Consider the following 230686-nt stretch of genomic DNA (forward strand, 5'->3'; position numbering starts at 1 on the left):
AAGATGCAAACGATGATGGCTACATCAGTGCTGATGAGCTTGATGGTCCGGTTGACGTCACTATTGAGATGCCAGTTAACACACCCAAATTGGTGACACCATCACGGTAACCAATCCTGATGGCAGCACAGAAGACTATATCGTCACACAAGACGTATTAAATACCGGTCTACAAATCAGCTATCCACAAAGCGACTTCCCAGAAGGGCAAGAAGTCACGGTTTCGGCTGTGGTTAAAGATGAGGCTGGTAATGTCACACCAGAAGGTAGCAGCAGCGCTACCGTAGACACTACAGCGCCAACCGCACCAGAAGTTGCGATTGGCAACGGTGACGAGTTCATTACTGAAGACGAAATCGACGCAGACGGTAACGTACCGGTTACGGTTACCCTACCAGAAGATGCCGAAGCGGGCGACACGGTCACGGTTAACGGACAAGACACCGTACTCACTGAAGAAGACATCACAAACGGTGAAGTCGTGGTTGACGTACCCGCCCCAGCCGAAGGCGAGACCTTAGAGGTTGAAGCCACGGTTACCGATGAAGCGGGTAACGAAAGTGCCCCAGGTACAGACAGTGCTACCTTAGACACTATAGCGCCAACAGCACCAACCGCACCAGAAGTTGCGATTGGTAACGGTGACGAGTTCATTACCGAAGACGAAATCGATGCAGACGGTAACGTACCGGTTACGGTTACCCTACCGGAAGATGCTGAAGCGGGCGACACGGTTACGGTTAACGGACAAGACACCGTACTCACTGAAGAAGACATCAAACGGTGAAATCGTGGTAGACGTCCCAGCACCAGCCGAAGGTGAAACGCTAGAGGTTGAAACCACCATCACCGATGACGCAGGTAACGAGAGCGCGCCTGTTAATGACAGTGCGACGGTAGATACCAGTGCCACTGATGCCCCAGTACTACAGATTGGTAACGGCGACGACTTCATCACTAGCGACGAAATCGATGATAACGGTAACGTACCGGTCACAGTCACCCTACCAGAAGGCGTAGAAGTTGGTGACACGCTAAGTGTCAACGGTGAAGACAAAGTCCTTACCCAAACAGACGTAGACACCGGTGAGGTTGTGGTTGACGTACCAGCACCATCAGAAGGCGAAACCTTAGAGGTTAACGCCACCATTACTGATCAAGCGGGTAACGCAAGTGATCCGGCAACTGACAGCGCCACCGTAGACACTCAAGCACCAACCGCACCGACAGTTGTGATCGGTAACGGCGATGATGTTATCACTGCTGACGAAATCGTAAACGGTGAAGTGACAGTAACTGTCGGCTTACCAATAGACGCTCAAGTAGGTGATGTGGTCACGGTGAATGGCGAAGCACAAGCGCCATTGACTCAAGCACAGCTTGATGTAGGTGTAATTACTACCACGGTAATAGCGCCAGCTGAAGGAGAGATCTTGGACGTTGACGCTACCATCACTGATGTTGCCGGTAATGAAAGCGCGCCAGGTACAGACAGTGCGACGGTAGACGCTGTTATTCCAACTGCTGCACCAGTTGTTACCATTAACGATGTAGATAGCGATGGAAATATTGATAGTGAAGATTTAAATGCTGATGGCACTGTAACAACGACTATCACCTTCCCAAAAGATTCAGGCTTTAGTGAGGGCGATACTGTAACTATTACTAAGCCAGATGGTACTACAGAGCAAGTTGTGTTGACTGCCAATGACCTGACCAATGGTATTGAAACAACGTTTATACCTTTAGATGAGAACAACACCAACGTTATCAGTGCTGTAGTAACTGATCCTCAAGGTAATATATCTCCTGAAGGTTCTGATCAAGCCATTACTGACTTGGTGTTCCCTGATGCTGCGCCAACTATTAGAATAACTGAAGATTCGAATGATGACGGTAGTATTAATGCTAGTGAATTACAAGATACGATTGATGTTAGAGTGACATTACCTGTTGGTACAGCAGAGGGTGACACGCTTAGTGTTACAGGCCCTAATGGTACTGTAGACTACACTGTGACCCAACTAATGATTAACAATGGTTTGATACTAAACTATGACCAGTCGTTAGTGGCTGAGGGCGGCACAGTAAACGTTTCGGCTATCATCAAAGATAGTGCAGGCAACCAAAGTACAGAAAGCACTGATAGTGCAGTGCTCGATACTTTGGTAAACACTCCAACCGTAACGCCAAGTACTGATGACGGTAGTGTTACGATTGATCCTCCTGCGGATACTGATGTTGCTTCTATGACCATCAATTATCAAGACGAGTCAGGTGTATTAGTTGAGTTAATTGCGGTAAAAGACAACTCTGGTAATTGGACGTTACCATCAACTGCCCCGACAGGCGTTACTATTGATAACGGCACAGGCACAGTTACCATTGCTGAGAATTCAGTTTTAGATGGATCTACTGTCACTGCTACTGCGACAGATGCAGTAAATAATGTTAGTGATCCTGCTACCGGTATTGCAGGCAATGACACGCTTATACCTGGTGATAGTGATGGTGATGGTATACCAGATGCGGCAGGTGCGCCAGTGGTCGTGATTGAAGATGGCGGCGATGACTTTGTTAACGCTAGTGAATTAGATAGTAATGACGAAGTGGGCGTCACTGTGACTTTACCAGCAGATAGTGGTTATGAGGCTGGAGACGTTATAACCATAACAAAGCCAGATGGCACAACTGAACAAATCACCTTAACTGATGATCTAATTGCTAATGGTATTGTTACCACATTTACACCTATTGATGGTCAACTAAATACGGTAACTGCAATAGTTGCAGATCGAGATGACCCAACTATTACTTCTACTCAAGGTGAAGACACTACACAAGTCGATATTACGGCCCCTCCAGCGCCTGTTATAACGTTTGTAGAGGATAGCTCACCAGACGACGGACAATTAACGCTTCAAGAATACTTAGCAGGCAATGTCGATGGTCTTGATGAAATCTCTGTTCAGATTGATATACCAGCTGGTGTTGCGGTAGGCGATACGTTGACGGTAACTAACCCTGATGGAACTCCACGGGAATACTCAATCACTCAAGACATGATCGATAATGGCTTGCAGATTGATTATCCAGTCTCGCAGTTTCCCTACGGTATAAGTAAAGCAGTAACGGCGAAAATTACCGATGCAGCTGGCAATACATCGCTCTTAGCATCTGATACGCTAACTAATGCCATTGAAGCGCCGACGATCACTGTTGACCTACAGGACTATATTGATGCTACAGACCCTGCAACTGGTTCGATTAGTGGTAACGTCGTTACGGGTACAGGTATACCAGACAGTACTGTTACAGTGCAAGATCAGAGCGGTCAGGTTGAAACCGCCACTGTCGATGCAGATGGTAACTTTAGTGTCACTTTTGCTAATGCTCCTACAGGTAGTATTGAAATCAGTACAGTCGATTTATCTGTATTAGCTACCGTGACGGGTACGGTAATAGACGTTGCAGAGGGTGAGGTGGTGACACTAACCATCCAAGAGTTTGATGAAAATGGGATGCCAATAGGCGATGCCATCGTAACCAGTGCTACAGTTGATGCCGATGGTAATTACTCTACAGAGGTTGATGTATCTAGTTTGAATAATACAGACCAAACTGGCGATGCAGCTCAAGACGAGCATACCCTCGGTGTGGTAGCGCAAGCTACTAACTTAGGTGGTACCAGTTCAGCCACTGATTTACTTTCAGAAAAAGCGGCAGATGCTGGATTCGTTATCGATAATCCAGCTATACAATCTGCATTTGATGGAACAGGATTAAACAATGATATGTCATTGGTTTATGGACCATCGGAAACGCAAATTTTACGTGATCAATTCCCAAGTTATCTTACGGGCTATACCATTTCTGAAGAAACCAGCTTTACTGACCCGTTATTATTTACTAATTATAATGACACTTTGATAGTTGATAATTCATTAAATATCTTGGGTAACGATGCTGGTGCTCCTAATGACGGCGGAGATCCGAATAACTATGGATCTACAGATGCGGATAGGAATCTAGTATCAGTTGATACAGGAGATGGGGATGACACATTAGGCTTTACCAGCATCAATACTGGCGTAGATGCTCGAATTTATATGGGTGAAGGTAATGATGAATTAATTATCTCTGAGGATGATATCCCTACTGTTGCACGTGTATTTACAGAATCAGGTGATGATATTGTCAGAGTTGCTGACAATGTAAGTGGCGAAATTTATACCGGTAGTGGTAGCGACGAAATATACATCGATGGAAACTTATATTCTGACGGCGTGGCAATCACCGGTTTAGTCGATTTAGGTAGCGGAAGGCCGATGCCGAGCTCTTATCTCTCTGAATATCAAGATGGGTCAGGGTTAAGTCTAGGTAATGACGATAATACTGATAGTGCATCGGATACAAACTTGTTAAGAGTTGGCGGTTCTATAACTGGTGAAGTATTTGGTGGGCTTGGTCAAGATACTATTGAAGTCACAGGTAATATTGGTGCTGGAAATATTGGTAATGATAATGTTGCAAGTATTAATACTGGTGGTGGTGATGATAGCTTAACAGCTGCAAACTTGGTAAATGGTCAAGTAAGTACTGGAGACGGTAATGACGTGGTCAATGTAGGCGATATCAGAAATCAATCCTTTGTTAATAGTGGGGCAGGTGATGATGAAATCAATCTGACTGGTAACCTAAATACCCTATCCTATATATGGTCTGGTACCGGCAATGATACCATTAATATTGATGGTTACATCAGTGACTCGTCGGATTTATTATCTGGCGCTGGTGATGACAACTTAACGGTTGGTGGTGATATTGACGGCGATGTAAATATGGGAACAGGTAATGATTCTATAACTGCTTCACGTTTCACTGGAGATAGTATTACTGGAGCTAAAGTAGAGATGGGTGATGGTATTGATTCAATAACCTTAACCGATGTCGTGACAGGCGCTGGTTATAATGCTAGATTAGATAACATTACCAATGTTGAATTAATAGATTTAAGCTCCGCCGGTCAACAGGTCTTAGATTTTGTTAATGCAGAAGCGGTTCGTCAGAATGGTTCCGGCAACGATGATAATACCTTATACATTAACGGTACCAGCGAAGATGAAGTCAATATCGGTAGACAAAGCTCAGCTGGCAACGGTTATAATGACGTAGCGTCGGATTCAGGTCAATGGCAATTCGACACTGCTAACGACAAGGTTGTAGATAGTGTTAATTATAATCTATGGACTTACGATGGAGATAACGGTCAAGCTCAAGTCTATATTGCTGATACAATTAATGTTATTTAATCTACAATAAAACTTTGAATTTAAAATTGGTTAAAAAAACGTCCTCACAATGAGGGCGTTTTTTATTTATCATAATGTACAAGAAATTAAAAAAGCAATTTGATATAATCCACTCTTATATAATTTAACAAATTAGTATTGTATTATGCCGTACAAAATCTCAAATCCTCAAACCTTTAATCCCTTGAATAATCATATTGGAACCAATCAATATGATGGTGATCATCAACAACCTAATAGTGATGAAGCTCATAATCATACGAGTAATGATATAGAGTTTACAACTTTTAATTCTAACCAAATAGATATTATAGATGCAAATAAAGGCGATCATTTAGTCAAATCTCAAATCAAGCATTCAAGCGAACACCTAATTGAGCATAAAGGTACCAAATCAGCTCGCTTTAAAAAGCTCCAAAAAAAGCTGCGTAAGCAAGTATCGCATGCAATTCGTGATTTTAATATGATCGAAGAGGGCGATGTGATCATGGTATGCGTATCTGGCGGTAAAGACAGTTATACGCTACTAGACATTCTATTATTTCTAAAACGAATTGCGCCTATTAACTTTGAAGTCGTTGCAGTAAACTTAGATCAAAAACAGCCAGATTATCCTGAAGATATATTGCCAAATTATTTAAAAGAACAGGGTATACCGCACTACATTTTAGAAAAAGATACCTATAGTGTGGTCAAAAGTGTGGTACCAGAGGGTAAGACCTACTGTTCAGCGTGTTCGCGCCTGCGCCGTGGTTCACTATATGGATTTGCGAAACAAATTGGTGCTACCAAAGTTGCATTAGGTCATCATCGCGATGATATATTAGCAACATTCTTCTTAAACTTGTTTCATGGTGGTAGTTTAAAAGCCATGCCGCCAAAGCTGTTAAGCGATGATAAACAAAACATTTTAATTCGCCCATTAGCTTATGTCGAAGAAAAAGACATTATTAAATATGCGCGCTACAAAGAATTTCCTATCATTCCATGTAACCTATGTGGAACTCAGGAAAACCTACAACGCGCTATGATTAATGATATGCTGCGCGAATGGGACGATGCTCACCCACAACGTTTGGCTTCCATATTTAAAGCGATGCAAAATATTGCACCATCACAACTAGCTGATAGAGATCTATTTGATTTTGAAAGTTTAGAATTAGATAGAGATGATAACGAACGTCCATTTGAAGGCATGAATATTCAAGTGGGGGTTGAGTCTGAACTTTCTGTCATAGGTCTGCCAACGCAGCCAGATGTTAAGCCTTTTGGTACCAGTAGTGATTTTAAAGCCCATAGTGATAGTCATCAAGACAAACGTCGAAGCAAGATACCCACTATTAATCCTATACTATAAAATATAACTTAAAATATTAAACAAAAAAAAGAAGAACCATAATGGTTCTTCTTTTTTATAGTTTTTTAGTTTTAACCAAAATCAATAACCATAGTCAAATAAATCTAAAATGGTTATAAGGCACCGAGTGCAAGTACTACATATGTAGGCTAAGCGAGGTTAATGCCGTAACTGTTTAGTAGTTCGCTGACTATAGTTTGCTGATTAAATAAAGGGCTATAGTCTCTCTTAACGTTATTTATCAAACGACTTTAAAGGTTTAAATTCAATTCTATCCTGAGGTAACTGACCCACACTGGTAAGGCGCCAGTTTAAATCGTCTTCGCTACTGACCTGAACATAGTACTTAGATGCCAATTCGTAAAGTTCAACATTAGCAGAATAAATGTTTTTATTTTGATGAGTCAGTACCGTGTCTCTATCTTTATTAATATCAGTCGCGTGTGAAATGGATAATTTCAATTCATCAGGGTAATAAATTGGCGTCCCGTCTTTTAGATTACCAGATTGCAAGCTTATTTCTGGATAATTAAGGATAAAAACAATGTCACCATTTTGCGAGAAAGTCATGTCACCATTTAAACCTAAATCATGCGCCAGCTTATCGCGTGACACATCTTGATATAGGGTTTTTCCGTCCATATACCAATCATCTCGAACAACAGTATCTTTAATTTGTACCGAATAAAAAACAAACCAAATGCAAGCCACAACCACAAACAAAGGCAGACCGATGACGAAAATTAATACCATGTAATTTTTATACCAAGGCTGAGTATCACGATGGCCATAGCTGTTTGTTTGATTCATTTTATTCATGTAAAACCTATAAAATAACTATTTTTGAGATGTAAATACATTTGTTCTTTCAGCATGATATGCCCCATCTTTACTATCGACATTGAATGTTATGGGTATTTCAGTCTTTTCGATAGTATTTGGATCTGCGGTTACGCTAACTGGCATGTCATAACTTTCACCAGCATTCAAAAATACACTTTCAAAACGCGTAATTAAACTAAATCCTTCTGGTGCAGATATTGATAGTACATAGTCATGCGGCTTTTGAGTTTTGTTGGTAATTTTAATAATATAACTATTAGAAACTTTACCCTCTGATGTGACTGAAGATAAAGAATTACGGTCACCACGGACATCAATTTGCAACGGTACTCTATCTACTAAGGCATAGGTCATAACGCCTATAAATACTGACAATAATAATAGATAAGCAAACAGTCTTGGTCTTAGGTAACGACTTTGCTCATTCTCTACCAATTGCCTTTCCGTGGTGTAACGTATCAAGCCACGTGGATATCCAACCTTGTCCATTATATCATTACAAGCGTCGATACAGGCAGCACACTGTATACATTCAACTTGAAGTCCATCACGAATATCAATACCTGTAGGACATACTTGAACACACATGGTACAAGAAATACAATCTCCTAGATCTTCGGGATGGGTGCCTTTTTTACGAGGTCCTCTAGGCTCACCTCGATTATAATCGTAGGAGACAATAAGCGTGTCTTTATCAAACATCACACTCTGGAAGCGCCCATATGGACAAATGTGTATGCACATAAATTCGCGCATGTATGCCGCATTGGCATACGTTGCGAACGTGAAGATAAACATAGAGACCCAAACCCATGTGGGCCAATCTGGAAATGGTATACCCCCTATAAATTGCCAGCTACCATATAAAAAATCTGTACCCGCTACATAACTGACAAAGGTTGATGCAGTAATAAGCGCCATAACAAACCAAATAAAATAGATCAATAATTTTTTCGCTATTTTACTGGCAGAATTTGGCTGTTTATCAAATTTAATGCGTTTGTTACGATCGCCAATCACCCATTTTTCAACATGCTGAAACAAATGAACCCAAATTGTTTGAGGGCACGCGTACCCACACCACACACGTCCAGCATATACAGTAACCATAAATAGTGTAAAAGCGGCAATAATAAAAAATGCTGCAACAAAAAAGAAATCTTGAGGGAATAAGGTGAGACCAAATATATAGTAATGTTGACTAGGTACGTCAAACCAAATTGCTTGGCGACCCTCATATTTAATCCAAGGTAAGATTAAAAATAGTGCCAGTAAAAAGTACATACTAAATAAACGTATGCGCTGATAAAAGCCATCTGTGAACTTCGGATGAATACGTTTTTTTGTGGCATCAACATCATGTACTGGAATCATTTGGGGGGAGGGGGCTGACATAAAGTTACCTCTAAGGATTAAATCTATTATGCTGGCTATTAGATATCTATAGTCTTAACCGTATAAATATCTGATTGTCATATTTTAACACTTAACCGTCTAAAAATGGGGGTGTGCGTAAAGAGGAATGCTGCTATACCTATATAAAATCTACATGTAATTCAATAATATATAATTTCAAAAACATCTATACTCTAAAAAATATCTATAATCTAATACAAAAAGAAGTTTCAAAATACACAATTATATATTACATAATGGAGACGAATGAGCAAAAATAAAAGAGGGACTGTTTAACAGTCCCTCTTCTACAATTTAATTAAATATTACTTAATTTTAAAGCTTTATATCATCATCTAAAAAATTATTCAGCAGCGACTTTTTGTGATGACTCAGAAGTAATCACGGCGTTATTAGATAATGAATAAACATAAGCAGCAAGAAGCATAATACGCTCATTACCTAACTTAGTTTCCCATTCTGGCATAACACCAGCACGGCCATAACGAAGTGTATCACGAATGGTCTCACGATCCCCACCGAATACCCAGGCACCATCGGTTAAATTAGGTGCACCGATATTAATATCACCAGTAGCATCTTCACCATGGCATATGAAACATTTAGTGTCATAAATCTCTTTACCTTCAGCTATCAATGAAGGATCTAGTTCCGTAGGCTCTTGATTATCTGAGATAGATAAGACATATTCTGCGGCTGCACGAACCCCTTGTTCTCCGATATCATCTCGTTGAGCAGGCATAGGTAAAGGAGCATCTGGATCTAAATTTACATGCCAACCATTATGAAGCGTAAATAAGATATTTTCAGGCTCACCACCGTGTAACCAGGCATCATCCGTGAGATTAGGATAACCAGGCGCACCTTGTGCAGTTGATCCATGACATACTGAACAGTTTTGTAAGAATAAACGTTCGCCAGCCATTAAAGCACGCTGATTTTCAGTGAGTTCTAATACAAAGGGTGCCAACGTATCTAATTCTGCGTTGATCTCATCTTCTAACTCTTTACTACGCTCAGACTTGATCGGTTCTTTAGCTTGAAGAGAGGCGAGCTTTGCTAATTGTTCTTCAGCATTTGGATTTTGAAGAAACGAATTATAAAACGACGTTTTAAAAATCTTATCATTCTTCTCAAGATTACTATATAACTCGTTTTCTTGAGTCCAAGGGACCGTTTCGCCATTTACTTCAACCGTAGAAATACCTTTGAAATGACTAGGAAAAATAGCTGGGAATAATAAAAAGTAAAGTAGTGCCCAAACTATTGAGCCAAAGAAGATAACTAACCACCATTTAGGTAATGGTTTATCATACTCTTGAATAACGTCATCATAAGTATGACCAGTTGTACCATCTTCTGCTAAATCTGGTTTGTTACGCAATACAAAAAGTAACACGCCAAGAATACCTAGCCAACAGGCTAGAGTTAAGATGGTGATCCACGAACTCCAAAATATACTCATCTTTTATCCTTATTGCGTGAGGTAGCAGAGGACGCATTTAAGTCATCGTCTAATGCTAGTTGTGCATCTTGTTCAAAGCGCTTCTTATTTTTAGGGGAATACGCCCACCATGCGATGCCTATAAAAGCTATAAAAGCCCCGACAGTCGCAAATATTTGTAAGTCGCTCATGCTCATTATCTTTGACCCTCCATCGCAATACCTAATTGCTGAAGATAAGCGACTAAAGCATCAAGCTCTGTAGCACCTAAAACCTCGTCGGGTGCTTCTGCAATATCTGATTCAGTATAAGGAACACCGAAACGATCGCGGAACAAACGCATTTTTTCTTGAACTTTAGTACCGTCTACTTCACGTTCGGCTAACCATGGGAAACCTGGCATAACTGATTCAGGTACTAAAGATTGAGGATTAATTAAATGCTTCTTCTGCCAATCATCAGAATAACGACCACCTACGCGTGCTAAATCAGGACCTGTACGTTTTGAGCCCCATAAGAATGGATGGTCCCATACAGATTCTGCAGCGCGCGAGTAGGGTCCATAACGCTCAACTTCAGCACGTAGTGGACGAACCATCTGAGTGTGACAAACGTGGCACCCTTCGCGAATATAAATATCTCGACCTTCAAATTCCAATGGTGTCCAAGGTTGCATTGTAGGCAGTGGTTTGTTCACACCACCTTCTTCGGGCGACTTATAGTCAAAAATTAATGGAACAATCTCTACTAATGTTGCAAAGCTAATTGCAATAACAATAAAGATGACCAGCAAGCCCGTATTTTTTTCAATTATTTCATGAGGTGTACCCGCCATGATATCTCCTTAAGCGATTGCTGGTTTATACATTAACAGACTGAGTGTCTTTATCATCATCGATGATAGGTGAGTGATTGGTTGGATCAGCTTCGTCAACAGGACGAGCGCTTGGCATCTTAATCGTTTTATATGCATTATATGCCATAACTACCATACCACTTACATATAGAAAACCACCAAATGCACGACCAATATATGGATAATGCGAGAACGTTACGGTCTCAATAAAGTTGTAAGCAAGCGTTCCATCTGGATTCGTTTGACGCCACATCATACCTTGGCCAATACCTGAAATCCACATAGATACGATATAAAAAATTGTACCAGCAGTCGCCAACCAGAAATGCGTATTAATCAAGCTGATTGAATACATTTTCGGTTTGTTGTAAATACGTGGGATCAATACATATAACGAACCCATAGTAATCAAACCAACCCAGCCCAATGCACCAGAGTGTACGTGACCTACCGTCCAGTCAGTATTATGCGATAAAGCATTGACTGTTTTAATAGACATCATAGGACCTTCAAACGTTGACATTGCATAAAATGACAATGAAACGATCAAGAAGCGAATAATAGGATCGGTACGAAGTTTGTCCCAACTACCTGATAGGGTTAATACCCCGTTAATCATACCACCCCAAGAAGGCGCGAATAAGATGATTGAGAAAACCATGGCCAAAGACTGAGTCCAGTCAGGAAGTGCAGAATAGTGAAGATGGTGTCCACCAGCCCACATATAAGATGCTATTAAAGCCCAGAAATGCACAATAGATAAACGGTACGAATAAATAGGACGACCAATTTGAACGGGTACAAAGTAATACATCATACCTAAGAAAGCTGCTGTCAGATAAAAACCAACCGCGTTATGACCGTACCACCACTGAACCATTGCATCAGTAGCGCCACCAAATAATGAGTAAGACTTAAATAATCCTACTGGAATGGCCATACTATTAACGATATGAAGTAAAGCAATCGTAATGATGAAAGCCGCGAAGAACCAGTTAGCCACATAAATATGAGATGTTTTACGCTTGATTAGCGTGCCAAAGAATACTATTGCATAAGAAACCCAAACAACAGCAATTAAAATATCAATGGGCCATTCAAGTTCTGCATATTCTTTAGCGCTAGTAATACCTAGCGGTAAAGTAATGACAGCAGAAACAATAACTGCTTGCCACCCCCAAAAGGTAAACCAAGCTAAGTAAGGAGCGAACAGTCTGGTTTTACAAGTACGTTGTACAATGTAATAAGAGGTTGCAAACAGGGCACAACCACCAAACGCAAAAATAACCGCGTTAGTATGAAGCGGTCTTAAACGACTAAATGTTAGCCAGGGAATGTCAAAATTTAAAGCAGGCCAAGCTAATTGAGAGGCGATAAATACTCCCACTGCCATGCCTATAACTCCCCAAACGATAGCCATGATGGTGAAAAACCTAACAATGGTTATTTCATAATCACGATCAACAGGAGAGACTGCTGTGTTATTTATACTCATTGGAATACTTCCTATACAGCCTTAAGTAGCAAAGGTGTTTACCAAACAAAAGTAGCCCTAAATCTGAGTATTAAGAAATTATGTTCTTAATCTAAGTGTAATTAAAAACACATTCTTTAGTCAATAAAATGGCTAACTGAACTGGTTAAACATAATTACTTATAATATAAAACCACTTTCGTTTGGCTGTTAAACCTGATGTTATCTAAATATGTAACTATTGTAACGCATAGCCTACAAAATATCATCTGACGAAACAGTCAAATAATAAAATATCCGTAAAAATTTTGTGGATAAGAATTTTTTGTATAGCTTAGCATAACGTCTTATAGGGCTAGCGATAATAACTCCTAAATAAAATAAAAATGACTTGTAGAGTCAAATATTCGCGAAACCTTAAAATTATTTGTACAATCAATGCTAAATCAATAAGTTCATGTTAATTTGTCGCTTACGGGTGCAAAGAAATAAATTCTTTATACAATGATATATAGTAAGCTTTGAATCTACCGATTTAATGTCTTTTTTAAATTCGCGATTCATTTTGCAATGATAAGCTATAGACATCACAAACTTATACAGGTAGTATTTTAACTCTATTTTCAATTTAACTCTATTTATAATTCAACAAGGAATGTCTTATGGCTGTTTTTTTATCAGATGAATGGTTTTCAGAAGTAGATCGTTTAACTCAAGAAGCGGGTGATTTAAATTTGCCCCCAGCATTTTCTGACGTTAAAGTGAACCTTGATGTCAGTGATACTGCAAATGGTGATGTCCAAGCACATTTAGCAGATGGCGTATTAAAAAAAGGTGAGACTGATGCGCCGACTACTATTAAAACTGATGAGGCCACAATCAAAGAGATTATAATGGGCGGCGATGCCAATCAGGCTATGCAAGCCTTTATGTCTGGTAAGTTACGTATCGAAGGTGACATGAGTCAGGTCATGACACTACAAAGCGCAAAACCTAGCGCAGAGCAAAAAGAGTTATTTAAGAAAATTTATGCTGCAACTGATAAAGCTTAATTTATAATTTTTTATAATGCACTCAGTAACGTGTTTTTGCTTAAGCTTATTTTAAAAAGAAGAGCGCCAAAAGTGGCGCTCTTCTTGCTTTAGCTCATTAGCCAAAAAATATCAGTTCAAGGAGATGAGTAAAATATCAATAGCGAGGAGTTAAGATATAAATCTAATGATTCAATTCTAATTCATATTCAATAGATAGAACATGAACAAACTACCAGAAAGAAAAAAGCAAAGTGGTAAAATATAATGAGTATAGACTCGAACTAGTTCAGAAGTTTCATCAATCAATAGAGTCAAAGCAGTACGAGTAGAGGGTAGCGTGCTATGAGTATTTGAAGTAAATGTTAATTTAGTATCATCTAACATCGGTTTTAATTTGTTCGCTGATTTATTATTATTTATAGGATGAGTCTTTATAGGCATGTCATTCGACTCTTTGATTGAAGAGGTGTCATATAATAGATTGTTATTTATATTTTTCATCAGCAATGATGAACTACTTGAGTCACTACCGACTCGTATTAAGTTTGATTGATGACCATCTAAGATGTTATTGAGCTTATGAAGATGTAAATGAGCAGATGTAAATAAGTATTTATTATCAGCACTCTTATTGGCATAAACCTTATTAAGCAAAATCTTATTTACCGAAACATTATTTGCAGCGTTACGGGTACCATCATAGGTATGATAAGTTAAGTGAGAAATCTGCGATTTTTTAGTCATAACACTTCAACACAATATATGAATTATGTTTAAAATTAAAAATATATTAAACAGTAGTTACCAAATACCTATAAATTGCTTTATAAAAACTTAAGAAAATATCATAAATTCTATATTTACAGGGGTTTGTAACATCTTAACCTTAATATATATAAGTTGTAAATAACTAATTTACCAAAAGTCAACCAATTTAAGAGTATTAATTAGTTTAAGTAAAAAATGACAAAAGCCAATCACTAAGATTGGCTTTTGTCATTTTATTAAGACTAAGTTCTTATAGTTACTATTTAATTCGATTGATTCTCATGATAAATAGCAGCTTGTAGCCAAATATTAGCTTGAATATAGTCATTGACTTGTATCGTTGAAGTATCATCGGTCGTTTTGGCAGCAATTCTAACTACAAAAGGCGACGCTTCAGGTTCGCGTAATATAGCGACATCAAATAAAGTCAGGTCTATATCAAAAAAGCGTTGATGATGAATGCCTAATACCTGACCTTGACACCATGCCTCATCTTCTTGGCCCAACGTCTCACCGAATAAGTATGCACACATATTGCCAAGATTAATTTCAATAGGGGCTAAAGGTTCATCCGTATCAGGTTGCCACTCATCAATAAGCGCCTCTAAATTATCTGGTACAACCCCATTATTATTAGCTACAATATCATTGTAAGCTCTGTGATAACGAATTGCTTCAGGATCTTCTACCACGATTATCTCATCTTTATCGCTAGGTTCAATAGAGTATGCCCAACCACTAAAGTTTACAAAATATTCGTCCGATTTACGGTACATATCATGATTGGCAGCATAAAACTGATCAAATGCGTAGATGATGCTCCCATCTTCGCTGACCAAACGCAAAACCGCATCTTTCGTATTATTATTAGCAATGATTCTATCGACTTTGCAAGTCAATCCATATGGGCTGTTTACACAAGGATAAGCATTAATAAAGGTCTGAGGTTTGCCATTATCCATGGCTAAAACTTGATTGATATGACACATCTCATTTGAAGATATCAGCAGTTGTTTAGCATTATCTTTAGTTAATGAGGCATCCAAGCCTGTAGCAATCGTAGCCGTATCAATAGACTGCTGAAGCCAATCTGGAACTACGTTTGATATGTCATTCGTTAATATTTGCCAATGATCACCATGGCCAGCAGTTTGTTCTTCAGTTAAAGAGAGGGTGGTCGGTTGTTGGTCGGGGTTTTGCGTGTATTTATAAGTGTGCGTAGTCATATTTAAGTTACTTATAATTAGAGAGGTTTAAGAAATAATAAAAGAGGTTAAAGTAAGCTTTGTTAGTTATATAAATAGGGGCAAGTTATACGAATGCAACCTTAAATTGTATGCAAGCTCATATTAAAATACCTCACTAAGTTAAAAAACTAATTCATTAATCATATATAGCCAAATCTTGAGCGTTGTGTCAAACTATGCACATTTCATTATTTGCTAAAGAATTCTATACAGCCTTTTATGAGCTAATGACTTAATATTAACGAATTACTATCTATTAATTAACTAACATCTATTTAATTAACTAATATCTAGCAACAAACTAAATTTTACAACTAATTTATTTACCATTACCTAACTGGTTAAGAGCCTTATTTATGTTTCGTCCGTTAGCCTTATTTTTAGGATTGCGTTATACCCGTGCCGAACGCAGTAATCGCTTCATATCATTTATTTCTCTTATATCTATCGTAGGTCTTACACTAGGCGTTGCGGTATTGATTACTGTATTGTCGGTGATGAATGGTTTTGATAGAGAAATTAAAGGTCGTATTTTAGGCATGGTACCTCAAGCGACGATCTCTTCGGGTCAAATAATTACAGATTGGGAACCTTTGTTAGAAGAAGTCAAACAAGATCCTAAAGTTACAGAGGCCGCACCTTTTATAACGCTACAGGGCATGCTTACTGCTAATGGTCAAGTTGCAGGCGTGATGATAAATGGGGTAGTACCTGAATATGAAAAGCAAGTCTCTATCATTGGCGAGCATATGGAGGAGGGGTCAATTGATAGTTTGGCTGCTGGCGAATTTAATATTGTAATGGGCATAGATTTAGCGCAATCGCTAGGCGTTATGGTAGGTGATAAGGTGACATTGGTATTACCCGAAGCCTCTCCTTCTCCTGCAGGTATCATACCTAGATTTAAGCGCTTTACGCTGGTCGGAACATATGATATCAGTCGAGAGATTAATAATATAATTGCCTATGTGCCCATGGATGACGCTGCCAAACTATTGAGGCTACCTAGCGGTGCCCAAGGGATTCGTATGCGTCTTGATGATATTTTTGCTGCACCAGAAGTGGCCCGTCGTGCAGCTGCAATTGATCCAGAATATCTATATCCAAGTGATTGGACGCAAACGCATGGTAATCTATTTAATGCCATTCAAATGGAAAAAGCCATGATTGGGCTGCTATTATTTCTAATAGTCATTGTCGCTGCATTTAACATCGTATCAAGTTTGATTATGGTCGTCACGGACAAAAAATCTGATATAGCCATTCTTAAAACATTCGGCGCCACACCGAAGCTTATTATGCAAGTGTTTATGGTACAAGGTATGTTTATAGGTATTATAGGAACGGTACTAGGAACCGTCATCGGACTGGCTTTGGCCTTCTCTATTAGCGATATAGTTGGATATATGATTCAGGTATTCAACATCAATCTACCTGACGTTTATCCAGTCAATTTCTTGCCGTCGTACGTTAAGTTTACCGATGTATTGATCATTTCATCAACGTCATTCTTACTAAGTTTCTTAATGACAATATATCCCGCTCGCCGTGCAGCAAGTATTCAACCTGCCCAAACTTTAAGATACGAATGATGACTGAGCGTCTTTATGACCGAACTATTTATAGATTTAAAGATATTGAATGCGCTGAGTCTTTAATAAAGTGTTAAGTTTTTAGAAATGACTAGTCGTTGAATTAAGTTCAGTGATATTGAAAAAAATGTCATTGTTAACATGTGATATTTAGCAAGAGTGATATAGATAAAGAGTAATGTATATGTCTGAGATTTTAGTCGCCAAAAATATTAGCAAGATTTACGACGAAGGTAGTATCCGTACGCAAGTCTTAACAGGACTTGATTTGACGGTTAGGGCTGGCGAGAGAATAGCCATTGTAGGAACGAGTGGGTCAGGTAAAAGCACGTTGTTGCATCTGCTAGGCGGGTTAGACATACCTACATCTGGTGAGGTGTGGCTCAAAGATAAATGTTTGAATAAGATGAATGAAACTCAGCGCGGTCATATGCGTAATGAGCATTTAGGATTTATATACCAGTTCCATCATTTGCTACCAGAATTTACAGCCGTTGAAAATGTAGCAATGCCTTTATTACTACGTAAAGAGGTGCCCATTAAAGATGCGCGTCATCAAGCGATAGAGTTATTGGATCGTGTGGGTCTGGGGCATCGTCTCGATCATCGTCCCGGCGAGCTATCCGGAGGTGAGCGTCAGCGTGTGGCCATAGCCCGTGCTTTGGTCACAAAGCCTGCTCTTGTATTGGCAGATGAACCGACAGGTAATTTAGATTATGATAATGCCCAGAGTGTGTTTGGATTATTGGCTGAATTACAAGATACAATGCAGACGGCTCTGCTGATGGTAACGCATGATAGAAATCTTGCTGCAATGGCTGATAGACAAATGCGACTCAAAAACGGTACTTGGGCTGACTTTGAGAAGTAAAAACTTTGACCATAAATAGTTAAGAGAAATAGTAGTCCCTTCAATTCAATCATATTATATAGCGTTATTTATGACGTCGTATATACAGCTATAAGATTATCAGTTATCAAACCTCATACTTTATCTATAGTCAGCGAAATACTAAATGGTTATGGAACTAACCCCGCTCGCACTACTATAGAAATACTTGCACTCGGTTGCCTTAAAACCATTTTAAATTTCTTTGATTATATCGATCTAATAGAGTATCTGATCAAACGATTATTCAATTTTAAAATTGCTGAGTTATCATCGTGCAGTGGTTAACTGGCGTAGTTTCCCTATGCTTGATGGTCGCAATTTTATCGATTGATCCGGCGAAGCTTCAACAAATTAATCAAGCGGTTACTTCTGAAACATGGCAGCAGTTAGCTGTTATATCGCTATTGGTAGCCGTTGTTTTAAATCTTATACGGTATTTTTTGCCTAATCCAAAACGATCAAACGATTTCCAAGTTTGTCCTGTATTTTATAACTCAGTTCATGCTTCTCGTACTACCTCACGTAAAAATTCACAAAATACTAATGAAACACTATCTGGTATAAAAGAAAATTCTACAAGCCTACGCAATGATTTAAAACATCATTTATCAACCTTAAAACGCCTTATAAATCCCCTTAGATCATTCTTTAATTTTAAGTTTGTTATCACCCTGATAGGCGCTTGTTTTCTCATCTTAGCTGTGGCCAGTCAAAGCCTGTACCAACGTATAAAGATGATTGAAAACTCGCCAAATTATTCACTGAATATAACCGCGATGGTCACGCCGATAGGTTTAAGCGACAGACGTTTAGAATTGGACTCTATATCAAAAGGTACCGATCTTAAAAATTATACTGACGTTACTAAAAATACAAAGCCTTCACGCACGGTTACAGATCAAAGCTATCGGCAACTGGTTAGGTTGACCCAGATTAGTTATTATAAAAATGTACAATCCCAAAACGAACCACGTAAGGTTAATTCTAGATCTATCTCACAAGATGATTCATATCATTATGAAGACGTTACCAATCCTTTTTATAACGCTCAAGATACACAGCCTAAACCTACCCTAGGCGGACAGCATGGTAAACCATTGCCTAAAGATATGACGGTGCTAATGAGTGTTCATGAACAAGATTTAGTATGGCTAAATGACTTGTCACCCAACAAAAGCGTATCTTTACAATTAAAGATACAACCTTTAGAGTACGTACATGCTACAAAATCAAATGAATTTAATGAATACCGCTGGCTAAGAAGTCGCCACGTAGTAGCTACTGCATCAATTATTAATCCAAAGTCTGAACAGCTTAATACAAGTGAAATAATGGAAAGTGAAGATTTAAGTTTGATACAAACAATAAATCTTTATCGATTCACTCTACGTCAGCATTTTTTAAAACTTATCCAGAATCAGTATGTCAATCATACTAAAATCAATCTAAACACTGCTGACGCATTAAATGATAACGTCTTAATAAACAATAGCGCGCATAATGGCGTTTTAAATGAAACTTCAAATCACGCGTCTTATAAAGATAGCGCCGCAGTGACACTAAGTTTGTTAACTGGTGATAGAAGCTTAATAAGCCAAGATCTAACAGCGCTATATCGGTTTGCAGGCATATCACATTTGCTTGCCATATCGGGCACACATGTTTTATTTTTGGCTATGTTAAGTGCTGCACTGGCAACGAGATTAATTACGCGTTTGGCACCTAGTGTTTATAGGCGTGTACCAAGGTGGCAATTGGCATTTAGTATTGCTGTGAGCGTGGCTTTTTTATATGCATTATTTGCAGGCTTTGATGTGCCAGCAGCGCGTACGGCCATGATGTTAATGGTTGTAGGGCTTTTACGATATCTTCTAATCAGACCATCTATCTATAAAGTCCTATTGGGGCTTGCCTTAATTATGGCTTGGATAGATATCTATGTGTTATGGCAAGCAGGTTTCTGGTTGTCTTTTATTGCGGTAGCCATATTGTATGTTTACAGTCAACGATTTGGCCAAGTTACTAATTCGCCAACAGCGTCTATAGGCAAATCTTCATTATTTGATAAGCTCACAGGCTTTATTATTGATTTAAAATCCCTAGTTTTGGAGCTTATAAAGCTACAACTTTGGGTGACACTAGCTTTACTTCCATTAAGTCTGTGGTTATTTGGAGAGGTATCTTTATGGGGATTTATCGTCAATATCTTTGCCATAGGACTATTTGGATGGGTTATTGTACCTATGAACTTACTTGCAGGAGTATTAAATACCGTAGCACCTAAGTTAGCTGATCATATTTGGTTGTTTTTAATTGACGTCTTAACCTACTTTCATCAGTTTCTATTATGGCTACATATGCAGGCCAACTACACAGGATGGTTACGTAGTCAGATCACAGTATCCGTCATGTTTGTCCTATTGTTAATCGCATTACCTTGGATACTCCCCAAAAGCACATTAAGCCGCTTGCTATCTATACCCGCCACGATGCTATTTTTTATACTAATAGTTACAAATAACGCCATGACTAATGAGGGTTTTATAGATCAATCTCAAGTCAGCTCGCTTAATAAGCAATCAGCATTACACATCAAATCTTTACATACGTCTAGTGCACATTTTTCTGCAGTCTTATTAACCAATAAAGACAGCAGCTGGTTGTTACTGTCTGAATATCCAAGTCCATATAACAAACAATCTATAAAACAAATTAACGATAAAATGCAGTCACTTACAGACAGTCTGTATAAACAGCTTGATACTCTAAATATAGATGTTTTAACTGGGATTGTCGTACAAACTGCTAGCCCTAATATGGCGCAAACTGTTGCTGGATTACGTCAGAGGATGCCTATTTATTACTACTGGCAAACCGGACTAACTCATATTGATAAGCAAGTTAAACAAAATATGGGAACGAGCAGACTAACTGCTCAAAACTGTTTAGTAGGTAAGGTATGGTCTGAGGGTGGATCATCAAATAATAACGATTTAGGGAAAGTAGACTTTAACAACACTAATTTAAATCATGATTCAGTCCTTAGCAACAATAAAGTCAGTATAAAAGCAATAACAGGATGGAAGATGAGTCAAGATGTTTCAGACTGTACCATTCAAATAAATACGAATACCCCTGTCATCCTTACTCAACAAGATGGCAGTATTCAGCATTTAAAGGATTTAGATTCTGATCAACTAAATCTAGATCACTCAAAAACAAACCGATTAGTAAATGAATCTATTGATTTAAATTCTATTGTTGTATATACCAGCGCGCAGCCTAGGATGGCATCGTTATGGCAATTATTGTGTTCGCCTAATTCTAACAGGAATGCTTCTATCTTAAGTCCTAAGAATAAACACTGGTTAACGACGTCTAAAGCGACTGTAGACCAAAAACTTATCGATAATATGACGCCTAAATCCTGGTATATACTTAAAAGTAAAGGTATGACAGCCAGCCAACAACTATCAGAGAATTTCATATATTGGCAACACTCTAACTCTTTGGATAATTAAATCTTTGTGCAAATTTACAAGTGTAAGTAACGCGATAGCGATGAAGTTTTACAGAATGACACTGACATATTAAGTAGAATCATATAGTTTGTTGAAATAATCATATTATGATTGCGTTAAATATAAACTGCTTATAAGCTAGTTTACAATTTAATATCATGAATTTGAGGCAAGTCATAGCCAGCTTATTGATAAATTTATATTAATTTATACTATGAATTGTTTATATTTAACGATACGATATCACGTTATTATCTAAGAACAGTAGGATTCACATTTTTTATGTCAAATTGGCCACCCAATCCCGATAAAGTACCTAACAATAACCAAAGTCCAAACCCATCGAATATACCACCACATACGACACCGTCTTATTCAGGAGGCCGAGAGTGGCACTTATTAGAAAAGACGTTATTGGCGAGTATAGAAGAACAACGGCGTGCTCGTCGCTGGAGTATAATTTCTAAATTATTGACGCTATGCTTTTTTTTATTATTGTTCTTTTTGATGAGTCGTGGCTGTACGCCAACAGAAAGTATCAATGCAGTCGATATTAATAAACCGCATATTGCAGTTGTAGATGTTCAGGGTGTCATCAGCCCAACAGATATCGCCAATTCGTTAGATATTAGTCAGGCTTTAACAGAAGCTTTTGAAGCAGAAGGGTCTCAAGCCGTCGTTTTAAATATTAATTCACCTGGGGGCTCACCGGTTCAGTCAGATGAAATTTGGCAGACAATGATGGACTTACGGGAAGAATATCCTGAAAAGAAATTGTATGCAGCTATTGGAGATATTGGGGCCTCTGGAGCCTATTATATTGCTTCAGCTGCCGATGAGATATATGTAAACCGTTCAAGTTTGGTAGGTTCTATCGGCGTGATTATGCCTGGATATAATATAGAGGGACTGTTAGATAAAGCAGGTATCAAAGACAATACCTTAACAGCTGGCGAGTATAAAGACATATTAAGTATGAGCCGCTCATTGACACCTTTTGAAGAACAGCATGTTAAGGATGTCTTAGATAATACGCACAAACACTTTATTAACGCGGTCAAAGAAGGTAGAGCCAAAAAGCTTAAAAACCCTGAAGAGAATAATCTATTCTCGGGCTTGTTCTGGACTGGCGAGCAATCAATTGAGCTGGGTCTTGCTGATAAAGTTGGCGGTCTAATGACTATTGAAAAAGATGTCGAAGCTGAAAAAGACATAGAAATTGACGATATTATTGATTACACGCCTATGGATCCTATACAGCAGTTCTTTGAAAGCTTTGCAGTCAAACTTGGTGCTGGCATTGGTACTACTATTGATATGAAGTTATTACCTAACGATTCAGCTTCTGGTGAGATGAGATAAATGGCCGATGTCAATGGTAATACTTATGTTAATGCACCAATAGATAAGTTCGATATATTAACTGTGGATTTGTCTGGTTTGCCTGTGTCAAAGATCACAGGCAAGCCAGTATTACATTTTGCACACGCTAACGGTATGCCTAGTGAGGTCTATACGACGCTATTTGAAATATTGTCTCAGCGTTTTACTATTGAATATATACCTGTACTCGGTATTGACCATGTAGAGACCTTTGATAAAGATCAAAAAAGTACAGATATAGATAGCACGGATTTTAGCAATAAGCAGTCTAATAAATATCCCATCGATAACCATTGGCATAGCCTAACTGAACAGGTGATTGACAGTGTTGGAAAAGCTCAGACCAAACATGGTATCCAAATCATCGGTTTAGGTCATTCATTAGGTGCATTGTGTACGTTACAGGCTATGTATAAAAAACCTGCATTGTTTGCTCAATCTGTACTGATGGATCCACCAATAATTTATGGCAAAGACAATTTTGTATGGCATATGAGTAAGCTTTTGTCTCAGCGAATCGCGGATAAATTATCACCGGCAGGCATTTCAAAATACCGTAGAGATGTTTGGGATAGCCGAGAACAGGCTAGAAAGTTGTTACGACCTAAAACTTTTTTTAAAAATTTTGATGAGCGTACTTTTACTGATTATATTAAATATGGCTTACGTGCACAAAGTGGCAGTGATGATAAAGTAGCGCTGAGAATACCTAAGAGCGTTGAGGTAGCCGTATTTAGAACCAATCCTTCGTGGTACTGGTTAAAGCCTAATAGACCTCCTAAAAAGCCTGTCACGCTTTTGATTGGTAAAGACAGTAAGTTTTATGAACGCAAATTCCCTCATAAGATTAAAAAAAGGTTATCAATACCTTTTAAACTACACACGGGTGGTCATATGTTTCCTCTTGAATATCCTGAGTCAGTGGTAGCGCTCATAGTAACCACGATAGCAGAACAGATGAAGTAATGGCATTAACTACTAAAACTGCTGATAAAGAATCAACAATGCAATCCTTGCCCAAATTATTTAGTAAACCTGGTGTATTCGTGTTGACCATTTGCACTATTGGGGTTTTTCTAATTGCGCAGTTGCTAGGTGTCTATATATTTGCACCCATCGTATTTGCTGAACAACAGTTAAGTACGGCTCAAAGATTTGTAATGGGCAGTTATGATGGTACAGTCACCAGTTACGCCATGTTATTCACATTCGTGGTTATGTTGCTGTTTATATATTGCATAGTCAGTCTACGACTAAGACAAAATGCCAAACATAGCACTTCTGATTTAGCGAACGTATGCACTGCTGACTCACCCACCTCGAGTGCTAATATTGACAATCAGGTAACTGCTTCAACTTATCTTGGACTAAAGCGGTTTCCAATCAAAATTGGATTGATTGTTTTACTATTATGGATTCTATTTATCATAGGCAGTGAAGCTTTAACCTATACCTTAGACAAAAATCCGACAGCGTTTGTTGACGAGCTATATTTTACGGCCGACCCTAAGTGGCTGCTCATAGTTGTCATGGTTTTGATAGCACCAATTTATGAGGAGTTTATGTTTAGGGGTGCTATATGGCAGGCAGTACGAGAGCAAATGAATGGTAGGGCAGGCAACATCTTAGCTGGTATGGTGACAAGTATACTGTTTGCTATTATTCATTTGCAGTATGAGCTTTATGAAATGAGTGTTGTGTTTGCCTTAGCGTTGATTCTTAGTTACGCCAGAGCGAAGTCTGGATCGCTTTGGTTGCCTATTATAATTCATATTTTAAATAATGGACTGGCAATGTTTTTTTACTTAATTGCTCAGTAGCTTTCCTGTAATCAGTAGCTTTAATCCATGAATCAGTAACTTTAAATTAGAAACTTTAATATAATAGAAAATAGCCTAAGCATATACTAAATTATTCTCATACTTAATTAGGCCCAAATCCAATTTTATATGAACTTGTTCTTAAGTTTGTTAATTAATGGCTTCTTTACTATCGTAAATAATTTGAATAGTACGGTTTGCTGCCTCTTGAATTTCAGCAACTGTTAACTGCTTTTTACCACTTAACGCTTGGCGCCATTTACGAGCGCCAGGTAGTCCTTGAAATAATCCCAAAAAGTGCCGTGCTATTGAAGGTAAAGGTTCACCTTTGGCCACTTGTTCTTCAAGATAGGGGTACAGTCGGACTAAAATATCGGCTTGGCTCGGTACTGGGGCATCCCATAATTGCATCGATTCAGCTAGGATATAAGGGTTTTGATAGGCTGCTCTGCCTAACATAACACCGTCAACATATTGAAGATGTTCTTTAATTTGCTCAATATTAGTAATCCCACCATTTATTTCGATATCAAGCTCAGGGAAGTCCTGTTTGAGACGATAAACATCTTCATATCTAAGCGGAGGGACTTCTCGGTTCTCTTTGGGACTCAGACCGTTTAACCAAGCAATACGCGCGTGTACGATAAAGCGCTGACAGCCTTGTTCAGCACTGGCACTCACAAAGTCTTTCATGAATTGATAACTGTCGTAAAGGTCGATACCAATTCGATGTTTAACCGTGATAGGAATGTCCACTGCTGCCTGCATATTATGCACAAGGGCTGCGACCGTATTTGGCTCAGCCATTAAGCAAGCACCAATTTTATTATGCTGAACTCTATCAGATGGGCAACCTACGTTAATGTTGACTTCGTCATACCCTCTGTTTTGAGCTTCGATGGCACATTGAGTCATCTCATTTATATCTGCACCGCCTAGCTGAAGCACAAGAGGATGTTCACTGTCGTCATAACGTAGCAAACGATCCGTATTGCCATGAATAATGGCGCTTGTTGAGATCATTTCAGTATACAAATAAACATAAGGGTTAAATAACCGAGCAAAAAACCGATAGTCTGTTGTGGTCCAATCGATCATGGGGGCGACAGATAAGCGTTTATTATGCATTATATTGGTATATTGGGAGGTGGTTTCGGTCATAGCAGCGTTATTCATGTGACTCACATTATTAGATTGATTCATAAGTTCGTAATAAGAAAGTACGTTAATAACAAAGTACTTTAATAAGAAAGTACGTTAATTCATAAGCTCATAGGTTTAAAATAATTTTATCCAGTAATAATAGAGTTATTTGTTATTACTTACTCATCGAAGTTTTAGGTGTTTAAGTAAAAGTTTATTTTTGATGTTGTATCGTATATATATAGTCGGCGAACTTATAAAGAGTCACGGTGTTAACCTCGTTAAGCCTACCCTAGTAGTACTTGCACTCGGTTGCCTTGTGACTACTTTAAAGTTCTTTGACTATAGTATATTTATTTGAAATATTATAAAAACTTTAGACTAAAATTATGGGGGTACTATCTATCGATTCAAATTAATTGCTTACACTAATCAATAATAGTTATGGTATCGAGTTTTGGAGAACGGTACATATATAGCCCGATAATAAACGCAACAATACCAACAAAAGTTAAATATAACGCTGGCGTGAAACTTACAATATTGGTTGCATAGCTTAAACCAAACGGAATAGTAACCCCAACAACAGCGTATACTATATTGTAAATGATTGAGACAGCAGTCACTCGATATTCAGTAGGGAATATTTGTACCAATAGCACCGCACCTAAACTTATGATACCAGCACAAAATCCTAATATAGAATACATAAATAGAATAAGAATGCCGCCTGCATTACTTAAGTGGTAGAAAAATGCCAATGCTTGAACGATTAAAACTAATGAACCAAACATCAATGCTCTTCCCACACTACTTCTGTCTGCAAGTAATCCAAAAAAGATACAGCCTAATATAAGAAAAATCAGGCTTAAGATATGTGATAGGTTTAGAATAGAATCATCAATGCTAAACTTTAATATGATTAAATCTGGTAGCAGTATAGGAATCGTTATGGTCAAGCTTGATATAATAAAGGTCGTCACTACGGCAATAAATATTGCATTAAAGCGGTTGAAGGGGGTGACATTTTCATATTTATTTTGTTCATCTTCAGGTCGATTTTTTGCTTTCAAAAAAGCAGGGGTTTCCTGTAATATATGCCATAAAATTAGGCTAACAAAACTCAAGGCAGCGCCCCAAATATACGGAATTCGCCATCCAGAATCTATCAACTCAATTTGTGTGTAAGTGGTCGTTAGTAAGCTATAAATAATATTGACAGCGATAATGCCCACAAAATAGCTTGCTGTGACCAGGGCTAAATATGTGGACAAGTTTCTTTTAGGTACATACTCAGAGACAAATACCCATCCTAGAGGCGTATGAGCGCCAATTGCCATACCTTGTATCAGTCTTAATAAAAGTAGCAACATGGGTGCGAACACACCTATTTGTGCATATGTTGGCAGGCAAGCAATAACCAGGGTGGTAATAGAGATTGCCATTAGGCTGACTAATAAAGCAGGTTTACGGCCGTAGAGATCTGCATAACGTCCAAGAATAACGCCGCCAATTGGCCGTGACAAATATCCTGCGACGAATATACCTAACAGTTGCAGTTTTGAGAGTAGAGGATCAGAGGCTGGGAAAAAAGCTGAACTGATGATGTCCGCAAAAAATAAATAAATAAGAAAATCAAAGTAAGCTACCGCATTACCAAAGCAAATAACCAGCAATTGTCTAGTTGAAAAACCGTGTTTATTGTCAGTTAGAGTGAATGGCATAATTCTTACTTTAATTGATGGAAATTACAAAGGGTAAATAGGGTTTGCTAATAAACTAATTATTTTAATACGGATAAACAAACATTAGCGCATCGAGTGCATTTTATGCATAAGCTATAAATTTATAATCTTAAAGCTTATAAATGAAAATGAACCAGTCAATTATTTTTACTTTTATTTTGTTTATAGCAACCAATCAATGGGTAGCGACGACATTATTTTCAACCAAAATGAATCTATTAGATCTACATTTGGTTCCTTGTCATATGTCACAAGCGCATCGTTTTCTATGGTTTGCCATTGAAGGCGTCCATCGTTTGTCAAAATAACTTTATAGGCACTGGTCAACAAATCATCTTCGATAGCATCATGTAGCTGTGTTGCTAATTTGTCATCTCGTATCACCACACCTATCTCTGTATTGATATTTGCAGAGCGTGGATCGACATTGTATGAGCCTATAAATACATTTTCATCATCTACCGCGAATGTTTTAGCATGCAAACTTGTTGAGGACTGCGATCGGGCGCGCCATAATTTATTCTCACGCTCTTCTTGTGATGCGATAGGTTTTAGCTCATAAATAGCAATGCCAGCCTTTAGAAGCGCAGAACGCCACTGTGCGTATCCAGAATGGACAGCAGAAACATCGGTCGCACTGAATGAATTGGTGAGTATCTTAACCCGAACGCCTTGTTTAGAAAGTTTGATTAATGTATCCACACCCTGTTTTGTAGGTACAAAATAAGAAGATACAATTGAAAGCTGCTGCGTAGGCTTACCTAGCAAACGCCTTAACTGGTATACCAGATGGTTGTCAGGGTTGGCATTTGCAATTAGCTTTTCGACCTCATCGCTCAAAAAAGTCATATCTGTCCAGATAAAAGGCACTTCTTTATTTAGTAAATCTATACCAATATTATTACTTTGTAAGGCTTTATCATAAACGGATAGCTCAGTATCGTTCTTCGCAAGTTTATCGGGATTAATTTCATTTAAATAGGAAATGAACATCTCTGTACGCTCAGATTTCGTAGGATCAATCGCATATTTATTGTCGACTAATGTTTCAATATCATAAGATATTGTAGCGTGCCAATAGCTTTCAAAGCTTTCAGTGATATCGCTGACCACATCACCTACCAATAAGACATCAAGATCAGCAAATTGACTGTTTTCACTATTACTTAAATATTCATCGCCGACATTACGCCCACCAATAATGCTTAACTGACGGTCAAATGTCATACTTTTATTGTGCATACGATGATTAATACGTTTTAAGTCCGTCACGTAATTAAGTATTTGTAATTGGCGATGTGACATTGGGTTGACAAGACGGACACTGATATTAGGGTGGCTGGCTAAACGACGCAGCTGCTTATCTAGTTCAACGTTATTATTAAAATCATCTAGTAGGAATCTAACAATAACGCCACGTTCAGCTGCCATCCAAAGCTTTTTTAGTAATAGCTGACCTGCTTGATCGTTGTGCCAAATATAATACTGCACATCAATACTATTATTAGCCATATCACTTAATATGCTTCGAGTGGCAAATGCTTCAGTGCCAGTAATGATAGGTAAGTAACCTGACTGCTTAGGGTGAAGGCTATTTTGTTCAGTAATGGCTTCTGAAAACTTGGCATCTTCAACCGTATAAGGTGTACTGTCACTGTAACGCGCCTCTAAGCTTTTCGATAACTGTAGACTACTTTCAATATGAGGGTTTTTCGGTAAGCTATTACAAGCAGAGATACCAAAACACATGATTGATATTAGACTAAGTCTGACGATATAACCAAAAGTAATGTCATTAAAAGTAGAGAAGGGCATAGGGCGCTCGAACTGAGGTTTAGGTAATAAAACGATTTAAATAAAGGCTAATGATATAAGCAAACTTAACGTAAAATTAGCTAAGATGAAAAAAACAGTTTAAATCATGAAAACTCAACTTTGAGAAAACGTTTAATAGAAATTTTAATTAAAATAAAAACAGCAAATCATACTATCCAATTAAATCAAACCAATCTAACTCTTAAGTATAATTGTAATTAAAAAATCAATTTGATGATAAATGTTAACATTGCGTAAGACGCTTATGCCTATCTAACCTACTAAACTAATGCATACCAACATACTGACATACCAACTTACTAATTTATTCATCTTCAATTATCATCGTTGACAAAGATTCATAAAACTTAGCAAATTCTGAAAAGTCTGCGGACCCTGGTTCATGCTGATTACTGGCACTACGGATTAAGCTGGCAACTTGTGCCATAACTGGTGCAGGTACTTGCTCCTGAGATTGTAAGTCAATAGCGATACCACAGTCCTTTGCCATTAAGTCAATGGTGAAGGTTTTAGGGAACTCACGATTGACAATTCGCTGCGGAAAAGTTGCGGTGGTAGCAAAGCTTTGACCACTCGCTTTATTGATACAGGCCAATGCATCCGATGGGTTAACGCCGTGTGCTTTTAATACAGATAGCCCTTCAGCTGCTGCCCAGGCATTAATAGCAAATAACGTATTGTTGACCGCTTTAACTGCAAATCCTGCGCCACTAGGACCCACATGAACAATCAACCCTGCAAAGCAGTCTATAGCTTTGGTAGCAGAAGATAATGCCTCTGAATTTCCCCCTACCATCACTGTTAATATGCCCTCATCTGCACCAGTGGTTTGACCTGAAACAGGCGCATCCAAAAACTGACAGCCTATTTGCTCTAATTTTTTTTGACTGGCTTTAGCGTGTTCAGGAACCCCGCTGGTACAATCTACCCAAATACTACCGGATTTAATATGGTCATACGCTGTTTCAATCACCTCATCTACCACATCACTCGTGGGTAAGCATGAAAATATAATGTCTGCATTTACGGCATGTAATAGGTTAACAGATCGCGTACCAAATTCTTTCGCATGAGCATCAGCCCTGTCTGAAGATCTATTCCAAACTAGAACATTATCAAAGCTTGTGACCAAATGCTTTGCCATTTGATATCCCATCGCGCCTAGCCCAATAAAACTGACTGTTTTAGGTTCTGTACTCATTTTTAGCTCCGTGTTTTAAAACTATTTATGCATGTCATGTTGATCATACAATAACTATGTGCGTTAGATAATGTATGTTAAAAATTTTAAGTTTTTAGTAATAAAGAAAACGTGTAAACGGTAATTATAGTTAATAGCAGTTTGCGACATTAAAAATGCAAACAATCTCCCAATAACTTGTTAAAATACAAGTCGATTTTCTTAAGATTAATTTTCAACTTGCTGATAATACTATGACTGATAACGTACCAAATAAAAATGAACTTAAGGCTAGCGCTGCAAGTAATGCAAATAATACCGATTCTACCACTGATGCTAACCCCACAGTTAGTAGTGAAAATACACAGCAAGGTTTGAACACTGAGAGCGGGCTCGATAGTAACTGGCGTAATGATGCGCTTGATTTGACTCAAGACTATAGCATGCAAACTATGGCAGTGCGAGCCGGACAATATCGTACTAATGAAGGCGAACATAATGAGCCTATCTTCACAACAAGCTCATATGTCTATCAATCTGCTGCTGATGCCGCTGCTCATTTTAATGGCTCCAAAACAGGAAACGTCTATTCAAGACATACCAATCCTAGCGTTCGCACCTTTGAGCGTCGCTTAGCGGCGTTAGAAGGTGGTGAGCGTGCGGTAGCTACAGCCTCAGGTATGGGCGCTATTTTGACCATGTGTATGGCTTATCTTAAACAAGGCGACCATATTTTGGCGGCCAAGCAATTATTTGGCTCATCGGTTGGGTTGTTTAATAATTTTATGGGTAAGTTTGGTGTTGAAGTAAGCTATGTCGATTGTTTTGACAATGAGGCTTGGGCAGCAAGTATTCAATCAAATACACGCTTGTTATTTTGTGAGACACCGAGTAATCCACTGGGCGAAATAGCTGATTTGCAAGCCATCGCTGATATTGCGCATCAACACGGCGCTTTATTTGTAGTCGATAATTGCTTCGCCACACCAGCCATACAACGTCCGTTTGATTTTGGTGCCGATATTATTATTCATTCTGCTACAAAGTATCTTGATGGGCAAGGACGGGTATTAGGTGGAGCGCTTGTTGGAAATGACGCGTTGATGCAGCAAGCTTTTGTTGTTGTGCGCTCGTGCGGAATTAGTATGAGTCCATTTAATGCTTGGGTTTTCACCAAAGGGCTTGAAACCTTAAATTTACGTATGCAGGCACACTGTGATAATGCCAACAAAGTGGCAAGCTTCTTAAATGATCATCCAAATGTAGCGAAAGTACATTTTTCAGGACTTAAAAGTCATCCGCGGCATGAGTTAGCCTCAAGACAGCACCATCGCAATAATTGCTTTGGCGCGATTATGGGTTTTGAGGTAAAAGCGATGGACGATCATACGGATCAATCTGCTGCTTGGCACGTTATAGATAGCACCCGAATGGTGTCTATTACTAATAATCTTGGTGATGCTAAAACGACTGTCACCCATCCTGCAACCACCACTCATTTTAGGATTTCAGAGGAAGCCCGAGCTGAGGCAGGTGTCACGGATGCTTTGGTTAGACTTTCTGTGGGATTAGAAGATGTTGATGACATCATCAAAGACTTGGCAAGAGGGCTAGATAGTTTAAACTAATTATATATGCTTATAATTTAGAACTCATACCTATCTACTGGATACAATGTTTTGAGTTAAAAGTACATAACTTAATCAATAAGAGTTTAAAAATTAATATAAGATATTTAGGTGTAAATAGGTTAGACGCTCATATAACTTCTATGACCTCTATTAAAGCACCAAATAATCTTATGCGTAAATTAAAATTCTTTAACTAAACTATAAGTTTTTAACTAAACTATAAGTCTTTAGCAATCAAACCACAAAACATACTTAGACGGTATCTGCGATAGTAAGATTAGATAAAACGAGAAGTTATCAGTATAATTGTCAATAAGTACTAAATTTAAATAACGACGTTAAATAACGACTTTAAATAATTATGTTAAATAGTGACGTTAAACAAAGCCGTTAAGTTTTTAATAACCAATCGACTTTATTAAATAGATAGTAATAAATAGCTATTACATTAAATTTTAAGTCATACATAAATTGATAAACATATAAGAGGTAGATATGAATATTCAAGCATTAATGCAGCAAGCACAGTCTATGCAAAAGCAAGTAGAAGCAAATGTCGAAAAAGCTAAGAAAGAGCTTGCTGATAAAGAAGTTCAAGCTGAAGCGGGTAACGGTTTGGTTAAAGTCACTATGACTGGACGTCACGTTGTAAAGCGTCTAACAATTGATCCAAGCCTACTTGAAGACGAGCCTGATTTAATCGAAGATTTGATTGCTGCTGCTATTAATGACGCGGTACGTCAAGCAGATGAATTATCTGATGCAACATTAACCAATGCAACAAGTGGTATGGGGTTACCACCAGGTATGCAAGGTTTATTCGGTTAAGTAGTGACTTCTATGGGCTATTGTATTACTGGCCCAAAAGTTCGCTTTATTCTTATCAAGCCACTGTTAACTTGATAAGTTTAATAGGTTTGAAAAATAATTTACGATGATTATGGTTATTGAGATGAAAGGGGGTAATATAAATGTTACCCCCTTTTTTCTTATATATACATTTAAAAATCATCAAATTGGTATCATATATTTACCATACATATTTATTATTCTCTATTTAAAATCTTATATAAAAAGCTTTATATAATGATTTAATGTTCAAATATTAAATAGACCTTAACTTAGCTATTATTTATTAAACATAGGTGATTCATTGCTAACTGAAAAGTTTGAAAATTTAGTAAAACAATTGCGAGTATTGCCCGGGGTGGGTCAAAAGACTGCTCAGCGTATGGCTCTGCATTTGTTAAATGGTAAAAGACCCCAAGGTGTTGCATTGGCGCAAGCACTTGATATCGCCATGCACGAGATAATAGAATGCCGCGTATGTCATTCGTATAGTGATGATGAAGTATGTCCTATATGCATAGATCCTAGACGAGACGATTCTGTATTGTGTGTGGTTGAAACCGCAGCAGATGTGATGGCAATAGAACAAACAGCAGGTTATCGAGGTCGATATTTTGTACTTGGCGGGCATCTGTCGCCTCTTGATGGTATTAATGCCGATGATCTTAATATTGATCAACTTGTTAATCGTTTAAAAAAAGACCCTGTGGATGAGCTTATATTAGCGACAAGTACGACTGTCGAAGGTCAGACGACTGCTCACTTTATAAGTGAATCGATACGACGACATGTGGGTAGAGTCACTCAAATTGCGCAAGGCATACCCATGGGTGGAGAGCTTGAGTACTTAGACAGTATGACGTTATCTCAAGCACTGCGTAACCGCTCATAAATAACCTAAGTAGATACCAATCAAAGTATAAGTACCATATCTTAAAAACAACCTATCTTTGTTAAAAGGCTAAACCAACTAATTGTACCGCTTGCACTTGTTTTCGTTGATATGTTAATTTTAAGAATCATTATAAAGTAGCACCAATTAATTAAAATATAAAGAAGCCTTTAATGACTCAGCCTAATACTAGTATTTCTAATTCTGAACCCAATACCTTGAACAGCAATATTGATTCTAAAATAAAAAATTCTGAACAGCTTCCTGTGGTATGGGTGAGAACTTTCGATGAACTTGAAAGTTGTCTTGATGATTTAGAAACCTGTCAGCGCGTTGCTTTAGACACTGAGTTTATTAAACGTAATACCTATTTTCCCATATTATCATTAGTGCAGATCAACACAGGTAACACCATATATTTAATAGATGCACCCAAACTTGACTTATCTCAGTTGTGGGTAGTCCTCGAGGATTTGCCTTTAATGATATGGCATGCGTGCGGTGAAGATTTGGGTATTTTTTACTTATTATCTGACAGTCCTGCGCTAACCAATGTTTTTGATACGCAGATTGCATTGTCATATCTGACGGGACAACTGCAAATGGGGTATCAGCAAGCGCTTAATACACAGCTTGATATTCACGTTGAAAAAGGCGAAAGTCAGTCTGATTGGTTGGCGCGTCCTCTTACTGATAATCAAGAGAGTTACGCTATTGATGATGTCCGCTATTTACTAGATTTGTATGATATTTTAAAGCAACAGCTCAATCAGCAACACCTTATGGATAAGGTGATAGAAGACTGTCAACTTTATGCAAAGGAGCTGTATGAAGCCGCCTCCATCGAAGATGATGCTACCTATTTGGCTATGGCCGATTTTCGCTATAGCGGTAAGCAGCTTGCGATATTACAAGCAGTATCAAGCTGGCGTGAAGCATTAGCGCGCGCAACCAATCAACCCAAAACTTTTATTCTAAAAAAACAGGCTTTAAGAGACATCGTTTTAGAACAGCCTGCAACCATGAAACAATTAACACAAAAAACGACCATAAATCGCAGTATTGCGAACCTCTATGGTGAGGAGCTACTCAATGTTATTGATAACGCTAGTAACTCAACTACAGATGAACAGCCTGCTCTTATAATTCCTCCTTATCGTTCAAAAGATAAAACAGTGACTAAAGCTGTTCAAAAAGTCATTCAATCATATGAAGAAAATACGGGTGTACCGGCTAACGTGCTCATGCGTAAAAAATGGCTCACACGTTTGTATGAAATAGTAGCCTTTGATTTACCGCTTGAGAGTTTGCCAGAGGGCTTAAAAGGGTGGCGATACCACTGGGTTGTTAAAACCTTAATACCTTTATTAACTAAGTATAAGCAAACCCTTTTAGACGGGATGAAAAGAAGGGCTGAATATTAAAGACATTTACGTCATAAATTTTATATAACTTGTTTTATATGACTTCAGGACAAATCTAATAGCAAATAAACTTGCTAATAGAGGATTTAAATGGCTATTGGTCGTGATTAAAATTACCGTTCTTTAAAAAATATAGTGTCTGCTTAGCGACTTCTTTGTTGACCAACAATCCAGTATGAGAGACTGCCATAGTGATATGATCAGCCGCTTCAGGTAATTTGGTCTCAGCAATATAAACAGTACCATCATGCGATCTTTCATAGTCAGAATGCTTGGATTTTTTACTGTGATAATTGAGTACTAGTTGCCCCAGTCCTCGTGGCACATTACCTGCTATGACGCCTAACTTAATATTCTCTTGTAGGGGTAAAGCGTGTCCATCCAGCGCTTTATCGTATGCACCGCCAATTAATGGGGCGATTAATCGCTTGCCATAATCTGCCGTTATACTACCTAAGTGAGGCGTTCCTAAAGTAACACAATTAGCGATTTGCCAGTTTGGATAGCGGTGTATAAAGTTGCGAATTACCAAACCTCCCAAACTATGACCCACAAGATGTATGGGTTTTTTAGGTGGATGATTACGTTTCAACCATTCATTTAACCTGTCACTATGTTTATCAATATCGTCTTTTAAACTACGATAATTATGTTGATGAGTTATAAAACCTTGTTGTCTAAAGTATTTTGCCAAAGGATACATCGTCCATGCATTTTGATGTAAGCCATGTATAAGAACAACGAAGGGTTTGTCTGAGTGTTTATCCATATTCTTCTATCTTTTATGACACTTATAATGAGTGAAATATTCTTTGAGTCATCAAAGCTATCGTTAACTTTTATCGCCTTTAAAGCAATGATATCGTTAGTTTAAATTGGTTGACTTAAGCTTAAATTCTTTAACGACGACGTAATTGTTTGACCCTAACCGTTATTTAAAATAATAGGCCCTTTATTTTGATTAAAAGGCCTATTGAAGTTATAAGTTTACTAAAGCGCTTATAAGTCATATCGACTATTATTTAAGCCTAGAACATATATAAACCTAGAACATATACAAGCCTAAAACAGCTTACATATAGTTTTCAATACTAGGGCAGCTACACATTAGGTTTTTATCCCCAAAGACATCATCTACACGTCCAACCGATGGCCAGAATTTATGCTCACGAATATAATCGAGAGGGAATGCGGCAGTATCCCGACTATAAAGATGTGACCAATCTTGTTTAGTAATGACAAATGCCGTATGCGGTGCGTTTACGACTGGATTGTCTTCAAGTGTCCATCCATCCGTACCATCTTTAACCTTCATCGCTTCTTGCTTGATGGATTTTAAAGCAGCGATAAAACGGTCTAGTTCATGCTTAGCTTCAGACTCAGTAGGTTCTATCATCAACGTGCCTGCTACAGGGAAGCTCATGGTAGGGGCATGGAATCCATAATCCATCAAGCGTTTGGCAATATCAGCTTCGGTAATACCAGTTTCAGCTTTAAGTGGACGTATATCAATAATACATTCGTGAGCTACTCGGCCATTTTTACCAGTATATAAAACAGGATAGTCATCTTTTAGCTGGCTTGCGATATAGTTAGCATGCAATAAAGCGGCTTTGGTCGCTTTTAGCAAACCATCGCGCCCCATCATCGTTATATACATCCAAGAGATAGGTAGAATGCTTGCTGACCCATAAGGCGCAGCTGAAACGGCTGAGGTCTCTTTAGGGGCATTAAATACAGGTACAACACTGTGACTTGATTTAAATGGCGCAAGATGAGCTTTCATACCTATTGGGCCCATACCAGGACCCCCGCCGCCATGCGGGATACAGAATGTTTTATGTAAGTTCATATGCAGTACATCAGCGCCAACTTCAGCAGGCTGCATGATGCCTACTTGAGCATTCATATTGGCGCCATCCATATAGACCTGACCGCCATGTTTATGAATAAGATCACAAATATCACGAATACCAGCTTCGAATACCCCATGAGTAGATGGGTAAGTGACCATTAACGCACCGAGGTTTTCGCTATGCTCTTCACACTTAGACTTAAGGTCGTCAATATCGACGTTACCACTTTCATCAGTATCAACGACGACAACCTTCATGCCCATCATTTGAGCAGTAGCAGGGTTTGTACCGTGAGCAGATTTTGGTATCAAGCAAACATGACGATCAGGCTGACCAATGGACTCATGATAGCGGCGTATGGCTAATAAACCAGCGTATTCACCAGATGCCCCCGAATTTGGTTGCATTGATATATCATCAAAGCCCGTAATCGCTTTTAATTGATCTTGCAGGCTATCAATCATATCAAGATAGCCAGTCACTTGATCATGCGGGGCAAAAGGATGCACATTTGCAAATTCATTCCACGTAATTGGCAGCATTTCACTGGTGGCGTTTAACTTCATCGTACAACTGCCAAGCGAGATCATGCTACGGTTCATCGCCAGATCTTTATCTTCTAACTTTTTAAGATAACGTAGCATTTCATGTTCGGTATGGTGCGAGTTAAATACTGGATGCGTTAAGATTTTGTCTTTACGCAATATGTCATCATTAAGCGAAATGTTGGCATCATTCGGGATAGACTGAGCTTTATTAACAAATAACTGGGTAAGAATCTCAAAATCAGTCGCATCACTGATCTCTGAGAATGAGACAGACAGTTTGGTCGCACCCTCACGCCATAAGTTATAACCCACATTTTCTGCATTTTCAAAGATTTGAGTGGCCAGCTTTTCTGACCCACACTCTACTAGAACCGTATCAAAAAACTGATCGTGGACTATGTTTAAGTCTTGATTTTCTGTATTTTTATTTGCCGCAATAATAACATGGCTAAAAGCAGTCGCCATTGCATGAATACGGGTAGCAATACGTTTTAGACCTTCTGGACCATGATAAACTGCGTACATGCCAGCCAAATTAGCTAAGAGAACTTGGGAGGTACAAATATTTGAATTGGCTTTTTCACGGCGGATGTGCTGCTCACGGGTTTGTAATGCCATACGTAACGCTGTATTACCTTGAGCATCCCTAGATACCCCAATGATACGTCCAGGAGCCGAACGTTTGGCTTTATCAGTAAAAGCAAAGTAAGCGGCATGCGGCCCGCCAAATCCCATAGGAATGCCAAAACGCTGAGTACTACCCAGTGCGATATCTGCACCCATATCAGCAGGTGATTTTAGTAGAACTAAACTCATGATATCGCTAACAACTAACGCGTAAGTTTTATTCTCTTTTACAGCAGCAATAACCTCAGTTAGATCGGTAACATCGCCTTCTCGTCCAACGTATTGGAACAACGCGCCAAAAAAATCACCAGACTTAGCAGTTTCAAAGTCACCAACAACCACTTCCCATCCGAAATATTCAGCTCGGGTTTTTATGACATCTAATGTCTGAGGATAGACACGCTCATCAACAAAGAATTGGTTTGATTTACTTTTGCTGACTCGCTTGGCCATTGCCATGCCTTCAGCAGCAGCAGTGGCTTCATCAAGTAAAGACGCACCTGCCAATTCAAGACCAGTCAAATCAATACAAACTTGTTGAAAGTTTAATAATGCTTCAAGACGGCCTTGAGAGATTTCAGCTTGATAAGGGGTGTAAGCGGTATACCAGCCGGGGTTTTCAAGCACATTGCGCTGTATAACGGCAGGCATACGTACAGGGGAATAGCCTTGACCTATATAGCTTTTGTTAACGGTAATGTCATCTGCCATCGTACGAAGCTTAGCAAGGGCATTATGTTCACTGGTGGCTAATGGCAAATCTAGTTCACGATTCATACGCACAGCTTCAGGGACAGTGTCTGCCATAAAGCTATCCATATCCTTATAGCCAACCGCTTCTAACATTTCAGCTTGTTGCTGAGCATCTGAACCTAAGTGTCTCGCCACAAAACGAGCTTCATCAAAAAGCCCATCAAAAGATAAGCCATTACTGGTATTGGTCGAAATTTTTGAAGTCATGGTTTTCCTTTGCATCAAATAAGTATGGGTTCAAGCTATTGTCACGCAAGTGCTGTACACACTTGGTGACTTTGAAGTAAACATTAAAGTAACTTACAAATATCGATAGAGCCAATATGAAATTCTTTTCAAAAGCTAGTTGTTATAAACTGGTTGTCAAAAGCTGGTTGTCAATAGTATTGCTGTCAAAAGCCGTTTATTGTACGTCCTTCTTTTAGACGTATTACCGTATTAAACCGACTTTACAAATAGGTCGTAATCAAATCTAAACTGACTATGATAAATACCTCTTTCTGCTCTCTCTCCAGCACCAATCATCATAACGACATGATGATGATCACTTAAGTTTAGTAATCGCTTTAAGGCAGGCTCGTCAAATCCGCCCATAGGGCAGCTATCAAAACCATGTGCACGAAGTGCTAACATTAGATTTTCAGCAGCGAGTGCGGTATTATTCATAGCCCAATTTTTAACATCATCAAAGGTATAATACGGCGTTTTAACCGGGCCTTTAAATTGTCGAACGGCTTTGGTTAAGCCCCATTTGGCTGCAGATATAACGTTTCCAGGGCCTCTTATAAAATCTAGGGGCACTACTTTTCCATAGTAGTCACGCACTTTTTTGGGTGCCTTACCATCTGGGAACTGTTCAATATTCTTTTTGGCCATTTCCGGCCACGTATCTGATCTTGCAACAATAGCAATCAATTTATTAGCAGTTCGCGCAGCATTTTGATTCATACAAATTTTATTCGCTTGACGGCGTTTGGCAGGCGTTTCAATAATATAAAATTCCCATGGCTGTAGATTGCTTGAGTTTGGAGCCAACATCGCTAGACGCAAACAGTCGCGCATTACTTCATCAGGTATGGGTGTGTCGGTGAACTTTCGCACCGAACGACGAGATTCTACAACTTCTGTAAAAGCGGCTAAGTTTTTATCAGATTTAACTGAATCTTTATCTGTTTGACCCTTATTAATATCATTATTATCTTGTGTTTCATTTTGTGCCGCACTTCGTGTATTGTCTTGAACATCAGCTTGAGCCTTAGTGACACTTCCTTGATCTTTATTTGACATAATTTATTTTTCCCTAAAATTAAAAATTTCGTGCGTAAATAAGGTTTAAAGCTTTCATTTTTTATTGATTGTAAAGTGTCATCCCGACGCTGGAACAACACTTTGGTAAAATAGTTATAAGACTTAGCTATATAATGTCTAGGTTTGAACGGTAGAGATAAACTTCAATAATTAAGAGTTATAGCTCTGCTTGATACTCATCAGCAGTCAATAACGCTTCGTAGTCATCAATACTATCTGGCTTAACGCGGTACATCCATCCATCACCGTAAGGGTCGGTATTAATGACTTCAGGATCGTCTTCAAGCGCTTCATTAATAGCAACGACTTCGCCTGTTAGTGGAGCGTAGACATCTGAAGCAGCTTTTACAGATTCGACAACAGCGACTTCATCGTCCACGACAACGGTATCACCGATATCAGGCAACTCAACATAGACGATATCACCAAGTGCTTCTTGAGCATGGTCTGTAATGCCGATGGTAATAGAACCGTCGTCCTCTAAACGTAGCCATTCATGACTGGCGACATACTTTAACTCTGATGGAACGTTACTCATAATTTTCTCCACTTAAATATTATTATTGAGGTTGTGTACTAATAAATCTACACAACAGGTTGGTTCATTTGATGATACTAATGGTAATGGTACTGAATTTGATTTTTAAAAAGTGCTTTTAAATAAGCTGCTTTTAACAAATTGGTTTAAAAACTACGTTATCTATCCGGCTCACTAAAATTTATATCATACCCGTCATTTTTAAACATGTATTTCTAATAGGAGCCAGATACCAAATAAATCTAAACGATATCGATGTATTATGCTACATAAACTGTTGAACGATATAAAGTATCGTACTGTATATAAGGATTATTTGGACATGTAAACATTAGCGTATATAAAGGTTACTAGGGTCTGTTGAACATTCAAATATTAGGACTGCTGATAGCTAAAAATGTTCCAAACTGTGTCTAATTTAAAGCTAATATATCTATATTATCTGCTAAATTATCTTTGTTTGAGGAAATCTATCTAATATATTTGCCACATAACCCAATTGAAAACACGTCCTAGTCGAATTGCTTTTTGCCATTACGGACGAAAGGCAGTTTTACCAGACGTAGCTCAACAAACTTACCCTTACCGCGCAAATCGACCTTGATATCGTCTTCAGCACTCACACTAGTAGGGACGCGTGCAATGGCTATAGACTGCTTTAGGGTAGGTGAGAAGGTGCCGCTAGTAATCACGCCTGTGGCTTCATCAGCAGTATCTTGATTGATGACAACCGTCATTCCTTCACGTAATACGCCACGAGTTTCGAGCAGTAGCCCAACTTGTTTCATCGCTTTACCGGTATCTTTGGCTTCTCTACGTTTTGAAACTAAAGCTTCACGTCCTACAAAATCACGGTCATCTTTTAATGCAAGCGTCCAGCCCATGTTGCATTCGTAAGGGCTGATAGACTCATCCATATCATGTCCATAAAGGTTCATACCCGCTTCCATACGCAGCGTATCTCGAGCGCCAAGTCCAGCTGGCTTCACACCATTTTGCACCAATAGACTAAAGAAGTCTTGTGCTTGATCACCAGGCATAATGACTTCGACGCCATCTTCACCTGTGTAGCCTGTGCGTGCTACAAACCAATCATCGCCTTCAATAGAGGATAGATCAGCACCTACAAAGGGCTTTAAGCCTTCAAGCGTCTCTGCCCACAGTGGCTTAGCTTGTGCTAATTTTGAAATAGCATTAGGTCCTTGAATAGCTAACATAGCCAATTCTGGACGCTCGGTCAAAGTAACTTTGAAATCTTGCGCGAGTTTATTAAACTGCTGCAAGTCTTTATCTCGAGTAGCCGCATTCGAAACAATACGGTATTGAGTTTCATCTCCATTCATCAAATAGACAATGAGGTCATCAATAATACCGCCATTTTCATTAAGCATGCCTGAATACAAAGCTTTACCAGCGTTTTTAAGTTTTGCTACATCATTTGCTAGTAGCTTTTGTAACCAAGCTTTTGCATCAATACCTTTAATATCAGTCACAATCATATGTGACACATCAAACATACCTGCGTCAGTACGTACAGCTTCATGTTCATCTATCTGTGAACCATAATGAATAGGTAATTCCCAACCTGAGAAATCAACTATCTTGCCGTTATTGTCTACATGAGACTGATATAGGGGAGTACGTTTTAAAGTTGTCATGACAAATCCTTGTGATATGTACGCAAGTTAAAGGGAGTAGATAGTTAAATTGAATATCAGATATATGTCTGTTAAGCCATCCAATAATTTTATATTCAGCACTTATTTATTTATCAGTTGTTTAATTATAAATAGTCTATTTATCGGTTGTTTATTTAGTGGTTTTTTATTTAATGCATGCAATAAACAGACCTTAAAGTCGTTAAAAAAAGTTTTTATAAGAAATTTTTTTAATAAAAACTGTGTATTAAAACTTTCATAAAAAAAGGGCAAGTAAATTAATAAGCATATTTAACCCAAACTATCAAAATGCTATAGGTCATTTTGATAGAATTAAAAGTGCTCTTTAATTTACTTGCCCCATCTGTCCTGTTACCTGAGATTTTCGGTGAAGTGTGTATGTAACACCAAGTTGAACCGCTAAATAGAAAAATTCCTATCGTTTAGCGCTAACAATCACCTTTTCCCCTTCGGTGGGTAGATGTCTAAACAATCGCGTAACTATAACGTTGGATCATTTAAGACTATGTACCACTCTCCAGATTTGTCATATATATTAATAGGTATTAGCAGGTTATAACGAGTATCTAAATTATTTCTATTTAAAGCGTTAAAACCATCTAATATGTGTTTAATATCAACGAAAGTGAATACGAAAGTCTAATTATTACTAATTGAGAAATAATCTTTACCAGTATTCGACACAACGTTTAATGAGTTAATCAGTCCATTTACCTGAGCGATTGGCAGGGTGCTTACGCCTTCGGTGGCAGTCTACTATAGTTGAAGTTATCAAAAACTAACGACATGTATATTACTGCGCTCTCCTGAGAAACGCTCTTATTATGAAAGGTAGTGGCAAATTTTACAAGTGATGAATATTTAAATGACGTAAGTGTTTATTTAGTCAGCTTAATCAGCGGTTTATATTCATCAGACTTTACTTATAGATTAATTAATTTAGCCAATATTATTTGCCACTATCATTATTATCAATACATAAGGTTACATTGAGTTTACAGACTAATCAGTTATCATAGGAATAATTAGCTAACCAATTTGTTAGCTAAAAATTTTGTTAAAAATAAAGTTAATTAAATAATAATTGAAGGTGATTATTAATGCATTGTGATATTTATAAATTTCCTAAGCATACAGAGATGTACGTATATATTGCTCGACCTGACTATCCAGATGATACCGATGAGATTCGTGATTGGTTGGGTGTCTTACCCAAAGAGTTACGTCAAAGTTTAGGTGAGGGGAAGTTCTTAATGCATCTTGATTTAGAAGACACTAAAAAGCTTGCCAGAGTTGATAAAGATGAAGTCATTGAAAAGTTAAAATCGCAAGGATATTTTGTACAAACTCCGCCGTCGGATGTGTTGTTGGCTCAAGCTAACGCACGTCTTAAAGAAGGTCAAGATAAACGTTATGATTAACTGATACGGCTTATCGTTTATGATTCGTCTGGTAGCTGATAAGATTAGTAGTTACATGGCTGGTAGTTGATATGGCTGGTAGTTGATAAGGCTAAAAGTAAATAGAGGAAACGGGTAGTAACACTGAAAGTTATAATATTTAATTCATTCGTCTATTTATTTGGTTCAGGCTCATATCGTTTGCTTTAAAATTCTACGACTCATGGTAGAATATCAACCCAAAGATTTAAGTCGTTTGTAAAGCTTGAACACCTTAAATTATTTCATTCAAAAATATTATCTTTAAAAAGTAGGTTGAGCACTGCATGGACTGGTTGAAAAGTTTACTTTCTAAATTGCCACTTGAAAATATCAGTGATGCTTTGGCTTCTGTCATATTTTGGTGGAGTCAGATGGTTGCAGATGTAGCGCCAGATATGCTGCCTTTGTATGCTTATGTTGGCTTCTCTATTGCAGTATTAATTTTATGGCTGTTTGTCGTTAAAGTCCTGCCTGCACCTTTAGGGGGTATGAGCTGGCTTGCAATATTTGCGATTTTGCTAACGCCTAGTACGGCTGTTGGTGATTCTGCTGAAATTGCACCGGCTAGTATTGGTGTGGTGTACGGGATAATAATGGGCAAACCTGATGTGGCCATTCAAAATCTATTGCCTATAATGGTGGTATTTGCGTCAGGCTTAGTACTTGGGTTTATTTGGCAAGTGATAAGAAGTATTATTGATAGAAGCTCTGACAAGTCAGAAGCACGCGCCGTAATTCAAGAACAAAATCAAGTACAACTTGCTGCTGCAAACTACGCCAACGTGGTTCACGCGGATGACATTGATTACGATTCTGATGCCAATCAAAAAGCTATCAAAAAAGAAGATTTAAATAAAGAGCCTGTTAATAAAGAGCCTGATAATAAAGAGCCAGTTAATAAAGAAGCTGTAAAACTTGAGGTTAATAATAAACCCTCTACCGACCCTAAGCCTGATACTCAAGTCATCGATATTGCGCCTAATACATCCTCTACTATAGTTCAAGATAGCTCGATTACGCGAAATAACCATGTAAAGCCTAGCCCAGACACAAATGCTCACCCTAATAATATCCAAGATAATAAGGGTTACGATAACAAGGTTTAGAATATAAGGGTTGGGATAGTAAGGGTTGGGTTAATAAGGTCTATAATGATAGTGATTTGAAAACAGAGTTAAGTGTTTATTTACAAGCGCTCATTAAAATTTGGTTATATAGTCAGCTAAATACTAATCGGTTACGGTGTTAACCTTTAAGCTTACTATAGTAGTAATTGCATTCGGTTGCCTTGTAACCATTTTAGATTTATTTGAATTTAAGTGCTTACATCTAACAGAATATATGCCATCGTCACTTATAGAGCCATAAGTTCAAACTAAACCAAATCCTCGAAGTTATAAACCCTAAATAACTACTACATAAATAACTACTAATAAATATTATCGATATAAGTTTTTGGTCAACACTCCTAATTTTTTTTAATACTTAAAAATTAACGCCATAAGACACACCAATCAATTTATCTATTACTTAACATCCGTTTCATCCACTTTAGTGAGAAATCAATTATGACGCCATCTAATAATGCGAATCAAAACCAATTTACGAGTACGCAAAGCTACATTGCTACTGAAGATTTACAATTGGCAGTGAATGCCGCGATGACCCTACAAAAGCCATTATTGATTAAAGGTGAGCCTGGGACTGGTAAAACCCTATTAGCAGAAGAGGTTGCCGAAAGCTTGGGTATGCCACTGATTACATGGCACATTAAATCAACCACGAAGGCTGAACAGGGTTTGTACGAGTATGATGCCGTATCACGATTACGTGATTCTCAATTGGGTGACGATAAAGTATATGATATTGGCAATTATATTAAACCCGGTAAATTGTGGGAAGCTTTTACTGCTGATAAGCGCTGTGTCCTATTGATTGATGAAATCGACAAAGCGGATATAGAGTTTCCAAATGATCTGCTACACGAGCTTGATAAGATGTCTTTTTATGTTTATGAAACAGGCGAGACCATAACCGCCGATAAGCGACCTGTGGTGATTATTACTTCTAATAATGAAAAAGAGCTGCCAGACGCCTTTTTACGCCGCTGCTTCTTCCATTACATTGACTTTCCAGATGAAAGCACGATGCGTCAAATTGTTGAGGTTCATTTTCCTAACATACAAGAAAAACTGATCAATGATGCATTAGATGTCTTTTATAAGTTACGCGGTCTGCAAGGTCTCAAAAAACCACCTTCAACGTCAGAACTAGTTGATTGGTTAACGCTTTTATTAGCTGATGACATGGCTCAAGATGAATTGGAAGAGAACCTTCGCGGCGAGAAGTCTATTCCGCCATTATATGGGGCACTGCTCAAAAATGAAGCTGATATAACGCTGTTGCAGCGTTTTGCAAATATGATGAGCCGATAAGTACGTTGGGTAAGTACGTTAGTCGCTGAGACGATACTTAATAATATTAAGTGCTAGTAGTTGATATAAATAATGGTGGATGTTAGTAGTTGTGGGTGTTAGTAGTGGCTTAGTCATATCTGACTTATCTATTACCTCACATGATGAATAGGACTTAAAATGTATGCAACCTGTCATACGTTTTAAGCAATAAAGGTCAAGTTAATATGTTTGTAAAACTTTTTTATACCTTACGTACTTATGGTGTGCCGGTGAGTACTCGTGAGTTATTAGACCTTAATGCCGCGCTTGATAAAGGTTTAATGCGTCAGCCTCATCCTGAATTGTCAAAGCTATATCCAGAAGACAAAGATCTTTGGTATTTTGCAAGCCGTGAAGACATGTACCGTTTGATTAGATTATGCATGGTCAAGGACGAGCGACATTTTGATAAGTTTGACCGAGCGATGGCTGACTACTTTGAAGGTATTGATAGCCTTGATATAGACGAATTGATGTCAAAACTAACTGACATTCCGCAAGAATGGCTTGACCTTAAACTTGATCCGAAAAACTTAACGGAAGAGCAGCGCCGCTTATTAAATAAATACGGTTCGTTAGAAGAACTTATGAAAGCGTTAGATGAGCGTCTAAAAGAACAAAAAGAGCGTCATCAAGGTGGCAGTAAGTGGGTTGGAACCGGAGGCACGTCGCCATTTGGAGCCTATGGAGACCATCCTGAAGGCGTGAGAGTAGGGGGCGAGTCTCGTAAACGTAGTGCGGTCAAAGTTTGGGAGCAGCGTAAATACAAAGATTTGGATGATGATAAGCAGCTTGGCACACGTCAGCTACAACTGGCCTTACGCAATTTGCGACAATTTGCACGAACAGGCAGTGCAGATGAGCTCAATATCAATGAGACCATCAAGCGTACGGCAAATAAAGGCATTCTCGATATCTATATGCAGCCTGAACGTCGTAATCGTGCAAAGGTTTTGATGCTGTTTGATATTGGGGGGAGTATGGATATGCACATCGAAGCCTTAGAAAGACTCTTCTCTGCCGCCAAAAACGAATTTAAGACGCTTGAATTTTTTTATTTCCATAATTGTTTGTACGATTATGTGTGGAAAAATAACCAGCGTCGTCATGCCGAACGTACCTCGACAATGGAGCTATTACAAAAGTATGGGAGAGAATATCGCGTTATTTTTGTTGGTGATGCCTCCATGTCGCCTTATGAGCTATATTCGGTAGGGGGCAGTGTCGAATATATGAATGCTGAACCGGGCGCAGTATGGCTAAAAAGACTACTTGCTCATTTCGACAAAGTCGCTTGGCTTAATCCTGAAGATCAAGCTTACTGGCCCTATACGCACACTATAGGCGAAATTAAAAAAATTATGGACGGGCATATGTATCCAATGACGCTTCATGGCGTTGAAGACATGACCTCATATTTAGCTAGATAATCGCTTATCATAAAATGACATAGCTATTTACTTATGCGACAATTATTCATATCTTCCATGTTAATAGGACTGCTAGGGCTCACAGGTGTGGGGTGTAGTGATAATTTTATTACTCGTAATGGCAATGATACCAATAGTGATAACAACAGCGCGCCAAACTCAGCATTTATAGAAGAAGAGATATATCAATTACTGCCAGGCATGTGCTTTGATGACGCAAGCAAAAATAATGTAATTGTTGAAAGCAACCAAAATATATCAGTAACCAGTATTCCAATTTTATCTTGTTTAAAACCACATGATAATGAGATATTTTATACTTTCAACTTAGCAGATACTAAAGACTATACTGAGACACAAGCGCTGCTTGAAAGTATGGCTGAAAAGTGTATTGAACATTATGAGCCCTATATTGGTGTTCCATATTACAAATCATATTATGAGTTATCGTATTTGAAACCGACCACTGAAAGCTGGAAAGAGAGTGATAGAGAGGTGGTATGCTATGTCTACGATCCATATGATAAAAAACTTACCCAGCCGCTAAGACATATCAAGAAATAATCTTTATTGATAATAACAATCAAAAATAAAGCCCATTTTATTAAATGGGCTTTATGCTTTTTTACTTATAAGTTATATGATTTATACCATAACACGAATCGCTCAAGTTTAACTTAAAATCAAGCTGTCATCTTCTACCTTTTCACCACGGGTTTTCTCGAACATATCTAACAAATCATGTACCGTCATGCCTTTGCGTTTGTCGCCTTCAACATCCAAAACGACTTGGCCTTGATGCAACATAATCGTACGGTCACCATGAGCAAGTGCTTGTTGCATAGAGTGCGTCACCATCATAGTAGTTAGATTATTATCTGTCACAATTTTGTCTGTAAGCTCTAATACGAAGGCGGCTGTTTTAGGGTCTAACGCTGCGGTATGCTCGTCCAGCAGTAAGATCTTTGATGGTTGTAAAGATGCCATCAGTAGACTTACTGCTTGGCGTTGTCCGCCTGATAACAATCCCATTCTATCACTAAGGCGGTTTTCCAAACCAAGCTTTAGTATTGATAACTTCTCTTTAAACAAATCGCGGTTTTGACTATTTAATGCAAATTTAAGTCCACGTTTGCTACCGCGTTTATAAGCCAGTGCTAGATTTTCTTCAATGGTTAATGCTTCACACGTGCCAGCCATAGGGTCCTGAAACACACGGGCTACCCAGTGCGCACGCTGATGCGCAGATTTCTTTGTCACATCAATCCCATTTAATAGAACAGAGCCGCTATCAACGCGGGTAGTACCACTGACTGCATTTAAAAATGTTGATTTACCTGCACCATTCGTACCAATAACGGTAACAAACTCTCCTTCAGAGATATTCAAACTTATACCGCGTAAGGCTGGGTTTTCAATAGGCGTACCTCGATTGAATGTTAATCGTAGGTCATTAGCTTGCATCATAAATGTTATCCTTATTATCTCAGCCCAATTCAATAAATCATTCTTTCAACAAATCTTATGGCACAAATACAAAATATGGACTAAGTACGGCGTGAAGACATAATTTTTGACTTAATAGAGGGCAGTTGTAGTGCTATAACGACTAATAGTGCGGTAATCAAGTTCAAATCTTGCGAGCCAAACCCTATACTGCGTAATGTGTCACTAGATAACGCAACTTGAATAAACAGCTTGTAAATAACCGCGCCTAATATAACGGCAAATGTTATCAGCCATATACGTTTGGCAGGGATAATGGTTTCGCCAATAATAACAGCCGCCAAACCAATGACGATTGTACCAATACCAATTGAGATATCAGCACCGCCCTGAGTTTGTACAAATAAAGCACCGCCAAGCGCGATGAGCGCATTAGAGATAGCCATACCTACAACAGTCATGACGGAGGTATTAATTCCTTGCGCTTGAGCCATTTTTAAATTAGAACCTGTAGCGCGCATTGATAGACCCGACTCGGTATTGAAAAACCAATCAAGCACTAGCTTTGCAATAACAACCACAACACCAACGATAACGCAGCGCATCCAGTAGCCATTTTCATTAGTAACTAAGGTACTAAATACAGTTTCTTCACCAAGCAGCGGTAAGTTTGGTGCGCCCATAATGCGTAGATTTACGGAGTATAAAGCCACCATTACCAGAATACTGGCTAATAATTGTAAGATACCAAGTTTGACATGAAGCCATGCCGTGACCACACCTGCAGCCGCACCCGCTAGCATTCCTAGTCCACAGGCAACCCATGGGTCTATACCCGACACAATAGAGATACCAGCCACAGCGCCACCTAATGGAAAGCTACCATCAGCGGTTAAGTCAGGAAAATCAAGAATACGAAATGAGAGAAGAACGCCTAAGGCTACTAGCGCGTATATTAGACCACTTTCAAGAGCACCAAAAAAAGCAATGAGAGACATAAGAGAGGTAAAGACCGCTTAGTGTTTAGCAAGCTGACTGAATAAAATACTATGAGTAGAAGATACTTCTTATTGCTAATTATATCTAATTTATAAACAGTTCTATTTTATAAACAGTTCTAATTAATAGCTACTTCGATAGTACGATGTCAGACAGTAAGCCAAAGTGGATTTAACAGATTAATCAATCTGCACTTATAGTAAACCTGTGAGCATTATGTATAGTTAAAGAAATCTAAAATAGTAACAAGACAACCGAATGCAAGTACTACTATAGTAGGGCGAGCGAGGTTAACACCGTAACCGTTTAGTATTTCGCTGACTATATATGCAATATAAATGTTGTCTTCATAGTACCCAAAAAAACAAGTTAAAGCCTATTTAAAATAGGGGGTATTTTAGCAAACTATTTTAAAATTAAACAATATAAAAAGAGCACACGATAGTCGTCATGTGCTCTTTTAAAGAAATTAAAACTTATGTATTAAAAGAATTAGTATCTATCTATAACGTTATCTATAACGCTTTCAATAGCACATAGAGGGTTGCTATCGAATAATCTTGTGGATTCTTTATTCGATTACTTCTTTGGCATTGTCTAGAACTTCTTGAGGTATGGTAATCCCTTGTTCTTCAGCATGCTTAGGACTAACATACAGGTCAAGTGAGCTAGCTGTGTATACAGGAATGCTACCTGCTTCTTCACCATTTAATATACGAGCGACCAATTTACCCGTTTCACGTCCTAAATCGTGGTAGTTCACCCCAAGGGCGGCAACTGCACCACGCTCTACTGAACTCGTATCAGATGCAACTAATGGCACCTTACTTTCATTCGCCACTTGATATAATGACTCATAAGCAGAAACAACGTTATTATCGGTAGAGGTATAAATCACATCGACTTTATCTGCAATACTACGAGCAGCCATGGCAATGTCATTGCTTTTTTGCGCAGGTGCAGAATGAACAGTGATGCCCATAGGCTCAAGTTGAGATTCAAGATTTTTTAGTACAATTGTTGAATTAACTTCACCTGGGCTGTAAACATATCCAACATTTTTAAGATCAGGTATCAATTGATTCATAAGCTCAATCTGTGGAGCATAAGGCAGGGCATCTGATGAGCCAGTCACATTTGTACCAGAACCTTCTGTACTATCCAATAGCTTAGCTTCAACCGGATCGGTGACGGCAGAGAATACTAATGGGATAGACGTCGTTGCAGCAGCAACTGATTGTGCAGAGGGGGTTGCAATTGCGACGATAACGTCTGGGTTATCTCCAACAAACTGTTTGGCTATCTGTCCAGCTGTTGCGGTATTACCTTGAGCGCTTTGAAAATTAATATTTAAATTCTCACCTTCTTTAAAGCCTTGTTCTGCAAGCTCTTCAATAACTCCTTTACGAACATCGTCTAATGCAGGATGTTCAACGATGGCGGTAATCGCTACTTCTTTAACATCTACGGCGTCTTCAGCAGTACTCGTATCGGTAGCCTGTTCATTACAACCTGTTAATATTGCGGTTGCAACACCTGCCCACATGAATGATTTTATAAAACGGTTTGGGTTATACATCGATTTTCTCTCCTAAATAAAAATACTCAATAATAATTTTAAATTAACTATTATTAAAAGTTTTGCTTATGTAATAAACGCTGTAGTCAAAGCTGTAGTATGCGCGTCATTCCCTAAAGTTTTTTAACTGGATTGTTTATACTGGACTTATTGTAGAATGCTATGGAATGGTAGATTTTGTTTCATCAACATTGTTGGCATCTTTCATAATAGACTCGTCTAAAGTAACACCCTGCTGTTTTGCATGTTTTGGACTGGCATATAAAGTTAATGTATTCATTATTGAAGGCTCAATATCTGTGATGGCCTCACCATTTAGTACGCGGTAGACCATTTTGCCAGTCACACGTCCAAAGTCATAGTCATTAACACCTAGAGCCGCTGTAGCACCACGTCGAACACTAAATTCATCCGAAGTGATGACTGGAATTTTCATTTCATTTGCAGCGCCCGCCAGGCTTTCAAAGGCGGATATCACGTTGTTATCAAGTGAGGTATAGATCACATCAGCTCGACCCTGTAAGCTACGAGCTGCCATAGCTACGTCAGTCGGGCGGTTAGCCGTCACATCCAAGATTTCTAAACCCCGTGCAGGAGCAGCTTCTTGTAGCTGTTTTAATACAGCAACCGAATTGGCTTCTCCCGGGCTATATACGTAACCTATAGTCTTAGCATCTGGTACGATTTTTTGGATTAAATCTAGTGGTGGATCAATAGGTAACTGGCTTGATAGCCCTGTAACATTGGACTGAATGGGGTCATTATTCTCATCTATTAATTTAGCAGCAAGGGGGTCTGATATGGCGGTGTAGATGACGGGTATATCAGAGGTTGAAGCCACAATGCTTTGAGCAGAAGGAGTTGATATTGCTACAATAACGTCAGGTCTATCGCCTACGAATTGTTTAGCAATTTGTCCTGCTGTTGCTGTGTTACCTTGAGCAGTTTGAAAGTTAATGTTTAAGTTATCATTTTCAACATAATTATTTGCAGCAAGCTCTTCAATAATACCCCGGCGTATTTCATCTAATGAGGGGTGCTCAACAATTTGGGTGATAGCGACTGTTTTGGTTTCGAGCTTCGTATCTTCTGTGGTGTCATCTACTTGGATAGTATTGTCACAACCGGTTATCCCTAATCCAAATGCCATTAATCCAGCGACTAAATAGCTAGATTTAATAGATTTAGGTTTATTGCAATTAAGTTTATGAGTATTAGGTTTACTACAATGTATTGATGAAAGAATAGGTTTCGATTGAAAGATAGATGGTAAGAAAGTAGTCATTAACATAGTTCTTATCACTCAAGTCATAAATAGGATATGTAAGCTTATATTACGATAATGTAACATAACTTTTTATACAATTGAGATTTAAATTAAAGTTTTGATAATAAAACCCCTTTAATAAACGCCATAACTAAATAGAGCTACTGTATATACAGTAGCTCTAATATCAGATTAAACAAACCATACAATTAAGATGAATTTAAATTAAGACGTACTTGGGCTGAAAACCTACTATTAACTAAGTTTGAATTATAAACTTAGAGATTCACAAAATTTAAGCCAATTTATCACCCACTTGGCACGCGTCAGGTAGCGTTATAACGACCAACTCAGTTTTAGGATCTCCAGAAGATAAAATCATACCCTCAGAAACCCCAAATTTCATTTTCCGCGGTGCTAGATTAGTAACGCAGATGACTTTTTTATCTCTAAGCTGATCAGGCTCATAGAATTTACGAATACCACTAAATACATTGATAGGCGCACCTTTACCAATATCTAAAGTAAACTGAAGCAGTTTATCAGCGCCCTCAACATAATTGCATTCAAGCACTTTAGCAACCGTCATTTCAACTTTAGTAAAATCATCGAATTCAATTTGATTTGTCCCATCCATTGATTTAGCAGAATCAGATTTAGCAGAATCAGTTTGGTTAGCACCTGACTTAACAACTGGCGCTATCGCCGCTAAGTCCTGTTTGGATTCTTCCACCATAGCATCAATTTGGGATTGCTCAATACGCTGCATCAAGGGTTTGAATTTATTGATCTTATGAGTTAAAAGCAGCTCATGACGACTTGCAAAGCTTAAATCATCGATGTTCAAAAATGTTTTGGCGTTTTGTGTTAGCTCAGGCAGTACAGGGGCTAAATACACCATTAATTGGCGGAAGATATTAATAGCAACCGAACAAACCTCTTGTACTTCTTGCTCCTTGCCGTCTTCTTTAGCCATTGCCCAAGGTTTTTTGCTATCTATATATTCATTGGCTTTGTCAGCGCACTGCATTATAAGGCGCATGGCACGACTAAACTCACGGTTTTCATAAGCTGCTGCAATGTCTTCACCTGTTCGGATAATACCGTTAACTAACTCAGGCTCAGCGCAGCTTTCTGATAACATGCCATCGTATTTTTTAACAATAAAACCGGCACTACGACTGGCAATGTTAACGACTTTGCCGACCATATCTGAATTAACCTTTTGCATAAAGTCTGTAAAATCAAGGTTAATATCTTCTACTTTGTCGCTAAGTTTGCTTGCAAAATAATATCTTAAATATTCGGGATGAAGGTGTTTTGCAAACGTTTCTGCTTGAATAAATGTACCGCGTGATTTGCTCATTTTGTCGCCATTAACCATCAAAAACCCGTGCGCAAAAACGCCAGTGGGCGTACGGAACTGAGCACCTGAAAGCATCGCCGGCCAGAATAAGGCATGGAAATATACTATATCTTTACCAATAAAGTGATAAAGCTCTGTTTTATGCTGATTTTCTTCTAACCAATAATCATCAAAGTTAAGTTTAGGTAGCTGCGGGTCATTAGCATCGTTTCGTTTGTCACATAGGTTTTTGAAACTGGCCATGTAACCTACGGGTGCGTCAAGCCAGACGTAAAAATACTTATCGGGCTCATCAGCAGGCGTATCAGGTATTTTAAAACCAAAATATGGCGCATCTCGAGAAATATCCCAGTTGGCTAGACCCGCTTCGAACCATTCTTGAAGCTTGTTAGACACCGAAGGTTGTAAACGTTCATCATCTTTAGTCCACTGGCGTAAGAAACTTTCAAATTCTGGTAAGTTGAAGAAATAGTGTTTTGAAGTTTTTAAAATAGGCGCTGAGCCTGACAGCGTTGAGTATGGGTCTTTTAGTTCAGTAGCGTTATAGGTTGTACCGCAAACTTCACAATTATCGCCGTATTGATCCTGAGCGGCGCATTCAGGGCATTCGCCTTTTACAAACCGATCTGCTAAAAATATCTTTCTTTCGGGGTCAAAAAGCTGTTCAACATCTTGAGTCGATATATGACCTTCTGCATTTAAACGACGATAAATAAGCTCAGAAAACTCACGGTTTTCTTCTGAATGCGTGGTGTGATAATTATCAAAATTAATCAGAAATTTACTAAAATCAGCTTCATGCGAAGCTTTGACATCTGCAATGAGCTCTTCTGGTGTGATGTCATTTGATTCTGCTTTTAACATAATGGCAGTGCCATGCGCATCGTCGGCACAAACATACGTAACTTGGTGACCCTGAGCCTTCATCGCGCGTACCCAGACATCAGTTTGAATATATTCAACTAAATGACCTAAATGAATAGGTCCATTTGCATAAGGTAAGGCACTGGTAACTAAAATTTGACGCACAAAATCACCTATTTAATTTATTAGTTTTTAAAAGTAATTAAAATATTCTATGTGCGCCTATGATAACTCATATGGCATAAAAATGTGAATAAACCCTGTTTAAAAAGGGCTTATTGCTTATTGAGCAGGATAGAGTGTTTGAATTGGGTTTTTTAAAAATTTTAGGTTTTGAATAAAGTTATAGAGTAAAGGGGACGAGCATGCGTACCGTTTAAAGCGCTCTTTGAATTGTTGATGATGGTTATGTCAAATACTATTAAAACTTAAGGATCAAGCAGATAAAACTTAAGGGTCAAGCAGATTTTAACCATATATTAATGCAGTTTACAGATGTACTTTTATGATGAGTCGTACTATAGTTGGTATCTCATAGGATTAAACTTTTATGTAGTCATCGGCTATAAAGTTAACTTATTCCTATTAATTGAATATTGATTCAAACAAGGAGAGAATAATGGGTCAATCAAAAGTGTATGATACTGCAGAATCAGCGCTAAAAGATGTTATTAAAGACCATCAGACTTTAGCCATTGGAGGGTTTGGATTATGTGGTATTCCAGAAGCTTTGATTTTGGCATTACGAGACAGTGGTGTAAAAGAACTAACTTGCATTAGTAATAACGCAGGTGTAGATGATTTTGGTTTAGGGCTACTGCTACAAACTCGTCAAATCAAAAAAATGATCTCATCTTATGTGGGAGAGAACAAAGAGTTTGAACGTCAGTATCTTGGTGGAGAGCTTGAGGTGGAGCTGACACCTCAAGGGACGTTGGCTGAGAAGCTGCGTTCAGGAGGAGCAGGCATCCCAGCTTTTTATACCGCTACTGGAGTGGGTACACAAATTGCTGAAGGTAAAGAAGTTAGAGAATTTGATGGGCGGACTTATGTCCTTGAACATTCACTGACTGCTGATGTGGCATTGGTTAAAGCACAAAAGGCAGATAAATCGGGTAATTTGATTTTTAATAAAACAGCCCGTAATTTCAATCCAGATTGTGCAATGGCTGGCAAGTATACTATTGCTGAGGTTGAAGAAATCGTCGATATTGGTGAGCTTGATCCAGATGAGATTCATCTACCAGGAATATTTGTGCAAAGATTAGTACTTAATGCTCATCCTGAGAAGCGTATTGAGAAAGTGACTGTTAAAGCGTAGTACTGAATAAACAGTAGCGCTAAATATACAGTAGCATTGGATAAAATACAGCACTAAATTATTAGTATATGAATCGCGTAGATATCAAAGTAGTTTTTTATAAATTAGTAGTTTTTATAAATTAGTAGCTTTTATAAATTTGAAGGGAGTTTGAACATGGTATGGAACAGAGAGCAAATGGCACAGCGTGCTGCCAAAGAATTAGAAGATGGTTTTTATGTTAACTTAGGAATAGGCTTACCTACCATGGTAGCCAATTATATTCCAGAAGGAATGGATGTTTGGTTGCAGTCAGAAAATGGTTTATTGGGTATTGGTGAGTTTCCCACTGAGGATAACGTTGATCCAGATTTAATTAACGCAGGTAAGCAAACAGTAACTGCAAAGCTTGGGTCAAGCTTTTTTGGTAGCTCTGACTCATTTGCTATGATCCGAGGTGGGCATGTTAATTTGGCTATCCTTGGGGCGATGGAAGTCTCTGAAAAAGGAGATTTGGCCAATTGGATGATTCCTGGAAAAATGGTGAAAGGTATGGGCGGCGCTATGGATTTAGTCGCAGGCGTTCAGAAGGTAATAGTGTTGATGGAACAAACCAATAAACATGGAGACCCAAAAATCCTATCCGAGTGTCAGCTGCCGTTAACTGGTGAAAAAGTAGTAGATCGTATTATTACCGAACTTGCCGTATTAGATGTTACTGATGAGGGTCTTACTTTAGTAGAATTAGCAGAAGGTGTCAGCTTTGATGAGTTGCAAGCGAATACCCCTGTTAAAGTACATCGTCGTCACTAAGTATTGGGATTGTGATTAACACTCAAGCTAAAGTAAAAATGTTTAAATAGCTAGCCGTTACGAACATAAATAAAAAACAGCTATTAGTTTGAATATCAGGTTTTAAGTACATGAGCGCTTCTAATATAAAGGCTTAAAGTTACCACTTTAAGCCTTTGTTAGTTGCGTAGTAATGTCAGAATTTAATATTAGTCGTGCTTTTAACAGAGCCTCACTTGTTATTAAATGCTCAATGGCATAGCATCATGCCATATTAAATGCTGTGTATAGATTTATTCTAAACTCAGCTAAGCATTTCACTTATTTGTTGTCTACTTATTAGTTTTTACTTTAAATAAGGCCATCTATTTCGCTAACTTATCATTAGTATATGAAAGCTTAGCGCTGGGTTGTATGGAGTAATAAATCATGAATTATAGTGCTTTGGCAAACTCTTTAAGTCAGTCCATCGCTGAGCAGAATTTTGATAAAGCGACTGAATTAGTTAATCATATGCGTCCAATCGACATCGCAGATACGTTAGCGCTTATGAAGCCTAAACACGCGTGGCAATTGCTTGAGAAGTTACCGAGTCGAGCTGCTGTATTTTCGTTTTTAAAAGCGCACAATCAAGTTCAAATATCTTATGAGTTTCCACGTGCTGAACTGGCTGAGCTAATGGGTGAGATGCCCTCAGATCGACGTACAGATTTATACAAACAGCTCGATAAAGAACAACAAGAAGCCTTGTTGCCAGCCTTAGCGCAGGCAAAACGAGAAGACATCCGTAGGTTGTCTGTTTATGAGGAGCGTACAGCGGGGGCAATAATGACCTCGGATTACGCGGTGCTTAGGAAAGATCTAACCGTAGATGAGGCTTTGGAGACATTAAGACTTGAAGCCCCTGATGCAGAAACCATCTATCAAGCTTACGTCGTCGATGATGCGCGCAAGCTAAAAGGTGTGGTATCGCTACGGACTCTAATCTTGGCCACGCCAAATGAAGTAATAGCAAATATTATGTCAGAGTCAGTAATATCTTGTGACGTTAATGAAGATCAAGAAGCGGTGTCTAAAGTCATTGCACGCTACGATCTCATTGCTTTACCTATTGTTGATGAACAGGGTGCATTAGTCGGTATAGTGACTCACGATGATGCGATGGATGTGGTAAGAGATGAAGCCACTGATGACTTTCATAAGTCAGGTGGTGTTTCAAGATTAGTCGGCAGTTTCAAAGAGACCAGTATCCGCCTCTTATACCGCAAACGGGTTTTTTGGTTGGTATTACTGGTTTTTGGTAATTTGATATCTGGCATGGGTATCTCCCATTACGAAGACGTCATCGCATCGAATTTGGTTTTGGTGTTCTTTCTGCCTCTTTTGGTGGATAGTGGTGGCAACGCAGGGTCGCAATCTGCAACACTTATGGTGAGAGCCTTAGCCACAGGAGAGGTTGTGATGCGAGACTGGTTTTATTTACTCGGACGAGAAGCCTTGGTGGCACTAATGCTTGGTGTAACCATGGCAGTTGCTGTCTCAATCATTGGTTATATACGCGGTGATGCAGTGGTGTCAGTAGTATTGGCATTAAGTATGATGTCTGTGGTCATGATTGGGTGTGTGATTGGCATGAGTTTGCCATTTATATTGAATAAATTGGGATTTGACCCTGCTAGTGCCAGCGCACCTTTAATCACATCTGTCTGTGATGCTTCTGGCGTCATTATTTATTTATTTATTGCGGCCAAATTTTTACCTTTATAGGTTTTAATTTTTTATTTATATAAATGATCTTTACGAGCAACTGAGATTCTACAAATCATCAAGCAGCATATCTATAAATGATTCTTTAAATAATTAAAAATAGAATAACCAGAATAATAGCGAGGAAATAAAAAGTTTATTTTTAGTGCAATTTAAGTGAATAGTAAAAAGATAGCTACTTATAATTAAAACCATATCAGCGTAAACGCGTATAATACTTCATTGTACTCGTAATACTAGGGGCTGTATAGAATTTATTAATTAGGACTGTTGATAGCTAAAATCGTTCTAGACTAGGCACACACCGACGCTAATGCCCGAAGCGTATTGAATCTTGGCTAGGTTTAAAACAACGTCTAGAACGATTTTAGCATCAGCCTTACAGGGCGGAACTATTTTTTGTCAATATATTGTAAAATAGTCTAACTTAGAATGACTAAGCGTCAAAATTTTACTGCATATTGACTAAAAAATAGTTTCCGCCAGTTCCATGAATGAATTCTATACGACCTCTTATAAACTCAAAATTGTAATGTTTAGATCGAGCAAGAAGGCTAAAAGGTGTGAGTTATAATGTTTAATTTTATGAAAAAAGCAACAACCAATAATGAAGCGCAATCAGAATTAGAACAGGTTGTAAATAGTGTGCTGGCACGTAATAGTGATGCCAATCAACAAAATACAATGTCCTCTATGCAAGTTCATGATGATTCTGTAACTATTGATGTGCGTTTAAGTGGGGATGTTGACCCTGAAGCCATTCAAAGGCAGCTTGGATTAGCATTGCAGCCGCATGGCATTAAAGAAGTTAATCTGAACGTAAGCTTGCCATCTAAATCATCTGCGATGCCTGCAAAAGCGCATAACCATAGTTCTAAGAGCGATACCAGTAAAAGCGCAAATGACAATAACCTTAACATTCAAAATATCAATAACAATAACAATAACAATAACAATAACAATAACAATAACTATGATAATAACGGTTATAAAGGGGCTAGCAACAAGCTACCTAAAACAACGAATGTAGCGTCTCCTACTTCTGCCTCAAGCGCCAACTCTGCACCTGCCGATGAAACTGTAATCAGTAAGCGTGCTCCAACACAATCTAGCCTGCAACCGCATCCGCGTATCAAACATATTATTGTGGTCGCCTCAGGGAAAGGGGGCGTGGGTAAATCAACCACCACCGCAAATATAGCCCTTGCTCTTCAAAAGCTGGGTAACACGGTTGGCGTTTTGGACGCCGATATATACGGTCCTTCAATGCCAAGTATGCTAGGGGTAGAAGGGGTCAAGCCACTGTTAGAGAACGAACAATTTGTGCCTGTTGAAGCACACGGGCTAGCCATGTTGTCTATTGGTAGCCTTTTAGACAACGATACGATGCCTGTCGCTTGGCGTGGCCCAAAGGCAACAGGCGCTTTGATGCAGCTTTTTAATCAAACAAACTGGCCAATGCTTGATTATTTGGTTATAGACATGCCACCCGGCACGGGAGATATTCAATTAACGCTTGCTCAGCGGATTCCAGTTACTGGTGCTATCATCGTGACCACGCCTCAACATATAGCACTTATGGACGCCCAAAAAGGTATTGAGATGTTTAATAAGACCAACATACCAGTAATCGGCGTGGTTGAAAATATGGCTTTGCATACTTGTTCTAATTGTGGGACAACAGAAGCCATATTCGGCGAGGGAGGCGGAGTCGCTATAGCTGAGAGCTATCACGTACCCTTATTGGGTCAATTGCCCATTGCAAGTAGTATTAGACAGCAGGTGGATCAAGGAGTCCCAAGTGTCATCGCAAATAATGGCAAGGGAGATGATTATGCTAAGTTTTATATCAGTATTGGTGAAAATATTGAATCAAAAATCGCTAAGTTTGCCAAAGAGCGCGATGACGGTCGAATTTTCTAGGGTTAATTGTGCTTATTATATTTTAGCTTAGTGTGATAGAGCTTATAGTCAAAGAAGTCTAAAATGGTTACAAGGCAACCGAGTGCAAGTACTACTCATGTAGGCTTAGCGAAGCTGACGCCGTAACCGTTTGGTAGTTCGCTGACTATTGGTAGTTCGCTGACTATAGAATGGTAAGTTCAGAAGTTATGCGGATCTTAAATTAATAAGATGAAAAACATCTATAAATCGAATCCGTAATTACTTATAATCACAGCATTATTTTGATCTAAATAACATTAAATCCACAAATTAAATCCATTAGTAGTTGGTCACAAGTTAATAATTTAATTTGTATTTATATTAAGCTCGAAGCTTCTAGGTTTATTATTTGATTTAGTCATTAAAATAGTACGTATGCTAATATTCTTAAATTTAAAAACACAAGTGTTAAAAAAGAGGGTAAAAAATGTCGATTAAATCTGACCGCTGGATACGTAAAATGGCAGAAGAGCATGGCATGATTGAGCCATTTGAGGCGGGACAAGTCCGTTTTAATGACGCAGGTCAGAAACTGATTAGTTATGGTACGTCAAGCTATGGATATGATGTACGCTGTGCGCCAGAATTTAAGGTTTTTACCAATGTGCATTCTGCAATTGTTGATCCCAAAAATTTCGATCAAAATAGTTTTATCGATATCGTAGGCGATGAATGTATCATTCCGCCAAATTCGTTCGCGCTTGCCAGAACTGTTGAGTATTTTAGAATTCCTCGTGATGTATTAACCATATGTTTAGGAAAGTCTACTTATGCACGATGCGGCATCATTGTAAATGTGACGCCTTTAGAACCAGAGTGGGAAGGTCATGTCACGCTAGAATTTAGTAATACCACGACGTTACCTGCTCGTATCTATGCTGGAGAAGGCGTTGCTCAAATGCTATTTTTCCAAAGTGATGCGGATGATGTTTGCGAAACCAGTTATAAAGACCGCGGTGGTAAATATCAAGGCCAACAAGGCGTGACCTTACCACGTACCTAAGCTACGTAGCTAAGTTACGTACGTTACGTTCCTAAGCCACGTACTTAAACCACGTACTCAAACTTCGTATTTAAACCACGTACCTAGGCCATATACCTAACTGATATAATTATGTCGTAATATTAATTTAAATCGTATAGCGATGTCTAAACTATATGATGATAGCTATAGGACATCAAGTCTTAGCCAGTTGGGTTTATTTATGCTACATAAGTCCATAGATTGCACAGGTCTGTTTATAAAATCCCTTATAGAATTGTGCTATAGTAGTTCTTAGGTTTTATGATTGTATTTAAACTTACAAATTGTGTCTATAAGCCTTATTATTAGTTAATAAGCTCGAACGCACGTTTGGGTTAGCTGCTAGTGATATATAACAGTGCACGACTCTCGTCAATTATTAAATACGCATTCATAGCTTAATATTTATCGATAGGTTACTGTTATTAAGGTAGCTTTTAGTGTCTTAAATAAGTATAGTACCACCTCAAATTTTGCCAGCTTAAGTATCTTGATAATTTTACTGCTCAAATTTAGTTCGTTATCGAATATACAGATCAGTGGATACTTGCCAGTGAGGAGATTTACAGATGACTTCCGCCTTTAATTGGTCAGCGCTAGCTTTTATTCTAGCCGCCATTGGCTTGGTTATATTCATGTTAGTCGTACCACGTTTACTTGGTGGTCGCTCGCAAGGTACAGAAAAAGAAGAAGTATTTGAATCGGGTGTTGTCGGCGCAGGCAACGCCCGAATTCGTTTTTCTGCAAAATTCTATTTGGTCGCCATATTCTTTGTTATCTTCGATTTAGAAGCCTTATACCTCTACGCGTATGCCGTATCTGTTCGAGAAGTGGGATGGATAGGCTTTACGACAGCTGCTGTTTTTATTGCTATTTTATTTGTCGGTTTAATTTATGAATTAAGCGTGGGGGCCATGAATTGGTCACCAGCGGATAAGCGTGGCAAAAAAGAGCGCTTTAGCGCTGCACCGCAAGGGTTTAATCTGGCGAGTATTACCAAATTTAATGGTATTGATGAGCTGCATACTGATCCTACAGGCAAAGTACCCGCCCAATCATCTGGTCGCGTTAATGTATCGAATGACATTTTAGAAAACAAGCGCCATTTAGATAACATCGATCGAATCAATGTGACAGGTAATATTACCTCTGTAGACTTTAGCGCAGAGACTAGCGGTAACTCACCTTCTTCAAAAACGTCATCTTAAGGGTTGTAACATGAAATATACGCTAACCCGAGCCAATCCTGATGCGGATAAATTCCCCGCTCAAACTCGTCAAACTGTCAATGATCCTATTGAAGATGAGGTAAATCGTAATGTATTTATGGGCAAGCTTGAGGATATGGTTCATGCCTCAGCCAACTGGGGACGTAAACATTCTCTATGGCCTTTTAACTTTGGTACGTCTTGTTGCTATGTTGAATACGCTACCACCCTCACAGCAGTACATGACTTATCACGGTTTGGTGCCGAAGTTATTCGAGCTTCACCGCGTCAGGCAGATGTGATGATTGTTGCTGGGACTTGCTTTATTAAGATGGCGCCCGTTATACAGCGATTGTATGAGCAGATGCTTGAACCCAAATGGGTGATATCAATGGGGTCCTGCGCTAACTCAGGCGGCATGTATGACATCTATTCTGTGGTTCAAGGTGTGGATAAGATTATACCTGTCGACGTGTATGTACCAGGCTGCCCCCCAAGACCAGAAGCATTGATTCAAGGATTGATGTTACTTCAAGACTCTATCACTAAAGAGCGCAGACCGCTTGGCGCTTATGTGAATGATCAGGGAGTTTACAAACCGCAGATGTTACCTGAACGTGATCGTAAACAGGCAGATCGTATTGCGGTCAAGAATTTGCGTAGCCCTGACAGTATTTAAAACCGGTTAATAAATTAAAATTGGCTTATATATCAACAATTTTCATAGCTAGCTAGGTATAATAGTACAGCGATACTATGAATAAATAGATCATACATAAAGACTATCTACACATAAAAATTATCTACTATGTATTTATAATTAAAGTAACGACTAAAGTAATGACTAAGGTAAGCGGTAATCATGGTAACCGATAATAGTAAAGCTACTGATATGAATAGTACGGGAAGTAATAGGGCGGGACATAAGTCAACTCACGGCTTGTCTTCTCAGCATCCCGTACTTCGTGAACTTAGTCACAAGTTTGCAAACAAATTTACCGAACAAACTACTTTCGATGGTATACCAACCATATGGGTGTCACGTATTGATCTGACTGAAATTTTAATGTTCCTGCGTACGTTACCAAAGCCCTATGTCATGCTGTTAGATTTATCTGCTATGGATGAGCGTTTGCGCAAGCATCGTGATGGGTTACCTGATAGTGATTTTACTGTTTTTTACCATTTAATGTCCCTAGAGCGTAATAGCGATATTCGTATCAAAGTTGCCTTGTTTGAAGATGATCTAAATATACCGACAGCAACAAAAATTTGGCCGAATGCTAACTGGTATGAACGTGAAGTCTGGGATATGTTCGGTATTGTCTTTGAGGGACATCCGCACCTAACACGTATTTTGCTACCTAAGTATTGGGAAGGTCATCCCCTTCGAAAAGAATATCATGCTCGTGCTACTGAATTTAAGCCTTATTTTCTCAATGCAGCCAAACAACAATTTGAGCAAGAAAATTTAAGGTTCGTACCTGAAGAGTGGGGTATGAAACGCAGTGGCCGCGATGAAGACTTTATGTTTTTGAATCTTGGTCCTAACCATCCTTCTGCGCATGGAGCATTTAGAGTCGTATTGCAACTGGATGGCGAAGAGGTTATAGACTGCATACCTGATATTGGTTATCACCACCGCGGTGCTGAAAAAATGGCTGAACGCCAAACTTGGCATTCTTATATACCTTATACCGACCGTATCGATTATTTGGGCGGTGTCATGAATGAGCTGCCATACGTTATGGCTGTAGAGCAACTAGCGGGTATAACGGTTCCTGATCGAGCTCAAACCATTCGTGTGATGATGAGCGAATTTTTTAGAATCACCAATAACTTATTGTTCTTTGGTACTTTTATTCAAGATGCAGGGGGTATGACGCCTGTTTTCTATATGTTTACCGATCGCCAGAAGGCTTACGATGTTATCGAAGCGGTAACAGGCTATCGAATGCACCCTGCTTGGTTCCGTATCGGAGGTACAGCAGCTGATTTACCACGAGGTTGGCAACGTTTGGTACGAGAATTTTTAGATTGGATGCCAAAACGACTAGACGAATATGTCAAAGCGGCTATGCAAAACTCGGTATTAAAAGCACGTACACAAAATGTTGCGCAATATGATGCCAAACATGCACTAGCTTGGGGTGTGACAGGTGCAGGCTTACGTGCAACGGGTGTTGAATTTGATTTACGTAAAGCACGTCCTTATATGGGTTACGAAAACTACGATTTTGAAATACCAGTAGGGTATAACGGTGATGCTTATGATCGCTGTATGGTTAAAATTGAAGAGATTCGTCAATCGATGCGTATTATCCGCCAATGTATGGAGAATATGCCATCGGGTCCTTACAAATCTGACCATCCACTGTCTGTACCCCCGCCAAAAGATCGTACGTTAAATGATATTGAAACTTTAATTAATCATTTTATATCAGTTTCATGGGGTCCTGTCATGCCCGCTGGTGAAGCTTCTATGATGGTTGAAGCTACTAAAGGTATTAACAGCTATTACATAACCTCTGACAAATCGACCATGAGTTATCGAACGCGTATTCGTACACCCACTTTTGCGCACTTACAACAAATGCCTTCTGTCATTAATGGCAGCTTAGTTTCAGACATGATTATTTATCTTGCATCGATTGATATTGTTATGGCAGATACGGATAGGTAGTCGACATATAGAGTAGTTGACATATAAAGATGTGATTGGATTATTTTTGTTCACATCGTAGTTAATAAAAATATGAATATTTAAGCGGTGATGACTAGTCAATGATAACTAGTCAATGTTAACTAGGCAGTGTCCTAAGATATATTTACCGTTTACTTGTAATTTAACATGATAGCCAGCACAAATTTGCTCGCTAAATTAATTAAGTTAAGGATTGGCACTGTGAGAATTGTGACCGATAAAGCCCCTAGCGTTGATGTTGAACGCATCTTAACTACTCAAGAAATCAGTAGTATCACTGATTTTATGCACCATTACCCTCAATCAAGAGCCGCCTCACTAGATGCGCTTAAACTGGTTCAAAAACGTAATGGTTGGGTAGATGATGCACAAGTTAATGCAATCGCCAATATGCTAGACGTTCCTGTGACTGATATTGAAGGGGTTGCAACGTTTTACAATCGTATTTATCGTTCACCTGTTGGGCGTCATGTGATTTTGATTTGTGATTCTGTAGCCTGTTACTTGACAGGCTATGAGGCACTCGCTACAGAGCTTAAAAGACAGCTGGATATTGAGTTTGGTCAAACCACATCAGATGGCCGATTTACACTTCTACCGATTTGCTGTTTGGGTAACTGTGACAAAAGCCCCGCGGTATTGATTGATGAAGATACTTATGGTCCAGTCACGCCAGATCAAGTTGCTGAGCTGTTGGAGTATTATCCATGAGTACTAATACCGTAACTTCACCTACAAATAGTTTGCCCAATCATTTGACGATAGCTGAACAGTTCAGCCGCCGAAAACAAGGTGTTGCCCCAAGTCAGCTTAATGAACAAACTATTCCTATTTATGGTGATAAACAAACTGCAACTATTAAAACCAAACCTTTAACGTGGCGTTTGGCACATCACGATGCCGTATTAGATTTACAAACCTATGAGTCTCTTCAGGGATTCACAGGGCTTAAAAATGCTTTAAATAAGAACCCAAAAGACGTTGGCAATATGATTAAAGAAGCCAATGTTCGGGGTCGCGGTGGTGCTGGCTTTAATGCTGGACTCAAATGGTCCTTTATGACGCCACCGGATGGAGGCCCTCGCTACCTAATCTGTAATGCAGATGAGATGGAGCCAGGTACATTTAAAGATCGACTGTTAATGGAGCGTTTACCCTTCCAGCTCATTGAAGGCATGCTTATCACAGCACACGCAATTGGTGCCAGTGATGGTTATATCTTTATACGCGGCGAATATATAATGGCCGCGCAGCGCTTAAATAATGCCATCAATGAATGTATCGCCAACAATCTATTAGGCGAGAACATATTAGGCTCAGACTTTAGTTTTAACTTACATGTTCATACTGGGGCTGGCCGTTATATTTGCGGTGAAGAAACTGCCCTTATTAATTCTCTGGAAGGTCGACGAGCCAATCCACGTACCAAGCCACCATTTCCGCAAATATCTGGTGCATGGGGTAGACCTACCGTCGTCAATAATGTTGAAACATTAAGTAATATGCCGGCCATAATGGTCAATGGGATAGAGTGGTATAAAAATTTACCGAATGACAAAGGCAATAGTACGACGCCCGGTACCAAAATTTTCGGTTGTTCAGGTCTGGTTAATAGTCCTGGTCTATGGGAATTACCGTTTGGCTATACCGCGCGTGAGATCATAGAAGATTTCGCAGGGGGAATGCAGCAAGGTAAAGTTCTTAAAGCGTGGTTACCAGGCGGCGCATCTACTGACTTTTTAACGACCGATCATCTTGATGTGGTTATGGATTTCGATAGTATTCAAAAAGCGGGTAGCCGTATGGGTACGGGGCTCATCATGGTGGTTGATGAATCACAAGACATGGTGCCATTACTTAAGAATCTTGAAATATTCTTCCAGCGTGAGTCATGCGGATTTTGTACACCATGTCGAGATGGCCTGCCGTGGGGCGTTAAATTGCTAACCGCAATAGATGATGGTGACGGTCAAATCGGTGATGTCGAAAAACTTGAAGGATTAACGCGTGATTTGTGGATAGGTAAAACCTTTTGCGCGCATGCACCAGGTGCGATGGAACCACTCATGAGTGCGATTAAATATTTTAGAGATGAATTTGATAGTAAAATAGTGGTAGAACCTCCGCCAGAAGTCGATGATGAAACCTCACAATGGGCAGAATCTGAGATTAAAAAAGTGATGTCGTCTATGATTAAAACTCAACCTGCTGCTGTAACTACCAGTAGCGGCGCTGATAACGATGATAGCGAAGTCGGTTCAAAATCAAGTTTAGAAGACAAATCAGTGTCTTCCAACTCGAATATCGTGAAGTAGAGGAGTAGAAACAGGCATGGCGGTCATACATATTGACGGTAAGCAGGTTGAGGTAAACGGTGCAGACAACTTATTAGAAGCGTGTCTGTCGCTGGGTATCGATGTGCCTTATTTCTGCTATCACCCCGCGCTTGGCTCAGTTGGGTCATGTCGACAGTGTGCAGTCAAACAATTTAATAATAAAGAAAATGCGGCAGCTGGCAAAGGCAGATTGGTCATGTCGTGTATGGTCGCGCCTACTGATGACATGTATATCTCAGTAGATGATAAGGAAGCGGTTGAGTTTCGTAAGTCTATCGTTGAGTTTTTGATGACAAATCATCCCCACGATTGCCCAACTTGCGAAGAAGGCGGACATTGTCATCTACAAGACATGACGTATATGTCGGGTCATAATAAACGCCGGTATCGATTTACCAAACGTACGCATCACAATCAATATTTGGGCCCATTCATAGCGCATGAGATGAACCGCTGTATCGCCTGTTATCGGTGTGTGCGATTTTATAAAGATTATGCAGGTGGTACTGACTTGGGCGTATATGCTTCAAGCAATCGAGTCTATTTTGGTCGAGATCAAAATGGTCAGTTTGAAAGCGAGTTTTCTGGCAACCTAACCGAAGTATGTCCTACAGGTGTATTCACGGATCAAACTCATTCAGATCGTTATAATAGAAAATGGGACATGCAGTACGGCCCCAGTATCTGTCAAGGGTGTTCTGCAGGGTGTAATATTTCAGCCGGTGAACGCTATGGTGAGCTGCGCCGTATCGAAAATAGATACAATGGTGAAGTGAATCGATATTTTTTATGTGATCTTGGCCGATTTAGTTACGGTTATGTTAATCGTGAAGACCGTCCTATTCAGGCCATAGAGCGTATCAATGATAAGCACGTTAAAATCAATGTTAATTATGCGCTAGATGAAACTGTCAAACGATTAAAAGATAAGAAAATTATCGGAATTGGTTCGCCACGTGCAAGTCTTGAAACTAATTTTGCATTGAAAAAACTGGTAGGATTTAATAATTTCTCTACGGGCTTTAATAGCCATCAGCAAGCACTTGTCGAAAAATCTATCGAAATTTTATCCACCCAAGGTATACATAATCCAAGTATTACTGAGATAGAATCTCATGATGCAGTTTTCATCCTAGGTGAAGATATTACCCAAACAAGCGCCCGTGTTGCACTAGCAGTACGACAAGCTGCAAAAAACAAAAAAGTTAAAATGGCAGAAGCGCTTAAAACTCAAGAATGGCTAGCTGAACCAGTTCAGCGGATTGGGCAAAAACAGTTAAGCCCCGTCTATATCGCAGATACTGTACAGACCAAACTTGATGATATAAGCAAAATAAGTTGTGTGGCGACACCTGAAGATATCGCAGATCTTGGATTTGCTGTAGCAGATGCGATAAATGCACTATCGAACGATATTAATGCCATCAAATCAGAAGATATAGAGTCTCAAGATGTAGAGTCTAAAGATATAAAGTCACAAGAAATAGAACCTCAAGAAATAGAACCTCAAGATATACAATCAGATACCGACAACTCAATGATTGAGTTGGCCAATCAAATAGCACTTGATTTAGTGACCGCGAATAAACCTTTGGTTATTTCGGGTACAGGTCAATACAAAATTTCAATTCTTGAAGCATCGGCTCAAATCGCTCAAAGCTTAACTAAAAAGCGTGAAGCTATTAAAACTTATGAGCTAGAGCAAATAGAAGTGCATAATGCTAAAGTTCGAGCTCAAGCGGTATTACAGCAGCCGGAAGAAGATAAAGAGTTGGATGCTAAAACCGCGAAAGAGACTCGCAAAGATAATACAGAGCGTAGCGCAGAAGACAAACAAGATTTAGATCTTAAAGAGCCAAATCACGAATATTCTAAACAAGCAGGATTATATCTGTGCGTCAGCGATGTCAATAGTATGGGCGTTTGTATGCTGGGCGGTAAGCCTGTAGAAGAGCTATTGGCCGAAGACTTTGATGCACTCGTGGTGGCTGAGAATCAGCTCACAGATGCTATCAATATTGATAGGTTAGCCAAACTTTTACATGATAAAACCGTTATTGCTTTAGATCATCAAAGTTTGTATTGGCATAAATTTGTTGATATTGCTTTACCTGCAGCAAGCTTTGCCGAAGCAGATGGAACCATGGTGTCATCAGAGGGCCGTGCTCAGCGGTTCTTCCAAGTGTATGAGCCAAGCTATTACGATGCAAAATGCAGTATTAAAGAAGGATGGCGATGGCTGCATGCTGTAGAGACAACTTTGAATGAATTACCTTTAGATTGGACTCAGCTTGATGACGTCATCAATGAACTTATCAACACACATCCAAATCTTCAAGCCATCAGAGCCGCTGCACCAAATGCTGATCACCGCATCTCAGGGCTTAAAATTGCTCGAGAGCCGAGACGTTATTCAGGACGAACCGCGATGCGTGCGCATATCTCAGTGCATGAACCGATGCAGCCTAAAGATCCCGATACGCCTTTGACTTACTCTATGGAAGGATATAGTGGTGAGTTGACGCCAAGTCCATTAATTCCATTTGCGCAAGCTCCGGGATGGAACTCTCCTCAAGCTTGGAATAAATATCAAAAAGAAGTGGGTGGTAGCCTCAAGCAAGGGGATCCAGGTATACGCTTATTCGATTTGATAGATGACAGTGAAAAGCTTTCAATGCGTGAATATATACGTCCTCAATCAGCACAGCCAATAAAAACCAGTATTTTCCAAGGCCAAGCCAAGCTTGTTCCTATTTACAATTTGTATGGTAGTTCTATCATGGCGCAGCGTAGTCCAGTAGTAGCTGCACAAATAGACAATCCAGCCTTTTATATCAATTCAGATGATGCCGAGCATTGGCAGGTACAAACAGATGATTGGCTTGCCGTGACCATTGATTCTCAGCGCATAGAGCTTCCAGTCAAAGTTATTCCATACGTCGCTGAAGGCTGTATCGGGTATCCAGTAGGGCAAGTTCCTATATTACATGGACATTTACCTGCATCTGTCGTAAAAATCGATCCACCCCAAGTAGATAGCATTGTTAAGCCCGCTAACCCATCCGAACTTGATGGACAGGGAGTCTAATATGCAAGTTACTCGTATAATCCCTGATGTGCCTAGTTTTTTAAATATGTCAATTGAGGCATGGACGACGGTATTTATGGTCGCACAGTCCTTGGTGATATTTTTATCAGTCGTTATCGTCGCCGCGATTATGATTATCTATGAGCGCCGTATGCTGGCACTTTGGCAAGATCGTTATGGCCCAAACCGTGTAGGGCCTTGGGGCTCTTTGCAATTGGTAGCAGATATGCTAAAAATCTTCTTTAAAGAAGATTGGACGCCAAAATTTGCTGACAAATTTATGTTTGTTCTAGCGCCAGCTATTGCGATGTTCACCGCTCTGGCCTCATTTGCAATTATCCCGATATCGCCAACATTAGGCGCCGCAGATTGGAACATTGGTATATTGTTCTTTTTTGCTATGGCGGGTATGGCCGTTTATGCCGTGATGTTCGGGGGTTGGGCGTCTGAAAACAAATACTCGTTGCTAGGGGGACTGCGATCTGCGGCACAAACCATCAGTTATGAGGTATTCTTAGGGCTATCATTGATGGGCGTCGTTGCCATTACAGGATCATTTAATTTACGTGAAATTGTTGTGGCTCAGACAGGCGGATTTTGGCATTGGAATATTTTCCCGCAGTTTTTAGGCTTTCTTACGTTCGTTGTGGCAGGCGTTGCTGTCACTCACAGACATCCTTTTGATCAACCCGAAGCTGAACAAGAACTTGCTGAAGGCTATCATGTTGAATACTCCGGTATGAAATTTGGTATGTTTTTCATTGGTGAATACGTCAATGTTGTACTTATATCAGCATTAATGACGTGTCTATTTTTTGGGGGCTGGGATGCGCCATTAAGTTTAGGATTTACTATTTTACCCCCTGCTTTTTGGTTCATTATAAAAACTTTATTCTTTATGACGATGTTTGTCTTAGCACGTGGCTCACTAATGCGTCCACGATATGATCAAGTCATGAATTTTGGATGGAAGGTTTGTTTACCTGTCACCTTAATAAACCTTTTAATTACTGCGGCACTTATACTAATTTCAGCCACTTAATAGAGTTTTAAATTTTTAGCAGCCTTATAGCACTCACTCTTAGCGTACTAAGAGAAGTTAACAAAGAGAAGTTAACATGTTTAAAGTGATAAAAAATACAGTTGTGGGTATGTTTACCATCATTCGATCAATGTGGATGGTAAATAGTCATGCCTTTAGACCCAGAGACACCATTTTATATCCTGAAGAGCCTGTCCCTGTACCGCCACGCTTTAGAGGTCGCATTGTTTTAACACGCGATCCTGATGGTGACGAGCGGTGCGTTGCATGTAACTTATGTGCTGTTGCCTGTCCAGTGGCTTGTATTTCATTACAAAAGGCGGAACGTGAAGATGGGCGCTGGTATCCAGAGTTTTTTCGTATTAACTTTTCACGTTGTATCTTCTGCGGCATGTGTGAAGAAGCTTGTCCCACCACAGCGATTCAGCTGACACCAGATTTTGAGCTGGGAGAGTATGTCCGTCAAGATTTGGTCTATGAAAAGGAACATCTTTTGATTTCAGGACCCGGCAAATATCCTGATTATAACTATTATCGTGTAAGTGGTATGGCGATAAAAGACAAGCCTAAAGGTGCTGCACAAAATGAAGCAGAGCCTATTGATCTAAGGAGTCTATTGCCATGAGTTGGCTTCACTGGTTCGATAATACCGCATTGGTAGGGTTTTATGCGTTAGGATTGGTAGCAATAATAGCAAGTTTACGTGTCATTATGCTCGCAAGTCCTGTTCACGCCATTCTCTCGATGATTGTGACATTGCTATCCTTAGCGGGTATATTCTTTATTCTTGGTGCGCCGTTCGCAGGCGCCTTACAAGTTATAGTATATGCCGGTGCAATTCTTGTGCTATTTGTATTTGTCATTATGATGCTAAATTTAGGTATCAAAAATGATGCTAGAGAAGCCAGATGGCTGTCATCAGATGTGTGGGCTGTGCCTACTGGTCTCACCGTAATTATTGCAATTGTTTTATTTGCTATGTTAACCATTGAGGGACATGGCACAATCAGCAGTCAACCCATTCAAGGGGCGATGATAGGAAATGGTACGGTGTCAGCAAAGCTAGTAGGTATCAGTTTATTTAGTGAATATTTACTATTAGTTGAAGTAGCGGCGCTGTTGTTGTTAGCTGCTTTGGTTGCCGCTTACCATTTGGGTAAACGAGCATTAAGCGATGAGAATGATCCTCAAGGTGCTGATAAGAAAGAATATATAAATAAATACTACGAATATAAGCCTATCGACGCAAAGCAATTTAAAACGGCTCAATCACAGCAATCAGCCAATATGAAGTTGCAGAAAAAGGAGGATAGCTAATGTCAAATGCAACCTCTACTACGGTAATAGCTGCTACTAATCAGGCTGCTATTAAACAAAATGATAACCAATCAGCTATTCATTCATCATCTGCACATGACGCACATTTAAATGAAACCTCTGGGGTTTCTGAAAGTTCGGGAAATCAAGCCGCAGTTCAAGTCGAGGCCATACAAGGCGAGCAACAAGTAGTAGGGGTAGACAACGCTATGCTTGGTGTTATTCCAATGGAGCATGGACTGGTATTGGCTGCAATCATATTCGCTATTGGCTTGTGCGGTGTTATGGTACGCCGCAATTTTTTATTCATGCTAATGAGCTTAGAGATTATGATGAGTGCCGCTGGTTTGGCGTTTATTGTTGCGGGTAGTCGATGGATAGGCGCAGATGGTCAAGTTATGTTCATATTTATTTTGACATTGGCTGCGGCTGAAGCCTCACTTGGGCTTGCAATATTATTACAGTTTTATCACCGCCGAGGTCATTTAGATATTGACACGGCTAATGAGATGAGGGGTTAATGATATGAGTTTCTTAGCGTTAACCTTTATATTTCCCGCCTTTAGTTTTTTAATACTCTCCGTTATGCGTGATAAATTATCGCAGGATGCAGCTAAATGGCTCGGTGTAGGTAGTATGGGTCTGTCCGCATTGTGTGCATTGGTCGCATCAATGAGCTATTTATCTATGAATGATGCAAGTACGGTCATCAATATTCCGCTATGGACGTGGTTGCAAGTTGGCGATTTTGCACCTAGGTTTGGTATTGATTTTGATGGACTGGCTCTCACTATGTTGGGCGTTATAACTGGAGTTGGTTTTTTAATCCATTTGTTCGCATCATGGTACATGCAGGGTGATCCTGGCTACGCGCGCTTCTTTAGTTATATGAATCTATTCGTAGCTAGCATGATATTGTTAGTCTTAGCAGACAATCTTCTGTTGTTATACTTAGGCTGGGAAGGGGTAGGCATTTGCTCATACCTACTCATTGGTTTTTATTATCACGACAGAGCCAATGGACGAGCTGCTATTAAAGCTTTTACTGTCACTCGTATTGGTGATGTGTTTTTGGCCTTTGGTTTGTTTTTATTATTTAGAGAGTTTGCTACCCTCAATATCCAAGAAATAATCACTCAAGCGCCGCTTAAATTTGCAACTAACGATCCAACTTTGGTATTAGCCACCATGATGCTTGTTGGTGGCGCTATGGGTAAGTCTGCACAAATTCCATTACATACTTGGCTTGCAGATGCCATGGCAGGCCCAACCCCGGTTTCTGCATTAATTCACGCAGCTACCATGGTCACAGCTGGTGTCTATCTGATTGCGCGTTTACATCCCTTATTTATATTAACCCCTAATATCTTATTGTATTGGGTAGGGGCAGTAGGCGCTATAACCCTTATCGTAGCTGGGTTATGTGCGTTAGCTCAAACCGATATTAAACGCATATTAGCGTATTCGACCATGAGTCAAATTGGCTATATGTTTTTAGCATTGGGTGTTGGCGCGTGGCAAGGGGCAATCTTTCACCTAATGACGCATGCATTTTTTAAAGCGCTATTATTCTTGTCAGCAGGGGCGGTTATAACTGCCGTTCATCACGAACAAAATATATTCAAGATGGGTGGCCTACGTAAAAAGATACCACTTGTGTTCTGGTGTTTTATTATTGGCGGCGGCGCATTAGCTGCTATACCTTGGGTAACCGTTGGGTTCTATTCTAAAGAAGCCATATTATGGGAAAGTTATGCCAGTGGTCACCATATACTATTTTATCTGGGTGTATTTGGCGCATTCTTAACCTCTTTATATACCTTTAGAATGATATGGTTTACTTTCTTCGGTGAAGAGAAAACGCATGCTCTCAAACTTACAGGTATTTCATACCAGCTTCCTCTCATCATTCTTTTAGTATTGTCTACCGCAGTGGGTGCTTTAATATCCCCGCCATTAGGCGAAGTATTACCTAATAGCATAGGGCACATGCTTGAACTGTCCGGTGACGCCCATGCCAAACATACCGCTGAATTCATAGCAATGGGTGCCATGGCTGCTGGTTTATTAATAGCGTACTTATTATATGCGTTCAATAACGGCAAATGGTTGGCACGCTTTAAGAATTCGAGTTTTGGCGGAGCGATATATTATTGGTGTTACCACGGTTTAGGTTTTGATGCCTTATTTGACCTAATATTTGTAAAACCATTTTTATTTATTGGCAAATTATTAAAAGCAGATCCCGTAGACAAGACTTGGAACCTATTGCCTGCGCTTGCTTCAGCGGGGAATAAAGTCATGTCATCTACGCAAACTGGATCGCTAAGGTGGTATGCCACAAGTTTCGGATTAGGGATGGCAGTGTTGTTGATACTTGTCATGAAGACGGTGATTTAATATGACAGAACTTCAATTAGCATGGATGTTACCGGCTTTAATAGCGACACCTTTTATTGCAGGTACTTTGTGCTGGCTTGTTGAAAAAATAAGTAAGCGCCTCCCACGTTGGATAGCCTTAATAGGGATGATTATTACCTTTATTTTATCCATAATGTTATGGCATGAAGGTAGTTTTGCGGGTATGAGTGAACAAGTGCTTGCGCCGACCTCTCAATTACCGTGGTTTGCAGAATTTAATGTACCTTGGATTGATGCGTTTGGTATTCGCTTTCATTTAGCTATCGATGGTCTTTCTCTATTGATGGTGTCGTTAACGGCATTTTTAGGAATTATGGCCGTTGGCTGCTCATGGGGTGAAATTCAAAGACGCGTTGGCTTCTTTCATCTAAACTTACTATGGAGTTTGGGCGGGGTAATTGGCGTATTTTTAGCCATTGATTTATTCCTATTCTTCTTTTTTTGGGAGATGATGCTTGTACCTATCTATTTCCTAATAGCCATTTGGGGTCATAACGCCACCAATGGTAAAACCAAAGAATACGCAGCTACTAAGTTCTTTATATATACGCAGGCTTCTGGTCTTATCATGCTCGTCGGTATTTTGCTGTTGGTGATTATAAACTTTACATCGACTGGCATACTTAGCTTTAATTATAACGATTTATTAGGTACTCAGCTTGGCGGATGGGAATATCCTATCATGTTATGCTTCTTTATAGGCTTTGCGGTAAAGCTACCCGTCATGCCTTTTCATGGTTGGTTGCCAGATGCTCATGCTCAAGCGCCTACAGCGGGTTCTGTGGATTTAGCAGGTATTCTAATTAAGACCGCCGCTTACGGATTAATTCGCTTTGTCCTTCCATTTTTTCCAGAAGCCTCGCAAGACTTTGCTCCAATAGCGATGACTCTTGGTGCAATAGGTATATTTTACGGTGCTTGGCTTGCGTTTATGCAAACCGATATAAAACGTCTATTAGCGTATACCAGTATCTCACATATGGGGTTTGTGGTATTAGCAATATATGCCGGCACGTTGTTAAGCTTACAAGGTTTGATGATCCAAATGCTTGCGCACGGTTTATCATCTGCGGCATTATTTATTATGGCAGGTCAATTATATGAGCGCTTGCATACGCGTGAATTGCCATTGATGGGCGGTATGTGGGGTCAATTTAGATATTTTGCACCGCTACTTATGTTCTTCTGTGCAGCATTGTTAGGTATTCCTGGCACAGGTAACTTTATAGGTGAGTTTTTAATCCTTATTGGTTCGTTTGAACAATATCCTGTCATCGTTATATTAGCAACCTTTAGCCTGGTTTGGGCAGGATTATATTCATTAATTATTATATATAGAGCGTTATTTGGAGACAAAACCGTGCCTGAACATATCGCTATTGCTAGTGGACACGGTACGATGGCAAGCCATACGGACGATGAAATCGATCTCAAAAAACCTATTAAGCTTTATGATTTGAATAAACGCGAGCTCTTTTTATTGGTATCTTTAGCAGTCGGATTGGTATGGTTAGGCCTATTTCCACAGGTTTTCTTAGATACCTCAAGCCATGCTATGCAGTGGATCAATAACGCTTACGTGTTTAATGAAGTCATAAGTTTTGACGCCATCGAATCATTGCAGTCTGCTGTGAATGCAGGGGAGGTGCGCTAATGAATTATATTTCAATGAATTGGCCTGCTTTGACACCATTTTTACCGATACTAATTGTGGTGGTAACTATTTTGGTAGTGATGCTAACTATTGCTACCAAGCGTTCACATTTTCTGACAGGTACATTATCGGTTGTCGGTCTTAATATTGGGTTGTTTACCTTAATAGGTCAGATGTTTGGATGGGTATCTCTTCCCGCTGTGGATGTTCAAACGCCCATGTTCACAGTCGATCCTTTTGCACAGTTTAATATGGTGGTGATCTTTTTATCATCGTTAGCATGCTGTACTTTGGCGTACCCTTATTTTAGAACCTTTAGAGATCATAAAGAAGAGTTATACTTATTAATCTTGTTGTCAACTGTTGGTGCGCTACTGATGGTAAGTGCTGACAATTTAGCTTCTTTCTTTATGAGCTTAGAATTACTCTCAGTACCTCTTTATGGAATGCTTGCCTATACGTTTATGCGTCATCGCTCACTTGAATCTGGTTTAAAGTATTTGGTTTTATCTGCCACTGCTTCTGCAACTATGCTTATGGGTATGGCGTTTATTTATGCAATGACCGGTACTCTTGATTTCAAAGAAATTGGTGCCGCTTTGGTCGGCGTTATGGACTCTCCCATACTGATTCTGGGCGCAGCTATGATGACCTTTGGAGTCGCGTTTAAGTTATCCGCCGCCCCTTTCCATCTTTGGACACCCGATGTGTATCAAGGTGCGCCTGCGCCAGTAGCGACATATTTAGCTTCTGTAAGTAAGGTTGCTATGATGGGACTTGCGCTGCGCTTTTTTATCGACAGCGCCGTTTTAGCTCTGCCTTCAATTCAGATGCTCGTGATGATTATCGCCACACTATCTATATTATTTGGCAACTTATTGGCACTGCGTCAAACTAATATTAAACGTTTATTGGGCTATTCATCTATTTCGCATATGGGTTATGTCTTGGTTGTGGTTGTGAGTTTAGGTCCTTCAGCTTATCTAACCACCAATATGTATATGGCAATTTATGCGTTAACATCTATTGGTTTATTTGGCGTTATTACCTTAATGTCTAGTACTTATAAAGATGAGGGTGAAGCGTCAGAATTATTACATTACCGCGGGCTATTCTGGCAACGTCCTGTTTTAACGGGTGTCATGACAGTCTTACTGCTTTCTATGGCAGGCATACCTCTTACGGCAGGTTTCATAACCAAGTTTTTCGCCATTTTAGCGGCAGTTCAAGTTCAAGAATGGTTATTAACGGGCATGATTATCTTAGGTAGTGCGATAGGGTTATTCTACTATCTGCGTGTGATGCTGACTCTATTTAAGCGTCCGAAAGATAATATAGAGTTTGATGCGCGCTGGCACTGGGGTATTCAAGCTGGTGGCCTTATGGTGATACTAGCCACTTTGACTGTGATTTACTTTGGTGTTCTACCTAATAACTTAATTATTTGGGCCACACAAGCCGTTATTTGGTAGTTTGATCAGCTATGTTCAGCGAACTTCTAAACGGTTAAGGCATTTACCTCGCTTAGCCTAAAAAATTATTAGTTTTAGCGAGTTTGATAAAGATGGGTTGTTTCTTACAATAGGTATAATTACAGCTTCGTGAGATTTAAAGTGCAATATGTTAAGCTTGTAGGGCGTTATCGCTCGGCAAGCTTTTTTATTTTAATGTTTAACAGACCCTAATATAAGACATAAATAAAAATATAAGAATATAAGTATACAAGAATATATAGGTAATGAATATGACTACGGATACTCAAAATATTCAAAGCGTTGTAGTAATGTCCAAAACAACTTGGACGCCAAATTTATTCAGTTTTAAAGTCAGTCGTCCTGATAGCTTTAAATTCACTGCAGGGCAGTTTGTGCGCTTGGGTGTTAATCCGAGTCAACTGAAATTTCACATTGAAAGTGGAAATGCTGACAAAGTGCCTAACGAGGATATTTTTCGTGCGTATTCAATCGTATCCTCCCCGTATGATGAGACCTTAGAGTTCTTTTCAATCGTCATACCTGATGGCGCATTTACTTCTCAATTACAGCACCTTCAAGTAGGTGATGAGCTGATGTTGAATACCAATCCTTTTGGATTTTTGACCCTAGCACGATATCAAGAGCCACTACCTAAAGATCTTTGGTTACTGGCCACGGGTACGGGCTTAGCGCCATTCTTGTCTATGTTACAAGATCTAAAAACGTGGGAAGACTACAAACATATCATTTTGGCGTACAGTGCCCGAAGTTATGATGAGCTGGCATATATTGATCTAATCAATACGCTTGAAAAGGACTTTGGGGAACTTGTCAGCTCACCGGCTAAATTCACCTTTATACCGATTGTCACTCGCGAAACTGTTGAAGGTGCTTTAAATGATCGACTACCTAAACTATTGACAAGCGGCAAGCTTGAAACTTCCGCAGGTGAGTCTTTAGCACAAGATAGTTCGCATATTATGCTTTGCGGTAATCCTGATATGGTTGAGGATACTAAAGAAACACTCAAAGAGATGGGGTTGGTGATGAACCGAAGAGGCGTCGGTAATATCGCAGTTGAGAACTACTGGTAAAGTAATCGAATGAGGTGGTTTTGGAGTGAATAAGGTTGCTTTATTAAATTTAAAAAGGATGTGGCAATATTTCGAGCTTTAAACCCAAACTTAAGCGCAAAGCTGTAACGCGATCTTTAAACTGTAACTCGAGCTAAAAACTTAAACCCGAGTGTCATTCAATTATACCTTAACATTCAATAATACCTTAACATTCAATTATTGTAGGGGTGGTTTGGCCGCGTCCTTTATAGGTTTTAGTGGGCCTTTCATAAGCTCTGGATCATCATCAGGGGTAATTATATTCTGGTCATTAGAATTGGCAATAAGATCACGTACGTTTACTTTGGTTTTTAGCACCAGCTGTTCTTCTTCAACAAGGCCATAGTTTACTTGTACCTTATGAAGCGTACTCATAATTTTCTTATTGCGCTTAAGCCAGCGATTGATATCTAAATACAAAATATTATCCTTTGGCTTAACAATATTTATTTTGTGCAAAATAACACCAAGGGGGTCTCTTTTTAGTACACTATGATAAAACCATATGAGCAGCTTTATACCATAACGCTTAAAAATTGAATCACAGCGTAACTTTAGAACATCGGTATAAGTCAATTGACCAAATACAAAGCGCTGTACATCACGATCAATTTGAACATGAACCAGTTCAAAATTACTGGCTACTTCTGTATAAATACCTTTAATATCAATTGTACAAAATAATCTAAACCACCCCTCGTGCATTTCTAATCGTAACTCGAGTATGGCTTTGACATTGTCGGTAACAAACTTTTTAAGTGCGTCATTGACCTGTTCCTGACTCACGGGAAGTGAAAATTCATCATCTACGGAATCGGCAGCTTTGCCATACAAAGATTTAAATTTATGCGTTATAGAAGACCATAAGCCTGATAGACTCTGTATGGATGACCCTGAGTCAAAAGCAGATTCAGAATCAGAATTTGTAAACTCATTGTTCTCAATTACTAAATGCTCATTGACTGTATTACTTCTAAATTGCTGAGTATTCTGCACGTAGTGTCCTTTCATATTCTAATGTTCTAATAGGGCATGCCCCTAATTGGAACTTTTATAATTTATGGCATAAAAATGGCTATATTTACGCTAAACAGTGTCTAACTTTTGGTTGATATTTCAATATCATTGGCAAAAACACCCTAGCTTGTGAAAAATATATCTTATTTTTATCCTCATACTCCAAATAGGGACACGCCCTATGCTATAAGTGATAATAGATCAAAATTTATATAATAAGCCCAGTGTCGTACGCGAGCTGACCCTATCATCTACCATCGGACTGTAATATTGCTCATTTGATAAGTATCGCAGAGTCTGACCGACAAATATGTCCCAATCTTGGTTAAGTTCATACATACCATTTAGGGTAATATAGGGACTTAAACTTGAGTCAGGTTTATAAGGTTTAATACCTGAGACTATTGATTCGTCGTTTGATACGCCATAGTAATACTCATTAAAATCTGAGTCTACCCACTCTAATCCTACACTCGGATATATGGTCCATTTACCAGGACTAATTCTAGCAATGTAGGAGAGTTTAGCAAGACTACCCTCACTATTACCAGTTATATCAGTCGCTAATTGACCTCGGAATCCGCCAATAGGCGTGGTTCGCATGTAGCTAAGTCCCGCCATAATTGAGACATCTCGATCATCAAGTTGGCCTAAAGCTCCATTAGCATCACCTGAATCAAATTGGTCTCCAGCCAATTGTAAATATCCTGCAAACTCATTAGCGCCATCATTTACTATATAAGCACCGAATTGGCTACCACGGGCATATATTTTATCGTTGTCATAAAACAAACTTGGTAAAATAGCAACATTATTGTCGCTGTCATAAGCATTCTTAATGTATTGTGCATTAATGCCGACGGTTAGACCGTTCTCATTTTTTTGTACAGGAACTGCTTTAAGAGAAGACTGTGCATGCGCTGAAATAGTTAAACCAGTCAGTAGTGTTAACACGAGAGCAGTCTTACAAGTTATTAATTTCATATTGAACTCTTTATGAGGTAATAAGGTATAGCAAATCGATAAAGTATGAATAATTATTCAAAGTTAGCAATCGTTAAATCAATTATGGCACTTCAGATTTAGATTAGAACCGTCTTATTATAAATAATGTTCCTAAAATTAATAAATAAGCTGATTATGAAGGCTTTGCCATAATATATAAAAAACAATGGCGACAATACAATATATCAACCAAGGTAGAAATTTTGAAGTAGCGTTATTGTTAGATTTTGAATACCGATAACCTACCATAATACCTACTGCCAGAATAGCACCAGTAAGGGCACCGCCAATGTGACCTGCGTTATCGATTCCGGGAACGGCAAAGCCATACATTAAGTTTATACCCATGACAATAGCCAAGCTTTTTAGCTGGGGGCTGCCGCCTTTACTTGGGAAATTTAGGAGAGTGCGTTTTAGAAGCTCCACCATAAGTAGGGCCATACCGATTCCCATGATACCGCCCGAAGCACCCGCTGATATACCCGGCGCTCCATTTTCATTAATGATTTGCCACCATGTGACATAACTGTTTAATAGGTTTCCACCAATGACAGATAACAAAAAAAGTAGTAAGAATTTAACAGACCCAAATGTGACCTCAGCAACTTGTCCAAAGTAGTACATTGCAAACCCATTAAATAATAAATGCATCAACCCTATATGCAAAAAGCCACTGGTTAGCAAACGCCAAGGCTCAAATCCCATAGAAAATGGGAGTGCGTTAGCACCCCAAGCTATTAAAGATTCGATAGTAGGCTGATTGATATCAACTCCCATTGCCAATTGCATGATAAACAGAGCAATAAAGCTGCTTAATAAAATAGCGGTAACGGGCGTTTGGCTAAATAGATTTTTAATAGTCATAGACACATTTTTTAAGTCATAAGATAATATTATTCTAGCATAGCTGACTGTTCTAGAAGGTAAGTTGGTGTTAAATAAATGCAGGGTGTTAAGTCTAAATAAAAATCCTAAACTTATAAAGCGTAACGACGATTAACTGAGTGCTTGAAGATCGACAAGAGAGAAGGGGTAATTTAACTGAGTGATTGGTGTTAATATAACGGGTATATGCGAGGCGAACTTATTCATGAAAGTAGTCTCTAAGTCCGCAATATCTACTTTTTGGATAGGGATAGGATTAACATTCGTAAATAGCCTAAGTATTTTTTCGGCCTCGTCACACAGATGGCATCCTTTAGTCCCCAGTAGCCACCATGCATCGCTATCCAAACACTCAATTGCTGATGAATCATATCTATGCATCAATTGGGACTGAATATGGTCACGAATTTGCTCAATATCATTATTATGTGTAGATTTAATCTCTGTCATGACTTTACCTTGGTTAACATAATGGCCCTATATAGTTTAACTAGCTGTTTGAGCTTATATAGATAGGCTTTTTAAGAATGAGAGCATAAAATATTAATGCATAAATACTTAAAGAATATAAATGACAAGAATATGAATCGATTCAATATGCTTAATTCAAACAGCGTATTATAATAAATAGCTAGTTGTCTGATTGAGCGTAGTTTATCATCATAAAATTAAATCGTGAATTGAGCCAAATACTATGTCGGCAATATCTAAAATTTTAAAGCGCTTATTTTGGGCGTTATTTTTATTGGTTGCGACCTTTTATCTATTGGTAGTAGGGTCATTATTGGTTTGGAAAACTCAGCCCATAAACAATAGTATGTTTATGATAGCGCATAGGCTGAGTGGGGGAGAGGTGCAACAACAATGGGTTGAATACGACAATATATCTAAATCTGTAAAACAAGCAGCAATAGCCAGTGAAGATGCTACATTTGTCACTCACAATGGATTCGATATCAAAAGCATTGAGGCTGCAATGAAAAAAAATGAAGATAGTGGCGCTGTCTCTGCGGGCGGATCGACCATTACTCAGCAGCTGGTTAAGAACTTATTTCTGACCTCTCATCGTTCTTACATTCGAAAAGGAATAGAAGCTAGTATTACCCTTTTGATTGAAAGTATGTGGGATAAAAAACGTATTTTAACTGCCTACCTTAATGTGGCAGAGTTTGGTGATGGGATATATGGTATAGAGGCTGCTGCACATCAATATTTTAACAAATCAGCCGGAGATTTAAATCGTGATGAGTCTGCTTTATTGATAAGTATGTTAACCAATCCAAAGTATTATCAAGATAATATGAATGCCAAACGTCTGCGTAATAAACAGCGTATTATTATGAAGCGTATGAGTAGTGCAAGCTTACCTTAATCAATTGTCTATATAGGCCTTATAGGCCATTATCGTTATATGCCATATAAGTAAGCAAATGAATATATGTCTATTTTTACTTTTTCGTGTGAGTTAATTCGGTGCATTTATGTGCACAAAGTTTGTTGATTTAATAATATGATAAGAGGTCGATTCAATATAAAAGCGTCATATTCACATGCTAATATAGTAGTTAGTAGTTTTGACTAATAAGATATAAATAGAAGGCATACCTTGTATAGTGTTAAATATAGATTGATAAAGAACATTTACAGGCATACAACTACTTGATTTAAATATAGGTAAAGGATGAGATAGACGATGACTACCACACCTGCAAATAAAACCAAAACTAATAACAAAAACAACACAACTTTGGATCAAAGGGTCGCAAATATAACTAATTCTACGCCCAGTTCTTTATCTTCAAGTGCTTCAGAGGTATCTAGTACAAGTCAAACCGGTACTGTAGACATGGAATTAGCAGTCATTGACTGGAAAAGATACGCAGATGGTACGTACTCTCCCAATTGTTACATTAATAGAGAGCTGTCTTGGCTTCAATTTCATTTAAGGGTATTGGCACAGTCTAAGAATCCTCTTCATCCGCTTCTCGAACGTCTGTTTTTCCTAATTATTTTTTCGTCCAATATGGATGAGTTTTTTGAAATAAGAGTGGCAGGCTTAATGCAAAAGTTAAACCACGGCTACATCTCTACCAAGCCTGACAAAATGAGCCCTGGTAAAGTATTAAATCAAATATCTGTAATAGCACACAAAGCGATTGATGAGCAGTATCGCATTCTTAATGAAGATATTTTGCCAGCGTTAGCAAAGGAAGACATCCGCTATTTAAAACGAAATGAGTTAAATCCCAAACAGTCTAAATGGATGAAAGAGTATTTTATCGAGCAGGTGATGCCCGTACTAACGCCAATCAGTATTGATCCTGCACATCCATTCCCGCGCCTAGTGAACAAAAGTCTCAACTTTATTGTAAGCCTAGAAGGTAAAGATGCGTTTGGCCGTGATATTAATCTGGCAGTGGTACCTGCGCCGCGTAGCTTACCTCGAGTCATACGCTTACCTGATGAGCTCACCGATGGTAAAGAACATCACATCATGCTTTCAGCAGTGATTCATGAATATGTCAGCAAGTTATTTCCAGGAATGACAGTAACCGGCTGTCATCAATTTCGCTTAACCCGCAACGCAGACCTTGAGCTGGATGATGATGTAGAAGACATTGCTAAAGCCTTAGAAGGGGAGCTTGATAATCGACGCTTTGGTGATAAAGTTCGCTTGGAAGTTACGACCAATTGTCCCCCTGAAATTAGCAATTATTTATTAGAAGAATTTGGCTTGCATGACAATCAACTATATCGTGTTAATGGCCCGGTTAATTTGACACGGTTATTATTTGATTTTGATGTGCCAAAATTGCGTTATGAACCCTTCACTCACGCAATTCCTAAGCCATTTAGAAGAGAGGCGTTCGAAAATGGTGAAAGTATGTTCACCGTTATTAGACGAGGCGATGTGCTGCTTCACCATCCTTTTGACTCGTTTAATCCCGTAGTGAACTTCGTACGTCAAGCGGCGCATGATCCAAAAGTATTGGCTATAAAGCAAACGTTGTACCGCTCGGCTAATAATTCAGAGCTGGTGGAAGCACTTAAAACAGCAGCTCGAAACGGTAAAGAAGTGACAGCGATTATTGAGCTGCGTGCGCGTTTTGATGAGGCATCAAATATTGAAGTTGCCAATGAGTTACAAGAAGCAGGGGCGGTGGTCGTATATGGTATTGTGGGGTATAAAACGCATGCAAAACTTATGCTTGTGGTCCGCCGTGAAAACAACAAAATACGCCGATATGTTCATTTAGGTACGGGTAACTATCATGAAGGTAACGCCAAAGCTTATACCGATTATGGTTTATTTACCTCAGACCCTGAAATGTCAGAAGATGTTCATAAGATTTTCCAAGAGCTTACAGGTATGGGTAAAGCGGCTAATGTAAGTAAGTTGTTACATGCACCATTCACTTTACATAGTACGCTGCTTTCATATATTGATGATGAGATTGAACATGCAAAAGCGGGCAAAAAAGCACATATAATAGTGAAATGTAATGCGCTAACAGAGCGTCACCTAATTGATCGGCTTTATGATGCGTCACAAGCTGGTGTTAAAATTGAACTTATATTACGCTCCATGAGCTGTATCCGCCCTCAAGTAAAAGGGCTGTCTGAAAATATTACCGTTCGTTCGGTAGTGGGTCGGTTTTTAGAACATACGCGTGTCTATTATTTCTACAATAACGGAGATGAGCGTTTGTACTGCGGTAGTGCGGATTGGATGAGCCGAAACCTGTTTCATCGAGTAGAGGTGGCTTTTCCAGTTGAAGACCCTAAAATATTTAAACGGGTATTTGAAGATGGTTTGATAAGCTATTTAAAAGATAATGTACAAGCTTGGTCTTTACATGGGGATGGTTCTTGGCATCAATTATCACCAAAAGATGGAGAAGCGCCTTTTATTGCTCAAGAGTATTTACTACATACAATCAATGGCGTCTCTTCTATTAAAGAATAACTTTAATATATAGATTAGCGATAAAAGTGTTCAATAATTATTTATATTTCATACAGGCGACTTTTCATACAGGCAACTTTGTTTCACAAAGTTGCTTTTTTATCAACATAATTAAACACAATACTACGTGTTTCTAATAGTTTAAAGCCTCAGTAAGTTTTAATATAATTTATATACTATCACTAATTCTAAAATCTAAAGTAGTTGATAAATTTTAAATAAACAAAAATTTTTACTATAAGGATAGGTCTTATGACAAATAAATCAAATAATGAAGCGAACAAATCAGATATTCAACAATCTGTAGAAGATGTCAATCCAAATAGCGTTGAAGACAATTTAAAAGATGCAGATGCTAAAGAACCTGAGAACCTCTCTGAAAAAGAACAAACTCCTTTCATAGAAGATGAACTGCGTACGGACAAATAGTTTGAAAATGTAGTATATCTAAGTTTTGAAATTTGAAGTTTTTACTAATTTGTCTCAAATAATTATATTGCATTAAACCATGTATGTGACTTAATAATTTTCATCGTAAACTTTCTGCAGATAATTTTAAAACGTATTATTTAAACTTAATCAAGGAATAAGTATGTCAATAAATAAAACTATTAAAGTAGAAACAGGCCTTGACGAACCTAAAAAACCGTACAACGGTCCTGATGATGTGAACGAATTACCTTCTATAGATCAGCATCAAACTAAAGTTGAAGACGATAAAAAAGTTGATTTAGAACCTGGTTCTTATGAGGGCACTAAGTATCAATCAAAAATTGATGGACCTCAGCAAGCCTCTCAAGAAACTGATGATGTTTATGAAGATGGCCGTGTTAAAGATGGTGGTTTACCCCCTGCTGGTAAAAACGTTGGCGATCTTAATGTGAATGACCTCGGACGCCATGATAAGGATTAAGAATCCTGCTCTAATAATAGACTCTATTGACAGACTATATTAACAGGCACTGATAACGGACTATTTAAAATACTTAGCAAGGTCTAGTAATACTAACAACTTTGATTACATAGAACCCTATATTCCAAACTTTTTAACTATTTAGGATGAATATAACTAATGAAGGATACCAATTTAATCAAAACGCCTATCGATAAATCATTAGACACTGACGCAAAAGCTATAAAATCTGATGCTCATGTAGATTCAGACGCAAATATAGATGCTACAGTGAATAAAGGTACTGATACGCTAACAAATGATGTGGTTGATAGCGAGCATGTCAAACAAGGTGATAACCCTGCGCGTCAGCCTGATAGAAGAGATCAGCAAGGTAGTACGCCTTTTGATGGTAATGTTAACCAAGACACGATCAGTAAAAATGATCCGAATAACGACATTACTGAAGAGCCGCAAAGTGATGAAATTACCGAACAAAATAGATATGCGACTGTAGATAATGCTCAAACTCGCGTATTAAATACAGATGAACGTTAATGTTTATGCACAATAACTAACATTGTACATGATTAGCTTAACCCTAAAAAGTCAGCTCAATTGAGCTGACTTTTTGTTTTTTAAGTTATGTTATCAGTTTATTTTGCTTAAAAGAGGTTATGAAGGAACACCACTGTGGAAGCGAAGTTCATCATCTCTACTTGTAATTAGATCTGCTTCAACTTGTTTAAAAAAAAGAATACGCTGGTCTACATTTAAGGTATCACTGTCTTTGTTAAAACTACTATTTATTGATTTTGCCATAGTGTCATAGTCAATATCATAACCACTATCAGGCGCTAAAGAACGCGCTAAAGTCAGGTAATCTTCATAATGACGACTCTCAGACTTTAAAAGATAACGATAATATTTTGCCAATCTTGTATCATCTATAACCTCACTTAGCGCTGCAAACCGCTCGCAAGAACGCGCTTCAATAAATGCACCAATAATAAGTACATCTATCATAGCAGCAGGTTCATAAGTGCGCTTATACTTTAGCATGCCTTTAGCGTAGCGGCTGGCAGGTAAGTGCGCCCACTTTTGACCGCGTTCTTTCATGATATTTACTACTTGCTCATAATGCAGCATCTCTTCTCTTATAAGCTGTGCTAGTTTCAACTGTAAGTTTTGATGAAATTCATATCGGAACATAAGGTTCATTGCTGTGCCTGCAGCTTTCTTTTCACAATTAGCATGATCTTGGATAATCGTGGGTAAATCATTATTAGCTGCGTCCAGCCACCGCTTTGAGGTACGGGCACCTAAAAAGTCATGGATATGTGAGATATCAGTCTTCGCTGGGGCTGAAATAGTATTGCTTTTATCATTTATTAAACTATCATTTATTATATTGTCATTCATAAAATTGCTCGTATGTAAGACGGATTATCAAAAAATATACTAGGGCGTGTGGAACATTTAAATGTGGAACTGTCAGGTGCTATTTTTTAGTCTATATGAAGTAATATTTTCGACACCTAGTCATTCTAGGTTATAAAATTTTGCAATATATTGGCAAAAAATAGCCCTGACCCCCTCTCGAGCACAGCTCTCGCCTTGTGAACGGGCAAAGCAGTGCTTTGCTCGAGAACCGTTCTCTGGGCTGGTGCTAAAAACGCCCTAAACGTTGTTGTTAATCTAGCTAAGGTCTAATACGCTCCGAGTATTATCGTCAATTAACGCCTAGTTTAGAACACAGCTTGGATTAATTGGTAGCTATCAGCAATCCCAATATCTGAATACTCCAACATGCCCTATATTTATCAAGGTTTATAGTATCAAACTTTATGTGTTTATAGGACCGCTTAAATTCTTACAAATAAGGTGAGCTTATATAGATGTTTAATTGTTAGAACTCATCAGTACAATTTTTATAAAACCTCAATAATATTAGGCTCATAGACTACTATCATAGCAATAAAGACCAAACATTTTTTATTGAAATGGCGCATTCTTGTTAATTTATCTCTTTGATAGTAGTATGAACAATGAAGACTTATTGATACATTTAATTACTGCTATAAACGCATGTAATCTATTAGTACGTTTAGATTTTTATATAAAATTATCATATTGAATACTTCATAATACTGCCAATTACATTCACCGTTATAGGATTAGATAGCATGAGTAACTGTACAAATAATAATGAAAATCGCGTTCAAAAAGGCATATTAGCAATCGATAGCGAACTATATAATTTTATCGAAAAAGATGTGTTACCAAGAGTTGGTGTAGATTCAGAAGCATATTGGGAAAACTTCGCGGATATCGTAAATAAATTTACACCACGCAATAAAGAGCTGCTTGCTAAACGAGATGAACTTCAATCAAAAATTGATGAGTGGCATCTCAATAACCCAGCTAAAGAAGGTGAGATTGATTATCCTAAATATAAGCAATTTTTAAAAGACATTGGGTACTTATTGCCGGAAGGTGATGACTTTCAAGTATCTACCGAAAACGTAGACCCCGAAATTGCTAGTATTCCTGGACCACAGTTAGTAGTGCCAGTACGTAATGCTCGTTATGCCCTTAATGCAGCAAATGCGCGTTGGGGGAGTTTCTATGATGCGTTATATGGTACTGATATGATAGATACTGCCGATGGTAAAGATAAGGGCAGCAGCTACAATCCAAAACGTGGAGCGGAAGTCGTTGCTTATGCAAAAGCGTTTTTAGATGAACACTTTGCATTGGCTGAGGGTAGTTATACGAATGTCACTGGATTTAGTATTGAAAATGGTAGTCTTGTGATTTCACAAGGTGATAGCAAAACTCATTTAGCTGATTCAGCTCAGTTTGTTGGGTATGTAGGTCAAGAGGATAGCCCTACCGGTATTTTACTTAAAAATAATAATCTACATGTTGAGATTCAGATCGACGCTAATCATCCCGTTGGTCAAGACGATCCTGCTCATATCAAGGATGTCTTATTAGAGTCTGCAATTACTGCCATTCAAGACTGTGAAGATTCAGTAGCAGCTGTGGATGCTGAAGAGAAAGTAGAAGCGTACCGCAACTGGTTCGGTCTTATGAATGGGGATCTTACCGAAACCTTTTACAAAGGAAATAAAGAGCTGACCCGTCAATTAAATCCTGATCGTGAATATACCACGCCGGATGGCGGCAAGTTGGTTTTACCAGGACGTGCTGTATTGCTCATTAGAAATGTGGGTCACTTAATGCAGAACCCTGCCATATTAGTTAATTTGGGTGAAGGTCAAGAAGAGATCTTTGAAGGTATTATGGATGCTTTAATTACACCATTATTAACTATCAACGATATTAAAAATAATAACAAGCGCTCAAACTCACGTAAAGGCTCAATGTATATTGTAAAACCAAAAATGCATGGTCCAGATGAAGTGAAGTTTGCGAACGATTTATTTGCCGCTGTAGAAGATGCTTTGGGTCTAGAGCGAAATACCATTAAGATGGGCGTGATGGATGAAGAACGTCGTACTACCGTTAACCTAAAAGAAAGTATCCGTCAAGCTAAGGAGCGTGTTATCTTCATCAATACAGGGTTCCTAGACCGTACCGGTGATGAGATGCATACCAGTATGAATGCTGGTCCATTTGTACGTAAGGGTGAGATGAAGTCACAAGCATGGCAACCTGCGTATGAGCAGTGGAACGTAGATATTGGTATCGAAACAGGCCTTATAGGTCGTGCTCAAATAGGTAAAGGGATGTGGGCAAAACCTGATGAAATGAAAGAGATGGTTGAAACCAAATCCAATCATCCAAAATCTGGTGCTACAACTGCATGGGTACCTTCTCCAACAGGGGCAACGCTGCATAGCATTCATTATCATGAAACCAACGTCCAAGACGTTCAAGAAAGCTTCAAAGGGCGTGAACGTGCAAGTCTTGATGATATATTAACGATACCATTGGCTAAAGATACCAATTGGAGCGATGAGGATAAATGCCAAGAGCTTGATAATAATGCGCAGGGTATTTTAGGATATGTTGTACGCTGGGTAGATCACGGTGTCGGATGCTCAAAAGTTCCAGATATTAATAACGTAGGTCTAATGGAGGATCGTGCCACCTTGCGTATTTCAAGCCAGCATATTGCGAACTGGTTGCATCACGGTATTGTTACCGAAGAGCAAGTCATGGAATCAATGAAACGCATGGCTAAGGTTGTAGATGAGCAAAACCAAGGGGATCCAAACTATATGCCTATGTCCGATGATTATGAGAACTCTATCGCATTTCAAGCCGCTTGTGATTTAGTATTTAAAGGCCGTGAGCAGCCAAGTGGATATACTGAGCCCTTATTACATGCAGCGCGTTTAAAGCTTAAACAGTGCTAATATATGTGATCCGCTTACTGTTAACTAAACTATATATTTAACTAAAGTTAATGTAGCAAAGCGTGCGTTTATAAACTTTAAAGCTTCTGCTAAATATTATTTTGCAGAAGCTTTTTTTATGGCATCAAACTATATATTATTGAAAAGTAAATAACCGTAAAAACGAACTAAATAAGTTAAAAGGTTAACAGACCTTTAGACTTTAAATGGAATTAAGAATGAACTTCAACACTCGATTTGAATTAATTGATATTAGACAGGTTATAAAAACTATAAATTTTGCTTAAATAAATTAAACTCTATATTACTAATATTTATTAAGAATAATTATCATTAATTGGGTTAAATAAATGTTGCAAATTATTTCAAAGTTGATATTATAATTCTTGAAGTATCAATTTAGTCAACAAAGTAACATTAGTATTAAGTTAAACCCACGAATGTGTATACTTATGTAAATTAAGTAGTATTATAATTCTAAGTTTTAACAATAATGTCATACCAAGTTGTCATAATTGCACCTAATCCTGTTCTTATCAGACTATTTTAACAATAGCTTCCTGATTTGAATTATTTAAGGAAGACTGGGCGTTAGCTTATTAGAGCAGCCCATAACTAAAATTGTAAAGTGGAGAGACTCCCCCATGAAAAAATTACTTTTAGCAACAGCAGTCGCTGCTCTATCTGTATCCGCAGCTAACGCTGCACCTACCGTTTACGGTAAAGCATTTTTGATACTTGATTCTACAGATACAGATGTGGTAACAACAACTTCTGCATCAGGAGTTCAATCTGAAAAAAATAAAGCTGATGTTACTGGTACTGAGTTAAATTCTTATACTTCACGTGTAGGCTTAAAAGGTTCTGAAGCTTTAACTGCAGATACAGACGTTGTATACAAGCTCGAGTATGGTATTAATATTGATGATGACAATGAACATAAAAAGGGTCAGTTTTACTCACGTGATACGTACCTTGGTTTAGCTAATGCTGAACTAGGTACACTAGTTGCAGGTCGTCTAACTACTATCGATGACAATGTTGATTTCGCTGACATTTTAGTTGGTAACAATGTTGCTAAAGTTGGTGCTAAATTTGATGAACCGCGAGCTGATAATGCGTTCGCATATATTTCACCAAACTATGATGGTATGCAGTTTTATGCTATGTATGGTATGGATAGTGATCAAGACTGCTGTGGTCTTGACAACGAAGATCAATATGGTGTTGCGGCTAAATACTCTATGGGTCCTATGAACGTAGGTGCAAGTTACATCGGTCATGGTGAAAACAATCATGCTCGTATCTCTGGTAACTATGCATTATCACCTATGTTAACCATGGGTGCTTTATATCAGATGTCTGATTGGGACACTGATGATAATGAAAATACTATCCAAGTCAGTGCTCAAATGAGTACCGATACGCCATGGAACTACTACGCACAAGTTAATTTAGTTGATAATATAGCTGGTGCTGATGGTGATGAAGCTATGGGTATTGGTGTTGGTGGTAAATATTCATTTACTAAAGCAGCTACGGGTCATTTATATGCAGGTTATAAAGATGTAGAATCCGATAACGGTGTAGCTATAAAAAATGATAAAGAAGAAATTATTGGCTATACTTATGAAGATAGCGGTTTTGGTTTAGGCGCAGGTCTTGAATACGTATTCTAATAATCTTTAGAATCTATTTAAATAAAAACTCATCCCCTCGGGGGTGAGTTTTTTTGTTTCTGAATCAGACATAATAAAAAAGCTATTATATTAAAGGCTATTGAAATACTAAATTATGTTATAAAAACCTAAGATACTAATATTCGATGGCTGTATCAATTTAATATTAAGTCAACCCTATAATTTTGTACCGAAATTTAGTAAAATCCCATCTTACTAATTGCTCTCGCATTAAGAATAAAATTATGACGAAATTTATATTTGTGACCGGTGGGGTTGTCTCCTCACTGGGTAAAGGTATTACTGCAGCCTCCTTAGCCGCTATTTTAGAAGCCCGTGGTCTCAAAGTTACCATGACCAAAATGGATCCTTATATCAATGTTGATCCAGGCACAATGAGTCCTTTTCAACATGGTGAGGTTTTTGTCACCGAAGATGGTGCCGAGACTGACCTAGATTTAGGTTATTATGAGCGTTTTTTACGTCATTCTAAAATGAGTAAAACGAATAACTTTACCAGTGGTCGTATTTATCAAAATGTACTAAACAAAGAGCGCCGTGGTGACTACCTAGGTGGTACGGTTCAAGTAATACCTCATATTACTGATGAAATAAAACATCGTATACATACCAGCGGTGAAGGTTATGACATTGCCATTATAGAAATCGGTGGTACGGTTGGTGATATTGAATCTCTACCATTTATGGAAGCGGTGCGTCAAATGCAAGTAGAGTTGGGGCGTAATCGAGCCATGCTGATGCATCTTACTCTAGTGCCTTATATTTCAAGTGCGGGGGAAACTAAAACTAAGCCTACGCAGCACTCGGTTAAGGAGCTGCGTTCAATTGGTTTACAACCTGATATATTAATTTGCCGCTCTGATCATAAAATTAGTGAAGACAACCGTCGTAAGATTGCTCTCTTTACCAATGTTGAAGAACGTGCGGTTATTATGTGCGAAGATGCTGAAACAATATATCAAATACCGCGTACGCTACATGAACAAGATTTAGACGATATCATTTGCGAACGTTTTGGTATAGACGCGCCAGAAGCTGATCTTTCAGATTGGGATAAGGTCGTTGATAGATTAGTGAATGCAGAAGGTCAGGTAAATATTGCGATTGTCGGAAAATACGTCGAGCTCCCTGATGCGTATAAATCTATAAACGAAGCGTTATTACACGCGGGCATTACATTTAAAACACATGTTAATATTGAATATGTAGATGCCGAAGCGTTTGAAACAAATGATAGCTTATTTGATACCCTAAAACAGGTAGATGGTATTTTAGTACCAGGAGGCTTTGGAGAGCGCGGTAAACTAGGTAAAATGCGTGCTATTACTTATGCCCGTGAAAATAAAGTACCTTATTTAGGTATTTGTTTAGGAATGCAGTTAGCGGTCATAGAATATGCAACTAATGTTCTGCAATTAGAAGCAGATTCGACTGAATTTAATCGTAAAGTAGCAGAGCCTATCATTGGTTTAATCACTGAATGGGTTGATGAACGCGGCGAATTGCAGATTCGAAATGATGAATCTAATTTAGGCGGCACCATGCGTTTAGGTAGTCAAGAAGCAGAGCTTGTAGAAGGTACTAAATTGCACCAAATCTATGGATCTAAAGTTATTAATGAACGTCATCGTCACCGTTATGAGATGAATAATCGATATGTAAAACCACTTGAAGAAGCTGGTATGACTATTTCAGGTTATTCTGCAAAACAACATTTGGTAGAATCAGTTGAAATAGACGATCATCCTTGGTTTATCGCGGTTCAATTCCATCCTGAATTTACCAGCTCTCCGCGCGAAGGTCACCCTTTGTTTGCAAGTTTTGTAGAAGCGGCAATTACTAATAAGACTTAAGTTGATTTATTTAAAAAATTGATACAGTTTTTAAATAATTGCTTTAATCAGTCAGGATAAAGCGAAAAGAGATTAGGGCATCCTAATCTCTTTTTTTATTTTTAACTCAGTTGTGGTGTTTTGTATATTAGGTTTGTATTGAGCACAGCTTGTACTACAATTATTTAAATAACTTTTAACACCTTTTAACACCTTTGCTATAAGTCCATTTATAAATAATCTTTTAAAGAGCATAATTATGACCGCATTAACTCAAGCACAATCTCAAATACAGTTAGGTGATATAAGCATAGCCAATGACAAACCTTTTGTACTATTCGGCGGAATGAATGTACTAGAATCCAAAGAACTTGCTTTTGAAATAGCTGAAGGCTATATTGAAATTTGTAATCGTCTTGGCATAGGTTATGTATTTAAGGCAAGCTTCGATAAAGCCAATCGATCAAGTTTAAATTCTTATCGAGGTCCTGGCTTAGAACAAGGTGTAGATTGGTTGGGTCAAATTAAAGAAAATTATAATGTTCCAATCATTACTGATGTGCACGAGCCTTATCAAGCACAACCCGTTGCCGAAGTGGCAGATATTATTCAATTGCCTGCATTCTTGAGTCGTCAGACTGACTTGGTTCAGGCTATGGCTAAGACTGGCGCTATTATCAATATCAAAAAAGCCCAATTTTTAGCACCTCACGAGATGCGTCACATCATTAATAAATGTTTAGAAGCGGGAAATGATAAGCTTATCCTTTGTGAGCGGGGCACTTCGTTTGGTTACAATAACCTAGTGGTAGATATGCTTGGCTTTGATACTATGAAGCAGATGGAGGTGCCCGTATTCTTTGATGTGACTCATAGTCTACAGCAGCCTGGTGCTCGCAGTGACAGTGCAGGGGGACGGCGTGAACAAATTACCACGCTGGCTCGTGCTGGTATGGCAACTGGGCTTGCAGGCTTGTTTTTGGAAGCCCATCCAGAACCTGAGGTCGCAAAATGTGACGGTCCTTGTGCGTTAAGAATGAGTCAATTAGAACCGTTTTTAGCACAATTAAAACAAATCGATGATTTGGTTAAAAGCTTTAAAGTATTAGATACCCATTAGTTTTTAGCGCCCATTAGTTTTAGCACCCATTAGTTTATACAACCTTAAGATTTAAAGGTAAGAGATATGGCTATTAAGCAAGCACAATTCCAGTTTGATAATATTGATGATGCAAGAGGCGTTGAGACGTTAATGACTGCCTTAGAAAATATTGATGGTGTGACCGACATTCAATTAAAACCGAATGATAGTATAGGTATCGTAAACTATGAGGATACTGAAACGACGATTCACGCTATTAAGGCTGCTTTAAACACTGTGGACTATGTTACTCAGCCATATCCTTATGACGCACCCCAGAATCCGGATAATTAATAAAAATAAATAATTTTAAAAGCATTAGAAGAACAGCCCACAACCAATAATTTTACTTTTAAACTAAAAGCTTAATAGACGACAAGCCTAAAAGGAGGAAATTATGACTACTGAAACTCGAATCTTAAACATTGATGGGATGACTTGTGAGGGTTGTGTAAAAAGTGTACATAACGCCGTTGAATCCTTAAGGGGCATACAAACGGTCAGTGTTGAACTTGAGAATAACTTAGCTACAGTTACTTTTGATGCTGAACAAGTATCTGCAAATAACATTGCTCAAGAAATTGAGGAAGCAGGATTTGATGCGACAGTAGCTAATAATTAGATTTTTATTAGTAATTAAATATCGTACAGTATAAAAAATTTTTAGAGTATTTACTTAATCACATTCCTAGATGCTAACAATGCCAGCTTAATGCTGGCTTTTATGTGTATAAGGCTTTTATGTTATTGAGCGGTGTAAGACTAGAAATAGAGTTATAATAACCTTATGTACAATAATAATAACGCTTATCAACGTTTCAAAAACTTTATCAAGATAGCTTATAAAAGCTTAAATTATAAATTTTAAAATCGGTTGCTTTTATGTCTGCACAGAATTCCAATAATAATCCAATTAATACTCTCGATAATACCCAGCCTACCGTAAACTATTCGACTACCCAATTTCAAGTAGACGGCATGTCGTGTCAAGCCTGCGCTACTCGGATCGAAAAAGTTTTAAGTAAAAAACCTCAAGTAAGATCTGCCAGTGTGAACTATGCGGGCGAGACCTTGAATGTAACTTATGATCCGCAATTAGCAGATGCCAATCAGATCAGCGAGTGGGTTAATAAGACGGGATTCACGGCTACCGCCCTAGAAGATGACCAATTTGTTAGTCCTCAAGATACTTCCATAGATTGGCGTTTGCTGTTGATTTGGATCTGTATGATTCCATTCTTGATCGGTATGGCAGGTATGTTAGTTGGGCAGGGCATGCAATGGATGCCGCCATTGTGGATACAGTTTGTATTAGCGACCTTTGTTCAATTAGGATTATCAGGTCCATTTTACCGTAGCGCATGGGCATCTATTAAAGGTGGTCTCGCCAATATGGATGTATTGGTAGTCATAGGTACGGTTACTATTTGGGCTTATTCAACGTTTATTTGGCTTCAAAGTCTAGGGGTGAGATTTGTAGATAGTAACAGCTTTGCCTTATCTTGGTCAGATATTACCAGTCAGAGCGCAGCGCATGTTCCAGTTTATTTTGAAGCGGGAGTTATGATTATAGCGTTTGTTAAACTGGGTAAGTTTTTAGAACAACGTACCAAAAAGCATAGTCTTAATAGCATCAATATGCTGCTTGAGTTAACACCAACGACAGTTGAAAGGCTCGTAAATACTAATCAACAAGAATTAGATTCTAAATATAAACATAAAGCGTTAGACTTTGAAACGGTAGATTTAAATGAAGTTACTCACGATGATGTGCTAAGAGCAAAGCAAGGCTCTCGCGTGGCTACCGATGGTATCGTTATTTCAGGAGAAGGGTGGTGTGATGAAAGCCATCTTACTGGTGAATCCGTACCCGTTAGTAAGAAAGTCGGTGATAAAGTGCTGGCAGGCGCTATGGTTGATAATGGCAGTATCAATTATAGAGTTACCGCCACAGGTAGTGAGACCCAGCTTAGTGATATGGTAAAAGCTTTAAGTGAAGCTCAAGGTAGTAAAGCTGATTTGGCACGTTTGGCGGATAAAGTTGCTGCAGTCTTTGTTCCCGTGGTTGTCTTTATTGCCTTAGTCACCTTTGGTCTCACATTATGGCTAACTGGGGCAACTGACAAAGCTATATTGCATGCCGTATCAGTATTGGTAATAGCTTGTCCTTGTGCGTTAGGTTTGGCAACACCTGCTGCTATTATGGCGGGTATGGGCGTAGCTGCTAGGCATGGCGTATGGTTTAAAGATGCGCATAGTTTGGAGATGGCAGGCGGGGTTGATACCGTAGTTTTTGATAAAACAGGAACATTGACTAAAGGTAAACCGAATCTGGTTGATGCCATGATGGTGAACAAAAGTATACATAGTGACGAGGTTCTTCAATTAGCTGCAAGCGTTGAAGTACATGCCAGTCACCCTTTAGCAACTGCTGTTGTGAACGCTGCCAACGAAAGACAATTGAGGTTGCTTCCTGCCAGTCAAATAGACGTTGTGCCTGGTATGGGAATACAGGCGCATGTACAAGACTTTGGGGAAGTCAAAGTCGGTACTGCAGAATTTGTAGGATTAAAGCTGCCTAAAAATCTGCCAAAAGTCTGGCAGGTGGCAAGTAGTGTCGCTGTTAGTGTCGATGACACGCCTTTGGGTATGTTCGCTTTAGCAGATGAATTAAAAGAAGAAAGTAAAGATGCAGTAAACGCTTTAAAAAAAGATGGTTTAGATCTGGTGTTATTAAGCGGTGATAAGCCTTCTGTGGTAGAGCAAGTGGCCAGTGATCTTGGAGTAAATGAGGCTTATGGTCACCTTAAGCCGCGTGATAAGGCACAGTGGATTGAAGCTCATCAAGCAGTAGGTCATAAAGTAGCCATGGTAGGAGATGGTGTGAATGATGCCCCTGCTATGGCAACCGCCTATGCCAGTTTTGCCATGCGTGAAGGTACAGAGGTTGCTAAACACAGTGCTTCAGCAAGACTAATGGGTGATTCAATTATGCAAGTTCATTCTGGCGTAGATATCGCCAAAGCTACTGTACGCAATATCAAACAAAATCTATTTTTTGCCTTTATTTATAATTGTTTAGGTATTCCCCTGGCTGCTTTTGGTTTATTAAACCCCATGATTGCTGCCGCAGCTATGGCTTTAAGTTCTATATCGGTACTAATGAATGCATTACGATTAACGCGCTATAAAGTTTAGCGTAGCTATTTCAAGTAAAACTGTTGATACGCATCCAAGATTTATAATATATATGATATTATTAGAGCTTAATTGAATTATAAAAAAAATAGTTTTAAAAACATTTGTCATAGTTTCATACCTTATTTAATTAAACATTAGTCATAGTCTAAATTAGAGTTAAAGCGACGATCATAGGCCGTCTTACTCCTCAAACCTTGAGTAGCGAGTACTAAGGCTTAATTTGGCTCTATACATTATTGGTTGTGACGAACTATGGTCTCACTTTATTATAAATTCCAAACTAAAAGGCTGGTAGACATTATGTACGCAGAAGATTCTAATAATTCGACAGAGATTAAAGACATTCGCGCTCGTGAAATTTTAGACTCACGAGGTAACCCTACTATTGAAGCAGACGTTTATCTAGCAGATGGTTCAATGGGCCGTGCAGCTGCTCCTAGCGGTGCATCAACTGGGTCACGTGAAGCGTTAGAATTACGTGACGGAGATAAGTCACGTTATCTTGGAAAAGGGGTTAGAAAAGCCGTCGCTAATGTGAACAGTCAAATAAGATCGGCTTTAATTGAAAAAGATGCTACTAATCAACAAGAGATTGATGATACTTTAATTGAGCTTGATGGTACTGAGAATAAAGATAATTTGGGTGCCAACGCTATGCTTGCAGTGTCTTTAGCAACGGCTAAAGCTGCTGCTAATTCGACTGGAATGGCATTGCATCAATATATCGCCAAACTGCGTAATCAAACATCATTGACGATGCCTGTACCGATGATGAATATCATCAATGGTGGCGAGCATGCCGACAATACTGTAGATATTCAAGAATTTATGATTGAGCCAACTGGCTTTGATAGCTTCTCAGAAGCATTACGCGCGGGCGTAGAAATATTCCACAGCTTAAAATCAGTACTCAAATCTCAAGGTTTAAATACAGCAGTAGGCGATGAGGGTGGGTTTGCGCCTAATCTACGTAGTAATGAAGAAGCCATTACAGTTATTATGGAAGCCATCGAAAAGTCAGGCTATAAATCAGGTAAAGACATTCATTTAGCTTTAGACTGTGCGGCTACAGAATTTTATAAAAATGGTCAGTATGTCTTAGCTGGTGAAGGTAATAAATCCTTTGATAGCCAAGGTTTTTCAGACTATTTGGTGAAATTAACTGAACAATATCCTATTATATCAATAGAAGATGGCTTAGATGAGTCAGATTGGGAGGGCTGGGCTTATCTAACTAGTAAGTTGGGTAATAAAGTACAGCTAGTAGGAGACGATTTATTCGTGACCAATCCAAAGATATTACAAGAAGGTATCGACAAGAACATCGCCAATGCTATCTTGATTAAGTTCAATCAAATTGGTACGTTATCAGAGACTTTAGATGCGATTTATTTAGCTAAAGATAATGGATATGCCACCGTTATTTCACATCGTTCAGGTGAGACCGAAGACAGTACCATTGCTGACTTAGCGGTAGGTACCGCTGCAGGGCAGATCAAAACAGGTTCACTATGTCGCTCAGATCGCGTCGCTAAGTACAATCAGCTATTGCGTATAGAACAACAAGTACATGCAAGCTACCGCGGCGCCGATGAGTTTATTGGATTACGTAATCCAAAAGCTTAATGGGCAGCGAACTTAATATTAGATATTAGGGTTATAAATCGTTATTTAACTTTGCAATTTAAACCCATTGTATTGTGAATGAACATATATGACGGGTTTGATAATTGACTAAATTTGGCGGTTGGAGTCATATACCGCCAAAATTTAAAATTACCCTAAAGCCCTTATGATTTATTCTTTATATTAATTAGCTTTCACTACTTTAGTAATACCCATGAATCCCAAATAAGTTGTCATATGAAATACTTTAGCCAATTCATATTATTTTTAGTCGCATTATCTATCCTATTAGGATTGCAGTATCAATATTGGCGCGGGGATAACGGACGCGCAGGTCTCGATGCCTTAAATATAGAAATCGAAAAACAGCAATTTGAAAATGATTTAATGATAGCTAATAACAGAATACTGCGCGCCGATGTTAACGACCTAAAAAATGGTCTAGAAGCCGTTGAAGAGCACGCACGCTTAGATTTAGGATTAATCAAACCTGGCGAGACCTTTGTGCAATTGTCGACGGCCCCAGTTACTCATACCAACCAGCCTATACCCCCTCTAAATTCAGAAGATGCTATTGAAAGTATTCCCTAAGCTAAATATGATATCAAAAGTGGAAAGTAGCTTATCAAGGAAAACGTGTGCAAACGCTACTAGTAGTAAGTTCAGAGAGTTTGACAAAGATAGATTGGTTTAAAAAAATCATTAACTATTTATATCAGTTCAATACCAACCTTATGTGAGTTACTCAGCCCAATTATAATAACTTATTACTTATACTAGTTTATTACTTACAGTATTGAGCAAATAGTATTTAGCCAATGCTATCTCAATATCTAAGAGTTTAAAATCCTAATTATGCACACTATGCCATCATCTACATCCAACCAATCAAACTCAACTAAAGTGTTTAGCTTAATAGTAGCTGCTGGCAAAGGCAGTCGTTTTGGTTCTGATATTCCTAAACAATATACCCCTCTCCTAGGTAAGACTATATTAGAGCAAAGTGTGACCGCGCTAGCTGCGAGTGGTTATATCAATACCCTCACATTGGTAATAGCGAGCGATGATAATGTGGCTAAAACTTTAGAGTTCTCCATTCCTATAGCTTTTACAGTTGGCGGCGCTGAACGTTGGCAATCCGTTCAAGCAGGGGTAGAAGCGGTGTTCGATGCTGGGGCAAAGCAAGATGATTTGATATTAATTCATGATGCAGCTCGACCTTGTGTAACTGCCAGTCATATTGATTCTGTTATTGAAGCTGCAATGCAGAATCCTTATGGTGCTATATTGGGTGTACCAGTGGCTGATACTTTAAAAAAAGTAAACACATCAGCAGAGATTGTCAATACCATTGATCGAAGTAGCTTATGGCAAGCTCAAACGCCTCAAGTATTTCGAGCAGGCAAGCTACGAGAGGTGTTAAGTCACGTCGAGAAGCAAGGTTTAATGATCACAGATGAGGCTAGCGCCTTTGAAGCTATGGGATATCCTATCAAAATAGTAACGGGGAATAATCAAAATCTGAAGCTGACTTATGCCGAAGACTTGAGTTTGATAGAAAGCATTCTTAAAAATCAGACATAAAAAAGCCAAACTCAAGGAGTTTGGCTTTTTCGTAAGCAGCTATTTCTAACTAATTATCAATCGGATAATGATTATATATATAACACGAATAGTGGTATCCCGTAGGGGATTCGAACCCCTGTTACCGCCGTGAAAGGGCGGGGTCCTAGGCCTCTAGACGAACGGGACACAGACCACTTCGACCGCTTTCACCGTTAATGTCGAAGTGGTGCGTATTTTAATGGCGGGCACTTTCGTTGTCAAGCGCTTTATAAAATAAATATGAAAATTTATAAATTACTTTTTAAATAGCTATAAATTCAGTATTAGAAACTATTTTCTATAGGGACTTATTAATAGTCAAAGAAATCTAAAATGGTTAAAAGGTAACCGAGTACAAGTACTACTATAATAGGGAGAGCGAGATTAAAACCGTAACTATTTTGTATTTCAATGAGTATAGGTATTCAGGATTAGTTGGCTACGCCTACCTTGCTATTTATTAAAAATCAGCCAACTATTCATTAGAATTTTTATGACGTTTCTTTTTGATTTTGGCTTTTAAATGATGGCGAATCCAAAGGTGAGTGATTGCACTAAGCCCTATAACCACCAAAATATAACCGCCTATTGTGGCCCATATGGTATGCATAGCAATCCCTCCCTTTACAAGCAATTTAACCATTGTGTATACAGACTATTCAATAGCCCTTAGGAATACCATAGCGTATGCTACTGACTATCGCAAATGATAACTGTTAAATGTAAAGGAAAACCATAGTGAGAAAACGATTTAAAACAAGATATGTATTTGACAATCTATTTAACTAATAATCTATCTAGCTATAAAAATTTAGAACTAAGTTTCTCGATTCTAAGTTGAAAGCTCAAAGCTAAAATGGTTAATAGACCTTACTTATCATTATCCTTTAATTCTGATTTAGACTCTTCAGAATTTAGCGAGGTCGCAAGCATTGGGTATTCATTTAAAATATGACAAAGTAACTCTGCGGTCTTTTGAGTGTCATAAAGTGCAGAGTGTGCTTCTGTGCCACTAAAATCTATACCCGCAGCTTTACAAGCTCTTGCTAGAACCGTTTGACCAAAAGCTAGCGCTGAAAAACTTACGGTGTCTAATACCGAAAACTTATGAAAAGGATTGTGGTTTTTGCTGTTTGTACGCTCAATAGCTGCATTTAAAAAGGCTAAGTCAAAATGCGCATTATGACCAACTAAAATACACTGGCGGCATTCATGTTGTTTTCGTAACTCTTTTAGTTCTTTAAATATACGACGTAGTGCAGGTTTCTCTTCCTCAGCAATAGCCTTGCGTAAAGGATTATTTGGATCTATACCCGTGAATTCCAAAGCCCGCTGCTCAAGGTTTGCGCCTTCAAAAGGTTCAATATGAGCATTTAGCGGCTCGCCTGGGTAAAATTTACCGCATTCATTCATAAGTATAGGAATGCATGCAATTTCTAACAGGGCATCTGTTGCTGAATTAAAGCCTGCGGTTTCTACATCAACAACAACAGGCAAAAACTTACGAAACCGTTCTGCGAGTTTAGTTTTCTGAGGTGCTGTTTTATCTAATGTGGGTTCATCTGCAATATGATTATATTGAGGCAGATGTTGACCCTCAGGTGATTCCATCAGCTGATTGTCGCTTGAATCTTGACGTTTATGGTCATGAGATATTGAACATTGAAAGTTTGCAGATTGAGTCATAAATGTATAATCACAAGTATTAAAAGTTTAAGGCTAATTAGAGCGAGTTTTCATTGCTAACTTTTTAATTAATGGACTATAAATAACTATATTTCTGCCAAACTGTGTCTAATTTCTAACTAATATATCTATATTATCTGCGAAATTATCCTAGTTTGACAAAAATCTATTTAATTTTTGCACATAATCCAATTGAAACACACCCTAGTTTTGATATTAAAAGTTTTATTTAAAAGTATCAGTTTAAAAGTATCTGTTTAAAAGTATTTGGTTTTTAAAAAACTTGGTTTTTAAAAAACTTGGTTTAGATTAAAGACGCGTGTTGATCATACTACAAATGAAATTATCATTTGTTATATTCAGTTTATTTGCATATTCAGTATAAGGTGGATTAATAGCTACTTAAGTGACCAAGGTATGGTCTCGCCAGCCATCAATGGTGTGAGTGTTTGATTATCCATATAACTATAACTATCTACAATACGTGTCGGCTCATTCACCAGTGTCACCGTGGACTCATTCAATGGTAATCCATAGAATTGAGCTCCGAACTTACTAGCAAACCCTTCAAGCTGATTAATTTTACCAACGCTATCAAATGCAGTCGCATACAAGGGTAGGGCGGTAGCTGCTGAATAACAGCCAGCACACCCGCAAGCGCTTTCTTTGGCATGGGTAGGATGAGGCGCAGAATCTGTTCCTAAAAAGAATTTGGGGTTACCACTAGTTGCGACATCTAATAATACTTTTTGATGCTTCAAACGTTTGAGTATAGGTAAACAATAAAAATGGGGTTTGATGCCACCTACTAACAAATCATTACGATTAAACAGTAAATGCTGTGGAGTGATGGTGGCAGCTATTAGTTCATTCTGCGACAGAACAAAATCAGCAGCATCACCGGTTGTAATATGTTCAACAACAATTTTTAATTCTGGAAACCGTTTTACCAAATTGCTTAATACTTGATCAATAAAAATCTTTTCTCTATCAAAAATATCAACATGAGAATCGGTAACCTCACCATGCATCAAAAGCGGTAACCCATATTTTTGCATGGTATCAAAGACATCGTATCGCCCACCTAAGTCAGTCACACCATCAGAAGAATTGGTAGTTGCACCAGCAGGATATAGCTTGATAGCTTGAACAATACCAGACTCTGCCGCTTCTTGAATCTCCTCAGGCGTCGTTGTATCTGTCAAATATAATGTCATCCGTGGATCAAAAGATGCTTTATACGAATCATCGATACCTGATACTCTTACGGCTTCTAAAATTCTATCTCTGTATGCTTTTGCATCCCCTACATTTTTCACAGGAGGCACAAGGTTTGGCATACACATGACTCGATTAAAACTTTGAGCAGCGTGAGGGACAGTAGTGTTTAGCGATGCGTCATCGCGCAAGTGAATGTGCCAATCATCAGGTTTGATAAGCGTGATTTCTTTAGGATGATCAGTCGTGTTTGGTTCATTTATAGTTACGTTAGTACTCATATATCTTTTGCCATTTGAAGGTATGTAGACAGCTTATATTTTATCGTATTTATAATAACAGGTTTTGGTTTAAAATTCGGGACTATGAAGTCTCAAATGTAAGTGTTAAAAATAAATCAAAACAATTGTTTGGTACAAGTATAACTAAGTCATCTTTTTTTGAGCACCCATATAGTGTAAACTGAAATGTTGAACAGCTCTTCACTATAGTAATATTTAAATAGCTTTAAATAACTAAAACTTAAAATAAAACAGTTTAAACAACGCGCATACGCTCTATTAAAGCTCAGTAAATGAGCTATAATAAAATTGATAGATATCAAAGAATTTTCAATATTAAAGGATGTACTATGTCGATAGAAAATAAAGAGAATATCAACAAGATTGTTCTCGCTTATTCAGGCGGTTTAGATACCTCAATCATCGCAAAATGGCTTCAAGACACGTACGATGCAGAAGTCATCACGTTTACCGCTGATATTGGTCAAGGTGAAGAAGTAGAGCCTGCCCGTGCTAAAGCAGAAGCGATGGGCATTAAAAATATTTATATTGAAGATCTACGTGCAGAATTCGCTCGTGACTATGTGTTTCCGATGTTTCGTGCCAATGCAATTTATGAAGGCGAATATTTATTAGGAACCTCTATTGCTCGTCCTTTGATTGCAAAGCGTTTGGTCGAAATCGCAAAAGAACATAACGCAGATGCGATAAGCCACGGTGCCACAGGTAAAGGTAATGATCAGGTTAGATTTGAGCTTGGTGCCATTGCATTAGCGCCCGAAGTTAAAACTATTGCGCCTTGGCGTGAATGGAACTTATCAAGCCGTGAAAGTTTAATGCAATATGCAAAAGAGCATGACATTCCAATCGATTTTGCGGGCAATAAGAAAAAGTCACCATACTCTATGGACGCCAACCTGCTACATATCTCATATGAAGGGGATATCTTAGAAGATCCTTACGCTGAAGCAGAAGATGATATGTGGCGTTGGTCTGTTAGCCCAGAAGATGCGCCAGATGCGCCTGAATACTTAGAATTAGAGTACGAGAAAGGCGATATTGTTGCCATTAATAGTGAGAAGCTTGAGCCATATGAAGTCATGATTAAGCTAAATGAGCTAGGTGGTAAGCATGGTATTGGTCGTCTAGATATCGTTGAAAATCGTTATGTTGGTATGAAGTCACGTGGCTGCTATGAGACCCCAGCGGGTACTATTATGCTCAAAGCGCACCGCGGTATTGAATCTTTAACCCTAGATCGTGAAGCGGCACATCTAAAAGATGAGTTAATGCCGCGCTATGCTAAAATTATCTACAACGGCTATTGGTTCAGTCCAGAGCGTCAAATGCTTCAAGCTTTGATTGATAAGTCTCAGGAATATGTGTCTGGAACCGTACGTGTGAAGTTATATAAAGGTAATGTTAGCGTTGTTGGTCGTAAGTCACCTAATTCTTTATTCGATGAGAAAATTGCAACCTTTGAAGATGATGCAGGTGCCTATGATCAAAAAGATGCTGAAGGATTTATTCGTTTAAATGGGTTGCGTTTATCAATTGAATCCAGTAAAGGACGTGATTTATCATAAGTGTTGAATATATTTGTGTTTCCAAATACTTTCAAACGTCTTTATAATATTAAGAAACCTATTAATTGTAAGATAAATAAAAAAAGCAGAAGTAAAGAATTACTTCTGCTTTTTTTTGTCCGATAATATTGATATTAATACATAATAATACAATAGAGTAGTTGTAGGCTTAAGACTTAGGATTTGGACCTATTTAATAAACGGTTCTCAAGATAGTGAATATTCTGAGCTTTAGAAGAAAAGCTTGGATCTTTAAGTATGATATCTCTATGCAGGGGTATGTTTGTCTTGATACCAGATATAATGAGCTCATCGAGAGCATGCAGCGTTTTAGCAATAGCCTGCTCACGGGTTTGACCATGACATATCAGCTTTCCTATCAGTGAGTCATAATAAGATGGTATGTCGTACCCTTGATATAAATGAGAATCGAAACGAACGCCTGCACCATTTGGAGAAAAATATTGGGTAATAATACCAGGTGAGGGCACAAAAGTATTTGGATCTTCGGCATTAATACGACATTCAATAGCGTGGCCATGTACATTAATATCACTTTGACGATAGGACAATCCATAACCTGCTGCAATACGTAACTGCTCTACAACAACATCGACACCAGTGACCATTTCCGTAGTGGGGTGCTCAACCTGAATTCTCGTATTCATCTCTATAAAGAAAAACTCACCATCTTCAAACAAAAACTCAAAAGTACCTGCACCGCGGTAGCCAATATTCTCACAGGCTTGAACACATGCTTGTAATATAGGTTCTCTGATATCATCAGGGATATCTGGTGCAGGCGCTTCTTCTAGAACTTTTTGATGACGACGTTGTAAAGAGCAATCTCGGTCAAATAAATGGATGGCATTTCCATTACCGTCACCTAGTATTTGAACTTCAATATGACGAGGGTTTTGTAAATATCGTTCCATATAAACTGTGTCGTCACCAAACCAAAGCTCAGCCTCTTGCTTCGCAGCTTGCACTTGTTCATTAAGCTGATCAAATCGATCAACAACACGCATACCGCGTCCACCACCACCAGCCGCAGCTTTAATAAGTAATGGAAAGCCAATATGTTTGGCTTGTTGTTCAGCATTGTTAAGGGTTACAGGACCAATCGAACCTGGGACCGTAGGTACACCAGCTTGTTTCATGGCATTAATAGCAGAAACTTTATTACCCATTAATCGAATATGATCAGGATGGGGGCCCACAAAGGTTATACCTGCTTCTTCAATAGTTTCGGCAAATTCAGCATTTTCTGCTAAAAATCCATAGCCAGGATGGATTGCATCACTTCCTGTAATTTCAGCAGCAGTTATAATGGTTGCGGTATTAAGATAGCTTTGATTGGCATTAGGTAAACCAATACATATGGCTTCATCAACAAAGCGCAGATGCATCAAGTTCTCGTCTGCGGTGGAATAAACACCGACGGTCTTAATACCCAACTGCTTGCAGGCACGCACGATACGTAAAGCAATTTCCCCACGATTAGCGATGAGCAGTTTTTTAATCATCCTGTGACCTATATCTTAATTTTTATAGCGAATAATGGGTTGGCCAAATTGAACCACATCGCCATTTTCAACTAAAATAGCATCAATGATACCACTTTGAGTTGACTCAAGAGGATTCATGATTTTCATGGCTTCAATGATACCTAAAGTATCACCAGGTTGAACTTTTTGACCCGGCTTTACAAAAGGGGGGTCATTAGGACTTGGAGCAGCATAAAATACGCCTACCATTGGCGAGTTTTCAACCCTACCCATCGCAGCAGGTTCAATATATGGGTCGGCATTAAAATTTGAGGCGCCAGATATTATTGAAGGCATAGGTGTGTTGTAATGCCGAGTCAAACTGACACTATCTTTACCTGTAGTCACTTCCAAATTGACCAAATCTTTTTCTTCCATGAGCTCAATGAGCGTACGTATTTTGTCAATATCCATACGATTGCCTTTAAGGGAATTATTATTATTCTAGATATTGTAACAAATTTTATCGTACATTATGACTATCAAATGATGCATTTAAGTTTTAATAATAAAAAGCTCAATCGAATATGTTAATAACACTAAGTAAACGTTAAAAATTGTACTTATTATTAATCTATATAATCAATAAATAAGCATTCAATCTAATAATAATTCATATGATTAAAATTATTAAGTTAAATGGACTTTATTTGCTTTTGACGATTATTAAGTCTTAAAGTCAACAAAATTGAGGATAATATTAATCCTGCGACTAATGCTATCCAAAACCCTTTAGCGCCAGTATCTGTAAACCGAACCAAATAAGTACCTAGCGGTAAGGCGACTAACCAATAACAGAATAAAGTAATCCACATTGGAACCTTTGTATCCTGCATACCTCTTAATATCCCAGCGACATTTACTTGCCAGCCATCCACTAACTGATAAGCGATCGCAAACAATAAAAGCATCATGGCTTGCTGCTTAACTGCAAGATTGTCCGTAAACGTATTTGCTAAATTTTCGCGAAATAAAGCGATACCAAGCATACTTAATAAGGCGATACAGACAGTCCAAATAAGACCAGTTCGCTGTACTTGCTGTAAGGCAAGCCAGTTTTCCTCACCAAATCTATTAGAAATCATAATGGTCAATCCCATAGACACAGACATTGGAATCATAAAAAGCTGCGAGGTCACGGCAAGCGCCACCTGATGAGAGGCAACTGCAATTTCACCCAAAGGACTAATGACGATTGAGGCTAAACTAAATAAACTTGCCTCAAAAAATATAGCTATACCAATTGGAAGCCCTAAGCGAAATAGCTTACTGATTTGTTTACGGTTAGGGCGTGAAAAGTTATAAAAAAACCGAGTTTCATCAAAAGTTTGATGTTTAGAGAAGTATAGATATAGCGCCAATAGAATAACATTAAACCAAAGCACACAAGCGGTAGCTAGCCCACAACCCGCACCGCCTAATGCGGGAAAACCGAACAGCCCATTTATAAAAATATAATTTATAGGAATGTTAATAAGTAACCCTATGATGCTTATAATCGTGACAGGCTCTGGCCTACCTAATGCTTCACAATAGCTTCTTAATACGGCATAACAGGCGATGGCTGGAAATCCCCATGCTACAAATGATAGATATTGGCCTGCTTTAGGTTGAATGTTGGTAGGCACACCCATATGGCTTAATACATTCGGTGTTAATGACACAATAATGAATCCAATAATACCAATCGCAAAGGCTGCCCATAAAGACTGCTGCGTAATATGCGGCACATCGTCATGACGTTTTTGACCCAATTTCTCACCAATAAGCGGCGTGGTAGCTATTAATATGCCAGTTGCTAATAAAAATAAAGGCAACCATATGCCTGAGCCGATGGATACAGCGGCCAAGTCTAGCGCCGACACCTTACCCGCCATTATGGCATCTACAACACCTAATGCTGCTTGCGAAAACTGAGTAATCAATATTGGGATTACTAATGTCGCAAGACGGTTACTATGGTATTTAAAATCCTTAAAAGATAAGTTTGCGAACATAATCAATATAATCTTATTTATAAGCACGTATAATAGGGGTTTAAAATCAAAAAACTAACTTTTCAAATAGTTTTAGTTCAAATAAACGCGAGACTATAACATCTATCCAGTACAAAGAGTAAGTGCTATATTTATGTCCCATTCAATTAAAGAACCCTGTATTAAAGAAGCTTGTATTATAAACCCTTGTCATAAACAACCTAGTATTGCAGACAGTATTCCACTAGCACTATATATTCACATACCGTGGTGTGTGAAAAAATGCCCTTATTGTGACTTTAACTCACATAGCTTACCCACAGTCGACTCATCGAAGCACGAAGACCCCATTAGCAATTCGATAAACAGAAGTACATCTAAACGGCATGCATATGAAGCTGTTGATAACAATAGCCTGACTAATACAACGAATGCTGACGTTGGGTTTTTCAAAAGTTATGTCAACGCTCTTATAGACGATATAAATGCTCAATTGCCACTTATCCAGAATCGCCATATTAGTTCGATATTTATAGGTGGAGGCACGCCTTCATTATTACCCATAGAAGAATACAAACGCTTATTTGAACAATTAAAGTTAGTATTGCCTTTTGCAAGTGATATAGAGATTACTATGGAGGCAAACCCAGGCACTCTTGAACATGCACCATTCGAAGAGTATTTAGAAGTTGGAATTAATAGACTTTCTATAGGTGTGCAGAGTTTCGATAATGATAAGCTAACAGCTTTAGGGCGTATACATGATTCGAAGCAGGCTTATGATGCCATTGGTGCGGCGTATAGAGCAGGCTTTAGGCGAATAAATGTAGATTTAATGCATGGTTTGCCTAACCAAAATACGGATGATGCCCTTAATGATATTCAAATGGCTCATTCAGCGGGGGCCACTCATATCTCTTGGTATCAATTGACTGTCGAGCCTAATACAGTTTTTTACCGTAATACTCCAATATTGCCTGAAGATGATAGCCTTGAAGATATTGAAGCGCGGGGAAGCGCTTTGCTGACTCAATTAGGGTATACAAATTATGAAGTATCAGCATGGGTAGGCCTAGAGGACAGCCCTTGCCGTCATAATATGAACTATTGGCAATTTGGTGATTATCTCGCCATCGGTGCGGGTGCGCATGGAAAAGTTACACTAGATATAAAATATATAGATGAGCTTCAGTCAACTAACATCCTACAATTATACTGCGGTTTAGATAGCAATCTTAATAGCGATATTAATGATGATAGCAATGAATATAACGTCCTAGATTCTGATGAAAATGATTATGTTAACCTGTTGAATACACAAAGTAGGAATATTCTAAATAGAGCTAAGCAAAATAGGGATAAGCAAAGTAGGGATAAGCAAGGAAGAAATACACGACATAGTATATATCGTTATAGTAAGTCGCGATTACCCAAAGACTATATGAACTATGATCATTTCCCAAAAATGGTAGGTTTTAACAAAATACCTACGGCTGATCTAACGGGCGAGTTTATGCTTAATGTACTTAGGCTGACCCAAGGTGTCCCACTTGAATTGTATAGTGAGAGAACGGGATTTCCAATGTCGCATATTGAATATGAGTTGGATTCTCTTAAGATAAAAGGATTAATTGAAAATATGTCCGATTGGATTCAGCCTACGCGTTTAGGTCGTCAATATCTAAATCAAGTATTAAAAACTTTTTTATAAGTCTATAAGTTAATTGAATATAAAGCGCTTTGATTAGTTATCTAGGACAACCCCTAATAATATAATGGAGATAGGCCATGACAGGATATGTTTTAGCATTGGATCAAGGAACAACGTCAAGTCGTGCAATTATATATGATAACAACGCCCGTACTATCCAAATTTCTCAAAAACCAACCACGCTAAGTACGCCTCGTCCTGGCTATGTTGAACAAGATGCTATGCAGATTTGGCATACCCAAATTAGCTGCGCGCATGATGCAATCAACAGGGCAGGATTGCTCGCAACGGAAATATCTTGTATTGCCATAACTAACCAGCGTGAATCAATCGTAATCTGGGATAAAAAAACCGGTAAGCCCCTTGCACCCGCCATAATATGGCAAGACCGCCGCTCAGATCACTGGTGCCAAAAGCTTGAGCGCGAACCTTATGAAGGTCATTTTGATAATACTCAATCTTATATTCAATCTATAACAGGCTTAAGGTTAGACCCTTATTTTAGTGCCAGTAAGATTGTTTGGATGCTAGAGAATAATCCTGATTTTCGCAGTCGAGCAAACCGCGGAGAGGTTTTGGTAGGCACCATAGATAGTTGGCTCATGTTTAATTTGACTGGCGGAGAGCATGTGATTGACATTACAAACGCTTCGAGAACCTTAATATATGACATAAATAAACTTGAATGGTCGGCAGAGCTTTTGACTAAATTTAATATACCCCCTCAGATTCTACCGCGAGTTTTGCCCTCAGATGGGGACTTTGGTAAAACAGAACGAGGATTATTTGCCAAGCAAATTCCTATACATGCCGTTTTGGGAGATCAACAAGCCGCTTTATTAGGTCAAGGGTGTATCGAACAAGGCATGGCAAAAAATACCTATGGTACTGGGTGTTTTATGCTCATGAATATAGGTGGTGAGGTACAGTTAAGTCAGCATCAATTATTAACAACCGTTGGCTGGCAGCGACGCACAGTTCCAACATCTCTTTTAAAAAACCCTATTGAAAATCCATCACTAAATAAACTAGTTAAGTCGGGCAAACGTATTTTAACTCCTACCAAGCGAGAAGTTACTTATGCTCTAGAGGGTAGTGTATTTATGGCAGGGGCAATTGTACAATGGCTTCGAGACAATATAGGTATTATAAATACCTCCGAACAGATAGAAACGTTAGCGAATACAGTCGATACTAGTGAGGGTGTCGTATTAGTGCCTGCATTTACGGGACTTGCCGCACCATATTGGCGCTCAGACATTACCGCTAATCTTACAGGTATGACTCGAGGTACTACCAAAGCTCACATTGCTAGGGCATCGCTCGAATCTATTGCTTTTCAAGTTTATGATGTTTTAGGTGCCATGCAAAAAGACAGCCCAACACCCTTAACTGAATTAAGAGTCGACGGTGGTGCTTCTAATAATAATTTGTTAATGCAGTTTCAGGCAGATTTGTTGAATGTCCCTGTATTAAGACCTAAAGATACTGAAATAACTGCTAAAGGTGCAGCACTTCTTGCGGGTATAAAAAGTGGTTTATACGATGAAGGAACGATAGAAGCTTCATGGCAACTTGAAAAAATGTTTGAACCTCAAATGCCTGTCAGTCAAAGAGACAGTCTTTTAGAAAAATGGCATCATGCTATTGAGAAAACCTTAAGATAGCTCACTTAATTTACATAAGTCGCATAACTTATTTAATGTCCATAACTTACTTAAGTTTAATATAAATCTAAAATAAATTTTTATTAAATTATGGATACTTGTCTAATATGAGTGATATAGTATTGCTTTAAAAAATATCTTTAGTTGTTATTTATAAAAATTTCGAGTGATAAGGGAAAATACATTGTGAAAAGTAAAAATTATCACAATCAAAAGGATGATAAAGAGTTTTATATTGCTACTAATAATCTACTAAATCTAGCCCTTCCTGCTCGTGAATTTTATGACAACGTTCCGCCATATAGCCATGACTTCTATCAAACAAAAATCAGTGGATTACATGAATTATTAAAACATGCAAAAGCTGACATTTTCGCTTTCCAAGAAGTTTGGGATGAAAAAGCATTACAATATCTTGGTGCGAAGCTGGGCTTTGAGCCATCACAAGTATTAGCGCCTCTTGCAAGCAATGATAATACTAGCAAATTGACGCATGGGCAGGGCGCTAAAGGAACGCCTGCCTTAGGTATTATGTCAAAATTTAAGGTGATTGATTCGCATATCCTTACAGAGTTTGATCCCTTAGCTGTCATAGATATTCCCGATGAAGGTCTTTATTCCAAATTTAACAGACCACCTCTTATTGTTACATTAGATGTTTATGGTCAGCCGATTACTATCATAACTGCACATCTCAAAAGCAAACGACCCCATTATTTACGTGATGATCAAGGCAATCGTTTAGAAGATTATGATGATCCTATGTTAAGGGTCCGTGCTAAGCTTAGAAGTTTATCTATGCGCGCAGCAGAAGCTGCTGCTATCAGACTATTTATTATTAATAAATTACATCATACGCGTCACCCCTTAATATTGTTAGGGGATATGAATGATGTTACAGACAGTGTAACTACTCAGCTACTTGCAGAAACTAGTGAGGTTATCTACGATAAGTCGATGCGTGATGTTGCATTATTTGATGCAGCGCGTGTACAGACCAGTTATGGGTGGATGAAAGATGTGGCTTACACGCATTTATATCAAGGTATGCCAGAAGTAATAGATCAGCTTTTTGTTTCTGAAGAGTTTTTAGTAGACGGGAAGTATTCTATAGGGGAAGTTGAGCGAGTTGACTATTTTAATGATCATCTAAAAAGAGATTACAACAGTCGTTATTCAGATCATGGTATTGTTAGAGCAAAAATTAAACTTAATTGAACTTCTATTAAAAAATATATTAATAGTTTCTTAAATATTGTGCAATTGTTTACATTAATAAGTTATAATACATGAAACATTTGTTAATATTTATATTAAAAACAATATTTTAAGTACTTATAAACTTACGTGTTTTATCTAACCTATAACACATTGAGTGCAAAATGACGGATCATAGTAATGATCTTATTCAGGATGTTTTAGTTGATTCTGACTTAGCTAAAAGAATCCTTCCTAATAAGTTCAAACATACCAGTAAACAGGGTCGCGCTCGACGCCAAAAATTATTAATAGCCGCTAAAGACTTATGCTCTAAGCGAGATATATCAAGTATTACTTTGGCGGATGTTTGTAAAAGAGCGGGTATTCCGCGTGCCTCAGCTTATCACTTTTTTCCCAATATTGAATCCATAATTATCGCTCTACGTTTTTTAAATTATTTAGAATACTACGAATTGATTAATGCCATTGATATCCATGACTATGAAGGGTGGCAAGACTACATCGATGACTTATTAAGAATTGCTGTAAAGCGCATGAATAGCGATGGTATAAGCGCAAAGCTTATGTATGCTGCTAATTTGCCAGATTTTGAAGGACATTATTACGACGAAAAAGTCGATAAAGACATGTGTGATATGGTCTTAACAAAAATTAGATCAAAGTTTAATTTGGATGATATTGCGGATCTTGAAACGTTATTTTTAATATCATTTGGGATAGCCCATAGTGTATTAGGACTATCATATAAACAGTCGATGACTATTACAGACTATATGTTAGACGAAAGTGTGACAGCTTGCTTAGCCTATATGAAATGCTATATCCCCGAAAATCCTGCCCTAGTCTAACTTTGACATCCTCTTTAGCTATAGTAATTGCATATTTCACCCTATTAATCATCAAGCTTTCTTATATACTCTTCTATTTATTCTAAATCAACGAATAATAAACAATATAATTGAATCTAAATTTAGTTGCGATATAGGACTGATATATTTACAAAGATTTGAGACCCTTTCTATTTAAAATTGGAGGCTCTAGAACAGCTTTGTATTTTTCTATATTAACTTAAAGAAAGCCATTCAAAAATGAATGGCTTTTCTTATTTTGACTTAACTCCTAGATTGAGATAATCCAGATTGAGATAAACATGATAATGCAACATGAAAGTTAAAAGCTATAATAAATTAACTCTTCTACACAAATCATTATTGATCTAAATCCCAGATATAATATTTTCCTGATTCTATAATTGCAATCTGTTTGGCAATTTGAGGATCATTAGGATGCTTTGATTGCAGTCTTTGTAAACGTGATAATGCTGCAGATTTTTTGTCACTAAGCAAATCTGCTTGAGCCAGACTTTGTTCGGCTTCCTTATGACTTTGAGAAGCAGCTTTAAGCAGATACTTTTTACCCTCTTTAAATCCGCCGCCTTCAGATAGCATCATGCCATAGATAAAGTTTGCTTCAGGATCGTTTGGACGTCTAACAATTGCTTTTGCGATAAAATTACTACCTCGCACTGCATAATCTGAACCTAAATCAAGGTTGCGTCCCATACCATTAAGCTTTGCCGCTCTAACCAATACCTCGTAAGACGCATTGGGCTGCTCAGCAACTGGGCGTAGCCATTCTTCCAATGTCATTAATTTGACTTGGGCATTATAACGTTCAGTTTTAGAATTAAAATTTGGAGGATAATGACGCGCATTAGGACTAATGTCATCAATAAACTTATCTAGAAGGCTGACATCAAGCTGATCAGAGTTAGGACTCGTAGTTTTTGGAATAATTACCGTGGGTATTAAGCTTACATTGGCGACTTTCACACTAGGCGTTGGAATACCGCGAAGTGGAGAAGCAGTGATATTAACTGCATTGCGTAATGGATCGTTTAATAGTTGCTGAGAGGTATATCTGAGCGTATTATCTGACCCCTGAGAATTTATAGCAATAGCTTGGTTACCAACAAACGCCAAACTGAGTACTATGGCACTTGACAAAAATTTATTCGAAATAAGTTTATGCATGATTAAATCCTTATTATAGTATTAAAATTATAAGTATATAAAATTGTAAATTTTGAGATATAAATAAAAGGATATAGGTCTTAGAAAATATAAGTATTAATAAAAAAGCTCGAAAATATGTAGGTAATACAAGAATACAGTTATAAAATATTTAATTTCAAAAACTAATACAATTTTAAATAAATCCAACAGTTTATATTGTACTTGGATAGTTGGATTTATATAATTTTAGATACAAAAACACATATAAGCCTTAATAAATAGGATAAGTTAGTGAATATAAATACGAATGATTTGATTTTGGTTGTCCAAAGTTTTTAAACCATCGCTTTTAAACGATAGTCTCTAAACCATAGCCAACAAAACTCCTTAAATATGATAAGCCAAATCCTTCATTCTATTGGCCATCCAGCGCATCGATACTTTAACTGGTGCGGACAATAATTGACCACCATAATGAATTGCAGCTTCACGATGCTCAAGCTCTTCAATATTCATTTGAGCCAAAATTTCTTTACTACGATTATCTTGAGGGGGTAGTTGACAAATATGATCTTCTAAATGCTCACTAACTTGAGCTTCTGTTTCAGCGACAAACCCAAGACTAAATTCATCAGATATGAGTCCAGCTACCGCACCCAAACCAAAAGATAACCCGTACCAAATTGGGGTGAATACACTGGGATGACTTCCAAGCTCTTTCAAACGCGTTTCGCACCATACCAAATGATCTATTTCTTCGTCAGCAGAATGTTGCATGGCTGTTTTGACTTGGTCGTTCTTAGCAGTAAAAGCTTGTCCATGATATAAGCCTTGAGCACACACTTCACCGGTATGGTTAATACGCATTAATCCAGCGACATGTCGAGATTCGTTGATTGAGAGTTCAGGAATGTCTTCAGAACTAACAGGCAAGGGGCGAGCAGTTGGGTTTGAATGCGGAATAACAGCGCGCAAACTACTATCGAATCCTACAATTGCTCGGTCTAATATACTTAATTTTTTAGCCATAATGCCCTCAATTTAATTTGAAAGTTAAATATTATTCAAAAGTTAATTATACTATCAGAGATAAAAACCTAATCGTTATATACTTAAAACTCCAGATAATTTTAGATGGTAATACCTTAAAATTAAATACTCTAAAATTTAGATGCTTGCAGACCTACATACCTAAAGTTTTAATGCTAAAGATTTAAATGATAAAGATCTGAATGCTAAACAGACCCTAATATTACCGATAAATTTAAAGTGTTAATACTCTTAACTGTTACTTGGAAGTAAATCATTGTCGCAAGGTATTAGAGAGCGTCATTGATTTATGCAAAATCTATAGTCAAATAAATCTAAAACGGTTAGGCAACCGAGTGCAAGTACTACTCATGTAGTCTTAGCGAGGTTAGCGCCGTAACCATTTAGTAGTTCGCTGATTATATTTAGATCTACGAAGACCCTCTTAAAATCGATACAATTAAACCAATAAAGCAATGAGGTTTGCAAAAAATTGATGGAGGAGATTTTAGTATCTAGATCATTTTATCCCATAAAAAAAGCTTGAATGCGCTAAAACATTCAAGCTTTACTACTAAGATTGATTTTAAGAAATTTGAATAATTTAGGCTATTATTTCAACTCTACCGTAGCACCATTTTCAATGTTAGCGTAAACATCTAAAACATCCCAGTTAGTCAGACGAACACAACCTGCTGAGGCTTGACGACTGATACCTTCAGGGATAGGCGAGCCGTGAATACCATACGATGGTTTGGATAATCCCATCCATACGACACCGACAGGATTGTTAGGGCCTGGTGGCAACATGAATACTTTTTTGTCATCAGAGTCTTTGTTGACTGTGGCTTTATACCAAGGCATTTTGACTTTATTAACGATTCTAAAGGTGCCTGTTGGTGAGGGCGTACTACTACTGCCAACAGTAGTTGGGAAGGTCGCCACTAATTTATTACCATTATAAGCATATAAGGTTTTGTCCTCTTTTTTAGCTACCACTCTATCGATACGTTGATTCAAAGGCTCGCGCTTATTAATAACTGTGATTGTCTCCCCAGCATTAAACTTTTTACCTTTGTTGAGTTTTTCAAGATAGCGTACATCCATATGGAAACGCTCACCAATCATCTCTTTAATGTTTTGGTAATAAAGGCCTTTAAGTTTAGACTTAGCTTCAGAACCCGAAGGAATCGATGCAAAGTTAGTGTTTACATCTTTATCGGTTAAGGTATATTCAACGAGTACAGGTTTTGACATATCGATATTTTTGGTCAGCTCTCGCCATGTTGCTTCATCCATACGCCCTGTGCTTGGTAATCCGCGCATGGCCTGAAAGTTTGCCAATGCCTTTTTACTATTCATTCCCCAGCCGCCATCAATGGGACCAGGAGACGCATAGTTCCAATCAAGAAGAGTCTGCATTTTGACGGTCATGGCAGTGTTTTTTCGCATATTTGGCGTCCAAACAGCACTATTTACCGCCCGTGCATAATTGGATAAGTTCGTCGTGGTGTAAAGCTTACCGTTTTTGTTTTCTATACTTTTAATTGAGTCGTCATCAATAATGCTAGAGGTGGCCGGCGCAACAGCTTGACCTGCCTCCACATCGTTATTTGCTTGCTCATTAATATCTTCATTAACAGACGCTTCAACTTCAGCTGTAGTGATTTGATCAAGATCTTCTTCAACATTCTGAGTTACGGTCTGTGTTGAGTTATTTGAGCCAATCATAGCATTCTGCGCCGCTAATTCTTTGGCTCTAAATTCTGCTTGAGTCTCTTGCACACGGCGTTCGTATTCGCTCAAACCATCACTTTGATTAAGTGATTCGGTTCTATTATTAAAGCCTGTAGTGCTATTATTGGATTCATTTAGCGGTATGATTTTACGCTGTTCTTGGATTATAGTTGTGTCATCAATAAGCTGCTCCAGCCGATCTACAGACTGAGTGTTATTTGTTTCGGCTGAGGCGGCACTACTAAGTAGAAATAGTGAGAACGCCACTGAGCTGCTTATTAAAGTAGGATTAAAAACTTTAGATACATACTTATTTGGATTGAAATTCATAATCATAAAAAATAGTCGTGTTTAAAATATTAAGGTTATTATGCGATGAAATGAGACTACTAGCAAATATTAGAGCATAATTTAATTAATTATCCTCTTGTTTTACTCAGGTCACTAGGGCGTGTGGAACATTGGTGTAAAAAGGAGGTGACAAAAAAATAGCAAACGACTACCCTTTAAGTTCTCACACAAAAAAGAAATCGTTTGCTATGCCTCGAACCATGCTCAAAGATGAACACTGGACAAGACTAAGACCTATACTACTAGAACTTAAGATGTATGACAAAGGAAATCTTAGACGTACTGTAGAAGGTGTACTTTATCGTATGCGAACAGGGTGTCCTTGGCGTGACGTACCTGAAGATTTTGGCAAGCCTAATACTATCTACAGGGCTTACCACCGTTGGTTTAAGAGTGATAAGCTAGTTAAACTTTTTAAGCTTATGATTAAAGACTCAGACCTTGAGTGGGTGTTTATAGATGGTACCCATATAAAAGCTCATCAACATAGCAACGTAGCTTATGATAAGGAGCAGGCCATTAGTAAAAGTGTCGCCGGGCGTGCCTCTAAAATCCATCTAGCAGTAGATGCTCATGGTAACCCTATCACCTTTATTATCACTGATGGTACCACTCATGATGTTAAAGTTGCGACAGACTTAGTTGACCAAGTGGATTTGAGTAATACGGCAGTTGTCTGTGCTGATAAAGGCTATGACTCAGATGATTTAAGAGAGCATATTGAACAAGCCGGTACAGGTAGCAATATTCCTAAAAAAATTAATTCTAAAACAGGGAATAGCCATATGGACTGGGACTTGTATAAGATCAGACATTTAGTTGAAAACGCCTTTGCTAACTTAAAAAGGTTCCGTGCTATAGCAACAAGATTTGATAAACTAAAGCAAAGTTATGAAAATAATGTCGCTTTGGCTTGTGCTTACATTTGGCTGAAATTATGAATGTTCCACACGCCCTATTATTTGGTAAGTTAATTAGCAAAAATTGAGCTTATAATTCGAAAGCTTTAAAAGATTTAGATAAAAGAATATTTAGTTTTATACCTTATATAAGGCGATATATTCAGTATCGAATTTATATGCATCACATTTTTAGCATAGTTATCAGCATAGGTATCAATATTGATATCAGGATTATTATGCCTTAGCAATGTATAGCCAGTAAGTTTACTTGTTATACATTTGGTTATTAAAATTATCAATGCAGTAATAAAGCATTAGCATAGATATAACTTAGGTTAGGTATTATAATGCTTTAATCAATACGTCTTAGATAAGAAAATTTCATAAATAAATCTGAACTATTTTAAAACATCCAATCCATAATAATAAGCAAGGTGTATACATACTATGTCGACTGACAATACAGGTTCAAGTGTCAACCTATCATCATTAGACGCGTCAGCTTTATTAGAGCAAATCCAGCGTTCAGCGTCAAATGATGTAGAGCCTGAGCAGCTTAATTCAGACGTTTATGAAGATAGAGATATGGACATTGATGAAGACTATGAAGCGTTAATAGTAGCCTGTCATGAAGCGTCACAATCACTATATACCATCAGAGACTTTATACGCTTTAGTGTGAGTCAAATGCGAAATTATGATGTAGTCGTCGCACAGGGCACAACCGATATATTTGCAGAAGCCGCTGCGATCGTGCTTCAAACGTTGTCATTAGAATGGTCTGCTGATGAGCAAATACTTGATTGCCGATTAATACCTAGTGAAAAGGTAGACGTATTAAACCTATTGCAGGCTCGTATCATTGAGCGTAAACCCCTTAGCTACTTGCTTAACCTATCCTATTTTTGTGGGATGCCATTTTATGTTGATGAGCGTGTGCTGATACCTCGGTCTCCTATAGCTGAATTAATCCGCCAACAATTCTATCCGTTTTTTGAAACCGATGCATTTGCACAGTCAGTATTGAATACTGCCAATGCTGAAATACCAAACTTCTATTTGCATGGACTAGACAGTAATCAATTACCACAGCCTGATCGTATTTTGGATTTATGCACCGGATCAGGATGTATCGCTATTGCGCTTGCCAAATGGTTTAGAGATGCTTTAGTTGATGCGACTGACATTGATACTCAAGCTCTTGAAGTCGCTGCTGTCAACGTTGAGCATCATGATATGGTGCATCAGGTAAACTTAGTGGAATCTGATTTGTTTTCTAAAATAATACCTGAGAATCAATATGAACTTATTGTTACAAACCCGCCTTATGTAGATGCGGCCGCTATGGCAGATTTGCCACCCGAATTTAATCATGAACCTGAGCATGCACTGGCAGCGGGGCAAGATGGGTTAGACTTAGTACATAAGATATTATACGAAGCTGCTGACTTTTTAACGCCAGAAGGCTTGCTGGTTTGCGAAGTAGGAGACAGTGATTGGGCGCTGCGTCAGGCTTATCCAGAGATAGATTTTAATTGGTTGAATTTTGCACATGGTGGTCATGGGATTTTCGCCATTGATCGTCGCAGCTTACTTAATTATCGAGGGTTATTTGCTGAGTATGTTAACGCACTTTAATTCATACACTGTAACTGACACGCTGTAACCATTTGTGTTTAAGCACATGGCATGTATTACTAGTTAATTTGATTCTAAAGTTTGAATTTATTCAAATGTTTACACTTATCTAACTCTATTTATCAAACCTTATTTATTTAACCCTAAAAAGACGGATAGAAAATTAATTTATTGAACCGAGAAAAATAATTATGGCAGGAAATAGTATTGGTCAAGTATTTACAGTGACTACATGTGGTGAATCACATGGCGCAGGTTTGATGGCTATAGTCGATGGAGTCCCGCCAGGTTTAGCAATAACTAGCGAAGATTTACAAGTTGATTTAGATCGTCGTAAGCCGGGGACATCAAAGTTTGCCACTCAGCGCCGAGAGCCTGATGAAGTAGAAATTATTTCAGGCATTTTTGAAGGTAAAACAACTGGCACCTCCATTGGTTTGTTGATTCGAAATACCAATCAAAAGTCCAAAGACTATACCGATATCAAAAATACGTTCAGACCAGGTCATGCTGATTATACTTATAGTATGAAATACGGGTTTAGAGATTACCGCGGCGGCGGTCGATCCTCTGCGCGTGAAACTGCCATGCGCGTGGCAGCAGGAGCCATTGCTAAACGCTATCTAGCTGAGCGCTTAGGTATTCAAATAAATGGTCACGTTATCCAAATCGGTAATGAACATGCATCTATTCAAGACCCTGCCAACATTGATTGGCAATATGTGAACAGCAATCCATTTTTTTGTGCCGATAAAGAGGCAGTGCCACGCTTTGAGAAATTAATAAATCGGCTGCGTAAAGAAGGCACCAGTTGCGGTGCAAAGCTTGAAGTAATTGCTTCAAATGTACCTGTTGGACTCGGAGAGCCTGTATTTGATAGGTTAGATGCTGATATTGCTCATGCTATGATGAGTATCAACGCGGTGAAGGGTGTGGAGATTGGCGATGGCATGGCAGTTGCTGAGCAATTTGGTCATACCTCGCGGGATGAGCTGACGCCGAAAGGATTTACTGCCAATCATTCTGGCGGTATTTTGGGTGGCATATCATCAGGTCAAGATATAAAAGTGAGTATCGCCCTTAAGCCAACCTCAAGTATTACCACACCAGGTAAGAGTATAGATACTCAAGGCGACTCAATTGATATGCTAACTAAAGGTCGCCATGATCCTTGTGTAGGTGTACGCGCTACGCCCATCGCTGAAGCAATGTTAGCCATTGTTTTGTTAGATCATTACTTACGTCATCGGGGTCAGAATGCTGACGTCAAACCACCGGTTGCGCCTATTGAATGATTTTTTAAATTACATTGGTAGTAAACGCATACATAGATTTGGAAATGAATCACATGAAAGATATCAATACGCTTGAAGTTAACGACATGATCCAAGATAACGAGTCAATGACGAGTCAATCGGCCATAGTTACAGACGAACAAGTTATAAATTGGATTAAATCACGTCGTAGCATTGGTAATTTAACTATCCCCGCACCTAACAAAACACAAGTAGAAGCGGCCATTGAATGCGCTATGACTGCGCCTGATCATAAAAAATTAAAACCTTGGCGGTTTATCGTGACGCAAAATAATGCCAGACATGAATTTGGACGAGCGCTGCTACAAGCTGCAGAAGCAAAAGCAGCAAGAGAAGATACTGAGCTTAACGAAAAAGCTAAAAATAAGACACTCAAAATGCCCTTACGGGCACCAATGATTATCACTGTAGTAACAAAGATGCAGTACCATGAAAAAGTACCTCCATATGAACAGTTGCTAAGTGCAGGTTCAGCGGTTCAAAATTTAATATTGGCATTAAAAGCTCAAGGCTTTAGTACCGTATGGCGTACAGGGCCATTAGCGAATGAACCAAGTGTTAAATCTTATTTTAATGTGGGCTTTGAAGATTATATTGTTGCCTTTGTTTACGTGGGTAGTACGGTATGTGAAATGCCTAGCCGCAAAAAGATAGATATTTTGGACTACATTAAATACGATTCATAATCTATACGTCACTTAAATAATAGTTTGCTCAATCCATATGACAATCTTATTGATCGTTTGAAGTCTAACTATCTTCAGCGAACTACTATATGGTTACGTTATTAACCACGCTAAGTCTATTTGAAAATATTGCGTCAACAATGTGCCGTGTCAAAAATGTATCGTTTTTTATACAGTGTCGTGTTAATAAAGTGTCGTGTTAATAAAGTGTCGTGTTAATAAAGTATCGTAAAAATTTTCAAACGCCCCTAATAATTTTTATAAATCGTGAGAGTGATATGATGTCAGAAGATAATAATTCTTTAAATAACAAAGATTCACAATCAACCGAAAAAAGCTCAGAGAATAAAAAAAGGTTTAATGCAGGGATTCTAGCCAGCTTGTTTGATAAAGCTACTAAGGCTAGCAAGGATAATTTAGCAAGTAAAGACAACGATGCGACCTCATCGGCTATTAATTCTGATACTACAGATACTGCATCTGAAACTAATTCTAAACCGTTATCATCAGATAAAGCCCCTCATGAGTTAAGATTGGCCTTTTTAGGCGGAGGTAGCTTTGGTACATCAATGTCCAATTTAGCCGCACGTAATGGTTGTGACTCAACGCTGTGGGTACGCAACAAGAGAACAGTGCGCGCTTTAAAAAGAACACATGTCAATAAAAAGTATTTACCAGATTATACGCTGGATGACCGTTTAAAGTTTGAGCATGATTTAAAAACGGCGGTTCAAGATAAAGACATTATATTTGTCGCTGTACCGAGTTCAGCCTTTAGAGAAACCCTTAAAAATATTAAACCCTACTTATCAGGCCAAGCAGTCGTATCTTTAACTAAGGGTATGGAAAAAGACACTTTTAGTTTGATGAGTGATATTATTCGCGAAGAGCTTCCTGAGATCAATTTTGGTGTGATGTCTGGACCAAACCTCGCTGTAGAAATTATGCAGAATATGCCTTCGGCGTCTGTTATTGCAAGTGAGTCTGAGTTATTACGCCATGCGGTTCAATCTGCATTACACAGTGCTTTTTTCAGAGTATTTGCCGCTGATGATGTACGCGGTGTAGAGCTTGGCGGCGCACTCAAAAATATTTACGCTATTGCAATGGGTATGGCTGCATACTATAACGTGGGTGAGAATACCAAAGCTATGCTACTAACTAGAGCGCTTGCAGAAATGAGTAGATTTGGTGTGGCATCAGGGGCTAATCCTTTAACTTTCTTAGGATTGTCCGGTGTGGGTGATTTATATGCTACCTGTACCTCTGAGCTAAGCCGTAATTATCGAATAGGTAATATGCTTGGAAAGGGCATGAGCTTAGATACAGCGATAAAAAAATTAGGACAAACTGCTGAAGGTATTAATACCATTCAACAAGTGAATGAAAAAGCGACTCAGCTTGGCATATATATGCCAATTACCCATGCTTTATATGCCGTTATATTTGAAGATCAAGCTGCTCTTGGTGTGGCGCTAAATCTAATGGAGTCTGGGTTTAGAAGTGATGTCGAATTCGTAATGCCGCATCAATTTACTAACGATGAATCTAAAGCGCAAATTGCAAGAAGTAAGGGTGAATAGGTTCTATCTATTCTAGACAGCCCCTAAATTAAGTGGAGAATACTATGAAAGTCATACTTATGCGACATGGTCAAGCGCAGTATCCTACTTATACAGATTCTAATAAAGATGCTGCAAGACAGTTGACAGCATTCGGACGTCAGCAAGCGTCTGAGACAGCTCAGTACGTTCTTCATAATTATAAACCAGATAGATTTGTTGTCAGTCCTTATGATCGAGCACAGCAAACTTTAGAGTCATTTACTGATTTAAGACCGGATGTACATGTTGAGGTACACCAGAATATTACGCCCGATGATGACGCTATGACTGGATTGAATTCTTTATATGACGTTAAGGCTGAGTGTGTGGTTATCGTGTGTCATATGCCTATCGTTGCTAAAATGGCCGGACTTCTCTCGGCTACTGAACCAGAATCTTATTCATTGGCCGAAGCACGGGTTTTTGAGGCTGAGTTCATAGCGCCGGATATGGGTGATGAAATCGAAAGATTTATTCCAAAACAGCCTGATTAGGTGATATCGTAATACCAATAACATCGTTATACTATTAATTTAAACCCCTTTATTTAAACTTATAAATGAGTCGATTTTATAGACTTTTTTAGTCTATCTATTATTTAAGACTATCCTGAGAATATAATGTGATACATATTTGGTTAACTTCCCAGCTCAATAAATACAAGTTATGGCATCCTAAAGCATCCCATTGGATATGGTTAGATAGTCTGGCAGAGCTTCAATCTCTGCCTTTTATTAAGACTAATGATAAAGAGGTTTGCTTATACGTTCCTTCTCAGAATATATTAACGCTGACAAATGACTTAACACCGTTACAAGTCAAACAATTGGGTAAAAGTGGCCAACAATTCCTATTTGAGGAGCTGTCATTAACTTCTGTCGAAAACCTAAACGTTCGCAGCCTAAGTGATGGAGTCACTCAATATTTTTACGCGCTTGGTTCCTCTGAAGTTGAGCAGTGGCATCAAAGCTTATTACTTGCTAATTACAACCTTGTTGCATTAGTACCAGATTTTTTGTTATTGCCGATTCCTAATCAGGACATAGATGGACAGATTGTCTTATATCATAGCCATTTTGAGAACGCTCAATCACAATATCTTATTAGATCAAATGAAGCATATGGCGTTGAAATCGGTCACTTAACATTATTGCCCAGAATTTTAGAGAATATTGAAGAAATTATATATTTGCACGAGCAGGGCGAGATAAGCGCTCGAACTGAACTTCAAACTCATACCATAGCGATTGCTAATAATGAGACACATCCAACAGTAGACCCATCAATAAAGAGAATTGCGGATGATTTGAATATTGTGGTTACCGCTACACCTTCTTTTATCAAACCTATCCTTAATCCTACCAAACATCCTTTAAATTTCGTTGAAACTCATCGAGATTATTTAGTATCACATTACCTAAAATACGCGTTATCTTTATTGGTATTGGCAGGACTCATACAGATTGCTGCGGACAGCATGCAGTGGTATCAATATCAAAAAGCAGCTCAAGCGACTAAACTGGCTATTGAGACGCAGTATTCTGCATGGTTTGACGGTGAACAGCCAAATCCAGTGACCAATTTGCAGGCTCAAGTAAAGCCAAAATTGCTATCTGATGACAGTAGTCAACACGACCAGTTAAACATAATGAGTCAAATCTCACCCTTAGTTAAAAAGTCTAATCTTACTGCGCAGTCTTTACGTTGGAATGATTCCAATATTATACTGGTGGTAAAAGGTGAGAACCGAGTTGGTATCGATGAATTATATAGCGGGCTAACTCAACAAGGGTTAATGGCGAGTTTAGGTAAAGTCACACCGACCGAAAATAATCAATTGATTGGTGAGATAAACATTCAATTAGATAATTCAACGCCACCATAAAATGCGCGTACAATTAAGTACGAACAATAAAGAACTAACAATTAAGCACAACTAAAACTGCTTCAGATTCATTATTTATAATAAGGTATGCTTCAAATGTCTAATAAGCTTTCTAAATTTAAAAAGTTGAAAGGCTTTTCTGACATCCAAAATCCAGTTAATGAGTCAAATGAGGCAAACGATACGAATTATTCTGAGACTTCTAAAAACTCTTTTCATTCAATAACGCTACCTGCCCTAGACAAATGGTCACAGTTATCGACAAGAGATCAGTTCGCCCTATTAATGTTAAGCGTGTTCTTAGTTCTGTTTGTGGGTTTTTATGGTGGGTATACGGTTTACAGTGCGGCAAAAGAACAAAAATTGTCCTATCAATCTGCTATTAACGATTATTTTTGGCTGCGTTCTCAGTCAGGTAACATAGCTATGAATAATCAGAGTCAATTGCCACCTATTGAGCAAAATATGACCACTATTCTATCCCAAATGGGTGCAAAAGATGCAAATGTACTGTTAATAGGGGATGCGGTTCAATTAAGCTTTAAACATGACAACCAAACTGCCGCCAGCAATGTGATAGGTGCGATGACAAATTCTGGCATGAACATCGATCAGCTATATATTAGACAAGATGCAGAAACTAAAGAGGTGAGTGTCCAAGCAACGGCGTCCTACTAAACAGTGTTCTAATAGATGTTAAAGTTATTTTGAATCACTGTCTTCAGAGATAATAACTCTTAAATCAATGCCGCTTTTTCAAATACGATCATCCTATAAATTTATAGTACTTATATTTATAGCACTTATATTTATAGCACTATTAGATTAAAGCAGTTAAATTGATTGCTGTATACCTAATAGAAATGTAGTTTCAATAGTGAAAATAGAAAGCAAACCCCAGTTTAAAATTAGAATAATGGACGCATATATAGATAGAGACTGTAGAACGTTTAAAAAACTTATAGCGAATATTCGCTATAATCATTGTTTTACTACAGCTTCTAAAATGATGTCTATTTTCAAATTAAGCGAACCTCTATGATTACTAATAATGAAGAAAAGTCTTTAGTCCGATATAACCATATAACTTATTTATTATATGCAATCAGTTTCTTTACGGCTGGTATATTATGGTTGGTTCCTATTGTTATGAACTATTTGCGTCGCCGAGATGCAGAAAATACGTGGTTGGCAACGCACTTTGATTGGCAAATAAAAACGTTCTGGTACAGCATTATTTTAGGCATTGTCGGTATAGTGTTGTTTATCATTGGGGCAGGTGGGCTCGGTATTGGCGCGTCCGTTGCCAGTAAAAATATGAGCATAGGGTCATTCATAACGATGACTATAGGAGGACTCATTGGTTTAGGTGCAATTATTTGGCACATTTACCGCATTGTCAAAGGCTGGATCGCATTGTCAGATGGACAACCTGTTCAATAGTTAAAAATTTTGAGATTTAAATAACCAGTTAAATAGCCAGTTAAATAGTTACTAGCGCGTATCTCTAATTGCTACGCTAAATAATTTAAACCTTTTTAATTCAGTAAATAAATTTAGTAAAATCAGACCATTAGAGTAATGACGAAACCGTTTAATAACAAGTGTAATAGCGATAATATACTGATATAATTAGCTGTTGATGATATTTCTATGAAATTGAACATATATTTAAAAAATTCATTTAATAACTTTGCATCCCTATTAAACCCATAACAGGTTACCCACAGTTATGTCCTACGCTTTATTACGTCCTTTTCTATTCAATTTAGATCCAGAACGTGCTCATGAACTCACCTTAGAACTTCTTGAAAAAGCGCACAAAGCGCATGCTTTAGGATTCGTATACTCTCAGCAATCCTTACCCACAACCTGTATGGGTCTAGAATTTTCAAACCCTGTTGGCTTAGCAGCAGGACTTGATAAAAATGGCGATTATATTGATGCGTTGGCAGAGTTAGGTTTTGGGTTTATAGAAGTGGGGACAGTGACGCCAAAACCACAGCGAGGGAATGAAAAACCTCGTATGTTTAGAATCAAAGAAGCTGGCGCCATTATAAACCGAATGGGTTTTAATAATTTGGGCGTTGATCATCTTGTTGAAAACGTTAAGCGTTGCAAATATGAAGGTCAAATCGGTATCAATATCGGTAAAAATGCGGTGACACCAGTCGAAAATGCAGCGGATGACTACATATATTGCCTCGATCGAGTGTATCCTTACGCGTCTTATATAACCGTCAATATCTCATCACCAAATACCAAAAATCTGCGCGATCTTCAAAGCGGGGAGGCGTTAACCCACTTGTTAGACGCTATAAAAAATAGACACAGTCAGTTAGCGTCAGGCTATGGCTTCTATGTGCCCATGGTATTAAAAGTAGCACCAGATTTAAACTTTGAGCAGGTCGATTATATATCAAAGCAGCTAATTGACTTTGATATAGATGGGCTCATTGCAACGAATACCACATTAAGTAGAACAGGTGTTGAAGATTTGCCTTATGGTGACGAAGCAGGCGGGTTATCTGGTCGACCTGTTGGTCATTTAAGCACTCAAATTATTGAACACTTTTATGAACGTTTAGAAGGAAAGCTGCCCATTATTGGTGTCGGCGGCATTGATAGTGGTGATAAAGCCGTGCGTAAGTTGCATGTTGGTGCCAGTATGGTTCAGTTATACAGCGGTATGATATATCAAGGTCCAAAACTGGTTCAACAATGTATCGAAGCCATAGCCAGTGACCGCGACATGATGCTACTTAGACTATCTAAATAGTAGACTGGCTAGATAAGTTCCAAGTTAATTGAATAATTACCCTATTAGTGGATAAGTTCCATATTAGCTGAATAAGTTAGATAGCTTTAAGTAGTTTGATCATGGCAGTTTGTTAAACGTACAACTGATCCTGCAAAACTAATTAAATGAAAGGTTAAAAGAGTGTCTATATGAGCTACGATATGCGCCTAAATATTATGCGACATACTCTTCAATGGATACCGATAGTTAAGGTGAGTATATGAGCGCTTTAGATATTATAATCGGTATTATTGTGCTAATAGGGCTATGGCGTGGCTTTAGTGCAGGCTTTATTCGTAGCGCCATCTCCCTTGTTGGATGGTTTATAGCGCTATTGGCTGCAACTCGTTTGGCTGACGATGTTGCTCCTTATTTAAGTGGCGTCATTACGTCACATGTATTACAAATGGGTGCTGGGTTTTTAATTATTATCCTAGTTGCACTATTAGTGATTCAAATCATACGATTAATGGTGACTGGTGTCGTTAGAAGTTTAAAGTTAGGGTTTCTTGATCAACTGGCAGGCGGTGTGTTGGGAGCAGCTAAAAGTATATTAGTCGTATTGGTATTGCTAAGTGTTACAGCGCCTTTACTCATTAAAACCTCTATGTGGCAAAGCTCTTTACTTGCCCCAGAGCTTATGCCTTATGCCCCTTTTGCTAAAGAATTTACAGCGGAGGTAATGGGTGTGGCTTGGGAGCAATTAGATATGAATGATCCAGTATTGAATAATAATGATGTTCAATAGTTATCATTAGTCCAAATAGTTTTGTTTAAACTTACTATTTATAAAATAGTACTGTTTATAAAATAAGTCCAAATGTGTTAAGTCATAGCTTCACTCAAACCTTTAAACCCAATAATTTTTTTATACTTACTTATTTAAATCTATTCACGTTGCCCTTATTAAATCGTGATACGTGTGGTTACTTTTTTATAGTTATTATTTTGACTTCTCAATCTATGTTATAGCCGAATATATTAATCAATCTATTTATTTATCAATCTAAAAGTTTGCTAATAACAGAGACTACTTAAAGGATAGAATATGTGTGGAGTTGTAGGTGTTGCAGCGCATCAGCCTGTTAATCAAGTATTGTATGATGCACTTACTGTGCTACAGCACCGTGGTCAAGATGCCGCTGGCATAGTGACTATGAAAGACGGACGGTTTTTCCTCCGTAAAGACAATGGCATGGTTCGTGATGTGTTTATGACTCGTCACATGGTTCGATTAGTCGGAGAATTTGGGGTGGGACATGTCAGATATCCTACCGCTGGAACATCAAGTAGTGCAGAAGCACAGCCTTTTTATGTAAATTCTCCTTATGGTATAACCTTAGCGCATAACGGCAACTTAACCAATGCAGTTGAACTGGCTAAAGAATTGTATCGTGATGATTTGCGTCATTTAAATACCAATTCAGACTCTGAGGTTCTATTAAATGTCCTGGCGCATGAAATTCAAGCACTGGGTAAAACTCAACCCACCCCTGATGACATTTTTGAAGCCATCAGTTCTATGTATACCCGTATTGAAGGCGCTTACGCTGTAGTTGCATTAATCACTGGCCAAGGCTTGGTAGCATTTAGAGATCCGCATGGGATACGCCCTTTGATATTTGGTGAGCGGTTAGCAGAAGATGGCGGCACAGAATATATGGTAGCTTCTGAATCTGTCGCATTGACAGGATCAGGTTTTAAAGTTGTTAGAGATGTGAAACCGGGTGAAGCCATTTTTATTGATTTAAACAATAAACTACATACCCATCAGTGTATTGAATCCAAAAAATATACACCATGTATTTTTGAATATGTATACTTTGCTCGGCCAGACTCAATTATGGACAATATTTCAGTATATAAATCGCGTTTAAGAATGGGTGAGAAGCTGGCTGAAAAAATTCGTGATGAATGGGGTGAAGATAACGATATCGATGTCGTAATCCCCATCCCAGATACCTCTCGCACGTCTGCTATGGAGTTAGCCCTTAACCTTAACGTGAAGTATCGTGAAGGCTTCATGAAGAATCGCTATATAGGCCGCACTTTTATTATGCCAGGCCAACAACAGCGTAAAAAATCTGTACGTCAAAAATTAAACGCCGTACCTTTAGAGTTTAAAAATAAGAACGTACTTTTAGTGGATGATTCGATAGTACGAGGAACAACATGTCAAGAGATTATTCAAATGGCACGTGATGCTGGGGCTAATAAAGTGTTTTTTGCAAGCGCTGCGCCGCCTGTTAAATATCCAAACGTCTATGGTATCGACATGCCAGTTCGTCACGAGTTAATTGCATCGGGTCATAGCGTGGATGAAGTTCGTCAAATTATTGGTGCTGATCGTTTAATATTTCAAGACTTAGAGGATCTAATCGACGCGGTGCAAGATACTAAGTACAGTAAGGTTGAAGGATTTGATAGTGCTGTATTCGATGGGAATTATATCACTGGTAATATCACTGAAGAGTATCTTGACAACTTGCAAGAACAACGCAACGATATGGCTAAAATAAAATCATCAGGTGTTCAGGTTATATCGGATACGCCTGTAGATATGACGGGTGTTCAAGAAAGTGATGTTCAATAATCATTTTAGTAGTTACTTGAACACTTTTATAAGGCTTTATAGTTTTTATACATTATCCTATAAGTTTAAAGTCTGATTCTTGATAGACTAAAGGTGATATTGATGCATAAGCGCGTTAATATCGCCTTTTTTATTCGCCAACACTTTATAAGCGAATTATGTATAGTCAAAGAACTTTACAGTAGTCACAAGGCAACCGAGTGCAAGTACTACTAGGGTAGGCTTAACGAGGTTAACACCGTGACTCTATATAAGTTCGCCGACTATACAAATATTTTTAGCTAGTTTTAGTAATATATTCAGATACGCTTAATAGATATTATGGTAGAAACATAATGAAAAAATTATTTATGATGGCTGGACTTGTATCAGGATTAGTTTCAAGCTTAGGGTTATTGAGCACAACTGCGAATGCACAACTAACTGGATACGCATCAGGTAGTCTGAGTGCCAATGAATTATCAGTATCTACAAAAGCTTATTCGGGAGAGTCAGTTCAAACCAAAAGCTCACCAATATTTTATGGGTCTGATGGGCCTTATCCATTCTCAAAAGCGGTACGTGTTGGAAATACATTGTATATGTCTGGAGAGCTTGGAATAAAAAATGGTAATTTGGTCGCTGGTGGTGTCAGAGCTCAGACTATGCAAGCGTTAGACAATATTAATCAAACGCTATTAAACTATGGTTATCAGAGTTCTGATTTGGTCAAATGCATGGTCATGTTAGATGATATGGATGATTTCAATGAGTTTAACGAAGGGTATAAAGCGAAGTTAGATAAGCCATATCCAGCACGCTCTGCTTTTGCTGCTGATGGTTTGGCGCTTGATGCGAAGGTTGAGATTGAATGTATTGCAGCAAAATAGCCACCAATAATTATTACTGAATAAGTATTTAAAAGGTTGATATCACCAATTAGACATCGACCTTTTTTATAAGTTAAACCTCACTCTCAACTTTTTATACTGCCTTGTAGGCTAATGCTTTAAGCCCAGCAAAACGCAATTTTTTATTCATATTGCTGGGCTAAAGCTACAGCATACGTCAAGAGTTGAGAGTGAGGTAAATTATACAATAAATAAGTGGGGATGCGTTATTATACTTATTCTTAAAATCTACATATTAAGTAAAACGATCGCCAACGCTATAAGTCATAGTCATAACAGACTCTAGTAATACCCTAATAGCTTCCACCAAATCAAGCCTGAACCAATCCAAATAACCAAATTCACAACACTCATGATAAAGCCAATGGTCCACCATTCTTTAAGCGTTGTATATCCTGATCCAAAAATCACAGGCGAGGTACCAGTAGCGTAATGCGTTAGACACATCATGATATTACCGGCAGCAGCTAAAATAAGCGCATATAACATGGGCGGTGCGCCTAAAGACAAACCTACAGCATAAAATGCAGCAAACATAGCTGTGATATGAGCGGTAGTACTTGCAAAAAAGTAATGCATATATAGGTATACAAGTGTCAGCATTGCCATTGCGCCAACCCAGCCAAAACCTGTCAACCCTATGGCGGTTTCAATACTTGAAGAAAACCATTCGATAAGACCCAGCTCGTTTAAGAAATTCGCCATCATGACCAACGCTCCAAACCAAACGATGGTATCCCACGCTGACTTTTCTTTTAATACATCTTGCCAGCTCAATACTCCCGTGATGATTAGGATAGAGAGCCCAATAAAGGCAGTTGTGGTGGCATCAACGCTGTATTGGTTACCAAATATCATGGCAGGTATGTTTGCCCACAATAACAATAATAAGGCAAATACGCCCAACATAATTTTTTCATGAGCGCTGATTGATCCGAGTTTGGATAAATTCTCTTGGGCAAACCCTTTTGCATCAGGAGTCTCCTTAACCTCTGGAGGGTATATCATATAGATAACTAGCGGCATAACCAGTATACATAGCATACCGGGTATGAACATTGCTATGGCCCAAGTAGTCCATGAAAGATGAATATCATTACCTGTGACTTGTGCTACCAAATCGACAACTAATGGGTTTGGTGCCGTCGCGGTAATAAACATACCTGAGGTGATAGGGTTAGCATGGTAATTCACCATCGCAAGATAGCGACCGATTTTATTCTGAGTACCCTCTTGAGGGGTAGAATGAAAACTTTCTGCTATTGAGCGCATGATAGGGTGAATAATCCCGCCACCACGTGCGGTATTAGACGGGGTGATTGGTGCGATAAGCAGCTCTGCTACGCTAAGAGAGTAGGCGATACCAATGGTTTTTTTGCCGACGATTGAGATAAAATAATAGGCTATTCTAGATCCAAGTCCTGTTTTAATTAGGCCTCTAGATATCATAATGGCGATACCTATCAACCATATTAAGGGGCTTGAAAAACTTGATAAAGCATCTTTAATAGCGCCTTTAGGTGTCTCAGCCGTTACCCCCGTTAGGGCGACTATAGTAATTGATATGATAGCCAATGCACCAATGGGTAACGCTTTACCAATAATTGCGGCAATAGTCGCTACGAATATTGCCAACAAGTGCCATGCGTTTTCACTCACACCCTCGGGGGTTGGAACAACAAACCAAATGATAAATCCAATCGCAATAGCAATTATCGATGGTACAACTTTAAAAGCAAATTTGTCTTTAGTATCTGACATAGTATTTCCTATATAGCATCTATATGGACTGAGTATGTATTGAATATCATTTACAATAAAGCTTAGAGTTATTATTGGTAATTAACAATTGTATTTTATTAATCAAAATTTTTAAGAATGAGATTTTAAAATAACGATTTATAAAGCTGGTATAGGACGCCGGTTTAAATTATTAATTTATGAATACATAACGCTTATACCGATGCCACAGTTTCTTTATTACGCCATAAGACAATAGCTGCAATAACAAACCTCGAAATTAATAAACAATATACGCCAAGCCAAATAACTGGCATAGGATAATGATTGCCATATAAATGGTAGCTAATCCATGTAAAAGGGAAAAATATAGCCGATACTAGTAAAGCAACATTGCGTATTTTTGATCCTGCGGTGAGTCCGAACATAACCCCATCTAACCAATAGGCCCCTGCGCCTACTAAAGGTAACAAGGTGGCTACATAGCGATATTCAATAGCCAATTCATATATCTGAGGTAAGTCAGTCATGATTGACAAGAAGGTTGGCAGTACCAACAACCAAATAAAACTCAGTGCAACCGCCAACCAAAAAGTCATGATTCCTGTGCGCTTTACAGCAAGCTCAAAGTAATGACGTCCTTTTCGAGCCGCCGCTTGACCCGATAAGCTCTCAGCTGCAACTGCCACACCATCCAAGGCGAACGCAGATATACTTAATACTTGCAGTAATACTGCATTGGTCGCCATGATTAAGTCGCCTTGCTGAGCTGACAGCCGAGTGATCCATGCAAAGCTCAATGTCAAAAGCAGGGTACGAATAAAGATATCTTTGTTAAGTGAGAATAAGCTTAATATTTTATTAAGCTCAAAGATTCTTAATAAATTTCGTTTAATGCCACTCGTTGAGCCATCTGTATTAGTATGGTATGAGCTTTTATCAGCAGACTGATTTTGAGATGATAAATACAAGCTACGTATATGCTGGCTAGCCAAAAATGCAGCGGTTGAAACACCTATTATGTAGCCTATAACCGTTCCTAATGCAACGCCGTCAATACCCATTCCTAGCCCATAAACAAAGCTTAACGTAAGTATCATATTGCTCAATGAGATAAGTAACTGAACCATCATCATTTGATTGGTTTTGCCTTGACCAGCAAACCATCCAATAAAGGCGTAATTCATAAGCTCAAATATAATACCGTAATAGCGTACTTGTAGATAGGTATTGGCAGCCTCACTGCTAGCAGGTTGTGCGCCTAACAATTGAAGTCCGTAGTTGATGATGTAGGGTTTAAATATCCATAATATAATGCCCAGCACACAGGCTAACCCTAAGGATCTATAAAGAATATCGGCAAGTTCAGTACTTTTATAGGTACCAGTAGCTTGTCGCCCTAAAGCCTGAGCGGCAAGACCCGATGACGCATATTGCAGAAAGTTAAAACTCACTAATACTAATAGCCAAAGCTGAGAAGCAATGCCTAGGCCTGCCAAAAAATAAGAGTCATCAAAGTGACCAACGACGCCCACATCTATAGCGCCTTGTAGCGGCATGGCTAAATTAGCAATCAGAACAGGCGCAGCAATACCGATAATACGGCGATAGCTCAAATCCAAAGTGTCAGTTTTAATAGAACTCATAGGCCCAATACTTTTATACAATTAAGTGTTTAACAGCAGTCGGCTTGCTAAGCTGTGCTTTAGTGATTGAACTCAGAGTTATTCATATAAACAATAAAAAGCACCCTAAGGTGCTTTAAGTATTAAATAACTAATGCTTATTAAATAACTAATGCTCATTAAATAGCTACAAATGGTGAAAACGAGGCTATTAATTTTTTAAAGTTAGTCTTCATACACTTTAGGGTTATTGAAGGTAACCACTTCTTCTTGAAATTCAGGCTTAACTTTTACCACAAAATCATCACGTGATAATCCCATTCTCAAAGGAATCGAGCTTGAAATATAAGTAGAAGAGTAGGTACCTGCAATAAGACCGATAAAGAAGGCGACGGAGAACCAATACAAACCTGCCCCACCTAAGAACAACATGGCCAATACCACTACCAATACAGTTGAAATCGTCATGATAGTACGGCGCAGCGTTTCGGTTAATGATAAATCTACGATGGTACGAGGTTCCGTACCGCGCACCCGTCTAAAGTTCTCTCGAATACGGTCATAGACAACGATGGTATCGTTTAGGGAATAACCGATAAGCGCCAGAATAGCAGCCAATACTGTTAGATCAAACGGAAACTGGAACAATGCAAAAATACCTAGGGTAACAATCGCATCATGAAACAAAGCAAGAAGGGCGCCAACTGCCAGCTTAAACTGGAATCGAACCCCTACATATAACATCATCATTGCTAAAGCAGTAATAATTGCGATTAACGAGCTTAAGTATACCTCGTTACCTACCTGACTACCGATAATCTCTACACTGCTAATTTCGGCTTGATTGTCGGGTAAGTTAAGAGCCTGACCCAGTGCTTCATTTAATCCATCAATATTATCAGATTGCGGCGGCAGTCTAACTAATAATTCTGTGGTACCGCCAAGATATTGGGCGACGGCATCATCAAAGCCTGCCTCTTCTAAGGTATTTATAACCTCAGTTTGCTCAACTGGTTGTTCATAAGTGACATTGGCAGAGACACCACCCGTAAAGTCCAAGCCAAGATTTAAACCATTGATAAATATAGCGGCTAAACTTACCAACACGATAATAATAGAAAATATCGCCATCGGTTTTTCAAGCTTCATAAAGGGAATGATGCGTTTGTCCCCGACCGCTTTAACGCCACCTTCAGCTAGCGCAGCTTCATCTTCATAAGTATCCGTATCTTCAATGTTTACATCAACTTCTTGAACCTCAGTACCCGTTTTGACTGAGTCTGATGTATTCGTAGGGGCGTTACTCCCTCTACCATCTCGACGTGGACCACGCTTACGGCGTCGACCTCCTTCAATATATGCTGGTGTAGAGCTTTCATGCGACTCAGGTTTTTTATTTGAATCTTTTTTTAGATTGTTGTCGGACATTATTCTCTCCTAGCCTATGCTCAATTTCTTAATGGATTTACGTCTGCCATAAATAATTTGTACTAAAGCTCGGGTAACAATAATTGCTGTGAATAATGAGCTTAAAATACCAATGGCAAGGGTGATAGCAAACCCTTTTATAGGACCAGAACCAATTGAAAAAAGAATAATTGCCACTAAAAGCGTGGTTATATTGCCATCAAAAATACTACTAAAGGCGCGATCAAAACCGGCGACTATAGCAGATTTAGGCCGAGTACCCTCTGACAGCTCTTCACGAATCCGCTCAAATATGAGCACGTTGGCATCAACTGCCATACCTATCGTCAATACGATACCAGCAATACCGGGTAGGGTAAGCGCCGCCCCTAGTATTGATAAGACTGCGACTATAATGATAAGGTTAAATGCCAATGCAATATTAGCCACAATACCAAATAGACGATAGACAATAATCATTAATACGAATACGAGCATGTAGCCTATTTGGGTTGAAAATAAACCATCATCAATGTTTTGCTGACCCAGTGATGGCCCGATAGTACGCTCTTCAACAAAATACATTGGTGCGGCAAGCGCCCCTGAGCGTAATAGTAACGCAAGCTCTGCAGCTTCGGCGGTACTGTCTAATCCTGTAATTCTAAATGATGAGCCAAGCACCGCTTGGATATTAGCCTGACTAATAATTTTAATCTCTGAATAAGGCGTGCGAGTTTCTATCATCTCGCCTGTTTGCAGGTCTTCGTCGTAGGATACTTTTTGCTTATTTTCAATAAACAAGACAGCCATTTGCTTACCCACAGCATTCTTGGTGGCATTTTGCATCAATTTACCGCCAGCCGTATCAAGCGTGATACTAACTTCGGGTACACCTTTTTCATCCAATCCAGAGGTTGCGCCCTGAACCTTCTCACCCGTCAAAATAGGCTGACGATTTAATAAAGATAAAGGACCATCAAGACTTAAATATGGGTACGCTTCTGTACCTGCTGGGGGAATTCCACCATCATAAGTCGCGTTTTCATCGGCTACTAATCTGAATTCTAGATTGGCGGTGCGACCCAATACGCGTTTCGCTTCTGCGGTATCTTGAACACCTGGTAGTTCAACCACAATTCGGTTGGTGCCTTGTGATTGAACCAACGCTTCTGCCACACCGAGCTCGGCAATACGATTACGCAGTGTGGTTAAGTTTTGCCCAACTGCATATTCATTAATCTCATCAATGGTAGCATCGTTATATTCAAGGCTAAGTGCTGCGCCTTGATCATCCATCATTGATTGAAGATTAAACTGAGACCCTTGAGACGCTTGCAATATACGCTGTGCCTTGTCTCGCTGTTCAGTATCACTAAAATGAAGTAGGATACCGTCATTAGTTACATTTATGCCTTTAACTGCGATGCGCTCTTTACGTAGTGTACTACGCGCCTCATTACTGGCTGTTTTTAATCGTTGTTCTAATGCTTTATCCATATCAACTTCTAGGACAAATCGAACACCGCCTCGTAAGTCTAAGCCCAGCTTTAGGGGTTTGGCGCCAATATTTCGCAGCCATTCAGGAGTGGTTTGAGCCAAATTCAACGCAACCACATAATCATCGCCTAAATTCTGACGCAATACTTGTTTGGCGTTGAGTTGATCTTCACCATTATTAAAACGAAGCAAGGCACTGTTATCAGTAAAGGTCGTATCGTGATAGGCAATACCAGACTCATCTAATAACTGCTTCGACTGTTCAAGCACATCATCTGTAAGTTCCGTACCAGCAGAAGCGCTAGTAACTTGGACGGCAGGTTCATCTGGATACAGGTTTGGCAGGGCGTATAGCCCTGCAATAACGAGCACAAAGATTATTAAAAAATATTTCCAGGCAGGGTAATGCATAGTAGCTACTTCACTTAAAGGAAGGATGACAAAAGAATGCTAAAGTAGGTATCTCTAAACGAGTAAATTAAACCGGTAATTTTACCGTTAATTCTTATAGATTATTGTGAGGTACTAGTAATAGTTACTTAAGACCATCCATAGTACCGTTTGGTAATACTGATATCACTGAGGCGCGTTGGACCATCACATCATTTCTATCATTTAAACTGACAACCGCATAATCGCCCTCGATAGATTTGATTTTACCCATTAGGCCACCAGCAAAGATGACTTCATTACCAACCGCCAATGCATTCACCATGTTGCGGTGTTCTTTGGCACGTTTTGATTGAGGTCTGATAACTAAAAAGTAAAATATTGCAAAGATTGCAAGTGGGAAGATCCACTGCATAATCATTGAAGGTCCAGTAGCGACTTCTGCGGCATGGGCTGATTGTATAAATAAAAACATTTTATATCCTTGAAAATTATTGTGGGATAGGGGCAATAGATATTTAAATTGTTAGTATGTTTTAAGCTAGCTTAAACATACTAAGTTAATACATACTATCTCAAAAAGTATCGCCCCTATCCCGACGTATCTGGTCATAAACATAATAACAATAAACTGTACGGAATTTATGATTAAGGTGCTAAGTAGCGTTTAAGTTGAGGCGCTAATAAATTAACTAGCTGATAATTAAGAAAGCTTAAAAATAACTTATAAGTTAAACAGCTAAGTAGCATTGTTATCACAAATAAAAGGCATAGTATCAAAAAATGAGGCTTATGATAACACTTACTTCTATGACTGGTAATATTTAATATATAATGACTACTAGCAGAGCTTGGCTATATAACGTTATAATCCCCGATATAACGATTATTTAACCATTTTAAAACTAGCATTTTAAAACTAGCATCTTAATAAATTTGCTTCTTCATTAATTTGCTTCTTAATTCCATTACTTTTCAGATCATAATACTCAGAGGTTTGTATGCGCTTTATATTGATAATTTTACTGTTCATAATATTTGGTTATTCTTTAGGTTTGGTATTAGCAAATGGTAGAGAAGTGGCGGTTAACCTTCTCTTTACCCAAGCTCCAGCAATGAATTTGGGGCTTTTATTAATATTATGTATTTTTCTGGGTGTTATTATTGGCATGCTTTTGGCATTATTATTGTTTAAAGTGCTACAAAACAAGTGGGAAATTAACCGTTTAAATAAAGAAAACAAACGTTTACAAGAAGAATTAGCGCAAGCTACTATCGCACTGGAGCATCAAGACGAGTTAGATGTTAATGACAATACTGTATTTGTTGATTCACAACCTGACAGCTCAGTTACAGTAACTAAATCAAAACCTACGCTATAATACAGTAAATTTAAACCTTTAAAATTGGAATTTTTTATCGCTGCTTTTCCCTAACTTGTCTTCAATGAATGGTCTTCAATAAATGGTCTTTAATCAGTAGTTTTAAATAAGCGGCAATTTATAATCACTATTAAGTTGGTTATATAACGTAATTGATATGATAACGACCTTTATTCAATAAAGGTCGTTTTTTTTCTTTGATTTATATTTAAATAGCAGTATAGATTTTTTAGGGATTTCAAGCATCATCCTTTATACTTACTATATACCCCCCTATATTGAATATGAGCATTAATTTTTAAATTGGAGTCATTGTGAGCCCATCTTCTTCGGATAAACCGCATCATTCAAATAATAATTCAGAGCAATTAATAGTGCCTGATTCAACGATAACGCCTTCTGATTCAACGATAACGTCTTCTGATTCAACCGCGTCATCAATAGCGTCACCTATTATAGTTGCAATCGATAAGAACTCACTGTCTGATGCTTTAACGTTAGCAGATCAATTAGATCCTAAGCACTGTCGTTTAAAAGTAGGTAAAGAGTTATTTACCAGATGTGGCCCGAAAGTCATTAGAGAACTACATAAGATGGGATTTGAAGTATTTTTAGATCTCAAGTTTCATGATATTCCTAACACCACGGCTCAAGCAGTATTGACCGCAGCAGATATGGGCGTGTGGATGGTAAATCTTCATGCCAGTGCAGGCTTGACTGCCATGCAAGAATCTAATAACAGATTGAAGCATGGTAGCTATGATACGTTGCTCATTGCGGTAACCGTATTAACCTCAATGGATCAAAATGAGCTGAACCATATTGGCATTGAGGCAAGTGTCGATGCACAGGTGGAGCGCTTAGCACTATTAACAAAAGAGGCGGGTTTAGACGGGGTGGTCTGCTCAGCACAAGAAGCTGCACGACTAAAAGCGCTATGTGGGAAAGACTTTAAATTAATAACTCCAGGTATACGTGCTTTAGAAGATACTACTGATGATCAAAAACGTATTTGTACCCCGCAGCAAGCCATGCAAAATGGTTCTGATTATTTGGTCATTGGACGCTCTATAACTCAATCAAAGTTGCCTACGCAAAAATTAATGACTATATTAGATTCTATTAACGCTTTATAAGCTTTGAAGTTGTTGATTTTAATTTAATAATAGCCATATATGGGATAATGAGAGTTTAATACATGTATGTTGATAGGATGTTATGAAACTTCAAATTGTAAGTGATCTTCATATAGACAGTTATGCGAAAAGGGATCAGCCTTTAGGCCGTATTCCACAAACGACTGCGGATATCATTTTAGTTGCAGGTGATACTGCCAATAGTGATTCAGGTATGGCATGGCTACAAGATCAAGCCCGCGAGAATAACAAACCCATCATTACTATTGCGGGTAATCATGAATATTTTTCTGAAGACATTCTGACTTTTGATAAGCAGCTGCAAAGTTGGGATAATTACGATGCTCATAACTTCTCAGGTGTTAGGGTATTACAATGTCATGAATTTGATGTCGATGATATCCGAATTTTAGGATGTACGCTATGGACAGACTATGAGTTTGAATCCACGCCGCAAACACGTGATGCGGTGATGGCCTTTATGCGTGACTATCGTGCAATACGTGTAGGAGAGCAGCTATTTTCTCCTGAGCTATCCATCCAAATCCATCATCAACATAGACGGTGGTTAAAGCAAGCCTTGATTAAAGCACAAGCTGATGACAAACGAGCTATTGTTATGAGTCATCATAGTGTTAGTCCAAGATCAGTGTCTAAAAAATATGCGGACCTACCTAGTAATGCTGCTTTTGTTACCGATTTTAGTCATTGGATGCATGAGTCTTGGGCGCCAGTACTCTGGGTGCATGGGCATACTCATGAAGCTTTTGACTACGTTGAGGGTAATACGCGAGTAGTGGTCAATCCTCGTGCTTATCCCGGTGAGATTAGCAGTACAGAGTTAGAGTTTGATTGGGCTAAAGTGGTCGAGATATGATACGCTTATTGAATAACTTGGACTAAGTTTGTTGTATTAAAGTTTGTGTATACTAAATTTTCTATAAATTATAAAGAATCTTAAATTAACATTTATAACATCTATAATATCTATAACATCTATAACGTCTGAACTCTTATAGTCTTAACTTTTATATTGTACAAGGCAACTACTATCGAAACAATGATACCTTCTAAGCGTCTTAGTTTAGCACCTGCGCCTGCTCATTTACCTGAGAGTATGATTCATTCTATTAAACATCTACCGAATAATCATGAACGTCTGATATTGTTTACTCGGCATTCGTTACGAGAGCGATCTACTGGTCAAGGTTTTGCTAGTGCAGATTTACCGTTAACACCCAAAGGTAGGGTATTGGCTAAATCATGGGGTCGCTGGTTGTCTGAATATTTGCCTTATTCGCTGGATACCCCTAGTATCGCAAGTCCAATATGGCGATGTGTTGATACTGCAAAGCTTATGCAAGATGGCGCAGGGGTTGAACAACCCATATCACATGAGTCGCTACTGGTAGAGCCTGGAAGTTTGGTAATTGATTCCAAAAAAGCGAACGAAAAGTTTAAAAAGATAGGTGCTTTAAATTTTATTAATGCTTTTTTAAGAGATGATTTAACCAGTACTAAATCAGCTCAAAAAGGCGGTTTAGATTTGCTATCGTTATTATATGACTCTCAGCCTGAACCCGGGTTTTTATCGCTTGCGGTAAGTCATGACACACTTCTGGCTGCGTTCTTAGGGGTGATGCTAGACGCGAACGACATAACTTGGGATGATTGGCCTAAAATGATGGAAGGCGTTTTTATGTGGTTTGATGACAAACCCTTCGAAGAAGCCACCGCCAACTTGGTTTGGCGCGGTCAAAGATTTGAAGTACCGTCCTCTCGATTGCTACTGCCTCGTAAGTGATTCGCTCAACAGAAATTTAAGCTATAGTTGAAGAAGTCTGGATTGGTTACAAGGTAACTTGATGCAAGTATTCATAACGCAAATACTATAGTCAAAGAACATTAAAGTAGTCACAAGGCAACCGAGTCCAAGTACTACTAGTGTAGGCTTAACGAGGTTAACACCGTGACTCTTTATAAGTTCGCTGACTATACTTATGTAGGCGTAGAGGAGTAATGCCGTAATCGTTTAGTAGTTCACTGATATTAGTTCGCTGATTATAGAACCAATAAAAAAAGCCCTCAACAGTGTTGAGGGCTTTGTCTTACTTCAATAATCCAAATTAGCTAAAACTAATTAATTTGCCAATTAAGCTTTAAGTGCTTTTATGGCTTTGTTATAGCGGCTTTTACGACGAGCTGCTTTATTCTTATGAATAACGCCTTTGTCCGCCATACGATCAATAACAGGTACAGCTTTGTTAAAAGCTTCAGTAGCTACATCGTAATCGTTTGCAGCGATAGCTGAATCAACTTTTTTCATGTAAGTACGAATCATCGAACGCTGTGAAGCAGCATGTTGACGACGAGAGTTATTTTGACGTGCGCGTTTACGAGCTTGTGCTGAGTTAGCCACGGATGTCTCCTTGGTAGAATTTAATTACTAAATTAGGACTCAGTATGAAATACTGAAAATATAAAAATCAATCGCTTAAAATTAAGACTAATTGACTCAACATAATATTAAGAAATTTACAAAAAACTTTTTAAACAGTCTGGTTATAAAACAATCTAAAAGTTGACTGGGTTAAGTTTGTCCACTTTAGCCATTATGGATCTGAGACTATCCACAGGCTAGCTATAAATAGCTATAGTCAGCGAACTACTAAACGGTTACAGTGTTTATCTCGTTAAGTCTACTCGAGTAGTACTTGCACTCGGTTGCCTTGTAACCATTTTAGACTTCTTTGACTATATGGTGACAACATAAATAATTTGAATAAGCAGCCAGTTCGTTCAAATTTAAAATATCGTCATTGACACAAATTTGGAATATTATCTTTGTGTGCAAATTAAAGCGGATTATTTTAACAAACTTAGCGCTTAAACACAATATTAATAGTGGTAAATATACAGGTTTTGATAATTATAAAGGTTTGGTAAACATAGAGACTTGATTATACCCTGCACCTATTACACTTACCCGTTTTTTAAAGCTTAGATTATTAAGTAAGTTATCTATTTTTTATTCAACTGAGAAGGTCTTGCTTTAACGACATAAGTCTTAGCAACTTTATCATGTAAACTACGACGCTGCTTATCGATAAACATCATAACAAAATCAACAACCAAAATCACTTGTCCAATAGTAGGAATGCTATAAGCAAGGTTTGTTAGTACAGTACGTATCAATATAATGTTAGTGACTGAAGGTAAGTTTTTAGATTCAACATCCAAAATACGAACACCTGTAATGAGTTTACCAATACTTTGACCACGTTTGACAAGTAAGAATATTTGGACGATAAATAAAGCAAATATTAAAAACCATGTCATTGTAGCAAGATGCGTAGGAATGGTTTCTGCTATCGTACCTAACAGCGCAGGGTCTTGAACAGCGGCTTGTAGCTTCTCAAAGTCAAAATCCATACCCGATAACAGTGGTATTAAGCATAAAAGCGCTAAAATCTGATCAAGAACTACTGCTAATACGCGACTACTGATAGTGGCCAATTCTGATGAAGCATTGGCTACCAGCGCACCAGGTTTCTTAGACATACCTACTGTTTTATTAGGAGGATTTGGCGCAGGTGAAATGTTATTTTCACTTTTAACATCAGGCTCGTTATTCCCATATAGCTCTGCGACTGATACACGTTTGTTCGTGTCAGGCGCATTATTGCTAGTCTGCGGGGTATAATGGCTAGTCTCATAGGTCATAGTGCCCACACGAACCCACTGATCCATACCTTCATGCCACATTAAATCATTAAGGTCGACCTCACCTGTCGCTAGCATGTTATTAAGCTGTTCAAGTGAATAAGGTCCAGCTTGAACGCCATTTCTCGCCAGAAATATTTTCATAAAACGATAACCCTTTTTAATGTTTAATTATTTATATGCGGCTTTAATTTGATAATCCAATCTTGAAGGTTAATCTATTTATCGCAACCAATCTATACGTACTATAATAAATGTATCTTGACCTATTGTAGGTCTTTAATACAATTATTAAAATTGAACCTAGGCGTATATAGCAAAACGACCACAATGATCATAAATTTGATTATTGTGGCCGGATACGACATTTTAAGTTCTAATGCATTTGAAATGCTGAAACTGATTAATACTTATTAAGCCTCTTAATATCAACAACTTAAAAGAATGAATTGAAATAGCCTCATTCAAACTAAACCTAATCTAAAATCAGGCATTAGCATTAGCGTTGTCATCATTGGCTAAGAACATCCAAGTATCAAGAACTGAGTCTGGGTTTAAAGAAACAGAGCTAATACCTTGTTCCATCAACCAGTAAGCTAGATCTGGATGATCTGATGGGCCTTGACCACAAATACCCACATATTTATTCTGCTTATGACAGGCTGAAATTGCCATAGATAATAATTTCTTAACCGCAGCATCACGCTCATCAAATAGGTGAGACACAATACCTGAATCGCGGTCTAAACCTAGAGTCAATTGCGTTAAATCATTAGAACCAATAGAGAAACCATCGAAGTATTCTAAGAACTCATCTGCAAGTAGGGCATTGGTAGGCAGCTCACACATCATAATAAGCTCTAGGCCATTGGTGCCACGCTTAAGACCATTTTTCTCAAGAATCTCAACCACTTCCTTAGCTTCATTGGTGGTTCGGACAAACGGAATCATAATCTTAACATTGGTTAAGCCCATATCATCGCGGACGCGTTTTAGCGCACGACACTCAAGCTCAAAACAATCACGGAAATTATCCGATACATAGCGGCTTGCACCACGGAAGCCAAGCATTGGGTTTTCTTCTGATGGCTCGTACAATTTACCACCAATTAGATTGGCGTATTCATTTGATTTAAAATCAGACATACGAACAATTACTGGCTGCTCTCTAAATGCCACTGCTAATGTCGAGATACCTTCAACCAGTTTATCAACATAAAAATCAACAGGGGAAGCATATCCAGAGATACGTTCTTTAACTGCTTGAGATACTTCTCGTGGTAGTGTATTCATGTTTAGTAGCGCTTTTGGATGCACACCAATCATACGATTGATAATAAATTCCAAACGGGCTAGGCCAACACCAGCATTCGGTATTTGAGCAAATGAGAAGGCGCGATCTGGGTTACCCACATTCATCATGATCTTGAAAGGCAGCTCTGGCATGGCTTCAATTGAATTGCTTTGAATTTCAAAATCCAAAATACCTTCATAAATGAAGCCCGTATCGCCCTCTGAGCAAGAAGCAGTTACTTCTTGACCATCTGTCAATAACTCAGTGGCATTACCACAACCAACAATTGCAGGAACCCCTAATTCACGAGCAATAATGGCAGCGTGACAAGTACGGCCGCCACGGTTGGTAATGATAGCTGAAGCGCGTTTCATGACCGGTTCCCAATCAGGATCTGTCATATCTGAAACCAGAACATCGCCAACTTCAACTTTATCCATTTCATTTAGGTTGTTAACAACACGAACTTTACCCGCGCCAACACGCTGACCAATCGAACGGCCTTCACAAATCACTTTAGCGCCTTGACTTTGAATGAGGTAACGTTCCATAACGTTTGTATCTTGACGGCTTTTGACGGTTTCTGGACGGGCTTGCACAATAAACAATTTGCCTGAATCACCATCTTTTGCCCACTCGATATCCATCGGTTGGCCATAATGCTTCTCAATAGTAACGGCTTGCTTAGCCAGTTCATTTAACTCATCAGTCGTTAAAGAAAACTGATTACGATCTTCTTTCTCGACATCAACAGTTTTAACTGAACGAGCGGTACTGCCTTCATCGCCGTACACCATTTTCTGATGCTTACTACCTAAGTTACGACGAACAACAGCAGGTTTGTTCTGTTCTAATAGGGCTTTTGATAGATAAAACTCATCAGGGTTAACCGCACCTTGAACGACCATTTCACCCAAACCATAGCTTGAAGTGATAAACACCACTTCATCAAAGCCACTTTCTGTGTCTAGGGTAAACATAACACCAGCAGCGCCAGTTTCTGAGCGTACCATACGCTGAATACCTGCTGATAAGGCAACACCAGCATGTTCAAACCCTTGATGAACACGGTATGAAATAGCACGGTCATTATATAAAGAAGAGAATACTTCTTTTATAGCGATTAATACGTTATCAATGCCGCGGATATTTAAATAAGTTTCTTGTTGACCTGCGAATGATGCATCCGGTAAATCTTCTGCAGTTGCTGAAGAACGTACAGCAACAGCGATATCTTCGCCTTCACTCATTATCTCAAAAGCATCACGAATTTCTTGCTCTAATGACGCTGGTAATTCTTGTTCAATAATCCAATTACGGATTTTTTTACCGGTTTCAGTCAGTTTGTTGACATCATCAACATCTAGATTATTCAACTCATCGTTAATTTTATCCAGTAAACCAGTTTCAGTAAGAAAATTGTTGAAGGCAGCAGCAGTGGTTGCAAATCCGCCTGGTACACTAACACCTAGGTCTGATAGATGGCTAATCATTTCGCCTAATGAGGCGTTTTTACCGCCGACTGTTTCGACGTCGTTTTTGCCTAACTTGTCAAGGGTAATAACTTGCGGTGTTGTCATGATAACTCCAGGAAATAAGGTCATTTTTTTAAATTATACCGCTATTTCGGTAATTTGTGTATGGTTAACCATTAAAATTTATATAAACTATGCATAATCTTATGACTTAATAGTCCATAAAGACGTTTAAATATTAATTGTAATATTAAAGAGTTTATAAATTCGCATAGCTTGCGAATTTTATATGAAGTCAGCGGCTTTTATATTTAGTTAAAAACTGAATATAAGATTAATGAGTGCACTGATGTTATACAAATTTAATATAGGTATGGGAACAAACTATATCATCCATAATTAATAATCGTCTACATAAGGGTATGGGTAAAATGTATCGAATATATAACTTAATAAATTTTAGTATGATTAATCTTTTTTTATCGCTAATAGAATCAACAGGATGGTGTAAATAAGTTATTATTTATAGTAGCAATTAGCTGAGTACGAGTTATAGCATCAATTAGCTGAGTACGAGTTTGGTAACCCTACAGCTATATTGGTATTTATTCGACAGACCCTAGACTAGAATAAGTTTATAAAAAATTTTCGCTTTTGATTTAGAAATTATGACTATATTAGGAATGGTATGGAAAGTTTAGACAATATGCTATCAGCAAAGCCAACAATTCAAAATAGAAGTGCCTTGGCGGTAGATAAACCTCAGATCATCAGAGTCGCTTTTTTCATCTCAGATGGTACAGCCATTACCGCTGAAACACTCGGCCGCTCAATTTTAAGTCAATTTGCGAGTGTGCCTTTTGAGACACGGGTCATACCCTATGTAGATAGTGTGGAAACGGCGCAAATTGCCGTAAAGCATATCAATAAAGCCTATCAGACTACAGGAATACTGCCGCTGGTTTTTGATACTATTGTTGATCCAGATATTCGTGAAGTAATTAATTCTGCTCAAGCTTGTAATCTTGATATGTATGAAGGGCTGATAGGGCGTATTACTGATGAAATTGGTGTTGAACCCGATGTTCATTCTGGGCATGCTCACGACAATGTGGATTCAGAAACCTATAAATCTAGAATAGACGCTGTGCATTTTGCATTGGATAATGATGATGGGGCACGTACGCGTCAATATGACATGGCAGATATCATTCTAATTGGTGTGTCTCGTTCTGGCAAAACGCCCACCTCATTGTACTTAGCTTTACAGTTTGGTATCCGAGCTGCCAATTATCCATTAACCGAAGATGACTTATTCGACAATCAACTGCCTAAAGCGTTACAGCCACACCGAGGCAAATTGTTTGGATTGATTATTGATACCGAACGTTTGCAGAAGATTCGTCAAGAGCGACGGGCTGGTAGCCGCTATGCCAGTTATAAGCAATGTGAAGAAGAGCAACGCGCCATCCAAGCTATATATATGACCCAAAGTATACCAAGCTTAAATGTGTCACAAATGTCAGTAGAAGAGATTGCAACACGTATTTTACAAATCACAGGATTAAAACGTCGTATTGGGTAGCCGTAAATTCATGCTTTTTGTAAGCTATTTACTGTTAACTGTCAAATAACCTGATAACTGTTTATTCCATACTTATATACTTATAAAACCCAAACTTATTTACTTATAAAACCCATACTTATCTACTTATATAAAAAGGTATTAGGTTCAGTTAACAGGTCTAGAACAATCTGGGCTAAATTCCAAAATTAATAATTGATATAATAAACCAATCATAATTTTTTGAGAACAGTATAACTTTCAAACTACGTATAGCTTAAAAATAGACTTAATATCTTTTGAAGCTCAGTATCTTTTTAAACCAAATGCTTATTAATACTGATTAATATAAACAAAGTTTAAAAAAAAACCAGATTAATGAATACCCAATTAAAATGAGGACGATATGACAAAAAAACGCAAAGGTGATGAGACCAATGACATTAGAGAGTCTAAAAATAATGTAGAAGTATCTAACCAAGACAGCGGTGATGCGCCTCAACATCAGCCTAATGCTGACCAAAATATGCTTAGCTCGAAGCCAAAAGAGGATACACAACAAAGCTTCCATCCCAACCTAATAAGCCCACTGGATAATGACCGTATTCGTATCAACTCTGGATACACTAGAGACTCTGAGCGAATTAAGACAGATGCGCATGAGTACGAATATGATGCGGTGGTTATCGGTGCCGGTCCTGCTGGCGAAGCGGCAGCCATGAAGCTTGCAAAGGGGGGTAAAAAAGTCGTTGTTGTGGACCCGCGCGATAAAGTAGGGGGCAACTCTGCTCACGTGGGTACAATACCGAGTAAAGCGTTACGTCAATCTGTCTTTAACCTCATTAATTACCGCCGTGACCCATTATTCTCACAAGGGTTAGATTATTATCAAGTTCCTTTAAATAAAGTGCTTACTAAGGCTCGAAAAGTGGTTCGTAGTCAAGTGGAAACGCACACGCGGTTTTATGAGCGCAATCAAATTGAAGTACGTCATGGCTGGGCAAGTTTTAAAGATAAGCATACTTTAAGAATTGAGCTTGGAGATGGTTTGGGCTATGAAACCATCACTTTTAATAAAGCCATTATTACGGTAGGTAGCCGTCCTTATCATCCTGAATTACTAGACTTCACACATCCTCGCGTATTTGATTCAGACAAAATCCTACAAATGGATTATGTGGTTAACAAAATAATCATTTACGGTGCGGGCGTGATTGGCTGCGAATACGCCTCTATATTCACAGGACTTGGCTACAAAGTTGATCTAATCAATAGCCATGATGAATTACTGACATATCTGGATAAAGAAATCAGTGATGCCTTAGCGCATGATTTTAGACAATTCGGCGTTTTAGTGCGTCATAATGAAGAGATAGAAAAGCTTGAGACGTATGAAGATTATGTGGTGCTGCATCTCAAAAGCGGTAAGCGTATCAAATCAGACGCTATATTATGGTCTAACGGACGCTCTGGCAATACTGAAAGCTTAAATTTAGAAGCCGTTGGTCTTAAAGCCAACAAACGTGGTCAGTTAAAAGTTGATGATACCTATTGTACTGAGGTTGATAATATTTATGCGGCTGGTGATGTTATTGGTTGGCCCTCGCTTGCATCCGCAGCTTATGACCAAGGGCGCTGTGCTGCGGCATTTATGATAGGGGATGAGGATGCTGAACCCGTTTCAAGTGTGCCAACGGGTATTTATACTATTCCAGAAATCTCAAGTATTGGTAAAACTGAGCAGGAACTGACCGACGAACGTGTGCCTTATGAAGTGGGTCAAGCGTTTTTCAAACACTTAGCCCGTGCTCAAATTATTGGTGAGCGTACTGGTGTCCTTAAAATATTATTCCACCGCGAAACGCTTGAAATATTAGGTATCCATTGCTACGGCAACCATGCTTCTGAAATTATTCATATTGGTCAAGCCGTCATGAAATGTAATAACACGCTCGAGTATTTTGTAAATACGACGTTCAATTATCCGACGATGGCTGAGGCTTACCGGGTAGCTGCATTAAATGGTTTAAATAGAGTTTTTTAATAGTTTAGCTTTCTAATGGTTTAGCTAAGCTATCTAACCATTTTACTATTTAAAATATGGATATCATTCAAAAGATTTAAATTAACGAGACTGCTATAGGCAGTCTTCTTTATTGATGATCAGACCTTTATATGTAAATGATAAATTGATTATCTTAGATTTTTGTCTTAAAGTTTGTTCACAATAAAATAGGTGTCATAGACTTTCAAACGCTAACTATTGTTACCGTGTCAGTTTGTGCTAGTTTGTAAATGTTGAGAATATTTTTTTCAGTTTTGTACTATAGATTGCTAACTTCATTAAGGAGATAATTATGACCGCACAAACGTATCAGGATGATAATATTTTCGCCAAAATGTTGAAGGGTGAGATTCCATGTCATAAGGTGTATGAAGATGATAAGACGTTGGCATTTATGGATATTATGCCACAAGCAAAAGGTCACGTTTTAGTGATACCCAAACAAAAAGCGGTTGACTTGTCTCAGCTTGAGCCAGAGTACGCAAGTGCGGTGTTAATGACTGCTAAGAAAGTTATGCAAGCTCAGCGTCAGGTGTTTAATCGAGAAGGAATTGTACAAATGCAGCTAAATGGTTCGGAAGCGGGTCAAACTGTGTTCCATTATCACGTGCATCTTATTCCATCTAGCATCCATGAGCTAGGTAAACACGCAGTTAGTCAAGCAGATATGGAAGAGCTTGCTGCTCAAGCCAAGCAACTAGCTGATGCGATCACTTAACACGTCATTCACTAAATTCGTCATTCATTAAATTAGTCATTAGTTACTCACCCTGTTACTAGGCCACTAGCTCTTCCTAAGGTAAGATTAAGCTAGGCTCAGATCATGCTGAACCCAATTGTAAATTTAGCGAATGGTTTAAGATGCTGTTTTCGGCAGGCTATGGTATTGCGCTACTATTTTATGGTGTTTATGAACCAGTGGTACATTTTGCAGACCCAACAATTTTAACGACAAAGCCCATATTCAACGTCAAAGGCCATCAACGCTGCAAAAGACGCCATGCAAATCGGCTACTTCCAATGGGGTTTACATACCTGGTCAAATTATACCTTTACTGGACTGGTATTGGATTATTTAGGATTTAGACATGGGTTACCCTTGTTCATGCGCTCAACTCTTTTAAAAATGATTGGTGAAAATATTTATGGGCCAGTTGGAAATTTTGTTGACGTTATTGCTCTAAAATTTGAGATAGCTTAAGGTTATCTTATAATAAATTTGATAATTACCATATCAAGGAAACGATTGAAAAATCCTACAAATGGTAGGCTTAGTAAGGTTAACACCTTAATCGTTTAGAAGTTCGGTCTATAGTATATGATTTTTTATAATGTGACCTTTATAATAAATAGTACAGAGTGAGTCATGAATCAGTCTTTTAACAGTAATACGTTGGGTAAACCTCATAAATTATTAGAACCGCTAAATGTCGGTGGGCTTGAGATACAAAATCGTCTTATGGTTGCGCCTATGGCAGGCGTGACGGACAACCCGTTTAGACGGCTATGTAAATCTTTCGGTGCAGGGCATGCGGTGAGTGAAATGATGACCGCAGATGCCACTTTATATGCGCATAAAAAATCCCTATTTAGAGCTAACTTTGATGGAGAGATAGCCCCGATATCGGCACAAATTGCGGGCGCGGATGTGGATAAGCTTGCAGAAGCTGCCCAGTATCAAGTCAATAATGGTGCGCAAATTATAGACATTAATATGGGATGCCCCGCAAAAAAGGTATGTAGAAAACTTGCAGGATCTGCTTTATTAAAAGATGAGGTGTTGGTCGCACGGTTGTTAGACGCTACAGTAGCGGCGGTAGATGCGCCAGTAACGCTAAAAACGCGATTGGGATTTGCTAATGGTGAAGAAAATATATTGAGGATTGCAAAACGAGCAGAAGAAGCAGGTATAGCTGCCATAGCGATTCATGGTCGTACCAGAGAAGATAATTATAGCGGTGATGCTCGCTATGATCTTATAAAAGAAGTAAAGCAATCAATCAGTATTCCTGTTATTGCAAATGGTGATATTGATAGCCCGCAAAAGGCAGTTGAGGTATATAATAAAACAGGCTGTGATGCCATCATGATTGGCCGCGCTGCGCAAGGTCAACCGTGGCTGTTTCGCGATATTAGGCACTATCTACTGACAGGTGAACTACTTGAGCCGCCAACCTTTGATGAATTAAAAGAAATCGTGTTGTCACATTTAGAAGCGCTATATGCGTTCTACGGTGAATATTCAGGGTGCCGTATCGCTCGCAAACACATTGCTTGGTACACTTCAGGTATAGAAGATTCAAATGCATTTAGGCAGGCCATGTATGGTGAAGAAACCACAGCAGGGCAATATAACGTAGTGCAAGACTTTTTGTCCTCTAATAAAGTAAGAGAAGCCTGTCATTAACATGCTCTAACTACCAATCCCTAACATAATGGCATTCTAATAAAATAACGCCTTAAACTACCGATATTTAAAACTATAACGCCTTAAGACTATCACACCTTAAGACTATAAAATCATTTGGTCAGGCTTAACCTGATCTAAGTTTAACTTTGAGATTATATATATGGTTAGCAATGAAAACGATACCCGTGACGCTTTAACCTCAAACACATCAGTCCTATTAGGATCAACTCTGCCATCATCAAAATTGTTATTATCGAAATCGGAATCATCAATTCTGGCATCAACTCAATTGTCGGCATCAGAATCGACATCATCACTAATGTCATCAGCAGAAATTTCATCAGCAGAAATTTCATCAACAAATTTAAATGCTAATCAATCTATGCTAGATAATTCGATACAAGATAAATCTAGCACTTTGAAAGCATTGGAGCCTATTCTTAGCGTAAATCATTTAAATATTAAGTCAGATAGCAATACGTTGGTACATGATCTATCGTTTGAAGTGTCGCGCGGTGAAACCTTAGCTATCGTCGGAGAGTCAGGCTCAGGTAAGTCCTTATTAACCTTAGCGTTGTTGGGTTTGACCTCTAAGCAGTTGGCTGTAACCGGTGAAGCGACTATTAATGAAAAGGACAGCACGTTAGATGACTCCGGACTATCCTTACCTATTATTCATCATCCATCAGATAACTTAGCGCGCCAATCCAAACGTGATAAAGCCCTAAAACACGTTCGCGGCAGTAAAATAGGTATGATATTTCAAGAGCCTATGACGGCGCTCAACCCCCTGCACACCGTTGGCAAGCAAATTCAAGAAAGCTTGCAACTAATAGGCACACCAAAGCATCAAATCAAATCTCGCATTATTCAACTGTTAAATGATGTCAATATCAAAGACCCTGAATCCAAATTGTCTAGATATCCGCATGAATTGTCGGGTGGTCAACGCCAGCGTGTGATGATAGCTATGGCATTAGCTCAAAATCCCCTGATATTAATTGCTGATGAGCCTACCACTGCCTTAGATGTCAGCCTTCAACATGACATACTTGAGTTATTAAACCGATTAAAAAATGAACATGGTATGGCGATGATTCTAATTAGCCATGATTTAAATTTAGTTAGACGTCATAGCCACAGAATTATTGTCATGAAACAAGGTGAGGTGATAGAAAAGGGGGATAGTGATAGCATTTTTTTAAACCCGAAAAGCCCTTATACTCAAACCTTGATTGAACAAGATTTTGGTAAGGTACATCCAATACAAGAACAAAACTTAGAGCTTGAGCCTGTTTTAAATGTAGATAGCTTATCTATAGAATTTCCTGATAAAAAATCTATATTAGGCAGTACTAAATCATGGATGACAGCAGTCAATAAAGTTAGTTTTCGGTTAGGTAAAGGGGCGTCATTAGGTATTGTCGGGGAGTCAGGGTCAGGAAAAACCAGCATTGCATTGGCTTTAACCCGATTGTTAGGTAATGACGCCAAGGTAACAGGGCATATAGAGGTTAATGGTCAAGATATAAATAGCCTAAGCAGTAAGCAACTACGCGCATTTCGTTCACAAATTCAAATGGTATTTCAAGATCCATTTGCCAGTATCAATCCTCGGTTTAATATCATGCAGATTATTGAAGAAGGATTACTGGTCAAAGGAGTAACGCCTGCGCAAAGAAAAAGTGCTGTATTTGAAGTACTTGAAACAGTGCAACTGCCTGAGGATTTTGCATATCGATATCCGCATGAGCTCTCTGGCGGACAAAGGCAACGTGTGGCATTGGCTAGGGCGTTAGTAATGCGGCCAAAGCTTATAATATTAGATGAGCCCACATCTGCATTAGATAGCAGCACGCAAATCGCAGTAGTAAAGCTACTAAGACAAATCCAACTTGAGAATGGCATCAGTTACTTATTTATCAGTCATGACTTAAATGTCGTAAGAGCACTCTGCCACCATATTATGGTGATTCAATCGGGTGAATGTGTAGAATACGCATCGACAGAACAACTATTTAATCAGCCTACCCATCCATACTCAAAATTATTGATTGAAACCAGTGTTAACAATGCTACTTTTGATAGCCAGTTATAAGCTCAGTCGCACTCTTAACCAATAGTTATTTTAGTTTAAAACTATACAATACTCGATGGGTTCAAATTTAAAGTTTAGAGGGGGGTAACGCCTGCAAAAACTCACTACGTGCTTGAGTGTCTGATTTATAGACACCAAGCATCGACGTCGTACGGGTGCTAGAGTTTTGTTTGCTGACACCGCGCATCATCATACACATGTGTGATGCATCCATGACTACGGCCACGCCATGACAGTCGGTAATCTCCATGATTGCTTCCGCCACTTGCTTAGTCAGGTTCTCCTGAATCTGTAAACGTCTAGAAAACATGTCGATGATACGTGCAACTTTAGACAACCCTAGTACCTTACCATTTGGAAGATAGCCAACATGGGCAACCCCATGAAATGGCAATAAATGATGTTCACATAAGGAATAAAACTCTACATTATGCACCAACACCAGCTCAGAATTATCGGTTGGAAAGACAGCTTTGTTGGTCACTTCTTCAAGTGATTGATGATATCCTTGGGTGAGATATCCAAATGCTTTAGACGCGCGTGTTGGTGTATCAATTAATCCAGGGCGACTTAAATCCTCTCCAGTTGATGCTATTAATTGAGCATACAAATCAGGATCAGGAAGTTGAGGTTGTATAATGGTTTCGGACGAATTATTTATAGAATCACACATAATTATACGTAGCTAAAAGAAAGATGGGTATAGCTTAACGACTTCAATTTAATTGTAAAGGTCTTTATTAAAATTATGTGGGGTAATTTGTATATTGCAATGGTTAACAGTCCTTCGTAATGGTTAAATGGTTCTCATTAATGTGATAAGCATTGCGATACAATAGTTCTAAAGATATAGACTTAAAAACATTCTAATATAATTATCTACGAAAAATATCAATTCAATTTCATATAACGTAACTAAGCAAAATGTGAACTTAAATCAGTTGGGACAATAAATATGCTACTTCAAGGAAAACGATTCGTTGTTACGGGAATTGCGAGCAAATTATCTATTGCTTGGGCCATCGCTGAGGCGCTCCATAGAGAAGGGGCGTCGTTAATACTGACTTATCCCAATGATAAAATGAAAAAACGGGTAGACATGGCTGCGGATAAATTCGAAGCAGACATGGTGCTACGCTGCGATGTGGCTTCAGATAAAGATATTAACAGTTGTTTTGCGGCCGTAACCGAACATTGGGGGGATGGGATAGATGGTGTTGTGCATGCCATTGGGTTTGCACCTGCAGATGAGCTTAATGGCGACTTTACTGAGGTTACGACGCGTGAGGGTAGTCAAATAGCACATGATATATCTGCCTATAGCTTTGTTGCACTTGCAAAAGCGTCTCGCAGTTTACTTGCCAAACGTAAGGGGTCTTTATTGACGCTAACCTATCAAGGTAGTACCGCCGTTCTACCCAATTATAATGTGATGGGCATGGCAAAAGCCAGTTTAGAAGCCAGTGTGCGATATTTGGCTAGCTCTCTCGGTGCAGACGATATTAGAGTCAATGCTGTATCGGCTGGACCTATTCGTACTTTAGCAGCAAGTGGTATCAAGTCGTTCAGAAAAATGCTTGATGTCAATGCCAAACTTGCCCCATTGCAACGAAATGTGAGCCAAGCTGAGGTGGCGAATGCCTCTTTATTTTTATTATCACCTTGGGCCTCAGGTATCACTGGCGAGATATTGTTTGTAGATGGTGGTTTTAATACGGTTGCAATTAGCAATGCTTTATTAGATGTAGATTTTGAAGGTTAATGTCGTTTTTGATCTACTAAATGTCGTTATTGATCTACTAAACGGTAACGGTGTTAACCTTGTTTAGCTTAAATAAGCGTCATTAAGCCTATATGAAAAATACTAGAATTCAGTTGCGAGATAATCATTTAGCACTACTTTGACTATAGTATGGCATACAAATACTATTAGAATTTTATCTTATCTCACATATTATATTATAGTCTAAAAACAACAAAAGACGCTAAAAAGCGTCTTTTATTTTATCTAAATTGCTAACTAACAAATAAGTTTATTTTAATAAATTAAATTAGTTGCTGTTGTCTTCTTCACTGTGATCTTCATGCTCATGTATGCCTTGCATCATATCTAGAGCTGAATCATCAGTGCGTTGTTGATCTTCTTTATTTAAGTGATCTTGGTTGATATCCGTTCTTGCCATTTTAGTGGTTTTACATGCGTCGTTTGACATTGTTGATCTCCCTTATCTATAAGTTATTGAAAATAGTAGACAAATAATTTGTCTAACCCAATAACAAATTTTGCGAATAAATTGATTAATACTTTTAGTTTAAATATTTATCGTAATAACCTATTATAAAAGTAATAAAATTTATGTGTGTTTACATATGTAAACTAATAATATTATATAGTTAATTATTCATTAGTTAAACTCAAATGTGTTTTAGCTGTAGACTTTTATAAATCAAGGGGTAACTCAGTCTTAGTAGCAAGTATGTATGTTAAAAAATTTTTGAATTTTCAACATTAGATAGTTAGCTAACTACTGCAACACCAAAATATTTATTAACCTAAAAATCTAACCATACCCAACTGTTTTCAAGCCAAGTCATAACAGACGAAATATCAACGTGTACCTCGTTCATATCTCTAATATTTATTGAGTGACCATCAGCCAAACGCTGCAATAGCTTAGCTTCAAAGTCGCCAATATCATCTAAAGGTTGTCCATTTGCATATACCTTAAGTTGACCATCAAGCTCTGTATAAATAAGACGACTACTGAAATCAGGTTTTAAAACGGCACCGTCTTCGAGGGCTTGTTGTAGCTCTTCTGCTTCTATGGTCTCTTCAGGGACTAGCAGTTCATATTGACGTTTACTCACCACCTCACTGACTGCTTCAACGAGTAGCTGATCCCCTTGATTAGAGTGTAGCAATTGCAACAAGTACTGTTTAATTTGATCAATACTGTCTTGAGTTAGCTTACCAGATGCATGTAGGGGCTGCTCTAAAAGTAGTGGCGTGAACAGTGAGGGCTGCGTGGTAGCTGCATCGACCAAACTGTCTAAAACTTGCATAAGGTTGGGTCGTCGAAAGCCAAAAGAGAAGGTAAGGCAGTCATCTTGTGCGACCCCAAAATGAGAAAGTTTGGGCGGTACATAAAGCACATCACCAGGCGCTAAGACTTCATCAAACACGATATCTCCCATATCATCAAAGATTCGAATGGGCTGGTTTTCAATGAATACAGTTCGCTCATCGCAATATTTGCCTAACTGCCAGCGTCTGTGCCCATATCCTTGCGCAAGAAAAACATCATAGTCATCATAATGCTTACCCACAGAACCTCCTGCCGGCGCATACGACACCATGATGTCATCTCGCTGCCACTGAGGTATAAAACCAAAGGCATTCCAAAGTTGACCGAGCTCAGGAGACCACTGTTCCAGATTCTGCACCAGGACGGTCCATTGCTCGGGTAAGTCAGCAAACATGCTTTCGTTTAAAGGGCTCTGCTGTAATCTCCATTGATCGGCATCCTTCGAGGCATGTTGAGTTAGAAGTCGTGATGTTGCGGCTTTATCAAGACTGAGTCCTAGAATGTCATCTGGCTCAAACATGTCTTTTAGTTGCGGTAGACCTTGTTTAATGAGCAGTGGTTTTTTTTGCCAATAGTCGGCCAAAAACTGCTCAGGCGTTATGTGTTCTGGCAGACAGTAGAGTATCTCATTCATGTTATGTCTTTTAACCTTTATTTATAATCTTTATATACAAAGAGGATGTAACCTTAATATAAATTTATTCGTTTAGCCTAATAGATGGGCTAAATTGAAATTTAGCCTATGTAAAAATTAAAATATTGAAAATCTTTAAATATTTATAATTGAGGCTTTAGCAAAGCGCTAATATGGTTTAAGATTGTACCTATTCGCCCATCATGAATTCGCACATCTTTGAATTCGCACATCTTTGAATTCGCTCATCAATGACAACAGGCAATTATGAATAAATTAACATTCCTAACCATTATTATCAGTAGTATCTTTTTACAAGCGTGTTTACACAAAGTCGTTACCGTACCTGTCAAAGTAGCTTATAAAACTACCAAAGGCGTTGTCAAAGGCACAGTAGCAGTCACCAAAGCAGTTATACCAGGTGGGGATGATGATAAAGACGATTAGTAGAGACTAAAGGTAAATTAAGGTGCCATGTTTATCAGTTGCCATGCTTAAATTAGCTTAACTTAAAAAGGAAAGTCATTTTTTAAACGTCATTGTGTTTAATACTGACATTATTGTTATTGTCCGCTTTTGTAGATCCTGCATGAATATAAATAACAATTGCAGTAATAAGTGCACCCACAAATGCTAGCAAAATGTCCTTTTGAGCATCCCAGATATCGCCCTGTTGACCATTATAAGCTTCAGCAGATTCTGGGGATAGGGTGATACCTAGTATCCATTCAAATAATTCATAAAGCGCGCTGGTCGCAAGATTAAATTGTAATGCTAATAACAGCATGCCGTTTAAAGTTAAGCTAGGTATCAGACGTTTAAACACATCTGCCATTAAAGGCAGCAATAATAAACCATAGCTAAAATGTACCAGTCTATCGTACATATTACGTTGCCAGCCAAACGCTTTGTTCAAGTCAAAACCAAATAGACTTTGTAGCCATTCATTATAGGGAACATAGGAATACAAAAACCTTGCACCTATGATATGGATAATAATAAACACACTCGCCAGCACAAACGAGGTAGTTGACGTGGCAAGGTAGCGATGGCACAGCCAAACCATCACCATAAAAATAACCGTGCCCATTTGGTGCAGTAAGTAGTCCTGCCAATTGAGCGAAAAATTCAACGGAAGGAGAGTTACTGCAATCATTGCCACAACGACCGCTATCAAACTGATAATAACTGGGCGCTCAAGACCTTTATAAGAAGCTTTAGTTGAGTCAAGATGTTTATTATGCATTTTTAACTTCTCATTGACTGCTATTGACTATTTAGGCTAACAGTCTCAATCTAAAAGCGACAACCTCAATACGATTAACCCTAAAAGCTTAAAGGCTTAAGCTTAAAGCTTGGCAATCCACTCTTCAATCGCTAACGCTTGCTCATCGGCATTACCAATATAAGTCGCAGGCGTAAGCTCTAGTAAACGCTGTTTATCCGCCTCTGGTACCGCATCTAGCTCATTGCCATTCACAAACTCAAGCATTTTTTCACGGGTCATGGCTTGACCACGCGTTAATGCTTTTAATTTCTCGTATGGGTTTTCAACTCTATAACGGCGCATTACAGTTTGGATAGGCTCAGCCAATACTTCTTGGGCGTTATCTAGATCACTATTAAGCTTCTCTGGATTGACTTCTAATTTGCCAATACCTTTTAGGCACGCATCATAAGCAATCATACTTTGCGCCAGTCCAACGCCAATATTGCGCAGTACAGTAGAGTCAGATAAGTCGCGCTGCATACGAGAGATAGGCAGTTTTTCACCTAAATGCGCTAACATAGCATTCGCTACGCCTAAGTTACCTTCTGAGTTTTCAAAGTCGATTGGGTTTACTTTATGCGGCATGGTAGAAGAGCCGACTTCGCCTTCTTTAAGCTTTTGCTTGAAATAGCCTAAGCTAATATATTGCCAAATGTCACGGTTATAGTCTATCAATACGGTATTGAAACGGCGTACTGCATCAAATAATTCTGCTATATAGTCGTGCGGTTCAATCTGAGTGGTATAAGGATTAAATTCCAACCCTAAACGTTCGGTAATAAAGTTCTGAGCATGTTCAGCCCAGTCTATTTGAGGATAGGCTGAAAGATGTGCGTTGTAGTTACCCACGGCACCATTGATTTTACCCAATAGTTCTACTTGATTGATTTGCTTGATTTGACGTGCCAAGCGATAGGCAACATTTGCCATCTCTTTACCCAAAGTAGTCGGGCTTGCGGTTTGACCATGCGTACGCGATAACATAGGCTGATTGGCATGTTCTTTGGCCAAGTCCACAATAGAATCGGTGACTGCTTGCAGTTTTTTTACGACTATGTCACGGCTATCTTTTAGCATTAAGGCATACGATAGATTATTAATGTCTTCAGAAGTACAGGCGAAATGGATAAACTCAAGGCTATCTTCTAAAAGAGCATTACCCTTGAATTTATTTTTGATAAAGTATTCGACCGCTTTAACATCATGGTTAGTGGTTTTTTCGATGTCTTTTATTGACTGAGCATCTGCTTCGCTGAAGTTTGATACGATACCGTTTAGGAAATCATTAGTTTGAGCATCGAATGGTTTTAGCTCGGTAATAGCCTCATTATCAGCCAACGATTGTAACCAGCGAATTTCAACAGTCACACGGGCTTTAATGAGCCCAAATTCAGACAAATGCTCACGTAGCGTATCAGCTTTGCTAGCATAGCGACCGTCAATTGGGGATAGGGCAGTTAACGCAGATAAAGAGGCAGACATAGATATCCTTTAACTCAGTGGGTTGGTGTCGACGTATTATATATCTGATATAGTCAGCGAACTTCTAAAGAGTCACGGTGTTAACCTCGTTAAGCCTACCCTAGTAGTACTTGCACTCGGTTGCCTTGCGACTACTTTAAAGTTCTTTGACTATATATATTGTGATAATTGATTTTATTATTAAAACAACTCAATTATAGCAATATATACTCTATAGTTTTCAATAATAAGTCTAATTCTATTGAATTAAATAAGTCATTAACATATAGTAGCTTTGATTTCAATGTAATTTAATTTCAATGTGATTTAATTTTAATGTGACTAAGGAAAGCTTAAAGGTGATTAAAAAATTAGTTGGGCTAAGTGTTTTAAGTGCATCTGCATTTTTGGTAGGCTGTGGTGGAGACTCTGATAGTAGTGGCAGTCCTAGTAATTATAACTACGAAAACCCAAGATTTGCTATGCTTGATACTTGTAAGGTAGAAGATGACGTTATCTATATTGGTACTTACTTTGGCAGTACTTATACTCAAGGTAAATGTAAGTTTCAAACCCCTCAGTTAAATAATGGCGAAGTGTTTTCGCTTGATTGCTTAGGCAGAGATTTGATAGATGTTGAAACGTATGATGACGCTGATATCGACTCAGTCACAAATGATATTGCAACCTTTGAAAAATATGCATATGTTTGCGTAGATAATTGATATTAAGTTTTATTGATTATCTAATACCTTAATATATGTTGCTATAATATATAAATGTATAGACTTAGCCATACCAAGTCATTTTTATTCAATATAAAAATGGCTTTTATTTTTTCCTTCATTTATTAAATAACACACCCTCATAAGGTTGCAGTGCATATAGGTATTAATTGTTAAAAGCTAACAACTTATTAATAGTTTCAATAATTCATAGGTTTAACTAACATATAGGTTTCACTAACACATAGGTTTTAATAACATCGTCATGTCATCAAAAGTCCTTCCCATTGTTTTTATAATCACCGCGTTTATATGCGGTAGTCTTATAACATTCTTGTGGATGTCAAAAAATCAAATCGATAGCGGCGCACCTAATTCAGCTGCATCTAAGTTAATTGATAACACAACGGATAAAACTCATTCAAATCAGAATGGTCTACCCAACGAGTCTTCTTTATCTATTGATGATTCAGTTAATACAGACAGCCCTAATGCCAATGACGCTATCAATACATCTCAGCTTAGTGATACTCAAATAAGTAAAAACGACTATACCTATGAGCAAGCAATAGAACTCATCGATACCATGCCCAATGTGGTTTTAGATAAGTATGTTGATAGATTTGTAGCGGGCTCAGCAGATACACTTATAACGGATAAGAGACAGTTTGCCAAACGCGCTGTCGAAGAGCTGTATCAATCTAATGACAATCAACCTATTGCAGGCGAGATTAAGCTGTCCTTGAACAACATTAAGCCTATGCAGTCTATGGACACTTCAACACTAAATAAATTTGATAAAATTTATGCACATTTGTCCGTAACCAGTGAGACATTCGCTAATCCTAACGTGTTTGTTAAATGGATGAATAATCAAACTGGTGAAATATTATTGTTTGAGAAAAAACAGATATTACCGAATAGCAATGACAATTGGGTGGGTGTGATACCTAAGGCGGGGTGGCAAGTGGGAAGTTACGATATTAAATTTTATCAATTTAATTCAGAGCTTAAGCCCATTGCTCAATATACTTATGATGTCCATAATGTGAATGAGGAAGGGGATAGAAGTCAGACCATAACTCAGTCGACTGCGGTGATGAAGGGTTCTAACTAATAGATAATAATGGACGTATATCTATAAACTAGGCTACTAAAATTTGATTAATACTCTAGAGTGCTAGCTTTTTATTATATAGAAATATATTAGCCAAACCAATAGCAACTTAATATACGTTAATAACTGGTTAAATAAATAACGAGTTTATTTGATAACTGGTTTATATAATAATTGGTTTATATAATAAAAAGTTGAGTTTAGTAGCTAAACACGTTAGTAGCATTAAGAAATAGTTAGACGGTCATCGACTCAATCACGCCGCCTCCTAAACATACCTCACCAACATAAAATACCGCCGATTGTCCTGGAGTGACGGCACGCTGCGGCTCATCAAAAATAACATTAACTTTGCTCGCGTCATCTTTATTAACAAATACGGTACAGCTTTGATCGGGCTGACGATAACGGGTTTTTGCCATACATTTTAAACCGCTTTCACTAAAAATCGCTTCGGGAGCACTACGTTCAACCCAGTCAAGTTTATAAGCCGTTAAACGTTGACTCAGTAGCATGGGATGATCATGACCTTGACCGACGATTAGCTCATTGTTTTCTAAGTCTTTTTGTAATACAAACCAAGGCTCTTCAGGTCGGTCTTTAACCCCGCCAATACCAATACCACCGCGTTGACCTAATGTATAATACATAAGCCCGTCATGCTGACCGATGGTCACCCCATCATCAGTGACAATATTACCGGGTTTGGCTGGCAGGTATTGCTGTAAAAAATCTTTAAAACGGCGCTCACCAATAAAGCAAATTCCGGTTGAGTCTTTTTTCTTAGCCGTAACTAGGTCATACTCTTCAGCAATTCTACGCACTTCAGGCTTTTCTAATTCGCCCACAGGAAATAATGTTTTAGCAATTTTATCGCCACCTACCGCGTGTAAAAAGTAGCTTTGGTCTTTATTGTTATCCAGTCCCCGAAGTAGTCTGGCAACCTCGATTGTATCGCCATCTGAGTCTGTACGACGATAGTTAATACTACGGCGAGTATAGTGACCAGTAGCAATATAATCAGCACCCAGTCCAAATTTCGGATCTGAGGCATACTCTAAAAAGGCTTTAAACTTAACTTCTTTATTACACAGTATGTCTGGATTTGGGGTACGGCCAGCTTGATATTCTGCTAAAAAGTGCTCGAACACACGGTCCCAATATTCCATCGCAAAATTAGCGGTATGCAGCTTAATACCTATCTTATCGCAGACGGCTTGAGCATCGGCTAAGTCATCCATTGCGGTGCAGTATTCAGTACCGTCATCTTCTTCCCAATTTTTCATAAACAAGCCTTCCACCAAAAAGCCTGCTTGCTGAAGTAATACAGCTGAAACCGAAGAATCTACGCCACCAGACATACCGACGATCACTTTGGTATGCTCAGGGTTAGGTACATCACTTAAGCGTAATGCAGGCAAATCGTAAGGGTTATTATCTAGAGATGTAGGCGTAGACGTGTTAAAGTCAGAGAAGTTGTCCGATGTCGTCATATTTTAAAAAACTATGCTAAAATTTGGCTAAATTATAACACTGATAGGCATATAATGATAAGAATAGGACAAGGTATTGACGTCCATGCTTTCTATGATAAGTCAGTAGAGCGTGAGAGTAACAACACTGATAGTAAGCAGTTTGTAACTTTGGCAGGGGTTCAGATTGAACACAGCCACAGTCTAAAAGCGCATTCCGATGGGGATGTGGTATTGCATGCATTGGCAGATGCATTATTAGGTGCATTGGCACTAGGCGATATCGGGCAACATTTCCCTGATACCGATTCGGCTCACGCAGGCTTGGATTCACGTATTTTATTGCGTCATGTCTATAGCTTAGTACAACAAAAAGGCTATCGTTTAGTTAACGCTGACATTACAGTAGCTTGTGAGCGTCCTAAGCTTGCCCCACATAACTTAGCCATGCGTACCAATATTGCTAAAGATTTAGAAACTGATATTGAAAAAATTAGTGTCAAAGCGACCACGACTGAAAAGTTGGGTTTTACAGGGCGCAAAGAAGGTATATTATGTAGTGCTGTTGTTTTAATTACTACAGATAACTTATAAGAGTATGTTGATATATTATCTTCAAAACTTAAGTGTATAGCTATAACGATAACGGACAATATATAAAATGGTTGTATTATCTAACAGTTATCCCCATTAATATTATAAATATTTGGGTTGAACCATATCTTATAAACCTATTATGCCTATTCAAACTAACTGATTTCTTCTCATAAACTTAATTGTTAATACATTCAAACCAATAAGGAAAAGCTATGACCGATCAAGCTCAAGATGTTGAAACCATGATCCGTAATCAAATTAAAGATAACCCTGTTCTACTTTATATGAAAGGCTCACCTCAGTTTCCACAATGTGGCTTTTCTGCGAAAGCGATAGAAGTGTTAACCCAAATTGGACGTCCTTTTGCTTTTGTTAACATTTTAGAAAACCCAGAAATCCGTGCAACCTTGCCTAAAGTTGCAAATTGGCCAACCTTCCCACAACTATGGATTAACGGTGAGCTCATGGGTGGATCGGATATTATTCTAGAAATGTATCAATCTGGCGAATTAAAGCCATTAGTTGAAGAGCATAGCCCAGCGGGTTAGTAACCTATATTAGTGCATAGTATTAGTGCATAGTATTAGTGCATAGTATTAGTGCATAGTATTAGTGCATTGTATTAGTGCATAGTATTAGTGAATACTAATAGTTATTAGTTTGCTAACTTAGTATAGGAAGTATCTACTACATTACTTATAAGACCTCAGATTATATCTGGGGTCTTTTATTTTCCTTAACTCTTCAGAGTAAAAAGTAAAATTAGCACTTATGGTTTATGACTTTATAAATAATTATTTGCCACCATATAAGGTTTAGACATTCAAAAATATTCGATGCACACTGAGTCAGTGAACCATACTTTTTAGACTGAACTTATATACCAAATTTTTATATAGACTAGTTTAGAAAATTAACACCTCAATTAATTAATTAATGCGCGTTAACTTCTAAACTAGAGCATTAAACGGTTTGTTACATACAGTTTAGCCAGTTTAGGTAATGATAGGATTAAGATATGACGACTGATAAACAGTTAGAACAAAAAAAAGAGCTATTAAAACAACAATCAGAAAAAATTAAGACCATCGCGGAAAATGAGACGCACTCGTCTTTAAAGTGCATTCATTTATTAAGTGTGGCTGGCGGGGCAACTCGAGAGACGTACAGAGCTATTGAGCAACGTGTCATGCAAGATCAGGATGTACAAGGTGCGTATCATTTGGCTCTTCTTGCACAATCTACACCAGATTTACCAGTAGACGCTCGCCAGCTTATTGAGATGGTGGTCGAAAAAGGGGAGAGTAGTCTGCTGCTTTCGCTACTACAGAAATTACCCGTACCTCCAGTAGAAATGATTGCTCAGCGCATACAACATCTTGGCGAGGATGAGATCATCGATGAAATGATGGCTTATCTGGAGACTAATCCAGATGCTATTGGCAGTCAAAGCCTATTAGGAAGTGGGCAACACGAACGTATTGTGCCATTGGGTCAGGGTCAGGGATGACATACTTAGTACTACTTTAAACCTATTAAAGTATTGAACGTCCTACAAATCTGTCAAATATTGAGGACTTTGAAGTAAAATCTATTTGAATTCATAAGAAAAGAAGCTCTAAACTATTTAATAGTTTAGAGCTTCTTTTTGATATATAGGGTTAATTTTGAACACTAAAAATTGTTAAACTCAATGTCAATACCCGCACCAACTTCTGTAGAGTCATTGTCTGAATCAGAAGCCCAGACTCGACTAGAGATTAACGTTTTCGGATTTAACTGATGCTCCCAAGCAACATCAACTACTTTTAATTTGTCAGATAAAGGAAACGCTCTATTATTATCATAAGAACGACCGCCTTCAACTCCTGATTGATTAACTTTAGCGTATTGCATCTTTGCATTCACAAAGTTTTTATTATCTACCCATAGTTTGCCACCAACGGTAATGCTTTCAGAGTCTCCACCTAAAGCATAACCTAGTGGATACCCATACTGATAGTAACCATCAGTATAATTGCTATGGTTATATGAAATACCTCTAATGTCACCACTAGTGCGAGTATCTGTCCATTCTGTATAAAGTTGATACGGCATAGAGCCCATATTGGAGGTTTCTATACTCGATGCAAAGTCTGCACCTGCTAAATACATATTCTTAGCAGGCAACCCACCCGCTTCATCTTCACCAATATACTGACCATATACACTTACTGGAAGAGAGGTAAGAGGTGCTAACTTAACCCGAGCATCAAATCCAGCTAGTTGGTTGGCAGGATCACCGCCATCACGACCACCATTATCTTGAGTGCCTTTGATGGCATCCCAAAAAGAACTTAAGTTTTCAGGGCGTCCATCGCCTCCCCATTGAAAAGAACGAGAAGCTCCTAACTCCAACCACTCTAGCGGCTGCGCTGTAAGACGCATACCAATAAGCTTGGTATCAGGTACTGCTGCGTAATCTCTAAGTTGACCTGCAAACAATTGATACTGCCAAGGTCCAATCCATTCTAGATACTTATAAGTAGGTGCGGTTTGAACATCACGCTGCATCGTAACACCTATGACAGGCTTGGTTGCATCCCCTCGTATTAGGCTACCGTCATTACCAGGGCCCCACCAAGTGGGAATTTGACCAGCAACTAACCATTGGTTGGCAAATTTACTAGCTAAATAAGAGCCTTCAAAGCTATAATCTTCATTATCGATATCATCGTCTTTGACATGCGCTTGAATGTTAAATTCCCATTCTTCTTCACTTAACCCAGCTTGCGCGCTTAATTCTACGTTTGCCAATTGATCGTCTGCGAAGGTTTGAGATAATTGTTGCCTATCGGTTTGCGCATAAGCTGATAGCGTAGTGTTCACTAAAGAGGGGGGCTTTTTGTTTAAAGTATAGCGTATAGACTGGACGACTTGTTTTTGAGCAGGTGTACGAATAGTTGCAAGAGCCAACGCACGGTCAATTTCATTACTGGTTAATGGCCAAGTGCTGGTACTGATCTGAATAACACCTTGAGAGTTAAGCCAATCAAGTTCTGACTTTAAGCTCATATCATTCATTTGTAAATTTTGGGCAGAGCCAATAGTAACCATCAAACCAAAGCTTAACAATATACTAAGTTTGCTTAAACGATTGAGTCTTTTAGGTTTGATAGATTTAGTTAGTTTGGCGGTGGGTTTCATAAGATATGACCATTTAAAGGTAAAACATCATTATTAGATGTTACCATTCTATATTAACAATGAATGATATCTAATAGTAATAAAAAAATTAATAGTGGCTTCTACTGTTCATTATTTATTTTATAAAAAACAGTTTCAATGGCGCTTGTTGTTTTTTCCATTTCACTCTCTAACAGGGTAGGGTGAACTAAAAACATTAGGCTTGTGTCCCCTAGCTGCTTAGCCACAGGCAATCTCGGCTCTGGACGTAGCCCTGTGTCATCGAATGCTTTTTCCAAATATACTTCTGAAGCAGAGCCTGAATAGCAAGGAACACCTAGCTCGTTAATTTCGCTAATAATACGATCGCGCGACCAGCCTTCAGGTAAGTTTTCAGGCTTCACATAGACATAAAGTTTGTAATAAGCATGAGTGCAGTCTTCAAAGCCTAGGGTCTGTTCCATAACAGGAACATTAAGGTAGCCTTTTTCTTCCCATAGCTGGCACGCTTGCAATATTGCTAGTGCGTTTTTAGTACGTTTGGCAGTCCAGTCTGACATACGAGTTAGTTGGATACGTCCAATAGCAGACTGCATTTCTGTCTGCCGCCAGTTGGTTCCGAAGCTTTCATGTAGCCAACGATAGCCGGGTGGATGTTCGGTTTCATAGACAGCGGCATAGCTCTTTCCATGATCTTTATAAGCCCACATTTTACGCCACAGTGCTTCATCATTGGTAGTGACCATGCCACCTTCACCCCCTGTGGTCATGATCTTGTCCTGACAAAAGCTCCAAGCACCGATATGACCAATACTACCCACACTTTGACCTTTGTATTTAGCACCATGAGCTTGTGCACAGTCCTCAATGACATACAGGTTATGCTTTTCAGCAAGTGCCATGATGCCATCCATATCACACGGCCATCCCGCTAAGTGGACACAAACGATAGCACGTGTTTTATCGGTGATGACGGCTTCGATGGTCTCTGGAGAGATATTGCCACTATCTTTGTCGATATCTGAAAATACAGGCGTCAGACCGGCATTGACCACACTAGAGATACTAGCGATAAAGGTACGTGGCGTAACGATAACTTCATCGCCAGACTGTAGTTCTAAAGCTTGTAATGCCACATCCAAGGCTAACGTCCCATTACCCATAGCCACGGCATACTGGCTATCGGCCCACTGTGCAAATTCTTTTTCAAATTCGCGACCTTCTTGTCCTGTCCAATAGTTGACTTTGTTGGATAATAGAACACGACTAACCGCATCAGCTTCTTCCTGCGTAAAACTTGGCCATGGTTGGAATGGGGTATTTAGCATTAGGATTTGCCTTGAGTAAATATTATTTATTTAAAAGCTTAGAAGATGAGAAAATAATTTAAATTCTTGGTATTAATATTAGATATTTATATATCGGTATCAAGGAACAAGCTGATTTCTGACCAAGATTTGAAACGATAGTGGGGTAAAAATATTTTATCGATAGTAAAATCTTGTTTATGGATGTTGTCACCAGAATCCTCTAAACAAACAGTAGTCCATCCTAATTTATTTGGAGTAATAAAGTCTTTTTTAGTATTATCGCCTATATAATAGATACGATTGCTATCAATTCCAGCTATAGCTTGTTTATAATTATTTGGATTGGGTTTCTGGGAACCGATCTCTTCTGAAATAATTATATTATTTAAATATGAGCCTATGCCTAATACCTTAATTTTGTTTCTTTGAGTTTTAGAGCGACCATCAGTGACTATGGAAAAATTATAAATTTTATAATATTTCTTAAAAAAATCTTCGACTCCTTGATAAGGAGTAATGTTAGGTATATGAAATCTGTAATAATCCAATAGAGTTGTTTTATTTATATTAAATGTACTCTCTAGATAGCTAAAGACATCTTCATTATCTTTATATTTTTCATACATAATTTCATAAAGATAAGAACTATTAGTTGAAAGCTTCTCTGCAATGAACTTATAGCCTGATTTTAAGAAATCAAGTTCAGAGTACAAGGTATCATCGAGGTCTAAAACTATTGTCTTAGTTATCGTATTCATGAACCAGAACCTTAGCATCATAACGTAACATTAAAAGATTACTTTCCCATTTATCAAAAAATTCTATTTCTTCATCTAATAAGTATTCTCTTATAAGCCAGTCAGTATAATCTGCCCCAGCTGCATGAGAGAGAGGATATCCTCCTCCAAATCGGGGATTTATTTCTAAAGCCTTTACACTAAGGGTAGTAGGGTTTGCAAATACTTGTACGGTTACACAGCCACGACCACCTCTAAGTCCTTTTAGACGATCTATTAAGTAATCATAGACGAAATTTTTGCGAGTAGCTCCCTTACTTACTTCACCGCTCCGAACTTCAATGCGCTCACGAGGTACTATACAGCACAATTTACCATGCTTATCATAATACGTATCAACTGTATATTCACTATATTCGCTACCAACAAGCTCCATAAACATATTTTTTTCATTGTTTAAAATTTCGTCGCTGAGCATATCGGAAGAGTAAAGTGGAAAAGCTCCTATGCCACTACTGCCATCATAAGGTTTACAAAAACAGGGAAAGGATATTTCGTCACGTTTATATATTTTAGGTTGATCTATATTTAATGATTTATACGTTGAAACAGTCTTTCTCTTATCATCACAGGCTGAAATAAGTTCAGAACTCGATATAATAAGATGAATACCTTTATCCTTAAAACGATACTGGTTATCAGCAAGAACTTGAAGCTCAGTGTCTATAGTAGGTATGACTAATCCAACTTCATTAGAAATACATAGATCTAAAAGAAAATCAATATAGCTTGGCGATGAAACTCTAGGTACCTTAAAACCGAAAGACGATATTTGGCAGGCTGAAGATAATTCTGGACTAATATCAGTAGTAAAAACCTTTGCATTATTAAAGTGTTGTTTTAGAGAGTCCTGAAAAGCTCTCACCAATTCAACCCGTCGACCAGCAGATAAAATTAAAACGTTACTGAAATTGTTCATTTATAAAGTATCCAAGAAATTTTAAAAAATTTTCGAATTATTCTTATGTTTTATTTCACGGCATTCCAACATCTTTTAACACATTGTTATCGTGAGTGCTAATTGAGTCATGTTTTACAAACTCTTGTTTTTCGGCTTTTAACAGTACTGGAAATGTTTTTATAATAATTTTAAAATCATTAATCAAGCTAAGAGTAGTGGCATATTTAATATCAAATTCAATCTTTTCTTCCCAAGAAAGACTATTTCTACCATTAACTTGAGCTAAGCCGGTTAAGCCCGGCTTAACAGAAAGTCTTTTACGTTGATAGTCACTATATCTTTCTGCTTGATAAGGCAAAGTTGGTCTTGGTCCAACTATTGACATATCTCCTTTGAAAATATTTAAGAGCTGAGGTAGTTCATCTATGCTGGTTTTTCGTAACCACTTTCCTACTCTTGTTACTCTAGAGTAATTTTCCATTTCTGTGCCATCAGGTTTGAAACTATCTTCAAACCTTTTCATAGTCCTAAATTTAAAAATTTTAAAAACGACACCATTTAATCCAACTCTATCTTGGGTGAAAAACACAGAGCCTTTAGAGTCAATTTTAATGAGAACGGCTAAAATCAGAAATAATGGGGATAAAATGACTAAACCAAAAGAGCTTACGATAATATCTACACATCTTTTAAAAAATTTTTCGTAAAAATTCATAGTATTACTCTATAAGTATGTATTAAAATTTTGAAATGAAGTTTTTTCTAATTTCGGACAAAGAATTAATATTTTGTGCATATACTAAATCAAAACTCTCATTTTGATGTTTAATTATATTGTTTAAATTATTGGAAATATAGTCCAAAGCTTGTAAATAGTCCAAACTAAAGAAGTTCTGTTCACTTATATATGTACCTTCTAGAACCTGATCAATTACCCCACGATTTTTATTATAGTAATATCTTTTATCCTTTAAAACATCTTTAAGTACGCTAAATGTAGGAGTACAAACTCCCAAAGCTAATACTACAGCATGGTATCTATTACTTAGAACTAACTTTGCATTTTTTATGATATTAACTGCATCTTGAATTGGTAGATAACCTTTATGAGAGATATCTATAAACTCGAAATTATCTAAGTATTCAGCTAAAAGCTTACCTTGGTTCATTCCACCGTTTTCAATATGAAAAGGTAGAAAAACAATATTTAAACCATATTCTCTATAGATTTTTTCTGAAAAATTTATAAAATATTTTATATTTTCTTTTATATAATCTAATGGTAAGTATGTCTCTAAAACAATATAATTATTAGCTTCAATAGAAAAGCTAGTAGGCATTTCTCGAAGTTTTTCATTGATTATTAAAAGATCATCAGGTATGAAGTCAATTTGTTCATCACTAATTCCAAGTTGACGTAACCATACTGGTGAATATAAATTATCACGACAGGTAAAAATAGTGTTTTTCAAAGAGCCAAAAAAAGAGGTAAAAAATACGTGGTCTTCACCAAATGGTCCAAACCCATTACCACTGAAAACAATCTTCTTTCCTAATCTATTAGCAATAAGAATAGGAATGATAATTTGAACTAATCTTTCAATTCTATGTGGTAAAGACCATAATCCATTGAAATAACCACCACCATTTACTAATAAAATATCAATTTGACTTAAATTTTCAGTAACTTCAGTAAGATTATCCACGTATTGAATTAATTCAAATGGAACTAAAGTTCGATGGGTTGAGACATCGTCTTTAAAGCTGTCTTTTAAAATAGTTTCAGTAATCTCAATATTGAAATCACTTAAATAATCTTTTTTTAAGATGTCTATAAAGGAATTATCGTATGAGAAAAGTAGTAAGTTTTTAACATCTAAGTCATATATATTATTAACGACCATAGCATAATCACCAAAATTGATATCTGCGAAAGGTCCTGTTATGGCAAATTTTAAGTTGTTTTTTATCATTTTAAATCCAATATTTAGATTAATTAGTAAATTAACACAATGATCAAAACTATATAAAAAATATTGCTAAGAATCTTCAAGTATTAGACTAATATAGAAATGGTTATATAAAATTCTAAGATGAAAATATTTTTTTTGTAGAATTTAATATGTTAACATCGAGTCAATCATTTCTTGATTTACTTTTCGTACATCATATTTAGATTCTGCAATTTTACGTGAGTAAATTCCCATTTCAATAATTAATTGTGGGTTAGTTATGAATTGTTCCATTGAAGATACTAAATCTTCAACTTTTTTAGGTTGAATTAGGAAGCCGTTTCGATTGTTTATTACTGTCTCTCTGCATCCAGGAGTATCAGTTGTTATGATTGCGCGACCGATTGACAACGCTTCAAGAATAGAACGTGGTGTGCCTTCGGGGTAATATGACGGAAGAACATAAACTGAGGAGTTTTGTAAGACTGGCTTTACATTATTTATTCGTCCATGATAATTAATGATTCCGTAATTAACCCAACTACTTAACTCCTTCTGATCGATACTATTTGGATTGCTATCTAAAGCACCTACTAGATCAAACTGTACTTCAGGATATTTTTTCTTTATTACTTTTGCAGCTTCTGCATAATCTCTTACACCTTTACTGACCAATAAACGAGCTATTAATAAAAATCTGATAGGTTTATCTTTTTTAATAGGTGAGTAATTGTACTCATTAATGTCAATTCCAGAACCATTAACAACCTTAGTCTTTGCATTACTGGATAATATATCTTTTAAACGAAATAACTTCTCATCATCAGGGTTTTGAAAAAAGACTAAATCGTAGTATCTTAATGTAATACTATAAAAATTTTCAACTAAATACCTTACAATTTTACTTTTAACATTGTTTTCATTTTCCATAAACAAAATTCCTAAACCATTAATTAATGCAAATCTTTTAGGAACTTTCGTTATGCATGCTGCTAAGCTTCCATATATTACAGGTTTTATTGTATAAGTTAATATCAAATCTGGTTTAACTTTATTCATCAGCAAAATTAATGACTTAATAGTTCTCAAATCGGATACAGGATTCATTCCAGTACGATTCATATAAATGTTGTGAGTACAAACACCTAACAGATTTAATTCATCATTTATTTCTTTACGTTCGAGAAGATTTGGGGAAGACACATGAAGTTCAAAACCTTCATTAATTAGCTCCTTTATTAGAGGCTTACGGAATCCTACTAAAGAGTTTGGATCATTTGAAACTATTAAAAATTTCATAGTTTTATCTTCGCTATTAAATATTAAATTTAGGTACTAATCTTCATTAAAGAGGTCACGTGTATAAACTTTACTATTTACATCCTCTAGTTCATGGGAGTATCTATTGGCTAGAATAATATCAGCCTCGTCTTTAAACTTATTTAAGTCTTTAATAACTATCGAACCATAAAAAGTTTCTTTATCTAATACAGGCTCATAAATAATAACCTTTACTCCTTTATCTTTAATTCTTTTAATAACACCTTGTATAGCGCTAGATCTAAAATTATCAGAACCAGTTTTCATAATTAAACGATAAACACCCACTACTTTAGGGTTTTTAATTATGACTGAGTCAGCGATAAAGTCTTTTCGGGTTCGATTAGCATCTACAATAGCTTTTATTAAATTGCTAGGAACATCTTTATAATTAGCTAATAATTGCTTAGTATCTTTAGGTAAACAATAACCTCCATAACCAAATGACGGGTTACTATAGTGACTTCCAATACGTGGATCAAGACCAACACCTTCAATTATTTCACGACTATTGAGGTTCATTGACTCTGCATAACTATCAAGTTCGTTAAAATAGGCAACGCGCATAGCTAAATACGTATTTGAAAATAATTTTATAGCTTCTGCTTCAGTGTTATTAATGTAGAGCACAGGTATATTTTCTTTTTTTGCTCCACTTACTAAAGCATTTGCAAAAATTTGAGCCCTTTCTGATTTTTCACCAATAATTATCCTTGATGGATATAGATTATCTAATAAAGCCTTACCTTCTCGTAAAAATTCAGGAGAGAAAATCAAATTATTAGATTTAAATTTTTGTTTCGATTTTTCCGTAAATCCAACTGGTACAGTTGATTTTATGATTATAATAGCTTTCGGATTAATGCTAATTACAGTATTTATCGTATCTTCAACACTACTCGTATCAAAATAATTGGAATCAGTATTGTAGTTTGTAGGAGTAGCAATTATCACATAATCTGCATCAGAATAAGCGTAATTCACATCATTAGTTGCAATAAAATTTAGATCCTTTCTTGATAAATATTCTTTGACTTGTTTATCTTCTATAGGAGAAATCTTCGCATTTAATAGTTCAATTTTTTGGTTATCTATATCATAAGCAACCACTTTATTTTTCTCAGATAAAAGTAATGCGTTGGATAAACCTACATAGCCTGTTCCTGCAACTGTAATCTTCATAAATTATCTCCAACTTGATAATAGTCGCGGTACCAATTAATAAAATGTTTTACACCCTCCTCAACTCTAATAGTAGGGGAGTAGTGTATTGTATTGAATAAATCTTCAGTGTTTGCCCAAGTGCGAGGTACGTCTCCAGCCTGCATAGGTAGATAATTGAATATTGCTTTAATACCAGTTGCACTTTCAATTTGTCTTATAAATTCCATTAATTTAACCGGTTTTCCGTTACCTATATTAAATATAAAATGAGGAACTGTTCCAATACTAATTCTCTTAGGTGTTTGATAAAGCCTTAAAATGCTCTCAACTATATCATCTATATAAGTAAAATCTCTGTACATATTGCCATTATTATAAACATCAATAGGCTCACCATTTATGATTGATTTAGTAAACTTAAACAATGCCATATCTGGTCGTCCCCATGGCCCATAAACTGTAAAAAACCTCAAACCAATAGCTTCGAAATTATATAAATGAGCGTAGGAATAGGCCATTAACTCATTAGCTTTTTTAGTAGCTGCATATAAACTTACAGGACCGTCAGTTCTGTCTGTCGTGGAAAAAGGAATGTTTGGATTCTCTCCATATACTGAACTAGAAGAGGCATAAAGTAGTCTGGATACTTTATTGTTTCGACAACCTTCTAATATATTCAGAAAACCTAATAAATTTGAATCTGCATAGACATGAGGATTTTGTATTGAGTATCGAACACCAGCTTGAGCTGCTAAATGAATTACGCTCTCAAACTTGTATATTTCAAAAAGTTCTGCAACTTTTTCGCGGTTCGAAATATCTAATAATTTAAATTGAATATTATTAAACTGATGTAAATCTTCTAATCTAGCCTTTTTTAAAGATACATCATAGTAATCGTTAAGATTATCAATTCCTATGATAGAAACCCCAGTTAATGCTAACTTTTTAGCTATAGCGTGACCGATGAACCCAGCAATTCCAGTAATAAGTACACAACTCATATAGTTTTCCCAAATATATTTATAGTATTAGGCGCTCAACTTGCTATGAATATCACTATTAATATTCAAAACTCACTAATAACATTGATAATAAACATTACTTATTTCAAACTGACTTTAATAAATCAACATATAACTTATAAACTCATTAGTTTATAACCAACTTGAATTTGTCTAAGTAATTTCTATAATCAAATAATTTAGAGCTTTTTGTAAGTCTTTTCATTTCCTCAATATCTGATTTTTCTCTGTTGAGTGAATTTTTTAAAGATTCATGCAAACTCATATAATTAGTATTGTTCAACCAGAATCCATTGGTACCTTCAATTAAATAGTCTGATAAATTGCTACTTTTGTTAGTCAGAACAGGTATACCTGCTGATATAGCCTCAGAAAACTTAGTGGGAAAACCAGCTCTAGTAGTTAATGTATCATCGCGTAAAAAGATTGAGAAACTAGACTTTTTGAGAATTCTAAGTGCTTCTAAATGAGGTATACGACCATGAAAAATTATATTGTCAGTTAACTTATCTTTTGGGAAGTCAGTATAAAAAGCTAGGAAGTTCTCTTTCGTAATACCTACAATATTAAATATTATATTCTTATAGTCATTTTTAGAGAAAAAAAGAACTAAATAGTCCAATCGATCCTTTGATTTAACAGAGTCAGGTCCAAAAGGTGAGCCAATGTATGAAACTTCAAACATATTAGTGGGTTGTACTATAGCTTTCCATTTTGAATCCTCACAGTCTGTTAAGGCGGGTATAATAACTGTCTTAACTTTTTTTTTAGTATAGAAATCACCTAAGAATCTACTAATAGCTATTACAGCATCCATTTTAGGGTGCAACTTATTCATTCTCAAGTACGTGTCTAGACGTTTAACATTCCTACGAATAAAGTTAGCTCCCTTAGGCGCTTCATACCATTCTGTACAGTCTGCTATTATTTTAATATTTTCTTTATTTGCATACCGCATTAATAAAAATAAAGAAACTGATGGTAAGTTGTAACAGATTATAGCTTTTGTAGATGGAAATTTATCTATAATATCAATATAATATTTGTAACATGTAATATAATTAAACCAAGCTATAACACCTTTAGGATAAGGTTGAGTATAGCTAAAATTTTCGACTGTCTCATTAGTCTCATAAGTATTATTAGATTTGGATATACCAATAAAAACTGTTCTGTACCCTAATGCCTTAAAAGCTTTAGCATTAGCACTTACTCTTTGAGCAGCCGCATTACCGTCTGGCATTTCGAAACCGCCTACATATACTATAACGTCCAACTCTTTCATAAACTATTTTCTCCAAACAACCTTATTGACGTAATCTACATATGAAATTATTATTCGTACTACCTTACTTGAAACATTTGGCATTGAATAATCTTCAACTATTCTATAATTTCTATTATTATTAACTTCCTGTTCAAGTAGTTGTGACAGACCCTGTAGTATTCTTTCTGAAGTTAGGCCAACCATCATTACCGCTGCTTCTTCCATAGCTTCTGGTCTTTCATGGGTCTCACGAATATTCAAAGCTCTAAAATTTAAGATTGACGATTCTTCTGAAATCGTACCCGAATCTGACAACACGGCAAATGCATTCATTTGTAAAGAATTATAGTCATGAAAGCCTAAAGGTTTAATAAACTGAACTTCTGGTCTCATATTTATTTTTTTGCGTTCAATCATATGTCTTGTACGTGGATGAGTAGAGACAATAATTGGATAATGATACTTTTCTGCTATATGATTTAATGAGTTCATTAAATTGTTAAAATTTTCTTCAGAAGAAATATTTTCTTCTCTATGTGAAGATACAACAAAAAACTCATTTTTATTTAATTCTAAAGATTTTAGAACTGATGAAGATTTTATTTGAGGCAAATAATGTTGTAAAACTTCAAACATTGGCGAACCTGTCTTTATTACGCGGTCTGCTGGCAAACCTTCTTTAAGTAAATACTCTCTAGCAATAGTAGAATAGGTAAGATTAATATCAGATATATGGTCGACAATTTTACGATTAGTTTCTTCTGGAACTCTTTGATCAAAACACCGATTACCGGCCTCCATATGAAAAATAGGTATTTGACGCTTTTTAGCTGGAATAGAGCATAAGCATGAGTTCGTATCTCCTAATACTAGAAATGCATCAGGATTAATTTTATCTAATAAAGGGTCTATTTTAATTAATATATTTCCTATTGTTTCAGTTGCCGACTTTCCAGCAGCTTCTAAAAAGTAATCAGGTTTACGCAATCCTAAGTCATCAAAAAATATTTGATTAAGTTCATAATCGTAATTTTGTCCAGTATGAATAATTATATTAGTAATTGACTCTGATGAGTCGAGAGCATCAAGAACTCTAGATAATCTTATTATTTCAGGGCGAGTACCTACAACGGTTACAACTTTTATTTTCTTCATAACATTATACCTTTAGAATATAAGTATCAGGATCATTGGGGTTATAAGCCTCATTAATCCAAAAAATGGTATATAAGTCTTCATCACCAACATTAGTAATATTATGGGTATACCATATCGGCATATCTACATAGGATGGGGATTCACCGTCTAAGAAAAAGCTCAAGACTTCTTCACTATCTACTTTTCTTAATTGAATTAAAGCTTTTCCTTTTACAACTGCAAATCGTTCAATCTTTCGTGTATGAAAATGATTACCTCTAGTTATATTAGGTACTGTTGTCGAGAAAGAACACTGACCACCAATATTAAATCGCACAATCTCAACAAAATTCCCTCTACTGTCAACATTTTTATTAAATTTGATAGGATAAATTTCTTTATGGTCTAAATATGTACAAAAAGTGTTGAAAAGATTTAGATCAAAGGTAGTTTTAATTTCTGGAATAATACCATTTATAAGATATTGAGTCTGATAAATCTTTAGTTTTTCAAGAACTTCAGAAACTTTTTTTATACTGGTATGATTAACGTAGTAATTATTAATTGATATAGATTTATTAATAATATTTAAAATTTCACTTACCAGTTCTCCTACATAAATCAAATTAATTTTATTATCAGTATTAATTATGGGTTGTTCATTATTGACTAGTTTGAAACAGAAAGTTGAGATAAATGAATTATAATTAGGCTTTCCAAAGGGTCCAAAAACATTAGGAATAATTAAACCCGTGAAATTTGTATTGTATTTTTCAGCCCAATCTTCAAATAATTTTCGAGCTTTGAGCTTTGAAAGGCCATAGTGATTATTCTGATTTTCTTGTAATGATGATGAGAATATAACGTGAGGTTTTGCTTTTGTTCTAATTAAAGAGGTAATCAAGCTATTAGCTAGTTCAATATTTTTATTATATAAGTAACTAGGTTCTACATGGCGATTAACTCCTGCAAGATGTACTAATACATCACACTGCTTAACAAACTTATCAAGTAAAACCTTATTTTCAAAAAAGGTTCGGTTAAACTCAACTACTTCATATTCTTCTGGCATTAGTTTAAGAGTGTTATATAAATGTGACCCAATAAAACCATTCCTGCCTGTAATACCTATTCTTTTCATAGCTACCTCTAATGTACAAAACTTAATTTAATAATAAATCTTTTTTAATTATTTCTAATTTCATTAATAATTGTTTCATTTCATCAATACTTAATATTTTAGTATTGTGAGAGTGATAGTCTTCAATTGTTGAAATATTTTTTTCACCTTTACTAAAGAATTTATCATAATTTAGATCACGAGTATCACAAGGAATTCGAAAGTAATCCCCCATGTCCTCAGATCGAGCCATTTCTTCTCTTGCTACTAATGTTTCATACAGTTTTTCACCATGACGAGTTCCAATCACTTTGACTTCATTATCTTTAGAGTATATATCTTTCAATGCTTCAGCTAATATTACAAGGGTTGCTGATGGGGCTTTCTGAACAAATAGGTCGCCGTTTTTACCATGCTCAAATGCATATAGGACTAGATCAACAGCATCATCTAATGTCATCATAAACCGTGTCATATGAGGATCAGTCATTGTTATAGGCTCACCATTTTTTAGTTGATTAATCCATAAAGGAATTACTGAACCTCTACTAGCCATAACGTTACCATATCTGGTACAACATATAGTTGTATTTGAACTATCTCCTAATTGTCTACCTTTTGCTATTGCAACCTTTTCCATTAGTGCTTTACTAATTCCCATTGCATTTATAGGATAGCAAGCTTTATCTGTAGAAAGAACAACTACGTTCTTCACTGAGTTATCAATAGCCGAATTTAATACATTTTCTGTTCCTAAAACATTGGTTTTAGCAGCTTCAATTGGAAAGAATTCGCATGAGGGGACTTGTTTTAAGGCGGCAGCATGGAATACATAGTCTACTCCAAACATTGCAGCATTTACTGACTCCTTGTCTCGTACATCACCGATATAGAACTTAACTTTTGAGCTATTTAGTTTATGACGCATATCATCTTGCTTTTTTTCATCTCTAGAAAAAATACGAACTTCTCTAAATGTATCCGTATTGATAAATCTTTCTAAAACAGCATTTCCAAAGGAACCAGTGCCCCCCGTAATTAATAAAACCTTATTCTTTATCATAAATTAAACCTTAAATTAGTTAAATTACAAATTATTTAGTAAAAAACTTTCTAATCTTATTATTCACATAAATCACATCTTCTTGTTTAAGAAGAATTAATGTTCCATAGTAAGATAAAAAAGATAGTGATAAGCAAACCAAAGTCAAATATTTGTTAACAGTAGGTATTGAGTTCTTAGTAATTATTATAGACAACATTAATACTAAGGAAGCAATAGTACAATTTAGAAAGAAACTACGAAAATTAAAATTAGAAAAAGAGATAATTTCATCTTTCTTAAAGAAATAAAATAACACTAGTAGGCTAAAAATTGTTGCAATTAAATTAGCTAAAGACAGTGCTTCGACTCCGTATAATGGTACTAAGATGAAGCTTAAAGAAATATTTATTAATACTGATATAACACTGGCTATCAAAGGTCGTTTAGTACTTTCATATAAATAGAATATTCGAAGTGCAACCTCTCTAATTGAGAGAAATAATATATTTATAGCGTAATAGAAAAAAACCTCAGAGGTTGAAATAACATCTTCATAAATGAACTTACCTCTTAAATAAATTATATTAATGATTAATTCACTGTTGACAGATAGAAATATTATAATCGGTAGTAAAATATACACTATAATTTTGAAGCTTTTATGGAATATATATGTTAATTTTTGTCTGTCATTATTTGCTATAAGTTCTGATAAATAAGGATAAATTACGGTCAGAAGAGCTACTGAGATCGTCCCTACGAATGTTGCCTGAAGCTTTTGCGCATATACTAAAGCTGATAAACTGCCACTATCTAATTTAGAAGCAAAAATACTATTAATAAGAAGATTAACTTGATCAATTGAATAACCAATCATTATAGGTAAAGCTAGGACTGTCATGTTCTTAATCTGTGGATTAAACGGTAATGTAAATACTCTATATTTAAAGTGTTTACGTGAGATTAGAATCTGTATTATTAGTTGTAAAAAATATGCTAAAACACCAGAAACTGCTAATGTTATTATTCCATATTTTGTTGCAAAAATACTTAACGAAACTATCACTACGATTGATGAAATTAATGGAATAATATGTAATGCAAAATATCTTTTATTAGCATTTGATATAGTAGCTAATATAGTAACTATTGCAGACATAGGAAAAGAAAGTACTAATATCTTACCCAAGCTGACTGCTAAGTCGTGTGTTTCATTATTAAAACCTGGTGATACTAGTGTAATAAGGAAGTCTATAAAGAAATAGCCAAGACTTGAAAGAGTTAAAGTTAGAATTACAAAGAAGTTAACTAGACTAGATGCAAAAACGTTACTTTTATTATAGCCCTCTTGAATTTGTATTTTCTTATATATGGGAATTAAAAGAACTAGATAACTTGAAATTATAGCTGTAAAAAGAATACTAGGAACATTATTAGCTGCAAAATATGCATCAGTCAAATCATTAGCACCAAAATGAAATGAAACTGCTAAATCTCTTAAAAAAGAGAGAGCTTTACCTAAAATAATAATTACAAATACAATAAGAGAGTTTTTTAGAATTTTTTCAGACATTACCGTCTTATACCCATCTAATTTAAATTGACGTAGTAAATAATATTGACATATTATGTGAATTTAGCTTGCAATATATTGTTGAAATTACTCTCATCAATAATAGAGCCTACTTCTAGAAGTACAATTAGATAGAAAAAATAGAAATTTAATACTAGGAAGACAGATGAATTAGTAGCTAAACTTAAAATAATTACAAACTGCATTAAAAGAATACTACGAACTTTAACAGTTTTGATAGTAGATATACTTTTAGCAATAATAAACAAGTAAATAACAAATAAAAAGGTACCTATATAGCCCAGTCTCAATAACAACTCTAAAAAGGAGTTATGAGTTCCTGCGTTTGCAGCTAATCCTGTTCCTATATCAAACTTTGCTTGATCAAAACCTAATCCAACAAATTCTGAGTGACTTGAAAAAAAACGATCATAAGCTAATGAATATATATAATCTCGACCGTTCGAGTCTAAACGGAACAAACGAGAACGCTCACTCAAGTTAGCTAGATTTAGTTCATAATCAATAATATAATTCGCTATATCAAGTGCGTATTGAGAAAATAGTAAACTTAACAGTGATATTGAACATATACCTAAAAATTTATACTTCATATGTTTCATTAGATAATATACTATAGAACCAGTAATCAAAGCTAATATCGCTCCCCTAGATGCAGTGAACAATAGAATAGTTAAAACATTTATACAACATATATAATTAACTTTTTTACTATTTGAGAACATCATAACAAAACTTAATAATGTCAAAGCCATATATGCGGTAGTGTTAGGATTTCCAAACAAACCAGCTGATCTATCATTCCAATCTACTATCTTAAAATAAAAAATAAACATTAAGATGGTAATCCAGATAGCAATGGTATTTAAATTTCTTAAATCAATATTAAGCCTACTTGAAAAATTATGAATTAGAAATAATGAAAATATCATTACATAGGCTTGTAAAGTAGCCAATAAACTGCCCTGTAGTATAATAAATTGTACAAATGGGTACAGTGAAAATATCACTAAGAATAAGTTTGTCCTAGTAATCTTTATTTTGTATATCGAACCTATCCCAAAAAATAATATTGTTACGGCATATAATGGTAATCTCCAATGTTCAAATCCTGGAATACCTATTATTAACATAGAGATTATTGTAAACGTAATGAAAAAATTAAGTGGTGTAAACATATTGTTAGAAGGCCCGTTCCATTTAAATTACATTACGAGTAACTTTGGTTTATTCAATGAATTGAAGAAAAAAGTTGTTATCAGTTAAACCTTCTTTAGTTCAGTATTCATTAATAAGGATGTTAGGATTAAATTTATAACTAACATGAAAATAAATAAGTGTTAATTTAAAAATTATTCAATTTCCTTAATAATAAAAATATTTTAAACAGTGGTATTGTATATTGTAGTTGTTTAATTAAATGCAAACTATAGTTCAAATTATGAAACTCTTTATACTCTTAAACTATTTACTTATATCATTATTCTTATAACCTTCTACATATTCAGAAAGCTTACTTAAGAGCCAACTGAAATCATTATTATGTGCATGGGTAATTAAATCACTTAATACTAATTCAATTTCATAGATATTAAAACTATGTTCACGTGCCTGCATGATTAATGGATGAATAGTAGGTTGTATATTATCATCACCGATGATTAGCTCTTCATACAGCTTCTCACCAGGACGTAGGCCACTAAATACGATTTCAATATCCCCATTTGGGTGCGTATCGTCTTTTATCTCATAGCCACTCAGATGAATCATCCGTCGAGCCAAATCGACTATCTTAACAGGGTCTCCCATATCCAGTACAAAGACTTCACCGCCTTGCGCCATTGCACCGGCTTGGATCACTAAGTTCGCTGCTTCAGGAATAGTCATAAAGTAGCGAGTCACTTCAGGGTGAGTGACAGTGATTGGGCCACCCTTAGCGATTTGCTTAGTAAATAAAGGCACGACGGATCCTGATGAACCGAGCACATTACCAAAGCGAACCATACTGATGGTCGTATTGTGCTTCTGCTTACTAAATCCTTGACATACCAGCTCCGCCATTCGTTTAGACGCACCCATAATATTGGTGGGGCGTACTGCTTTATCGGTAGAGATTAATACAAACGTTTCAACTTGTGACTCTACCGCAGCTTTAACGCAGTGGTATGTACCTTTAGCATTGTTTATCACACCTTCAAAAGGATTAAATTCTACAATGGGCACGTGCTTATAGGCTGCCGCGTGATAGACAGTATGTATGTCATACTGGTTAAATACTGTGGATAACTTATCTTGATTGTTTACGTTTCCCAAAAGGGCGATGATCTGAATTTTATTATTATCGGTATGCTGAGATTGCCAAGCGAGTAGATCTTGATGGATAGCATACAGCGCGTATTCAGACAGCTCATATAGTACCAAACACTTGGGGCTATTTTTGATAATTTGCCGACACAGCTCACTGCCAATAGAGCCACCGGCACCAGTCACCAGTACATTTTTATCTTGGATATTCTTTGACAGCAGTATAGGGTCAGGGTCAACGGTTTGACGGTCCAATACATCTAAAATATCGACCCGGCGCATGGTGCTAACTGTGACTTTGCCTTCTGCGATTTCATGAAGACTAGGCAGCTGTTTAATCTTAACTGACATATCGGTTAATCTATCGATAATCTCACGGCGTCGTTGGCGACTTACAGATGGCATCGCCAAAAATACTTGAGCAGCTTCAAATTTCTCAACTAAAGACTCAAATTTATTACTCGCATATATTTTTTTACCCAAAATATGACCACTCGTTAATTTAGGGTCATCATCAACAAAGGCAACGACCTTATAGCGAGGAGAGCCTTGTAAAGCATCCATTAAAGCAGTTCCGGACGCTCCGGCACCATAAATAATCACATTATCGAGCTGATTTACTTTGTCTTGATAAACGGGTTTGCCTTGTAAACGTAATAACAAATCACGTAAGAATAGTCGACTTCCCCATAGCCAAATAAATAGCAGAAATAAATAGAGTAGGGGAACTGAACGTGGAATACTGCTAATAAGATCAAACAAATATACGGTAGTAAAAGCTACCAGTATAGCGATAAATAACCACATAACTTTACGCATATCTGTGTCAAAGAAGATGCGCGTAACTCCACGATAAAAGCCAATTAAATAAAGACCAACGATAGGAACTAATGCATAAAGTGAAAGCAATAAAGGACTTGCATTAACATCTAACACACCTTGACGTAGGGATAGAGCTAAGAATAAACATAGTATAGATATAATATAATCTGCAACTAATAAAATCAGTTGCTTAGCTTTACGCGGTAATTGCAATAGCCTTTCAGCCAGCAATCCCAAATTATTGTCTTTATGAGTACTATTCATTATTTATCACAACTTAATACGTTTATACCGTCATATCTAAGCTAGTCTTTAGAATTACCATAAGCATAACTATAATGATAGTTATATTTACTAGTTATACCCTGCACCATATCATTTAATACAATACCGTCTACGGTTACCCCACTTTTAGTCATTTGATTCACTGCATAAGAAACCTGACCTTCGATTGATTGATTATAACGGGTAATCATCAGTACTTTATCAGCATACTGTGCTGTAATAATTGCATCAGATACTGCTAATACTGGTGGCGTATCGATAATGATATAATCATAGATAGTGCTTAATTGTGCCAACATATTACTAAACTTATCAGTAGATAGAAGCGACCCTGGGTTATTAGGGTGTTTACCACGTGGCATGAAGTCTATGAATTCAAAGCTAGTTGCATGAATAAAGCTAGTTAAAGTAGCGTTAGGCTCTGTTAAATAGTCACCCAAGCCATTACGTTGATCAATGGTGAAGATTTTGTGAAGTTCTCCACGGCGCATATCACCGTCAATAATAATAACTTTCTTTTTTAATTGAGAGAAAGTCTCAGTCAGATTAGATGAGATAAATGATTTGCCAATACTTGGAGATTCACCAGAGATGACAATGACTTTACCTAGCTTAATGGCTTCGTCTTTATCTATATTGTCTAGAAGTTTAGCGACTTTAGCGACCGGTGGCATCGCAAATATTAGTGAGGTGCGTAGACTTTTTATACCTTCATAGCTTTGTCCATCATGATCTACCATTGATAGAAGGCGACGATTATCTTTCTTACTAAGATTAAAGGAAGTCTTAGATCTTGGAATAGTCGCAATAACGGGTACGCCTGTCTTGGCTTCAAGCTTGTCAGGATCTTTAACGGTATTACGTAATAGGCTTTTTAATAGAACTATTAAAGCACCCAACATAGTACCTAAAAATGTTGCTAACACCCAAATTTGTAGACGTTTAGGTGCGATAGGCTCGAAAGTATTGATTGGGGTGTCAACCACTCTAACATTACCAATTTCACCCGCTTGTGCAATCTTTAATTGTTCAAAGTTCTTAAGCATGGTGAGATAAATCTCACGGTTTATCTCCATGTCTTCCGACAACTGTAAAAATTCACGTTGGACATCGGGTAAATCCGATACCGTATTTTTGATCTCTTGACGTCTTTTATTAAGCACATCAAGCTGATCATTTATTTGAATGACTAAAGGATGCTCGCTGGTGTAGTACGTTAATAGTTCCGCTTTTTTAAGTTTTAATTCGCTTAAGCTACGCTCAATCTGAGCACTCTCTTCAAGCAGAATTTCTGCTTCTTTACCGACATCAATGGTACCGTATTCTTCGCGGAAGTCATTAAACGCTTGTTCTGACTGCTCTAACTTTTGTTTAAGTTCAGGAATTTGAGATTGCATAAACTTTAGCGTAGTCGAGGTTTGTTCCGTACCACGTGCTAAGTTTTGATCGAGGTAAGATTGAACCACATCACTTAATACACGACTGACTTGTTTTTGATCGTTACCGGTTAATGCCAGTTGAATAATACCCGTCTGTTTGCCCCGTTCAGAGACTGAAAGGTTGTTGCTTAATGCATTGATGGCCTCGGGTTTAGAAAGTTGGGCTATACTAAAAGTGCTACCCATAGGTAATGCAGACACATTAATACGGATGTCGCCTTCAGGTGTCTTTAAGGTAACCGGTGACCCTATAGTACCCGCATAACTTAGCATCTCTTCATTAAACTCTATACTAAGCTCAAAACCAGACTCAGTTGCGACTAATGTAAAATATTTGTCCTTAAATGATCTAGGTACATCAAATACTGTTACAGTTGCGGTACCGTTATCAGTGTCAAGATAAACCCCTTCTTCCGTACTAACTTGCGTCGGCACTCTAGACTGCGCAATACGATCTAAAAACCCAATCTCAGCATTATTTAAGCGCATGTCCAAGTGGAGCTTGTCTACAACAGGCTCTAAAACCATACGGGATTTTATTAATATGCTTTCCGTCTCTGCCTGACTGGTACTTTCGCCAACAAGATCAGATATATTAGAACCCAGTGCGGCCAACCCTTGCGACTTTTCATCGACTTGGATTAAGGCATCTGTTTTGAAAGTCGGCTGAACATAACGGCTATACGTTATACCAAGTGCAAGACCTAATAAAGCTAACGCTAAAATCGTTTTCCATCCACTTAGGATAACCCATAGCAAAGCAAGTAGATCAATTTCATCATCTGGTTGCGTCATTGACTTATTAGAATAGGGTGTGGTTTGAGTGCTCATATATTAGGTAGCTATATAGTTAATAATAGTTAATAAATAGTTCTTATGTTTAAAATTTTTTATTCGGGCTTTAGATTAAACCAGTTTATCCTGCCACTGCGCCAACCCATTTTTTATGTCTTTATAGGCAATTTCGAAGGCAGACTTATCCAATTTATACGGATCTGCTATATCCTTGCCTGACCAATGTCCTATCTTAAAGGTTTTACCACGGCAAAACGGCCATTGTGATTCAATCCATTTGGTTTGACTGTCTGACATGGTCAAAATCAAATCTGCCTCTAACGCCAGTTTCTCATCGATTTGCTTGGCCGTATGTTTGGTGATGTCTATATTCTGCGCCGCCATAATATCAATAGATTTCTGATCGGCAGGATGACCAACCAAAGCGCCAACGCCTGCCGAATCTATCTCTTTATTCGGAAACCTCTGTTTCAACAATGCCTCGGCAATCGGGCTTCTACAAATATTACCGACGCAAATCACTAAAATATTTTCAAAGGCCATAAGTTTATTATCCAAAATTTTTTAATCAGTTCATATTGAAATTTGATGGTGGAAAATAGTGAATCCTAATTATTGAATCCAAATAACCAACTATTATGTACAGTATTTGAAGCTATTAACTATAAATCGCCAAACTTATGGTCAAGTTAAATGGGTCAAGATAAACGGGTCAAGATAATCTATAAACTAGAAATCTGTCTAATAGCTGAGGTTGACGGTAATATCGAATTGATAAATCTAGACCAGCGCGTTAAGCCCGTTGGATCGACATATACAATGTCGTTGGGCTGCATTTTAAAGCGATTGGCCAATGCCAAATTGGTTACCGTTTGCAAATTAACCTGATAAATATCAGTATACGATTGACTGCCATAATCTCTAACGATATAAACCTTAGCCGCATCCGCTGTGTTTGAGTTTAGCCCTCTGGATTGACCGATGACTTGTGTTAAGGTGATGCCTTGATCTGGAATTTCTAACGGTTTTATCTCACCAAATTCGCCCAATACATAGACTTTATTACGATCACGGCTTTGTACACGTACTGAATCACCATCTTGTAAATATATCTGACTGGGGGAAATTCCCATATCTTGTAAGTCAGTTAAACCTAATTCGTACTGAGTACCATTGCGGGTCAAGATGACACTATTGTTATCACCTTCGGACGTCGTGCCACCTGCCATAGAGATAGCACCATAAAGCGATACGGGTGCATCCGCAATATTAAATTCGCCCGGTTGTCGCACTTCACCGTCTATGAAAAATTTACTGCCACGATAATTAACGATTTTAACTTGTGGATCGGGATATCTTAAATAGCGCTGCAATTGGCTGCGTAATTTGTCAGTAAATTGGCTAATGGTTAAGCCACTCGCTTGAATTCGTCCTATTAAAGGGAATTGAATATAGCCTTGTTGATCGACCGGGTAGCCTGATGCGTAAGGATTGGTTGCCGTGGTGATGGCAGTACTGGGGATAGGCGGGGTAATTTCAGGATAGCCAATTAAATTAATATTTAAGATATCACTGCTCGAAATGCGATATTCTGAACCACGGCGGTTATTCAATAATTCATTGACGCGGGCATTTTTTTGAGGGGAGGTTTTATAACTCGCAGTTTGGTTATTGACTGAATAAGGTGACGGTGCGGGTAAATTTGCAAGCGTTAACGGTTGAACATTAAACTGCATACCATTGTCTGCGACAAACGCACCATAAGCAGGTAGCTCTCCTGATTGCAAACCAGAATTGATCGACGTACATGATATTAAACCAGAAAATCCAACGACAGCAGTAAATAGTTTAAGGGTAGTCATAGCTTGATTGGTGCTCATATACATCCATCCACAAATCACAATAACGTTGATTCAGTTTAAAATACAGTATTTAACGCTCATTAATAACGAATAAATAAGCTAATTAATATGAAAGTTAATAGGTTCTATTTATCGCAATAAGGATAACATGCTTTAAAACAAAACTTATTATTTCCCTGCAAAAATATTTGGGTAATATAACAAATGTCATCATCATTTGCTTGAAAAATTATTATGACAGTTTTTTATCAATTAATAATAAATCATAAAAAGCTTTGTTCGCCAACTTTTGCAAATCTTTGAACTATTTACTAGCGATGATATTCTTATGCTATCAATAGCTATTAGATTTTGATGACCGAATTTGCATTATTACTTTAATTTTTCTGCCTTAGTTTAGGGCAACTGCCTAAGACTATCATTTAATTTGGACGAACATAAGCTTTTATGTGACTAAAAATTAGGCTAAACCAACTCCATATTTTGTTATTAATTGTTTTATATACAAATTTTAGCTATTTTTAGTTTTTAGACATCAATTATAGGATTCCATAATAAAACCCAGTTTAAGCATTTTGCTTAACTGGGTTAAATTATAAATAAACAACACACCATCTATGACATAGATTTTATTTGCTTAATAGCTGTTTGCTTAGTAGTTGTTTGCTTAATAGCTATTTGCTTACTAGCTATTTATTTTTTATTATAGCGTTATTTACTTAATTTTTCGCGGCCGTGTTCAGACATAAAGTCAATTTCGGGACCAAGCGGTACGATCAAGGTTGGATTGATCGTTTCATGACTGGCATAGTAATGCGTTTTGATGTGATCCATATTAACTGTTTCTGCCACGCCAGGTACTTGGTACAAATCACGGGTATAGCCCCAAAGGTTGGGGTAATCCACAATTCGTTTGATATTACATTTGAAATGACCGACATATACAGGGTCAAAACGAACCAATGTAGTAAACAAACGCCAGTCTGCTTCGGTTATGGTATCGCCTGTGAGATAACGCTTGTCGGCTAAACGGGCTTCGATAGTATCAAGCGCGTCAAACAATTGGGTGACCGCTTCGTTATAAGCCTCTTGAGTGGTGGCAAAACCAGATTTATAGACACCATTGTTGATATTGGGATAGACAAAGTCGTTTATCTTATCGATTTCATCACGCAAACTCTCAGGTAAAAAGTTCACGTCTTTATTACCACCAACGTCATCAAATGCAGAGTCGAACATACGAATGATTTCTGATGATTCATTACTCACTATTGTATTGTTCTTTTTATCCCATAATACGGGTACAGTAACCCGTCCAGTATAATCTGACTTAGCAGCAGTATAAATCTGGTGCATATAATCAGCATCAAATATGGGATCAGGGATAACGCCTTCACCCTCATCAAACGTCCAGCCATGCTCATGCATGAGTGGATGAACGACTGAAATAGGAATGAGGTCTTCAAGGCCTTTGAGCTTTCGATAAATTAAAGTACGGTGCGCCCAAGGACAGGCTAAAGAGACATATAAATGGTAACGGTTTGGTTCCGCTTTAAAGCCTTCGCTACCAGAAGGACCTGCGCTGCCATCGGCGGTTACCCAACTTCTAAAACGTGCTTTATCTCGCTCGAAGCGGCCGCCCGTTGAGTCGGTATCGTACCATTTGTCTTTCCACGTACCATCTATTAGTAATCCCATTGGATACTCCTTTTAGTTTTACTTTAATATTCAAAAAATTTTTATATAAGAGTTTATGACATGACGCTATAATAAAGATTCTGGTGATGAGTTTAAACAGAGAAATGCGGAACTAATTGTTCTATTAAACAGAACAAAGCATTGTTAAACTCTTATTTAATTATCTAATATATACACAATGTGATTGTGAATTATTTACTTCTATAATTTGCTTTATTATTTTGTTTTATTATTTTGCTTTTTAATTTAAGGCATCGCTTTTAAATCAACTCTATTTCAACGCCACTTAATAGACCCTAAATAATCAGTTAGAAAGCCCTATAATTTATTTGATTTCAAATGTAGTTTTTTAAAGAATTCTAGGGTAGGATATTGCCACATTTGAGCACGGTATATTGTGAACGTCTGTTAACTAGTGTATGGGCTTTAATATATTTATTTAGATTTAAAACCCTATTATGATACATAAGTCTTTAGGCATACGTGTTTATGTCAATTGTTCTTTATTGCCTTTATTCTACATAACCTCTAACCATGAGTGAGACTGTTTCTATGCCGCCTAACGAACTTTCTTCAGCGACTTCGCCTCCTGATTCTAAACTTCAAAAAGCACCATCAAACTCAAAAAGCACCTTACTACAGATCCGCGGTGTCAGTAAGTCATATGATGGCACTTCTGTTTTAGACAATATCGATTTAGATATTTATGATGGGGAGTTTCTGACATTATTAGGCCCATCAGGGTGTGGTAAAACCACGTTACTGCGTTTAATAGGTGGCTTTGAGATGCCTGATACGGGATCCATTGAGCTTGAAGGTTCGAGCATTACGCATTTGCCTGCTGAGAAACGTCCGATTAACACGGTGTTTCAGCAATATGCGCTATTTCCACATATGACGGTATTTGAAAATATTGCGTATGGTTTAAAATTAAAAAAAATCCCAAAAGCTGAAATAAATCTGCGCGTTAAAGACGCTCTGGCCATGGTACAGCTCGAACATACCCTAAATAGACGACCTCAAGATTTATCTGGTGGACAGCAGCAGCGCATTGCAATTGCTCGAGCTGTGGTAAACAGACCTAAGATGCTGTTACTTGATGAGCCCTTATCTGCACTTGATGCTAAGCTGCGGGTACAAATGCAATCAGAGCTAAAGCGCATGCAGCGTGAGCTTGGGATTACCTTCGTGTTTGTAACGCACGATCAAGAAGAAGCGTTGTCCATGTCTGATCGTATTGCCGTCATGAAAGCGGGTAAGTTTCAACAGATTGACAGTCCTATTGGAATTTATGAATCGCCGGCCAACTTATTTACGGCAAACTTTATTGGTGAAACCAACTTATTTAAAGCGTGCGTGCTTGAAGTCAACGACAGGCGCATTAAAGTAGAAGTCACTGAGCAGTCAGAAGGCTATCACCCCATACGCGATCTGCCAAAACCAAAATTTGATGTTAAAATTGGCCAAAGTATCAATCTTTTACTACGTCCAGAAGACATTCGGGTGTATTACTTAAACGAAGGATACGATGGACTGGTGGGGCATGTGATTGATAGTGCTTATAAAGGCAGTACGCTAGATTCGGTGATAAAGCTTCAAAACGGCAATATGATTAAAGCCTCTGAGTACTTTAATGAGGACGATCCAAATTTTGATTACAAACTTGGTCAAGAAGTTCGAGTAGACTGGGTCGATGGTTGGGAGTGGATTTTACCGGATGAATAAATCAACTGTACCTGATAACGCAAACTCAACGCCAAACTCAACATCTGACTTTAACTCTACTCTTAACCCTATTTCTAAAAGTAGTAGCGCTTCGGTTCCCTTATTTCAACGTGTGTCATTACTTATTATATGGGCATGGTTAATTATATTTGCATTGCTTCCTAACTTATTGGTAGTGCTTGCAAGCTTCTTAACCCGTGACGATGATACATTTTTGTCTCTACCGTTAACCGCCGACAGCTACTTACGCTTTGCCGATCCTTTGTATGTCAAAGTGTTTTTGCACTCATTAAGCATGGCATCTATCACCACGATCATTTGTTTGTTGCTAGGTTATCCATTTGCGTGGCTGGTAAGCCGAGTATCTAAACGTTGGCAGACATTTTTAATGCTGTTATTAATCATTCCTTTTTGGACCAATTCATTAGTGCGTCTGTATGCGGTCAAGTTGATCATTGCTGCTAACGGATTATTGAGTACCGCATTAATAACGATGGGTATTATTGATGAGCCATTACAAATCCTGTATACGCAAAAAGCCGTGATAGGCGGGCTCGTTTATCTGTTGTTTCCTTTTATGGTATTGCCACTTTATGCGGTGTTTACGGACATGCGTGATGATTTATTGCTGGCTTCAAAAGATCTGGGCGCAAGTAAGCTGCAAACGTTCTGGCATGTGGTGTTGCCTTTGACAACCCCAGGTATTATTTCGGGCGTACTTTTGGTGCTGCTTCCAGCGATGGGGATGTTTTATGTGGCAGATATCTTAGGTGGATCACGAAATTTATTGGTGGGTAATATTATCAAGTCACAGTTTTTGGATGCGCGCGACTGGCCCTTTGGTGCGGCTGCCAGTGTGTTACTGACTTTGACGATGGCGATATTAATAGCAGCGTATTATGCCAGTAGCAAACGTATCGGCAAGACTGATTATAATGAAGTGGCTTAGGGGTGGGCAGTATGAATAGTAGTCTTAGATGGCTGTCTCGCCTATATTTGGTGCTGATTTATATCATTTTATTTGCGCCGATCTTGGTCATGGTGGTGTTTTCATTTAATGCCTCCAAAGTTGGGTATCATTGGGGCGGTCTGAGCCTAGACTGGTATCGTGAACTGTTTAATAACGAAGCCATGATTAAAGCGGCTATAAATTCAGTTATTTTAGCCGTGGTGGCTGCAACGGTGACTACCCTTATTGGTGGCCTGACCGCATTATCATTTCAGCGGTACGATATTAAGGGTAAAGGTGTCCTACAAAGCTTGCTGTTTGTGCTCATGATGTCGCCTGAGATTGTACTGGCTATCTCATTATTGGCATTATTCTTAATCATAGGTATTGAGCTTGGGTTTGTGACTTTGCTGCTCGCACACATCACGTTCTGCTTGCCATTTGTGGTCATTACCGTTTCTGCACGTTTATCAAGCTTGGATAATAGTGTTATTGAAGCGGCACGCGACTTAGGTGCTAGTGAGTTTACGATGATTCGCACAGTTTTGGTTCCCATCGTCATGCCAGCGGTATTGGCAGGGTGGGTATTGGCATTCACCTTATCGCTTGATGACGTGGTGGTATCGACGTTCAATACCAGTGCAAGTTTTGAGATATTACCCTTACAAATTTATTCGATGGTACGTGTTGGGGTCAAACCTGAAGTAAACGCAGTGGGTACCATACTACTGGCTATCTCGTTAGTAGGCTTGGTGATTGCTCAGCTTTTATTACTCAAAAAACGCTAGAGACTCAAAAGCTGCGTGTAATAGACTAATAAATAGCGATAGCAGTTATGGTATTGAAGAGATGGCGTTAGACAGTTAAGGAATAGTGATGTCAAATGAAGTAGATAAATTTAATAAAAAATGCAGACCTAATAATAAACCACTAAGTCGACGCCGATTTTTAGAATTAACTGGCATTGGGGCGGCCTCGCTAACAAGTATGGCAGGTATAACGGGCCTAACCAGTATGGGGATGCTAACAGGGTGTCAACCTAATAGTCCGGAGATTGAAGGAGATACCCTCAGTGCAGATACACGAATCGATTCGGACAATGTGGTTAACGTCTACAATTGGACGGAGTACATCGCAGACAGTGTCTTAGAAGCTTTCACTGAAGAGACAGGCATCGATGTGGTGTATAGCACGTTTGACTCCAATGAAGCGATGTATGCCAAGCTCAAACTTATGGGCAATAGGGGGGATTATGATGTCATATTTCCCAGTACGGATTTTGTCGATAAAATGCGTAAAGAGAGCATGCTCGAAGCCATCGATTTAGACAAACTAAATAACTTCAAATACTTAAATCCAAACTTTCTAGACATTCCTGTCGATCCGAACAATCAATATAGCATACCGTATTTGTGGGGATCATCGGGTATTGCGGTAAATACCAACCGTGTTGATTTTGAAGATATTACTTCGTGGGAAGATCTGTGGCTACCTAAATATAAAGGTAGGGTAATGCTAATGAATGACATGCGCGATGTGTTTGGGTTTAGCCTATTGACCCTAGGTTATTCTATGTCTACCGAAGACCCTGAGCATATTAGAGCGGCTTATGAGAAGCTTGCTAAAATGATGCCCAATGTACGTACGTTCAATTCAGATGCACCCCGCATGCCGTTTTTGGAAGGGGAGACCTATCTAGGTATGGTGTGGAATGGCGAGGTGATCATGGCGCAAGATGAAGGGATGCCGGAGCTTGACTTTGTGTACCCAGAAGAGGGCGCTATTATGTGGATGGACAATATGTGCATACCTAAGAACGCTAAGAATGTAAAAAATGCACACACTTTCATAAACTTCTTACTGCGACCAGAGAATTCTGCAATTATTAGTGAAGAGATAGGGTACGGATCGCCAAGCGACGCGGCCAAAGAGTTATTGCCCCAAGAAATTGCGAACAATCCGATTATTTATCCACCCGATGAGTTATTAGGACATGCTTTATTCCGTGGTGATGTGAGTGATAAAACTATGGCACTATATCAGCAATACTGGGACCGCTTAAAAGTAGACATGTGATTTAAGCAGGTTATCGAATTAAACGTCCTAAACAAGTCTATACATAAGCCGCATTGGGGCAGTGTGCTTGCTGTAATTCAGTATCCGTTGCTGCTCTTAGCTTTTGGATAGGAGATGACTGCTGCTCATCCCACTTGATGAGCTGCATATCTGCAAATTGTTCTAGCCAGCCTGTCATCGGCCAATGTTGCCATTGTTTATAAAAGCGATTGGCATTGATAATAATACTGTCTAAATGGTTTAAAGGGGGTCGATAGACACCGTGTTGTTGATGATAAACCACATCCCCAGTCAAATAAAACTTAATGCCTAATTCGCGAGCACGAAAGCTAAAGTCCGTATCTTCAGCGCCATAGCCTATATATTGCGTATCAAACCCGCCAATTTCATCAAACTTATGGACGTTTATTGCAAAACAAAGACTCCAAAACGCGCCATAGTCATCTGTTTGAATCATAGGTGTTTTAAAACTTGAGGCATCGCTGTTAACTTCAAAATTGTTATCTTTAAAATTACTATCTTCAAAACTGTAATCTTCAAAATTATTCTCGTTAAAATTATTTTCTTTAAAATTGCAGTCTTCAACCCTACTGTCCTTAATATTACTATCTTCAAAGTTACTGTCTTCAAAGTTAAAGCGGTAAGGATTGAACACCGACGTTGTATTGAGTTCGAACACTGACAATTGCCCACTGCGTAGCTTCACACATTCACTTTCTGATAACGGGCGCTCCAAATAACGAGGTTGACCCATGAGCAGCGCATCGGGATAGTGTGATAATTTAAATGTCAATTGTTCTATAAAACTGGGTGCCACAATACAATCCACATCTAAAAAAATCAGTTCGTTCTGGCTGGCATGTTTGGCGCCCAAATTACGATTGTGACCGATATCGAATTTAGTTTTAACCCTGTCTTTATTAACTAATGTCCTGCTAGTAGGTATCTTGACTATATTTAAGGCATAATCATCCAATAGGGATTGATCCGCATCATCATTAACGATAATAACCTCAAAGGGCTTTATTGTACCGACTTCTAAACTACTCAGCAGATTATACAAATGCGTGTTACGACCATAGCAGGTCGTGATGACACTAACCGCTGCCGTATTTTGATCCATTATTTCAATATTGTGAAGTGTGCTCATTATATGCCTATCTAAAATCGTTTTTTAAGAGTATTTATTAGGTTTAAGATTAAGCTGTGGCAACAACCACTGATCAAACCAAGGTTTGACTTTAGTATATTCAGATAAACTCTGCACAAAGCATCGAGCCTGAGATTTTTCAGTCGATGCCTTAGATTGAGTTCCATTGTATTGCGTGTCCAGCTGGGCCCGGGTATCTAGAAAGGAATTGTTTTCCTGATTCAACTGTTTAAAAGACTCAGTTAAATAGGTTTGCCAAGTTGTAAAGTCTTTAAGTGCTTGTGCGCCGTGTTCCGACATAAGCTGTTCATATTGATCCCAGTCCATCGCGCGATGCTGCGCAATAAGTGCTTGCGCCATAAATTCTTGTTCTTGATGCGGACGTTCATCAGGCAATACGACCAATGGTACTGCCACATCATAAACTTGTGCAATTGAATTTAGTCCGCATGCCATAATGACACAGTGACTATGCTCTATATAAGGCATAACATCGTCAACATGCTCTGCTAAATCTACATAAGATCGAACCTCTTCATCAATAGGCCCAAGAGATATAATATATGCTTCGGGTAATAGCTTGCGTAGGGTAGCAAGTCTTTTATCTATCGCTGCATGACCGCCATAGCCTTTGATGACTGTAACGATAGTACGATCTGATAGGTTTAGAGTTTCTGAATTGTTATCGGGTTTAAATGATTCAACACTATCCGTCGACTGAACGCCTTGACTATCGTGCATTGATTGTAAATTGACAACGAATTTAGCAAACGATTGGCTATGGGCTGAGTTAGATTGAATAAAATCCAAATATAGTGATTTTCTAGATAGCCAATTTGGCGTTATATTAAGATCTAAAGCTTTGGGGTAAGGTACTACCATTGCAAGTGCACCGGCAAACGCAGATAAATGGGGTAGATCATCACGACGTCCGGGTAGTCTCACATACAAATAAGGAATGCTGGCTGCACGGCATAACATGGCAATTTCAACACTGACATCCACGATCATAAGTGTAATATTGCGCTCATGAATTGCTTGAATGATTTGATAAGAACGAGTTTGGATGTCTGAATTACCGACAGGCGAGTAATGCAAACAATGAGGTTGCCAATACTCACCAGCGCGGCCTGGAAGCACATCATCCGGGCGCTCATCTTCAGCGTTAAGTCTAATAACCTGTGTTTCGGCTATAGAGCTAAACTGATAATCATGAGCGGGCACGCTTGTGAAAACAGTAAATTTATATCTCATTTCAGACGACATCAGGCCCGCCAATTTATCTGCCATTCGGCAATGACCAGACCCATGATGATGTGCATAGTATCCTATATTCATTAAGCCACTACTTATTTAGTTGATTGGATGAATGATTGGTTTTTGTATGAGTTCCAGTATCAGTTACAGTATCAGGTACAGTATGAATACTGGTAACTGGTAACTGGTAACTGGTAACTGGCAGATTGCCAAACCGCCTAGCCGTCTAACTGATTATAAGTTCAGGAGACTAGTTATGAAGACTCATCATGTTGGGCTGCTCTACGTTTTGAATCCAATGAAATCTTATAACGTTTAATACTTTCAGGGTCGTTTAGATTAAATTCATTGGTGATGCGTTCAGAGTTACTATGTTTAGATAGATCCTGCTCATAAGCACCCTGATCAACTCGTGCATCTGGATCCATGTCTTCGGTTAGATCTTCGAATTCTTCGAATTCTTCATGCTGATATTCTTTAGAAGAATATTTAGATTTGTTTGACCCTTTCGATCTGTTCAACATACTAGACTGGTTTTGATTGTTAGTTTGATTATGATGCAAGTCAGATATTGGCAGCAGAGCCAACGTAGAGTAATAAAGCGCTAAATAGCCTTCTACCATGTTTTGAACAGAACAGAACTCAACAGCACGATTGCGGCACGCTTTTCTTGATATGTTTTGAATAGCCTCAAAGCCATTTATAAAAGCATTTTTATCTTCTTTAGGAACGATAATACCGGTATCAGAGGTTATAATTTCTGAGCTTGCACCTGCATCGAAACCTAGCACTGGCGTACCACAAGCCAAGCTTTCAGCTAAAGTAAGTCCATAGGGCTCACCCCAAGTGCTTGTAAACAGCATGGCAGTAGAACGACATAAATAATCGTTAATTTCAGGTTTGGTTAAATGTCCAAGGTAAGTAAATAGTTTGTTTTCACCTTTTTTGGCGTCTGCGTCAAGTAGGGGTTTTACGTGTTCATCAAAGTAGCCTTGATTGCTTTTAGGCCCTGCGATAACAAGTTTCTTATTAGCTTCTAGACAATATTTAAGGGCCAAATGTGTCCCTTTTTCTGGACATATACGGCCACACCAAAAATAAACCTCATCGTCGATAGGTTCCAAATTATAATCAAATGACGCCACATCTATCCCATTATAGACGACTTTTGTAGGCACATATTCCGAAAACAGCTGTTGTTGATAGGCGCTAACCGCCGTAAATTGAGTACTGGTGCCACGCGTTAATGTTACTAAAGCTAAATGCAGGGCAGGGAACATCGGAGTATGAAATGTGGTAAAAAATTGAGACCCTAACGCTTGTCCCGTCATCATCGGAATGTGATGTAAGCTATGGTTATGGACAATATCAATATCCCCATTTTCATATCGCTCAATAATATCTCTCAAAGCAATCTGATAAGCCAAATAGCTATACAGCTCATCACGCCCCATGGATAAATTTTTGGGTCCCGTTTCACCAATAAGCGTATCGAATTCATCTTCTGACATTAAAGGCATCAAAGTAGCTTTAGTTTGACTATCTTTGTGCGCATATAAAAGGACGTCATGTCCAAGCGCGACCAACTCATCGCAGATTGATTGAGTCATTTTTTCAAGCCCGCCTGCAAAGGGTTCAGCAATCGGGTATAAAGAATGGGCTATAATGGCGATACGTAGCGGCGCTTTGGTATTAGTGATGGCTGATGACATAAGATTCCCAAGTAAATATATAAATTAAGTTGTTGTACGATTAATGAAATTGAGTAATAGTATCAATCAATATAAGCGAATGCAGTTAGACCCTAAACAATTGAACGGTTAAGAGATTAACCTTTTAAGGTACATTAGTTGATTTGGTCGCCAAATCATAAAGCGCTATTCAAAATTTTTAAAAAATTTCTAGACATCAAATTTGACGGTCTACCTAGTGATTTCATAATTAAGTAAGATATAATCATCCGCCTTAAACAATGTACTGACCTATAGCAGACAACGCAAAGTTCAAAGCTTAAGCTTTAATGGCTTTTATCTATTATCTTTTATCTATTATCATTTATTTAGGTAGTTAAGGTTTATAGGAACATAGAACTCATCATTTTTTGAGGTGACAGAGTTTGCAGACTATTGAGTTATCCGATGAGCCAGTTTACCTGTATTGCTTTTATACAATTGATGAGACTGACTAAACTGTACACTACTTGATAGCCCATAAGCTTTTGAGCCACTAACATCACTACGCACATAGCCACTAAAATTCGCACCTTTATAACCGCTGACATTACTAGTAACGTCCTCATTAAAGCCTATATCAGAATCATTATTTATTTGAGCACTCGATGATGCTATAGGTCGTTGCGAGGTAACAATAGGCGTTTGAGTGGTTATAAAATTCTGAATAGCAGTGATAATCCCACCAAGTTTGATAATAAAAAAGACGATGGCGGTTACAAATATTAAGGGAGAATAAAAACTGCTTAGCGGCGATACCATCAGAACTGTTAATACGTTTAAAATGAGCAAAAGCTTTGGAACTACTCTAAAGTTCTCAACCCATTCCGATTTAGTATTAATACGCAACTGCTGTTTTGGAGTACACATAAAAGGTTTGGACTTGCCTAACAGTACAGGTGTCCATGATAAAGCGCCTAATTCCCAAAAGGTTAAGTGTAATAACCACGTAGATACTCTATGCGTTATGGTCTGTTTCCTATAAGTAGGCTTATCTTCTACAGGCTTGTTGATGACAGGTTTAGTAATAACAAGCTTATTAATGACAGGCTGATTATTCGTAGCAAATTGATTGTCCGTAAACGTCTGATTGTTCTCAATGCCATTGCTATCTCTATGCAATGAAGATGTGTACGAATTGAATGTTGGATAACTATGTTTATTAATTTGTGAGCTGACGCTATCGGCCTGACTAAACGGTGATTTGTCTAATAAATAAGCCGCTAACCGTCTTAAGACAAATACAGTGTAGCTGACATAAACCAGTGCTAGAATAATCTGAACCAGCGCAGTCGGAATGGAAACCACTAAAGATGCTGCGATAAGGATTAACGCAATGATATGCAAGATGATTGATGGGCCTGTAAAATTGACCCATGCGGTAAGCTGTGAAAAATGTGCAAACCAGTACGCCAGTTGTTCACGTAAGCCTTTATGGGACTTTGATGACCCTTTGAAGTACTGGCTAAGTACTTGCATGTTACCGTAAATCCAGCGGCGGCGTTGCGATATTAAGTCTTTAAGCGTATTGGGCAGTAAGCCAGTGGCAATGACTTGGGGAACAAACTGACTACGCATGCCATGACGATGCATGGAGACACCCATTTGCGCATCTTCCGTTATAGACGCAGAAGACCATCCTCCAAGTCTCACTAGCTTGGCATGATTAATAACCGCATAGGTACCCGTTGATAATGCGCGCGAGGCATTAAAATCACGATAGATATGATGATTAAAATAATGATTTAATTCGCTATGAACCTGCGCTTTATCTTCACTGCGATAAAACTGCGGAAACTGTAATAAGCTGTGATTCGGGAATTGATGTATTGCCTCTGCTATTGTTAATCTAGCGTAGGGCAGCGCTTGATAATCACTATCAACCACCACGATGTGTGAGCACTTGGGGTCCATCAAGTCTAACGCGAGATTCAAGGCACCCGCTTTGTACCCATCTACTTTATCAAAGTGATGAAATTGCACGTTCAGATCAGGATTTAAACGCTCGCAATACTCGGCTAAAGGCTGATACAAATCAGTCTTTTGGTTGTTATTATCTATGATAAGTATTTCATCTTGAGGTGCTATGATTGAAAGTAAAGACTCAATCGTATCTATCACCAGGCTAGGCGGCTCAGCACAGGTCATGATTTGAAAACTAAGCGCTATTTTAGAATTAGCACTTTCATTTCCACTCGCAGTTTCATTCACTGAGCTGCTTTGTAAACAGCTACTTTTTAAAGAGCTACCCTGTACATAGTTATTTTGATAGGGGTTATGTAGTGAAGTGCCACCATTAAATTCGCTGTGATTAGTATGACCTTTATAAATCTGATCGTTATTAATATAATCGTAATTATGACTTTTAACAAAGTCCATTTGTTTTAAAAGGTCGGTATCAAAGTAATCGGTATCAAAGTATTCGGTATCAAAGTAAAGAGGTGACGTGTCTTTTTTAGATATAGTTGACTTAATATATAACATTGACTCTTTTACCAATGAATCATCAATGAGCTTTTTAGAATTTGTTGTATTCATCCATGTACCTTAGCTTCGATATGCCAATAAAGAGATGTGTAAATATTGGCGACCAAATGACATATAGCTAAGCCAATAAAATTTATTATTTAAAATTTTTGAATAGTTAGTTTCTTAGGGTCTATATTTTTTAGGTCTAATTACCTTCTACATTAAATTTATAGTCAAATCTATAAATAAAAGTAATACATATATTTAAAAAAATAAGAACGAATGTAAACTGTTAAGTAAAATTAATTAAAAATTTTACTTAAAACATTTTAATTTAGTTGATGAGGTTATTGGGTTAAATTGGTTATCTAATACGCTATTATATGTAAACACTGCAACATTTATGCCGTATTAAACTATAAAGCTAATACATTGAAACGTATAAAAAGAAAACAGATACTAAGTTTAAGCTAAATTTTTATTATTTGAGTTATTTTTTAGAAAAAACCAACCTAGCTTAAACGTATAATAAAAAATTATACGATTTGAATATGTCTTATTGATGACAAAATAAATTAGGGTATATAAATAGTTTTTCTGGATTACGATATATGCAGATTAGAATTGCACCAACTAAGTGGTCTAAGCTATCTAATCCATCACAACTGGTAAATATATTATAACTTCAACACCAGAGAAGGGTTTAGCCGATCCTATGCTTGGGATTTTTTCAAAGTTTTGATAGTCGTTATGAGGGTGATGTTGAGTAGGTTTATGAGTATTTAAAGAAGCTTCAAGATTATCAAAAGCTTCAAGATTATGAATAGTTACCATACCGTCGTGACGTTCAATAACCTGTTTCACTAACGTAAGTCCCAAGCCTGTTCCTTTTTTACCACCAGATTGACTCGATGTTTGCATTGGTTGTGCGTTGTGGATGGCATTTTGAGTAAAGGGCTGGCTAGAGGACGTATTCGCTTTAGAAGCTTGCTGTTGATGCTGATGCGACAGACTAAAGTAGCGGTCAAAAACTTTTTCTAATGCATATTCAGGAATCAAATCTCCATCATTAATAAATGACATCTTAATAAACTCGATGTTATGAATGGTTTCAATAGATAGTTTAATAAGCACTTTGCTTTGCGCAAAGTACAGCGCATTGTCTATAACATTCTGTAGAGCTTGAGTTATCCAAAACTCATCCGCCAAGATTAGTTTATTTTTATTTGTAAAATCGGTGCTTATATTATTTAGATCAGTATTTGAACTATTGTTTAAGTGAGTTCTTAGATGCGAGCCAGATACATCGATTTGATCAGTGTTTGTTATCGTGTCTGCTGTAGCATCTAAAACATAGTCAGCGTAAGCGGTGGAGTCTGTCAAAAAAGGTGTGATTTGATTCACGTATTCTATTTTGACATGTTGATTTTGGCGCTGTATTTCACTACTTGCAATGAGTGTTTTTATTAAGTCATTTGGATCAATCAGATGCATGCTTAGCTTAAAAGTCGGCTGTTCAATTTTTGCCAATAACAATAGTCTATCGATTAGTGATTGAAGTTTGATACTTTGCTCAGTAATGGTTTGACTGAGCATAAGCCGATCGTCACTGTCTAAGTCGGTTTCTTCAAGAAGCTCACCACTGGCTCTAATAGCCGTTAGGGGGCTTTTTAATTCATGGGTTAAGGTATGCACATAATCGGTAACATATGCTCGGTTTTCTAAACGGTGCTTCATGCTTTCAATGGTATCGCTCAATTCATTTAGCTCTCGACCTAAGTAAAAGTAAGGCTTTTTTGCCTCTTGCGCTAATGATTGAGTGTAGCGGGTGACCAACAACGTACTTTGTCTTAACCACCACGCGACCAGCCCCGCCATAATTAAGGTGATAATACTGACATACAAGGATGCGGTAAGCATTTGTTTGCGCGTTGCATCGAGATATGGTGTCACCGTTGAAGTAGGTTTACCGACACTGACGATACCAATTATCTCATCCTTATTGGTAGAGCTATAAATAGGCTGTGCCACATACATGACGGAGGTGGACGGGTCATCTTCAATAATACGGGTAGTACGAGCACCATATTTTCCATTCAAAGTTAATCTAACATCATTCCATCTTGAATAGTCCTTACCTTCGGCATTGGAATAATTATCCAATCCATCACTGGGTAGGGAGTCGTAAATTACAATACCGTTGGCATCAGTGACGTATATACGAAAGCTGCTTCGAGTCTTTTTATGATACCAATTATCTTTTAAAGAGGCGTCGTTTTTTTTACTAAAAGCAGAGGATCTATTTTCTAAATAAACAGACTCAGAAGAAGCGGACTCGACCGCATCTAGATTCGAAAGTTCCGACTTTGCAGCTTCTGGCTTTAAAAATTTTTTTTTAGGTTCAGGGTTATTAAGTTCTTTGGGAATCAGGGTGGTAGGGGATAAGTTAGGCTCCAAAAAAGCATCGTCAAGCATGGCTTGATAATTTGGATCATAAATATTACCAGACTCAACCGCCAATCGAAGACTTGTTGCTAACAACTTGGAGGTATCAACTAAGGTATCTTCGATCACTTGACGGGTAATGGGACGTACAAAATTAAATAGCTGATTAAAAACAACAATGCCTGAAATAATAACGATGATACCAACGGCGATCCATATTCTAAAAAACAAACTCAGATTTAAAATCTTGTCCGGTTTCTGCTCTTGATGGGTCGGCGGTGTGTCTTTGCCTATGGGATGCAGTTTGGAATACCAGTTGTTAGTATGGGGTGAATCAGTCATATTAATTTCAATTTATTTTGAACGTACTTTTGAACATATTATATTTAAAGTCCATCAGACCCAAATCTAGTAGATGACTATTGAAGGAGCAATCAAACGGTTAAACGAATCTATGTTTAAATCTGTCAATGTTTAAAAGGTTACATGTTTAACAAATTCCATGTTTAACAAATTCCATGTTTAACTAGTTCAATGTTTAAAAGTTCCATGTTTAAAACTGTCATTCATTATGAAGCACATAGTCCATAACCCAAACCACGATGGGTATAAATGATTTCAATGTCATAACTGTCATGACATTGATCTAAATGTTTACGAATAGATTTAATATGACTGTCGATTGTGCGAGCAAGACGATGATCAGGATAATCACTGATGGCATTCAATAGTTGTTCACGGCTTAAGACACGGTCTGGATGCTCAAGTAGGGCAAGTAGAAGTTTACGCTCAGTATTACTCAGGTCAAGCTTTGATTCATTCCAATACAGCGTGTAGGTCATAGGCTCATAACGCCATGTGCCGGAGTCGAGCTCATATATCTTAGGCGTGGTGACGTCATCATCGTTAGCGGATTGTTGACTGGGGCTAGTAGCAGTAAGTTGTTCGCGGCGCCAAATGGCTTTTAGTCGGGCTACCAATTCTCTAGGGCTAAATGGCTTAGGACAATAGTCATCACCGCCCATCTCCAAACCTAAGATACGATCTATTTCATCACTTCGAGCAGTCAAAAACACTATAGGTAAATGCTTGATATGTCCGATGTCATCAGAATGGCGTATGTTTTGGCACAGACTTAACCCATCTCCATCAGGTAATCCCACATCGAGTATAATGCCAGACAAATTCTTACCTTCTTTATTAAAACTTTGCAAGGTTGGTAATACACTAGTGGCATTATCTAACCAAGTTACCTGCCAACCTTCACGCTTAAAAGTCACACGCAATGAGGTAGCAATGGCTGGATCGTCTTCTACTAACAATATATGCGGAGCGGGTGTCGGAGTATTGTCTGAACTTAAGGCAGAATGGGTCATACGAATAGCCTGAATGTGATGACGTAAATTTAATTGAACTGGTTAATATAAATTGGACTTAGATAGTTAATGAATATAAGTAAAGTACAACTTAATGAGGTTAATATCGTAGCACAGCCCACTTCATTATATATGCGATTAACATGACTCAATGATGAAAAGTTAATGAATAGGTTATAAATATCTATGCAGCTCCTAATTCAAATATGTTTTTATACACCATATAAACCCCGCTAAGACTCATAACGAGCAGGAGTAGTATTCTAAATTGTTGGATACTTATGCCTTTTAAAAATAGCTTACCAATGTAGTTACCAAGTATAGCGCCAAAACCTAGAATGAATCCATATATCCATAGTTTGGGCGTTAAAATACCAAAAAAGGTATAACTCCCAATTTGAGCGATGCCAACGAAGAAGGAGTTAGCGGTCTTGGTGGCAATAAGATCTTCTTTTTGTAAACCATAGTTCATATAAAAGGTATTTAATACAGGTCCTAAGCCGCCAACAAGCGTACTGACCAAGGCAACAATAAAACCTAAAGGTATAAAACCTTCCTTAGGCATATTGAATGTTTTATTTATTCGTCCAAATCTGTATTGAAATACGGTTGAGATTAAAAAAATACCAACCAATAATTGTATCCATGCTGCATCCAATCGGCTAAATAATAAGCCTGCCAGCCAAGCGCCAAGTAGGGCGCTTGGCACATAGAACTTAAGTAAACGCCAATCGATATCCTGCCAAAACATAAGCAGGCGAGCGGGTCTCGATAAAAATGTGCCTAAATTGATGACAGGAGGCGCCGCTATTGTACCTATAACCGCCGATGTTGCTGGTATGAGTATTAATGCGCCGCCTCCGCCAGAAACGGTTGATATAATAAAGGCTATCAAACCCAGCCCAAATAAGCTGACTATGTGCCACATCGGAATAGTCTGTATCAGTTGAAAAATATCTTCTAACATATCGGTACGGCCCGTATAGTAGGTAAGATTATTTAAACATTTAGTTATGACCATTTGATTTTATTATAGAGTGGTCTATAGTTGTCACTATTATTTTTTAAGCATGCTATTAAAATTGTTCTGTAAATATAACCTAGACTCTGTTTTTGTTTATATAGTCTGTTTATACAGCCTGTTTAAACGAAGGATGCTCAATAATAAAAGTAAACTATAAACCATAAACAATGAAAAATGATATTTAATAAGGATGATTATGACTCAATTTCTAGACTGCGTGGTTGTAGAACATAACCCAAAACATCAAACCATTGATAAATCAGTTATCTGGCTACATGGCTTAGGTGCGAGCGGTCATGATTTTGAACCTATCGTACCTGAGCTTGGACTTGATGACGATTTAGCGATACGATTTTTATTTCCTCATGCACCAAATATACCCGTGACCATTAATGGTGGCATGGTTATGCCCGCTTGGTATGACATACTGGAGATGAGCTTAGAAAGAAAGGTTGATGTTGAACAAATCCAAAAGTCTGCAAATTCTATTGTGGATTTGATACAACGTGAAATAGAGCGCGGGGTGAATCCGAGTAATATCGTGATTGCTGGATTCTCTCAAGGTGGTGCTATTGCTTATGAAGTAGCGCTGACATATCCGCAAAGATTAGCTGGGCTATTGACGTTATCAACTTATTTAGCGATCGACGATAACGACAACTACACGCAGATAAATAAAGACTTACCGATTAAAATTGATCATGGGACTCAAGATCCAGTTGTACCCGTTATATTAGGACAACGGGCTCATGAGACATTAACCAAATATGGCTACGATGTTGATTTTAATACGTACCCAATGGCGCACCAAGTATGTTTGCCGCAAATAAAGTCGATCGGAAAGTGGTTGAATCACGTTTTAAAATAGTCAATGTCTTCAAAAATATCGGTTAATGCAGTAGTTGCCAAAATACAAAACCAAGTACGACAACTATCGTTAAAATTATAAGTAACCGTTTTGCCCAATAGGGTATTAACGGTTTTTTATATCCCATACTATCTAAATGATTATCCAAACCTTGATTGAGAGACTCAAAATCATTGTCAGACATGGTGTTAGCTGTTCTATCATGAGTAGACGTTGTTTTATTAAGCTCAGAGTTGGCGTTTAATCCTGCGGACGATCGATCTGACTGTGACTTGTTTTGCTTAGAAGCAATGGCGTCAATTTTACGGGTCTGTTGAGATTTTAACGACGCTTCATAGTCATCTATAAGCGCTTTTGCCTCATCCATACTAATATTCTTATCTTCAGCAAGCGTTTTAATGGCTAACACCAAATTGTTTTTTTCAACCATTTGCATGATGTTTTTAGGAAGTTTTGAGGGCTTTTTGGATATTGGGTTTGATAGCATGGCAGGCGGCTTATTGAGGGTTTGGGTTTTGAAAGGATCGTATCTATACAATTTTCAAACTAGTGGTTTCTAGAATTATAGTCAAAGAAGTCTAAAATGCTTACAAGGCAACCGAGTGCAAGTACTACTCATGTAGGCTTAGCAAGGTTAACGCCGTAACCGTTTAGTAGTTCGCTGACTATATTTTACTGATCTTATAGTAACATTACCTAATGGTATAAAAAAAGCACTTCAATCATGATGAATTGAAGTACTTAATTAAAACTCTATTGAACGGCATTTAGCTTATTTGGCTAATTTTATTTATCTAGGCATATTTATATAGGTTTATTGATATTAGCTTATTTATCTTTCCAGCGTTGAATGGCTTCTTTAATTACTTCTTTAGCTTCTGCAACATCACCCCATGACTCAACTACGGTGGTACCTGGCTTTTTAAGGTCTTTGTAGTGACTAAAATGAAACTCAAGTTGCTCAATCAGACGTTTTGGCAAATCTTCTAAGCTGTTATAAGCGTTGCCAGTCGTGCGGTCATCAGCAGGTACCACAACCACTTTATCATCAACTTCACCATCATCGACAAACTTCATGACACCGATGACTTTCGCTTTTAAGAAAATACCAGTGGTTAATGGTTGATCAGTAATGATTAATGCATCAAGCTCATCGCCATCTTCATCCAAAGTTTGGGGAATGAAGCCATAATTGCAAGGCTTAGCGAAAATAATAGGTTCAACGCGATCAAGTTCAAATACGGCCAGCTCACGATTCCACTCAATTTTATGGTTACTACCGGTAGGTATCTCAACAACAACGTTTATCTCGCCGCCATCAACATCACCAGCGTCTAAAATTTCATTAAAATCTGCCATTTTGTTCTCCATAAGAAGCTCTATCATGAGCATTCAGTTAGTATTGTATGTTTAGTATAGTATTGTATGTTTAGAATAGTATTGTATGTGATGCTGATTATAACAATTTTTGCATGATTGCCAAGTCATGACAATATTCCAAATAAGTATTAGCTTAATTAAATTCGTTGATGAGCTTGCATTAGCTTTAGCTGTTCAAGTATTTTTAGTTTTGAAGCCTACTTTTAATTATTTTTATATTTCTAAATCAAATAAAGATAAAAAAAGCTCACATAGCAATTTAAGCTATGTGAGCAATTCAAGCTGAAATATATGGTCTTTGATTTTATAGCCTAAATTTAACTTAAATATAGAGAATATAACCAAAGACATTCAACTTAATAATAAATCTAAATTATTTGATTTTTTTCTCAACTGAGCTGGAGGCGTCGGTTACAGCCTCACCAGCTTCAGAAACGTCTTGACCGAAACCTTTAAACGTATTGCAACCAGAAAGAACAAGTAAGGCGGAAATTGAAGCAATTGCTAACTTTTTCATAATAAATCCTCAAATAGTCAGTGAAATAAAACAGTTAAAATACAAAGAACATGATAAGAAACTAAGGTTAACTAAAAATTAGGTTAACTATAAAATAATACTATCAGCTAAAAGTAATACCAGTTATTCAGCTGATGATATATCTAAATAATTTTAGCAAACCGAGTATCTTATGTTCTAATGGCTATGGTATATGAGTTTGAAAAATATCAATATATTTTAAATGTGTGTTATTGAACATAATATGTCAAAAACTGTAAAAATAATTACACCACCCTAACCTTAAATGTTTTTAGGTAAATAAATGACCATCCATATTGTATTAGTAAATCCAAAAATTCCAAATAATACTGGCAGTGCCATTAGACTATGCGCTAATACTGGGGCTCAATTACATCTTGTTAAACCCTTAGGGTTTGATTTAGATGATCGAAAGCTAAGACGCGCAGGACTCGATTATCATGAATATGCCAATATGAAAGTTCATGAAAATTGGACACAGGCAAAAGCAGAATTACAAAAACAAGGGTGTGACATCATGTTGGCGCTAACAACCAAGTTAAGCCATCCTTTCTACGACTATGATTTTGCGCATACCAATAATGGCGATAAGATTGAAAATATAGCCTTGGTATTTGGATCTGAGACAGCAGGACTAGCAGACAATATACGAGCAGATATCGGTGAAAAAAACTGGTTAAGGTTACCGATGTTACCTGATTCACGCAGTTTAAATCTTGCGAATAGTGTCAGTATTTGTTTATACGAAGTTTGGCGTCAGCGAGGCTTTGTGGGTGATGTAGGGCGTAGCACGGGATACACTGAGCTTACGCCTTATGACCCCAAATAAATAATTTTATAATAGTATAATAAACCATATATAGCCGCATATGGCTAATAGCCTACTATAAACAGTTTGGCGGTTTAGGTAGACCTGCAATACGATTAACATGCCGAGCGACTAGACCAGTCTTAAATAACTGCTGCAATTTTTGGTTTGATATATCAGCAGACGGCATTTTTGTTATTAAGTATTTTATAAGCGGGCGGGTAGAGGGTGGGTGATGAAACTCTTTATGAAAATCACGCACATGGGATAAAACGTCGTAATGAAATTCACTTAACTCAATATTTAGCACATCGGCTAACTGCTGAGCCACCTCTTTGTTCCATAGCGTATGATCAACCAAATGGCCTTCGTCATCAAGTTTGATAAGATCTGTTTGGTTATCCGAATAAACCTTTATGTCTTTGAGGTGCTGTTTGTCTGTCATAGTTTTTAGTTTATTTATTGTGTATTTATTTATTATCTAGTTACTATACTTTAGTAGAGTCAAGTGTAATGACCCGGTCAATCTCATGGGTCAATACTACCCACTCTGTATCCGTTAACGATTGAATGTTTTTGAATTGTAAGTTCACTTTAGCGCTCTCATTTAAATGTTCAATATCGTCTTTTAGTATGTACATCTGTTTGATGTCAGTAATGTTATTAACAAATTCATCATCATAATTAATGTCTTCTATATACGCTTTAATCCAATCGATGTAAGCTACCGTTTCACCCAGTAGTAATAGACTATCCCCAGATTGCCATAACGTACTCATATATTTAATTATGGATTTCAAATTTTGCATATCGGAATGAAGTTGGAATAAAGTTGACATGATGTTTTCTTTTTAAATTTAATAAAGTTTGAGATTTAATTTAACAAATAATTCGATAAAGCTTCAAATTTAAAATGAAAATACGTGATCGAATTTACTCGAATCAAAATCCTCTGGTATAAAATCTACTTGCTGTGCTATCTCGTTTGGCACCATTCCCATTACCCAGCTGCTAAAGACATCATCAGGTAGCCAAGCAGGCGGCATATCGTAAAGGTCTAACGATTTAACCATACCATGCAAACGGCTGCTTGACTGCATCAGAATTCCAAACACAGAGCTACCTAACATCAATTGAACATTTTGCTCAAAGGCTGCTAGTGTTAACGCTAAAGCACAGCCTTCATAAGTGGCTAATTCAGTAGGCGTGGTGAGACGAATTAAAATACTCACAATAATTCCTATTATATTGGGGCGTGTTTTCAAATCGTACAATGATATTTAAATGGGCTAAAAATAGCTAAATCTAGTCATCCATCGTCAAATACCGGGTTAATATTATGATATTTTATTTGCTTTATTCTTTGTCTGACTGCGATTTGTTTTATTTTTAACACCATTTACAAAATGAAGACAAGCCTTAATCCTAGCGGTTAATTAATTAAAATATAAAACTATTTATATCGTCTATAAAAGGTCTAAAAGGTGACCACATAATCTGACTCAGCCAATAGCGTCGCCAATTCACCGAGTCCTACTAACTCAAACCCGTCTGCGATATTGCTACCCTCCAAATTATGACGTAAAGCATTCTCGTCATCTGTTATGCCTCGCGCTAAAGCGGTGCTCACACACACAGGCAGCTTTTGATCAAACTTATCAGCCAATTGAGTCCACTGCTGTGCGATATCTTCTACATCCGCAGATTGCCAACGCAACGTGTTGGCAGTATGCGCGCCATTGCCATAAAAAAAGACTTTTAGTGGGCCCAAGTTGTTTACTTCATTCTGTGAAGCATAATTGGCATCAGGCGTATTTATTGAGCATTGAGCCTCTAAGAACGCTTTAGCATATCGTAGCGCATAGCTAGCTAAAGGCTGGCTAGGGTCAGAGGTGATTAGTAATAAGGTTGAAGTTTTAGTCATAAAAAAATATCTAAAAAAGGTTTAATTAGCTCAAGACAATGTCAATCATAAAATTCAGTCATATAAGCATACTTCAAATTCTTGAATACAGCACATCAATTGCGTATATGGCTACAGATTGTCATAAAACTGTGATTAAAGCGCCATAAAAGTGTCAAATCAAGGGTATACAGTATATATAAATTAAATATATAAGGTGTCATTATCTATAAACAAGCACATTAATATGAAACAAATAACCGTATTATAAACTTGTTCAATATGACTTAACCTTTAATATATTTAAAACTCATCAACTGCGTGAGTTATAAAACAATTTAAGTGAGTGTACCCATGGATACGTTTTATAAGAATATGACTATTGAGAGCTACCATTCAAATGCAAATCAAAGTGCATATAAAGATGCCATTAAAGGTTCAAATAAAGGTGCTAATCAAACCGCTAAAAATTTAAATTCTAAACATTTAGATACTAGCAATGCGGCGAAGAAACATTCCGTTCATAATTTGGCCACGAGTTTTGATTCAGCAAATGCACATGTAAACGACATTAGTGCGTCAGCAAATAATAGTCAGAGTTTAACCAACATTTTAACAAACACTTTAACCAACAACGAAACCGATTCTAGACCGATACATATTCTGCTTGTTACTGAAACGTGGTTGCCTGATATGAATGGCGTTGCCATGAGCTTACAACGCTTGACCAAACAAATGGCAGATATGGGAAACCCCATTAGCTTAATCAGACCCAAACCTATGCATGACGATGTTGCCCAAACTAATGACATAAAAAATTCCCATGAAATTTCTGATTCAGCGATCTTAAATCCGCAATCATTTGTTCAAAATGATATTCAGGTCAAAGGGGTTTCAATTCCTAAATATTCGAGCTTACAGTTTGGATTACCGTCATATTTTACGATTAGAAAAGCTCTAAAAAGAATTCGACCTGATATCGTGCACATTGCAACTGAAGGCCCATTGGGATTAGCCGCCTTGATGGCAGCAAAAAGTTTGCAGATACCAGCCACAACGGGATATCACACACAGTTTCATGATTTTAGTGAACATTTTGGCTTTGGTATTTTATCGAAGCCTCTCATGACGTATTTTAAATGGTTTCATAACGCATCAAAAGCCACATGCGTACCGAGTAACAAAACACTTAAGGACTTAGGGGCGCTAGGGTTTAAACGCTTGTATGAAGTGGGTCGGGGTGTGGATTTAGAATTGTTTAATCCAAAACACCGTAGCAATCAATTGCGTGAGCAGTGGGGCGCCAATCAACATCATACAGTATTGGTTATGGTGAGCCGTTTGTCTCCTGAAAAGGGCATAGATGTTGTTATCGAAGGGTTTAAAGCGCTGCAACGTACCCAATTACAACGTGCCGTCAAATTAGTTATAGTAGGTGATGGGCCCGATAAGTCTCGTCTTGAGACCTTATCAAATGGTAGTCAAGAAGATATTATTTTTACTGGGGCACAAACTGGCCATAATTTATCAGAGCATTATGCTAGCGCCGATGCGTTTGTGTTTGCAAGTCAAGTAGAAACATTTGGCAATGTCGTCATTGAAGCCATGGCAAGTGGATTACCTGTCTTTGCTTTTGATGACGCAGCAGCGGGTATGCTAGTCACGCAAGATAAAGGCAAGCTTGCCCCAAAAGGCGATAAACAAGCATTTATCGACATGGTAGCCAGTCTTCCAAAAATGCAGCAATTAAAACAACAAGGTGGTAACGCGTATAACAGTGTGCTGGGATTCTCATGGCAACGACCTGCCGAACAAATGCTATCTATGTTTGAGCAGTATGTAACGCTTAAATTATAGCTTGATGGATTAAAATTCTTGATAGTTTAAATTTAAAATAGTTTCAAACCCAGTGCGTTTATAAATACAGTGAAAATTTTTGAAAACCTATTAGCTTCACAACTTAATTTGATGTTTTCTAATCAAATGTCACTTATTAAAGGTTCGTCTTATCAATCGTTCGCCTTTATAAATGTTAGAAGCTTCAAAGTTTCACTTGTTTTAAAGTTTAAATGTTTAAAAAGTTCAAATTTTTAAAAAGTTCAGCTGTTTAAATATTCACAGAGGGGAAAAACATGAAACTTAAAAGCGGGCCATTAGTAAAAGATAAATACGAAGCTACAATACAACCAAGCCCTTTATTTACTTTAATTTCTAAAAGCCCTACGTTAACCGTTTATGCCAATCATTTTGTCTCTATGGATACCAGTTTGTGTATACATATCAATCAGTATTCGACAAACTATGGGATAGCCACATTCTTTAAATTGATAAGCCGCCTAGGAGATGGATGGTTTTGGTATGTGATGATGATCACTGCGTTGCTGTTTAAGGGTACAGCAGCGATTATCCCACTAACTGTTACAGTATTTATTAGTCTCATAGGACTGGCTTTATATAAAGTGCTAAAAGTCAAAACGGTAAGACCAAGACCTTATCAAGTTCATCAGGTCATCGTATTAGGTGAGCGGCCTTTAGATGTCTTTAGTTTTCCATCAGGGCATACGTTGCAAGCAGTGTTATTTACGTCAACATTAGGCAGTTTCTATCCAGAATTATTACCCATTATGCTTCCTTTTGCCATACTAGTGGCACTATCAAGAATGGTACTTGGATTACATTATCCCTCTGACGTTATTATTGGCGCGGTATTAGGCTACACATTATCATTATGGGCAACTACCATCCAAATGTACGTTATGCAAACAGCGCTATTCTCAAGTTTCATATAAATTCAGTACGACATTCTGATAACTTATAAGTAATTTGAATTGAATTAAAAAACCAAGATTAAATATTTTAAAACAGGAGATTTTAAATAAATTTAAACGAAGAGTCATCTTGTCTCTGTCAGTTATGTGGTAGGCTTATCATATGTTTGAACCTAAGGAGCCGTATCACATCATGTCATCAGATAACCATTCAACGCCCGAGCATAATGTTCCTCAGCATGAAAAGCTTCAGAATAATGATTCCAAACTTAACGCTAAAGCGACCTTAAATTGCACCTGTCGTATTATGACGCATCAAGGTAACTTTACCGCTGATCAGATTACTATTGAACACCTTAACACCTTAAAACTCGCCAGCCCTTTTGCTTATCAAATCTTTGAAAATAAAAAAACTATCTGTGAGAATTTCATTAATAGCTATCCTTTAGGGGAGGCATTAACGCGTCAGCAGATTAATGATTTGATAGATGATTACACCTTAGATGATGATATGAATGGAGGACTAGAACGAGCAGATGAAGCAGGGGTTATGAGAGGCTTGCGGCGTCTGCGGGAGTTGTTAATGCTGCGCTGGATATGGCAAGACGCCCTTGGAATAATAACGCTTGAAGACGTGACGACTGAGTTATCAGACTTTGCAGACTGCTGTATTGTGTTTACCAAACACTATGTATGGGATCAATTAGTTCAGCGATATGGTCAACCAACTTTTATTGATAATGAGGGTAACTTACAAGTTGATGACATGGCAATATATGCGATGGGGAAGCTTGGCGCCTGCGAGCTTAATTTGTCGAGCGACATCGATTTGATATTTGTTCACCATCAGCGCGGTGAAACAGATGGCGATAAAGATAAAGGTACTAAGTCTATCGCTAATAAACGCTTTATGGCACGTTTAGGTCAAGGTATTATCAAAATTCTAGATGCCAATACCGCAGAAGGTTTTGTATTTCGGGTTGATATGCGTTTGAGACCTTGGGGCGATGGTAGTGATTTGGCAATTCATTTGTCGGCATTAGACAAATATTTCTCAGCACATGGCCGTGCTTGGGAGCGTTTTGCATGGCTAAAAGCACGTATTGTGAATACGGTGAGTGATGACTTTAAGTGTAAGCTTGATAACATCATCATGCCTTTCGTCTTTAGATATTACGTGGATTATAGTGCGTTTGCAGCGCTTAGAGAAATGAAATCGCTTATCAATAATCAAGTGGCTCAGCGTGAAGATTTGGACAATGTTAAGCTGGGTGCAGGCGGTATACGAGATATAGAGTTTGTGGTTCAAGCGTTTCAGCTGATCTATGGTGGTCGTCATACCGAGCTGCAAGTTAGAGCCTGCTTAAAAGCGATGCGAGCATTAAATCAGTTAGATTTTATTGACGACACTACCTATGAACAGCTAAAAGAAGCTTATAGATTTTTGCGGCGCGTAGAACATGGTATTCAAGCTATTCATGATCAGCAGACACAGCGTTTGCCAGACAATACCGAATTACAGAAAAATCTAGCCATTACTTTAGGATTTAACCACTGGGATGAATTCATAAAGTGTTTAAATTATCACCGACAAAATGTGCATGTGCCTTTTGATCGGATGGTGACTGAGCGTCAAACTCCAGACACTGTTGATACACTGAATGTCGATATAGAGAATTTGGATGATATTTTAAATGATGAAAATAAAGCCAAATTACAACAGTTTTGGGACAGCAAACTGGTTGCAAATCTAAGCGAGGAAGCAAAACAAAGGTTGGATGATGCCTATCCCGTACTTGCTCATGCCTTATTGGTACATGATAGAGAGCAAGGATTGGCTAATGTGGCACTGCCAAGGTTGCTAAACTTACTTGAAGCCATATGCCGTCGATCTATTTATCTTGTCATGCTTGCAGAAAACCCAAATGCGACGGTAAATCTCATCCCTATGCTGTCTGCAAGTCCTTGGATTGCTGGCGAGCTCACGCGCTATCCGGTGTTACTCGACTCCTTTTTGCAGCAGCGATATCGTCACCTGCCTGATAAGCAAGAGCTATCAAATATATTAAGGCAACGGTTATTGCGAGTTGAGCCTAATGATGAAGAGCTTTTATTAAATGTATTACGTCTTTTTAAGAACAATCAAGTATTGGCAGTGGCAGCCAGTGACGTGATTGCTGAACGGCCGATTATGAAAGTTTCGGATTCGTTAACTGATATTGCCGAGGTTGTATTAGAGTTTACGTTAGAAAGGGCGTTCTCAGAATTAGTAAAGCGTCATGGCTATCCTATAAACTTACAAGGTGAGTCGGTAAATGAGGCGCATAATGGCTTTGCGATTATAGGCTACGGTAAGCTTGGCGGTATTGAGATGTCATATACCTCTGATCTTGACTTAGTGTTTATTCATCAGATCAATGAGCAGGCCATGACTACAGGCGCCAAACCTTTAAGTGGTATGAAATTTACAGCGCGATTGGCTCAAAAGCTCATGACCTATTTGAACACGCATACACGTGATGGCCGTGCTTACGAGATCGATATGCGGCTTAGACCCTCAGGCAATGCGGGCATGATGGTGGTATCGAGTCGTTCCTTTGAGCGCTATCAATTAGAAAAAGCATGGGTTTGGGAGCATCAGGCGTTAGTACGCGCCCGTGCAATTTGTGGCGATAGACGAGTTATGCATTCATTTAATGAAACCCGTCATCAGGTTTTGACACGTAAACGAGATGTTGCAGACTTAAAACAACAAGTGATAGAGATGCGCTCTAAAATGAAAGATCATTTAGGCAGTAATCAACAAGCACAGCAAGCAGGTAAGTTTCATTTAAAACAAGACGCAGGTGGTATTGTTGATATAGAGTTTATGGCACAATACGGTGTATTAGCTCACGCACATGATTATCCAGAATTAACCAAATGGAGTGATAACGTCCGTATTCTCAAAAGTTTGACCGATTCGGGTGTTTGGGACTTGGATACTTGTGAGAAGCTTACTCAAGCATACTTAGATTTGCGATCTGAGATGCATAATATCGCACTGGCTAATAATGATGTGATCGTCGATTCAGATAAATGGTCCAAAACTCGTGAGTTTGTTATATCAAAGTGGAATGAAATTGTTGTATGATAATGCGTTAAAAAATTTTGAATTATAAATTGATTGAGTTTAATTCTAGACAGCCACCAATCTTAAGTTATTATCGCTTAAGGATTAGTTACTCGTTTAGCAAATGATATACTTTTAAATCTGAACTAAATTAAAATCTATAAAATGGAAGAATCTATATGAGCATGGCAACAACTGATGGAAAGCTTTGGTTAAATGGCGATATGATTGACCAACCAGATGCAAAAATTCATGTATTAACTCATAGTTTGCACTATGGCATGTCAGTATTTGAAGGCGTACGCGCGTATCAAACAGATGACGGACGTACTGCTATTTTTAGATTAAATGATCATACAGATCGATTATTAGGCTCTGCAAAGATTTTTCAAATGAAGGTGCCGTTTGATAAGACAGATTTAAATAATGCACAAATAGAAGTCGTTAAACAAAATAACCTTGAATCTGCTTATATACGTCCACTGATATGGGTAGGCGCAGAAAAACTAGGCCTTTCATCGACAGATAATAGTATTAACGCGATGGTCGCAGCATGGAAGTGGGGCGCCTATTTAGGAGAAGAGGGTATCCTAAATGGTATAAGGGTCAAAACCTCTTCATATACGCATCACATGACGAATGTAACAATGTGCAAAGCGAAAGCGGCGAGCAACTATCCTGTATCAATCATGGCCAATCAAGAAGTGACGCGTAATGGCTATGATGAGGCCATCTTAATGGATCCTCAAGGTTATGTCTGTCAAGGCTCAGGTGAGAACTTATTTTTAGTTAAAGATGGTGAATTACATACCCCTGATCTTGCAGGTGGAGCATTAGATGGCATTACCCGCCGAACCATTATGACATTTGCCGAAGACTTAGGTATCACAGTTAAAGAGCGTCGTATCACACGCGATGAGTTTTATTTAGCAGATGAGATATTCATGACAGGTACGGCAGCTGAGGTTACGCCAATTCGTGAATACGATGACCGCACCATTGGTAATGGCGGACGTGGCGAGCTCACCGAAAAAATTCAAAGTTTATATTTTGATGTGGTGCATGGTCGTAATGAAAAATATATGGATTGGTTGAGCTTTATCGATTAACTGTATTTATAGTTCATGTACTAAGTTTATCTTAATAGTAAGTTTTCGGTTTTTCGATACCAAAATAAAGATACCTTATCTATCTAATTCGGTTATCTATCTTTTTAAGTTATCTATCTTTTTAAGTTATCAATTTTTCAAAAGGCACGCGTAATTTATGTCTAATCAAAGCTCAGTATCAGAACCACAAACAGTAAAACAAATTATTTGTATCAAATGGGGCAGTAAGTATGGTGCTCATTATGCTAATAAACTATATGGTATGGTCTTTCGTAACATTACTCCACCATTTAGGTTTGTATGTTTTACTGATGATAGTACGGGTGTTCGTCCTGAAATAGAATGCCAAGAACTTCCAACATTAGACGTTACGATGCCAACCAATACCCTGGGTAAGTGGCCAAAGTCACGTTTATGGGGTGAGACTTTAGGAGACGTTACTGGTGTCGTATTGTTTTTAGATTTGGATGTGGTTATTGTTGATAGTTTGGACCCTTTCTTTGAATATGGCGATCTTAACGATGTTGTATTGTCCTATAATCCGAGTAATCCACTTGAAAAATTAGGTCAGACCTCCTGCTTTAGATTTAAAGTGGGGTCGCTTATATCGCTACAAGAGAAATTTAAAGCAGACCCTCAAGGTATCGCCGATAAATATCGATTTGAGCAACGTTTTGTTACTCGAAACGTACCTGGTGGCGTAAAAATATTCCCTAAGCAATGGGTTGCGCATTTTAGACGTAAGTGCCGTCAGCCTTTCCCACTAAACTATTTTATACCGCCTAAGATTCCTAAAGGCGCTAGAATAGTCATTTTCCCAGGCGGGCTTTATCCTTCCAATGCTATTAATGGACAATATGACAAAACCTCATCAGACAATTTTAAAGATCATTTGAGTGATTTAAAAAAACCTGAGAATTTAAAAAAGCCATTTAAACATTTGCGACACTTTATTTTACCAGTTGATTGGGTAAAAGATAATTGGAGAGAGTAAAAACTCTTTGAAACTTATGATATTTAATCTTATTTTTTCCATTTAAAATTTAATTTTTTCTTATCTATTGTCTTAAAGGGATACTCAGAAAATAAACCATAGCTATTATCGTAAAAATCCCATAACTCTTGAATATCTGTGAGTTTAGATTCTAATAAGGTTTCATAAACTAAGTGTTGAAAGAACTTGTCTTTTATAAATGGTCTCTCAAAATCTGTTGAAAAATGAGAAAGTTTATAAAATAAGGATTCAAGGGGTGGGTTGTCGATAAATCTTAAATTATTATATTTTTCTATATAAGTATTCCATTTATCAACACTCAACTCACTTTCTAATCTTTTGTAGTTTATTATGCTCGTATATTCATCATAGTCTTGAAGCTGTTCATTAAATTTATTATCATCAATTGGCGGTAACCCGTTACCATTAAAATTATAACTTGCTAATAAATCAAAATTATCAGGTGTAACTAATCCGATCAATTCGCCTTTTTGAGAGGTAATACAAACAGGCTTTTTACAAGCTAATCCTTCTATGGCGACTCTTCCAACTCCTGATACACCTTTATATTTAGGGATTAAATAGTTAATATCTTCTATTTCGCCAATTAAGTTAACAACTATTTTAAGGTTCATTGATTTAATTTTATCTAAAATTTCATATCTGTCCCCACCACCAGCTATATCTACTTCTAATATATCAGAATTATTAGCGGCTTCTAAAAATCTAATTATTGCAGGATATTTTTCAGGACTTAACCTACTTATTATTAGCCACTTATCATTATTGGAAGTTTTTTGAGAAAACTTTTTTAGGTCTATTAGATTAGGTATGACTAAATAAGAAGATAAGGGGTTAGAACAAGGATTTGGAATAGCTTTTGTAACACTAATAGATAGACTATAACTATATGAAGCTATTTTTTGACTTAGTATTCGTTGGATAGGACGTCTATAAATATCTAGTATGCCATGTACTGTTGAAATTACAGGAGTTTTTGTTAATTGAGCTGCCATTATAGCTGCTAAGGCGAATAGATCCTGCATATGAATACTAATCAGATTTATCTTATGATTTTGAATAATACCTATGATTTGGTGTACAAGAGCTATAAAATTTGAAGCATCATTAACATTCGAAGAATTAATAGGTATAAAGACATTAGGATTAAGAAAATTATTTATACTTTCTTTATAATATGGTTTAGGTACAGTTAAAAAAACATTAAAATCATTTTTCTTAAGATATTTAAACTCATCTACCCATCTAGTCTCTATTCCCCCTAATACATCAAGACGATGGTAAACATATAATATATTTTTTTTTAAATTAGTTGTCACCTACAACTCCTATATAATGTATTAATTGAGTTTTTACTTTATTATAATAAGTCATATTAAAAAATATTCTATAGTAGTACGAATGCTAAATACTTATATATTACTAAATTAATTTAATAACGTTAATAATGATTTATTTATTGCCAATAATTAAAATTTTACATTCTATCGCATGTATATATAAAATATAATGATTTTAATTAGAGTTTAAGGTTTATTTTAAAATATTATTAAAATTATTAATTATATTAGATTAGCGAATTATTTGAGGTAGTATAGTACCATTACTCTATTAATTAAGATAAATTAGAGGCGTATTGAATATAAATTTTATTGAAATTTCATTTTAAAAATAAATATCAACATAATAATTTATTTAAGTTTTTTTTATGGCTCAGATTAATAAAAAGGCTCTACTTATAATAAACTGCCTTCAAGGTGGTGGAGCTGAACGTTCTGTATTAACATTAGGACAAGGATTTTATGAATTAGGTTACGAAGTGCATTTATTAAGGTTTAAGCCTTTAGTTGAATATGACTTAAATCCTAATTTGAACTATCATTTAGTAAAATTCAAACCCTTTAAACTTCTACCATCAAGTTTACGCTATAAAGCTTTTTCGAAAGTAGTCGATAAATATGTGCTAAAAAATTTAGGCCAACCTGATATAGTATTATCTAATTTAGAGCGTCCAGATAGAGTAATGGCTCATAGCAAACTTAAAAATGTCCTCCATGTCATTCGTAACGATATAAAAAATGATTATAATATTCCTTCGGGTGCTTCTATTAAACATCCTAATGTTATAGATTTAATAAATATATACGGTAATCATCCTTGTGTTTGTGTGTCGAAAGGTGTTCAAAAGGGTTTAGATGAACTACTAGGTAAATACGTTAAAACAACTACGATATATAATGCGTTCGATATCCCATTAATTAACCAAATGGCGAATGAACCTCTTAATGAAGAAAGTTTAAAGCAACTTCCACTAAACTTAGGCCTCTATAAGCAAAATGAATTACTTAAGGTCATAAAGACAGGCAATTACATTATTCACGTAGGTAGTTTCAAATATCAAAAAGCTCATGATGTTCTATTAAAAGCTTATTCAAAAAGTCTACAAACTTATCCTTTAATATTATTAGGACAGGGTAAAGATTTTGAGAAAATAAAACTATTATCTAAAGAGTTAGGAATTAGTGATAATATATTTTTTTTAGGGTTTCTTAAGAACCCATATCCTTTCATGAAACGTTCAAAATTATTCGTTTTATCTTCAAGGTATGAAGGTTTTGTTAGGGTTGTGGCTGAAGCTATGGCGCTTAACACTCCAGTCATAAGCACCGACTGTCCTTCTGGTCCAAGTGAACTTCTAAGTCCAGAACATTTAGTTCCAGTGGATAATATTGATGCGTTATCAAATAAAATAAATCAAGCTATGAACGAGCCAGAAAAGTTTTTAGCTCGTTTGGATGATAAGTTTTTACCTGTAAATGTTGCAAAACAGTATGAAGAATATCTTTTAAATAGCATTACATAAATAAAATTGATGGTTTAATTTATATTAGGGTAAATACGTTCAAATGAAAGTATTAGTTACTGGTTCAGCAGGGTTTATTGGTTATCATGTCTCCAAAAAGCTTTTATCAAGGGGTGATGAGGTAGTTGGTATTGATAACCTCAATGATTACTATGATGTATCCTTAAAGCTATCAAGGTTAAAAGAACTTGGTATTGAAGATACATTTAATAAAACAACTGAAAATAATTCTCTTGGAATAAAGAATTCAAGTAATAACCTATTTAGTTTTATTAAAATAGATATTGCTGATAAAAAAGCTATGGACGAGTTGTTTTTTAAATATAAGTTTGATGCAATATGTCACCTC

The 230686-nt window shown here is 37.7% G+C and carries 187 protein-coding genes, 1 tRNA gene and 2 riboswitches (1 of these 190 cut by a window edge); of the genes, 102 read left to right on the forward strand and 86 right to left on the reverse strand.

The genetic code is table 11. The features are described from left to right. The first annotated feature begins 229 nt into the window (after positions 1 to 229). The 3 genes from AC2SLP_RS01290 (at position 230) to ttcA (ending at position 6669) form a co-directional block, all read left to right on the forward strand. Positions 230 to 787: a hypothetical protein gene (locus tag AC2SLP_RS01290; RefSeq protein ID WP_486534822.1), complete on the forward strand. Its 558-nt coding sequence runs from the start codon at positions 230 to 232 to the stop codon at positions 785 to 787. Positions 788 to 791: 4 nt separating this feature from the next. Then, complete coding sequence (locus tag AC2SLP_RS01295; RefSeq protein ID WP_486534823.1) at positions 792 to 5312, forward strand: beta strand repeat-containing protein; 4521 nt, start codon at positions 792 to 794, stop codon at positions 5310 to 5312. A gap of 145 nt (positions 5313 to 5457) precedes the next feature. Then, positions 5458 to 6669 (forward strand): tRNA 2-thiocytidine(32) synthetase TtcA, encoded by a 1212-nt coding sequence (gene ttcA, locus AC2SLP_RS01300; RefSeq protein WP_486534824.1) that lies wholly within the window; start codon positions 5458 to 5460, stop codon positions 6667 to 6669. A gap of 234 nt (positions 6670 to 6903) precedes the next feature. On the opposite strand, the gene AC2SLP_RS01305 is transcribed toward ttcA, so the two are convergent. The 6 genes from AC2SLP_RS01305 to ccoN form a co-directional block, all read right to left on the reverse strand. After that, a complete protein-coding gene (locus AC2SLP_RS01305; protein ID WP_486534825.1) occupies positions 6904 to 7488 on the reverse strand; it encodes a FixH family protein in 585 nt (194 codons plus the stop codon). Between the two features lie 18 nt (positions 7489 to 7506). Next, positions 7507 to 8907: a cytochrome c oxidase accessory protein CcoG gene (ccoG, locus tag AC2SLP_RS01310; protein WP_486534826.1), complete on the reverse strand. Its 1401-nt coding sequence runs from the start codon at positions 8905 to 8907 to the stop codon at positions 7507 to 7509. Between the two features lie 364 nt (positions 8908 to 9271). Next, positions 9272 to 10393, reverse strand: a complete 1122-nt coding sequence (locus AC2SLP_RS01315; protein WP_486534827.1) for a c-type cytochrome — start codon at positions 10391 to 10393, stop codon at positions 9272 to 9274. Next, positions 10390 to 10569 (reverse strand): cbb3-type cytochrome oxidase subunit 3, encoded by a 180-nt coding sequence (locus AC2SLP_RS01320; protein WP_486534828.1) that lies wholly within the window; start codon positions 10567 to 10569, stop codon positions 10390 to 10392. The genes AC2SLP_RS01315 and AC2SLP_RS01320 overlap by 4 nt, the downstream gene beginning before the upstream one ends. Further along, a complete protein-coding gene (ccoO, locus tag AC2SLP_RS01325; RefSeq protein ID WP_486534829.1) occupies positions 10569 to 11207 on the reverse strand; it encodes a cytochrome-c oxidase, cbb3-type subunit II in 639 nt (212 codons plus the stop codon). Before ccoO ends, AC2SLP_RS01320 begins: the two co-directional genes overlap by 1 nt. Before the next feature lie 25 nt (positions 11208 to 11232). Continuing rightward, a complete protein-coding gene (gene ccoN / locus AC2SLP_RS01330; RefSeq protein ID WP_486534830.1) occupies positions 11233 to 12723 on the reverse strand; it encodes a cytochrome-c oxidase, cbb3-type subunit I in 1491 nt (496 codons plus the stop codon). A 641-nt stretch (positions 12724 to 13364) separates the two neighbouring features. On the opposite strand from ccoN, the gene AC2SLP_RS01335 reads away from it, so the two are divergent. Next, positions 13365 to 13754, forward strand: coding sequence for an SCP2 sterol-binding domain-containing protein (locus AC2SLP_RS01335; RefSeq protein WP_486534831.1), 390 nt, complete (start codon positions 13365 to 13367; stop codon positions 13752 to 13754). 177 nt (positions 13755 to 13931) lie between these two features. Here the strand turns inward: AC2SLP_RS01335 and AC2SLP_RS01340 are convergent, their stop codons facing one another. Continuing rightward, positions 13932 to 14480 (reverse strand): hypothetical protein, encoded by a 549-nt coding sequence (locus AC2SLP_RS01340; RefSeq protein ID WP_486534832.1) that lies wholly within the window; start codon positions 14478 to 14480, stop codon positions 13932 to 13934. A 287-nt stretch (positions 14481 to 14767) separates the two neighbouring features. Beyond that, positions 14768 to 15730 (reverse strand): hypothetical protein, encoded by a 963-nt coding sequence (locus AC2SLP_RS01345; RefSeq protein WP_486534833.1) that lies wholly within the window; start codon positions 15728 to 15730, stop codon positions 14768 to 14770. A 377-nt stretch (positions 15731 to 16107) separates the two neighbouring features. Between AC2SLP_RS01345 and AC2SLP_RS01350 the strand changes: the two genes are divergently transcribed. The 6 genes from AC2SLP_RS01350 to AC2SLP_RS01375 all read left to right on the forward strand — a co-directional run bounded on the left by AC2SLP_RS01350 (position 16108) and on the right by AC2SLP_RS01375 (position 24959). Further along, on the forward strand, positions 16108 to 17343 hold the full coding sequence (locus tag AC2SLP_RS01350) for a lipoprotein-releasing ABC transporter permease subunit (protein WP_486534834.1): 1236 nt from the start codon (positions 16108 to 16110) through the stop codon (positions 17341 to 17343). 184 nt (positions 17344 to 17527) lie between these two features. Next, positions 17528 to 18214, forward strand: a complete 687-nt coding sequence (gene lolD, locus AC2SLP_RS01355) for a lipoprotein-releasing ABC transporter ATP-binding protein LolD (RefSeq protein ID WP_486534835.1) — start codon at positions 17528 to 17530, stop codon at positions 18212 to 18214. 293 nt (positions 18215 to 18507) lie between these two features. Continuing rightward, positions 18508 to 21756 (forward strand): ComEC/Rec2 family competence protein, encoded by a 3249-nt coding sequence (locus AC2SLP_RS01360; protein WP_486534836.1) that lies wholly within the window; start codon positions 18508 to 18510, stop codon positions 21754 to 21756. 282 nt (positions 21757 to 22038) lie between these two features. Then, positions 22039 to 23118: a signal peptide peptidase SppA gene (gene sppA / locus AC2SLP_RS01365; RefSeq protein WP_486534837.1), complete on the forward strand. Its 1080-nt coding sequence runs from the start codon at positions 22039 to 22041 to the stop codon at positions 23116 to 23118. Then, on the forward strand, positions 23119 to 24105 hold the full coding sequence (locus tag AC2SLP_RS01370) for an alpha/beta fold hydrolase (RefSeq protein WP_486534838.1): 987 nt from the start codon (positions 23119 to 23121) through the stop codon (positions 24103 to 24105). It begins immediately after the preceding gene. Beyond that, positions 24105 to 24959 (forward strand): CPBP family intramembrane glutamic endopeptidase, encoded by an 855-nt coding sequence (locus AC2SLP_RS01375; RefSeq protein ID WP_486534839.1) that lies wholly within the window; start codon positions 24105 to 24107, stop codon positions 24957 to 24959. Before AC2SLP_RS01370 ends, AC2SLP_RS01375 begins: the two co-directional genes overlap by 1 nt. Before the next feature lie 150 nt (positions 24960 to 25109). On the opposite strand, the gene dusA is transcribed toward AC2SLP_RS01375, so the two are convergent. From dusA to AC2SLP_RS01395, 4 genes are all read right to left on the reverse strand, one after another. Further along, positions 25110 to 26135, reverse strand: coding sequence for a tRNA dihydrouridine(20/20a) synthase DusA (gene dusA, locus AC2SLP_RS01380; RefSeq protein ID WP_486534840.1), 1026 nt, complete (start codon positions 26133 to 26135; stop codon positions 25110 to 25112). Positions 26136 to 26530: 395 nt separating this feature from the next. After that, the gene (locus AC2SLP_RS01385) at positions 26531 to 27826 is read right to left on the reverse strand and encodes an MFS transporter (protein WP_486534841.1); all 1296 of its coding nucleotides are present in this window, start codon (positions 27824 to 27826) and stop codon (positions 26531 to 26533) included. A 183-nt stretch (positions 27827 to 28009) separates the two neighbouring features. Then, positions 28010 to 29662, reverse strand: coding sequence for a phospholipase D family protein (locus AC2SLP_RS01390; protein ID WP_486534842.1), 1653 nt, complete (start codon positions 29660 to 29662; stop codon positions 28010 to 28012). Between the two features lie 325 nt (positions 29663 to 29987). Beyond that, positions 29988 to 30884 carry an NAD(P)-dependent oxidoreductase gene (locus tag AC2SLP_RS01395; protein ID WP_486534843.1) on the reverse strand — a complete coding sequence of 299 codons (897 nt, stop codon included), beginning with the start codon at positions 30882 to 30884 and terminating at the stop codon, positions 29988 to 29990. Positions 30885 to 31117: 233 nt separating this feature from the next. Here AC2SLP_RS01395 and AC2SLP_RS01400 point away from each other — a divergent pair, with 233 nt between their 5' ends. From AC2SLP_RS01400 to AC2SLP_RS01415, 4 genes are all read left to right on the forward strand, one after another. Then, positions 31118 to 32491 carry an O-succinylhomoserine sulfhydrylase gene (locus AC2SLP_RS01400; protein WP_486534844.1) on the forward strand — a complete coding sequence of 458 codons (1374 nt, stop codon included), beginning with the start codon at positions 31118 to 31120 and terminating at the stop codon, positions 32489 to 32491. 498 nt (positions 32492 to 32989) lie between these two features. Further along, a complete protein-coding gene (locus AC2SLP_RS01405) occupies positions 32990 to 33322 on the forward strand; it encodes a YbaB/EbfC family nucleoid-associated protein (RefSeq protein WP_486534845.1) in 333 nt (110 codons plus the stop codon). A 325-nt stretch (positions 33323 to 33647) separates the two neighbouring features. Next, entirely contained in the window at positions 33648 to 34235 is a 588-nt protein-coding gene (gene recR / locus AC2SLP_RS01410) for a recombination mediator RecR (RefSeq protein WP_486534846.1), read from the forward strand. 173 nt (positions 34236 to 34408) lie between these two features. Then, positions 34409 to 35659 (forward strand): ribonuclease D, encoded by a 1251-nt coding sequence (locus tag AC2SLP_RS01415; RefSeq protein ID WP_486534847.1) that lies wholly within the window; start codon positions 34409 to 34411, stop codon positions 35657 to 35659. Between the two features lie 94 nt (positions 35660 to 35753). Here AC2SLP_RS01415 and AC2SLP_RS01420 read toward each other — a convergent pair whose 3' ends face one another. The 5 genes from AC2SLP_RS01420 to gcvT all read right to left on the reverse strand — a co-directional run bounded on the left by AC2SLP_RS01420 (position 35754) and on the right by gcvT (position 42947). Beyond that, positions 35754 to 36428, reverse strand: coding sequence for an alpha/beta fold hydrolase (locus AC2SLP_RS01420; RefSeq protein WP_486534848.1), 675 nt, complete (start codon positions 36426 to 36428; stop codon positions 35754 to 35756). Positions 36429 to 36731: 303 nt separating this feature from the next. Continuing rightward, positions 36732 to 39650, reverse strand: a complete 2919-nt coding sequence (gene gcvP / locus AC2SLP_RS01425; RefSeq protein WP_486534849.1) for an aminomethyl-transferring glycine dehydrogenase — start codon at positions 39648 to 39650, stop codon at positions 36732 to 36734. Positions 39651 to 39881: 231 nt separating this feature from the next. Next, complete coding sequence (locus AC2SLP_RS01430; RefSeq protein ID WP_486534850.1) at positions 39882 to 40730, reverse strand: nitroreductase family protein; 849 nt, start codon at positions 40728 to 40730, stop codon at positions 39882 to 39884. 178 nt (positions 40731 to 40908) lie between these two features. Next, complete coding sequence (gene gcvH, locus AC2SLP_RS01435) at positions 40909 to 41289, reverse strand: glycine cleavage system protein GcvH (protein ID WP_486534851.1); 381 nt, start codon at positions 41287 to 41289, stop codon at positions 40909 to 40911. 512 nt (positions 41290 to 41801) lie between these two features. Further along, the gene (gene gcvT / locus AC2SLP_RS01440) at positions 41802 to 42947 is read right to left on the reverse strand and encodes a glycine cleavage system aminomethyltransferase GcvT (protein WP_486534852.1); all 1146 of its coding nucleotides are present in this window, start codon (positions 42945 to 42947) and stop codon (positions 41802 to 41804) included. Positions 42948 to 43301: 354 nt separating this feature from the next. After that, positions 43302 to 43499: riboswitch (glycine riboswitch) on the reverse strand. A gap of 161 nt (positions 43500 to 43660) precedes the next feature. Further along, a riboswitch (glycine riboswitch) is annotated at positions 43661 to 43787 on the reverse strand. A gap of 281 nt (positions 43788 to 44068) precedes the next feature. Here gcvT and AC2SLP_RS01445 point away from each other — a divergent pair. From AC2SLP_RS01445 to AC2SLP_RS01465, 5 genes are all read left to right on the forward strand, one after another. Beyond that, positions 44069 to 44389: a YcgL domain-containing protein gene (locus AC2SLP_RS01445; RefSeq protein ID WP_486534853.1), complete on the forward strand. Its 321-nt coding sequence runs from the start codon at positions 44069 to 44071 to the stop codon at positions 44387 to 44389. Positions 44390 to 44694: 305 nt separating this feature from the next. After that, a complete protein-coding gene (locus tag AC2SLP_RS01450) occupies positions 44695 to 45516 on the forward strand; it encodes a DMT family transporter (RefSeq protein ID WP_486534854.1) in 822 nt (273 codons plus the stop codon). Between the two features lie 462 nt (positions 45517 to 45978). Then, complete coding sequence (locus AC2SLP_RS01455; RefSeq protein ID WP_486534855.1) at positions 45979 to 46845, forward strand: AAA family ATPase; 867 nt, start codon at positions 45979 to 45981, stop codon at positions 46843 to 46845. A gap of 206 nt (positions 46846 to 47051) precedes the next feature. After that, the gene (locus AC2SLP_RS01460; RefSeq protein WP_486534856.1) at positions 47052 to 48296 is read left to right on the forward strand and encodes a vWA domain-containing protein; all 1245 of its coding nucleotides are present in this window, start codon (positions 47052 to 47054) and stop codon (positions 48294 to 48296) included. 33 nt (positions 48297 to 48329) lie between these two features. Continuing rightward, positions 48330 to 48860, forward strand: coding sequence for a septum formation family protein (locus AC2SLP_RS01465; protein WP_486534857.1), 531 nt, complete (start codon positions 48330 to 48332; stop codon positions 48858 to 48860). Positions 48861 to 48968: 108 nt separating this feature from the next. Here AC2SLP_RS01465 and AC2SLP_RS01470 read toward each other — a convergent pair whose 3' ends face one another. The 5 genes from AC2SLP_RS01470 to metG all read right to left on the reverse strand — a co-directional run bounded on the left by AC2SLP_RS01470 (position 48969) and on the right by metG (position 55982). Then, on the reverse strand, positions 48969 to 49763 hold the full coding sequence (locus AC2SLP_RS01470; RefSeq protein ID WP_486534858.1) for an ABC transporter ATP-binding protein: 795 nt from the start codon (positions 49761 to 49763) through the stop codon (positions 48969 to 48971). Positions 49764 to 49843: 80 nt separating this feature from the next. After that, positions 49844 to 50740, reverse strand: coding sequence for an ABC transporter permease (locus tag AC2SLP_RS01475; RefSeq protein WP_486534859.1), 897 nt, complete (start codon positions 50738 to 50740; stop codon positions 49844 to 49846). 572 nt (positions 50741 to 51312) lie between these two features. Beyond that, a complete protein-coding gene (locus tag AC2SLP_RS01480) occupies positions 51313 to 52320 on the reverse strand; it encodes an ABC transporter substrate-binding protein (RefSeq protein WP_486534860.1) in 1008 nt (335 codons plus the stop codon). Positions 52321 to 52480: 160 nt separating this feature from the next. Next, a complete protein-coding gene (locus AC2SLP_RS01485; protein WP_486534861.1) occupies positions 52481 to 53470 on the reverse strand; it encodes an ABC transporter substrate-binding protein in 990 nt (329 codons plus the stop codon). Positions 53471 to 53882: 412 nt separating this feature from the next. Continuing rightward, positions 53883 to 55982 (reverse strand): methionine--tRNA ligase, encoded by a 2100-nt coding sequence (gene metG, locus AC2SLP_RS01490; protein WP_486534862.1) that lies wholly within the window; start codon positions 55980 to 55982, stop codon positions 53883 to 53885. A 454-nt stretch (positions 55983 to 56436) separates the two neighbouring features. On the opposite strand from metG, the gene AC2SLP_RS01495 reads away from it, so the two are divergent. From AC2SLP_RS01495 to AC2SLP_RS01585, 19 genes are all read left to right on the forward strand, one after another. Then, positions 56437 to 57138, forward strand: coding sequence for a CoA transferase subunit A (locus AC2SLP_RS01495; protein ID WP_486534863.1), 702 nt, complete (start codon positions 56437 to 56439; stop codon positions 57136 to 57138). 156 nt (positions 57139 to 57294) lie between these two features. Then, the gene (locus AC2SLP_RS01500) at positions 57295 to 57930 is read left to right on the forward strand and encodes a 3-oxoacid CoA-transferase subunit B (protein WP_486534864.1); all 636 of its coding nucleotides are present in this window, start codon (positions 57295 to 57297) and stop codon (positions 57928 to 57930) included. A gap of 408 nt (positions 57931 to 58338) precedes the next feature. Continuing rightward, positions 58339 to 59676 carry a magnesium transporter gene (gene mgtE / locus AC2SLP_RS01505; RefSeq protein WP_486534865.1) on the forward strand — a complete coding sequence of 446 codons (1338 nt, stop codon included), beginning with the start codon at positions 58339 to 58341 and terminating at the stop codon, positions 59674 to 59676. A 573-nt stretch (positions 59677 to 60249) separates the two neighbouring features. Beyond that, positions 60250 to 61599 (forward strand): Mrp/NBP35 family ATP-binding protein, encoded by a 1350-nt coding sequence (locus AC2SLP_RS01510; protein ID WP_486534866.1) that lies wholly within the window; start codon positions 60250 to 60252, stop codon positions 61597 to 61599. A gap of 448 nt (positions 61600 to 62047) precedes the next feature. Continuing rightward, positions 62048 to 62623 carry a dCTP deaminase gene (gene dcd, locus AC2SLP_RS01515; RefSeq protein WP_486534867.1) on the forward strand — a complete coding sequence of 192 codons (576 nt, stop codon included), beginning with the start codon at positions 62048 to 62050 and terminating at the stop codon, positions 62621 to 62623. Between the two features lie 590 nt (positions 62624 to 63213). After that, positions 63214 to 63852, forward strand: a complete 639-nt coding sequence (locus AC2SLP_RS01520) for an NADH-quinone oxidoreductase subunit A (protein ID WP_486534868.1) — start codon at positions 63214 to 63216, stop codon at positions 63850 to 63852. Between the two features lie 10 nt (positions 63853 to 63862). Continuing rightward, the gene (locus AC2SLP_RS01525; RefSeq protein WP_486534869.1) at positions 63863 to 64531 is read left to right on the forward strand and encodes a NuoB/complex I 20 kDa subunit family protein; all 669 of its coding nucleotides are present in this window, start codon (positions 63863 to 63865) and stop codon (positions 64529 to 64531) included. Between the two features lie 183 nt (positions 64532 to 64714). Beyond that, positions 64715 to 66535, forward strand: coding sequence for an NADH-quinone oxidoreductase subunit C/D (nuoC, locus tag AC2SLP_RS01530; RefSeq protein ID WP_486534870.1), 1821 nt, complete (start codon positions 64715 to 64717; stop codon positions 66533 to 66535). A gap of 222 nt (positions 66536 to 66757) precedes the next feature. Then, the gene (nuoE, locus tag AC2SLP_RS01535) at positions 66758 to 67267 is read left to right on the forward strand and encodes an NADH-quinone oxidoreductase subunit NuoE (protein WP_486534871.1); all 510 of its coding nucleotides are present in this window, start codon (positions 66758 to 66760) and stop codon (positions 67265 to 67267) included. Next, positions 67264 to 68871, forward strand: a complete 1608-nt coding sequence (nuoF, locus tag AC2SLP_RS01540; protein ID WP_486534872.1) for an NADH-quinone oxidoreductase subunit NuoF — start codon at positions 67264 to 67266, stop codon at positions 68869 to 68871. Before nuoE ends, nuoF begins: the two co-directional genes overlap by 4 nt. 16 nt (positions 68872 to 68887) lie before the next feature. Next, complete coding sequence (gene nuoG, locus AC2SLP_RS01545) at positions 68888 to 71980, forward strand: NADH-quinone oxidoreductase subunit NuoG (RefSeq protein WP_486534873.1); 3093 nt, start codon at positions 68888 to 68890, stop codon at positions 71978 to 71980. A 46-nt stretch (positions 71981 to 72026) separates the two neighbouring features. Beyond that, positions 72027 to 73022: an NADH-quinone oxidoreductase subunit NuoH gene (nuoH, locus tag AC2SLP_RS01550; RefSeq protein ID WP_486535034.1), complete on the forward strand. Its 996-nt coding sequence runs from the start codon at positions 72027 to 72029 to the stop codon at positions 73020 to 73022. Between the two features lie 76 nt (positions 73023 to 73098). Next, complete coding sequence (gene nuoI, locus AC2SLP_RS01555; protein WP_486534874.1) at positions 73099 to 73647, forward strand: NADH-quinone oxidoreductase subunit NuoI; 549 nt, start codon at positions 73099 to 73101, stop codon at positions 73645 to 73647. Beyond that, positions 73644 to 74339 (forward strand): NADH-quinone oxidoreductase subunit J, encoded by a 696-nt coding sequence (gene nuoJ, locus AC2SLP_RS01560; RefSeq protein WP_486534875.1) that lies wholly within the window; start codon positions 73644 to 73646, stop codon positions 74337 to 74339. Before nuoI ends, nuoJ begins: the two co-directional genes overlap by 4 nt. A gap of 209 nt (positions 74340 to 74548) precedes the next feature. Continuing rightward, a complete protein-coding gene (nuoK, locus tag AC2SLP_RS01565) occupies positions 74549 to 74860 on the forward strand; it encodes an NADH-quinone oxidoreductase subunit NuoK (protein ID WP_486535035.1) in 312 nt (103 codons plus the stop codon). 4 nt (positions 74861 to 74864) lie between these two features. Beyond that, positions 74865 to 76739 carry an NADH-quinone oxidoreductase subunit L gene (gene nuoL / locus AC2SLP_RS01570; protein WP_486534876.1) on the forward strand — a complete coding sequence of 625 codons (1875 nt, stop codon included), beginning with the start codon at positions 74865 to 74867 and terminating at the stop codon, positions 76737 to 76739. A gap of 1 nt (position 76740) precedes the next feature. Further along, the gene (nuoM, locus tag AC2SLP_RS01575; protein WP_486534877.1) at positions 76741 to 78414 is read left to right on the forward strand and encodes an NADH-quinone oxidoreductase subunit M; all 1674 of its coding nucleotides are present in this window, start codon (positions 76741 to 76743) and stop codon (positions 78412 to 78414) included. Continuing rightward, positions 78414 to 79886, forward strand: coding sequence for an NADH-quinone oxidoreductase subunit NuoN (nuoN, locus tag AC2SLP_RS01580; protein WP_486534878.1), 1473 nt, complete (start codon positions 78414 to 78416; stop codon positions 79884 to 79886). Before nuoM ends, nuoN begins: the two co-directional genes overlap by 1 nt. A gap of 272 nt (positions 79887 to 80158) precedes the next feature. Beyond that, positions 80159 to 80983, forward strand: a complete 825-nt coding sequence (locus AC2SLP_RS01585; RefSeq protein ID WP_486534879.1) for a ferredoxin--NADP reductase — start codon at positions 80159 to 80161, stop codon at positions 80981 to 80983. A 198-nt stretch (positions 80984 to 81181) separates the two neighbouring features. Here AC2SLP_RS01585 and AC2SLP_RS01590 read toward each other — a convergent pair whose 3' ends face one another. From AC2SLP_RS01590 to AC2SLP_RS01605, 4 genes are all read right to left on the reverse strand, one after another. Next, entirely contained in the window at positions 81182 to 82000 is an 819-nt protein-coding gene (locus AC2SLP_RS01590; RefSeq protein WP_486534880.1) for a hypothetical protein, read from the reverse strand. 222 nt (positions 82001 to 82222) lie between these two features. Next, on the reverse strand, positions 82223 to 83005 hold the full coding sequence (locus AC2SLP_RS01595; RefSeq protein WP_486534881.1) for a MipA/OmpV family protein: 783 nt from the start codon (positions 83003 to 83005) through the stop codon (positions 82223 to 82225). 138 nt (positions 83006 to 83143) lie between these two features. Further along, entirely contained in the window at positions 83144 to 83890 is a 747-nt protein-coding gene (locus tag AC2SLP_RS01600) for a rhomboid family intramembrane serine protease (protein ID WP_486534882.1), read from the reverse strand. A 132-nt stretch (positions 83891 to 84022) separates the two neighbouring features. Next, positions 84023 to 84361, reverse strand: a complete 339-nt coding sequence (locus tag AC2SLP_RS01605; protein WP_486534883.1) for a glutaredoxin family protein — start codon at positions 84359 to 84361, stop codon at positions 84023 to 84025. A gap of 244 nt (positions 84362 to 84605) precedes the next feature. On the opposite strand from AC2SLP_RS01605, the gene mtgA reads away from it, so the two are divergent. From mtgA to AC2SLP_RS01630, 5 genes are all read left to right on the forward strand, one after another. After that, entirely contained in the window at positions 84606 to 85283 is a 678-nt protein-coding gene (gene mtgA, locus AC2SLP_RS01610; RefSeq protein ID WP_486534884.1) for a monofunctional biosynthetic peptidoglycan transglycosylase, read from the forward strand. A gap of 474 nt (positions 85284 to 85757) precedes the next feature. Then, on the forward strand, positions 85758 to 87878 hold the full coding sequence (gene ppk1 / locus AC2SLP_RS01615) for a polyphosphate kinase 1 (protein ID WP_486535036.1): 2121 nt from the start codon (positions 85758 to 85760) through the stop codon (positions 87876 to 87878). Between the two features lie 252 nt (positions 87879 to 88130). Then, on the forward strand, positions 88131 to 88307 hold the full coding sequence (locus AC2SLP_RS01620; protein ID WP_486534885.1) for a hypothetical protein: 177 nt from the start codon (positions 88131 to 88133) through the stop codon (positions 88305 to 88307). Positions 88308 to 88470: 163 nt separating this feature from the next. Then, the gene (locus AC2SLP_RS01625) at positions 88471 to 88791 is read left to right on the forward strand and encodes a hypothetical protein (protein ID WP_486534886.1); all 321 of its coding nucleotides are present in this window, start codon (positions 88471 to 88473) and stop codon (positions 88789 to 88791) included. A gap of 159 nt (positions 88792 to 88950) precedes the next feature. Beyond that, positions 88951 to 89328, forward strand: a complete 378-nt coding sequence (locus tag AC2SLP_RS01630) for a hypothetical protein (RefSeq protein ID WP_486534887.1) — start codon at positions 88951 to 88953, stop codon at positions 89326 to 89328. Positions 89329 to 89445: 117 nt separating this feature from the next. On the opposite strand, the gene AC2SLP_RS01635 is transcribed toward AC2SLP_RS01630, so the two are convergent. Further along, positions 89446 to 90192, reverse strand: coding sequence for a MiaE family protein (locus AC2SLP_RS01635; RefSeq protein WP_486534888.1), 747 nt, complete (start codon positions 90190 to 90192; stop codon positions 89446 to 89448). 764 nt (positions 90193 to 90956) lie between these two features. Between AC2SLP_RS01635 and AC2SLP_RS01640 the strand changes: the two genes are divergently transcribed. The 10 genes from AC2SLP_RS01640 to ispD all read left to right on the forward strand — a co-directional run bounded on the left by AC2SLP_RS01640 (position 90957) and on the right by ispD (position 104242). Further along, a complete protein-coding gene (locus AC2SLP_RS01640) occupies positions 90957 to 93158 on the forward strand; it encodes a malate synthase G (protein ID WP_486534889.1) in 2202 nt (733 codons plus the stop codon). A 644-nt stretch (positions 93159 to 93802) separates the two neighbouring features. Further along, positions 93803 to 94837, forward strand: coding sequence for a porin (locus AC2SLP_RS01645; protein WP_486534890.1), 1035 nt, complete (start codon positions 93803 to 93805; stop codon positions 94835 to 94837). 245 nt (positions 94838 to 95082) lie between these two features. Continuing rightward, positions 95083 to 96711, forward strand: a complete 1629-nt coding sequence (pyrG, locus tag AC2SLP_RS01650; protein ID WP_486534891.1) for a CTP synthase — start codon at positions 95083 to 95085, stop codon at positions 96709 to 96711. A gap of 238 nt (positions 96712 to 96949) precedes the next feature. Next, positions 96950 to 97810 (forward strand): 3-deoxy-8-phosphooctulonate synthase, encoded by an 861-nt coding sequence (gene kdsA / locus AC2SLP_RS01655; RefSeq protein WP_486534892.1) that lies wholly within the window; start codon positions 96950 to 96952, stop codon positions 97808 to 97810. A gap of 66 nt (positions 97811 to 97876) precedes the next feature. After that, a complete protein-coding gene (locus AC2SLP_RS01660) occupies positions 97877 to 98125 on the forward strand; it encodes a hypothetical protein (RefSeq protein WP_486534893.1) in 249 nt (82 codons plus the stop codon). Between the two features lie 103 nt (positions 98126 to 98228). Continuing rightward, positions 98229 to 98453, forward strand: a complete 225-nt coding sequence (locus AC2SLP_RS01665; RefSeq protein WP_486534894.1) for a heavy-metal-associated domain-containing protein — start codon at positions 98229 to 98231, stop codon at positions 98451 to 98453. 260 nt (positions 98454 to 98713) lie between these two features. Further along, positions 98714 to 101029, forward strand: a complete 2316-nt coding sequence (locus AC2SLP_RS01670; RefSeq protein ID WP_486534895.1) for a heavy metal translocating P-type ATPase — start codon at positions 98714 to 98716, stop codon at positions 101027 to 101029. A gap of 303 nt (positions 101030 to 101332) precedes the next feature. Continuing rightward, positions 101333 to 102658 carry a phosphopyruvate hydratase gene (gene eno, locus AC2SLP_RS01675; protein ID WP_486534896.1) on the forward strand — a complete coding sequence of 442 codons (1326 nt, stop codon included), beginning with the start codon at positions 101333 to 101335 and terminating at the stop codon, positions 102656 to 102658. Positions 102659 to 102895: 237 nt separating this feature from the next. After that, the gene (locus AC2SLP_RS01680; RefSeq protein WP_486534897.1) at positions 102896 to 103249 is read left to right on the forward strand and encodes an FtsB family cell division protein; all 354 of its coding nucleotides are present in this window, start codon (positions 102896 to 102898) and stop codon (positions 103247 to 103249) included. Positions 103250 to 103522: 273 nt separating this feature from the next. After that, on the forward strand, positions 103523 to 104242 hold the full coding sequence (ispD, locus tag AC2SLP_RS01685) for a 2-C-methyl-D-erythritol 4-phosphate cytidylyltransferase (protein ID WP_486534898.1): 720 nt from the start codon (positions 103523 to 103525) through the stop codon (positions 104240 to 104242). Between the two features lie 92 nt (positions 104243 to 104334). Here ispD and AC2SLP_RS01690 read toward each other — a convergent pair. The 4 genes from AC2SLP_RS01690 to pyrC all read right to left on the reverse strand — a co-directional run bounded on the left by AC2SLP_RS01690 (position 104335) and on the right by pyrC (position 107448). Continuing rightward, positions 104335 to 104410, reverse strand: a tRNA-Glu gene (locus AC2SLP_RS01690). A gap of 328 nt (positions 104411 to 104738) precedes the next feature. Continuing rightward, positions 104739 to 104873, reverse strand: a complete 135-nt coding sequence (locus AC2SLP_RS01695; RefSeq protein ID WP_486534899.1) for a hypothetical protein — start codon at positions 104871 to 104873, stop codon at positions 104739 to 104741. Positions 104874 to 105133: 260 nt separating this feature from the next. Beyond that, the gene (gene rnt, locus AC2SLP_RS01700; protein WP_486535037.1) at positions 105134 to 105874 is read right to left on the reverse strand and encodes a ribonuclease T; all 741 of its coding nucleotides are present in this window, start codon (positions 105872 to 105874) and stop codon (positions 105134 to 105136) included. Between the two features lie 473 nt (positions 105875 to 106347). After that, positions 106348 to 107448, reverse strand: coding sequence for a dihydroorotase (gene pyrC / locus AC2SLP_RS01705; RefSeq protein ID WP_486534900.1), 1101 nt, complete (start codon positions 107446 to 107448; stop codon positions 106348 to 106350). 350 nt (positions 107449 to 107798) lie between these two features. Here pyrC and AC2SLP_RS01710 point away from each other — a divergent pair, with 350 nt between their 5' ends. Then, complete coding sequence (locus AC2SLP_RS01710; RefSeq protein WP_486534901.1) at positions 107799 to 109034, forward strand: argininosuccinate synthase; 1236 nt, start codon at positions 107799 to 107801, stop codon at positions 109032 to 109034. A gap of 176 nt (positions 109035 to 109210) precedes the next feature. On the opposite strand, the gene accC is transcribed toward AC2SLP_RS01710, so the two are convergent. The 3 genes from accC to AC2SLP_RS01725 form a co-directional block, all read right to left on the reverse strand. Beyond that, positions 109211 to 110560, reverse strand: a complete 1350-nt coding sequence (accC, locus tag AC2SLP_RS01715; RefSeq protein WP_486534902.1) for an acetyl-CoA carboxylase biotin carboxylase subunit — start codon at positions 110558 to 110560, stop codon at positions 109211 to 109213. Between the two features lie 15 nt (positions 110561 to 110575). Further along, positions 110576 to 110995 carry an acetyl-CoA carboxylase biotin carboxyl carrier protein gene (locus tag AC2SLP_RS01720; RefSeq protein WP_486534903.1) on the reverse strand — a complete coding sequence of 140 codons (420 nt, stop codon included), beginning with the start codon at positions 110993 to 110995 and terminating at the stop codon, positions 110576 to 110578. Between the two features lie 221 nt (positions 110996 to 111216). After that, complete coding sequence (locus tag AC2SLP_RS01725) at positions 111217 to 112578, reverse strand: MATE family efflux transporter (protein ID WP_486534904.1); 1362 nt, start codon at positions 112576 to 112578, stop codon at positions 111217 to 111219. Between the two features lie 133 nt (positions 112579 to 112711). On the opposite strand from AC2SLP_RS01725, the gene hemW reads away from it, so the two are divergent. From hemW to AC2SLP_RS01745, 4 genes are all read left to right on the forward strand, one after another. After that, positions 112712 to 114268 (forward strand): radical SAM family heme chaperone HemW, encoded by a 1557-nt coding sequence (hemW, locus tag AC2SLP_RS01730; protein ID WP_486534905.1) that lies wholly within the window; start codon positions 112712 to 112714, stop codon positions 114266 to 114268. 77 nt (positions 114269 to 114345) lie between these two features. Continuing rightward, complete coding sequence (gene glpK, locus AC2SLP_RS01735; protein WP_486534906.1) at positions 114346 to 115935, forward strand: glycerol kinase GlpK; 1590 nt, start codon at positions 114346 to 114348, stop codon at positions 115933 to 115935. Between the two features lie 186 nt (positions 115936 to 116121). Beyond that, entirely contained in the window at positions 116122 to 117153 is a 1032-nt protein-coding gene (locus AC2SLP_RS01740) for an endonuclease/exonuclease/phosphatase family protein (RefSeq protein WP_486534907.1), read from the forward strand. Positions 117154 to 117317: 164 nt separating this feature from the next. Next, complete coding sequence (locus tag AC2SLP_RS01745) at positions 117318 to 118004, forward strand: TetR/AcrR family transcriptional regulator (protein WP_486534908.1); 687 nt, start codon at positions 117318 to 117320, stop codon at positions 118002 to 118004. Between the two features lie 360 nt (positions 118005 to 118364). Here AC2SLP_RS01745 and AC2SLP_RS01750 read toward each other — a convergent pair whose 3' ends face one another. From AC2SLP_RS01750 to AC2SLP_RS01760, 3 genes are all read right to left on the reverse strand, one after another. Then, positions 118365 to 119189, reverse strand: coding sequence for a hypothetical protein (locus tag AC2SLP_RS01750; RefSeq protein WP_486534909.1), 825 nt, complete (start codon positions 119187 to 119189; stop codon positions 118365 to 118367). A 369-nt stretch (positions 119190 to 119558) separates the two neighbouring features. Continuing rightward, positions 119559 to 120200, reverse strand: coding sequence for a 2-polyprenyl-3-methyl-6-methoxy-1,4-benzoquinone monooxygenase (coq7, locus tag AC2SLP_RS01755; protein WP_486534910.1), 642 nt, complete (start codon positions 120198 to 120200; stop codon positions 119559 to 119561). 612 nt (positions 120201 to 120812) lie between these two features. Further along, positions 120813 to 122273, reverse strand: coding sequence for a L,D-transpeptidase family protein (locus AC2SLP_RS01760; RefSeq protein ID WP_486534911.1), 1461 nt, complete (start codon positions 122271 to 122273; stop codon positions 120813 to 120815). 203 nt (positions 122274 to 122476) lie between these two features. Here AC2SLP_RS01760 and AC2SLP_RS01765 point away from each other — a divergent pair, with 203 nt between their 5' ends. The 13 genes from AC2SLP_RS01765 to AC2SLP_RS01825 all read left to right on the forward strand — a co-directional run bounded on the left by AC2SLP_RS01765 (position 122477) and on the right by AC2SLP_RS01825 (position 136581). After that, positions 122477 to 123229: an IS5 family transposase gene (locus AC2SLP_RS01765; protein WP_486534912.1), complete on the forward strand. Its 753-nt coding sequence runs from the start codon at positions 122477 to 122479 to the stop codon at positions 123227 to 123229. 546 nt (positions 123230 to 123775) lie between these two features. Beyond that, positions 123776 to 124828, forward strand: coding sequence for a 50S ribosomal protein L3 N(5)-glutamine methyltransferase (gene prmB, locus AC2SLP_RS01770; protein ID WP_486535038.1), 1053 nt, complete (start codon positions 123776 to 123778; stop codon positions 124826 to 124828). Between the two features lie 191 nt (positions 124829 to 125019). Continuing rightward, positions 125020 to 126123, forward strand: coding sequence for a chorismate synthase (aroC, locus tag AC2SLP_RS01775; protein ID WP_486534913.1), 1104 nt, complete (start codon positions 125020 to 125022; stop codon positions 126121 to 126123). 86 nt (positions 126124 to 126209) lie between these two features. Beyond that, positions 126210 to 126830 (forward strand): nitroreductase family protein, encoded by a 621-nt coding sequence (locus AC2SLP_RS01780; RefSeq protein WP_486535039.1) that lies wholly within the window; start codon positions 126210 to 126212, stop codon positions 126828 to 126830. A 281-nt stretch (positions 126831 to 127111) separates the two neighbouring features. Then, positions 127112 to 128413 carry an NAD(P)H-dependent glycerol-3-phosphate dehydrogenase gene (locus AC2SLP_RS01785; RefSeq protein ID WP_486535040.1) on the forward strand — a complete coding sequence of 434 codons (1302 nt, stop codon included), beginning with the start codon at positions 127112 to 127114 and terminating at the stop codon, positions 128411 to 128413. A gap of 44 nt (positions 128414 to 128457) precedes the next feature. Then, on the forward strand, positions 128458 to 128928 hold the full coding sequence (sixA, locus tag AC2SLP_RS01790) for a phosphohistidine phosphatase SixA (protein ID WP_486534914.1): 471 nt from the start codon (positions 128458 to 128460) through the stop codon (positions 128926 to 128928). Positions 128929 to 129056: 128 nt separating this feature from the next. Further along, positions 129057 to 130319 (forward strand): type II secretion system protein GspL, encoded by a 1263-nt coding sequence (gspL, locus tag AC2SLP_RS01795; protein ID WP_486534915.1) that lies wholly within the window; start codon positions 129057 to 129059, stop codon positions 130317 to 130319. Positions 130320 to 130415: 96 nt separating this feature from the next. Next, a complete protein-coding gene (gspM, locus tag AC2SLP_RS01800) occupies positions 130416 to 130997 on the forward strand; it encodes a type II secretion system protein GspM (RefSeq protein ID WP_486534916.1) in 582 nt (193 codons plus the stop codon). A 360-nt stretch (positions 130998 to 131357) separates the two neighbouring features. After that, positions 131358 to 131762 (forward strand): DUF4870 family protein, encoded by a 405-nt coding sequence (locus tag AC2SLP_RS01805; protein WP_486534917.1) that lies wholly within the window; start codon positions 131358 to 131360, stop codon positions 131760 to 131762. Positions 131763 to 132051: 289 nt separating this feature from the next. Further along, complete coding sequence (locus AC2SLP_RS01810; RefSeq protein ID WP_486534918.1) at positions 132052 to 133098, forward strand: quinone-dependent dihydroorotate dehydrogenase; 1047 nt, start codon at positions 132052 to 132054, stop codon at positions 133096 to 133098. Between the two features lie 241 nt (positions 133099 to 133339). Then, positions 133340 to 133867 (forward strand): CvpA family protein, encoded by a 528-nt coding sequence (locus tag AC2SLP_RS01815; protein ID WP_486534919.1) that lies wholly within the window; start codon positions 133340 to 133342, stop codon positions 133865 to 133867. 300 nt (positions 133868 to 134167) lie between these two features. Beyond that, complete coding sequence (gene purF / locus AC2SLP_RS01820) at positions 134168 to 135712, forward strand: amidophosphoribosyltransferase (protein ID WP_486534920.1); 1545 nt, start codon at positions 134168 to 134170, stop codon at positions 135710 to 135712. A gap of 335 nt (positions 135713 to 136047) precedes the next feature. Further along, entirely contained in the window at positions 136048 to 136581 is a 534-nt protein-coding gene (locus AC2SLP_RS01825) for a RidA family protein (protein WP_486534921.1), read from the forward strand. 303 nt (positions 136582 to 136884) lie between these two features. On the opposite strand, the gene AC2SLP_RS01830 is transcribed toward AC2SLP_RS01825, so the two are convergent. From AC2SLP_RS01830 to yajC, 5 genes are all read right to left on the reverse strand, one after another. Beyond that, on the reverse strand, positions 136885 to 138363 hold the full coding sequence (locus AC2SLP_RS01830) for an anion permease (protein WP_486534922.1): 1479 nt from the start codon (positions 138361 to 138363) through the stop codon (positions 136885 to 136887). A gap of 194 nt (positions 138364 to 138557) precedes the next feature. Next, entirely contained in the window at positions 138558 to 139988 is a 1431-nt protein-coding gene (locus AC2SLP_RS01835; protein ID WP_486534923.1) for an MATE family efflux transporter, read from the reverse strand. A 204-nt stretch (positions 139989 to 140192) separates the two neighbouring features. Continuing rightward, a complete protein-coding gene (gene secF, locus AC2SLP_RS01840; RefSeq protein WP_486534924.1) occupies positions 140193 to 141395 on the reverse strand; it encodes a protein translocase subunit SecF in 1203 nt (400 codons plus the stop codon). Between the two features lie 9 nt (positions 141396 to 141404). Then, a complete protein-coding gene (secD, locus tag AC2SLP_RS01845; RefSeq protein WP_486534925.1) occupies positions 141405 to 143282 on the reverse strand; it encodes a protein translocase subunit SecD in 1878 nt (625 codons plus the stop codon). A gap of 124 nt (positions 143283 to 143406) precedes the next feature. After that, entirely contained in the window at positions 143407 to 143736 is a 330-nt protein-coding gene (gene yajC / locus AC2SLP_RS01850; RefSeq protein ID WP_486534926.1) for a preprotein translocase subunit YajC, read from the reverse strand. A gap of 526 nt (positions 143737 to 144262) precedes the next feature. On the opposite strand from yajC, the gene AC2SLP_RS01855 reads away from it, so the two are divergent. The 4 genes from AC2SLP_RS01855 (at position 144263) to AC2SLP_RS01870 (ending at position 147583) form a co-directional block, all read left to right on the forward strand. After that, positions 144263 to 144643, forward strand: a complete 381-nt coding sequence (locus tag AC2SLP_RS01855; RefSeq protein WP_486534927.1) for a LapA family protein — start codon at positions 144263 to 144265, stop codon at positions 144641 to 144643. Positions 144644 to 145053: 410 nt separating this feature from the next. Next, entirely contained in the window at positions 145054 to 145779 is a 726-nt protein-coding gene (pyrF, locus tag AC2SLP_RS01860) for an orotidine-5'-phosphate decarboxylase (RefSeq protein WP_486535041.1), read from the forward strand. Between the two features lie 82 nt (positions 145780 to 145861). Beyond that, positions 145862 to 146656, forward strand: a complete 795-nt coding sequence (locus AC2SLP_RS01865; RefSeq protein WP_486534928.1) for a metallophosphoesterase — start codon at positions 145862 to 145864, stop codon at positions 146654 to 146656. A 183-nt stretch (positions 146657 to 146839) separates the two neighbouring features. Further along, positions 146840 to 147583: a histidine phosphatase family protein gene (locus AC2SLP_RS01870; RefSeq protein ID WP_486534929.1), complete on the forward strand. Its 744-nt coding sequence runs from the start codon at positions 146840 to 146842 to the stop codon at positions 147581 to 147583. Between the two features lie 348 nt (positions 147584 to 147931). On the opposite strand, the gene rpsT is transcribed toward AC2SLP_RS01870, so the two are convergent. The 3 genes from rpsT to ppsA form a co-directional block, all read right to left on the reverse strand. After that, positions 147932 to 148198: a 30S ribosomal protein S20 gene (rpsT, locus tag AC2SLP_RS01875; protein WP_486534930.1), complete on the reverse strand. Its 267-nt coding sequence runs from the start codon at positions 148196 to 148198 to the stop codon at positions 147932 to 147934. Between the two features lie 602 nt (positions 148199 to 148800). Next, positions 148801 to 149646, reverse strand: a complete 846-nt coding sequence (locus AC2SLP_RS01880) for an RDD family protein (RefSeq protein ID WP_486534931.1) — start codon at positions 149644 to 149646, stop codon at positions 148801 to 148803. Positions 149647 to 149988: 342 nt separating this feature from the next. Next, complete coding sequence (gene ppsA / locus AC2SLP_RS01885; RefSeq protein WP_486534932.1) at positions 149989 to 152376, reverse strand: phosphoenolpyruvate synthase; 2388 nt, start codon at positions 152374 to 152376, stop codon at positions 149989 to 149991. Positions 152377 to 152977: 601 nt separating this feature from the next. On the opposite strand from ppsA, the gene ppsR reads away from it, so the two are divergent. The 7 genes from ppsR to AC2SLP_RS01920 all read left to right on the forward strand — a co-directional run bounded on the left by ppsR (position 152978) and on the right by AC2SLP_RS01920 (position 160408). Further along, positions 152978 to 153856, forward strand: a complete 879-nt coding sequence (gene ppsR / locus AC2SLP_RS01890) for a posphoenolpyruvate synthetase regulatory kinase/phosphorylase PpsR (protein WP_486535042.1) — start codon at positions 152978 to 152980, stop codon at positions 153854 to 153856. A 505-nt stretch (positions 153857 to 154361) separates the two neighbouring features. After that, the gene (gene sthA, locus AC2SLP_RS01895) at positions 154362 to 155879 is read left to right on the forward strand and encodes a Si-specific NAD(P)(+) transhydrogenase (RefSeq protein WP_486535043.1); all 1518 of its coding nucleotides are present in this window, start codon (positions 154362 to 154364) and stop codon (positions 155877 to 155879) included. 313 nt (positions 155880 to 156192) lie between these two features. Further along, positions 156193 to 156618 (forward strand): HIT family protein, encoded by a 426-nt coding sequence (locus tag AC2SLP_RS01900; RefSeq protein WP_486534933.1) that lies wholly within the window; start codon positions 156193 to 156195, stop codon positions 156616 to 156618. A gap of 86 nt (positions 156619 to 156704) precedes the next feature. Beyond that, positions 156705 to 156986, forward strand: a complete 282-nt coding sequence (locus tag AC2SLP_RS01905; RefSeq protein ID WP_486535044.1) for a BCCT family transporter — start codon at positions 156705 to 156707, stop codon at positions 156984 to 156986. Next, the gene (locus tag AC2SLP_RS01910) at positions 156901 to 157101 is read left to right on the forward strand and encodes a BCCT family transporter (protein WP_486534934.1); all 201 of its coding nucleotides are present in this window, start codon (positions 156901 to 156903) and stop codon (positions 157099 to 157101) included. Before AC2SLP_RS01905 ends, AC2SLP_RS01910 begins: the two co-directional genes overlap by 86 nt. A 165-nt stretch (positions 157102 to 157266) precedes the next feature. After that, positions 157267 to 158307: a tRNA dihydrouridine synthase DusB gene (gene dusB / locus AC2SLP_RS01915; RefSeq protein ID WP_486534935.1), complete on the forward strand. Its 1041-nt coding sequence runs from the start codon at positions 157267 to 157269 to the stop codon at positions 158305 to 158307. 385 nt (positions 158308 to 158692) lie between these two features. Then, on the forward strand, positions 158693 to 160408 hold the full coding sequence (locus tag AC2SLP_RS01920) for a dipeptide ABC transporter ATP-binding protein (RefSeq protein ID WP_486535045.1): 1716 nt from the start codon (positions 158693 to 158695) through the stop codon (positions 160406 to 160408). 67 nt (positions 160409 to 160475) lie between these two features. Here AC2SLP_RS01920 and folE read toward each other — a convergent pair whose 3' ends face one another. Beyond that, complete coding sequence (gene folE / locus AC2SLP_RS01925) at positions 160476 to 161081, reverse strand: GTP cyclohydrolase I FolE (protein ID WP_486534936.1); 606 nt, start codon at positions 161079 to 161081, stop codon at positions 160476 to 160478. A gap of 282 nt (positions 161082 to 161363) precedes the next feature. Between folE and AC2SLP_RS01930 the strand changes: the two genes are divergently transcribed. Continuing rightward, entirely contained in the window at positions 161364 to 162170 is an 807-nt protein-coding gene (locus tag AC2SLP_RS01930) for an enoyl-ACP reductase FabI (protein ID WP_486534937.1), read from the forward strand. 289 nt (positions 162171 to 162459) lie between these two features. On the opposite strand, the gene AC2SLP_RS01935 is transcribed toward AC2SLP_RS01930, so the two are convergent. Continuing rightward, complete coding sequence (locus tag AC2SLP_RS01935; RefSeq protein WP_486534938.1) at positions 162460 to 162621, reverse strand: hypothetical protein; 162 nt, start codon at positions 162619 to 162621, stop codon at positions 162460 to 162462. A gap of 340 nt (positions 162622 to 162961) precedes the next feature. Beyond that, positions 162962 to 164128, reverse strand: coding sequence for a JmjC domain-containing protein (locus AC2SLP_RS01940; RefSeq protein ID WP_486534939.1), 1167 nt, complete (start codon positions 164126 to 164128; stop codon positions 162962 to 162964). Positions 164129 to 164395: 267 nt separating this feature from the next. Here AC2SLP_RS01940 and AC2SLP_RS01945 point away from each other — a divergent pair, with 267 nt between their 5' ends. Next, positions 164396 to 164575 carry an NF038104 family lipoprotein gene (locus AC2SLP_RS01945; RefSeq protein WP_486534940.1) on the forward strand — a complete coding sequence of 60 codons (180 nt, stop codon included), beginning with the start codon at positions 164396 to 164398 and terminating at the stop codon, positions 164573 to 164575. Positions 164576 to 164657: 82 nt separating this feature from the next. Here AC2SLP_RS01945 and AC2SLP_RS01950 read toward each other — a convergent pair whose 3' ends face one another. Together AC2SLP_RS01950 and purB are read right to left on the reverse strand one after the other, a co-directional pair. Continuing rightward, positions 164658 to 165284 (reverse strand): DUF2238 domain-containing protein, encoded by a 627-nt coding sequence (locus AC2SLP_RS01950; RefSeq protein ID WP_486535046.1) that lies wholly within the window; start codon positions 165282 to 165284, stop codon positions 164658 to 164660. 192 nt (positions 165285 to 165476) lie between these two features. Continuing rightward, complete coding sequence (gene purB / locus AC2SLP_RS01955) at positions 165477 to 166880, reverse strand: adenylosuccinate lyase (RefSeq protein ID WP_486534941.1); 1404 nt, start codon at positions 166878 to 166880, stop codon at positions 165477 to 165479. A 338-nt stretch (positions 166881 to 167218) separates the two neighbouring features. Here purB and AC2SLP_RS01960 point away from each other — a divergent pair, with 338 nt between their 5' ends. Continuing rightward, positions 167219 to 167584, forward strand: coding sequence for a hypothetical protein (locus AC2SLP_RS01960; protein ID WP_486534942.1), 366 nt, complete (start codon positions 167219 to 167221; stop codon positions 167582 to 167584). A 340-nt stretch (positions 167585 to 167924) separates the two neighbouring features. Further along, positions 167925 to 168701 (forward strand): hypothetical protein, encoded by a 777-nt coding sequence (locus AC2SLP_RS01965; RefSeq protein ID WP_486534943.1) that lies wholly within the window; start codon positions 167925 to 167927, stop codon positions 168699 to 168701. A 236-nt stretch (positions 168702 to 168937) separates the two neighbouring features. Here the strand turns inward: AC2SLP_RS01965 and mnmA are convergent, their stop codons facing one another. Beyond that, on the reverse strand, positions 168938 to 170122 hold the full coding sequence (mnmA, locus tag AC2SLP_RS01970) for a tRNA 2-thiouridine(34) synthase MnmA (RefSeq protein WP_486535047.1): 1185 nt from the start codon (positions 170120 to 170122) through the stop codon (positions 168938 to 168940). A gap of 126 nt (positions 170123 to 170248) precedes the next feature. Between mnmA and ispF the strand changes: the two genes are divergently transcribed. The 3 genes from ispF (at position 170249) to AC2SLP_RS01985 (ending at position 172280) form a co-directional block, all read left to right on the forward strand. Next, positions 170249 to 170767 carry a 2-C-methyl-D-erythritol 2,4-cyclodiphosphate synthase gene (gene ispF / locus AC2SLP_RS01975; protein WP_486534944.1) on the forward strand — a complete coding sequence of 173 codons (519 nt, stop codon included), beginning with the start codon at positions 170249 to 170251 and terminating at the stop codon, positions 170765 to 170767. Positions 170768 to 170982: 215 nt separating this feature from the next. Then, positions 170983 to 171318 (forward strand): Grx4 family monothiol glutaredoxin, encoded by a 336-nt coding sequence (gene grxD / locus AC2SLP_RS01980; protein WP_486534945.1) that lies wholly within the window; start codon positions 170983 to 170985, stop codon positions 171316 to 171318. Positions 171319 to 171788: 470 nt separating this feature from the next. Continuing rightward, positions 171789 to 172280 (forward strand): hypothetical protein, encoded by a 492-nt coding sequence (locus tag AC2SLP_RS01985; protein ID WP_486534946.1) that lies wholly within the window; start codon positions 171789 to 171791, stop codon positions 172278 to 172280. Between the two features lie 164 nt (positions 172281 to 172444). Here AC2SLP_RS01985 and AC2SLP_RS01990 read toward each other — a convergent pair whose 3' ends face one another. The 20 genes from AC2SLP_RS01990 to AC2SLP_RS02085 form a co-directional block, all read right to left on the reverse strand. Then, entirely contained in the window at positions 172445 to 173866 is a 1422-nt protein-coding gene (locus AC2SLP_RS01990) for a capsule assembly Wzi family protein (protein WP_486535048.1), read from the reverse strand. A 191-nt stretch (positions 173867 to 174057) separates the two neighbouring features. Next, positions 174058 to 175263 carry a DegT/DnrJ/EryC1/StrS family aminotransferase gene (locus AC2SLP_RS01995; RefSeq protein WP_486534947.1) on the reverse strand — a complete coding sequence of 402 codons (1206 nt, stop codon included), beginning with the start codon at positions 175261 to 175263 and terminating at the stop codon, positions 174058 to 174060. Positions 175264 to 175349: 86 nt separating this feature from the next. Further along, positions 175350 to 176003 (reverse strand): HAD family hydrolase, encoded by a 654-nt coding sequence (locus AC2SLP_RS02000; protein ID WP_486534948.1) that lies wholly within the window; start codon positions 176001 to 176003, stop codon positions 175350 to 175352. Next, positions 175987 to 176961 (reverse strand): ATP-grasp domain-containing protein, encoded by a 975-nt coding sequence (locus AC2SLP_RS02005; RefSeq protein WP_486534949.1) that lies wholly within the window; start codon positions 176959 to 176961, stop codon positions 175987 to 175989. The genes AC2SLP_RS02000 and AC2SLP_RS02005 overlap by 17 nt, the downstream gene beginning before the upstream one ends. Before the next feature lie 55 nt (positions 176962 to 177016). Next, positions 177017 to 177658 (reverse strand): sugar transferase, encoded by a 642-nt coding sequence (locus AC2SLP_RS02010; protein ID WP_486534950.1) that lies wholly within the window; start codon positions 177656 to 177658, stop codon positions 177017 to 177019. 22 nt (positions 177659 to 177680) lie between these two features. Beyond that, a complete protein-coding gene (locus AC2SLP_RS02015; protein WP_486534951.1) occupies positions 177681 to 178916 on the reverse strand; it encodes a polysaccharide pyruvyl transferase family protein in 1236 nt (411 codons plus the stop codon). A 144-nt stretch (positions 178917 to 179060) separates the two neighbouring features. Further along, a complete protein-coding gene (locus tag AC2SLP_RS02020) occupies positions 179061 to 180194 on the reverse strand; it encodes a glycosyltransferase family 4 protein (RefSeq protein WP_486534952.1) in 1134 nt (377 codons plus the stop codon). Between the two features lie 36 nt (positions 180195 to 180230). Then, on the reverse strand, positions 180231 to 181397 hold the full coding sequence (locus tag AC2SLP_RS02025; protein WP_486534953.1) for a nucleotide sugar dehydrogenase: 1167 nt from the start codon (positions 181395 to 181397) through the stop codon (positions 180231 to 180233). Further along, the gene (locus AC2SLP_RS02030) at positions 181394 to 182383 is read right to left on the reverse strand and encodes an NAD-dependent epimerase/dehydratase family protein (protein ID WP_486534954.1); all 990 of its coding nucleotides are present in this window, start codon (positions 182381 to 182383) and stop codon (positions 181394 to 181396) included. The genes AC2SLP_RS02025 and AC2SLP_RS02030 overlap by 4 nt, the downstream gene beginning before the upstream one ends. A gap of 148 nt (positions 182384 to 182531) precedes the next feature. After that, positions 182532 to 183689 carry a glycosyltransferase gene (locus AC2SLP_RS02035; RefSeq protein WP_486534955.1) on the reverse strand — a complete coding sequence of 386 codons (1158 nt, stop codon included), beginning with the start codon at positions 183687 to 183689 and terminating at the stop codon, positions 182532 to 182534. A gap of 3 nt (positions 183690 to 183692) precedes the next feature. Next, positions 183693 to 184826, reverse strand: a complete 1134-nt coding sequence (gene wecB / locus AC2SLP_RS02040; protein WP_486534956.1) for a non-hydrolyzing UDP-N-acetylglucosamine 2-epimerase — start codon at positions 184824 to 184826, stop codon at positions 183693 to 183695. Between the two features lie 4 nt (positions 184827 to 184830). Then, the gene (locus tag AC2SLP_RS02045; RefSeq protein WP_486534957.1) at positions 184831 to 185949 is read right to left on the reverse strand and encodes a polysaccharide biosynthesis C-terminal domain-containing protein; all 1119 of its coding nucleotides are present in this window, start codon (positions 185947 to 185949) and stop codon (positions 184831 to 184833) included. Between the two features lie 22 nt (positions 185950 to 185971). Beyond that, entirely contained in the window at positions 185972 to 186991 is a 1020-nt protein-coding gene (locus AC2SLP_RS02050; protein ID WP_486534958.1) for a polysaccharide biosynthesis protein, read from the reverse strand. Positions 186992 to 187022: 31 nt separating this feature from the next. Beyond that, positions 187023 to 188546 carry a murein biosynthesis integral membrane protein MurJ gene (murJ, locus tag AC2SLP_RS02055; RefSeq protein WP_486534959.1) on the reverse strand — a complete coding sequence of 508 codons (1524 nt, stop codon included), beginning with the start codon at positions 188544 to 188546 and terminating at the stop codon, positions 187023 to 187025. A gap of 53 nt (positions 188547 to 188599) precedes the next feature. Then, positions 188600 to 189523 carry an O-antigen ligase family protein gene (locus tag AC2SLP_RS02060; protein ID WP_486534960.1) on the reverse strand — a complete coding sequence of 308 codons (924 nt, stop codon included), beginning with the start codon at positions 189521 to 189523 and terminating at the stop codon, positions 188600 to 188602. Between the two features lie 508 nt (positions 189524 to 190031). Further along, entirely contained in the window at positions 190032 to 191957 is a 1926-nt protein-coding gene (locus AC2SLP_RS02065; RefSeq protein WP_486534961.1) for a polysaccharide biosynthesis protein, read from the reverse strand. 41 nt (positions 191958 to 191998) lie between these two features. Then, entirely contained in the window at positions 191999 to 194248 is a 2250-nt protein-coding gene (locus AC2SLP_RS02070) for a polysaccharide biosynthesis tyrosine autokinase (protein ID WP_486534962.1), read from the reverse strand. Positions 194249 to 194323: 75 nt separating this feature from the next. Then, positions 194324 to 194755 (reverse strand): low molecular weight protein-tyrosine-phosphatase, encoded by a 432-nt coding sequence (locus AC2SLP_RS02075; protein WP_486534963.1) that lies wholly within the window; start codon positions 194753 to 194755, stop codon positions 194324 to 194326. A gap of 179 nt (positions 194756 to 194934) precedes the next feature. Continuing rightward, a complete protein-coding gene (locus AC2SLP_RS02080) occupies positions 194935 to 196092 on the reverse strand; it encodes a polysaccharide biosynthesis/export family protein (RefSeq protein WP_486534964.1) in 1158 nt (385 codons plus the stop codon). Positions 196093 to 196785: 693 nt separating this feature from the next. Then, complete coding sequence (locus AC2SLP_RS02085; protein ID WP_486534965.1) at positions 196786 to 197772, reverse strand: glutathione S-transferase family protein; 987 nt, start codon at positions 197770 to 197772, stop codon at positions 196786 to 196788. A gap of 552 nt (positions 197773 to 198324) precedes the next feature. On the opposite strand from AC2SLP_RS02085, the gene potA reads away from it, so the two are divergent. From potA to AC2SLP_RS02105, 4 genes are all read left to right on the forward strand, one after another. Continuing rightward, the gene (gene potA, locus AC2SLP_RS02090; protein ID WP_486534966.1) at positions 198325 to 199497 is read left to right on the forward strand and encodes a spermidine/putrescine ABC transporter ATP-binding protein PotA; all 1173 of its coding nucleotides are present in this window, start codon (positions 198325 to 198327) and stop codon (positions 199495 to 199497) included. After that, positions 199490 to 200446 (forward strand): spermidine/putrescine ABC transporter permease PotB, encoded by a 957-nt coding sequence (gene potB / locus AC2SLP_RS02095; protein ID WP_486534967.1) that lies wholly within the window; start codon positions 199490 to 199492, stop codon positions 200444 to 200446. The genes potA and potB overlap by 8 nt, the downstream gene beginning before the upstream one ends. Before the next feature lie 11 nt (positions 200447 to 200457). Continuing rightward, positions 200458 to 201234 carry a spermidine/putrescine ABC transporter permease PotC gene (potC, locus tag AC2SLP_RS02100; RefSeq protein ID WP_486534968.1) on the forward strand — a complete coding sequence of 259 codons (777 nt, stop codon included), beginning with the start codon at positions 200458 to 200460 and terminating at the stop codon, positions 201232 to 201234. Positions 201235 to 201322: 88 nt separating this feature from the next. Continuing rightward, complete coding sequence (locus tag AC2SLP_RS02105) at positions 201323 to 202522, forward strand: ABC transporter substrate-binding protein (RefSeq protein ID WP_486534969.1); 1200 nt, start codon at positions 201323 to 201325, stop codon at positions 202520 to 202522. Between the two features lie 37 nt (positions 202523 to 202559). On the opposite strand, the gene AC2SLP_RS02110 is transcribed toward AC2SLP_RS02105, so the two are convergent. The 7 genes from AC2SLP_RS02110 to AC2SLP_RS02140 all read right to left on the reverse strand — a co-directional run bounded on the left by AC2SLP_RS02110 (position 202560) and on the right by AC2SLP_RS02140 (position 213916). Further along, positions 202560 to 203672 carry a glycosyltransferase gene (locus AC2SLP_RS02110; protein WP_486534970.1) on the reverse strand — a complete coding sequence of 371 codons (1113 nt, stop codon included), beginning with the start codon at positions 203670 to 203672 and terminating at the stop codon, positions 202560 to 202562. 24 nt (positions 203673 to 203696) lie between these two features. Continuing rightward, on the reverse strand, positions 203697 to 205010 hold the full coding sequence (locus AC2SLP_RS02115; RefSeq protein ID WP_486534971.1) for a hypothetical protein: 1314 nt from the start codon (positions 205008 to 205010) through the stop codon (positions 203697 to 203699). Between the two features lie 173 nt (positions 205011 to 205183). Further along, the gene (locus AC2SLP_RS02120) at positions 205184 to 206641 is read right to left on the reverse strand and encodes a glycosyltransferase (RefSeq protein ID WP_486534972.1); all 1458 of its coding nucleotides are present in this window, start codon (positions 206639 to 206641) and stop codon (positions 205184 to 205186) included. A 411-nt stretch (positions 206642 to 207052) separates the two neighbouring features. Continuing rightward, a complete protein-coding gene (locus tag AC2SLP_RS02125) occupies positions 207053 to 209197 on the reverse strand; it encodes a glycosyltransferase family 2 protein (protein ID WP_486534973.1) in 2145 nt (714 codons plus the stop codon). Positions 209198 to 209779: 582 nt separating this feature from the next. Beyond that, positions 209780 to 211915, reverse strand: a complete 2136-nt coding sequence (gene creC, locus AC2SLP_RS02130) for a two-component system sensor histidine kinase CreC (RefSeq protein ID WP_486534974.1) — start codon at positions 211913 to 211915, stop codon at positions 209780 to 209782. A 227-nt stretch (positions 211916 to 212142) separates the two neighbouring features. Continuing rightward, positions 212143 to 212949: a response regulator gene (locus AC2SLP_RS02135; RefSeq protein ID WP_486534975.1), complete on the reverse strand. Its 807-nt coding sequence runs from the start codon at positions 212947 to 212949 to the stop codon at positions 212143 to 212145. A 184-nt stretch (positions 212950 to 213133) separates the two neighbouring features. Further along, positions 213134 to 213916, reverse strand: a complete 783-nt coding sequence (locus tag AC2SLP_RS02140) for a sulfite exporter TauE/SafE family protein (RefSeq protein WP_486534976.1) — start codon at positions 213914 to 213916, stop codon at positions 213134 to 213136. Between the two features lie 253 nt (positions 213917 to 214169). Here AC2SLP_RS02140 and AC2SLP_RS02145 point away from each other — a divergent pair, with 253 nt between their 5' ends. After that, on the forward strand, positions 214170 to 214841 hold the full coding sequence (locus AC2SLP_RS02145) for an alpha/beta hydrolase (RefSeq protein WP_486534977.1): 672 nt from the start codon (positions 214170 to 214172) through the stop codon (positions 214839 to 214841). A 22-nt stretch (positions 214842 to 214863) separates the two neighbouring features. Here AC2SLP_RS02145 and AC2SLP_RS02150 read toward each other — a convergent pair whose 3' ends face one another. The 3 genes from AC2SLP_RS02150 to AC2SLP_RS02160 all read right to left on the reverse strand — a co-directional run bounded on the left by AC2SLP_RS02150 (position 214864) and on the right by AC2SLP_RS02160 (position 216738). Beyond that, positions 214864 to 215328: a hypothetical protein gene (locus tag AC2SLP_RS02150; protein ID WP_486534978.1), complete on the reverse strand. Its 465-nt coding sequence runs from the start codon at positions 215326 to 215328 to the stop codon at positions 214864 to 214866. A 341-nt stretch (positions 215329 to 215669) separates the two neighbouring features. Further along, a complete protein-coding gene (locus AC2SLP_RS02155) occupies positions 215670 to 216200 on the reverse strand; it encodes an inorganic diphosphatase (RefSeq protein ID WP_486534979.1) in 531 nt (176 codons plus the stop codon). A 394-nt stretch (positions 216201 to 216594) separates the two neighbouring features. Then, positions 216595 to 216738 (reverse strand): entericidin A/B family lipoprotein, encoded by a 144-nt coding sequence (locus tag AC2SLP_RS02160; RefSeq protein WP_486534980.1) that lies wholly within the window; start codon positions 216736 to 216738, stop codon positions 216595 to 216597. A gap of 304 nt (positions 216739 to 217042) precedes the next feature. On the opposite strand from AC2SLP_RS02160, the gene AC2SLP_RS02165 reads away from it, so the two are divergent. After that, positions 217043 to 217588 (forward strand): tRNA (cytidine(34)-2'-O)-methyltransferase, encoded by a 546-nt coding sequence (locus AC2SLP_RS02165; protein WP_486534981.1) that lies wholly within the window; start codon positions 217043 to 217045, stop codon positions 217586 to 217588. Positions 217589 to 217643: 55 nt separating this feature from the next. Here the strand turns inward: AC2SLP_RS02165 and AC2SLP_RS02170 are convergent, their stop codons facing one another. The 4 genes from AC2SLP_RS02170 to AC2SLP_RS02185 form a co-directional block, all read right to left on the reverse strand. After that, positions 217644 to 218012 carry a TusE/DsrC/DsvC family sulfur relay protein gene (locus AC2SLP_RS02170; RefSeq protein WP_486534982.1) on the reverse strand — a complete coding sequence of 123 codons (369 nt, stop codon included), beginning with the start codon at positions 218010 to 218012 and terminating at the stop codon, positions 217644 to 217646. Between the two features lie 43 nt (positions 218013 to 218055). Continuing rightward, positions 218056 to 218406 carry a hypothetical protein gene (locus AC2SLP_RS02175; RefSeq protein WP_486534983.1) on the reverse strand — a complete coding sequence of 117 codons (351 nt, stop codon included), beginning with the start codon at positions 218404 to 218406 and terminating at the stop codon, positions 218056 to 218058. Between the two features lie 69 nt (positions 218407 to 218475). Next, positions 218476 to 218799 (reverse strand): hypothetical protein, encoded by a 324-nt coding sequence (locus tag AC2SLP_RS02180; RefSeq protein WP_486534984.1) that lies wholly within the window; start codon positions 218797 to 218799, stop codon positions 218476 to 218478. Positions 218800 to 219044: 245 nt separating this feature from the next. After that, positions 219045 to 219491: a DsrE family protein gene (locus AC2SLP_RS02185; RefSeq protein ID WP_486534985.1), complete on the reverse strand. Its 447-nt coding sequence runs from the start codon at positions 219489 to 219491 to the stop codon at positions 219045 to 219047. A gap of 333 nt (positions 219492 to 219824) precedes the next feature. On the opposite strand from AC2SLP_RS02185, the gene AC2SLP_RS02190 reads away from it, so the two are divergent. From AC2SLP_RS02190 to AC2SLP_RS02210, 5 genes are all read left to right on the forward strand, one after another. Further along, positions 219825 to 221327 carry a glycosyltransferase family 4 protein gene (locus AC2SLP_RS02190; protein WP_486534986.1) on the forward strand — a complete coding sequence of 501 codons (1503 nt, stop codon included), beginning with the start codon at positions 219825 to 219827 and terminating at the stop codon, positions 221325 to 221327. Between the two features lie 398 nt (positions 221328 to 221725). After that, positions 221726 to 222259: a phosphatase PAP2 family protein gene (locus AC2SLP_RS02195; RefSeq protein WP_486535049.1), complete on the forward strand. Its 534-nt coding sequence runs from the start codon at positions 221726 to 221728 to the stop codon at positions 222257 to 222259. Positions 222260 to 222545: 286 nt separating this feature from the next. Next, positions 222546 to 225371 (forward strand): bifunctional [glutamate--ammonia ligase]-adenylyl-L-tyrosine phosphorylase/[glutamate--ammonia-ligase] adenylyltransferase, encoded by a 2826-nt coding sequence (glnE, locus tag AC2SLP_RS02200; RefSeq protein WP_486535050.1) that lies wholly within the window; start codon positions 222546 to 222548, stop codon positions 225369 to 225371. 158 nt (positions 225372 to 225529) lie between these two features. Next, positions 225530 to 226459 (forward strand): branched-chain amino acid transaminase, encoded by a 930-nt coding sequence (locus tag AC2SLP_RS02205; RefSeq protein WP_486534987.1) that lies wholly within the window; start codon positions 225530 to 225532, stop codon positions 226457 to 226459. A gap of 157 nt (positions 226460 to 226616) precedes the next feature. Next, positions 226617 to 227453, forward strand: a complete 837-nt coding sequence (locus AC2SLP_RS02210) for a glycosyl transferase (RefSeq protein ID WP_486534988.1) — start codon at positions 226617 to 226619, stop codon at positions 227451 to 227453. Positions 227454 to 227482: 29 nt separating this feature from the next. Here the strand turns inward: AC2SLP_RS02210 and AC2SLP_RS02215 are convergent, their stop codons facing one another. After that, on the reverse strand, positions 227483 to 228793 hold the full coding sequence (locus AC2SLP_RS02215) for a glycosyltransferase (protein ID WP_486534989.1): 1311 nt from the start codon (positions 228791 to 228793) through the stop codon (positions 227483 to 227485). Between the two features lie 389 nt (positions 228794 to 229182). On the opposite strand from AC2SLP_RS02215, the gene AC2SLP_RS02220 reads away from it, so the two are divergent. Beyond that, complete coding sequence (locus tag AC2SLP_RS02220) at positions 229183 to 230337, forward strand: glycosyltransferase (protein WP_486534990.1); 1155 nt, start codon at positions 229183 to 229185, stop codon at positions 230335 to 230337. A 43-nt stretch (positions 230338 to 230380) separates the two neighbouring features. Next, positions 230381 to 230686 carry the 5' end (the start) of an NAD-dependent epimerase gene (locus AC2SLP_RS02225; protein ID WP_486534991.1) on the forward strand. 768 nt of this gene lie beyond the right edge of the window, so 306 of the gene's 1074 nt are visible here — the first part of the coding sequence; it begins with the start codon at positions 230381 to 230383; the stop codon falls past the right edge of the window.

Source organism: Psychrobacter sp. CX21 (genome assembly GCF_057396255.1).

Excerpts from the sequence above, each read along its gene's own strand:
- ttcA (WP_486534824.1), top strand. The coding sequence starts at position 5,458 with ATGCCGTACAAAATCTCAAATCCTCAAACCTTTAATCCCTTGAATAAT.
- AC2SLP_RS01305 (WP_486534825.1), bottom strand. The coding sequence starts at position 7,488 with ATGAATAAAATGAATCAAACAAACAGCTATGGCCATCGTGATACTCAG.
- ccoG (WP_486534826.1), bottom strand. The coding sequence starts at position 8,907 with ATGTCAGCCCCCTCCCCCCAAATGATTCCAGTACATGATGTTGATGCC.
- AC2SLP_RS01315 (WP_486534827.1), bottom strand. The coding sequence starts at position 10,393 with ATGAGTATATTTTGGAGTTCGTGGATCACCATCTTAACTCTAGCCTGT.
- AC2SLP_RS01320 (WP_486534828.1), bottom strand. The coding sequence starts at position 10,569 with ATGAGCATGAGCGACTTACAAATATTTGCGACTGTCGGGGCTTTTATA.
- ccoO (WP_486534829.1), bottom strand. The coding sequence starts at position 11,207 with ATGGCGGGTACACCTCATGAAATAATTGAAAAAAATACGGGCTTGCTG.
- ccoN (WP_486534830.1), bottom strand. The coding sequence starts at position 12,723 with ATGAGTATAAATAACACAGCAGTCTCTCCTGTTGATCGTGATTATGAA.
- AC2SLP_RS01335 (WP_486534831.1), top strand. The coding sequence starts at position 13,365 with ATGGCTGTTTTTTTATCAGATGAATGGTTTTCAGAAGTAGATCGTTTA.
- AC2SLP_RS01340 (WP_486534832.1), bottom strand. The coding sequence starts at position 14,480 with ATGACTAAAAAATCGCAGATTTCTCACTTAACTTATCATACCTATGAT.
- AC2SLP_RS01345 (WP_486534833.1), bottom strand. The coding sequence starts at position 15,730 with ATGACTACGCACACTTATAAATACACGCAAAACCCCGACCAACAACCG.
- AC2SLP_RS01350 (WP_486534834.1), top strand. The coding sequence starts at position 16,108 with ATGTTTCGTCCGTTAGCCTTATTTTTAGGATTGCGTTATACCCGTGCC.
- lolD (WP_486534835.1), top strand. The coding sequence starts at position 17,528 with ATGTCTGAGATTTTAGTCGCCAAAAATATTAGCAAGATTTACGACGAA.
- sppA (WP_486534837.1), top strand. The coding sequence starts at position 22,039 with ATGTCAAATTGGCCACCCAATCCCGATAAAGTACCTAACAATAACCAA.
- AC2SLP_RS01370 (WP_486534838.1), top strand. The coding sequence starts at position 23,119 with ATGGCCGATGTCAATGGTAATACTTATGTTAATGCACCAATAGATAAG.
- AC2SLP_RS01375 (WP_486534839.1), top strand. The coding sequence starts at position 24,105 with ATGGCATTAACTACTAAAACTGCTGATAAAGAATCAACAATGCAATCC.
- dusA (WP_486534840.1), bottom strand. The coding sequence starts at position 26,135 with ATGAATAACGCTGCTATGACCGAAACCACCTCCCAATATACCAATATA.
- AC2SLP_RS01385 (WP_486534841.1), bottom strand. The coding sequence starts at position 27,826 with ATGCCATTCACTCTAACTGACAATAAACACGGTTTTTCAACTAGACAA.
- AC2SLP_RS01390 (WP_486534842.1), bottom strand. The coding sequence starts at position 29,662 with ATGCCCTTCTCTACTTTTAATGACATTACTTTTGGTTATATCGTCAGA.
- AC2SLP_RS01395 (WP_486534843.1), bottom strand. The coding sequence starts at position 30,884 with ATGAGTACAGAACCTAAAACAGTCAGTTTTATTGGGCTAGGCGCGATG.
- AC2SLP_RS01400 (WP_486534844.1), top strand. The coding sequence starts at position 31,118 with ATGACTGATAACGTACCAAATAAAAATGAACTTAAGGCTAGCGCTGCA.
- AC2SLP_RS01405 (WP_486534845.1), top strand. The coding sequence starts at position 32,990 with ATGAATATTCAAGCATTAATGCAGCAAGCACAGTCTATGCAAAAGCAA.
- AC2SLP_RS01415 (WP_486534847.1), top strand. The coding sequence starts at position 34,409 with ATGACTCAGCCTAATACTAGTATTTCTAATTCTGAACCCAATACCTTG.
- AC2SLP_RS01420 (WP_486534848.1), bottom strand. The coding sequence starts at position 36,428 with ATGGATAAACACTCAGACAAACCCTTCGTTGTTCTTATACATGGCTTA.
- gcvP (WP_486534849.1), bottom strand. The coding sequence starts at position 39,650 with ATGACTTCAAAAATTTCGACCAATACCAGTAATGGCTTATCTTTTGAT.
- AC2SLP_RS01430 (WP_486534850.1), bottom strand. The coding sequence starts at position 40,730 with ATGTCAAATAAAGATCAAGGAAGTGTCACTAAGGCTCAAGCTGATGTT.
- gcvH (WP_486534851.1), bottom strand. The coding sequence starts at position 41,289 with ATGAGTAACGTTCCATCAGAGTTAAAGTATGTCGCCAGTCATGAATGG.
- gcvT (WP_486534852.1), bottom strand. The coding sequence starts at position 42,947 with ATGACAACTTTAAAACGTACTCCCCTATATCAGTCTCATGTAGACAAT.
- AC2SLP_RS01445 (WP_486534853.1), top strand. The coding sequence starts at position 44,069 with ATGCATTGTGATATTTATAAATTTCCTAAGCATACAGAGATGTACGTA.
- AC2SLP_RS01450 (WP_486534854.1), top strand. The coding sequence starts at position 44,695 with ATGGACTGGTTGAAAAGTTTACTTTCTAAATTGCCACTTGAAAATATC.
- AC2SLP_RS01455 (WP_486534855.1), top strand. The coding sequence starts at position 45,979 with ATGACGCCATCTAATAATGCGAATCAAAACCAATTTACGAGTACGCAA.
- AC2SLP_RS01460 (WP_486534856.1), top strand. The coding sequence starts at position 47,052 with ATGTTTGTAAAACTTTTTTATACCTTACGTACTTATGGTGTGCCGGTG.
- AC2SLP_RS01465 (WP_486534857.1), top strand. The coding sequence starts at position 48,330 with ATGCGACAATTATTCATATCTTCCATGTTAATAGGACTGCTAGGGCTC.
- AC2SLP_RS01470 (WP_486534858.1), bottom strand. The coding sequence starts at position 49,763 with ATGATGCAAGCTAATGACCTACGATTAACATTCAATCGAGGTACGCCT.
- AC2SLP_RS01475 (WP_486534859.1), bottom strand. The coding sequence starts at position 50,740 with ATGTCTCTCATTGCTTTTTTTGGTGCTCTTGAAAGTGGTCTAATATAC.
- AC2SLP_RS01480 (WP_486534860.1), bottom strand. The coding sequence starts at position 52,320 with ATGTATAACCCAAACCGTTTTATAAAATCATTCATGTGGGCAGGTGTT.
- AC2SLP_RS01485 (WP_486534861.1), bottom strand. The coding sequence starts at position 53,470 with ATGGCATTTGGATTAGGGATAACCGGTTGTGACAATACTATCCAAGTA.
- AC2SLP_RS01495 (WP_486534863.1), top strand. The coding sequence starts at position 56,437 with ATGGGTCAATCAAAAGTGTATGATACTGCAGAATCAGCGCTAAAAGAT.
- AC2SLP_RS01500 (WP_486534864.1), top strand. The coding sequence starts at position 57,295 with ATGGTATGGAACAGAGAGCAAATGGCACAGCGTGCTGCCAAAGAATTA.
- mgtE (WP_486534865.1), top strand. The coding sequence starts at position 58,339 with ATGAATTATAGTGCTTTGGCAAACTCTTTAAGTCAGTCCATCGCTGAG.
- AC2SLP_RS01510 (WP_486534866.1), top strand. The coding sequence starts at position 60,250 with ATGTTTAATTTTATGAAAAAAGCAACAACCAATAATGAAGCGCAATCA.
- dcd (WP_486534867.1), top strand. The coding sequence starts at position 62,048 with ATGTCGATTAAATCTGACCGCTGGATACGTAAAATGGCAGAAGAGCAT.
- AC2SLP_RS01520 (WP_486534868.1), top strand. The coding sequence starts at position 63,214 with ATGACTTCCGCCTTTAATTGGTCAGCGCTAGCTTTTATTCTAGCCGCC.
- AC2SLP_RS01525 (WP_486534869.1), top strand. The coding sequence starts at position 63,863 with ATGAAATATACGCTAACCCGAGCCAATCCTGATGCGGATAAATTCCCC.
- nuoC (WP_486534870.1), top strand. The coding sequence starts at position 64,715 with ATGGTAACCGATAATAGTAAAGCTACTGATATGAATAGTACGGGAAGT.
- nuoF (WP_486534872.1), top strand. The coding sequence starts at position 67,264 with ATGAGTACTAATACCGTAACTTCACCTACAAATAGTTTGCCCAATCAT.
- nuoG (WP_486534873.1), top strand. The coding sequence starts at position 68,888 with ATGGCGGTCATACATATTGACGGTAAGCAGGTTGAGGTAAACGGTGCA.
- nuoH (WP_486535034.1), top strand. The coding sequence starts at position 72,027 with ATGTCAATTGAGGCATGGACGACGGTATTTATGGTCGCACAGTCCTTG.
- nuoI (WP_486534874.1), top strand. The coding sequence starts at position 73,099 with ATGTTTAAAGTGATAAAAAATACAGTTGTGGGTATGTTTACCATCATT.
- nuoJ (WP_486534875.1), top strand. The coding sequence starts at position 73,644 with ATGAGTTGGCTTCACTGGTTCGATAATACCGCATTGGTAGGGTTTTAT.
- nuoK (WP_486535035.1), top strand. The coding sequence starts at position 74,549 with ATGCTTGGTGTTATTCCAATGGAGCATGGACTGGTATTGGCTGCAATC.
- nuoL (WP_486534876.1), top strand. The coding sequence starts at position 74,865 with ATGAGTTTCTTAGCGTTAACCTTTATATTTCCCGCCTTTAGTTTTTTA.
- nuoM (WP_486534877.1), top strand. The coding sequence starts at position 76,741 with ATGACAGAACTTCAATTAGCATGGATGTTACCGGCTTTAATAGCGACA.
- nuoN (WP_486534878.1), top strand. The coding sequence starts at position 78,414 with ATGAATTATATTTCAATGAATTGGCCTGCTTTGACACCATTTTTACCG.
- AC2SLP_RS01585 (WP_486534879.1), top strand. The coding sequence starts at position 80,159 with ATGACTACGGATACTCAAAATATTCAAAGCGTTGTAGTAATGTCCAAA.
- AC2SLP_RS01595 (WP_486534881.1), bottom strand. The coding sequence starts at position 83,005 with ATGAAATTAATAACTTGTAAGACTGCTCTCGTGTTAACACTACTGACT.
- AC2SLP_RS01600 (WP_486534882.1), bottom strand. The coding sequence starts at position 83,890 with ATGACTATTAAAAATCTATTTAGCCAAACGCCCGTTACCGCTATTTTA.
- AC2SLP_RS01605 (WP_486534883.1), bottom strand. The coding sequence starts at position 84,361 with ATGACAGAGATTAAATCTACACATAATAATGATATTGAGCAAATTCGT.
- mtgA (WP_486534884.1), top strand. The coding sequence starts at position 84,606 with ATGTCGGCAATATCTAAAATTTTAAAGCGCTTATTTTGGGCGTTATTT.
- ppk1 (WP_486535036.1), top strand. The coding sequence starts at position 85,758 with ATGGAATTAGCAGTCATTGACTGGAAAAGATACGCAGATGGTACGTAC.
- AC2SLP_RS01620 (WP_486534885.1), top strand. The coding sequence starts at position 88,131 with ATGACAAATAAATCAAATAATGAAGCGAACAAATCAGATATTCAACAA.
- AC2SLP_RS01625 (WP_486534886.1), top strand. The coding sequence starts at position 88,471 with ATGTCAATAAATAAAACTATTAAAGTAGAAACAGGCCTTGACGAACCT.
- AC2SLP_RS01630 (WP_486534887.1), top strand. The coding sequence starts at position 88,951 with ATGAAGGATACCAATTTAATCAAAACGCCTATCGATAAATCATTAGAC.
- AC2SLP_RS01635 (WP_486534888.1), bottom strand. The coding sequence starts at position 90,192 with ATGAATGACAATATAATAAATGATAGTTTAATAAATGATAAAAGCAAT.
- AC2SLP_RS01640 (WP_486534889.1), top strand. The coding sequence starts at position 90,957 with ATGAGTAACTGTACAAATAATAATGAAAATCGCGTTCAAAAAGGCATA.
- AC2SLP_RS01645 (WP_486534890.1), top strand. The coding sequence starts at position 93,803 with ATGAAAAAATTACTTTTAGCAACAGCAGTCGCTGCTCTATCTGTATCC.
- pyrG (WP_486534891.1), top strand. The coding sequence starts at position 95,083 with ATGACGAAATTTATATTTGTGACCGGTGGGGTTGTCTCCTCACTGGGT.
- kdsA (WP_486534892.1), top strand. The coding sequence starts at position 96,950 with ATGACCGCATTAACTCAAGCACAATCTCAAATACAGTTAGGTGATATA.
- AC2SLP_RS01660 (WP_486534893.1), top strand. The coding sequence starts at position 97,877 with ATGGCTATTAAGCAAGCACAATTCCAGTTTGATAATATTGATGATGCA.
- AC2SLP_RS01665 (WP_486534894.1), top strand. The coding sequence starts at position 98,229 with ATGACTACTGAAACTCGAATCTTAAACATTGATGGGATGACTTGTGAG.
- AC2SLP_RS01670 (WP_486534895.1), top strand. The coding sequence starts at position 98,714 with ATGTCTGCACAGAATTCCAATAATAATCCAATTAATACTCTCGATAAT.
- eno (WP_486534896.1), top strand. The coding sequence starts at position 101,333 with ATGTACGCAGAAGATTCTAATAATTCGACAGAGATTAAAGACATTCGC.
- AC2SLP_RS01680 (WP_486534897.1), top strand. The coding sequence starts at position 102,896 with ATGAAATACTTTAGCCAATTCATATTATTTTTAGTCGCATTATCTATC.
- ispD (WP_486534898.1), top strand. The coding sequence starts at position 103,523 with ATGCCATCATCTACATCCAACCAATCAAACTCAACTAAAGTGTTTAGC.
- AC2SLP_RS01695 (WP_486534899.1), bottom strand. The coding sequence starts at position 104,873 with ATGCATACCATATGGGCCACAATAGGCGGTTATATTTTGGTGGTTATA.
- rnt (WP_486535037.1), bottom strand. The coding sequence starts at position 105,874 with ATGGAATCACCTGAGGGTCAACATCTGCCTCAATATAATCATATTGCA.
- pyrC (WP_486534900.1), bottom strand. The coding sequence starts at position 107,448 with ATGAGTACTAACGTAACTATAAATGAACCAAACACGACTGATCATCCT.
- AC2SLP_RS01710 (WP_486534901.1), top strand. The coding sequence starts at position 107,799 with ATGTCGATAGAAAATAAAGAGAATATCAACAAGATTGTTCTCGCTTAT.
- accC (WP_486534902.1), bottom strand. The coding sequence starts at position 110,560 with ATGATTAAAAAACTGCTCATCGCTAATCGTGGGGAAATTGCTTTACGT.
- AC2SLP_RS01720 (WP_486534903.1), bottom strand. The coding sequence starts at position 110,995 with ATGGATATTGACAAAATACGTACGCTCATTGAGCTCATGGAAGAAAAA.
- AC2SLP_RS01725 (WP_486534904.1), bottom strand. The coding sequence starts at position 112,578 with ATGTTCGCAAACTTATCTTTTAAGGATTTTAAATACCATAGTAACCGT.
- hemW (WP_486534905.1), top strand. The coding sequence starts at position 112,712 with ATGTCCCATTCAATTAAAGAACCCTGTATTAAAGAAGCTTGTATTATA.
- glpK (WP_486534906.1), top strand. The coding sequence starts at position 114,346 with ATGACAGGATATGTTTTAGCATTGGATCAAGGAACAACGTCAAGTCGT.
- AC2SLP_RS01745 (WP_486534908.1), top strand. The coding sequence starts at position 117,318 with ATGACGGATCATAGTAATGATCTTATTCAGGATGTTTTAGTTGATTCT.
- AC2SLP_RS01750 (WP_486534909.1), bottom strand. The coding sequence starts at position 119,189 with ATGCATAAACTTATTTCGAATAAATTTTTGTCAAGTGCCATAGTACTC.
- coq7 (WP_486534910.1), bottom strand. The coding sequence starts at position 120,200 with ATGGCTAAAAAATTAAGTATATTAGACCGAGCAATTGTAGGATTCGAT.
- AC2SLP_RS01760 (WP_486534911.1), bottom strand. The coding sequence starts at position 122,273 with ATGATTATGAATTTCAATCCAAATAAGTATGTATCTAAAGTTTTTAAT.
- AC2SLP_RS01765 (WP_486534912.1), top strand. The coding sequence starts at position 122,477 with ATGCCTCGAACCATGCTCAAAGATGAACACTGGACAAGACTAAGACCT.
- prmB (WP_486535038.1), top strand. The coding sequence starts at position 123,776 with ATGGACATTGATGAAGACTATGAAGCGTTAATAGTAGCCTGTCATGAA.
- aroC (WP_486534913.1), top strand. The coding sequence starts at position 125,020 with ATGGCAGGAAATAGTATTGGTCAAGTATTTACAGTGACTACATGTGGT.
- AC2SLP_RS01780 (WP_486535039.1), top strand. The coding sequence starts at position 126,210 with ATGATCCAAGATAACGAGTCAATGACGAGTCAATCGGCCATAGTTACA.
- AC2SLP_RS01785 (WP_486535040.1), top strand. The coding sequence starts at position 127,112 with ATGTCAGAAGATAATAATTCTTTAAATAACAAAGATTCACAATCAACC.
- sixA (WP_486534914.1), top strand. The coding sequence starts at position 128,458 with ATGAAAGTCATACTTATGCGACATGGTCAAGCGCAGTATCCTACTTAT.
- gspM (WP_486534916.1), top strand. The coding sequence starts at position 130,416 with ATGTCTAATAAGCTTTCTAAATTTAAAAAGTTGAAAGGCTTTTCTGAC.
- AC2SLP_RS01805 (WP_486534917.1), top strand. The coding sequence starts at position 131,358 with ATGATTACTAATAATGAAGAAAAGTCTTTAGTCCGATATAACCATATA.
- AC2SLP_RS01810 (WP_486534918.1), top strand. The coding sequence starts at position 132,052 with ATGTCCTACGCTTTATTACGTCCTTTTCTATTCAATTTAGATCCAGAA.
- AC2SLP_RS01815 (WP_486534919.1), top strand. The coding sequence starts at position 133,340 with ATGAGCGCTTTAGATATTATAATCGGTATTATTGTGCTAATAGGGCTA.
- purF (WP_486534920.1), top strand. The coding sequence starts at position 134,168 with ATGTGTGGAGTTGTAGGTGTTGCAGCGCATCAGCCTGTTAATCAAGTA.
- AC2SLP_RS01825 (WP_486534921.1), top strand. The coding sequence starts at position 136,048 with ATGAAAAAATTATTTATGATGGCTGGACTTGTATCAGGATTAGTTTCA.
- AC2SLP_RS01830 (WP_486534922.1), bottom strand. The coding sequence starts at position 138,363 with ATGTCAGATACTAAAGACAAATTTGCTTTTAAAGTTGTACCATCGATA.
- AC2SLP_RS01835 (WP_486534923.1), bottom strand. The coding sequence starts at position 139,988 with ATGAGTTCTATTAAAACTGACACTTTGGATTTGAGCTATCGCCGTATT.
- secF (WP_486534924.1), bottom strand. The coding sequence starts at position 141,395 with ATGTCCGACAACAATCTAAAAAAAGATTCAAATAAAAAACCTGAGTCG.
- secD (WP_486534925.1), bottom strand. The coding sequence starts at position 143,282 with ATGCATTACCCTGCCTGGAAATATTTTTTAATAATCTTTGTGCTCGTT.
- yajC (WP_486534926.1), bottom strand. The coding sequence starts at position 143,736 with ATGTTTTTATTTATACAATCAGCCCATGCCGCAGAAGTCGCTACTGGA.
- AC2SLP_RS01855 (WP_486534927.1), top strand. The coding sequence starts at position 144,263 with ATGCGCTTTATATTGATAATTTTACTGTTCATAATATTTGGTTATTCT.
- AC2SLP_RS01865 (WP_486534928.1), top strand. The coding sequence starts at position 145,862 with ATGAAACTTCAAATTGTAAGTGATCTTCATATAGACAGTTATGCGAAA.
- AC2SLP_RS01870 (WP_486534929.1), top strand. The coding sequence starts at position 146,840 with ATGATACCTTCTAAGCGTCTTAGTTTAGCACCTGCGCCTGCTCATTTA.
- AC2SLP_RS01880 (WP_486534931.1), bottom strand. The coding sequence starts at position 149,646 with ATGAAAATATTTCTGGCGAGAAATGGCGTTCAAGCTGGACCTTATTCA.
- ppsA (WP_486534932.1), bottom strand. The coding sequence starts at position 152,376 with ATGACAACACCGCAAGTTATTACCCTTGACAAGTTAGGCAAAAACGAC.
- ppsR (WP_486535042.1), top strand. The coding sequence starts at position 152,978 with ATGCTATCAGCAAAGCCAACAATTCAAAATAGAAGTGCCTTGGCGGTA.
- sthA (WP_486535043.1), top strand. The coding sequence starts at position 154,362 with ATGCTTAGCTCGAAGCCAAAAGAGGATACACAACAAAGCTTCCATCCC.
- AC2SLP_RS01900 (WP_486534933.1), top strand. The coding sequence starts at position 156,193 with ATGACCGCACAAACGTATCAGGATGATAATATTTTCGCCAAAATGTTG.
- AC2SLP_RS01910 (WP_486534934.1), top strand. The coding sequence starts at position 156,901 with ATGCAAATCGGCTACTTCCAATGGGGTTTACATACCTGGTCAAATTAT.
- dusB (WP_486534935.1), top strand. The coding sequence starts at position 157,267 with ATGAATCAGTCTTTTAACAGTAATACGTTGGGTAAACCTCATAAATTA.
- AC2SLP_RS01920 (WP_486535045.1), top strand. The coding sequence starts at position 158,693 with ATGCTAGATAATTCGATACAAGATAAATCTAGCACTTTGAAAGCATTG.
- folE (WP_486534936.1), bottom strand. The coding sequence starts at position 161,081 with ATGTGTGATTCTATAAATAATTCGTCCGAAACCATTATACAACCTCAA.
- AC2SLP_RS01930 (WP_486534937.1), top strand. The coding sequence starts at position 161,364 with ATGCTACTTCAAGGAAAACGATTCGTTGTTACGGGAATTGCGAGCAAA.
- AC2SLP_RS01935 (WP_486534938.1), bottom strand. The coding sequence starts at position 162,621 with ATGTCAAACGACGCATGTAAAACCACTAAAATGGCAAGAACGGATATC.
- AC2SLP_RS01940 (WP_486534939.1), bottom strand. The coding sequence starts at position 164,128 with ATGAATGAGATACTCTACTGTCTGCCAGAACACATAACGCCTGAGCAG.
- AC2SLP_RS01945 (WP_486534940.1), top strand. The coding sequence starts at position 164,396 with ATGAATAAATTAACATTCCTAACCATTATTATCAGTAGTATCTTTTTA.
- AC2SLP_RS01950 (WP_486535046.1), bottom strand. The coding sequence starts at position 165,284 with ATGATTGCAGTAACTCTCCTTCCGTTGAATTTTTCGCTCAATTGGCAG.
- purB (WP_486534941.1), bottom strand. The coding sequence starts at position 166,880 with ATGTCTGCCTCTTTATCTGCGTTAACTGCCCTATCCCCAATTGACGGT.
- AC2SLP_RS01965 (WP_486534943.1), top strand. The coding sequence starts at position 167,925 with ATGTCAAAAAATCAAATCGATAGCGGCGCACCTAATTCAGCTGCATCT.
- ispF (WP_486534944.1), top strand. The coding sequence starts at position 170,249 with ATGATAAGAATAGGACAAGGTATTGACGTCCATGCTTTCTATGATAAG.
- grxD (WP_486534945.1), top strand. The coding sequence starts at position 170,983 with ATGACCGATCAAGCTCAAGATGTTGAAACCATGATCCGTAATCAAATT.
- AC2SLP_RS01985 (WP_486534946.1), top strand. The coding sequence starts at position 171,789 with ATGACGACTGATAAACAGTTAGAACAAAAAAAAGAGCTATTAAAACAA.
- AC2SLP_RS01990 (WP_486535048.1), bottom strand. The coding sequence starts at position 173,866 with ATGGTTACTATTGGCTCTGCCCAAAATTTACAAATGAATGATATGAGC.
- AC2SLP_RS01995 (WP_486534947.1), bottom strand. The coding sequence starts at position 175,263 with ATGCTAAATACCCCATTCCAACCATGGCCAAGTTTTACGCAGGAAGAA.
- AC2SLP_RS02000 (WP_486534948.1), bottom strand. The coding sequence starts at position 176,003 with ATGAATACGATAACTAAGACAATAGTTTTAGACCTCGATGATACCTTG.
- AC2SLP_RS02005 (WP_486534949.1), bottom strand. The coding sequence starts at position 176,961 with ATGAACAATTTCAGTAACGTTTTAATTTTATCTGCTGGTCGACGGGTT.
- AC2SLP_RS02010 (WP_486534950.1), bottom strand. The coding sequence starts at position 177,658 with ATGAATTTTTACGAAAAATTTTTTAAAAGATGTGTAGATATTATCGTA.
- AC2SLP_RS02015 (WP_486534951.1), bottom strand. The coding sequence starts at position 178,916 with ATGATAAAAAACAACTTAAAATTTGCCATAACAGGACCTTTCGCAGAT.
- AC2SLP_RS02020 (WP_486534952.1), bottom strand. The coding sequence starts at position 180,194 with ATGAAATTTTTAATAGTTTCAAATGATCCAAACTCTTTAGTAGGATTC.
- AC2SLP_RS02025 (WP_486534953.1), bottom strand. The coding sequence starts at position 181,397 with ATGAAGATTACAGTTGCAGGAACAGGCTATGTAGGTTTATCCAACGCA.
- AC2SLP_RS02030 (WP_486534954.1), bottom strand. The coding sequence starts at position 182,383 with ATGAGTTGTGTACTTATTACTGGAATTGCTGGGTTCATCGGTCACGCT.
- AC2SLP_RS02035 (WP_486534955.1), bottom strand. The coding sequence starts at position 183,689 with ATGAAAGAGTTGGACGTTATAGTATATGTAGGCGGTTTCGAAATGCCA.
- wecB (WP_486534956.1), bottom strand. The coding sequence starts at position 184,826 with ATGAAGAAAATAAAAGTTGTAACCGTTGTAGGTACTCGCCCTGAAATA.
- AC2SLP_RS02045 (WP_486534957.1), bottom strand. The coding sequence starts at position 185,949 with ATGAAAAGAATAGGTATTACAGGCAGGAATGGTTTTATTGGGTCACAT.
- AC2SLP_RS02050 (WP_486534958.1), bottom strand. The coding sequence starts at position 186,991 with ATGATAAAGAATAAGGTTTTATTAATTACGGGGGGCACTGGTTCCTTT.
- murJ (WP_486534959.1), bottom strand. The coding sequence starts at position 188,546 with ATGTCTGAAAAAATTCTAAAAAACTCTCTTATTGTATTTGTAATTATT.
- AC2SLP_RS02065 (WP_486534961.1), bottom strand. The coding sequence starts at position 191,957 with ATGAATAGTACTCATAAAGACAATAATTTGGGATTGCTGGCTGAAAGG.
- AC2SLP_RS02070 (WP_486534962.1), bottom strand. The coding sequence starts at position 194,248 with ATGAGCACTCAAACCACACCCTATTCTAATAAGTCAATGACGCAACCA.
- AC2SLP_RS02075 (WP_486534963.1), bottom strand. The coding sequence starts at position 194,755 with ATGGCCTTTGAAAATATTTTAGTGATTTGCGTCGGTAATATTTGTAGA.
- AC2SLP_RS02080 (WP_486534964.1), bottom strand. The coding sequence starts at position 196,092 with ATGAGCACCAATCAAGCTATGACTACCCTTAAACTATTTACTGCTGTC.
- AC2SLP_RS02085 (WP_486534965.1), bottom strand. The coding sequence starts at position 197,772 with ATGGGATTACTAATAGATGGTACGTGGAAAGACAAATGGTACGATACC.
- potA (WP_486534966.1), top strand. The coding sequence starts at position 198,325 with ATGCCGCCTAACGAACTTTCTTCAGCGACTTCGCCTCCTGATTCTAAA.
- potB (WP_486534967.1), top strand. The coding sequence starts at position 199,490 with ATGAATAAATCAACTGTACCTGATAACGCAAACTCAACGCCAAACTCA.
- potC (WP_486534968.1), top strand. The coding sequence starts at position 200,458 with ATGAATAGTAGTCTTAGATGGCTGTCTCGCCTATATTTGGTGCTGATT.
- AC2SLP_RS02105 (WP_486534969.1), top strand. The coding sequence starts at position 201,323 with ATGTCAAATGAAGTAGATAAATTTAATAAAAAATGCAGACCTAATAAT.
- AC2SLP_RS02110 (WP_486534970.1), bottom strand. The coding sequence starts at position 203,672 with ATGAGCACACTTCACAATATTGAAATAATGGATCAAAATACGGCAGCG.
- AC2SLP_RS02115 (WP_486534971.1), bottom strand. The coding sequence starts at position 205,010 with ATGAATATAGGATACTATGCACATCATCATGGGTCTGGTCATTGCCGA.
- AC2SLP_RS02120 (WP_486534972.1), bottom strand. The coding sequence starts at position 206,641 with ATGTCATCAGCCATCACTAATACCAAAGCGCCGCTACGTATCGCCATT.
- AC2SLP_RS02125 (WP_486534973.1), bottom strand. The coding sequence starts at position 209,197 with ATGAATACAACAAATTCTAAAAAGCTCATTGATGATTCATTGGTAAAA.
- creC (WP_486534974.1), bottom strand. The coding sequence starts at position 211,915 with ATGACTGATTCACCCCATACTAACAACTGGTATTCCAAACTGCATCCC.
- AC2SLP_RS02135 (WP_486534975.1), bottom strand. The coding sequence starts at position 212,949 with ATGACCCATTCTGCCTTAAGTTCAGACAATACTCCGACACCCGCTCCG.
- AC2SLP_RS02140 (WP_486534976.1), bottom strand. The coding sequence starts at position 213,916 with ATGTTAGAAGATATTTTTCAACTGATACAGACTATTCCGATGTGGCAC.
- AC2SLP_RS02145 (WP_486534977.1), top strand. The coding sequence starts at position 214,170 with ATGACTCAATTTCTAGACTGCGTGGTTGTAGAACATAACCCAAAACAT.
- AC2SLP_RS02150 (WP_486534978.1), bottom strand. The coding sequence starts at position 215,328 with ATGCTATCAAACCCAATATCCAAAAAGCCCTCAAAACTTCCTAAAAAC.
- AC2SLP_RS02155 (WP_486534979.1), bottom strand. The coding sequence starts at position 216,200 with ATGGCAGATTTTAATGAAATTTTAGACGCTGGTGATGTTGATGGCGGC.
- AC2SLP_RS02160 (WP_486534980.1), bottom strand. The coding sequence starts at position 216,738 with ATGAAAAAGTTAGCAATTGCTTCAATTTCCGCCTTACTTGTTCTTTCT.
- AC2SLP_RS02165 (WP_486534981.1), top strand. The coding sequence starts at position 217,043 with ATGACCATCCATATTGTATTAGTAAATCCAAAAATTCCAAATAATACT.
- AC2SLP_RS02170 (WP_486534982.1), bottom strand. The coding sequence starts at position 218,012 with ATGACAGACAAACAGCACCTCAAAGACATAAAGGTTTATTCGGATAAC.
- AC2SLP_RS02175 (WP_486534983.1), bottom strand. The coding sequence starts at position 218,406 with ATGTCAACTTTATTCCAACTTCATTCCGATATGCAAAATTTGAAATCC.
- AC2SLP_RS02185 (WP_486534985.1), bottom strand. The coding sequence starts at position 219,491 with ATGACTAAAACTTCAACCTTATTACTAATCACCTCTGACCCTAGCCAG.
- AC2SLP_RS02190 (WP_486534986.1), top strand. The coding sequence starts at position 219,825 with ATGGATACGTTTTATAAGAATATGACTATTGAGAGCTACCATTCAAAT.
- AC2SLP_RS02195 (WP_486535049.1), top strand. The coding sequence starts at position 221,726 with ATGGATACCAGTTTGTGTATACATATCAATCAGTATTCGACAAACTAT.
- glnE (WP_486535050.1), top strand. The coding sequence starts at position 222,546 with ATGACGCATCAAGGTAACTTTACCGCTGATCAGATTACTATTGAACAC.
- AC2SLP_RS02205 (WP_486534987.1), top strand. The coding sequence starts at position 225,530 with ATGAGCATGGCAACAACTGATGGAAAGCTTTGGTTAAATGGCGATATG.
- AC2SLP_RS02210 (WP_486534988.1), top strand. The coding sequence starts at position 226,617 with ATGTCTAATCAAAGCTCAGTATCAGAACCACAAACAGTAAAACAAATT.
- AC2SLP_RS02220 (WP_486534990.1), top strand. The coding sequence starts at position 229,183 with ATGGCTCAGATTAATAAAAAGGCTCTACTTATAATAAACTGCCTTCAA.